207 protein-coding genes, 2 pseudogenes and 1 riboswitch (1 of these 210 cut by a window edge) are annotated in these 230,686 nt (G+C 38.4%); of the genes and pseudogenes, 121 read left to right on the forward strand and 88 right to left on the reverse strand.

What is annotated here, in order from left to right:
• Positions 1-781: 781 nt before the first annotated feature.
• The 6 genes from DNJ75_RS00005 to DNJ75_RS15615 all read right to left on the reverse strand — a co-directional run bounded on the left by DNJ75_RS00005 (position 782) and on the right by DNJ75_RS15615 (position 4,962).
• Positions 782-1,450 carry an ABC-type transport auxiliary lipoprotein family protein gene (locus tag DNJ75_RS00005; protein ID WP_117001117.1) on the reverse strand — a complete coding sequence of 223 codons (669 nt, stop codon included), beginning with the start codon at positions 1,448-1,450 and terminating at the stop codon, positions 782-784.
• Positions 1,450-2,358 carry an MlaD family protein gene (locus tag DNJ75_RS00010; protein ID WP_117001118.1) on the reverse strand — a complete coding sequence of 303 codons (909 nt, stop codon included), beginning with the start codon at positions 2,356-2,358 and terminating at the stop codon, positions 1,450-1,452. The genes DNJ75_RS00005 and DNJ75_RS00010 overlap by 1 nt, the downstream gene beginning before the upstream one ends.
• A 2-nt stretch (positions 2,359-2,360) precedes the next feature.
• Positions 2,361-3,155, reverse strand: coding sequence for an ABC transporter ATP-binding protein (locus DNJ75_RS00015; protein WP_117001119.1), 795 nt, complete (start codon positions 3,153-3,155; stop codon positions 2,361-2,363).
• A gap of 3 nt (positions 3,156-3,158) precedes the next feature.
• Positions 3,159-4,289, reverse strand: coding sequence for an MlaE family ABC transporter permease (locus DNJ75_RS00020; protein WP_157968142.1), 1,131 nt, complete (start codon positions 4,287-4,289; stop codon positions 3,159-3,161).
• Between the two features lie 74 nt (positions 4,290-4,363).
• On the reverse strand, positions 4,364-4,723 hold the full coding sequence (locus DNJ75_RS15610; RefSeq protein WP_318010163.1) for a Maf family protein: 360 nt from the start codon (positions 4,721-4,723) through the stop codon (positions 4,364-4,366).
• A complete protein-coding gene (locus tag DNJ75_RS15615) occupies positions 4,645-4,962 on the reverse strand; it encodes a Maf family protein (RefSeq protein ID WP_233432420.1) in 318 nt (105 codons plus the stop codon). Before DNJ75_RS15615 ends, DNJ75_RS15610 begins: the two co-directional genes overlap by 79 nt.
• A gap of 134 nt (positions 4,963-5,096) precedes the next feature.
• Between DNJ75_RS15615 and trhA the strand changes: the two genes are divergently transcribed.
• The 3 genes from trhA (at position 5,097) to nudE (ending at position 7,095) form a co-directional block, all read left to right on the forward strand.
• Positions 5,097-5,792 carry a PAQR family membrane homeostasis protein TrhA gene (gene trhA, locus DNJ75_RS00030; protein WP_117001121.1) on the forward strand — a complete coding sequence of 232 codons (696 nt, stop codon included), beginning with the start codon at positions 5,097-5,099 and terminating at the stop codon, positions 5,790-5,792.
• Between the two features lie 72 nt (positions 5,793-5,864).
• Entirely contained in the window at positions 5,865-6,554 is a 690-nt protein-coding gene (locus tag DNJ75_RS00035) for a nucleotidyltransferase family protein (RefSeq protein ID WP_157968143.1), read from the forward strand.
• Positions 6,544-7,095: an ADP compounds hydrolase NudE gene (nudE, locus tag DNJ75_RS00040; RefSeq protein WP_117001123.1), complete on the forward strand. Its 552-nt coding sequence runs from the start codon at positions 6,544-6,546 to the stop codon at positions 7,093-7,095. Before DNJ75_RS00035 ends, nudE begins: the two co-directional genes overlap by 11 nt.
• Before the next feature lie 105 nt (positions 7,096-7,200).
• Here nudE and recN read toward each other — a convergent pair whose 3' ends face one another.
• Positions 7,201-8,859, reverse strand: a complete 1,659-nt coding sequence (recN, locus tag DNJ75_RS00045; RefSeq protein ID WP_117001124.1) for a DNA repair protein RecN — start codon at positions 8,857-8,859, stop codon at positions 7,201-7,203.
• 144 nt (positions 8,860-9,003) lie between these two features.
• Between recN and lipA the strand changes: the two genes are divergently transcribed.
• The 5 genes from lipA to tsaB all read left to right on the forward strand — a co-directional run bounded on the left by lipA (position 9,004) and on the right by tsaB (position 14,399).
• On the forward strand, positions 9,004-9,990 hold the full coding sequence (gene lipA, locus DNJ75_RS00050) for a lipoyl synthase (protein WP_117001125.1): 987 nt from the start codon (positions 9,004-9,006) through the stop codon (positions 9,988-9,990).
• A 32-nt stretch (positions 9,991-10,022) separates the two neighbouring features.
• Positions 10,023-10,229 carry a type II toxin-antitoxin system VapC family toxin gene (locus DNJ75_RS00055; RefSeq protein ID WP_206609070.1) on the forward strand — a complete coding sequence of 69 codons (207 nt, stop codon included), beginning with the start codon at positions 10,023-10,025 and terminating at the stop codon, positions 10,227-10,229.
• A gap of 121 nt (positions 10,230-10,350) precedes the next feature.
• Positions 10,351-11,715, forward strand: coding sequence for a bifunctional UDP-N-acetylglucosamine diphosphorylase/glucosamine-1-phosphate N-acetyltransferase GlmU (gene glmU / locus DNJ75_RS00060; RefSeq protein WP_117001126.1), 1,365 nt, complete (start codon positions 10,351-10,353; stop codon positions 11,713-11,715).
• Positions 11,716-11,886: 171 nt separating this feature from the next.
• The gene (glmS, locus tag DNJ75_RS00065; RefSeq protein ID WP_117001127.1) at positions 11,887-13,734 is read left to right on the forward strand and encodes a glutamine--fructose-6-phosphate transaminase (isomerizing); all 1,848 of its coding nucleotides are present in this window, start codon (positions 11,887-11,889) and stop codon (positions 13,732-13,734) included.
• On the forward strand, positions 13,734-14,399 hold the full coding sequence (gene tsaB / locus DNJ75_RS00070; protein WP_117001128.1) for a tRNA (adenosine(37)-N6)-threonylcarbamoyltransferase complex dimerization subunit type 1 TsaB: 666 nt from the start codon (positions 13,734-13,736) through the stop codon (positions 14,397-14,399). The genes glmS and tsaB overlap by 1 nt, the downstream gene beginning before the upstream one ends.
• Positions 14,400-14,401: 2 nt before the next feature.
• Here the strand turns inward: tsaB and dnaX are convergent, their stop codons facing one another.
• From dnaX to DNJ75_RS00120, 10 genes are all read right to left on the reverse strand, one after another.
• Entirely contained in the window at positions 14,402-16,393 is a 1,992-nt protein-coding gene (dnaX, locus tag DNJ75_RS00075) for a DNA polymerase III subunit gamma/tau (protein WP_117001129.1), read from the reverse strand.
• Between the two features lie 98 nt (positions 16,394-16,491).
• On the reverse strand, positions 16,492-16,776 hold the full coding sequence (locus tag DNJ75_RS00080) for a helix-turn-helix domain-containing protein (RefSeq protein WP_117001130.1): 285 nt from the start codon (positions 16,774-16,776) through the stop codon (positions 16,492-16,494).
• Between the two features lie 25 nt (positions 16,777-16,801).
• Entirely contained in the window at positions 16,802-17,494 is a 693-nt protein-coding gene (locus DNJ75_RS00085) for a hypothetical protein (protein WP_117001131.1), read from the reverse strand.
• A gap of 232 nt (positions 17,495-17,726) precedes the next feature.
• The gene (locus tag DNJ75_RS00090; RefSeq protein ID WP_117001132.1) at positions 17,727-18,002 is read right to left on the reverse strand and encodes a hypothetical protein; all 276 of its coding nucleotides are present in this window, start codon (positions 18,000-18,002) and stop codon (positions 17,727-17,729) included.
• Positions 18,003-18,101: 99 nt separating this feature from the next.
• The gene (locus tag DNJ75_RS00095; RefSeq protein WP_117001133.1) at positions 18,102-19,367 is read right to left on the reverse strand and encodes a phosphatidylinositol-specific phospholipase C domain-containing protein; all 1,266 of its coding nucleotides are present in this window, start codon (positions 19,365-19,367) and stop codon (positions 18,102-18,104) included.
• Between the two features lie 214 nt (positions 19,368-19,581).
• Positions 19,582-20,319, reverse strand: coding sequence for a hypothetical protein (locus tag DNJ75_RS00100; RefSeq protein WP_117001134.1), 738 nt, complete (start codon positions 20,317-20,319; stop codon positions 19,582-19,584).
• A 40-nt stretch (positions 20,320-20,359) separates the two neighbouring features.
• On the reverse strand, positions 20,360-20,740 hold the full coding sequence (locus DNJ75_RS00105) for a hypothetical protein (RefSeq protein ID WP_117001135.1): 381 nt from the start codon (positions 20,738-20,740) through the stop codon (positions 20,360-20,362).
• Positions 20,741-20,836: 96 nt separating this feature from the next.
• Positions 20,837-22,390, reverse strand: a complete 1,554-nt coding sequence (locus tag DNJ75_RS00110) for a hypothetical protein (RefSeq protein ID WP_117001136.1) — start codon at positions 22,388-22,390, stop codon at positions 20,837-20,839.
• 182 nt (positions 22,391-22,572) lie between these two features.
• Complete coding sequence (locus DNJ75_RS00115) at positions 22,573-23,868, reverse strand: hypothetical protein (protein ID WP_117001137.1); 1,296 nt, start codon at positions 23,866-23,868, stop codon at positions 22,573-22,575.
• Positions 23,869-23,920: 52 nt separating this feature from the next.
• Positions 23,921-24,289: a hypothetical protein gene (locus DNJ75_RS00120; protein WP_117001138.1), complete on the reverse strand. Its 369-nt coding sequence runs from the start codon at positions 24,287-24,289 to the stop codon at positions 23,921-23,923.
• A gap of 228 nt (positions 24,290-24,517) precedes the next feature.
• On the opposite strand from DNJ75_RS00120, the gene DNJ75_RS00125 reads away from it, so the two are divergent.
• The 9 genes from DNJ75_RS00125 to DNJ75_RS00165 all read left to right on the forward strand — a co-directional run bounded on the left by DNJ75_RS00125 (position 24,518) and on the right by DNJ75_RS00165 (position 34,364).
• The gene (locus DNJ75_RS00125; RefSeq protein ID WP_170137153.1) at positions 24,518-25,246 is read left to right on the forward strand and encodes a response regulator transcription factor; all 729 of its coding nucleotides are present in this window, start codon (positions 24,518-24,520) and stop codon (positions 25,244-25,246) included.
• A gap of 1 nt (position 25,247) precedes the next feature.
• Positions 25,248-26,498, forward strand: coding sequence for a sensor histidine kinase (locus tag DNJ75_RS00130; RefSeq protein ID WP_117001140.1), 1,251 nt, complete (start codon positions 25,248-25,250; stop codon positions 26,496-26,498).
• A gap of 55 nt (positions 26,499-26,553) precedes the next feature.
• Positions 26,554-27,648, forward strand: coding sequence for a hypothetical protein (locus tag DNJ75_RS00135; protein ID WP_150468896.1), 1,095 nt, complete (start codon positions 26,554-26,556; stop codon positions 27,646-27,648).
• A gap of 90 nt (positions 27,649-27,738) precedes the next feature.
• A complete protein-coding gene (gene cgtA / locus DNJ75_RS00140; RefSeq protein ID WP_117001142.1) occupies positions 27,739-28,764 on the forward strand; it encodes an Obg family GTPase CgtA in 1,026 nt (341 codons plus the stop codon).
• Between the two features lie 20 nt (positions 28,765-28,784).
• Positions 28,785-30,152, forward strand: coding sequence for a LysM peptidoglycan-binding domain-containing protein (locus DNJ75_RS00145; RefSeq protein ID WP_170137155.1), 1,368 nt, complete (start codon positions 28,785-28,787; stop codon positions 30,150-30,152).
• A 319-nt stretch (positions 30,153-30,471) separates the two neighbouring features.
• Positions 30,472-31,851, forward strand: a complete 1,380-nt coding sequence (gene fumC, locus DNJ75_RS00150) for a class II fumarate hydratase (protein WP_117001144.1) — start codon at positions 30,472-30,474, stop codon at positions 31,849-31,851.
• 172 nt (positions 31,852-32,023) lie between these two features.
• Entirely contained in the window at positions 32,024-32,437 is a 414-nt protein-coding gene (locus tag DNJ75_RS00155; RefSeq protein ID WP_117001145.1) for an IS1096 element passenger TnpR family protein, read from the forward strand.
• Between the two features lie 35 nt (positions 32,438-32,472).
• On the forward strand, positions 32,473-33,402 hold the full coding sequence (locus tag DNJ75_RS00160) for an ABC transporter substrate-binding protein (protein WP_170137156.1): 930 nt from the start codon (positions 32,473-32,475) through the stop codon (positions 33,400-33,402).
• A 224-nt stretch (positions 33,403-33,626) separates the two neighbouring features.
• The gene (locus tag DNJ75_RS00165; protein ID WP_117001147.1) at positions 33,627-34,364 is read left to right on the forward strand and encodes an MIP/aquaporin family protein; all 738 of its coding nucleotides are present in this window, start codon (positions 33,627-33,629) and stop codon (positions 34,362-34,364) included.
• Here DNJ75_RS00165 and DNJ75_RS00170 read toward each other — a convergent pair.
• On the reverse strand, positions 34,361-35,548 hold the full coding sequence (locus DNJ75_RS00170) for a NupC/NupG family nucleoside CNT transporter (protein WP_117001148.1): 1,188 nt from the start codon (positions 35,546-35,548) through the stop codon (positions 34,361-34,363). The genes DNJ75_RS00165 and DNJ75_RS00170 overlap by 4 nt on opposite strands.
• A 166-nt stretch (positions 35,549-35,714) precedes the next feature.
• Here DNJ75_RS00170 and DNJ75_RS00175 point away from each other — a divergent pair, with 166 nt between their 5' ends.
• The 3 genes from DNJ75_RS00175 to DNJ75_RS00185 are packed head-to-tail and all read left to right on the forward strand — an operon-like array spanning position 35,715 to position 38,273.
• Positions 35,715-36,326, forward strand: coding sequence for a glutathione S-transferase N-terminal domain-containing protein (locus DNJ75_RS00175; RefSeq protein ID WP_117001149.1), 612 nt, complete (start codon positions 35,715-35,717; stop codon positions 36,324-36,326).
• Positions 36,327-36,337: 11 nt separating this feature from the next.
• Positions 36,338-37,342 (forward strand): protease SohB, encoded by a 1,005-nt coding sequence (gene sohB, locus DNJ75_RS00180; protein ID WP_117001150.1) that lies wholly within the window; start codon positions 36,338-36,340, stop codon positions 37,340-37,342.
• A 10-nt stretch (positions 37,343-37,352) separates the two neighbouring features.
• Positions 37,353-38,273: a DNA polymerase III subunit delta' C-terminal domain-containing protein gene (locus tag DNJ75_RS00185; protein ID WP_117001151.1), complete on the forward strand. Its 921-nt coding sequence runs from the start codon at positions 37,353-37,355 to the stop codon at positions 38,271-38,273.
• A 203-nt stretch (positions 38,274-38,476) separates the two neighbouring features.
• On the opposite strand, the gene DNJ75_RS00190 is transcribed toward DNJ75_RS00185, so the two are convergent.
• Positions 38,477-39,013 carry a septation protein A gene (locus tag DNJ75_RS00190; RefSeq protein WP_117001152.1) on the reverse strand — a complete coding sequence of 179 codons (537 nt, stop codon included), beginning with the start codon at positions 39,011-39,013 and terminating at the stop codon, positions 38,477-38,479.
• 71 nt (positions 39,014-39,084) lie between these two features.
• Between DNJ75_RS00190 and DNJ75_RS00195 the strand changes: the two genes are divergently transcribed.
• The 4 genes from DNJ75_RS00195 to DNJ75_RS00210 all read left to right on the forward strand — a co-directional run bounded on the left by DNJ75_RS00195 (position 39,085) and on the right by DNJ75_RS00210 (position 43,706).
• Entirely contained in the window at positions 39,085-39,708 is a 624-nt protein-coding gene (locus tag DNJ75_RS00195) for an L-threonylcarbamoyladenylate synthase (RefSeq protein ID WP_117001153.1), read from the forward strand.
• Between the two features lie 12 nt (positions 39,709-39,720).
• Positions 39,721-41,178: a metalloprotease TldD gene (tldD, locus tag DNJ75_RS00200; protein WP_117001154.1), complete on the forward strand. Its 1,458-nt coding sequence runs from the start codon at positions 39,721-39,723 to the stop codon at positions 41,176-41,178.
• Between the two features lie 102 nt (positions 41,179-41,280).
• Entirely contained in the window at positions 41,281-42,279 is a 999-nt protein-coding gene (gene hemH / locus DNJ75_RS00205) for a ferrochelatase (RefSeq protein ID WP_373282841.1), read from the forward strand.
• Between the two features lie 5 nt (positions 42,280-42,284).
• On the forward strand, positions 42,285-43,706 hold the full coding sequence (locus tag DNJ75_RS00210; RefSeq protein WP_117001156.1) for a cryptochrome/photolyase family protein: 1,422 nt from the start codon (positions 42,285-42,287) through the stop codon (positions 43,704-43,706).
• Positions 43,707-43,786: 80 nt separating this feature from the next.
• Here the strand turns inward: DNJ75_RS00210 and DNJ75_RS15275 are convergent, their stop codons facing one another.
• Positions 43,787-43,942: a hypothetical protein gene (locus DNJ75_RS15275; RefSeq protein ID WP_157968144.1), complete on the reverse strand. Its 156-nt coding sequence runs from the start codon at positions 43,940-43,942 to the stop codon at positions 43,787-43,789.
• A gap of 200 nt (positions 43,943-44,142) precedes the next feature.
• On the opposite strand from DNJ75_RS15275, the gene DNJ75_RS00215 reads away from it, so the two are divergent.
• The 8 genes and pseudogenes from DNJ75_RS00215 (at position 44,143) to ispD (ending at position 51,590) form a co-directional block, all read left to right on the forward strand.
• On the forward strand, positions 44,143-44,628 hold the full coding sequence (locus DNJ75_RS00215; RefSeq protein WP_117001157.1) for a low molecular weight protein-tyrosine-phosphatase: 486 nt from the start codon (positions 44,143-44,145) through the stop codon (positions 44,626-44,628).
• A gap of 207 nt (positions 44,629-44,835) precedes the next feature.
• Positions 44,836-45,456: a ribosome biogenesis GTP-binding protein YihA/YsxC gene (gene yihA / locus DNJ75_RS00220; RefSeq protein ID WP_117001375.1), complete on the forward strand. Its 621-nt coding sequence runs from the start codon at positions 44,836-44,838 to the stop codon at positions 45,454-45,456.
• Between the two features lie 27 nt (positions 45,457-45,483).
• Positions 45,484-46,992, forward strand: a complete 1,509-nt coding sequence (locus DNJ75_RS00225) for a sugar ABC transporter ATP-binding protein (protein WP_117001158.1) — start codon at positions 45,484-45,486, stop codon at positions 46,990-46,992.
• 19 nt (positions 46,993-47,011) lie between these two features.
• A complete protein-coding gene (gene rbsC, locus DNJ75_RS00230; protein ID WP_117001159.1) occupies positions 47,012-47,962 on the forward strand; it encodes a ribose ABC transporter permease in 951 nt (316 codons plus the stop codon).
• Positions 47,963-47,986: 24 nt separating this feature from the next.
• Positions 47,987-48,904 (forward strand): ribose ABC transporter substrate-binding protein RbsB, encoded by a 918-nt coding sequence (gene rbsB, locus DNJ75_RS00235; protein ID WP_117001160.1) that lies wholly within the window; start codon positions 47,987-47,989, stop codon positions 48,902-48,904.
• 79 nt (positions 48,905-48,983) lie between these two features.
• Positions 48,984-50,339, forward strand: a pseudogene (gene eno, locus DNJ75_RS00240) (phosphopyruvate hydratase); the annotation flags it as partial.
• 238 nt (positions 50,340-50,577) lie between these two features.
• Positions 50,578-50,898: a septum formation initiator family protein gene (locus DNJ75_RS00245; RefSeq protein ID WP_117001162.1), complete on the forward strand. Its 321-nt coding sequence runs from the start codon at positions 50,578-50,580 to the stop codon at positions 50,896-50,898.
• Positions 50,895-51,590: a 2-C-methyl-D-erythritol 4-phosphate cytidylyltransferase gene (gene ispD / locus DNJ75_RS00250; protein WP_117001163.1), complete on the forward strand. Its 696-nt coding sequence runs from the start codon at positions 50,895-50,897 to the stop codon at positions 51,588-51,590. The genes DNJ75_RS00245 and ispD overlap by 4 nt, the downstream gene beginning before the upstream one ends.
• Here the strand turns inward: ispD and DNJ75_RS00255 are convergent.
• From DNJ75_RS00255 to DNJ75_RS00265, 3 genes are all read right to left on the reverse strand, one after another.
• On the reverse strand, positions 51,566-52,426 hold the full coding sequence (locus tag DNJ75_RS00255) for a mechanosensitive ion channel family protein (protein WP_117001164.1): 861 nt from the start codon (positions 52,424-52,426) through the stop codon (positions 51,566-51,568). The genes ispD and DNJ75_RS00255 overlap by 25 nt on opposite strands.
• 123 nt (positions 52,427-52,549) lie before the next feature.
• Positions 52,550-53,320, reverse strand: coding sequence for a 7-carboxy-7-deazaguanine synthase QueE (locus DNJ75_RS00260; RefSeq protein WP_117001165.1), 771 nt, complete (start codon positions 53,318-53,320; stop codon positions 52,550-52,552).
• Positions 53,310-53,786, reverse strand: a complete 477-nt coding sequence (locus tag DNJ75_RS00265; protein WP_117001166.1) for a 6-pyruvoyl trahydropterin synthase family protein — start codon at positions 53,784-53,786, stop codon at positions 53,310-53,312. The genes DNJ75_RS00260 and DNJ75_RS00265 overlap by 11 nt, the downstream gene beginning before the upstream one ends.
• A gap of 95 nt (positions 53,787-53,881) precedes the next feature.
• Between DNJ75_RS00265 and DNJ75_RS00270 the strand changes: the two genes are divergently transcribed.
• The 3 genes from DNJ75_RS00270 (at position 53,882) to DNJ75_RS00280 (ending at position 56,836) form a co-directional block, all read left to right on the forward strand.
• Entirely contained in the window at positions 53,882-54,739 is an 858-nt protein-coding gene (locus DNJ75_RS00270; protein WP_117001167.1) for a 7-cyano-7-deazaguanine synthase, read from the forward strand.
• Between the two features lie 366 nt (positions 54,740-55,105).
• Positions 55,106-55,921 carry a DUF2797 domain-containing protein gene (locus DNJ75_RS00275; RefSeq protein ID WP_117001168.1) on the forward strand — a complete coding sequence of 272 codons (816 nt, stop codon included), beginning with the start codon at positions 55,106-55,108 and terminating at the stop codon, positions 55,919-55,921.
• 30 nt (positions 55,922-55,951) lie between these two features.
• Entirely contained in the window at positions 55,952-56,836 is an 885-nt protein-coding gene (locus DNJ75_RS00280; RefSeq protein ID WP_117001169.1) for a TIGR01777 family oxidoreductase, read from the forward strand.
• Positions 56,837-57,204: 368 nt separating this feature from the next.
• Here the strand turns inward: DNJ75_RS00280 and DNJ75_RS00285 are convergent, their stop codons facing one another.
• A complete protein-coding gene (locus DNJ75_RS00285) occupies positions 57,205-58,533 on the reverse strand; it encodes an NCS2 family permease (RefSeq protein ID WP_224742246.1) in 1,329 nt (442 codons plus the stop codon).
• Between the two features lie 171 nt (positions 58,534-58,704).
• Here DNJ75_RS00285 and DNJ75_RS00290 point away from each other — a divergent pair, with 171 nt between their 5' ends.
• The 4 genes from DNJ75_RS00290 to DNJ75_RS00305 all read left to right on the forward strand — a co-directional run bounded on the left by DNJ75_RS00290 (position 58,705) and on the right by DNJ75_RS00305 (position 66,852).
• Positions 58,705-63,543, forward strand: coding sequence for an NAD-glutamate dehydrogenase (locus DNJ75_RS00290; RefSeq protein ID WP_157968145.1), 4,839 nt, complete (start codon positions 58,705-58,707; stop codon positions 63,541-63,543).
• Positions 63,544-63,689: 146 nt separating this feature from the next.
• Positions 63,690-65,105, forward strand: a complete 1,416-nt coding sequence (gene hldE, locus DNJ75_RS00295; RefSeq protein ID WP_117001171.1) for a bifunctional D-glycero-beta-D-manno-heptose-7-phosphate kinase/D-glycero-beta-D-manno-heptose 1-phosphate adenylyltransferase HldE — start codon at positions 63,690-63,692, stop codon at positions 65,103-65,105.
• 47 nt (positions 65,106-65,152) lie between these two features.
• Entirely contained in the window at positions 65,153-65,869 is a 717-nt protein-coding gene (rph, locus tag DNJ75_RS00300) for a ribonuclease PH (RefSeq protein WP_117001172.1), read from the forward strand.
• Between the two features lie 119 nt (positions 65,870-65,988).
• A complete protein-coding gene (locus DNJ75_RS00305; protein WP_117001173.1) occupies positions 65,989-66,852 on the forward strand; it encodes a LysR family transcriptional regulator in 864 nt (287 codons plus the stop codon).
• A 41-nt stretch (positions 66,853-66,893) separates the two neighbouring features.
• Here DNJ75_RS00305 and DNJ75_RS00310 read toward each other — a convergent pair whose 3' ends face one another.
• The 3 genes from DNJ75_RS00310 to DNJ75_RS00320 are packed head-to-tail and all read right to left on the reverse strand — an operon-like array spanning position 66,894 to position 71,227.
• A complete protein-coding gene (locus DNJ75_RS00310; protein ID WP_157968146.1) occupies positions 66,894-69,065 on the reverse strand; it encodes an HlyD family efflux transporter periplasmic adaptor subunit in 2,172 nt (723 codons plus the stop codon).
• Between the two features lie 15 nt (positions 69,066-69,080).
• Positions 69,081-70,421 carry an efflux RND transporter periplasmic adaptor subunit gene (locus tag DNJ75_RS00315; protein ID WP_117001175.1) on the reverse strand — a complete coding sequence of 447 codons (1,341 nt, stop codon included), beginning with the start codon at positions 70,419-70,421 and terminating at the stop codon, positions 69,081-69,083.
• A gap of 5 nt (positions 70,422-70,426) precedes the next feature.
• Positions 70,427-71,227: an efflux RND transporter periplasmic adaptor subunit gene (locus tag DNJ75_RS00320; protein ID WP_117001176.1), complete on the reverse strand. Its 801-nt coding sequence runs from the start codon at positions 71,225-71,227 to the stop codon at positions 70,427-70,429.
• A 211-nt stretch (positions 71,228-71,438) separates the two neighbouring features.
• Between DNJ75_RS00320 and DNJ75_RS00325 the strand changes: the two genes are divergently transcribed.
• Positions 71,439-71,885, forward strand: a complete 447-nt coding sequence (locus DNJ75_RS00325) for a PACE efflux transporter (RefSeq protein WP_117001377.1) — start codon at positions 71,439-71,441, stop codon at positions 71,883-71,885.
• Here the strand turns inward: DNJ75_RS00325 and DNJ75_RS00330 are convergent.
• The gene (locus tag DNJ75_RS00330) at positions 71,882-73,141 is read right to left on the reverse strand and encodes an HlyC/CorC family transporter (RefSeq protein WP_117001177.1); all 1,260 of its coding nucleotides are present in this window, start codon (positions 73,139-73,141) and stop codon (positions 71,882-71,884) included. The genes DNJ75_RS00325 and DNJ75_RS00330 overlap by 4 nt on opposite strands.
• 289 nt (positions 73,142-73,430) lie before the next feature.
• On the opposite strand from DNJ75_RS00330, the gene DNJ75_RS00335 reads away from it, so the two are divergent.
• The 11 genes from DNJ75_RS00335 (at position 73,431) to guaA (ending at position 100,632) form a co-directional block, all read left to right on the forward strand.
• Complete coding sequence (locus tag DNJ75_RS00335; protein WP_117001178.1) at positions 73,431-77,867, forward strand: RCC1 domain-containing protein; 4,437 nt, start codon at positions 73,431-73,433, stop codon at positions 77,865-77,867.
• Positions 77,868-77,953: 86 nt separating this feature from the next.
• Positions 77,954-81,463 (forward strand): glycosyl hydrolase family 18 protein, encoded by a 3,510-nt coding sequence (locus tag DNJ75_RS00340; protein WP_157968147.1) that lies wholly within the window; start codon positions 77,954-77,956, stop codon positions 81,461-81,463.
• A gap of 134 nt (positions 81,464-81,597) precedes the next feature.
• Positions 81,598-82,533 (forward strand): lipase family protein, encoded by a 936-nt coding sequence (locus DNJ75_RS00345; protein ID WP_117001180.1) that lies wholly within the window; start codon positions 81,598-81,600, stop codon positions 82,531-82,533.
• Between the two features lie 229 nt (positions 82,534-82,762).
• Complete coding sequence (locus DNJ75_RS00350) at positions 82,763-85,732, forward strand: COG1361 family protein (protein ID WP_117001181.1); 2,970 nt, start codon at positions 82,763-82,765, stop codon at positions 85,730-85,732.
• 136 nt (positions 85,733-85,868) lie between these two features.
• Positions 85,869-90,257, forward strand: a complete 4,389-nt coding sequence (locus DNJ75_RS00355) for an RCC1 domain-containing protein (RefSeq protein WP_117001182.1) — start codon at positions 85,869-85,871, stop codon at positions 90,255-90,257.
• Positions 90,258-90,373: 116 nt separating this feature from the next.
• Positions 90,374-94,552 carry an RCC1 domain-containing protein gene (locus DNJ75_RS00360; protein WP_157968148.1) on the forward strand — a complete coding sequence of 1,393 codons (4,179 nt, stop codon included), beginning with the start codon at positions 90,374-90,376 and terminating at the stop codon, positions 94,550-94,552.
• The gene (locus DNJ75_RS00365; RefSeq protein WP_117001184.1) at positions 94,545-96,113 is read left to right on the forward strand and encodes an RCC1 domain-containing protein; all 1,569 of its coding nucleotides are present in this window, start codon (positions 94,545-94,547) and stop codon (positions 96,111-96,113) included. Before DNJ75_RS00360 ends, DNJ75_RS00365 begins: the two co-directional genes overlap by 8 nt.
• Before the next feature lie 271 nt (positions 96,114-96,384).
• On the forward strand, positions 96,385-96,957 hold the full coding sequence (locus DNJ75_RS00370) for a hypothetical protein (RefSeq protein WP_157968149.1): 573 nt from the start codon (positions 96,385-96,387) through the stop codon (positions 96,955-96,957).
• 179 nt (positions 96,958-97,136) lie between these two features.
• Positions 97,137-98,036 (forward strand): LysR family transcriptional regulator, encoded by a 900-nt coding sequence (locus DNJ75_RS00375; RefSeq protein WP_117001186.1) that lies wholly within the window; start codon positions 97,137-97,139, stop codon positions 98,034-98,036.
• A gap of 5 nt (positions 98,037-98,041) precedes the next feature.
• The gene (locus DNJ75_RS00380; protein ID WP_117001187.1) at positions 98,042-98,923 is read left to right on the forward strand and encodes a LysR family transcriptional regulator; all 882 of its coding nucleotides are present in this window, start codon (positions 98,042-98,044) and stop codon (positions 98,921-98,923) included.
• Positions 98,924-99,081: 158 nt separating this feature from the next.
• Entirely contained in the window at positions 99,082-100,632 is a 1,551-nt protein-coding gene (gene guaA / locus DNJ75_RS00385; RefSeq protein WP_117001188.1) for a glutamine-hydrolyzing GMP synthase, read from the forward strand.
• A gap of 184 nt (positions 100,633-100,816) precedes the next feature.
• On the opposite strand, the gene DNJ75_RS00390 is transcribed toward guaA, so the two are convergent.
• On the reverse strand, positions 100,817-101,662 hold the full coding sequence (locus tag DNJ75_RS00390; protein WP_150468900.1) for a MurR/RpiR family transcriptional regulator: 846 nt from the start codon (positions 101,660-101,662) through the stop codon (positions 100,817-100,819).
• Between the two features lie 169 nt (positions 101,663-101,831).
• Between DNJ75_RS00390 and DNJ75_RS00395 the strand changes: the two genes are divergently transcribed.
• From DNJ75_RS00395 to trpA, 4 genes are all read left to right on the forward strand, one after another.
• The gene (locus DNJ75_RS00395) at positions 101,832-102,899 is read left to right on the forward strand and encodes a hypothetical protein (protein ID WP_117001190.1); all 1,068 of its coding nucleotides are present in this window, start codon (positions 101,832-101,834) and stop codon (positions 102,897-102,899) included.
• Positions 102,886-103,827 carry an FUSC family protein gene (locus DNJ75_RS00400; protein ID WP_117001191.1) on the forward strand — a complete coding sequence of 314 codons (942 nt, stop codon included), beginning with the start codon at positions 102,886-102,888 and terminating at the stop codon, positions 103,825-103,827. Before DNJ75_RS00395 ends, DNJ75_RS00400 begins: the two co-directional genes overlap by 14 nt.
• 114 nt (positions 103,828-103,941) lie before the next feature.
• Entirely contained in the window at positions 103,942-105,123 is a 1,182-nt protein-coding gene (trpB, locus tag DNJ75_RS00405; protein ID WP_117001192.1) for a tryptophan synthase subunit beta, read from the forward strand.
• Positions 105,116-105,898, forward strand: coding sequence for a tryptophan synthase subunit alpha (gene trpA, locus DNJ75_RS00410; RefSeq protein WP_117001193.1), 783 nt, complete (start codon positions 105,116-105,118; stop codon positions 105,896-105,898). The genes trpB and trpA overlap by 8 nt, the downstream gene beginning before the upstream one ends.
• 190 nt (positions 105,899-106,088) lie before the next feature.
• Here the strand turns inward: trpA and bioA are convergent, their stop codons facing one another.
• Complete coding sequence (bioA, locus tag DNJ75_RS00415) at positions 106,089-107,363, reverse strand: adenosylmethionine--8-amino-7-oxononanoate transaminase (RefSeq protein WP_117001194.1); 1,275 nt, start codon at positions 107,361-107,363, stop codon at positions 106,089-106,091.
• A 143-nt stretch (positions 107,364-107,506) separates the two neighbouring features.
• On the opposite strand from bioA, the gene bioB reads away from it, so the two are divergent.
• The 6 genes from bioB to DNJ75_RS00445 all read left to right on the forward strand — a co-directional run bounded on the left by bioB (position 107,507) and on the right by DNJ75_RS00445 (position 113,992).
• Positions 107,507-108,472 carry a biotin synthase BioB gene (gene bioB, locus DNJ75_RS00420; RefSeq protein ID WP_373282840.1) on the forward strand — a complete coding sequence of 322 codons (966 nt, stop codon included), beginning with the start codon at positions 107,507-107,509 and terminating at the stop codon, positions 108,470-108,472.
• The gene (locus DNJ75_RS00425) at positions 108,453-109,607 is read left to right on the forward strand and encodes an aminotransferase class I/II-fold pyridoxal phosphate-dependent enzyme (RefSeq protein ID WP_117001196.1); all 1,155 of its coding nucleotides are present in this window, start codon (positions 108,453-108,455) and stop codon (positions 109,605-109,607) included. Before bioB ends, DNJ75_RS00425 begins: the two co-directional genes overlap by 20 nt.
• Positions 109,604-110,272: a hypothetical protein gene (locus DNJ75_RS00430; protein ID WP_117001197.1), complete on the forward strand. Its 669-nt coding sequence runs from the start codon at positions 109,604-109,606 to the stop codon at positions 110,270-110,272. Before DNJ75_RS00425 ends, DNJ75_RS00430 begins: the two co-directional genes overlap by 4 nt.
• The gene (locus tag DNJ75_RS00435; RefSeq protein WP_117001198.1) at positions 110,266-111,075 is read left to right on the forward strand and encodes a methyltransferase; all 810 of its coding nucleotides are present in this window, start codon (positions 110,266-110,268) and stop codon (positions 111,073-111,075) included. The genes DNJ75_RS00430 and DNJ75_RS00435 overlap by 7 nt, the downstream gene beginning before the upstream one ends.
• Before the next feature lie 538 nt (positions 111,076-111,613).
• The gene (bioD, locus tag DNJ75_RS00440) at positions 111,614-112,276 is read left to right on the forward strand and encodes a dethiobiotin synthase (protein ID WP_117001199.1); all 663 of its coding nucleotides are present in this window, start codon (positions 111,614-111,616) and stop codon (positions 112,274-112,276) included.
• A 252-nt stretch (positions 112,277-112,528) separates the two neighbouring features.
• Entirely contained in the window at positions 112,529-113,992 is a 1,464-nt protein-coding gene (locus DNJ75_RS00445; protein ID WP_117001200.1) for an amino acid permease, read from the forward strand.
• A 3-nt stretch (positions 113,993-113,995) separates the two neighbouring features.
• Here DNJ75_RS00445 and DNJ75_RS00450 read toward each other — a convergent pair whose 3' ends face one another.
• Positions 113,996-115,246 (reverse strand): MFS transporter, encoded by a 1,251-nt coding sequence (locus tag DNJ75_RS00450; protein ID WP_117001201.1) that lies wholly within the window; start codon positions 115,244-115,246, stop codon positions 113,996-113,998.
• 426 nt (positions 115,247-115,672) lie between these two features.
• Between DNJ75_RS00450 and DNJ75_RS00455 the strand changes: the two genes are divergently transcribed.
• The 4 genes from DNJ75_RS00455 (at position 115,673) to sufD (ending at position 119,860) form a co-directional block, all read left to right on the forward strand.
• Entirely contained in the window at positions 115,673-116,164 is a 492-nt protein-coding gene (locus DNJ75_RS00455) for an SUF system Fe-S cluster assembly regulator (RefSeq protein ID WP_117001202.1), read from the forward strand.
• Positions 116,154-117,596, forward strand: a complete 1,443-nt coding sequence (gene sufB, locus DNJ75_RS00460) for a Fe-S cluster assembly protein SufB (protein WP_117001203.1) — start codon at positions 116,154-116,156, stop codon at positions 117,594-117,596. The genes DNJ75_RS00455 and sufB overlap by 11 nt, the downstream gene beginning before the upstream one ends.
• Positions 117,597-117,867: 271 nt before the next feature.
• Positions 117,868-118,611, forward strand: coding sequence for a Fe-S cluster assembly ATPase SufC (gene sufC / locus DNJ75_RS00465; RefSeq protein WP_117001204.1), 744 nt, complete (start codon positions 117,868-117,870; stop codon positions 118,609-118,611).
• 10 nt (positions 118,612-118,621) lie between these two features.
• Entirely contained in the window at positions 118,622-119,860 is a 1,239-nt protein-coding gene (sufD, locus tag DNJ75_RS00470) for a Fe-S cluster assembly protein SufD (RefSeq protein ID WP_157968150.1), read from the forward strand.
• On the opposite strand, the gene DNJ75_RS00475 is transcribed toward sufD, so the two are convergent.
• Positions 119,857-120,147: a YciI family protein gene (locus tag DNJ75_RS00475; protein WP_117001378.1), complete on the reverse strand. Its 291-nt coding sequence runs from the start codon at positions 120,145-120,147 to the stop codon at positions 119,857-119,859. The genes sufD and DNJ75_RS00475 overlap by 4 nt on opposite strands.
• A gap of 132 nt (positions 120,148-120,279) precedes the next feature.
• Here DNJ75_RS00475 and DNJ75_RS00480 point away from each other — a divergent pair, with 132 nt between their 5' ends.
• Positions 120,280-121,614, forward strand: coding sequence for a chloride channel protein (locus tag DNJ75_RS00480; protein WP_117001206.1), 1,335 nt, complete (start codon positions 120,280-120,282; stop codon positions 121,612-121,614).
• Between the two features lie 102 nt (positions 121,615-121,716).
• On the forward strand, positions 121,717-122,481 hold the full coding sequence (locus DNJ75_RS00485) for a methyltransferase domain-containing protein (RefSeq protein WP_117001207.1): 765 nt from the start codon (positions 121,717-121,719) through the stop codon (positions 122,479-122,481).
• A 125-nt stretch (positions 122,482-122,606) separates the two neighbouring features.
• Here the strand turns inward: DNJ75_RS00485 and DNJ75_RS00490 are convergent, their stop codons facing one another.
• From DNJ75_RS00490 to DNJ75_RS00505, 4 genes are all read right to left on the reverse strand, one after another.
• Entirely contained in the window at positions 122,607-124,985 is a 2,379-nt protein-coding gene (locus DNJ75_RS00490; RefSeq protein ID WP_170137157.1) for a TcfC E-set like domain-containing protein, read from the reverse strand.
• 96 nt (positions 124,986-125,081) lie between these two features.
• Complete coding sequence (locus DNJ75_RS00495; RefSeq protein ID WP_117001209.1) at positions 125,082-125,609, reverse strand: hypothetical protein; 528 nt, start codon at positions 125,607-125,609, stop codon at positions 125,082-125,084.
• A 27-nt stretch (positions 125,610-125,636) separates the two neighbouring features.
• On the reverse strand, positions 125,637-126,098 hold the full coding sequence (locus DNJ75_RS00500) for a hypothetical protein (protein ID WP_117001210.1): 462 nt from the start codon (positions 126,096-126,098) through the stop codon (positions 125,637-125,639).
• Positions 126,099-126,214: 116 nt separating this feature from the next.
• Entirely contained in the window at positions 126,215-126,697 is a 483-nt protein-coding gene (locus tag DNJ75_RS00505; RefSeq protein ID WP_117001211.1) for a hypothetical protein, read from the reverse strand.
• A 267-nt stretch (positions 126,698-126,964) separates the two neighbouring features.
• Here DNJ75_RS00505 and dgt point away from each other — a divergent pair, with 267 nt between their 5' ends.
• Positions 126,965-128,329: a dGTP triphosphohydrolase gene (gene dgt / locus DNJ75_RS00510; RefSeq protein ID WP_373282839.1), complete on the forward strand. Its 1,365-nt coding sequence runs from the start codon at positions 126,965-126,967 to the stop codon at positions 128,327-128,329.
• 13 nt (positions 128,330-128,342) lie between these two features.
• A complete protein-coding gene (recF, locus tag DNJ75_RS00515) occupies positions 128,343-129,440 on the forward strand; it encodes a DNA replication/repair protein RecF (RefSeq protein WP_117001213.1) in 1,098 nt (365 codons plus the stop codon).
• A gap of 7 nt (positions 129,441-129,447) precedes the next feature.
• Here the strand turns inward: recF and DNJ75_RS00520 are convergent, their stop codons facing one another.
• Entirely contained in the window at positions 129,448-132,504 is a 3,057-nt protein-coding gene (locus DNJ75_RS00520) for an efflux RND transporter permease subunit (RefSeq protein WP_117001214.1), read from the reverse strand.
• Entirely contained in the window at positions 132,501-133,550 is a 1,050-nt protein-coding gene (locus DNJ75_RS00525; protein WP_117001215.1) for an efflux RND transporter periplasmic adaptor subunit, read from the reverse strand. The genes DNJ75_RS00520 and DNJ75_RS00525 overlap by 4 nt, the downstream gene beginning before the upstream one ends.
• A gap of 185 nt (positions 133,551-133,735) precedes the next feature.
• Between DNJ75_RS00525 and DNJ75_RS00530 the strand changes: the two genes are divergently transcribed.
• The 6 genes from DNJ75_RS00530 (at position 133,736) to DNJ75_RS00555 (ending at position 139,628) form a co-directional block, all read left to right on the forward strand.
• A complete protein-coding gene (locus DNJ75_RS00530; RefSeq protein WP_117001216.1) occupies positions 133,736-134,794 on the forward strand; it encodes a HesA/MoeB/ThiF family protein in 1,059 nt (352 codons plus the stop codon).
• Positions 134,795-134,835: 41 nt separating this feature from the next.
• Positions 134,836-135,780: a DnaJ C-terminal domain-containing protein gene (locus DNJ75_RS00535; protein ID WP_117001217.1), complete on the forward strand. Its 945-nt coding sequence runs from the start codon at positions 134,836-134,838 to the stop codon at positions 135,778-135,780.
• Between the two features lies 1 nt (position 135,781).
• Positions 135,782-136,066 carry a chaperone modulator CbpM gene (locus DNJ75_RS00540; RefSeq protein ID WP_117001218.1) on the forward strand — a complete coding sequence of 95 codons (285 nt, stop codon included), beginning with the start codon at positions 135,782-135,784 and terminating at the stop codon, positions 136,064-136,066.
• A 244-nt stretch (positions 136,067-136,310) separates the two neighbouring features.
• Positions 136,311-136,407: riboswitch (TPP riboswitch) on the forward strand.
• A gap of 62 nt (positions 136,408-136,469) precedes the next feature.
• Positions 136,470-137,111, forward strand: a complete 642-nt coding sequence (locus tag DNJ75_RS00545; protein ID WP_117001219.1) for a PQ-loop repeat-containing protein — start codon at positions 136,470-136,472, stop codon at positions 137,109-137,111.
• Between the two features lie 95 nt (positions 137,112-137,206).
• The gene (locus tag DNJ75_RS00550; RefSeq protein WP_117001220.1) at positions 137,207-138,349 is read left to right on the forward strand and encodes a cation diffusion facilitator family transporter; all 1,143 of its coding nucleotides are present in this window, start codon (positions 137,207-137,209) and stop codon (positions 138,347-138,349) included.
• Positions 138,350-138,461: 112 nt separating this feature from the next.
• The gene (locus DNJ75_RS00555) at positions 138,462-139,628 is read left to right on the forward strand and encodes a cation:proton antiporter domain-containing protein (protein WP_117001221.1); all 1,167 of its coding nucleotides are present in this window, start codon (positions 138,462-138,464) and stop codon (positions 139,626-139,628) included.
• Between the two features lie 99 nt (positions 139,629-139,727).
• Here DNJ75_RS00555 and feoB read toward each other — a convergent pair whose 3' ends face one another.
• The 3 genes from feoB to wrbA all read right to left on the reverse strand — a co-directional run bounded on the left by feoB (position 139,728) and on the right by wrbA (position 142,920).
• On the reverse strand, positions 139,728-142,037 hold the full coding sequence (feoB, locus tag DNJ75_RS00560) for a Fe(2+) transporter permease subunit FeoB (protein WP_117001222.1): 2,310 nt from the start codon (positions 142,035-142,037) through the stop codon (positions 139,728-139,730).
• Positions 142,034-142,255, reverse strand: a complete 222-nt coding sequence (locus DNJ75_RS15795; RefSeq protein ID WP_117001223.1) for a FeoA domain-containing protein — start codon at positions 142,253-142,255, stop codon at positions 142,034-142,036. Before DNJ75_RS15795 ends, feoB begins: the two co-directional genes overlap by 4 nt.
• Positions 142,256-142,335: 80 nt before the next feature.
• Positions 142,336-142,920 carry an NAD(P)H:quinone oxidoreductase gene (gene wrbA, locus DNJ75_RS00570; protein ID WP_117001379.1) on the reverse strand — a complete coding sequence of 195 codons (585 nt, stop codon included), beginning with the start codon at positions 142,918-142,920 and terminating at the stop codon, positions 142,336-142,338.
• A gap of 13 nt (positions 142,921-142,933) precedes the next feature.
• Here wrbA and DNJ75_RS00575 point away from each other — a divergent pair, with 13 nt between their 5' ends.
• On the forward strand, positions 142,934-144,121 hold the full coding sequence (locus DNJ75_RS00575; protein WP_157968151.1) for a YihY family inner membrane protein: 1,188 nt from the start codon (positions 142,934-142,936) through the stop codon (positions 144,119-144,121).
• A 14-nt stretch (positions 144,122-144,135) separates the two neighbouring features.
• Here DNJ75_RS00575 and nadS read toward each other — a convergent pair whose 3' ends face one another.
• Positions 144,136-144,426: a NadS family protein gene (gene nadS / locus DNJ75_RS00580; protein WP_117001225.1), complete on the reverse strand. Its 291-nt coding sequence runs from the start codon at positions 144,424-144,426 to the stop codon at positions 144,136-144,138.
• A 3-nt stretch (positions 144,427-144,429) separates the two neighbouring features.
• A complete protein-coding gene (locus DNJ75_RS00585) occupies positions 144,430-144,753 on the reverse strand; it encodes a type II toxin-antitoxin system RelE/ParE family toxin (RefSeq protein ID WP_117001226.1) in 324 nt (107 codons plus the stop codon).
• Between the two features lie 136 nt (positions 144,754-144,889).
• Here DNJ75_RS00585 and DNJ75_RS00590 point away from each other — a divergent pair, with 136 nt between their 5' ends.
• From DNJ75_RS00590 to DNJ75_RS00605, 4 genes are all read left to right on the forward strand, one after another.
• On the forward strand, positions 144,890-146,308 hold the full coding sequence (locus tag DNJ75_RS00590; protein ID WP_117001227.1) for an exodeoxyribonuclease I: 1,419 nt from the start codon (positions 144,890-144,892) through the stop codon (positions 146,306-146,308).
• 87 nt (positions 146,309-146,395) lie between these two features.
• The gene (gene ampD, locus DNJ75_RS00595; protein WP_117001228.1) at positions 146,396-146,941 is read left to right on the forward strand and encodes a 1,6-anhydro-N-acetylmuramyl-L-alanine amidase AmpD; all 546 of its coding nucleotides are present in this window, start codon (positions 146,396-146,398) and stop codon (positions 146,939-146,941) included.
• A 137-nt stretch (positions 146,942-147,078) separates the two neighbouring features.
• Positions 147,079-148,371 (forward strand): MFS transporter, encoded by a 1,293-nt coding sequence (locus tag DNJ75_RS00600; protein WP_117001229.1) that lies wholly within the window; start codon positions 147,079-147,081, stop codon positions 148,369-148,371.
• A 12-nt stretch (positions 148,372-148,383) separates the two neighbouring features.
• A complete protein-coding gene (locus tag DNJ75_RS00605) occupies positions 148,384-149,331 on the forward strand; it encodes an acetyl-CoA carboxylase carboxyltransferase subunit alpha (protein ID WP_117001230.1) in 948 nt (315 codons plus the stop codon).
• A gap of 18 nt (positions 149,332-149,349) precedes the next feature.
• Here the strand turns inward: DNJ75_RS00605 and DNJ75_RS00610 are convergent, their stop codons facing one another.
• From DNJ75_RS00610 to rpsA, 6 genes are all read right to left on the reverse strand, one after another.
• Entirely contained in the window at positions 149,350-149,598 is a 249-nt protein-coding gene (locus tag DNJ75_RS00610) for a hypothetical protein (protein ID WP_117001231.1), read from the reverse strand.
• Between the two features lie 2 nt (positions 149,599-149,600).
• Positions 149,601-150,134, reverse strand: coding sequence for a peptide-methionine (R)-S-oxide reductase MsrB (gene msrB, locus DNJ75_RS00615; RefSeq protein WP_373282838.1), 534 nt, complete (start codon positions 150,132-150,134; stop codon positions 149,601-149,603).
• Positions 150,135-150,470: 336 nt separating this feature from the next.
• Positions 150,471-151,754: a lipopolysaccharide biosynthesis protein gene (locus DNJ75_RS00620; RefSeq protein ID WP_224742248.1), complete on the reverse strand. Its 1,284-nt coding sequence runs from the start codon at positions 151,752-151,754 to the stop codon at positions 150,471-150,473.
• Between the two features lies 1 nt (position 151,755).
• Complete coding sequence (locus DNJ75_RS00625) at positions 151,756-152,076, reverse strand: TusE/DsrC/DsvC family sulfur relay protein (protein WP_117001232.1); 321 nt, start codon at positions 152,074-152,076, stop codon at positions 151,756-151,758.
• Positions 152,077-152,308: 232 nt separating this feature from the next.
• Positions 152,309-152,764 (reverse strand): hypothetical protein, encoded by a 456-nt coding sequence (locus DNJ75_RS00630; RefSeq protein WP_150468901.1) that lies wholly within the window; start codon positions 152,762-152,764, stop codon positions 152,309-152,311.
• Between the two features lie 185 nt (positions 152,765-152,949).
• Complete coding sequence (gene rpsA / locus DNJ75_RS00635; protein ID WP_117001234.1) at positions 152,950-154,611, reverse strand: 30S ribosomal protein S1; 1,662 nt, start codon at positions 154,609-154,611, stop codon at positions 152,950-152,952.
• A 254-nt stretch (positions 154,612-154,865) separates the two neighbouring features.
• On the opposite strand from rpsA, the gene DNJ75_RS00640 reads away from it, so the two are divergent.
• Positions 154,866-155,789 carry an ROK family protein gene (locus DNJ75_RS00640; RefSeq protein WP_117001235.1) on the forward strand — a complete coding sequence of 308 codons (924 nt, stop codon included), beginning with the start codon at positions 154,866-154,868 and terminating at the stop codon, positions 155,787-155,789.
• 202 nt (positions 155,790-155,991) lie between these two features.
• Entirely contained in the window at positions 155,992-156,318 is a 327-nt protein-coding gene (locus tag DNJ75_RS00645; protein WP_117001236.1) for a helix-turn-helix domain-containing protein, read from the forward strand.
• Positions 156,319-156,326: 8 nt separating this feature from the next.
• On the opposite strand, the gene DNJ75_RS00650 is transcribed toward DNJ75_RS00645, so the two are convergent.
• The 10 genes from DNJ75_RS00650 to minC are packed head-to-tail and all read right to left on the reverse strand — an operon-like array spanning position 156,327 to position 162,046.
• On the reverse strand, positions 156,327-156,761 hold the full coding sequence (locus tag DNJ75_RS00650; protein ID WP_117001237.1) for an MAPEG family protein: 435 nt from the start codon (positions 156,759-156,761) through the stop codon (positions 156,327-156,329).
• A 22-nt stretch (positions 156,762-156,783) separates the two neighbouring features.
• Positions 156,784-157,035 (reverse strand): BolA family protein, encoded by a 252-nt coding sequence (locus tag DNJ75_RS00655; RefSeq protein WP_117001238.1) that lies wholly within the window; start codon positions 157,033-157,035, stop codon positions 156,784-156,786.
• 20 nt (positions 157,036-157,055) lie between these two features.
• Positions 157,056-157,361, reverse strand: a complete 306-nt coding sequence (locus tag DNJ75_RS00660; protein WP_117001239.1) for an STAS domain-containing protein — start codon at positions 157,359-157,361, stop codon at positions 157,056-157,058.
• Entirely contained in the window at positions 157,333-158,073 is a 741-nt protein-coding gene (locus tag DNJ75_RS00665) for an MlaC/ttg2D family ABC transporter substrate-binding protein (RefSeq protein WP_117001240.1), read from the reverse strand. The genes DNJ75_RS00660 and DNJ75_RS00665 overlap by 29 nt, the downstream gene beginning before the upstream one ends.
• Positions 158,073-158,570, reverse strand: coding sequence for an outer membrane lipid asymmetry maintenance protein MlaD (gene mlaD, locus DNJ75_RS00670; protein WP_117001241.1), 498 nt, complete (start codon positions 158,568-158,570; stop codon positions 158,073-158,075). Before mlaD ends, DNJ75_RS00665 begins: the two co-directional genes overlap by 1 nt.
• Before the next feature lie 4 nt (positions 158,571-158,574).
• Entirely contained in the window at positions 158,575-159,345 is a 771-nt protein-coding gene (gene mlaE / locus DNJ75_RS00675; RefSeq protein WP_117001242.1) for a lipid asymmetry maintenance ABC transporter permease subunit MlaE, read from the reverse strand.
• Between the two features lie 15 nt (positions 159,346-159,360).
• Positions 159,361-160,158: an ABC transporter ATP-binding protein gene (locus DNJ75_RS00680; RefSeq protein WP_117001243.1), complete on the reverse strand. Its 798-nt coding sequence runs from the start codon at positions 160,156-160,158 to the stop codon at positions 159,361-159,363.
• Positions 160,158-160,457 (reverse strand): cell division topological specificity factor MinE, encoded by a 300-nt coding sequence (gene minE, locus DNJ75_RS00685; RefSeq protein ID WP_117001244.1) that lies wholly within the window; start codon positions 160,455-160,457, stop codon positions 160,158-160,160. Before minE ends, DNJ75_RS00680 begins: the two co-directional genes overlap by 1 nt.
• A 1-nt stretch (position 160,458) precedes the next feature.
• The gene (gene minD, locus DNJ75_RS00690; protein ID WP_283156775.1) at positions 160,459-161,313 is read right to left on the reverse strand and encodes a septum site-determining protein MinD; all 855 of its coding nucleotides are present in this window, start codon (positions 161,311-161,313) and stop codon (positions 160,459-160,461) included.
• 49 nt (positions 161,314-161,362) lie between these two features.
• Entirely contained in the window at positions 161,363-162,046 is a 684-nt protein-coding gene (gene minC, locus DNJ75_RS00695; RefSeq protein WP_117001245.1) for a septum site-determining protein MinC, read from the reverse strand.
• A gap of 157 nt (positions 162,047-162,203) precedes the next feature.
• Between minC and DNJ75_RS00700 the strand changes: the two genes are divergently transcribed.
• From DNJ75_RS00700 to DNJ75_RS00760, 14 genes are all read left to right on the forward strand, one after another.
• On the forward strand, positions 162,204-163,238 hold the full coding sequence (locus DNJ75_RS00700; protein WP_170137158.1) for a FecCD family ABC transporter permease: 1,035 nt from the start codon (positions 162,204-162,206) through the stop codon (positions 163,236-163,238).
• Positions 163,239-163,308: 70 nt separating this feature from the next.
• Positions 163,309-164,280: a pectate lyase family protein gene (locus tag DNJ75_RS00705; protein WP_117001247.1), complete on the forward strand. Its 972-nt coding sequence runs from the start codon at positions 163,309-163,311 to the stop codon at positions 164,278-164,280.
• A 57-nt stretch (positions 164,281-164,337) separates the two neighbouring features.
• Positions 164,338-164,802: a Francisella virulence factor A gene (gene fvfA / locus DNJ75_RS00710; protein ID WP_117001248.1), complete on the forward strand. Its 465-nt coding sequence runs from the start codon at positions 164,338-164,340 to the stop codon at positions 164,800-164,802.
• 161 nt (positions 164,803-164,963) lie between these two features.
• Positions 164,964-165,917 (forward strand): methionyl-tRNA formyltransferase, encoded by a 954-nt coding sequence (gene fmt / locus DNJ75_RS00715; RefSeq protein ID WP_117001249.1) that lies wholly within the window; start codon positions 164,964-164,966, stop codon positions 165,915-165,917.
• A gap of 43 nt (positions 165,918-165,960) precedes the next feature.
• Positions 165,961-166,566 (forward strand): protein adenylyltransferase Fic, encoded by a 606-nt coding sequence (gene fic, locus DNJ75_RS00720; protein ID WP_117001250.1) that lies wholly within the window; start codon positions 165,961-165,963, stop codon positions 166,564-166,566.
• Between the two features lie 150 nt (positions 166,567-166,716).
• Positions 166,717-167,631 carry a DMT family transporter gene (locus DNJ75_RS00725; RefSeq protein ID WP_150468903.1) on the forward strand — a complete coding sequence of 305 codons (915 nt, stop codon included), beginning with the start codon at positions 166,717-166,719 and terminating at the stop codon, positions 167,629-167,631.
• On the forward strand, positions 167,632-168,282 hold the full coding sequence (locus DNJ75_RS00730; RefSeq protein WP_117001252.1) for a flavodoxin family protein: 651 nt from the start codon (positions 167,632-167,634) through the stop codon (positions 168,280-168,282).
• 2 nt (positions 168,283-168,284) lie between these two features.
• A complete protein-coding gene (locus tag DNJ75_RS00735; RefSeq protein WP_117001253.1) occupies positions 168,285-169,802 on the forward strand; it encodes an anthranilate synthase component I family protein in 1,518 nt (505 codons plus the stop codon).
• The gene (locus tag DNJ75_RS00740) at positions 169,783-170,364 is read left to right on the forward strand and encodes an anthranilate synthase component II (protein ID WP_117001254.1); all 582 of its coding nucleotides are present in this window, start codon (positions 169,783-169,785) and stop codon (positions 170,362-170,364) included. The genes DNJ75_RS00735 and DNJ75_RS00740 overlap by 20 nt, the downstream gene beginning before the upstream one ends.
• A gap of 230 nt (positions 170,365-170,594) precedes the next feature.
• Positions 170,595-170,750: a hypothetical protein gene (locus DNJ75_RS15280; protein ID WP_157968153.1), complete on the forward strand. Its 156-nt coding sequence runs from the start codon at positions 170,595-170,597 to the stop codon at positions 170,748-170,750.
• Positions 170,751-170,780: 30 nt separating this feature from the next.
• Entirely contained in the window at positions 170,781-171,515 is a 735-nt protein-coding gene (locus tag DNJ75_RS00745; protein WP_117001255.1) for a glutathione peroxidase, read from the forward strand.
• 89 nt (positions 171,516-171,604) lie between these two features.
• On the forward strand, positions 171,605-172,264 hold the full coding sequence (gene rpe, locus DNJ75_RS00750; protein WP_117001256.1) for a ribulose-phosphate 3-epimerase: 660 nt from the start codon (positions 171,605-171,607) through the stop codon (positions 172,262-172,264).
• A 137-nt stretch (positions 172,265-172,401) separates the two neighbouring features.
• Positions 172,402-173,796, forward strand: coding sequence for an amino acid permease (locus DNJ75_RS00755; RefSeq protein WP_117001257.1), 1,395 nt, complete (start codon positions 172,402-172,404; stop codon positions 173,794-173,796).
• A gap of 259 nt (positions 173,797-174,055) precedes the next feature.
• Complete coding sequence (locus tag DNJ75_RS00760) at positions 174,056-175,750, forward strand: type III PLP-dependent enzyme domain-containing protein (RefSeq protein WP_117001258.1); 1,695 nt, start codon at positions 174,056-174,058, stop codon at positions 175,748-175,750.
• Between the two features lie 118 nt (positions 175,751-175,868).
• On the opposite strand, the gene DNJ75_RS00765 is transcribed toward DNJ75_RS00760, so the two are convergent.
• Together DNJ75_RS00765 and DNJ75_RS00770 are read right to left on the reverse strand one after the other, a co-directional pair.
• Positions 175,869-176,186 carry a nucleotidyltransferase domain-containing protein gene (locus DNJ75_RS00765; protein ID WP_117001259.1) on the reverse strand — a complete coding sequence of 106 codons (318 nt, stop codon included), beginning with the start codon at positions 176,184-176,186 and terminating at the stop codon, positions 175,869-175,871.
• A complete protein-coding gene (locus DNJ75_RS00770) occupies positions 176,183-176,596 on the reverse strand; it encodes an HI0074 family nucleotidyltransferase substrate-binding subunit (protein WP_117001260.1) in 414 nt (137 codons plus the stop codon). The genes DNJ75_RS00765 and DNJ75_RS00770 overlap by 4 nt, the downstream gene beginning before the upstream one ends.
• A 113-nt stretch (positions 176,597-176,709) precedes the next feature.
• Here DNJ75_RS00770 and DNJ75_RS00775 point away from each other — a divergent pair, with 113 nt between their 5' ends.
• Positions 176,710-177,033 carry a superinfection immunity protein gene (locus DNJ75_RS00775; protein WP_117001261.1) on the forward strand — a complete coding sequence of 108 codons (324 nt, stop codon included), beginning with the start codon at positions 176,710-176,712 and terminating at the stop codon, positions 177,031-177,033.
• 4 nt (positions 177,034-177,037) lie between these two features.
• Entirely contained in the window at positions 177,038-179,233 is a 2,196-nt protein-coding gene (gene uvrD / locus DNJ75_RS00780) for a DNA helicase II (RefSeq protein WP_117001262.1), read from the forward strand.
• Here uvrD and DNJ75_RS00785 read toward each other — a convergent pair.
• Complete coding sequence (locus tag DNJ75_RS00785) at positions 179,228-181,018, reverse strand: aminopeptidase P family protein (RefSeq protein ID WP_117001263.1); 1,791 nt, start codon at positions 181,016-181,018, stop codon at positions 179,228-179,230. The genes uvrD and DNJ75_RS00785 overlap by 6 nt on opposite strands.
• 239 nt (positions 181,019-181,257) lie before the next feature.
• Between DNJ75_RS00785 and DNJ75_RS00790 the strand changes: the two genes are divergently transcribed.
• The 7 genes from DNJ75_RS00790 (at position 181,258) to DNJ75_RS00820 (ending at position 187,210) form a co-directional block, all read left to right on the forward strand.
• Complete coding sequence (locus tag DNJ75_RS00790; RefSeq protein WP_117001264.1) at positions 181,258-182,265, forward strand: OmpA family protein; 1,008 nt, start codon at positions 181,258-181,260, stop codon at positions 182,263-182,265.
• 148 nt (positions 182,266-182,413) lie between these two features.
• Complete coding sequence (locus DNJ75_RS00795) at positions 182,414-182,986, forward strand: hypoxanthine-guanine phosphoribosyltransferase (protein ID WP_117001265.1); 573 nt, start codon at positions 182,414-182,416, stop codon at positions 182,984-182,986.
• Between the two features lie 23 nt (positions 182,987-183,009).
• Entirely contained in the window at positions 183,010-183,792 is a 783-nt protein-coding gene (locus DNJ75_RS00800) for a TatD family hydrolase (protein ID WP_117001266.1), read from the forward strand.
• Between the two features lie 314 nt (positions 183,793-184,106).
• Positions 184,107-184,751: an O-methyltransferase gene (locus DNJ75_RS00805; protein ID WP_117001383.1), complete on the forward strand. Its 645-nt coding sequence runs from the start codon at positions 184,107-184,109 to the stop codon at positions 184,749-184,751.
• Between the two features lie 21 nt (positions 184,752-184,772).
• The gene (locus tag DNJ75_RS00810) at positions 184,773-185,396 is read left to right on the forward strand and encodes a zeta toxin family protein (RefSeq protein WP_117001267.1); all 624 of its coding nucleotides are present in this window, start codon (positions 184,773-184,775) and stop codon (positions 185,394-185,396) included.
• A 30-nt stretch (positions 185,397-185,426) separates the two neighbouring features.
• Positions 185,427-186,383 carry an agmatinase gene (gene speB / locus DNJ75_RS00815; protein ID WP_117001268.1) on the forward strand — a complete coding sequence of 319 codons (957 nt, stop codon included), beginning with the start codon at positions 185,427-185,429 and terminating at the stop codon, positions 186,381-186,383.
• Positions 186,384-186,466: 83 nt separating this feature from the next.
• Complete coding sequence (locus DNJ75_RS00820; RefSeq protein WP_117001269.1) at positions 186,467-187,210, forward strand: copper homeostasis protein CutC; 744 nt, start codon at positions 186,467-186,469, stop codon at positions 187,208-187,210.
• Here the strand turns inward: DNJ75_RS00820 and hslR are convergent.
• From hslR to DNJ75_RS00835, 3 genes are all read right to left on the reverse strand, one after another.
• Positions 187,189-187,581 carry a ribosome-associated heat shock protein Hsp15 gene (gene hslR / locus DNJ75_RS00825; RefSeq protein ID WP_117001270.1) on the reverse strand — a complete coding sequence of 131 codons (393 nt, stop codon included), beginning with the start codon at positions 187,579-187,581 and terminating at the stop codon, positions 187,189-187,191. The genes DNJ75_RS00820 and hslR overlap by 22 nt on opposite strands.
• Before the next feature lie 32 nt (positions 187,582-187,613).
• Positions 187,614-188,981 (reverse strand): glutathione-disulfide reductase, encoded by a 1,368-nt coding sequence (gorA, locus tag DNJ75_RS00830; RefSeq protein ID WP_117001271.1) that lies wholly within the window; start codon positions 188,979-188,981, stop codon positions 187,614-187,616.
• 226 nt (positions 188,982-189,207) lie between these two features.
• Positions 189,208-189,549, reverse strand: a complete 342-nt coding sequence (locus tag DNJ75_RS00835; RefSeq protein ID WP_117001272.1) for an ArsR/SmtB family transcription factor — start codon at positions 189,547-189,549, stop codon at positions 189,208-189,210.
• 249 nt (positions 189,550-189,798) lie between these two features.
• Between DNJ75_RS00835 and DNJ75_RS00840 the strand changes: the two genes are divergently transcribed.
• Complete coding sequence (locus DNJ75_RS00840) at positions 189,799-190,566, forward strand: ABC transporter ATP-binding protein (RefSeq protein ID WP_117001273.1); 768 nt, start codon at positions 189,799-189,801, stop codon at positions 190,564-190,566.
• Here the strand turns inward: DNJ75_RS00840 and DNJ75_RS00845 are convergent.
• Positions 190,559-192,631 carry a UvrD-helicase domain-containing protein gene (locus DNJ75_RS00845; protein ID WP_117001274.1) on the reverse strand — a complete coding sequence of 691 codons (2,073 nt, stop codon included), beginning with the start codon at positions 192,629-192,631 and terminating at the stop codon, positions 190,559-190,561. The genes DNJ75_RS00840 and DNJ75_RS00845 overlap by 8 nt on opposite strands.
• Before the next feature lie 6 nt (positions 192,632-192,637).
• The gene (gene ygfZ / locus DNJ75_RS00850) at positions 192,638-193,408 is read right to left on the reverse strand and encodes a CAF17-like 4Fe-4S cluster assembly/insertion protein YgfZ (RefSeq protein WP_117001275.1); all 771 of its coding nucleotides are present in this window, start codon (positions 193,406-193,408) and stop codon (positions 192,638-192,640) included.
• Between the two features lie 387 nt (positions 193,409-193,795).
• On the opposite strand from ygfZ, the gene purB reads away from it, so the two are divergent.
• On the forward strand, positions 193,796-195,163 hold the full coding sequence (gene purB / locus DNJ75_RS00855) for an adenylosuccinate lyase (protein ID WP_117001276.1): 1,368 nt from the start codon (positions 193,796-193,798) through the stop codon (positions 195,161-195,163).
• Here the strand turns inward: purB and DNJ75_RS00860 are convergent.
• On the reverse strand, positions 195,156-195,857 hold the full coding sequence (locus tag DNJ75_RS00860) for a DUF445 domain-containing protein (protein WP_117001277.1): 702 nt from the start codon (positions 195,855-195,857) through the stop codon (positions 195,156-195,158). The genes purB and DNJ75_RS00860 overlap by 8 nt on opposite strands.
• A 171-nt stretch (positions 195,858-196,028) precedes the next feature.
• On the opposite strand from DNJ75_RS00860, the gene DNJ75_RS00865 reads away from it, so the two are divergent.
• The gene (locus DNJ75_RS00865) at positions 196,029-196,652 is read left to right on the forward strand and encodes a fumarylacetoacetate hydrolase family protein (RefSeq protein WP_117001278.1); all 624 of its coding nucleotides are present in this window, start codon (positions 196,029-196,031) and stop codon (positions 196,650-196,652) included.
• Between the two features lie 106 nt (positions 196,653-196,758).
• On the opposite strand, the gene orn is transcribed toward DNJ75_RS00865, so the two are convergent.
• Positions 196,759-197,313, reverse strand: coding sequence for an oligoribonuclease (gene orn, locus DNJ75_RS00870; RefSeq protein WP_117001279.1), 555 nt, complete (start codon positions 197,311-197,313; stop codon positions 196,759-196,761).
• A 13-nt stretch (positions 197,314-197,326) separates the two neighbouring features.
• Positions 197,327-197,896, reverse strand: coding sequence for an elongation factor P (gene efp / locus DNJ75_RS00875; RefSeq protein WP_117001280.1), 570 nt, complete (start codon positions 197,894-197,896; stop codon positions 197,327-197,329).
• A 49-nt stretch (positions 197,897-197,945) separates the two neighbouring features.
• On the opposite strand from efp, the gene epmB reads away from it, so the two are divergent.
• The gene (gene epmB, locus DNJ75_RS00880) at positions 197,946-198,968 is read left to right on the forward strand and encodes an EF-P beta-lysylation protein EpmB (RefSeq protein ID WP_117001281.1); all 1,023 of its coding nucleotides are present in this window, start codon (positions 197,946-197,948) and stop codon (positions 198,966-198,968) included.
• A gap of 125 nt (positions 198,969-199,093) precedes the next feature.
• Positions 199,094-199,633: a chorismate mutase gene (locus tag DNJ75_RS00885; protein ID WP_157968155.1), complete on the forward strand. Its 540-nt coding sequence runs from the start codon at positions 199,094-199,096 to the stop codon at positions 199,631-199,633.
• On the opposite strand, the gene waaF is transcribed toward DNJ75_RS00885, so the two are convergent.
• The 3 genes from waaF to DNJ75_RS00900 form a co-directional block, all read right to left on the reverse strand.
• Complete coding sequence (waaF, locus tag DNJ75_RS00890; protein ID WP_117001384.1) at positions 199,566-200,621, reverse strand: lipopolysaccharide heptosyltransferase II; 1,056 nt, start codon at positions 200,619-200,621, stop codon at positions 199,566-199,568. The genes DNJ75_RS00885 and waaF overlap by 68 nt on opposite strands.
• Before the next feature lie 10 nt (positions 200,622-200,631).
• Positions 200,632-200,811, reverse strand: a complete 180-nt coding sequence (locus DNJ75_RS00895; RefSeq protein WP_117001283.1) for a zinc-finger domain-containing protein — start codon at positions 200,809-200,811, stop codon at positions 200,632-200,634.
• Between the two features lie 109 nt (positions 200,812-200,920).
• A complete protein-coding gene (locus tag DNJ75_RS00900) occupies positions 200,921-201,628 on the reverse strand; it encodes a Crp/Fnr family transcriptional regulator (RefSeq protein ID WP_117001284.1) in 708 nt (235 codons plus the stop codon).
• Positions 201,629-201,828: 200 nt separating this feature from the next.
• Here DNJ75_RS00900 and DNJ75_RS00905 point away from each other — a divergent pair, with 200 nt between their 5' ends.
• The 6 genes from DNJ75_RS00905 (at position 201,829) to pyrF (ending at position 209,008) form a co-directional block, all read left to right on the forward strand.
• Entirely contained in the window at positions 201,829-203,445 is a 1,617-nt protein-coding gene (locus DNJ75_RS00905; protein ID WP_117001285.1) for a cytochrome ubiquinol oxidase subunit I, read from the forward strand.
• Entirely contained in the window at positions 203,445-204,644 is a 1,200-nt protein-coding gene (cydB, locus tag DNJ75_RS00910) for a cytochrome d ubiquinol oxidase subunit II (protein WP_117001286.1), read from the forward strand. The genes DNJ75_RS00905 and cydB overlap by 1 nt, the downstream gene beginning before the upstream one ends.
• Before the next feature lie 23 nt (positions 204,645-204,667).
• Positions 204,668-204,829 carry a hypothetical protein gene (locus DNJ75_RS15285; protein ID WP_157968156.1) on the forward strand — a complete coding sequence of 54 codons (162 nt, stop codon included), beginning with the start codon at positions 204,668-204,670 and terminating at the stop codon, positions 204,827-204,829.
• A 302-nt stretch (positions 204,830-205,131) separates the two neighbouring features.
• Positions 205,132-206,178, forward strand: a complete 1,047-nt coding sequence (gshB, locus tag DNJ75_RS00915) for a glutathione synthase (protein WP_117001287.1) — start codon at positions 205,132-205,134, stop codon at positions 206,176-206,178.
• Complete coding sequence (locus tag DNJ75_RS00920) at positions 206,153-208,141, forward strand: flavohemoglobin expression-modulating QEGLA motif protein (RefSeq protein ID WP_117001288.1); 1,989 nt, start codon at positions 206,153-206,155, stop codon at positions 208,139-208,141. Before gshB ends, DNJ75_RS00920 begins: the two co-directional genes overlap by 26 nt.
• A 105-nt stretch (positions 208,142-208,246) precedes the next feature.
• Positions 208,247-209,008, forward strand: coding sequence for an orotidine-5'-phosphate decarboxylase (gene pyrF / locus DNJ75_RS00925; RefSeq protein ID WP_117001289.1), 762 nt, complete (start codon positions 208,247-208,249; stop codon positions 209,006-209,008).
• Here pyrF and DNJ75_RS00930 read toward each other — a convergent pair.
• A complete protein-coding gene (locus tag DNJ75_RS00930; RefSeq protein ID WP_117001290.1) occupies positions 209,005-209,460 on the reverse strand; it encodes an Hsp20 family protein in 456 nt (151 codons plus the stop codon). The two genes, pyrF and DNJ75_RS00930, sit on opposite strands and share 4 nt — an antisense overlap.
• Before the next feature lie 247 nt (positions 209,461-209,707).
• Here DNJ75_RS00930 and DNJ75_RS00935 point away from each other — a divergent pair, with 247 nt between their 5' ends.
• The 3 genes from DNJ75_RS00935 to DNJ75_RS00945 all read left to right on the forward strand — a co-directional run bounded on the left by DNJ75_RS00935 (position 209,708) and on the right by DNJ75_RS00945 (position 213,565).
• A complete protein-coding gene (locus DNJ75_RS00935; RefSeq protein ID WP_117001291.1) occupies positions 209,708-210,640 on the forward strand; it encodes a Ppx/GppA family phosphatase in 933 nt (310 codons plus the stop codon).
• 2 nt (positions 210,641-210,642) lie between these two features.
• The gene (locus DNJ75_RS00940) at positions 210,643-211,926 is read left to right on the forward strand and encodes a replication-associated recombination protein A (protein WP_117001292.1); all 1,284 of its coding nucleotides are present in this window, start codon (positions 210,643-210,645) and stop codon (positions 211,924-211,926) included.
• A 169-nt stretch (positions 211,927-212,095) separates the two neighbouring features.
• Entirely contained in the window at positions 212,096-213,565 is a 1,470-nt protein-coding gene (locus tag DNJ75_RS00945; RefSeq protein WP_117001293.1) for a peptide MFS transporter, read from the forward strand.
• A gap of 26 nt (positions 213,566-213,591) precedes the next feature.
• On the opposite strand, the gene DNJ75_RS00950 is transcribed toward DNJ75_RS00945, so the two are convergent.
• Together DNJ75_RS00950 and DNJ75_RS00955 are read right to left on the reverse strand one after the other, a co-directional pair.
• Positions 213,592-214,242 (reverse strand): MFS transporter, encoded by a 651-nt coding sequence (locus tag DNJ75_RS00950; RefSeq protein WP_157968157.1) that lies wholly within the window; start codon positions 214,240-214,242, stop codon positions 213,592-213,594.
• Positions 214,214-214,744 carry an MFS transporter gene (locus DNJ75_RS00955; RefSeq protein WP_117001295.1) on the reverse strand — a complete coding sequence of 177 codons (531 nt, stop codon included), beginning with the start codon at positions 214,742-214,744 and terminating at the stop codon, positions 214,214-214,216. The genes DNJ75_RS00950 and DNJ75_RS00955 overlap by 29 nt, the downstream gene beginning before the upstream one ends.
• 202 nt (positions 214,745-214,946) lie before the next feature.
• On the opposite strand from DNJ75_RS00955, the pseudogene DNJ75_RS00960 reads away from it, so the two are divergent.
• Positions 214,947-215,486: pseudogene (locus DNJ75_RS00960) on the forward strand (SDR family oxidoreductase); the annotation flags it as partial.
• Between the two features lie 56 nt (positions 215,487-215,542).
• On the opposite strand, the gene DNJ75_RS00965 reads toward DNJ75_RS00960, so the two are convergent.
• The 6 genes from DNJ75_RS00965 to DNJ75_RS00990 form a co-directional block, all read right to left on the reverse strand.
• Entirely contained in the window at positions 215,543-216,709 is a 1,167-nt protein-coding gene (locus tag DNJ75_RS00965; RefSeq protein ID WP_117001297.1) for an acyl-CoA desaturase, read from the reverse strand.
• Positions 216,710-216,817: 108 nt separating this feature from the next.
• Positions 216,818-217,828: a glucokinase gene (locus DNJ75_RS00970; RefSeq protein WP_117001298.1), complete on the reverse strand. Its 1,011-nt coding sequence runs from the start codon at positions 217,826-217,828 to the stop codon at positions 216,818-216,820.
• Between the two features lie 218 nt (positions 217,829-218,046).
• Positions 218,047-218,928: an SGNH/GDSL hydrolase family protein gene (locus tag DNJ75_RS00975; protein ID WP_117001299.1), complete on the reverse strand. Its 882-nt coding sequence runs from the start codon at positions 218,926-218,928 to the stop codon at positions 218,047-218,049.
• The gene (locus DNJ75_RS00980; RefSeq protein ID WP_117001300.1) at positions 218,915-219,634 is read right to left on the reverse strand and encodes a glutamine amidotransferase-related protein; all 720 of its coding nucleotides are present in this window, start codon (positions 219,632-219,634) and stop codon (positions 218,915-218,917) included. Before DNJ75_RS00980 ends, DNJ75_RS00975 begins: the two co-directional genes overlap by 14 nt.
• Positions 219,635-219,659: 25 nt before the next feature.
• Positions 219,660-220,568 carry a ParB/RepB/Spo0J family partition protein gene (locus DNJ75_RS00985; protein WP_117001301.1) on the reverse strand — a complete coding sequence of 303 codons (909 nt, stop codon included), beginning with the start codon at positions 220,566-220,568 and terminating at the stop codon, positions 219,660-219,662.
• Entirely contained in the window at positions 220,565-221,206 is a 642-nt protein-coding gene (locus tag DNJ75_RS00990) for a ParA family protein (RefSeq protein WP_170137159.1), read from the reverse strand. Before DNJ75_RS00990 ends, DNJ75_RS00985 begins: the two co-directional genes overlap by 4 nt.
• Positions 221,207-221,388: 182 nt before the next feature.
• Between DNJ75_RS00990 and DNJ75_RS00995 the strand changes: the two genes are divergently transcribed.
• Positions 221,389-221,991, forward strand: a complete 603-nt coding sequence (locus DNJ75_RS00995; protein ID WP_117001303.1) for a UPF0149 family protein — start codon at positions 221,389-221,391, stop codon at positions 221,989-221,991.
• Between the two features lie 49 nt (positions 221,992-222,040).
• Here DNJ75_RS00995 and DNJ75_RS01000 read toward each other — a convergent pair whose 3' ends face one another.
• The 6 genes from DNJ75_RS01000 to ung form a co-directional block, all read right to left on the reverse strand.
• Entirely contained in the window at positions 222,041-225,142 is a 3,102-nt protein-coding gene (locus DNJ75_RS01000; protein ID WP_117001304.1) for an efflux RND transporter permease subunit, read from the reverse strand.
• A 14-nt stretch (positions 225,143-225,156) separates the two neighbouring features.
• Complete coding sequence (locus tag DNJ75_RS01005) at positions 225,157-226,695, reverse strand: efflux RND transporter periplasmic adaptor subunit (protein ID WP_117001305.1); 1,539 nt, start codon at positions 226,693-226,695, stop codon at positions 225,157-225,159.
• 167 nt (positions 226,696-226,862) lie between these two features.
• Positions 226,863-229,121, reverse strand: coding sequence for a heavy metal translocating P-type ATPase (locus tag DNJ75_RS01010; RefSeq protein WP_224742250.1), 2,259 nt, complete (start codon positions 229,119-229,121; stop codon positions 226,863-226,865).
• Positions 229,111-229,539 carry a heavy metal-responsive transcriptional regulator gene (locus DNJ75_RS01015; protein ID WP_117001306.1) on the reverse strand — a complete coding sequence of 143 codons (429 nt, stop codon included), beginning with the start codon at positions 229,537-229,539 and terminating at the stop codon, positions 229,111-229,113. The genes DNJ75_RS01010 and DNJ75_RS01015 overlap by 11 nt, the downstream gene beginning before the upstream one ends.
• 311 nt (positions 229,540-229,850) lie before the next feature.
• On the reverse strand, positions 229,851-230,366 hold the full coding sequence (gene def / locus DNJ75_RS01020) for a peptide deformylase (protein ID WP_117001307.1): 516 nt from the start codon (positions 230,364-230,366) through the stop codon (positions 229,851-229,853).
• Between the two features lie 80 nt (positions 230,367-230,446).
• On the reverse strand, positions 230,447-230,686 hold the final stretch of the coding sequence (gene ung, locus DNJ75_RS01025; protein WP_117001308.1) for a uracil-DNA glycosylase. 435 nt of this gene lie beyond the right edge of the window; only the last 240 of its 675 coding nucleotides appear in the window; its start codon lies off the right edge, out of view — the gene reads right to left on this strand; its stop codon occupies positions 230,447-230,449.

Raw genomic sequence — 230,686 nt, forward strand, 5'->3', positions numbered from 1 at the left:
ATACCCTAGAATTTTTTGATGCGACATAAAAGTTTAAAATGCTATTAAAGATGGCAGGGCATTTTATTTTTTTCAAAAAGCACCTGTTAAGACTGTCAAAAATAAAAAATACAGCGGGAGCTGCTGTAAGGGTTTGATAAGTGTTGAAAATATGAAAAAATGGTTGGAGTTCAACGCTGATCCTTGCCGAGTATTCCGTTGCTTGCTAACTGGGGGAGGGGCAGTTTCGCGGCAGATTGATTGGGGATCAATCTCATTCGCTGAACTCATGATTCGAGTATAACGATCATTAATGTCTAAACAAGCGAAAAATTACAGAAAGATCTTAAATTCCAGTAAAAAAAGGAATGTGCAGCAATTCCCACTAACCTCTCAAGACTAGATAAATCAAGGTCTCCAGAAAATGATTTTCGTAATCTCTTTTCTAATAAACCTTTCAACCATAGGCTTTCAGAGAGTTTTTCAGCGGGAACTACTGAGGAATGTGATCGTGACCTGATCTTTTTTGCATTTATTGTTGATCGTTTTGCAATCTAATCTATGCTGCATTGCAAAATAAAAATACAAACGACTATCAGCATTCCTATGTTGATAGTCATTCGCGAACACTGCCCCCAGTGCTATTGCCCCCACGCTAATTTTTAAAATCTAGCAAGCAAGTTTCTTGGTGAAGAAACAAAGATATACGGATGGTAGCATGCAATTTCATTTATGGCAATAAAGTTATCTGATAAATCTCATTTTAATTTTAATTCAATCAGCTACTTATCGCTCTTATGCTTTAATTACTGGTGTTATTTGAGAGTGGTTGAGTGATAAGCCAATCGTTCAGTGCTTTAGATAAATCTGCAGCAAGCTCGTTAGTAGTATTAGCAAAACTCTTAGCATTTGCCTCAGCTGATTTGTTTAAAGTAAATGTCTTAATGGCAACAGCTTGTCCGCTATTGGCATTTGTTAGCGTGAAGCTTACAGATAGAATGACATTGCTTTCATTGGTTTTGATGACTTGAGTGAGTTGGTTTAGGTTACCTGTTAATCGATAATCAGCATACCCAATAAAGTTACTCGAAACGATATTCTTAAAGCTATGATAGCCTTGTAGGCTTTGCAGTAAATTTTTACTAAGCATTTGCTCAGGATCGGCTGCCCATAAGTTATGTGTGTAGCTTGCCAATTCATAATTATTTTCACGATAGTACATTTGGATTGAGTTGTATGGCTGATCTGCTGTTAAAGGCGCGATAAACAGCGTTAGATCAAATCGTTTTTCAGTTTTTTGAATTGTTGATTCAGTGCCGGTAGCATTACGTGTCATTTGTAAGTTTGGTGCAATAATCTGATATTGTTTAACTTCAGGACTTTTTACTGGGGATAAAATACCACAGCTGGTGATGATGCTAACACTTGCTGCAATGCTTAATATTTTAAGAAGTCGAGTAGGTCTATACATTATTGTTCTCCTGGGCCAGGCTTCCTTGGCAATTCACCACGCACAAGGATAGATGGGTTTTGATTCATTTTCTTTAATAGGTCAGATAGCTGAACGGATGTTTCATTAATATTGTTAAGCGTTTGCGCAAGCTGAGGTAATAAAATATTATTAACCCCTTGTAGGGTTTGATTGTTAAAACTGGTAATTGCTTTACTGACATCTTCAGAGGCGCGGGCAACTGCTTTTGAACCATGGTTAATGTTGTGAGCAATCTGGTCAAGCTCGGCAGAACTTTTGGCCGCATTTTTTAATATGATGTTTAATGACTCAATACTTTGATGAATATTTTGGCTACTAGTGGCAAGTGAGTTAGAAATATCCTCAACATTGCTAACGATATGATTGATTTTTTGAACATTGTCATCACTGATGATTTTAGCGACACGTGTTGAGATCAAAGTGACTTGCTCGGCAACTGTGCTCATTTGGTTAACAATATTTGTTAAAAACGAAGGCTTGGTTTTAACCACTGGAAACGGTGGCGCATCTTGAGGCTTAACGATGTATTGATCTGGGTCACTTGAGATAGACAAGGTAATAAATACTTGACCGGTAATCCCTTGTGGCACCAAGCTTGCATAGGTTGTATTGTAAATGGGAATTCCTTGCTGAATTTGCATAACGACAATGACAACACTGGGATTTTGTTTGTCGATATTAATGCTTTCGACCTTGCCGACATTAACTCCATTGTAGTTAATCGCGGCATTGACATTTAATCCCGTCACGGACTCATTAAAGCGTGCGATATAAGTGTCATATTTGATATCTTTCAAGCCAAAAGCAAGCCAAAAGCCAATAAAGATCATCACTATGGTGGTAATGATAATAAACAAACCTGCAACAAAGTAACGATTGTTTTTCATGGTTACGATCCTAGTATTGTTTTTTCTTCTTTAGTGGTTTTAGCGCCATTAAAGAAATTATTAAGGTTTTCATATTGTGTCATTTTAGCAGCATTCTCAACGCTATCATGAATAAGGATGCGTTTTTGATCAATATAGACGACTTCATCAACAATGCGCCAGATACTTTCTAAATCATGGGTAATCATGATAATAGAGAGATTCAAATCTTGTTTTAATTTTAAAATCAATTGATCCAGCTCATAAGTAGAGTGTGGATCAAGACCCGCTGAAGGTTCATCAAGAAATATAATCTCAGGGTCAAGTGCTAAAGTGCGTGCAAGTGCTACGCGCTTAAGCATTCCACCACTTAATTGCGAGGGATATTTAGCATAAGCATCTTCGGATAAACCAACCATTTTAAGTTTTAAGCGTGCCAGATCAATGACAATATCACGGCTGAAACTAGTGTACTCTTGTAAAGGAAACATGACATTTTCAAGTGCGGTTAAGGCGCTAAAGAGTGCGCCACCTTGAAACATCATGCCCATATGACTTGCAAACTGGCGGCGTTTTATCTCATCATCACATAGATCAGAAATTTTTTGCCCTAATAAAAAAATCTCGCCTTCAGTGACTGGCTGCAGCATCAATATTTCGCGGATTAATGTTGTTTTACCGGAGCCGCTGCCTCCAATAATTGAGGTAATGTGATGGGGGTAAATTGTCAGATTTAAATTTTTATGTACCCAGACGCCATCAAAGCAAGTGCCTAGGTTTTTTACTTCAATAATCGGTTGTTCTGTTATTTCCGGCATCACTTATATCCCTATCGCACTAAATAAGATGGAAAATAGTGCATCGGTCACAATAATCAAAAAGATCGCATAAACCACGCTTTTAGTGGTTTCTTGACCGATGCTTAACGAATTATTTTTAACAACAGTGCCACGATAGCAGCCAACAGCACCAATAATAATCGCAAAAAATGGTGCTTTGATCAGCCCTGTCAGATAGTTATTAAATGAAACTGCTGTAGAGAAGCGCTGCAAAAAGTCATAAAAGCTAATGCCAAGCGATGTTTTCGCCATAATCATGCCGCCAACACAGCTGATAATATCAGCAATAACGATGAGTAGGGGAAGGGAGATCATCATACCAATAATGCGTGGTAATATCAGGCGCTTAATTGGGCTAATACCAAAAGTTTTAAGGGCATCAACTTCTTGCTGGACTTTCATTGAACCAAGCTCTGCGGTATATGAGGAAGCAGATCTGCCTGCGACAATAATCGCTGTGATCAAAGGTGCAAATTCACGCAGTAGTGAAATACCCAGAAGATCAACGACAAAAATATTAGCACCATAAATTTTAAGCTGTGAGCCAATTTGATAGCACAATACAATTCCGATCAAAAAGCACAGTAATGAGACAATGGGAATGGCCTTGACGCCCGTTTGGATAACGATATCTAATAATAAGCGCCATTGAGTAGCAAAAGGTGTGCGAATCACTTGTAAATAACTCATCACTGTGGCGCCAATAAAAGCGATGAGATTTTTACTATCTTTAATATAGCTTGTTGTTTGCTCACCAATTTGATAAACCTTTTCATAGGTATTTAAAGGTTGTAATCGACTGTCATAGTTGGTGTAGTTCTTATGAACCAAATTAATTAAACTTCTTTGTGTATGAGTAACTTTAATGGCAGCTTTTAAAAAAAGTTGTTGAATTTTATAGATAAAGTAAGCACCAGAGATATCTAGCTTTTCAATTTGCTGTGCATCAATGCACATAATGTGTTCTTTAAGGTTTTTAATTTTTGCTAAGATACTTTGATCAAGCGATTGCCAGCGCCACTGTCCTGTTAATATCAGGGTTTCAGCGCTTACATAAAATTTTGCATTGTCTTTGCTCATCTTAGTAGTTTTTGACTTACTTTCTTTTTTCATCCTTGGCGCCAACATAACGAACAACTGTTCCAAAGTATAGAGGGTTATCGCTAATATTGGAAAGATTAAAAAAATTAAAAGGAATTAAGAGGATTAATATTAAAGTGATTAATCAATGCGTTATTAAGCATAATAAGTGGCAAACCAATGAGACTGTTGAAATCATCACCTTCAAGGCGTTCAAATAAACTGATGCCCAAACCTTCAACTTTAAAGCTTCCAGCACAGTTCAAAACATCTTCTTGTGCTAAGTAATTAAGAATCTCCTGAGCACTTAGGTCTCTAAAATGAACATTAAACTGTGCGTGATCAATAAATTCATGATGGCTTTCTGTGTCTACAAGATAAAGGCTTGTCATAAATTTAACACACTGTCCGGAGAAAGATTGAAGTTGGCTAAAGGCACGATCTTTTGTATGTGCTTTGGTGATGATTTCGTCATTGAAACACCGACCTGATCGCTGGCAATAATAATTGTATTCTTTGGCTTAACCCTTTCTATAATCGCTTGTGCTTTGGCTTGAGCTAAGCGTTTAACAAGCGCTTGCGGTGGTTCACCTTGCAATATCGACTCATCGATATCAGGTGTGTAAGCCTCGACATTAGGTAAAAGTGTCTTGATTAAGTTTATGCGGTAGGGTGAAGAAGATGCAAGAATAAATCTTTTAGGCATAAAATTTGGTATTAGCTTTTGATTAATGGCTACATATGGCGCAAAATAGCAACGTTTAAAATAAAAATCGACCCCAAAGACCAAAAAAACTAAAAAAGCTAAAAAAAACTAAAAAGACCAAGAAGATTAAAAATATGTTATTGAAAGAAACTGACAGTTTAAACAATGAAGTGGGTGTATATGCTGTGCCGAAAGTACTTTACTCAAAACGAGAAGAATTTTTAAATACCCTGACGCATTTTATCGGTGCACTGTTTAGTATTGTGGCGCTTATTGTCATGATTGTTAAAGCCGTAACAACGGGACATACCATTAATGTGGTTGCCGTCACAATATTTGGCGTGAGCTTGATCTCAATGTATGGTGCCTCAAGTATTTACCATGGTGTATCTAAGCCAAAGCTTAAAAAAGTATTGCGCAAAGTGGATCATTTAAACATTTATTTCTTAATTGCCGGCACCTATACGCCGATTGCATTGATTGCGTTATCAGGTGTATATGGTTGGATTATTTTTGCGCTTTTATGGGGTGCGGCAATTGCCGGATTTGTCTATAAAGTACTGTTTTTTGGGGACGGCTGGTTATCAACAGCACTTTACGTCATTATGGGCTGGACAGCGATTGGCTTTATTGTACAAATCGTTGAGGCATTGCCTGGCGGCTGCTTGATGTGGATTATTTTAGGTGGCGTGCTTTATACCAGTGGCGTGGTTTTTTATATGCTTGATGAGAAAATTGAGTTTTGTCATTTTCTATGGCATTTATTTGTACTTGCTGGCAGTATTGCGCATTTTTTTGCAATTTACCTTTATATTGCAGGGATGAAGTAAACGTAGACGAATGCTGAATTATATAATTTGTTAATAATGATAAAAATGATAAATGGAATGAGATCACAAAAGATGAAGCAAGATATTAGTGCAATGATATTGGCAGCAGGTCGTGGACGCAGAATGGGTGATATGACCAATCACACACCAAAGCCACTGATTAAAGTCAATGGTAAGTCATTGATTGAGTGGCAAATAGAGCGCCTTGTTAGCGCAGGGGTAACCAATATTGTGATTAACGTTGCCTATTTAGCTGAGTTAATTGTCGATGAAATTGGTTTTGGCGAGCCTTGGGGAATAACTATTTGCTACCTATATGAGCCTCTAGATGCCTATGATACCGGTGGTGGCATTGCTCGAGCGTTACCATGGCTTAGCGACCCTTTTATTGTGGTTAATGCCGATGTGATGACCGATTATGATTTCTCGCATCTTATTCACTATAGCCAAGCCATGAAATCATTAGCGCATTTAATCCTAGTGCCTAACCCTAAACATAATCTAAAGGGTGATTTTTGTTTGGACGGTCAAAGCAATATTATCGATAAAACCGATAAAATAGGGCAAAGCTATACTTATACGGGCATTAGTGTGTGCCGGAAGTCACTGTTTGCCAATGTTTATGTTGGAGAGAAGGTTTCTCTGCCAAGTGTTTGGCAGTCTTTCATTGAGCAAAAAGCAATAAGTGGTGAGGTTTATCATGCCAATTGGTGTGATGTTGGCACGCCTGAACGTTGGCAGGAGGTTAGTAATGGCTACTAAACCAGTTATTAACAGTAAAAAAGAGTTATTTGCATCACGCTTATTCAAAGTTGAAGCACTTGATTTAACATTTAGTAATGGTAATACACGTACTTATGAACGTATTGCGCCTAAAAGTGATGGGCATACTGCTGTATTAATCGTCCCTATGCTTGATGATGATACCATTTTGCTTATTAAAGAGTATTCATCGGGTGTCGAGGATTATACTTTAGGTTTTCCAAAAGGTGCGATTGACCAAGGGGAAGATCTCTATCAAGCAGCAGATCGGGAGTTGATGGAGGAAGCCGGCTTTAGCGCAAAGCATTATACATATCTTAAAGATGTTTATTTGTCGCCTAATTATATGAAGCAGCATATCTCATTAGTCGTCGCTGAAGGTCTTTCAGTCAAAACGGCTCAAGGCGATGAACCAGAAGATTTAGAAGTTGTGCCATGGAAATTATCAGATATTGATGCACTCATCACGCATCCGCAGTTTATCGAATGTCGTAGCTTTGCCGCTTTATTATTTGTCTGGAAAAAATGGCTAGGAAAATAATTGCTAATAAAAATGAATCGATAAGTTACGCTAATGCTTACCTCGCCCCTTGTGGGAGAGCTCATCTAGCGTAAGCTGCACGGGTGAGGGGTGATTGAAGTTTAACTACTTATGATAGAGTTCATACATTTCTTTAGCGTGTTGTAATGTTTTATTGGTAATATCAACACCACCAATGATGCGTGCCGTTTCATTAATGCGCTCTTCTTTATTAAGCTCTAGCACTTCTGAAATCGTTTCATGTTCAAGATGCTTTTTGCTGATATGTAATTGCTGGTCACCTTGAATAGAAACTTGTGCTTGATGGGTAATACAAAGGATTTGCGCGTTTTTAGCGACTTGCTTAAGGAGTTTACCCACAATCTCAGCCGTGCCGCCACTAATGCCGACATCAACCTCGTCAAAGATAATGGTTGGTGGGGCGATTTTTTTTGAGGATACAACATGTATCGCAAGACCAATACGACTTAGCTCACCACCTGAGGCGACCTTATCAATAGGGGCAGGTTGCTGTCCTGGGTTAAAGTTAATTAAAAAATCGCAGTGATCAATACCATTGGCATGCTTTGTTTGACCTTGAGTAATACGTGCGTAAAACTCACCTTTTGGAATATTTAGTTGACGAATATATTGTTCAATTTCACTGGCGAATACTTTGCTTGCTACTTGACGTTTGTTGCTTAGTGTTTTGGCTTTGCTTAGATACGTTTCTTCTAAAAGTGATTTGTCTTTAGTTAATTGCAGAAGTTTCTGCTCATTTTGCGCATGGGCATTAATTTTTTGCTCAAGCTCAGCAATATGTAGATAAAGCTGTTTGGGGTCAACCTTGTGTTTACGCGCTAGCTGATAGATCTCATTAAGTCGCTGGTCAATCTGTTGTAATTTTTCAGGGTTAATCTCCAGATGATCTAAAAGGTGCCTTGCCTCATGTTCAGCTTCTTTTAAATACACTGTAGATTCTGTTAGTAGGTTGTAAATGTTTTTAAACGCTGAGTTTTCGCTATATGCACTTAATTGATGTATTAGATTATCGAGTGTGCCTAATAGGCTTTGCTCATTATCATTGATGCATTCAACAACTTGGGCGATGGTATGGATTTGTGCCTCGGCATTCGCTAATGACTTGTGTTCTTGATCTAGGTCATTTAGTTCATCTGCGCCAAGATTTAATTGAACCAGTTCATCATATTGATATTGCATTAATGCTAAAGCCGTTTTGTCTTTTTCAATACGTTCTTTTTCTTCGGTAATCTGGGTGTTAATTTCAGAGAGCTTTTTGAAAATCACGGTGACTTCATCTACTTCAGCGCCCAAGCCAGCATAAGTATCAAGGCGTATTAACTGGTTGGCAGGATCTAATAAACTGTGATGAGCGTTCTGACCATAGATGCTAATTAACTGCTCACTTAATTGTTTAAGCTGTGTCAAGGTCACTAAACTGCCGTTGATGAATGCGCGTGTTTTGCCATCTTTTTGAATCACGCGACGCAATAAACATTCATTGTCTTCGGCGAGCTCAAAGCTTTTTAATAGCGTTTTAGCATTAGGAATTTTACTGATATCAAAAATAGCAGAGATTTCACACGCCTGATCATTAGTTAATGCTGACTTATCAACGCGTGCACCAAGAACGATATTAAGGGCATCTAATAAAATAGATTTTCCAGCACCAGTTTCGCCTGTAATCGTGGTCATCCCCGATTTGAAATGGATTTCAGAATTTTTGATAATGGCAAAGTTTTTGATTCCAAGAAAGTTAAGCATTATTTAGTGGTCTTAAGACAAAGTATGGTGAAAATGTAGCATATCCAGCTCTAAAAAGCTTTTAAAATAACATTGTCTTAAGCGTCTTTTTTTGTCATGATGCGTCTTAAGTTTTAAGCGCTTAAAGTATTCAAAATAACTCATATGAGCAAGTTAATCGACATTCCAGTAAAAGTTGAAAGCGGTAAAAAATACCAAACCGAGCAAGGATTTTCCGCAGTCAAAGACGGTATTAAAGATAAGAAAATTAATGAGATCCGTATTCAAAAGCCTGATTGGTTAAAGGTGGCAAAGCAAGATTCAACAAAGACGTATCTGCAGGTGAAGTCACTAACTAAAAAGCATAAGTTATCTACAGTGTGTGAAGAGGCAAAATGCCCTAATATCAATGAGTGTTGGTCACATGGCACTGCCACGATTATGTTGATGGGAAGTGTTTGCACAAGAGCATGCAAGTTTTGCTCGGTGGATACGGGTAATCCCAAAGGTTGGCTAGATGTTAATGAGCCGAAGAATGCTGCTGAAAGTGTTAAATTAATGGGGCTTCAATATGTGGTGTTAACCTCGGTAGATCGTGATGATTTAGCAGATGGAGGGGCAGCACATTACGCGCAAACCATTAATGAAATAAAAGCACTTATTCCTGAGATTAAAGTTGAAGCCTTAACACCGGATTTTCAAGGAGATACAAAGTCAATTGATAAGCTTATCGCGACAGAGGTGGATGTCTTTGCACAAAACGTCGAAACGATTGAGCGCTTGACAACTAAGGTACGTGACCCGCGTGCGGGCTATTGGCAAACGATTAAAGTGCTTGAATATGTCAAATCACAAAAACCTGAGATTTTAACGAAAACGAGTTTAATGTTAGGTTTAGGGGAGACGCATGACGAAGTGCTCAAAGCGATGGATGATTTGCGTGCTGCTAAGGTTGATATTTTGACTCTAGGACAATATATGCAGCCGACAAAACATCATTTAGCAATCGATCGCTTTGTCACACCCAAAGAGTTTGACGATTATCGTCAAGTTGGTTTGGAAAAAGGCTTTCTTGAAGTTGCTTCTGGCCCCATGGTGCGCTCAAGTTATCGCGCCGATCGTGTCTTTAAACGTAATAATTTAGATTTGTAATTTTACCATATGATTTCCAAGTCGATGCTCGTTTGTTAAGACGTGCGTTAATAGATAATGGTTATAGTGAGCTACCTATTTTGAGTGAGCATGTCGTTGAAGTAAATACGCTGCCAATGATTCATAAAGACCCGTTTGATCGTATTTTAATTGCCCAATCGATGGTGGAAGGAATTATGCTAATGACTGCCGATGAGTCCATTTGTCAGTACCAACAAGCAGTGATCAAGAAAGTATAAGGTTAAAAGAGTTTTAGAATATCATGTAAGAAGCCTATAAAACCTGTTAATGCTGTTATATAATGCGCAGCAGTTTTGCAAATAGCAAAAAAGCAAAAGAAGATATTCATAAGGAGACAAAATGGCATTATCGGTAGTGATCTTGGCGGCAGGTCAAGGCTCACGCATGTGTTCCAAAAAATCCAAAGTGTTACAAACATTAGCAGGAAAAACCTTAATACGACATGTTGTTGAAACGGTGGAGTCACTTCAAGCAGATAATATTATCGTGGTGCAAGGACATCTTGGGCAGCAGGTGCAATCCTCTTTGGAGGATAAAACAATCACATGGGTTGAGCAAACTGATCGTTTAGGCACTGGACATGCCGTTTTACAGGCTCTGCCTTATATTAATAAGGAAGATAAGGTTTTGATACTTTATGGCGATGTACCCTTAGTTTCTTTTGATACCTTGAATCATTTAATTGAAGTCACCCGTGAGGATGATTTAGGAATTTTAACGGCTGAGCTTGATAACCCTCAAGGACTTGGGCGGATTTTACGTAATCGCTTCGGTGAAATTGAGTCAATTGTTGAAGAGAAAGATGCCTCAGATATTCAACGCCAAATTAAAGAAATTAATACAGGTATTTATTGTGTTAGTGGTAAACACCTACATCAATGGCTCCCAGCAATTGAAAATAATAACAAGCAGAAAGAATATTACTTAACCGATATTGTCGCCTTTGCTTGTTGTGATAAAGTTAATATTCGTGCCGCACATCCAGCACATAACTTCGAGATTTTAGGCGTTAATACCCGTGCGCAATTGGCAGATCTTGAAAGAATGTGGCAAAAAGCGGTGGCAGAACGGGTGATGGCAAAAGGTGTGTCTTTAGCTGATCCTAATCGTTTTGATGTGAGAGGTTCTGTTGAGATTGGGGCGGATACATGGGTGGATATTAATGTATTGATCAAAGGTAATGTTGTTATTGGTGAAGACTGTGTGATCGGTGCGAATTGTATCTTAAAAGACTGTGTGATCGGTGATAATGTTAAAATAAAACCCAATACGATTATTGATGGCGCTGATATTAAAACCAATGCTGTTGTTGGACCTTTTGCGCGTATTCGTCCTGGAAGCATATTGTATGAAGGTGCGCATATTGGTAATTTTGTTGAGATTAAAAAGTCAACGATTGGCAAGGGTAGCAAAGCCAATCATTTAACATATATTGGCGATAGCACGGTAGGTTATAACTGCAATATTGGTGCTGGTGTGATTACCTGCAATTATGATGGAGCTAACAAGCATCAAACGATGATTGGCAATGACGTATTTGTTGGCTCTGATTGTCAGTTGATTGCCCCTGTGAGCATTGGTGATGGCGCAAATATTGCCGCAGGCTCAACGATTACCAAAGATGTGCCAGAAGGGAAACTCACGATTAATCGAATGAATAAGCAAACAGTTGTGCCAGGTTGGCAGCGCCCTGTTAAAAAGTAGCAAATATGACGCGAGAGCGTATTGCATATGCTCAACAAAGAAAGAAACTGTAAGGGCATATTGTATACGCCCAAAAAAATCAAGAAAGTAGGGGCGTATTGAATACGCCCAAAAAACAAAGAACCGTAGGGGCGTATTGCATACGCCCAATAGACAAAAAGCGAGAAAGTTATGTGTGGTATTGTTGGCGCGGTTTCAGAGCGCAATGTATTAGCGATTTTACTTGAGGGGCTAAAGCGCCTTGAATATCGTGGATATGATTCAGCGGGTGTGGCGTTATTAGATAATAAAGGCAAAATTGAGCGTATACGTGCTCTGGGTAAAGTTCAGATGCTTGCAGAGAAAGTGGCAAAAGATAGTGGCTTTAAAGGGTCTACTGGTATTGCACATACCCGTTGGGCAACGCATGGTGAGCCATCAGAGCAAAACGCGCATCCACATGTTAGCCAGTCAGGTAAAATTGCGATTGTACATAATGGTATTATTGAAAACTATATGTCCCTCAAAGAGCAACTCATTGCAGAGGGTGTGTCATTTCAATCACAAACAGATACTGAAGTGGTCGCGCATTTGCTGGAACACGATTGGAATACTAAACATGACTTTATTAGCAATGTTCAAGCAGTAATTAAAAAGCTCAAAGGCGCGTATGGTCTGGCAGTTATGCATGAGGATCATCCGCACAGTATCGTTGTGGTGCGTTCAGGCTCCCCTATTGTAATAGGCTTCGGCATTGGTGAGAATTTTATTTCTTCTGATACTTTGTCATTATTGCCTGTTACCAATCGTTTTGCGTATCTTGATGAGGGGGATATGGCACTTGTTACACGTGAAAAAGTAGAGGCGTACGATCAGTCAGGCATTAAAAAAGTCTTAGATATTAAAGAGCTGGATCAAGCCCAAGATGCTGCCGCTAAGGGTAAGTATAAGCATTATATGCAAAAAGAAATCTTTGAGCAGCCGCAAGTGATTGCCGATACATTTGCTAATTGTATTAGTGTGGATAATGAGATTATTATTGAGAAGTTTGGCTTGGAAGCCAAATCACTTTTTGCTGATGTTGAGCATGTTAAAATCGTAGCTTGTGGCACGAGTTTCCACGCCGGATTGGTCGCTAAATACTGGATAGAGGAATACGCACAAATTCCTGTTGATGTTGAGATTGCCAGTGAGTTTCGTTATCGCCAGAGTGTGGTGCCAAAAAATAGTTTATTTATCACGGTGTCGCAATCAGGGGAAACCGCAGATACCTTGGCAGCATTGCGTCAAGCCAAAGTGCTTGGATTTATGAAGACATTGAGTATTTGTAATATGCCTAATAGCTCAATGGTGCGTGAAGCTGATTTGGTGTTTATGACGCAAGCGGGTCTTGAAATGGGGGTCGCTTCAACCAAAGCATTTACCACACAGTTAGTTGGTTTTCTGCTTCTTGCAGTTGCCTTGGGTAAGTCACGAAAAGTATTAAGCTTAGAACTTGAAAGAAATATATTGTCATCACTCAAAAAAGCACCTGAAATTGCCAAAAATGTCTTGGCTTTAGATGCTGAGATTGAGCAGCTTTCTTATGACTTTGTTGAGAAACATCATACGTTGTTTTTAGGTCGTGGTGTGCAATATCCAGTGGCATTAGAAGGTGCACTTAAACTCAAAGAGATCTCTTATATTCATGCTGAGGCCTATCCTGCAGGTGAGCTTAAGCACGGTCCATTAGCTTTGGTGGATAAAGATATGCCAATTGTCGCAGTTGCCCCTAACGACACGTTACTTGAGAAACTTGAGAGTAATTTGCAGGAGGTGCAAGCACGAGGTGGTAAGCTCTATGTCTTTGTTGATCATGCGATTAGTCAATCACTACATATTGATTCTAAGCACACTTTTATTATTGAGAGTGTGCCAGAGGTTGTCTCACCGATTATTTTCACCATCCCATTGCAGCTTTTCTCTTATCACGTGGCAGTGCAAAAAGGCACGGATGTTGATCAGCCGCGCAATTTAGCAAAATCAGTAACGGTTGAGTAATGAATATTCTGGCAATTGATACCTCAAGCGCTTATTGTTCGATAGCGCTTTTTACAGAAGACAAGCAGTGCTTTAGCGTCACGCGTCATATTCCACGTAAGCATAATGAGCAGCTTTTACCAATGATTGATGAGTTAATCAAGCAATCAGGTATACACAAAAGAGAGATCAATTTACTTGCCTATGGCGTGGGACCTGGCAGTTTTGTCGGTGTGCGTTTAGCTGCAGCGGCTATTCAGGCAATGGCATTAACACTAGATTGTCCCGTGATTGGTTTCTCATCAATGCAGGCGATTGCAATAAGTGCTTACCATCGCTATAAGGCGGAGCATATAACTGTCATGCTTGATGCGCGAATGTCAGATGTTTATTTTGGACAATATATCTGGGATAAGGATTCGCAGATTATGAAAATCACTGAAGAAAAATGCCTTAAAGTTTCTGCATTTAATGATGAGATTGAAAATCAAAATTTAGGATTTGTTATTGGTGATGTGATCAATGGTGTGGATATTGAGCTTAATGCCATAGATTACTGCCCTGATGTCAGCTTGTTGCAAGAAGTGATTCTGTATAATTATCAACAGTCTAAAGTTGATCAGCAGTCTAAAACTATTGTCCAGCCTGTCTATTTGCAGGGCACTTCTCAATGGAAAAAGTTGTAAGTTTAGTCCTTAAGTTTGATATTGCTTTTATTGAGTTGAAAGCCTAACTGCTCTAGGTTTTGAATCTCAGGATCTGCCTTTAATGAGGTGTAAATTTCATCGATTTTTTGTGCCTTTTGTTGCTGGATTACTTGAGCTGGTGTCACCTGTGTCGCCACAGGAGGCGTTGCTGTTTCAACGGTATGATCAATTGGTGATATAACAGTAGCTGCTGAAGTAGCATCTGCTGTTGATTGCTTAGCTACTTGATCAGCAGGTGGCACTAATGTGGTATTAGCATTTGCTTTAGTTGGTGCTTGATCTTGATTTAAATGGCTAAAAGTAACCTTAATATTACGCCCTTGTTTAAGACTTAAGGCATCTTCAATTTTCTTAATCGCATTTGTCGTAATTAGTGCTTTGACTGAATCAGAAGTTTGTAACGTATAGATATTACCACTGTTATCAAGCAAGCTTGAGTTTAAGACAATTTGTAGTGTTGTGCCTTTAAGTCCAAGGCTTTGGCTTAGGTGGTACCAGTCAATTTTGCTATTTTTACTATTGTTAATTGCTGAATTAGTATCATTAACAGTCGTATCAGTCTTTGGTGCGGTGGTTATATTATTATCTGCTACTGTTTCAGCTTTTTCGATCGTCATATGCTTGCTGTCAGATGTAGGCTCTTCAGCAATCATTGGCTTGATTGGCTTATTAAACGTTTTGTCTTCTGTCACAAGGCTTGGTGTTACAGCTTTATCGGTAACAGACGCAATAATAGCGGGTTTATGCGCTTGACTAACAGAATGAGATTCACTTGGCGCTGCAAATACTTTTTTAAGTGTGCTTAGATCAGGCTTTTTGCTTAAGTTTGGTGCTGTCTTTGTATTTGTCAGAGATCCTGCGTTGTTTGTTGTTTGTGATGCGGGCAGCAAGTCCAGTGAAAAAGCGCACAAGCGTAATAATGCCATGCCTAAGCCACATTGGGCGTTTGGTGCCAGATGAAGATCTTCTTTGGCTTTGATTGTTAGCTGGTAATAAAGCTGCAATGTATCTTTACTGTAATGTTCTGATATGGTTTTAAGAATTTCATCTGAGCATGGAATGCTTGATAAATGCTGGGCATTAAAGCCAATAAGGCTTGCGTAATAAAAACATTCTGCCAGAGCGTTTAATACCGATTGTGGTGATTTACCCGCGAGAATAATGTCATCTGAAAAATTAATAATGGCGTTAGTATCTTCTTCTAATAATGCAATCACCAGTTTATCAATCATTTCCTTATCAACAATGCCAAGCATCGTTTGCACAGCATATGTTAGAATCTCACCTTTGCTATAAGCAATCGATTGATCGGTTAAACTCAGTGCATCACGCATACTGCCATCAGCAGCGTGAGCAATAATTTTTAATGCATTTTGCTCAAAGGCAATCGCTTCAAGCCCAAGGATTTCAACAAGTTTTTGCTCAATTTGCGTCTCACTTAAGTGCTTTAAGTTAAACTGTAAACAGCGCGATAAAATCGTGATAGGTAGTTTATGTGGATCAGTTGTTGCCAAGAGAAACTTAACATGCTCAGGTGGCTCTTCAAGGGTCTTAAGAAGTGCGTTAAAGCTGTGTTGCGATAACATATGCACTTCATCAATCAGATAAATCTTATATTTACCTTGGCTTGGCATATACTGGACGTTATCAAGAATATCGCGGGTATCTTCAACCTTAGTGCGTGAAGCAGCATCGATTTCAATCAAATCAACAAAACGACCTTGCTCAATCGCAACACAGTGCTCACATTGACCACAAGGGTGAGAGGATACACCATTTAAGCAGTTAACCGATTTTGCCAGAAGGCGTGCCAATGAGGTTTTACCAACGCCTCGAGTTCCTGTGAAAAGATAAGCGTGATGTAAACGATTTTGATCCAACGCATGGATTAAGCTATTTAAAACGTGTTGTTGACCAACGACTTCGGAGAAGTTTTTAGGGCGATATTTGCGGGCTAAAACTTGATAAGACATGTATGCACTTTGCTAACTCAAATTGCCAACTAGTATAACGATAACCTTGCCTAATGCACAGTGCGTTTGTTGGTTTTTATGCGTTGATTGATAGTTTTCTAGTGCCATGGTTTATAGAGAAAATTATCGGCATTTATTTCTTTTTTTAATCTTTGCTTGATATGTATTGAGGGGTATTTGCAGCTAACTTTATATGGGACTAGCTTAATTTTGTATTTAGCAAACCATTTCCTAACTGTACTTTCCTTGAAGCCCAATTGGTTTGCCAGTTCTTGATAACTTAACTGCGAAGCTTTGATCTTCTCAAGAGCTTCATTTACATCAACTTGATAAACGACCTTTATGCTGTCCGCAAAGCTTATAGTACTATATTGATTTGCCATAATCCTTCCTTATTTATATATAACTCTACCAATGAGTAGTTGGACAGTGACCACCAGCAAAGGAGCTAGAAAGGCAGTACTGACCCAGTGTGCTATCAAACGTCCATTGAGTATTGGAAAACCCATAAGGCGCGCTCCTAGTTTCTAGCTGACTGAAATATTCGGCAAGCTGATTGGGGGAGCCGTCATTAAAGATATCTTCCAATGCATTTTTAGTAGTCTCATCAGCAACGAGTTGATGAGCCCAAGCATCAAAATCATTTGCTGGATCGAAGGAACAAAGCATGGGAGCTGGACCCAAAATCAAATTGGGCGTTAACCATGTTAAATAACGATTGGTTAAAAGATTGCAGTTGTTTCCATTTCCATCCCTGAAATCATCTATTACAGTCTGTGGGGCACCAGAATTATCCAAAATTGCTACAATTTTATTTACACCATCCCTATATTCATCTCCTCCTCTAGGAGGACCAGAAAAAGCTCTATTTATTCGTTCAATTAAAACCGCCTTATCCAATACATGATGCCTCGTGGCTGGGACTCCAGCAGCACCGCCAGCCGTTGGATGACATCCGTTGATATTGCATGGAGTATATGTCCCTCCAAGAATGTTAGCTGGTCTGTTATTGTTTACACTCGCACGACAAGTTGCTGATAATATACTTACTGATACTATTGATAGTAAAATGGTAAAGATATATATTTTTCGATTAAGCATTGATACCTCGCTTTTTGTTAAAATTTGTGGGAAAGCCTAGGGGCTCAGAAAATATTGAAATTACAGTGTCAGCTAAAATAATACTTATTAAAGATCTGTTGGTAATTCCTCTAAGGCATATGAAATTTGTGTAGCAGCTAACTCAGCATCTATATCACTAAGTGGCCCAAAGTCTTTAATCAACTCTGTGTTCGAAGTGATATTGCACTTTCCAAATGTATCAGAGCATGGATCAATGTGGCTGACAGTCTTTAATCAGGTATAGGCTTCTAGTTGTATGATCATCGTATGCTTTCATCAGTTCAATGGCGTTTATAATTTTCTGCCTCCATTCAGCAAACTGATCATAAGTAGAATCTTTAGCATTTTGACATGTGATAATCAAAGGATCATTGAAATCTGCTAAATTATATGCAGCTCTTGATCGTGGTAATTCCTCACCTGTTAGATTGCTTCTAAGACCAATCTTATACTCACAAGCATTGTACATATCGAGATTGACAGACATGCCATTGCTATAAACAGCCCCTAAAACAAATGTAATAATTAATTTTTTTTAATCGCATAGTTTTACTCCATTAGATTTTAATGAGGAAATATTTTACATTTATGGCAGTTGTCTTTTTACTATAGAGTACACCAATGCAGGTGAAATAAAGTCTAAGTTAACAACCTGAGGAATGTTTTCTACACTGGCTAATAGCTGAGGATAATAGTAACCAAAACTAGCATTTACGGAGTTGGCAATATACTCGATATCTTTTCTTCCGAAAAAACTTCCAGTAAAAGTCCAACTTACTTGGAAGCCTAAATTTTTAGGTCGATTATAACTCATATTTTCCACTTGCTTATTAAACATGTCGTCAAAATTTTGAGTGTTAGCATACCCACCAAAAAGATTACCATAAACATCATCTTTAGGGTCATAGGTGGTGGGATCTGTAATTTTTTTCCCTAATGTAATATATTGATCTAATTTATAGTCGCTCACCAATTTAGCGTAGTCAGGCTCTACGATAACGAGGACTTTTCCTCGGACGTCACCTACTTTAAGTCCGCCCCAGATAGGATTTGTGACTTTAGCAAGCTTGCTTTTATATTTGCTGTTAAGTAGCTTTAAAAAAGCCTCCATTGAGTGTTTATCTGTGTGGCTAACTCTCAATACTACAAACTCTTTGTTGTAACTCGATACAAACTGAAATGTGTCTTTCAAAATATTTTCTACTGCTTCTCCTTGACATCCGATAACGCTTGATTTATGAAACGTCACTAATTTATTAGACTTGTTCGTTTCAATTTGCACATCAAAAATGCGGGAACCAGAGCGTAATTGATCACCAATATTATCACTCTGGGTGATAGTCCAACTTCGCTTGACTATCAAAGAGCAATTATGAGCTTCACTCATTCCTGCATCATGCGACCCTGGGAGGGTAATATTACTAATAAGCGTACTATCTTTAAGCTGAGACATCCACTTTGTCATCGATAGCTGTGTTGTCCTATCCATAATGCTCACATCAATATAACCATTTCCAGCGCGGATAAAGGCATCATAAAATAAATCTACACTTTTATCTTCACTATAAGTAGTTTTCTCAATATTTGCTCCTAATACAATATCCCCTATTTTTTCTTTAGTATCATTCTTTACAGTGATAACCGTACCCGCTTTATCCTCAACCGTGAAACACACTCCTTTTGCAGGAGCTAGTTCGATGTCAGCCCTTGTGCCTATAGCTGAAAATATCAATGTATTAGCACTTGTGTTATTAATGCAAAGGTTAGCGGGAGCCGCATAAGCGCCACTTGACATAAGCCCAAGAATTGAAATAGTCATTATTCTTTTGGTTAATGATTTTTTGTAAGACATTATTTTATCCTTTTATTGTTATAACTTTAAATAATAAATTTTCTGTAGTTAAATTTAGTACTTTAAGTTAATTATGGTTAAAAATTATTTATAAATGACCGAATTTACTCTTTCAGTAGATGAGTTTGCGTTATGATTTCAAGCTGTTATGAAATTATTTTTGATTTGTAATTTTTTTTGTAAATATAGAGCCTCTTACGATTAGGGTCTAAATTTAAACAATATTAGACTCTATAAATTTTGATTTATTCCTATATCCCACATGTGTTTCAATAAAAGCTTGAAGTTTAAAATTCTCCTCCACTTTATTATAAATGCGAATCACTCTCCCTGAGGTTTCATCAGCATAATCAATGACTATGGCAGGAGAGCACACCAAGTTAGTAATCAACAGTCTTTGATTACTATTTTTATGAAAATTATAGAATACTTGTTGATATAGCCAGCCAAAATCTTTATCACGTGGATCTATCCAATAGTCGTTATGATTTATGCGAATTTGAAGTTGCAAAAGATAATCTGTAAAGATCTCTTTAGCTCCAGCTTGTTGTGAATCATTAATTCGACTTAGGTGTAGTTTAGTGATTTGATAATGATTTTTTGTACTTACCGTTCTTCTCTTGGTGATAACGGGGATGATCCCTGATCGAATATTAATCCCATAAACCGAAATATTATACTGGTGATCATCCCCTGTTTCGACAACGGGCAGAAATAGCGGCATGCTGTGGGCATCAGTCAGTGCTTCTGGAAATGAAAATGGATAATTCTTGCCATTGATGCTCAGCGCATACTTTCCCTCTAGACTAATATCTGAGAGGTCAAATTTATAAAGCCCTGGTTTACCAATTCGCTCTTGCTTAACAGGCGTTAGATTCAGTGGTTGAACAGTGACCCCGTAAGAGATGAGCGAATTTGTTAATAATATAAATACAAAAAGATATTTAATCATCACAACTCCTTACTTCACCCACATATGGGGTGTTGGATAATTAATAATATATACATTTAACCCCATGAGAGTTTTTATCTGAGCATTTTCCTTTATCTTTGCCTGTAAATTCTAGAGCAATTGAATCACCAGTGATGAATTCATCATAAGAGATAGCTATTTTTTTGTTTGACTTGGAATCTTTAAGTGCATTGCCATTTACAAAAATACCATAATTGTAATTCAGTTCAGCAGCTAAAACTTCAAATTTACTCTTGCCAAATGGTGCTTCCTCCTCAAGAAGAACATCGCCTCTGTGATCTACAATTTCTACTGTGACCTTATTAGTTGCAGCATTGTAAAATTCTATATTGTTAGCTGCTGCAAGCTGTGAAAGTAGGATTAAGCTTCCTGCGATGATACTGTTGATTGTTTTTAACATTTTTAATTTCCTCTATTTTTAGATTTTATATTAAACTTCTCACTTCAAACCTATAGAGTTATAGGTTTGAGGCAAATATCACTACCAGACAAAAAATTAGAATGGTGACTGAGTATCAAAATAGATTCTCATAGGTGTGTTCATGACATTATCATATGCAGTTTTATCCGAGATAATATATTTTGATTCTTGAATTGCATTGTTAAAAAAAGTTGTTGTCAGTGGAGCGATAATGATTTCTGATGCTTCTTTAGAAATTGATTTATCTACTTCCGCTAATACGGGATAGGAGGAAACTGAGTATCCTTGAGCACAGCCAAACCAGTAATGGGTACCATTACTAAAAAGTGTATAGTTTTGGGCACAGAAATTAGCAAGCTGCTCATAGTTGGGTAAAATACTATTAGGAATGCCGCTTGCAGACTTATAAAAAACTACCTTTTTATTATTATCCAAAGATTCTATTACTAGTTTATATTTCGGCATTAGTCCAGTGGGGTCTTCAATAGCCTCAAATTTGACAGGTGATGCTTTAAGGTTTGCAGCAATATCTTGTGTGACATTACCATATCTTGCAGGCAGCTGGCGTAGAAAAACCTTCCCATTCTTATCGATTGCGAAAGAAATCTGATAATAAAATGGCTGTTGATCCTTGGCAAATAAATTGTAAATTTGATAAAAATTCAATGTGTCGATCTTCGATGAAATAAGATTCTTATAGGTTTCTGGCGGGGTTATATTATTACCATAAGGTATAAATGAACTCAAATAACCAGCCTCCCACACTCTACCTTTAGCAAAGTCTTTGATCCCATATAGATTAGTATCGCCTTGGTTGGATGTAACAGAGAAAATAGCGCCACTACCATTAAGCAGACCCTTTGCATTTAAGTCATCAAAAGCCTCGTAAAAGGCGGTATATTTAGGATTACTGCGTGTTGGTAGCGTCGTTAAATGGGTTTGCAAGTCTGTTATCAACCCCAATAGACCTTTTTTCCCAATATCCTGATCTTCACTTAATACTTTGAGGTCATAAGTTTTGCCTTTAAAGTTGATTTCGCCATTTTTGACTGTGCTTGAGCTCCCTGTTTGTGCAAAATAATTATTTAAATCGGTAAATAGGTTTTGCATTGCTTTATAAGGAGATTCACCGTCAACCAAGGCATTTTCATCGTTGATGTACTCATCATAACTCACAAAATAGTCTTTATTGTATTTAATGAAGGAAATAAGTTTAATATATTCTGCTGAAGTATCGCGCAATTTTTGAATGGCAAGCTCGCGTGCGCTTTGCGTTAAATCTTCCGGATCAACTGTCAGTTCTGTAAAATAGTATTCCCACGGGGTAACACTAAAGTCGATTGCAAGTTGTTCACCTTCAGGCAATGGATCGTCACTACTAGATAGGCTTCTACTGTCACTTTGCGCAAAATGTTGCGCCATATCTGATCTTAATAGATGAAGCTCCCTACGTTTATTCTTATCGATACTAAAGTAATCATAAAGCGTATCCTGATAAGTCTTTAGTAGCCCATCAAATTTTTCTGTGGGCAATGCTAAAATCTTAGCCTTTATCGCCCTAATTTCCTGACTGGACAAGGCAGGCGCTGGATTTTGTGCAAAATCAGTGTTGGATGAACTAAGTAGCACAGGTTTGGATTGTTCGGCAAAAAACTGCTCTAGTGAAGGTGCATTGTATAATTTTTTGGTCTGTGCTTGTGCTTTTTCAACGGTGTTTATCTTTGCTTTATACTCATCGCGTTGAGCTTCATAACGATCGAAATCTTCCCTAATAAATGCTGCTGGATCTTCAGGAATAAGTGCTGATATATCTAGTAGATAATTGAGCTTATCGCTATAGATACCCGTGAGTTTGTGGTGCTGACTAACATCATTATAATCATCTTGATATTTTTTGATGAAATTAGTATATCCGTTTGTTTGAAGTCTTTTTCAGGGATACCATCAGGGACATCTTTGTATTTTTCATACAGACTGCTCATTAGGTGATACAGGCGATCTTCATTAGCATAAGCATCCTCAATCATTGTTTTGAGGGTATTCGTTTTCTCCGTTTTCTCTTTTATTTTTTGAAGTGCATCCTGATCAAAATCAATTGCTTCAGGCAACGTAGCCGATTTAACCTCAATGTGTTCTATAGAGAAGGAGTTCTTAAAATACTCTGACGTGCCTTCGGTAATTTCTTGAATTTTTGTTTTAATATCAGTTTCTATACTAGCAAGAGCGCTGGGATCGCCAATAACACTGCCAAAGGTGCCAGTATTACTCGACATTTTATAGTCTGACCGTTTAATGGATGCAGCTTCAGCATGACCATATGACGCACTTACTGAACCCGAATTGATTAATCCATTATATTTATAAGATGCGCTTGCGGATAATGCCCAATCAGATTCCTTTTGATCAGTCGTTGCTGTTGCTTTTATTTGACCAAAGGCACCAGCGGCATAGGTCACGCCACTTACAAAATGAGTACCATATTTTTGCTTAAATTGTGCAATTAAGGCAGGCTTTAGTTCTGGCTTTGCTTGTGCGATTTGGTAAAGCGCATCCCGCAACCCTGGATTGGCAGTGAACATGGCTTCTCTAACATTTTCCCGAATAGTATCGTTAATGTTAACGATATCATCTACTAATGGGATGTTTAACTTATATTCCCTTGTGTATAAATAACCTTCATTGTAAGCTACGGATTGTTCACCTTGAAGAGATTTGCTATTTTGCTCAAATGCGCTTTGTAATTGCGCTTTATGAAAACCAATGCTTAAACCTGCACTTAAGCTGGCATTGTTTTGAACAGCACTCTTCTCTTCAAACGCTTTTTCCTGCAAATCAGTATAACTGGCGGTTTTCGTCATGACATTTGTCCATAATGGTGTAAATTCATCATCATCCTGAGAGTGCATGTAGGCAAGCTTCCCACTTTTTAAATCACTTCCTGATAGTATGGTGTTACTCTTAATATCATAAGCGGCACCAAGATGGATGTTTTTATAGACAATCGTACCACCTACTTTCTCTGTTTCCAAAGCAGCATAAAGTTCACCACCGCCAAACATTCCACTTAGTGCCATTGTAATCGGTATTGATTTACGTTTAAATTTCATTTTAAATATCCTGGTTTTAAATTGATAAAATAGTTATGCCTCTTAAATTAATTTAGCTTTCTAAACTCCACCAAGCATTGTCATAGTAGTAATATGACAATTGGTTTCCCGCTAATAGATCTACCTTATAGTTTGCAGGTATTTGAGTCAGCTGATCTACATTTATGATCTGGATGCCTAATTGTCCAGCTTGAAATTGAAGTTGATGGTTTGTAATCCTATTCAGAATAATTTGAGTTTGCTGATGAGTGCAGTTGTTATATTGTACTGCTTGTGGATTGTTAACCAATAGCTGATATTGAGAACCTCCATTATGGTTCAAACGACCATCTATTTCCGCGTCACAAGCATATGCACTGCTTATAGTTGCTCCAAGAGCGGATGCGGTTAAAATTTGCTTCAGCAATGAGAGTTTAGTCATTATATTCTCCAAAGTTATGTGTGGTTGGTGGTGGTTTGCTGAGCTAAAGTGCATCAGTAAGACAGATTATGGCAATTCAATGTTTGGATATTTTTTCCAATTTGTAAATATTTTGTAAAGATTTAGAATAACATGACAAAAACACTCTGTTTCTATAGAAAAAAAGGATGCTTTCATGTAAAGTCTTTTTTAAAAACATACATATATAATCTGAAGCTTACTAACTACATGAGTGCCATATTTATTTTAGATGATGACCAAGAATGTCTTGATTTGCTAAAAAGCTATTTTGAGCAGTTTTACTCCGTTGAGACTTTTTCTAAGCCAGAATTATTTTTGCAGCGATTTGCAAAGGAGGTTAGCAATTGTAGTCTGTTGCTTTTGGATCTAAATCTGAAATCCAACCTTATGGGAACCGATGTATACAAAAGCATCATAATGCAGAAGAAGATCCCCACAATCGTTATTTCAGCTCTACTTGACCCTATTGATAAAGTGATTTGTCTAGAACTTGGCATCAATGATTATGTCACTAAACCAATTCACATAAGAAAGCTTCATGCAAGAATAAAAAATCTGTTGAATTTATGTAATGAGAATCCCTTTAATCAGCATGAAAATAACAACGCTACCAAAGGTGAATACTGTAAGTATTTTTTCTCAGGTTGCGTGCTTGATGTGAGCAAAAAAATATTAGTGGGAAAATCAGGTGAAGTATTAGTCTTGACAAAAACATTGTACAATTTGCTGGTCATATTTCTAGAAAACCCTAAAAAAGTAGTTTCGCGTGAAGTCTTACTCAAAAGACTTGGCAAAGACTACGATATTTGCGATCGATCAATAGATGTACAAGTTAGTAATTTGCGTAAAAAAATGACTAAGTTTATAAAAGATGAAATCATTCAGACAAGGCATGGCATGGGTTATTGCTTTGACACGGATGTCATAAAGGAATGATATGCTTTACGCACTAAAACATGCAATCAAAACGCCCATTCTTAGTATTACATTAGGAGTTATTGTGATTGCCATTATTATTCAATCGACCCTAGGTATTTATTTTCTTACTGAGTATTTACCTTCGGAACAAAATAAAAAGCAAATTGCAGAATTAGCAGAAAGAGTCAAACGATTCGGGCAAAATTTATCATCTGAGCAAGATTTTATTGATCATGTGGAAATACTGCAAAAAAATAACATTCGCGTTGGGGATTATAGCCTAAAGATAAGCCTGACAAAAGAGAGTTTATGTGAAGATGATGGTGGATTTAATAATGTAGTACTTGCCTTGGATAATGAAAAATGTTTCTTTTTCCAATACAATAAAAATATTGGTGCAACCTTTCTCTTTAGCAAAGACTCGCCAGTTAATGTGACCATATGGCTGCCGCTTATATCTTTGCTGTTTATACTCGCATTGATATTGATCTATATCTTTGTGATATACAGAAGTTATTTCTATAGTATTTTTTATGCCAGCTATCTATACCGCTATAGTAATAACTTTGAGAATAAGCAACTACTTCAGCTAAATGGCAGTCATAACAAATTTTTATCCTACTTAAACCGAAAAGTTATATCTTCAACGACAAACATTGAATCAATTATTAAGTCGCGCTCGAAATTACTATCAAGCACTTTGCATGACATACAAGGACCACTAAATCGAGTTCGCTTAAGGATGGAGATCGAAAAAGGAGAGGTTAGTATAAAAGATGAAAAAGATTTTAATGAAATCAAACAAATATGCTCAGCATTAATTTTATATGGGAAAACCGATTGGTTGACCACTGAAAATAATCAGTCTTTTAATTTGATCAGTTTACTGATGGAAGTTGAAAAAGACTATTTGTCTGTTGATTGCAATATCACATTCCATTTTATCGGGAAACGAATACAAATATATGGCAAACAAAATGCGCTAAAAAGAGCCTTTAATAATTTGATTGACAATGCCTTTAGTCATGGAGATACAGTGCAACTTAATTTAATGACGGTCCAGAATAAAGCATTACTTACGATTATTGACAACGGTCCTGGAATAGATACAAAATTAAAAGATGTGATTTTTCAATATGGGGTTTCGATGAAAGGTTCATCTGGTTTGGGGTTGGCGATTGTTAAAGAAATCATAGACTATCACAAAGGTGATATAAAAATACTGAATATAGAAAAAGGATTAAAAATTGAGATCACACTCCCAATTTAAAGCGTATATTTTGTCGATGTTATGTCTTGGAATATTTTTATTGCTATCGCTTATAGTGGTAATTGATGACTTCCATGTTATATTTTTTAATCTTAGCTTTGAAATTATCCCAGTAGATATAAAAACGCAAAACATTATCGCGGTTTCACCTTACTTTGATTTGTTCAGTTTAATTATCTTTCCACTGAGTTTGCTTTTCATCATTGCCATAGGATTTTTATACGACTATGTAGGGTATTGGAAATTGCTTTTACTTATTGCAATTATCTTGATGCTCTCTACCTATTTAGCGGAAAGTTTAGCGCTCATGATTATTTCTATGCCATTAATTCGTGCAGTATTCATCTTGACACTGGCAAAAATAATCACCTTAAACAAAAATTTAAAATCAAGAGTAACGTTTCTTTCATTATGTTGCGGCATTTATACCTTTGCCTATACAAAAACATGGGAGTTTTTTCTTTCTAAATCGCTGCTGCATTTCCTGAGTAGTCAAAACTTTATTCGTTTCTTTGATACATTGATATTATCCATTTTAATATGTTCAATTTTAGCGTTTATTATCGCAATGAAAAAGTTTCCTCTTAAGTTCTTTTTCATCAAGAACTTACCGTTGAAATTTTTTATATCTTGTTTAAGGATGGAGAAAATTAGCTTTTACAAAAGTGATCTCATAATGATTGCTTTATTTTTTATTATCATCGATGTGGCAAGATACGCATTCACACATGTAGTTATGAAAAATACGTTTAATTTTGATATAAATTTATGGTTAATTTTGTTTATGGAAATGCTATATCTATCTGTTTTACATTTTTGGTTTAAGACTAAGGTTGGAAATCACTTAAGGACTAAACTAATCAAAATGTATCTGCTTGTTGGCTGTTTTTTATTTGCGACTACGCTTTTTACTTATATGCTTGACATGCAGAAAATAATTATTCAAATAATATACTATTTGATATCCCCAGCGCTCATCATCATATTTACACCCTTTATTGCCTATATTGTTTTAAATGCAGTAAATGAGAAAACGCAAAAACATGTGGGATTTTGTATTGCTATTTCATTTGCGTTGATCGTCATTATTTGGCGTTTATGTTTTTTTATTGCGCACTACTTGGCGCAAGCTATTTCACTATTTAGTTGAGCATGATTTGTTAGTTTTTATACTGTACATTTTCGTTAAATTCTTGGATCATAGACAGCGTAAATACTAAAGATAATAAAAAGGGTTACTGTGAGGTTTGTAGATGAGGCCGTAATTACCGTGCATGCGGGTAAGGGTGGCAATGGTTGTGTGAGTTTTCGACGTGAGAAATATGTCCCTAAAGGCGGACCTGATGGCGGTGATGGCGGTCATGGTGGAAGTGTGTTTATGTTGGCAGATGAGAATGTTAACACTTTGATTGACTATCGTTATCAGCGTAATTACCAAGCGCAAAGTGGCAAACCTGGTGAAGGCAAGAAGTGTGCGGGCAAAAAGGGTGAGGATTTATACCTTATCGTTCCCGTTGGTACGATTGCTTATGAAGCAACCACTAATCAAAAAGTCGGTGAAGTGCTTAAAAATGGTGATACGTTGAAATTGGCACAAGGTGGACGACGTGGTATTGGTAACGTTCATTTCAAAAGTAGTACCAACCAAGCACCAAGACAATTTACCTATGGTGAAGAGGGGGAGTCTTTTGAGATTCGTCTAGAGCTTAAGCTATTAGCTGATGTCGGTTTACTAGGTTTGCCCAATGCGGGTAAATCAACGTTAATTCGAGCGGTTTCCGCGGCAACACCGAAGGTCGCTGATTATCCATTTACCACGATGTATCCTAATTTAGGCGTTGTTCGTGTTGGGCAATATGAAAGCTTTGTTATTGCAGATATTCCTGGGGTTATCGAAGGTGCTGCAGAAGGCGCAGGACTAGGTTTGAAGTTTTTGAAGCATTTAACACGTACCAAATGTGTGTTGCATATGGTGGATGTGTTACCGGTTGATGGTTCAGATCCAATTGAAAATTATCACAAAGTTGAGAATGAGCTTAAAAAGTACAGTGAAGCACTTTATAAAAAACCACGTTGGTTAGTGCTCAATAAAATTGATCAATTGCCTCAGAATGAAGTTGATGACATTTGTGAGCATATTTTGCAAGGTATTGGTTGGAATAAAAATGAGCCTTACTTCTTTATTTCCGGGATGAGTGGGCAGAATACCGAAAAAATGTTGCAAAAAATTATGACAATGCTAACGTCAAAGGACTCTTGGAAATAGATCCTATCAAAAGAGCTTATGTGATAAAAAAAATTAAAAAAATAGTCGCATTAACTACGGCAGTTCTCGTATTATCAGGCTGTAGTGCAATTAATCAATTCTTTAATGGTCAACAGCAAAGCGCGCCAGTAACCAATATTCCAACACAGCAAACCTATTACACGGTGCAAATTAGTGATTCATTGTATGATATATCCCGTCGCTTTAATGTCACTGAAAGAACACTTATCTTATGGAATAAGCTTAAATCGCCTTATGTGCTCACACCTGGATCAACGATTCGTGTCGGACCTTTGCCAGGTGAGAAAATTCGGCGTGATGGGCAAATGTATACCTATCAAGGTGGTGTGTTAGTGCCAGTGGGCACAAATAATCCAGTGGCGAATACGAGTTCAATAGGAACAGGCTCTAAAGTGTCGGCTGTATCGGAGACGACCAGTGTTTCTAATCAGCATGCAAGTAATATCCCCGTTATTGACCCTAATGCAGCACCTGTAGCACAAAGCCAAAGTGCGCAGTCAGCACCAGTGGTAGCAACAGCGCAAGATAAAGTGATTAATCAAGATAAAGAGCTAGATATGCATGATTTAGCGCAAAACGATGATAATGTGGGTGTTGTGACACATCGTATTGCGAAAAGTAAAACAGGGTTTTATATCGTGCAATCAGGTGACTCGCTGCTTGAGATTGCGGTTGCTAATGACGTGAGTTTATCTGATATTCAGGCATGGAATGATATTAAAGAGCCAAGTATGATTTATGTTGGTGAGAAATTGCGTGTCACTGCACCTGAGCAACATTCATCGGCTGAGCCAAAAGCGGTGATAGTCAAAAATGCAGTGCATGAACCAGTACCAAAAGCCAAACTAGCTAAGGCTGCAACAGTTGATGTGAATAAGGAAAATAAAGCAACTGAACCAAAGGCTGCTAAATCCCCAGTAGCGACTATGGCAACACCTGTAACAGCCGAAAAAACCAAAACAAAACCAACCACTGCTAAAGCGTCACTACCAAGTGGTAAAACGGTTGCCGGTATTTCATGGCAGTGGCCATTAAAAGAGTCCGCTAAATTTGATAAAGATGGCATTGATCAACAGCGTGAGATCGATGTACCTCAAGGCACGGAAGTTTATGCCGCAGCCACAGGTAGTGTGCTATATGCTGGTGTTGGCATGGGCGGCTATGGTCAGATGGTGATTGTCAGTCACAAAGATGGCTATATCTCAGCGTATAATAATTTAAGTAGTATTAACGTTAAAGAGTCGCAAGATGTGACACAAGGTGCGCTTCTGGGTGCGGTTGGTAAATTTAATGGTGCCAGTGCATTAGGCTTTGAAATTCGTCAGAATGGAAATGTTGAGAAATTATCGCAATTTTATGCGTTTTAATTACCCCTCACCCGTGCAGCATAAGCTGCACGACCTCTCCCCCGGCGGGAGAGGTAATGGTCAATACGTAGGGGGTATCGCATACGCCCGATGAATATAGTCATTACGCAGGGGCATATTGCATAAAACTGATGAACATATGCATTTTAATTGCCCCTCACCCGTGCGACTTAAGCCGCACGACCTCTCCCGCCAGGGGAGAGGTAATAGTAGATGCGCAGGGGGGTATCGCATATGCCCGATGAATATATGCATTATGTAGGGGCGTATTGCATACGCCCAATCAACAAACAATTAATAAGCACAAGGAGTCAAGTGAATGAATACACGCAAAGAAACCGATAGTATAGGCGAGATTGAGGTTGATAATAGTAAATACTGGGGTGCGCAAACCGAGCGCTCTTTGGTTCACTTCTCGATTGGTCAGGAGCGTATCCCACATGAAGTCATTAAGGCGATTGCTATTTTAAAAAAGTCTGCCGCAATGGCGAATTGTGATTTGGGTATTTTGCCAGAGGAGAAAAAAGCACTGATTACTCAAGTTGCTGATGAGATTATTGACGGTAAACACGAAGATCAATTTCCTTTACATGTTTGGATGACAGGGAGTGGCACGCAATCAAATATGAATGTTAATGAGGTGATTTCTAATCGTGCGATTGAGATTGCTGGTGGAAAGCTTGGCAGCAAAACACCTATTCATCCTAATGATCATGTCAATATGTCGCAGTCCTCCAATGATACATTTCCAACGGCGATGTATATCTCAGCAGCAGTAGCTGTTAAGAAGACATTGATTCCTGCTGCTAAACTTATGCATAAAGAACTCACAAAAAAAGTTAAGAAATGGGATAAGGTCGTTAAAATTGGACGCACCCATATGCAAGATGCCGTGCCATTAACCTTGGGTCAGGAATTCTCAGGCTACGCTGAGATGTTGGCACAAAATATTGCTCGTTTAGAGTATTCACTTATCGATGTTTATCAATTAGCGATTGGAGGCACTGCCGTGGGTACGGGCTTAAATGCACCCAAAGGCTTTGCTGAAAAAGCGTGTAAATATATAGCTAAAATTACCGAGTTGCCATTTGTCTCAGCACCTAATAAATTTGCCGTACAAGGCTCGCATGATGCATTGGTTGCATTGATGGGGCAGATCAAAGTGTTGGCAAATTCATTATTTAAAATAGCTAATGATATTCGTCTTTTAAGCTGTGGACCGCGAGCAGGGTTTCATGAGCTTTTAATACCCTCAAATGAACCAGGGTCATCCATTATGCCAGGCAAGGTCAATCCAACACAGTGCGAGGCGATGACCATGGCATGTGCGCAAGTTTTTGGACTAGATGTTGCCGTAACCATCGGTGGTAGTGCGGGCTATTTAGAGATGAATGTTTATAAACCAATGATGATTTATAATATTTTGCAATCAATCAATATTTTATCTGATAGCATGCTTAACTTTAGTCATTATTTACTTGAAGGGACTAAGCCTAATAAGAAAAAGATCGATGAGTATTTGCGCAATTCCTTAATGCTAGTAACGGCATTAAGTCCGGTGATTGGCTATGATAAGGCATCACAATTAGCGCATTATGCTGATGAGCATGACACGTCATTAAGTGAAGCGAATAAAGCGTTGAAGTTTTTATCACAACAAGAATTTGATCAAGTTGTTGATCCGTATAAGATGGTGTAAGCAATGGCAGAAAAAGAGCAGATGGCAATTGAATTTGTAAAGCCTAAGCATTATTTGTTAGCCGATTTATTGGCTGCAGTGACGGCAGAAAACAAGCATGAGGAGATTGGACTTTAATAAAAGTGATATATCTGTGGATTAGAAAGTGAATATAAAATAGTAGGAGATTATTATGAGTGAAATTTGGAATATCAAAATACAAGTACTGGATTCATACAAAAAGTGTGAAGTCAAAAGTACGATGACGTTAGAAGAATTATGCCCATTTATATTGAAAATATTTAAATTTGATAATGACCATCTGCATGAATTCTACATGGGGAAGCGAACGAGTAGACCTTATGGTGACAATGTTATCAAATTTAAAAGTCATCAAGAAAGTGAAATTACATTGGATCATTTATTTCCAAATGATGAGCAGCTTAATTTATTTCTGCACTTTGATTTTGGTGACAGCTGGATATTTCGTGTAATGAAATACAAAAAAGACGCAACCTATAATAGTCGAGCTAAATATCCAAGAGTAGTAAGTTCAGTAGGTGAGAACCCAATGCAGTATCCAGAGTATGAAGATGATGTCTATTAGACTGCGCTTAAATCATGTTTAATTATGATATTCTCATGTATGCCAGAAAAAATGATTCAATTATTTTAAAATCACACTGTTTTAAATGTTGTGTACTTATCTTGTGGTTTATTCTTGTTTTATTACCGCTACAATCACTGTATGCCAATACAACTAAAGTCTTTACAGTAGTCTCACTGTCACCCAATACTACAGCAATTATTCATGATGTGATTGAACAAGCAACAAAAGAGAACGCCAAGGCTGAGATTAATACCAAGCTTATCGGCAGTATTTATTATTCTGGACAGCCTAAATACTACGAAAACTATCAAAATATAGGGGCATTCCAAGCGCTTAATGTTGAGAAAATTATCAGCTTATCACCTGATTTAGTGATTACGTGGACTGGGCAAACGCAACCGCAAGTGATTGCCTTGCTCGAACGTTTTGGCATAAAAGTGGCAGTTTTTAATGCCGAGGACATTAAATCATTAGCAACGTCATTTGCCGATATTGGTGCGAGTATTCAATTGAAAAATGCAGGGACTGCATTACAACAAAGCTTTGTAACACAACTTCAGACAATCATTAAACACAACGCAACACCTGTTGTTAAGCGCCATAAACCAAGGGTGTTGCTGCAATTATCGACGCAACCGATTTTTGTCGCTGGAGGTAGCGGGATTTTAAATGATATTGTCACGCAATGCGGAGGTGTGAATGTATTTAAAGATATCGATAACGTGAGTTTTCAAACAAATATCAATGCGATTGTTGAGCGCAATCCTAATGTAATTATCATGTTATCGAATATCACTAAATGGTTCATTGACCAAACATCGATGTGGCAGCGTTGGCAAGATTTATTAGCTGTAAAAAATAAACACGTTTTTCAGCTATCATCTGATGGAATTTCGCAGTTTTCTCCACAAATATTGACGGGTGTAAAAAATATCTGTGATATATTAAGCGCCGCAGATTAGTTTACTGAAGTTACGCACTATAGAAAAAACTATGATTTTATAAACACCCCGTCAGCCTACGGCTGCCACCCTCTTGCAAAGAGGGGAATGGGGCGATGGTGATTTTAATTCCCCTCTTTGCAAGAGGGGTGCCAAGCTTGCGAGGCGGGGTGTTGAAATAGTAAGAGTTCGTAACTTCAGCTACTTTACTATTATTCTGCAAGAAAATAACAGGAGGATGATTTATGTTACATAGTGCTTTTTTTGGGGAATTGCTTGGCTGCCTTGTGTTGATACTGTTAGGTGGAGGCGTTGTTGCTGGTGTTTTATTAAAACAATCCAAAGCAGAAAATAGTGGTTGGATGGTAATTACCGCAGGTTGGGGATTTGCGGTGATGATGGCAGTGTTTGTCGCCCAAGCCGCAGGCTCGCCACAAGCTGATATTAATCCCGCGGTCACCTTAGCTAAATACTTATTGGGAGGAGTTTATCACTCATTTGGCGAAGTTTTATTATTATGGATTGCACAAGTGATTGGCTGTTTTTTAGGAGCAGTCCTCGTGTGGCTTTCCTATTACCCACATTGGCAATATACCGATAATGCGCACTTTAAGTTAATGGTGTTTTCAACCTATCCGGCAATGCGTCATAAGGGCAGCAATTTTGTGACAGAACTTATAGCAACAACCTTGTTAATTGTATTTGTCGGTGCTTTAATTAGCTATGGTAATCAATTACCCTTTGCTAACGGTTCTTTACCTTATGTCTTTGGTTTTGCCATTTGGGGGATTGGTTTATCTTTGGGCGGTCCTACAGGTTATGCAATTAATCCCGCACGTGATTTGGGACCAAGAATTGCACATGCTTTATTACCTATTAAAGGTAAAGGTTCAAGTGATTGGAGCTATGCGTGGGTACCGATATTGGCCCCCTTGGCAGGAGCCGTTCTTGGATTTGTGTTGATTCGGGTTTTTATGTTTTAAATCACCAATCCAGCAATCAACGCTGATAAAAAGCTCACCATGGTGGCACCAAAGACTAAGCGCCAGCCGTGGCGTGACACAAATTTAGCGCGCTCGCCATTTAAGGCAGCAACGGAGCCAACGATAATACCAATTGAGCCAAAGTTAGCAAAGGACACTAAGAAAATGGAGATGATTGCAACACTGTGCGTTGAGAAATGTGTCAATTGATCTTTTAATGACAACATCGCAACAAACTCGTTAGAAACAAGCTTAGTTGCCATAATGCCACCGGCTTGAACGATCTCATTGACTGGAATGCCAAGAAGCCAAGCAATAGGTGAGAACACATAACCTAATAAGGTTTGAAAGCTAATACCAAAGATGCCGTTAAAGATACCATTTAACATTGCTAGCAATGCGATAAAGCCAATTAGCATCGCGCCAACGATAATCGCTACTTTAAAACCATCAAGAATATACTCGCTAAGCATTTCAAAGAAAGCTTGCTTTTTATCAGCATGCAAGCTCATATCTTCAAAGCTTTGCTCTTTGGAGTAGTCATATGGGTTTAAAATATGCAAAACAATAAAGGTGCTTAGCATATTTAAAATCAAAGCAGCAATGATGTATTTAGAATCTAAAATCTGCATATATGAGCCAACTATACCTAGAGACACTGTTGACATTGCTGTGGCTGCCATTGTGTACATTCTGCGCTCTGAAATTTCAGATAGAATATTCTTATAAGCAATAAAGTTTTCAGACTGTCCCAAGATCAGTGAACTTAAGGCATTGAAAGATTCAAGTTTGCCCATGCCGTTGATTTTGGACAAAAGCCAACCGCCACCACGGATAATAAGTGGTAAGACTTTAAGATATTGCAAGATACCAATTAAAGCTGATACCAAAACAATTGGCATTAATACATTAAAGAAAAAGACGAAGTTCTCAGGTACGACTGAGCCAAAGACAAACTTGGTTCCTTCCATCGCATATTGCATGACATAATCAAACCCACTTGAAATGACGCTGATAATGTCAGCGCCAACAGCTGATTTTAATAAGAAATAAGCGACGATAATCTCGATGATAATCAGCTGAATAATAAAACGTGCTTTAATATTTTTACGATTCATGCTCGTGAGATATAGGATCACAGCAAGAATGATCAATGCGAGTAAAAAATGCAAAATTTTTAGCATTGTGTGGTAACTCCCTCGTTAGTTGAATTTAGGCAAACGGGCGCATCTTAATACTTTTGGATTAAAATGTCATGTAATTTAGGAATTTCAAATTGAAGCAATTGACCAACTAGGGCAAACCATTTACCATTGTCTATCATTTTGTTTTATAGATAATAACTGTTTCATGTATATCACACTTTTTATAAAAAAAGATTGCCCGTATTCGCATAGCGCACGCATTGCCTTGGAAGAAAAACGTATGAGTTTCAAGGTGGTTGAGTTAGATGAAATCATTGATAAAGAAATGATTTTAGAATTAAACCCTGAAGGAACGTTACCGATTTTAAAAGAGCGTGACTATGTCATCTATGATCCTGAGGTGGTGATGCTTTATATTGATGAGCGTTATCCGGCACCTTCACTGCTGCCAAACTATCCGGTTGAGCGCGCGCGTACGCGCTTGGCAATGACACGAATTGATCGCGAGTGGTATTCATTGCTTAACTTTATTCTGTGCGGTACGGATCAGAAAAAAGTTGAAGAAGCTAAAGTGGCATTGGTTGATAGCTTTAGAGCTATTGAACCGATTTTTTCAGAGAATGAATTTTTCATGTCAGATTCAATGACGTTGGCAGATTGCTCATTGGCGGCATTGTTGCATGCTTTGCCTTTGCAAGGTATTCCGCTTGATGAGTCATTAGGGGATATTACCAAATATGCTGAGCGTATTTTCGCGCGCGAGTCATTTCAACGCACCTTGCCAAAACAGGTTAAGAAAGTTTATCGTCGTCACTAGGAGTTCATCGTATGTGGGCAGATCATGCCATTAATTATTTATTTTTCGTGCTTGAGGCGGCAACGATTGTTATTGCTATAGTTATTGCCTTTGGGTTTATCTTGGCTTTATCACTAAAGGGTAAAGCGAGTAACAAAAAAGGGCAGTTGGTTGTTAAATCATTAAATGAAGCTTATCAACAACGCCAAGAGCAGTTAGCGCATGAAGTGCTAAATAAATCAGCATTTAAAAAAATGCATAAGGCAAACCAAGAGAAGCTAAAGCTTGCACATAAAGCGCAACATGATGATTTGAGTAATGTGTTTGTCATTGATTTTAAAGGTGATATCAAAGCCTCACAAAGTGAAGCCTTAGCAGAAGAAGTCAATGCTATTTTGCAGATTGCCAATAAAAATGATGAAGTCGTTATCCGCTTAGAAAGCCCAGGCGGGGCGGTTAATGGTTACGGTTTAGCTGCCGCACAATTAGCGCGCATTAAAGAGGCTAATCTTAAGTTAACAGCGGTGATTGATCAGGTTGCCGCCAGTGGCGGCTATATGATGGCATCAGTTGCTGATACGATTATCGCCTCACCTTTTGCCATTGTTGGCTCGATTGGTGTCGTGGCGCAATTGCCAAATATCCATCGGCTGCTAACAGATAAGGGAGTTGATGTTGAGCTACACACTGCAGGCAAATATAAGCGCACTTTGACAATGTTGGGTGAGAATACCGATGAGGGACGTGAAAAATTTAAAGAAGAGCTTGAGGTGGTGCATAAGCTTTTTAAAGAGCATATTGCTCACTTCAGACCGAACTTAGATATTGAGAAAGTGGCAACGGGTGAGTACTGGTTTGGACAATCTGCCCTTGAATTAAATTTAGTTGATGCGCTTAAAACTAGTGATGCCTATTTGTTGGATAAATACCAATCAGGATCATTAAAGTTATTCCATATCGAATATAAAACAAAAAAATCAAAACTCTCGAGTATGTGTCACAGTGCATTGAAAGTCTTTCAACGCGTTGGACCATGAGTGTCAATAGATGTCTGATATTGATATAAGTATTTTTCATGCTGATTTTATTGAGCAGATCAAAGCATCACTAGCGCAAAATCGTTTAGCACACGGGATTTTATTAAATAATATTGATCATTTGCCACTTGAGCCGTTACTGATTAAACTCACGACTGTTTTATTAGAGCATGATATCGTAGATGATCTGGCGACAGCCGCTGATGTTTTTTATCTGAAATCAGATGATGGGCAAATCAAAATTGATCAAATCAAAAATCTATTAGAAGGTATCTATCTAACAAGTCATGGTGCTAAAGCTAAGGTGATTGTCCTCTGCCCACTGGAAGCCTTAAATACATCTGCTGCTAATGCGCTATTAAAGAGCTTAGAGGAGCCGCCAGAGAATACTTATTTTCTGATGACAACCAATCAATTACAGTGGATCATGCCCACATTGCGCTCGCGTGTTCAAGTATTTGATCTGGCGTTAACATTAGAACAAAAAAAAGCATATTTAGCGCAAAAATATCAAATGAATGATGAGGATATTGCCAAAGCATTAGCGATTAGTAAAGCGGATCTGCAGGTGATTGATCGGATTAAGACAGATAAGAGTTTCTGGCAACTACGCAAAGAGCTGATGCAAGTCATTCAAGGACAGTTGTCGCCCTTGGCATTAAGCATTGATATCAATGCCTATTATCAGGATGCTATTTATTGGTTAACCAGTTTGCTGATCGATGCTTATTATTATCGTTTGGGTTTATCACAAACCATGCCAACACAAGAGCAAAAGGCGTTGTTAGAGGGATTGATTAAACGCTATGATCATATTGCTTTATATGGTTTTTATCAGCGGCTATTAAAGCTCAAAGCCTATGAAGGTAAGCATTATAACGTCAATAAGCAGTTAGCTATTGAGAGTTTTTTGATAGAGTTGAGTGCTTGATTTTAACTGGAGTTATGCACTTTAGAAAATAGAAAAAAACTATGATTTTATAAACACCCCGTCAGCCTACGGCTGCCACCCCTCTTGCAAAGAGGGGAATTGGGCAATGGTGATTTTAATTCCCCTCTTTGCAAGAGGGTGCCGAGCTTGCGAGGCGGGGTGTTGAAATAGTAAGAGTTCATAACGCTAGATTTTTAGAGCAATTATTTTTTATGATCAATATGCTTGGCAAGAAAAATTCCTTGACCAATAACAAATACAAAAGTAATCCCAAGCATGCCAAAGAGCTTAAAGTCTACCCAAATATCTGTTGAGAAATTATAAGCAACAATAAGATTAATCGCGCCTAAAAATAAAAAAAACACACCCCAGATATTATTAAGGCGTTTCCAAATTTTTTGTGGCAGTTCAATGCTTTCTTCCATCAGGCGTTGAATAATCGGCTTTTGCATTAAATAGGTTGAAAAGATAAAAATTACACCAAATAACCAATTGACAATCGTTACCTTCCATTTGATCAATGCTTCATCATGGAAGTAAACGGTGGCACCTCCCAAGATTAACACCAAGACAAAAGTCACAACATGCATCATTGACACTTTGCGATAGCGGATAATTTCATAAGTTAACTGAATTGCTGTGGCGATGATGAGTGCCACTGTCGCAGTATAGATGTCATACATTTTATAGACGACAAAAAAAATGATAATAGGGAAAAAGTCAAAAAGCAGTTTCTTCATGTTCTCTCCAGAGAGGGTTAGTGGTACACTTAGCACAAATTTTCCCGACCAGTATAAAGTAAGAAGCTGCTATGAGCCAATACATTGAAATAAATCCTTACTCATCGAATAAGGCTGTCTTAGCAGAAATTGTTAATGCCTTAAATGATGGCAAGGTGATTGCCTATCCGACAGACTCAGGCTATGCCTTGGGATGCAAGATGGGCTTGAAAAAACCATTGCAGCAAATAAAGAAAATTCGTGACTTGAATGATAAGCATAATTTCACAATTATTTGCCGTGACTTATCTGAGATCGCGCAATATGCCAAGGTCGATAATAGTGTTTATCGTCTGCTCAAAAGAGCAACACCAGGTGGCTACACCTTTATTTTGCAGGCAACGAGTAAAGTGCCGGGGTTGATGTTAAACAAAAGCAAAAAAACCGTTGGCATTCGTGTGCCGGATCATCCAGTACCTTTGATGTTAAGTGGGGCACTAGGCGAACCGCTGTTAAGTACCACCTTTATCTTGCCAGATCAGGATAATGCGCTTGTGTATAGTGAAGACTTTGCTAATGAGCCCTGTGCGCAGATGATTGATTATATTCTAGAGTCGGATTATTGTGGTTATGAGCCAACAACGGTTGTGGATATGACCGAAGTCCCTGTGGAAATATTGCGCGTTGGCAGTGGTGATATCAGTATATTTGAATAATTTAGGAAGAAAATGCAGGATCAATATTACAGTATTATTAATGAACAGTTATTACAGCCGTTTGATTTAAGTTTGGAAAAATTAAAAAGCTTACTGAGCTTATTAAGCCAAAAGCGAATTGATTTCGGTGATTTGTATCTACAAAAGATAATCTCTGAGAGTTGGATGCTCGATGATGGCGTTGTTAAACATGGCAGCTTTGGTATTGAGCAAGGCATTGGTGTGAGAGCCGTATTTGATGGCGAGACAGGCTTTGCTTATGCCGATGATTTGCATCTGAACACCATTGGGAAACTCATTAAAACAGCACTTTACCTATTAAAAGATAGCGCTAATCCCTATAAGGTTGAAAAACTTAACTCACCACACATTATTCGCCATTATCCAGCATTGTCCCCATTGGATAGTATGCCTGCGGAAGATAAAATTGCACTGCTTCATCAAATTAATGCTTATGCTAAATCATTAGACAGCAATATCGAGCAAGTCACGGTTTCCATTGCCTCGAATATGGAAATGGTATTGATCTTAAATACCGATGGTTTGTGTGTGATGGATGTAAGACCGTTGGTGCGCATGAATGTCAGTTTAATTATGGTTGCTGATGCTAAGGAAGATCAAAAACGTGAAAGCTTTTCAGCCGGTGGCGGTGGGCGCTATGACTATCATTATTTCACTGAGCATAATCTATGGAAGTCTTATGTTGATGAGGCATATAAGGGCGCTAAAACTAATCTTCAGGCAAAGCCCGCTCCTAGTGGCAAAATGCCAGTGGTGCTTGGATCAGGTTGGCCTGCGGTACTTTTGCATGAAGCGGTAGGGCATGGTTTAGAGGGTGATTTCAATCGCAAAAAAAGCTCACATTTCTCAGGAAAAATTGGGCAGAAAGTTGCCTCAGAGAAATGCACGGTAATTGATGAAGGCTGTATTGCCAATCGTCGTGGCTCGCTTAATTTTGATGATGAAGGGACACCAACTCAGAAAACGGTGTTGATTGAAAACGGTATTTTAAAAGGCTATATGCATGATCGAATTTCAGCGAAAGCTTTTGGCGTATCAGCAACAGGCAATGGCAGAAGGCAATCCTATGCGCATTTACCATTGCCTAGAATGACCAATACCTATATGTTGCCAGGCGAGGATACGCTTGAGGATATGATACAAAGCATTGATCATGGGATCTATGCGACTCACTTTAATGGTGGACAAGTGGATATTACCTCAGGGCAATTTGTATTTGTGATGGATCAGGCGTATTTAATCAAAAATGGTAAAATTATGCATCCGGTCAAAGGTGCATCTTTGATTGGTCATGGTCCGGAAGTGATGCAAAAAATCTCGATGGTGGGGAGTGACTTTGCCTTGGATAAAGGCATAGGCGTTTGTGGCAAGGATGGGCAGTCTGTGCCTGTCGGTGTTGGGCAAGCCAGTTTAAAGATTGATGAAATAACAGTTGGTGGTTGTGAATAATTTAGGTTATACATTTTTTTAAAGAAACTATGATGTTAAAAACACCCCGTCAGCCTACGACCGCTTGATCTGGTAATGCATAATACAGATAGAATGGATGAGATAAAGAAGATGAGCAATAAAGGAAAGACAATAAGTAACGCTAAGAAAGCAATACTGTTGATTAATTTAGGAACGCCTGACTCATATCAAGTCAAAGATGTGCGCAAATACCTTAAAGAATTTTTGTCTGATCGGCGTGTGATTGAAGCATCTTCATTCATTTGGCAACCCATTTTGCGTTTGTTTATTTTGCCATTTCGCTCCCCTAAAACCGCTAAGCTTTATGAAAGTATCTGGTTTCAAGATAAACAATTATCACCTTTGATGTATTACACACAAGCTCAAGCACGTAAACTCGCCGATAAGTTAGGCAATGAGGTGATCGTTGATTTTGCAATGCGCTATGGTGAGCCATCGATTAAAGCAAAGATTGAGGCGTTGAGTGTCCAAGGCGTTACTGAAATTACTATTGTGCCACTTTACCCGCAGTACTCAGCCACAACAACGGCGTCTGTATATGATGAGGTTTTTCGTGTATTGCAAACAATGCGTTATCAACCTAATATTGTTGGTGTTGCCCCGTATTATCAGCATCCTGCTTATATTAAGGCATTAAAACAGAGTGTTTTAAGTTATCTGGAGACGATCGATTTCACGCCAGATGTGTTGTTATTGTCATTTCATGGTATTCCACTGGAGTGTGTACAAAAGGGTGATCCGTATCAAGCACATTGCTTACAAACCTTTGAACTACTTAAAAGTGCACTGAGTGAAACAAAGCTAGATATTCAAGTATCTTTCCAATCTCGCTTTGGACCCAAAGAGTGGCTTAAACCATATACAACAGAAGTGTTGGCAAATCTTGCCAAAAAGGGCAAAAAAAATGTGCTAGTAATGGCGCCAGGATTTGCTGCTGATTGCTTGGAAACCTTGGAGGAATTAAAAGAGACGGAACGCGAGACATTTTTAAATGCCGGTGGTCAGCATTATGCCGTTATCCCATGTTTGAATGATCGTGATGAGCATATTGAGATGTTGAAAACCATTATTGGTGAGTAATATCGATGACGCTGCAAAAGCCAGAAGTTCTTCTTTGGTTTCGCCAAGATTTAAGAATTATCGACAATCCAGCGCTGAATGCAGCACTCAAAAGTGGTGTGGTTCTGCCGATTTATATTCTTGATGATACTGATTCACAAGACTGGCAAATGGGTGCAGCGACTAAAGCATGGCTTCATTATGCATTGCAATCTTTAAATCAGACACTTCATCATCGATTACAATTTTTTATAGGTGACCCTTATGAGATCATTATTGAGCTTATTGATCGCTATGACATTAAGCAGGTTTTTTGGAATCGCTTATATACACCATGGCAAGTCACGCGAGATAAACATATTAAGGCGCAATTGAAAGCGCACGCAATAGATGTGCATAGTTTTAATGGTAGTTTATTGTGGGAACCATGGGAAGTATTAAAGAATAATGGTCAGCCTTACAAAGTCTTTAGTGCATTCAAACGTCAAGCATTGCAAGTCATGCCGCCAAGAGCACCATTGGATGAGATTAAAGAGATGCAAAACTGCTTAACTGAAGTTAAAGCAAGTAATAGCAGTTTAGCGGATCTGGACTTATTACCCCAGCATGAATGGTCAGAGAAGGTATTATCACAGTGGCAAATCAGTGAGAAAGCGGCGCATCACTATTTAGCAACCTTTATTGAGCATCATTTACATGATTATCAGCATAATCGCAATATCCCAAGCTTAAATGCAACATCTAGGCTTGCCCCTTTTTTACATTTTGGGCAAATCTCGCCACATATTATCTGGGATAAAGTGCGTCAGAGAAAATGTGATAACGATAACAAACAGACCTATTTATCAGAGATTATATGGCGCGAGTTTAATTATGCATTGCTCTATCATTATCCACAATTAAGTGATCACAATTGGCAACAAAAGTTTGATCATTACCCATGGCAAGATAATCAGAGATTATTAACAGCATGGCAACAGGGTCAAACAGGTGTTCCAATTGTTGATGCTGGAATGCGGGAGTTATGGCAAACAGGGTTTATGCATAATCGCGTTAGAATGATCGTCGCGTCATTTTTGACAAAGAATTGTCATATTCACTGGCGCCATGGTGCTAAATGGTTCTGGGATTGCTTAGTTGATGCTGATTTAGCCAATAACAGCGGCAATTGGCAATGGGTTGCAGGAAGTGGTGCTGATGCGGCTCCTTTTTTTCGCATCTTTAATCCTGTCACTCAAGGGCAGAAGTTTGATGGCGATGGTGAGTATATTCGTCGCTATTTATCTCAATTGAGTCAACTTCCGAATCAATATTTATTCTCACCGTGGTTGGCACCGGAGAGTGTTTTAAAACAAGCTGGTATCACTCTTGGTAAAGATTATCCTTATCCAGTTGTTGATCTTAAAGTCTCAAGAGAGGAGGCGTTGGCAAATTATAAAGGGTTGTAAGGTTTTGGCAAAAATACTCTGTTTAGTATTTGGGCGTATGCAATACGCCCCTACGAGGAAAATATATTGTGAATATTAAACTAATGTTTAAGCGTTTTCATCGGTAGCACAAACCCGTAAGCAATTGGTTTGAATTTGCTGATAAATAAGTTAGCTGACTTGGCATTGATGGTTTTATCTTTTGGGTTATCGATGCTTTCAGCGATTTCTTTTTCAAGTTTCTTTATCTTCATCATAATGTCACCTCTAAAAGTTGATTGGGTCATTGTTTAAAGTAGATCAAGATTTGTTTTTTTGCCATAAAAGCGAAAGAAATGTAGTTGAAATAATACCCAATGCGACATAATGAGGATAAATAGTGCTGTTAATCCTCTAGTTAAATGTAATACACTAGCCCCAGGAATAATGATTAACCCCCATGGTTGTCATAAAACATATGAAAAAGATTAAAGTCATGTTTGTCTGTATGGGCAATATTTGTCGCTCACCAACGGCGCATGGTATCTTGCGTAAACTTGTTGCTGAAGCGTATTTAGAAACTTGTTTTGAAATTGAATCATCGGGCACACACTCTGCTCAATGGCACAAAGGTGATGCCTCTGACCCAAGAACGATAGCAACAGCGTTGAAATATGATTGTGATATTCGTGACTTGCGCTCAAGACAGTTAGTGGCAGAAGATTTTGAGCATTATGATTATCTGATTGCCATGGATGATAAGAATCTCAAAGATATGCAGATGATTGCGCCAAATAGTGATATGCAAAAAGTAACGAAACTGCTGCAATATGCGCCTATTTTGGCAATAAATAATGTGCCAGATCCGTATTATAATGATGGGTTTGACCAAGTGTATTTGATGATTGACACGGCGTGCAGGCATTTACTGGAAACATTAAAAACCGAATTAAAACAAAAATAGGGTATATTGCACATAACCTCATTTTTTTTGGGTATGTGATGATGAAAATAAAGAAGATATGTTATGAATGATAAAAAAGCCAAAAAAGTAAAAGAAATAAGAAAAGTAGACAAGGTAGGCAAAATAGATAAAGTGAAAGATTTGGAAAACATCAAAGAGTCACAAGCAGTCGTTGATGAAGCAGGTGAATCACTACCGCTTAAGCCGATGAATTACCGTCAGGCAACCTATGTGATGGGGGCTGCATTAGTAGAGCAACTTCCTCACGACTATGGGATTGAAGTAGCGTTTGCGGGACGATCTAATGCGGGTAAATCCAGTGCGTTAAATGCATTGACTGAACAGACGAAATTGGCACGTGTCAGTAAAACACCTGGACGGACGCAACTGATCAATTTATTTGAGTTGGAAGAGCATAAACGCTTAGTCGATTTACCTGGTTATGGTTATGCCAAAGTATCGGAAAAGATCAAAGCAAGTTGGCAGAAAACGCTAGAAATGTATCTAACAACCAGAGCGTGCTTAAAGGGGATAGTGTTGCTCGTAGATTCTCGCCATCCCATTAAAAGCTTTGATTGCATGATGATCGAAGCGGCAGTGCAAAATGATTTAAACTTACATGTTTTATTAACCAAGGCGGATAAGCTTAATAATTCAGAAAAAGCAAAAGCTGAGCGTTTATTACGTGACTATTTAAAGCAAGTGCGCGCACCTGAGAATATTAGTTTTCAATTGTTTTCAGCACAAAACAAAATGGGATTAGATAAGTTAAAGCATAAGCTCGATCAATGGTATAACCTGCCATTTGTTGATTTGGAAAGTATCTAGCGGCTAAATCTTAAGAGGGGGAAGATTGTGCAAAGGCATGAAGATCAATGTGTATTACGCTTAGAGAATATTCGTAAAAGTTTTCCAGGGACTAAAGCATTAGATGGTGTGAGCTTATCAGCATATCGCGGCAAAGTGATGGGGCTTTTGGGTGAGAATGGTGCCGGTAAATCAACGTTGATGAAAGTGTTAAATGGTATTTACCAAAAAGATGAAGGTGAGATTTATTGTTTTGGTCAAAAGGTTGAGTTTGATGGCATTGCCAAAGCGCAAGCAGCGGGCATCGCTATGGTGCATCAAGAGCCGCATATATTGCCGGATCTGACAATTGCTGAGAATGTTCTGTTGGGTCGCGAGGTTATGCGCAATCGCCTAAGTATCGATTGGAAGGCAACCTATCACAAAGTTGATAAAATACTTCATGGGTTGCATATGAAACAAAAGGCATCAAACTTGGCGAATAACTTAAGTATTGGTGATCAAAAACTTCTGGAGCTTGCCAAAGCTTTATCATTAGATGCGCAAATTATTGTGATGGATGAACCTACCGATGCGCTGACTGAAAAAGAAGTCAGACGTTTGTTTGAAATCATTAAAAAACTATGTGCTGAAGGCAAGTGCATTATTTATATCTCGCATCGCATGGAGGAGATCTTTGAGATTTGTGATGATATTACGATTATGCGTGATGGTCAGTTTATTATCGAGAGTAAAACAGATACATTAACGCATGAGCAAATCATTGAGAAAATGGTTGGTCGTAAGATGGCAGCATTATCATCTACAGAGCATACCCAGATCTCAGAGCAGCCGATGCAGCAATTATTTAAAGCAGAAAGTATTAGTAATGACAAAATCAAGCCAGCAAGTTTCGTTATTCATCAAGGTGAAGTGCTTGGTGTGTATGGGTTAATTGGGGCGGGACGAACTGAGCTTGCGCGTAGTATTTACGGTTGTCATCCGATTAAAAAGGGACAAATGACATTGGCAGGTGAAGTAATTCGCGTAAACAACCCAACACAAGCTTTAGCCCATGGTATTGTCTATATTTCAGAAGATCGCAAAGTTGATGGGCTTGTTTTGGGTGCTAGTGTTAAAGAGAATATGACACTAGCGTCACTTAAAAAACTTTCAAATGCATTTGGGCATATTGATCGATCACAAGAAAAAGAAGTGGTTTCTAAGTATATAGATCAACTTAAAATTAAAACACCGAATCAAGATCAATTAGTCAGTAACCTAAGCGGTGGTAATCAGCAAAAAATTGCGATTGCCAAGGGTTTATTATGTCAACCTAAGCTGTTAATTTTAGATGAGCCAACGCGTGGTATTGATGTGGCGGCAAAGCGTGAGATATACCGCTTGATTCATGCACTTAAAGCGCAGGGCTTGGCGATTTTATTTATTTCCTCAGAAATGCCTGAGGTGATTGGTTTGAGTGATCGTATGCTGGTGATGCGTGAAGGTGAGATAAAGGGGGAGTTGATGGCAGATAATATTTCACAAGCAGCAGTAATGAAATTGGCAATTGCTTAAATGGTTTAAGGGGAGAGTGATGCTAAAAAATAGAATGATGAGTAAAGTTAATAAACAATTTTTAATCGAGCATAAAGCGGCATTAGCACTTGTTGTTATGATTATTGTGATGTCATGTTTGAATCAATACTTTCTGACATGGAATAATATCTTAGTGATTTTGCAACAGACATCTGTTAATGCCGTGATTGCAGTGGGTATGACCTTTGTTATTTTAACCAAAGGTATTGATCTATCGGTTGGATCTGTATTAGCACTTTGTGGTGTTGTTTGTGCGTTTTTATTGCAATGGATGGTACCGATTTATTTGGTTATTCCTTTGACGATTTTAGCCGGTGTTATCTTTGGTGGTGTCAGTGGCACGATTGTCACTAAAGGCGCGGTGCAGCCGTTTATTGCAACATTGATTACCATGACTTTATTTCGTGGGTTAACTATGGTGTTTAGTGATGGTTATCCGGTGGCAACAAGCTCTGATGCTTTTGCTTTTATTGGTACGGGTAGTTTGTTGGGTGTTCCTTTTCCTGTGTATATTATGGCAGTGGTTTTTGCGGTGGCTTTTTATGTATTGAAATACACGCGTTTTGGGCGATATGTCTATGCTACCGGTGGCAATGAGGAGGCAACAAAGCTTGCTGGCATTCGTGTGAATCGTATTAAATTTGCTGTTTATGCCATCTCGGGTGCTTTATCAGCAGTTGCGGCAATGATTATTACCTCGCGGCTGTCATCAGCACAACCTACGGCAGGTACAGGCTATGAGCTTGATGCAATCGCTGCGGTGGTATTGGGTGGTACGAGCCTTTTTGGTGGAAAAGGTAAAATTATGGGCACATTGATGGGCGCACTTATTATCGGTTTATTAAGTAACGCGCTTAACTTAATGGATGTTTCCTCGTATTATCAGATGATCGTCAAGGCGTTGGTCATATTGATTGCAGTATTATTTGATTTTAAAGTGAAAAACTAGTGTAACTAACCTCATGGAGAAGAAATGAAAATGAAAACACGTATTTTTAAAGTGATTACAGCTATTATTGGTGTTGTTGCCATGCTGATCGTGGCAGGCTGTGGCAGCTCAAATGATAATGATAAAACGGTTGGCTTTGTGGTCTCAACTTTAGATAATCCGTTTTTCGTTAGCATGAAAAATGGCGCGGAAGAAACAGCAAAAGCGGAAGGGTATAAAGTCATCACGCTTGATTCACGCAATGATCCAGCAAGAGAGCTGTCTAATGTCCAAGACCTAGTGACTAAAAACATTAAAGTGATTATTATCAATCCAACGGATTCACAAGCAGTTTCTAATGCGGTGAAATATGCGAATCAGCATGGTGTTGAAATCATTACCTTGGATCGCACAGCTGATTCAGGCAAAGTATTGTCACATATTGAGTCAAATAATGTGGCAGGTGGCAAAATGGCAGCGCAATACATGATTGATCGCTTAAATAACAGTGGCAAAATTATCGAACTTCAAGGGATCCCAGGTGCTTCAGCGTCTAAAGAGCGTGGTCAAGGTTTCGATACTGAAATGGCAACATCAGATATCAAGATTGTAGCTAAGCAGCCAGCGAATTTTGACCGCACACAAGGCTTGAATGTTACGCAAAACTTATTGCAATCTAACCCTGATGTTAATGGTATTTTTGCGCAAAACGATGAGATGGCATTGGGTGCTATGCGTGCGATTGAAGAAGCAGGTAAAAAGCATATTATCCTTATCGGTTTTGATGGCACGAAAGAGGGTATCAATGCCGTTAAAGCCGGAAAAATGGCAGCAACCATTGCGCAACAACCGTATTTAATGGGTGAGCTTGGTGTTGAGGCGGCGATTAAATTCTTGCGTGGTGAAAAGGTAAATCCGCATATTGTTGTTCCTTTGAGATTAGTCACTCAATCTAACGCTTAATCTGCTAGGCATTTAGAGCAAATATTGGTATTCTTATGCCAGTTTTTAGGAATGGAATGAACAAATTAAAGGTAAAACAATGAACGCAAAAATTAGTAATGTTGTTGCAAGACAAATTTTAGACTCCCGTGGTAATCCAACAATTGAAGCCGATGTTATTTTAGAATCAGGTGCTTTTGGGCGTGCTGCTGCACCTTCAGGTGCATCAACAGGCACCAGAGAAGCACTGGAATTACGTGATGGTGATAAGAAGAACTATCTTGGCAAAAGCGTGCAAAAAGCAGTGAATAATGTCAATAAAGCAATTAAAAAAGCGGTTGTTGGCTTAGATGCTTTAGATCAACGTTTGGTTGATCAGACGATGATTGATCTAGATGGTACTGAAAATAAAGAAAAGTTAGGTGCTAATGCGATTCTAGCCGTGTCTTTGGCATGTGCTAAAGCGGCAGCTTCACACCTTAGAAAACCTTTTTATCGTTATTTGATGAACTCTAAAGAGTATATTATGCCAGTGCCGATGATGAATGTCATAAACGGTGGTGAGCATGCTGATAATAATGTCGATATGCAAGAATTTATGATTATGCCAGTTGGCTTTGATAAATTCTCTGATGCACTTCGTTGTGGGGCTGAAATCTTCCACACCTTGAAAAAAGTTCTAGCAAATGCGGGCTTTAGCGTTGCTGGTGTTGGTGACGAGGGTGGATACGCGCCTAATTTGCCATCAAATGCTGTGGCGATTGAAATGATTTTAAAAGCGATTGAAGAGGCAGGTTATAAAGCCGGTGAAGAAGTTTATATCGCGCTAGATCTAGCCAGTAGTGAATTTTACAAAAACGGCAAGTATGTATTGGCATCTGAGAATAAATCACTAAGTTCAGCAGAGTTTGTTGATTATCTAGAAGATTGGGTTAATCGCTATCCGATTATTTCTATTGAAGATGGTATGGCTGAAAATGACTGGGAAGGCTGGAAGTTATTAACTGAACGCTTAGGCAAAAAAGTGCAATTAGTTGGTGATGATTTGTTTGTGACCAATAGCAAAATTTTGCGTGAAGGAATTGATAAAGGCATTGCTAATTCAATTTTAGTTAAACTCAATCAAATTGGTACATTAAGTGAGACATTTGAAGCGATGGCAATGGCAGCTGAAGCAGGTTACACATGTGTTATTTCACATCGCTCAGGTGAGACATCTGATACAACGATTGCTGATTTAGCTGTGGCAACGGGTGCCGGACAAATCAAAACAGGTTCTTTATGCCGCTCAGATCGCGTTTCTAAATACAATCAATTATTACGTATTGAAGAAGATTTAGCAGATAATGCCATCTACCCTGGACTTAAGACATTTAATTTTAGTGACGATGTTGATGCTGATGATTCAACTGCTGAGCAAAATGCTGAAACAGATGAAGCAGAAAAAGCGCATGTAGCGCAAAAAAATACTGTTGTTGAAGAGACAATCGTCATTGTGGAAGATGAAAAAAATCATACCACTGAAGTCAAGGAACATATTGTTGAAAAAACGGAAAGTTTAGTGGATGATGCTCAGGTTGAAGATAATAAAGAAATTAAAAAAGCTGAGTCGGTTGGAAGTGATGCAACAGCAGAAGCACATCCCAAAGCATAAGAAAACATCAAAAACATAAAACCTAAAAAATAAAAATATAATGATCTCACGTTACACCCTGTTTATTGCTGTACTATTTATTGGCATTGTTGCCTTACAATACGATTTTTGGTGGAGCAAAACAGGTTTCTTTGCCACGCATGAGCTAAATGGACAGGTAAGCGTCAAGCAGCAAAAAAATAATGAGCTTTTAGCGCGTAATATGCATTGGTATGCAGAGATTGTCTCTTTGCGTCAAAATGACTCCGTGCTTGAAGGCATGGCGCGTGCTAATCTTGGCTTTATCAAAAATGGTGAGGTTTTCTATCAAATCGTTACACCGCAGGATAAAAAAGTGGCATTACAGGAAGATAGTCAATGAAACGAATTCTAGTGATCCCGGCAAGTGGCATTGGTAGTCGCATGAATCATGATATTCCAAAGCAATACATTAAACTGGATAATGGTTTATCGATTCTCGATACGACGATTGCACGCCTATTAAGTGAACCCTTCTTTGATCTGGTTGTGGTGGCGCTTGACTCAAAAGATCGATACTGGAAAAACTCAATTCATATCAGCAACGCGCGCATTAAGATATGCGCCGGTGGCAAAGAGCGTAGTGATAGTGTGCGCAATGCCTTGATGGCATTGAAAAATGTCGCTAGTGATGATGATTGGGTTTTTGTACATGATGCCGCAAGACCTTGTGTGCGTTTAGATGATATCAGAAGACTTTATGCGGCTATCCGTGTTGAAAATGCGATTGGTGGGATTCTCGCCACCGCAGCTCATGATACCGTTAAAGCTGTTGATACGGAGTTTAATATCGTTAAAACACTGGATAGAAAACAGATTTATCTTGCGCAAACGCCACAGGTATTTCGCTATCGCAGCTTATTGATGGGCTATTATTTTTGTCTACACAATAATATTGTTGTAACGGATGAGGCATCTGCAATTGAAGCGCTTGATCATCAGCCTATTATCATTGATGGCGATAAACGTAATATTAAAATTACGACACCAGAGGATCTGGTGCTTGCCAATTATTTTTTATCAATGCTAAGTTGAGCCGGAATATTTTCGATATGTAATGATCTTTGAGGGAAAGGGATCTCAATATCATTGTCATCAAAGCAAAGTTTAGTCTGTTCGGTTAATGCCCATTTAGTTTCCTGAAAGTCAGCGCGCTTTGTCCAATAGCGAACCAGTAAATTAACACTGCTATCAGCCAAAGCATCAACACGAATAATAGGGGCTTTATCACCTTCTTGAATAATGTTTGCATTGTTTGTTACAAGCTCTTGCAATAGCAATTTTGCTTTCTTTAGATCGCTACTATAGCCAATACCGATAATGAAATCATTGCGACGAAACTCGTTGTTAGAGAAATTAGTAATAATGCGTGAAGTCACTAAGCTATTAGGCACTTTGACTTCACGACCATCGGTCGTGCGTAGTGTGCAAAAGACAAAGTTAATCGCCTCGACAGTTCCTGTTGTGCCGCCCATATCAACAAATTCACCGATTCTAAATGGGCGTGTTGAGACAATCATAATGCCTGAAACAACGATATTAGCAGAGGTTCTTAATGACATACCAATACCAACAATAAGTGCTGTAATTGCGGCAGTTAGTGGGGTAGTGGATATACCCATTTCACTCAAGGCAATCAAAATAACAAAGATAACCAGAAAGATATGCAATATCTGCATTAAAAACATCGTTACCGCTTTGTCTAGCTTGGTTTTAAATAGTAGCTTTTGCGTGGTTGATCGAACAACTTTGGCAAGAATAAGTCCAATAACAAAGATAATCAGCGCAAGAATAACACTGGGTAGGTGTTCTAAGATAAGCGATATGATCCATTGAAAATATTGATTAATATTCTGTGTTTGAAACTCCATAAAGTCAGTCCTTTAAGTCTAAAGATTTATTGATGAAGCTAAAGTTACAGAAAATAGTAAATAGTGCAAGTGGAAATGTGAATAAGTCTAAGCTAAGTACCTAAACAACGGGTGAGGGGAAAATTAAACACCAATTTTATCATCAAAGGCGATAATATGATCGCGACCGGTGAAGTTAAAACCATGCATAAGGGCTAGATCAATAATTTTGGGGTAGGCTTTAATCATTTCCTCACGAGTGCTCCCCGCGGGCATTAAATACACTTTATCTTTTGGGATATTAAGGGTATTAATCAAAGATTTTATTTCTTTTAAACTCTCATCACTATCATCGCACACTGGCTTTAATTGATAGTCATGGTGATAATCAATCATCTGACGCATGGCAGTAAGATTTAAGCGATATTTGTTATGTTGATCAATCAGCTTTTGATCAACAATAGTGCCTTTAGGTGTTTTTATACCTAGCTTTGGAATGCTGTTAGTAAATTTAGGTGACAGGCTTAATAAATCAATCGGATGATCGGTTTTTATAAAGTGTGAACCTTCGGTTTCTAGTGTCACAAATAGCTTATGCTCATGTGCCACATGCATGATCTCATTAATCAATGCCGGATGCATGGTTGGCGCGCCTCCTGTGAGCATGATTTCTTTGATGTCAGGATATGCTTTGACCATGTCGATAATATCGTTAAAACAAAACTTGCCTTTATCCGCATGAATGCTTGAGTACCATGTATCACACCAACCACCATGTTCACCGAAGTGGCAGCGATGCGTGCAACCCGTCGTGCGAATCGCAAATGAGGGGTGTCCACGGCGTGATCCCTCACCTTGTAAACAAGGGTAAAGTTCAATAATCGGTAGTATTTTATGGTAATCATTAATGCGCATAATCAACCTCAACGGCGCCAAGGTTTTTGTTATTCTCCATGACATCGACACGAAACAATGTAACGCGATTATCACTATGCTGCTGTACTAACGGATTTAAGGTGTTTAATACAAACTCGGCAATGCCCTCACAACTGAAGTATGGTAAGGTGCGTAATTGTAATAATCCTTGTTGCTCCAATGCTTTAAATGTCTCAAGGGCTGGATCTTTTTGTGACAGAACAACGGTGTGATCAAACATATAATGAAACCACTCTTTAGCCGTCATGCCATCAATGGTGTGATTTTTATCTTTAAGCCAGCCAAAATCCCAGACCCAGTTATGCTGATCGAGTGATTTAGCAGCAAAATGTAAACGAAAAGAAATGGCATAACCATGCAAAAAGCGGCAGTGTGAGTGTTCAGCATTCCATTGGCGAAAGCAAGTGGAAAAGCCATCAAGATATTTTTCAACTCGATAAATCATTATGGTATGATACTTTGAATTTTTGAGCACTATACCATTTGCTGTTGCTTTTATAAACTTTTGCGTTGAAATTAGGGAATGATTTGGAGAATAGAATGAGTAATGAAATAAAAAATAATACAAAAAGCATAAAAAGTACAAAAAATAAATATGCAGTATTGTCGCTTTCAGGTGGTATGGATTCATCTTCATTGATGTTGCGTTTACTGGCTGATGGCTATGAGGTGACAGCAATTTCATTTGACTATGGTCAAAAGCATAAAGTAGAGCTAGAGAAAGCGTTGAGCCTTACTGATTACTTAAAACAGCAAGGTCTTAAGGTCAAACATCATACCATCAACATCGATGGTTTATCGCAATTGTTACATTCAGCATTGATCAGTGGTGGCGAGGATGTACCGACTGGGCATTACCACGAGAGCAATATGCGTCTAACCGTTGTACCAAATCGCAATAAAATTTTTAGCTCAATCATTCAAGCTGCAGCATTATCGATTGCCGAGGCGCAAAACACCGATGTAATTATTGCGATGGGTGTTCATGGCGGAGACCATGCAACCTATCCTGATTGCCGACAATTATTCCGTGATAAAGATTATGATGCCTTTATCGCAGGGAATTGGGATGCTGAGAAAGTCACGTATTATTTACCATATATCAATAGCTCAAAGACTGATGTGCTACGCGATGGCATGCGCGCTTGTGAGGCATTGGGATTAAAATATGAGGAAGTGTATGAGATGACGTTTACCTCCTATATTCCGGTTGAACATGACAATACGATTTACAGTGATTATCAATCTGCTTCATCAATTGGGCGCATTGAAGCATTTTTGAACCTGGGGCTTCAAGATCCTGCCGCTTATGCCGATGAGTTGGGACCTGTGACTTGGCAAACCGTCAAAGCGCATGCTGAAAAAACGCTTGCGGAATTTAAAAAGCAAGAAGTTTAAAGAGGACAGCTACCGTACCCTGAGCGAAGTCGAAGGGTGTGTTTCCTTTGTGTCTTGTAGTGACTTCGACGATGCTCAGCCAACGATGGGTAGTGAAAGTGGTGGGTATAACCACCGCGCTTTAGTAATGATGTATACCGCTAGCACCTCTCCCCTTGCGGGAGAGGTCGTGCAGCGTAAGCTGCGCGGGTGAGGGGAAGTTAAGTCTTAACTTATACTTCATTTATTACTCAAGCGAAGTCGAAGGGTGTGTTTCCTTTGTGTCTTGTAGTGGCTTCGACGATGCTCAGCCAATGGATGGATAAGTTGCTTGAATGAAATGCAAAAAACAAAAAGATAAAAAACAAAAAATAAAAAGAGTATTGAATGACTGAATATACTTTGCATCTGCAAAAAATGAAAACCTCACTAGATCATGATAATAACGCCTGCTATCAGTTGCATGATATCAATATGAATGACTTGTTGGGTAAAGCAATTAAGCTTGAGTTTTTAAATGAAATACATTGTGTTGCCTGCGGGCGATTAACCAAAAAAAGCTTTAGTCAGGGCTATTGTTTTCTTTGTATGCGTAGCTTGCCTGAGTGCGATACTTGTATTATTAAACCTGAATTATGTCACTTTCACGAGGGGACATGTCGAGATAGCAGCTGGGGAAGTGAGCACTGTATTAAGCCGCACTATATCTATCTGGCAAATACTGCCAAGGCGAAGGTTGGGATTACGCGTGAGAAAAATACGCCCGCGCGTTGGATTGATCAAGGTGCGGTACAAGCTTTACCGATTATTAAGGTGAGTGAGCGTTTGTTATCAGGGCTGATTGAAACCAAGCTTGCGAAACACTTAGCGGATAAAACCAACTGGCAGGCAATGTTAAAAGGGCAGCCTGATACGATTGATTTGTTATCAATAAAAAATGAAGTGCTCCTAAAAGAGCATGATTTTATTGAATCACTTAAAACACAATATGGCACACAGTCAATTGAGCTGATGAATAGTGAAGTGATTGATATTCATTATCCTGTGCTTTCATATCCGCAGAAAGTTAGCTCACATAATCTGGATAAAAATCCATTGGTTGAAGGCACATTATTGGGTATTAAGGGGCAATATATTATCTTGGATACAGGGGTGATGAATATGCGCAAGTTTGCCGGATATAAATGCCAATTGGTGGTGTAATTAACAATAAGCTAAATTCAAGGAGGAAAAATGAAAATTTTACTAGCAGGAGGCTCAGGGTTTATTGGTCAAAACCTTGTTCATCATCTTAAAAAACAAGGTTATTGGGTGTCATTATTAAGCCGTCAAATACAAACAATCGAGGGCTTTGATGAATGTATTACGTGGCAGGACATGACGACGACAAAAATCACACAATTTGACGTAGTGATTAATTTATGTGGATTTGGCATTGGGGAGCAGCGTTGGCGCAAATCAGTAAAAGACAAGATAATAAACAGCCGCGTTGAACCGACTGAGCGTTTGATTAAACTTATTGCTGATCATGATGTGTGGTTGATTAATGCCAGTGCGATTGGCTTTTATCCCTTCTCTGTCAAAGAGCAAGATGAAACACATATTATCCAAAGAACTAAAGCAAATAGTGGCTTTTGCCAATATGTTGTGAATCAGTGGGAGGCGGTGGTCAATCGCGCACGTTTACGCCGCAAAACTATCGTGCGCTTTGGTGTCGTGCTTGGTAAAGGTGGTGTGCTTGACAAACTGCTGCCAACTGCGAAAAAGGGATTAGGTGCTATGATTGGCAATGGTCAGCAGGTGATGTCATGGGTGCATATTGACGATCTGTGTCAGGCGATGGTCTTTATCCTTGAGCAAAAGTGCACAAATACTAATATTAATATTACCTCGGGTAATGCCTGTAGTCAGAAAGTATTTATTAAGGCGTTGACAAAAGTGCTTAACAAACCCTGTTATTTGGTTTTACCGCAATGGTTGGTGAGATTAATGTTTGGGCGAATGGGTAAGGAGCTGCTGCTATCTTCACATAATATCTCAGCGAAATACTTACAAGAAAAAGGGTTTATGTTTGAATATCCATATATTGAGATGGCATTGATGGATTTGTTGGAATGACTTTTTAGTTTTTTACCGCAATATAAAGTAACTGCTGTTGTGACTCGTTTTCTTGGCATACCTTAATCTTAATTATCTGCAGCTTTATTGATTAAAGAATAGACTATATGATTCAACCGGCAATTCTAGTTGTCGTGACTGGTAAAGCTAATTGCCACCTAATAACCATTTTTGAAATTTAGAAACCAATATGCGAAAGATTAAAAAGAGGCATTATTTGTACAGATGATTTGTGGCGATGATCGTGCCATTTATGCAACCTATATCGATGGTGACTGCTTTTATTAAGTTGATGAGCAATACCCTAAGGGAGTGTTCTTAAATAGGGCGGCGTTCTTAAATGAGATTAATCATCAAACGAAAATAGCTTAGATCACCTTTAAGGAGTTAAGCATAATTAAAAAACAACAGAAGGTGATAATTACCGGCATGGGTGTTAGTTGTTTGCGATCTTGAATAAGAACAATCACAAACCAGCTAACCATGCCCCAAACAATACCTTCTGATATTGATAAGGTCAATGGCATGAGAATAATTGTCATAAAAGCAGGAATCGCTTGCGTTAAATCATCCCAATGAATTTGCTTAACTGAACACAGCATAAAGCTGCCGACAATCACAAGTGCTGGTGCGACAACAAAAATCGGCACCATCATCACTAAAGGTGCTAAGAATAGGAATGGCAAAAATAATAAGCCAACAACGACAGCGACTAAGCCTGTGCGTCCACCAACAGAAATACCTGTGATTGATTCAACATAAACAGAGGTTGGTGAACTGCCAAAAAGACCAGAAGAGGCTGAAGCAAATGAATCTACAATCAGTGATTTTTTAATGCGAATTGGTTGACCATCTTTATCAAACCAGTTGGATGCTTGTGCTAAGCCAATTAACGTTCCTGTGCTATCAAAAATATTAATAAATAAGAAAGTGAAAACTGCTGGAATAATAGCAATCTTAAAGCTACCCAACCAATCAATTGAGAAAAATAGTGAAAAATCAGGTAATGAGAAGATATGATCAGGTGTGTGCATGATAATGTGATCACCAAAGAAACGTCCCACAGGAAAAGAGATAACACACCCTAAAATGATCATAAGTAAAATGGCTGCTTTAAAGCGGTATGCTAAGAAGATAATAAGTGCAAAAAAACAGATTAAGAAAATTAAGGTTTCAGCGGTTAATGGCGCGATTTCCAATAAACCTGATGGGGCTTGATGGATAAAGCCTGCGTTATAAAAACCAACCAAGGCGATAAATATGCCAATGCCTGCGCCAATGCCGTGCTTCACGCCATCAGGGATGCCTGCAAGAATTTTGGTGCGGATATTAAAAAGTGCCAAAAGGGCAAAGATAACCCCAGACCAGAATACAGCGCCTAACGCTACCTGCCAGGGGATTCCCCATGCTTTAACAATAGTGTAGGTGAAAAAGACGTTCATACCCATGGCAGGCGCTAGCGCGTAAGGGTTTCTTGCGTAAACGCCCATGGCAATAGAGGCAAAGGCTGAGATGATGACAGTACTTGTTACCAATGCATTCTCAGGCATGCCTGATTGAGAGAGAATCTTGGCATTAACAACGATAATATAAAGCATTGCTAAGAATGTCGTGACACCAGCGATAAGCTCAGTGCGCAGCGTGGTGTTATATTTAGTAAACTCAAAATAACGGCGTAAAAAATGTAAAAAATTCATAGTGGATTAAAGCTTGGTTCCCAAGCGCGCTATTGTAGCATGAAATAAAAAACATGCTATGACACGAATAGGTAAAAAAACTTTATTTTAGGCAGAACTTACTGTTGAGGGACAGGCAAAACTGGCTTATCATGCATGCGTATTTTGTCAAAACAAAACAGTAGGTTAAAAATGCACTACAACGAGAGAACGCAAGCGGTTATTCAGAAGTTAACAAGCATGTTCAATGAGAAATTTTCGTCACAGGATGCCTCAATACTCGAATCCCTATTAAAAGCTTATGTACGCGTGATATCAGAAGATGAACTTCATCAGCGTGAGCTATTAGATTTATATGGTTCGATTATTTCTTTTTGGAAATTTATCTACAAAAACCCCGAGGGAAAAGCACTGATTCGCGCATATAATCCGGTATATGAACAAAATGGCTGGGTATCACGTCATACCGTTATCGAGCTAAGTTGTCAGGATTCCCCTTTTATTGTTGATACGTTAATGATGTTGATGTCATCGATGGGGCTTGGTATTCATTTTATGATGAATATTGGTGGTATTGATTTAAAGCGTGATGCTAAAGGCAATCTTATCTCATTAGCTGACCGCATGACAGATGATAAAAATGCTACGAGCAAGGATAAGACGTGTTTAGTGATTATGGAAGTGGATCGCCAGACAGATGATAAAAATGCGCTTAAGGCGATTGAGCAAAAAATTGCTGAAAATTATAAAAAACTGCAGGCGGTTGTTCGTGACTTTGAGCCGATGAAGGCGGAGTTGCAAACGATGATCAAAGAGGTGCATCAACCTAAAGATAAAGTCGCACAAAACTATTATGAAGAAGCGATCGACTTTTTAGAGTTCTTAAAGAAAGATCATTTTATCTTTTTGGGTTATTGTGCATTTAATGCAACAACGGTAAAAGGTGAAAAGGCATTTGTTGCCGAGAAATCCTCGGCATTAGGTTTGTTCTCAGTTAATGATGATTATATTACAGCGTTAAATGATATCTATGAGAAGAATCTAAATATCAATAAAAATGTCGATGCCATTTTAACAGTTGCGAAATCCGATGAGATTTCTCCGATTCACCGTCCTGCGTACATGGATATTATCTCAGTGGCAATTTATAACAAAAAAGGTGAAATCACTGGTTATAAGCGCTTACTGGGTTTATATACATCAACAGCATACCACTCATCACCACAACACATTCCTTTTTTGCGTTTGCGTAAAGAAATGGTGTTAAAGCAATCGGGCTTTAGACAGTTTGGTCATGCTTATAAGGCGTTAAGTAATATTATTGATACCTATCCGCGTGATGAGTTATTTTTAAGCTCAGATGAGGAGTTGTTTAACACAGCCCTTGGCATTTACCATATTCGTGAGCGTCAAGTCATGAAGTTGTTTGTGCGCAAAGATCAATTTAGCCGTTATTATTTCTGTATGTTATACATGCCAAGAGATCGTTATAACTCAGAAATCAGAGAGCGTGTTGAGCGCATATTGTTAAAGACGTTGAACGGTCAACGTATCACTTTTAAAACAAACTTCTTAGAAAGTGTATTATGTCGCATTGATTTTACGGTTTATCTTGATGGTAATAAGCCGGTAGATCATGTTGATTTAGAATTATTGGAAGAAAAAATCAAAAATGTTGAGCGCCAGTGGAGCGATTATCTATTTGATGATTTAATTGAAGAATTTGGCGAGAACAAAGGTCGATCTTATGCCCAAGAATATGCGCATGCCTTTTCTTCTGCTTACAAAGATGACTATATCCCACGCAAAGCAGTTTCGGATATCCTGCATTTTGAACAGGCACGCAAAAATCGCCTATCGATGAGTCTATACCAGGTACTTGAAGAATCTGGTGATCGTTTACACTTCAAATTATTCTTAAAAGATCAGGCAGTGCAGTTAAGTCAGGTCATGCCGATTTTAGAAAACTTTGGTTTATCCGTTGCTGAAGAGCGCCCTTATAAAGTTAAACCTAAATCAGGTGGCTTTGTCTGGTTGTCTGATTTTGCTTTATTGACCAGTAAGCCAGTTGAAATTGCTGAAGTAACCGATAAGCTAAAAGAAGCATTTGCGGTTACTTGGGCAGGTGTTGCTGAAAATGATCGATTTAATTCACTCATTGTTTATGCGGGTCTTGATTGGCGTGAAGTGGCAATTGTGCGCGCTTATACGCGTTATATGACACAAATTGGTGTGCGCTTTAGTCAACAATATATCGAAGATACGTATATCGAATATGCTGGGATTGTTCGCCTGATGGTGTTATTATTTGATGCTCGCTTTAACCCTATTTATGAAGCAAAAGAGCGTGAGGTCATAGCAAAAGATATTCGCGAGATATTGGCTGCAAAACTCATTAACGTTGCAAGTCTTGATCAAGATAAGCTATTACGTCGTTTACAAGAGGTAATTGAAGCAACACAAAGAACGAACTTTTATCAAAAAGATGCGCATAATCAACATAAGGAATACATTTCGTTTAAGTTAATTCCATCAAAAATTTCTGAAATGCCAAAACCTGTGCCAATGTTTGAGATCTTCATGTATTCGCCACGTGTTGAAGGGGTTCACTTGCGTGGTGCTAAAGTCGCGCGTGGTGGACTACGATGGTCAGATAGAAAAGAAGATTATCGCACCGAAGTATTAGGCTTGGTTAAAGCACAGCAAGTTAAAAATGCGGTTATTGTGCCATTGGGTGCCAAAGGTGGCTTTTTACCAAAAAGACTGCCAATTCTAGAAGGACGCGAAGCGGTGATGGAAGAAGCAATTAGCTGCTATCGCATGTTTATCAGCTCATTGCTAGATATTACCGATAACATTAAAAATAATGAAATCATTAAGCCGCAACATGTCATCTGCTATGATGAAGATGATCCATATTTAGTGGTTGCGGCAGATAAAGGTACGGCCACCTTCTCTGATATCGCCAATAGTGTAGCTGCAGAGTACGATTTCTGGTTAGGGGATGCCTTTGCTTCAGGTGGTTCTAATGGTTATGATCACAAGAAGATGGGTATTACCGCGCGCGGTGCCTGGGAGTCGGTCAAACGTCACTTCAGAGAAAGAGGTAAAGATACCCAAACTGAGGACTTTACAGTCGTTGGTATTGGAGATATGGCAGGTGATGTATTTGGTAATGGTATGCTATTATCCAAGCATATTCGCTTAGTGGGTGCCTTTAACCATATGCATATCTTTATTGACCCAAATCCAGATACCACTTCAAGCTATAAAGAAAGAAAGCGCATGTTTGATCTGCCACGCTCAAGCTGGGAAGATTACAACCAAAAGCTTATCTCGCAAGGTGGTGGTATATTTAGCCGTCAATCTAAGAGCATCCAATTAAGTCCTGAAATGCAAGCACTGCTAAAAACAGATGCGATTAGTCTCGAGCCAAACAAACTAATTCAGTTATTATTGAAAGCAGATTATGAATTATTGTGGAATGGTGGCATTGGTACTTATGTCAAAGCGCATACCGAAAGCAACGAGGCCGTTGGTGATCGCGCTAATGATCCAGTGCGCATAAATGGGCGTGATTTAAACTGCTTGGTTGTTGGTGAAGGCGGTAACTTAGGTTGCACACAGTTAGGGCGTATTGAATATGCCTTAAAAGGTGGCTCGATCAACACTGATGCGATTGATAATGCTGCGGGTGTTGACTGTTCAGATCATGAAGTAAACATCAAAATCTTACTGAATATGGCGATTGAAAACGGTGAGTTATCTGAAAGTAGCCGCAATAAACTATTGGCTGAGATGTCTGATGATGTCGCGCATTTGGTGCTGCAAAATAACTATGGTCAAAACCGCACGATTGCTAATGAACTGCAATCACAAGAGCGCTATTTTGTTGAATCATATGCACGTTTGATGCGTGAGCTTGAGCGCAAAATGCAACTTGATCGTGAGGTTGAATATTTACCAACAGATAAGATGCTGCAATCACGTGCGTTATCAGGAAAAAGCTTAACAGCGCCTGAGTTCTCTGTGATTATGGCGTATACCAAGACGATGATTAAACAGCAGATTTTGAAATCTGACTTACCAGATGATCCGCACTTTAACTTTTTCTTATTGTGGGAATTTCCAACGGTGCTACGTGAAAAATATGCTGATTTAATGCAAGGACATAAACTAAAGCGTGAAATTATTGCCACACAGATCACCAATGCGGTTACCTTGCATATGGGGGTTACCTTTATTCAACGTCTGTATGATGAAACAGGGGCGTCAGTTGCTGATATTATCAAAGCGTTTATTGCTGTGGTTGAGATCTTCTCTTTGGATAAACTGTGGCAAAAAGTTGAAAAATTAAGTGGGCAAGTAAGCGCTGAAAGCATTCAGAAATGTTTACAGATCTTATTTAGATTCGTGCGTCGTAATTGTCGCTGGATTTTACGCAATGAGCCCAAAGGCTTCCCAATCTCTGAGGTGATTGCTAAGTATCGACATACAGCACCTAGCGCATTAAAAGTCTTCCCAAGATTGTTAATTTCATCAGAAAAGCAAAAGATTGAGGATAAAGCGACGGCTTTAATTGATGCAGGTGTGCCAAAAACAATTGTTGATCAGGTGTTATCATTTAAGATGGCAACATCCGTGATGGATTTAGCGCATAGTATAGAGATCTCAAAGGATAGTAAGTCATTTGAAAAGATTGCTATATTGCTTAATCAAAAGCTATGGTTATCTTGGTTTAGAAGTTGTATTAATCACTTAGGTGGTAAGCAATCGTACTGGGGTACGTTATCAACATCGGCCTTACGTGATGATCTGGATAAAATGCAATACCGTTTGGTCAGACGTGTGATTGAATTCACCAAAGATATCGAAGATGTCAATGGCAAAGTAGAGCACTGGTTGAGTACCAACAGCAGTTATTTAGCACGTTGGAATGGACTTATCGAAGATATGCGTACGGATGAGCCAAACTTTGAATCAGTCAATATCGCCTTTAGAAGCTTAAGCGATTTGGCGCGCTCTCATTAAGCTTTAAGTTTGATAGCGTTAAACGCTATCAAGCCTTATATCCTCTCTTATATTTATCTTACAAATAGCACTAACGACAAACTGTAATTCTATTAAGCTTTAGTGTAGTATTATGCCCATTCTTATCAGGGTTAATAAGACAAATAATGCAAAGCAATTTACAAAAAGCACGCGTGTTAGTTGTAGGTGATGTGATGTTAGATCGCTATTACTACGGTTCAACAGAACGTATCTCACCTGAAGCACCGGTTCCTGTGGTACATGTTAAAAATATCCAAGATCGCGCAGGTGGTGCTGGTAACGTCGCTTTAAATATTACCTCCCTAGCAGGAGAAGCTGGAATTTGTGCGATGGTTGGGCAGGATGAGCCAGCACACATTTTAAAAAACTTTTTAGCGGATCAATCAATTCGTAGTCATTTGATTGAAACACATTTACCAACGATTACAAAGTTGCGTGTCCTATCGCAAAAACAGCAACTATTGCGTCTTGATTTTGAAGAAGGTTTTGCACAAGTTGATGACGGTGTGCTTTTCAACAATGTTGTGGCAGTACTTCAACACTATAATGTAATGGTATTGTCAGATTATGGTAAGGGAACATTGCACGATGTGCAAAAACTCATAAAGCTTGCGAATAAGCAGCAGGTTGCAACGTTAGTTGATCCTAAGGGGAATGACTTTAGTATTTATCAAGGTGCGACTTTAATAACACCTAATCGCAAGGAATTTGAAGCGGTTGTTGGTAAGTGCCACACTGAAGATGAGCTAATTGCGAAAGCGCATCAATTAATAGCGAACTGTTATTTAGGTGGACTATTAATTACTCGTAGCGAAGAAGGCATGACGTTGGTGTTAAAAAACGGTGAGGTAACCACGATTCCTACCGTTGCCAAAGAAGTCTTTGATGTTACCGGTGCCGGTGACACCGTCATTGCAGTGATGGCAATGGCGATTTCATGTGGCTATGACTATATCTCAGCGATGCGTCTGGCGAATGCCGCGGCAGGCGTTGTCGTTGGTAAAGTCGGTACAGCAACATTAAATGCTCAAGAGTTGCATGATTCACTTCATGCACAAGCGAGTGTACACAAAGGGATTTTAAGTCAAACTGAGCTTAAAAAAGCAATGAGTGAAGTTCATCTTCAAGGTGAGAAAGTCGTCATGACCAATGGCTGCTTTGATATTTTGCATGCCGGGCACGTTGAATATTTACAAAAAGCGCGCGCTTTGGGTGATCGCTTGATTGTCGCTGTCAATACCGATGAGTCGGTTAAGCGCTTAAAGGGTGACTCTCGACCATATGTCAGTTTGCAATCACGGATGGAAGTGCTTGCGGCATTAGGCTGTGTCGATTGGGTGGTAGCTTTTGAAGAAGATACCCCCAAGCGGATTATCAGTGAGCTATTGCCGGATATTTTGGTTAAGGGTGCAGATTATGAAATCGCGCAAATTGCAGGAGCCAAAGAGGTATTAGCCGCAGGTGGCGAGGTTAAGACCATCACCTTAAAGCCTAGTCACTCGAGTACGTCGATTATTGAGAAAATAAAAAATCAAAAGTAGAAACTTATACCTTTTTACAACACCTTAAAGAATAAAAGGAAAAAACAATGCGTCCAAGTCAACGCCAAACCAATGAAATGAGAAAGTTAACGATAATTCATCAATTTACCAAGCATGCAGAAGGTTCTGTGTTAGTGTCTTTTGGCGATACCAAAGTATTATGTAATGCCTCGGTGTTAAAAGAAGTGCCTAAGTTTCTAAAAGATGCCAATCAAGGTTGGTTAACGGCTGAGTATGGTATGTTACCGCGCTCCACTCACTCAAGAATGGATAGGGAAGCTGCCAGAGGTAAACAATCAGGCAGAACGCAAGAAATCCAGCGTTTAATCGGTCGTGCTTTGCGTGCCGCGGTGAATTTGAATGAGTTTCCAGGAATTACGATAAAGGTAGATTGTGATGTCTTGCAGGCTGATGGTGGCACAAGAACGGCTGCGATTACTGGAGCGAGTCTTGCGATTGAAGATGCCGTGAAATATATGCAAGCAAATGGACTTGTTAAAGAAGATGCCAAACCGATTCAGGCACATGTTGCTGCCATTTCAGTTGGCGTCTATAAAGAAACTCCCGTGCTTGATTTAGACTATGCTGAGGATTCAGATGCTGATACGGATATGAATATTGTGATGACGCATAATGGTGGCATTATCGAGATTCAGGGAACAGCTGAAGGCACACCTTTTTCAGAAGAAGATTTTGCGCAAATGCTTGCTTTAGGTAAAAAAGGGATTAATGAGATTTTCAAGCAAACGCGTAACCTACCGTAGAGGTGTATTGCAACTCAAAAATAACGAAAACTCCGTAGGGGCGTATTGCATACGCCCACTAATATGCAAAACCGATAGGCGCGTACTGTATACGCCCTAAAAACATTGGAGTAAAAACCATGATTCGCCTAAGCCCTTTATTGCAAGCTTTTCTAAGTGTCGAGAAAAACAAAACGGTACATGCTGCCGCAGAGACTCTTTTTTTGACACAAACTGCGGTAACGCAAAGAATAAAACAGCTTGAAGAAAAACTTGGCGCGTCACTTTTTATCCGCTCACGTAAGGGCATGCAATTGACAGAAGAAGGGCAGGTACTGCTTAGGTATTGTCATGATATGCAAAACTTAGAAAACAGCTATTTGCATAGCTTAAATATGAGCGAAAGCGACAATATTATTGCTTTGAAACTGGTATCTTCCTCGACATTGATGAAAACACGGATTGTCAAAGTAGTGACAACCATTGCAAAGTTATACCCGCAGTTAAGGATGCATTTGCAGATTCAAGATATTGAGGCGCGACATGAGTTGTTAAAAACAGGGCAAGTTGATTTAGCAATTGTTAATAATAAGCAAGTTTCAAAAGAGATGTGCACTAAGGCGCTATCTCCAGAGCGTTATGTCTTTATCGTGCCTAAAGCGTGGGTAAAACGCTCGATTAAAGACGTTGTACTTCATGAAAATATTATCGATTTTGATAGCAGTGATGATATTACGTTTTCCTATTTGGCAAAGTATGACTTATTGCAGTTTGCACGCAAAGACCGACATTTTATTAACTCTCCTGATCAATTAGCGCAATTGGTTGGTTTTGAGCTTGGCTATACGGTAGTTACTAAGCAATTCTTTGAGCAGTATTGTGATCAGACAAAAGTGGTTATTCTTAAAGATAATTGGTTTTATGATCATGAGATTTCATTGTGCTGGTATGATCGTGGTGTGTTGCCGAGTTACTTTAAGGCGTTAATTGATGCGATTAACTAATACCTGAAATGGCTTCGACTAACGCTCAGCCAACGCATAGTTTAAAATCCAGATTCTTTTACCCAAAGGATAAGCACCTGTTGCCATAAGCGTGCCGCGAGTGATTTGCGCTCAATATCAATAAACACTTTACCTCTGACAACATGGGGTAATTCATAAGGTAAAGGTGAGCTAAGCGTCAATAAAATTAAAAACACATTTTCCTGTGGTGTGAGTTTGCCTTCTTTATCAGGGTTAACGGCAATACTTCCACCAAAATTTGACGCGTGATATGCACTTAATGGAGCTGCTTCATGGATATAGCTTAAGTTAGCCTTATTTTCATTCTGACTTTTGAAAACACTTGAGTGTGAGCTTACAATATATCTAATCTCAACGGGTATTTTAGCAAGATCAATATTTTCAGGAACAAAATAGCCCTTTTGATTAAGCTTTAACTGATCCTGATCATCCGCCGTTGTATACGCGCGTAGCTGCAAAGTTTTGTTATTGACAATAAGCATTAATGCTTGTTTTGCTTTAAGCCAAGCATCAGGGTGCAAATCCTCGGATAATGACTCCACAACACCATCAAAAGGTGCCGTAAAGACTAATTTATCCTGTTGCTTTAATAATTGATTGAGTTGGGTGTTCGTATGATTAATTTGTGTTTGTAGTACCTGCTGTTGATCCAATTTTGTTTGAAAGTGGACACTGTTTCTTTGTTGCCAAATAAGTTGCTTTAGTTTTTCATTAGCTTGGGCAATTTGAAAATCAAGTTGATCAGACTTAAGTTGCGCTAAGAGTTGCCCTTTTTTTACGCTTTCTCCTTTTTTAACATTGACAGATATCACGCGTGCTGCAATTTCGGTATAAAGCGGCTTGGTTTGATAAGACAAGGTTGCCGGCAATGAGATCTGTGACTGCCAGGGGATAAAAAATAAACCAATTAGAATAAGGATAATGACCGAAAAAATGAAGGTGTTTTTATTAAGTGATATATTGCTTTTCATGCTCCACCAGACTTTTAGTTCGCGATAAATCGGATGTAAAATAAAATAAACAATTTCAATGACAAATAAGATGATGCCTAATGCCTTAAAAAATAAATAATAGACCATGATCGCAATTCCTAAAAAGAGCACAAAGCGATAGATCCAAGTCAATACCGCATAGGTGATCAAAATACGTTGACGCGTTTGAGAAAATTGCTCAGGTGCAGGCATATTAAGCCCAAATAATACTTCACGCAATTTCCATTTAGTCAATGCAAAGGCACGGGTTTGCAAATTACGCATGCTTAAAACATCGGAAAGTACATGGTAACCATCAAAGCGCAAAAACGGACTGATATTAATGATATAGGTGGTCATTAAGCTGTAGGTTGCTAGGAAAAAACAAATACTTTTAATCGCGCCTTCAGGCATGAGTAACCATGCGCATAACGCAAAGATTGCAATATATGTCTCGGTGATAACACCTGCTAATGCGATAGTCACACGCTCTTTGGGATCGTTGATTTTCCAGCTCTCACCGGTATCGGTGTAAAGCATGGGAAACATGACCAAAAAAGCGACCCCCATCGTTGGCACATTCAATGCATATTTCTTACACATTAATGCATGCCCTAGTTCATGGCAGCTCTTAGCAAGTATTAGTGCGATACCATAAAGTATAATATATTGAATGGAGAAAAGCGCAAAAAAAGTGTGCGTAAACTGATCCCACTGTCTCAATGTAAAGATAATGGCAATAATGCCTAATAGCATCATGCTAAGTGCGAAACCTTTTCCAAGTGCAAAACGCATGTAAGGATAAATAGCATTTAAAAAACGATTTGGCTTAACCAAAGGGATACGAAAGAATAGGTAGTTTTTGGCAAGCCATAAAAACCAGTTCATCTTTTTGGGTGTTTGCGCTTCATTAATGCTCTTCATGGTACTAAAAGATTGTTCAATCAGACAGTTTTGTGATAAAAATTTTAGGATTTGTGTGATGTCATCTGCGCTAACTTGCGCTAGTGAATTTGATTTGACCGTATTAATTAACTCATCAGGCGAAATATTCTGCCAAAAGCGCAGTATCTCGTGCTCGCGCCAACCAAGATGGAAAAAGCGATTATTTAGAAGATCCTGAACAACCCATGTTGGACTATTATTAAAGTCCATACCACCTTTTTGCAAGACAACACCTTCACGTAAGGGCGGGAGAATCTCTGGTAATTCTGAGTTCATCGACATTTGCATAATTTACCACCCAAAAAACTGTCTTAAGGTTGTGATTGGTTTACGGAATAAGTAATAAAATAAACTAACATTACTGCCCATTAGTTTGGCAGTTCCTTGGCTGCCAATCTTAGGTATATCTTGATCTGAGTTAATACGTGCAATCACTTGATAAGCCAAAATCTGTGATGGTGTAATCGTTGCTTCAAAACTTGAGTAATCAATAATGCCATAAACAGGATTAAGTGGATCAGCATTTAGGAATAACTTTACCTTATCACCTTTGTTAAAATTAATGGCATCAGCAACAGGTAACCAGATTTCCATTTCAACCTGTTCTGGGGTTGCTACTTGCATGACATTCTCACCCGTGACAACGGGTTTACCAAACCATTGATTCGGGGTATCAATAATCGCAATACCATTAATCGGGCTTTTGACATCAGATTCACTTATCAGATGTGCCGTATAGTTAACTTCAAGTTGCTTTTCTTGCATAAGTGCTTGCAAAACTTGGATTTCAGCGCGTTTTTGAATGTCTTGATAGCTGCTTTGAACCGCTGTTTTATATTTTGCAGTAGCAGTAGCAAGTTCTTTTTGTGCAAGTTCATTAGCGTTGATCAGATCTCGCTTATCCATATCAAATAAAACTTCACCTTGGGTGACGTATTGCTCAGGCTTCACAAAGACGGTTTCAATCACGCCTTCCATTGGTACGGTAATGATCATAGGGTCTTTGGCAATAATCGTAGCAGGGGCTAATACACTTTGTGGTATACGTATAAACATCGCAAGAAATGCAGCTATAATTATGAGCCAAATAATACGACGTTTACGACTTTTAAAGTAATAGGCAAACTGCCCAAAGATGTTGCGTGGTTTACTTAAATGAAGCCATGCTTGTTTGTATGAATGGGCAATCCAGTCAAATTGTTTAAACTCATTTTCTTCTGGTAACGTGTTACTCAATAGCAGCACGCCACCGATAATTTCTTTACGGCTATTACGAAAAAAATAAAAGGTTGCATATTTAGATAAGGGCTCTAACCAGATTTTATTGACAGCTTCAACCGAAGTCTCACTATCAATGGTTTGCAAATCGCTATTTTGTGCATAATAGGTAATGAGCTTATCAATGAATTCAGTGGCAGATAGTTGATAGGGGCTTGTCTTGTTCAAACGGGTAATACCTGAGACACTTCTGATTTGGATATGCTTATTCTGCCAAGAGCTCCACACCAGTGCGCGCTGATAATCAATGACGACCTTGCTTTGATGTGCAATAAAAAATGCCAGTTCATTGAGTTTATTGATCTCTCTTAACTCTTGTTGTAAAGAAAGTAGGTTGGCTAATGTATCTTTCATGCTACCTACTCCTTGTTAACCGTTGCTTGTGTGTCTAGATCAAAATAGGCAATACCACTCATCCCTGAGAACAGCATTTGCGGTGTGAGTTTATCGGTTGTGTCTGAAGATGCTAGTTTGCCGTAGATTAAAATAGATTGGCTTGCTGGATCAATTTGCCCAACAACCTTTGTTACTACTGCCTGAAAGCGTTCTGTTGGTAGCTCATCTAACTGTAAAGTAAAAGGTGTTTGTGCCTTGATATGTTGCAGCCAGATTGAGGGAATATACATCTTAATCTCAAGCTCACGATTATCGATGATATCAATTAAGGGGTCATCCGTTTTGACGGTTTCATTTTCCTCAGCAGATTGATGGACGACTTCGCCATGATAGGGCGCTAACACCTGACATTGCTTTTGTTGGAATTTCATGATATCGAGATCTGCCTTGGCAATTTCAAACTGGCTTTTTGCTTTAGCAAGCTCAATTTTGCTTGCCGAGTTTAAGCGCATAAGCTCAGTTGTACTATCTAGTTGTGCACTAGCAGCATCAATCTCGGCTTGAGCACGTTTGCTTTTTAAATCAACCTCTTCACAATCAAATTGCACAAGCACATCACCTTGTTTGAATTGATCTCCTGGGCGAAAGTTGATTTTCTGAATAACACCAGTCATGGGACTTGATAATGAAGCTTTTTGTATGGGAAACAATGAGGCATATGTGCTATTAGATTTGTCATAGCTAATGCTTGTTGGCATAGGCTCAGCTGCATATAGCAAGCTAGTCATCAGCAAGCTGGTATAGAAAATAATAGGTCTGTACATAACGGTTCCCTGTATAGTGATGTCTGTTTTTGTCTATGTTGAGCGTAGTAATAAGATGTCGTGATAACAATGGATAATAACTTTTTCTTATGTGCGAGTTTGACGATAACAATATGGCAAAGTGCGTATTTAGTGCGTGTTTTAAAATGGCTGGTATTTAACTAAACTAATGACCAATTTAAGCGACAACAAAAAGCAAAGAGAGCTTGTTATGCAACAGAATAATGGATTTAGTTTGACGACACGGATCATTCATATGATTGGTTTTGAGTTATTTGCGATTATTATTTTCGCCCCTGTAGCGGCACTGGTGTTAAATAAAAGCATTGTTGAAGTCGGTGCATTGGGTGTACTTATCTCATTGATGGCGATGCTGTGGAATTTCATCTACAACTGGATGTTTGATCATTATGAGGCAAAGCTTGGCAAAGATCGTTTTAAGCGCAGTGCCATCACGCGCGCAATACATGCATTATTGTTTGAGTTGGGACTTTTAGTGGTAACGATTCCACTCGTTGCTTACTGGCTTAATATGACGTTATGGCAGGCGTTTATTGTTGATATCGGTTTTGTCGTATTTTTCTTGATCTATGCCTTTGTATACAACTGGCTATTTGACTGTCTATATCTGCAGTTATCACGTAGAGCAATCGCCTAAGAAACTGAGTTAATCTCATGGATCTTAACAAGCTTTATCATATTATTTTCAACTTTCTTCACCTCGATAATAAAGCCATTGATTTTAAGGCAACAGTTGCCAATTGGGATTTCACGCAGTTCATCGATAATAAAGCCAGAGATGGTTTTAGCACCTTGAGTCGGTAAATGTAAGTGCAAATGTCGATTAATTTCACGGATGGTGGTATCTCCGGTGGTGCTATAAGTATTATCTTTACCTGTTTTAATGTGTGTTTCAAGATTGTACGTATCGGCAAATTCACCAACGATTTCTTCAATAATGTCTTCAACGGTAATAATGCCTTCAATCTCACCATACTCATTCACCACGGTAGCAAAGCGCATGCCTTTTTGTTGGAAATTAATCAATTGGCGCTTAATAGAGATATGATCAGGAATATAGTAAGGCTCTTTAAGTAGCGCTAAAACATCTTCATAGGTGGGCGTGTCATCCGTGGCAATAAACTTTAATGCCTCGCGTGTGAGAATAATACCGGCAATATTTTCAATGTTTTCATAGCACGCGATCAAGATAGAGTGCTTTGCATGAACGATTTGGTGAATGACTTCAACAATATCAAGACTTAAGTTAATATATTCGATTTTATGATGTGGGATCATCACATCAGAGACTTTGATTTGATCAAGCTCTAATACACCTAAAAGCATATTTTTGTTTCGGGGTCCCAATTTACTTTTGGAGTCGTGAACAACCGAGTGAATCTCGTCACTGCTTAATGGCTCAGCCGTTTCTTTATGTTTTATTTTAAGTCCCACTAAACGAAATAACAGATTGGCAAAACCATTTAATAACCACACAAGTGGGTAAAATAAAACGAGCAAGATGAGTAGTAGAAAAGAAGCAGGGAAAGCCAACTGTTGCGGGAAAAGTGCCGCTAGTGTTTTTGGAATAATCTCAGCAAATAGAAGAATAATGATGGTTAATACAATCGTTGCAACAATCATACCAATATGCCCAAAATGCTGTTCGGCATAACTGGTTAGAATCGCTGAGGCAATGATGTTGGCAAAGGTATTGCCGACAAGAATCATGCCTAATAGGCGATCAGGACGTTTAATAAGATTTAAACTACGTTTGGCTGCTTTGTTCTTGCGTTTTGCCATGTGCCGCAATTTATATTTATTTAACGACATCATTGCAGTTTCAGACCCTGAAAAAAAAGCAGAGCATAAAATTAAAATGACCAAAAGAAGAAGTGTAAAGCTAAGATCCATGAGTTATTGGTTATATATTAAATTTATCACCCGGTTATCATAGCAATCAGCTGTGGGCAGCGCATTATTTTTATTGTTTTTTATTAGCAAAAATGGGCGCTCGCGATGAGATTGATTCTGAGATTGGTCATCATAAGATTCTGATGTTAATTTCTACTAAGAAACACTTAATTTAATCTAAAAATTCAAAAATATAATATGACTATTTAAATATCTGATTTTACGCTCTCGCTATTTAAGTTCATATTTTGATCCAAACAGTTATTTAATCCGACCCCGAGGAATATATATGATCAGCAAGAAATACAAATTACTCTATATTTTATCTGCGCTAAGCTTAACTGCCTGTGGTGGCGGTGGCGGCGGCTCATCAGCGACACCTGATACACCAACAATAGCAGCCAATGCCAAGCTTATGACGGATGTCTCGCGTCCATATATGAGTGATAAAGAAGCGATACTTGAAATGTCTGTTGAAGTAGGAAGTATCAATCAAATGCTGTTACAGGCGGCTGATAATAAGACGCAGTTAGAAATATATTCAAGAGAGTTTGTGAGCACTAGTTCCTCAAGTCATGCAATACACTTTGAGGAAATAAGCTCTGATCAGTCATGCTTTACCAAAAAAATTTTGCAGCCTGCTGAGAACTGTATTGATCAGTGGAAAGTAAGCACGATCAATCAAGAAGATCAATATCAAGGCAAGGTTGTCTATGGTACCAATCTTGGTAGCATTGAAGCGCCTGTGCAAATTGTTTTTAAATCACCAACTGATCCAGTCTTTCAAAAAGATCGCTTTACGATTAGCTCGATTACACCCATAGCAGTGGGTGAAACTACGAGCATTAGTTTGAACAATAGCACTCAATATCCGATTAACTATCCCGTTATTGAATTTCCTAAAGGGATCAAACCATTTATCACTGATATGTCGACTGTGACAGAGATTAAAAGTGGTCAATCAGCCATTATTCGTTTTAAAATCATCGATAGTAAAGAAGCGCAACAGGCACTAAAAGCGTGGCAAGATGATCTTAATGCAAATAAAGAAGATGCACATTTAAAATACTCAAGTGCACGTTTTTCGACACAAGTTTATCCATTGCAACCAACAATTTATTTGAATGATTTAGTCATTCAAAAATCAAATGCTCAGAATTTTCGTGAGATAGATGGCAAGTTAGCGATGGATTTATCAATACTTAATGTCAGCCAAGACAGCATGACAAATCTTATAACTGATATTACAAAAGGTAGCCAATATATCACACTAGATCACTCAAAATGCTATTTCCCATTACAAAAAAATAATAGCTGTATTGTGACCATTATGATTGATCCAAGCATTTCAAATGCCTATGCTGCCGATCAAGTTTTTGATGTAAGTTTCAGGGTGAATGATCAAAGCAATAGAGAACCAAATTCAATGAGCTTTTTGCTGGATCTGAATGCAAATGTTGGTATTGGTCTTGAAAGTACTTTAGTTGCAGATCATGAGAATCAGATATATCTACAAAATAATAGCTTAATTCAATGGCATCCATCATCTAATGTAGAAGACTATAAAATCATCGATGGAATGCTGAATGATATCACCTCAGAATTTGTTATAGGCAATGGCGTTAAGTCACCTGATTGTTTAACTGCTCATACAATAGCTAAAAATACAGGATGTTATATTACTGTACTGCCAAATACTGATCAAACAGGGAAACAACTTAAGTTGCATTTGGATCATTCTAATGTACAAAACACAGCACTTTTGTTGCCGAGTTATAGCGCTAACGGCATTAGTGGTAATAATGCATTAACGCCTGCAACAGTAATTAAAGGACGTGATTTATCAATGTATTTTACGATAGCACCACCATCATCCAAAACATTTAAGGGTTTTGAAGTCGTTGGTCTATCAACTGCTACACAAGATATGAGTTATCCCAACAGTTGTAAACAAGGCGATATCGTCAGCAGTAATAATCCTTGTCAGCTTAAAATTGATATTGCTGGAGATGAAATTGATGGCGAGAATTTTAAACCGCAATTAATCATACTCTGGCAAGATGGCACGCAATCAACTGCGGAGCTTAATATTGATGTGGTTGATCCTACGCAACCAGGCGAGGATGTAAGCGGGTTGTCTGATATTAACCTTTTACAGTCACAAACGAATTATGTTGATATTAACCAAGATGGCATACAGGTATTTATTAAAAATACAACGGGTAAAGTATTATCAGCTTTAAACATACAGATGCTACCGCAATGGCTTAATGATTTAGTTGATTTAAGCCAGTTGCAGATGATCACACTTAGTCCAGACCAAGAGCTTATCGTTAATATTCCCCTTAAATCGGATAAATCAGCAAATGATTTAAGTGCTGCGTTAAGAGCACATCTGGATGAGATTACACATAATGATCATCAAGATGAAACGGGTGGTCAGGTAATACGTGTTACAAGCAGTAATGCATTAGATGACTATTTTCCAAAGATTAAAGTGGATACCATTCCCTATTTTGATACGGAAAATCTTAATCATGGGCATAAGGAGCAAACGCTCGCTTATACGATGGTGTTTGGCAAGCCTAATCAACAGTATATCGAGGTAAAAAATCCAACCAATTATCGTTATGATATAAATTTCTCAGAAAGTTTACCCAGTGGTATTACCCGCGTAATGTCAGGTGCAATCAATGGGTTAACAAATTGCAGTGAATTTCCAAGTTTATTAGCAGGGGAAAAGTGTGCAGTAGCATTGATAGCATCACCAAATGCAAATGTTATTGAAGGTGATCATCTTGATTTGATCATGACACCCGCTGAAGGTGATGTGACAAGCACAACAACACTGCAGATGAATTTTGAAGTGAACTATGTTTATGATATTACTTATCAAGCCGAAGGTAGTGCAATTGCAATACCATTATCAGGTCATAAGGTATATAACTTAAAATTAGTCAATAATGAACAAGGCATACAATGGGTTCCATCAACGAATACTTCAGATTATATGATCAGTCATGACCAAGGCGTTAGTGGACTTAGCATTACTGCACCAACCATAATGCCAAATTGTACGGATGGATCTGCAGTAGCTACGGATGGCTATTGCTATATTGGCTTAGAGGTTGATGAGCATGCTTTAACACAGTCAAATTATCAGCTAAGCCTTAAAATGGGCGAAAGTAATTTAGCACTTGATGTGCTGGATGTAGGACAAGTATCGATTGTTGAGTATGGCAAGGCAAGTGTTCAGTTAGTGCAAAATGGTCATAGCATTAATCATGTTGTGCGCGCAGGAGAAATCATTGATGTGGTGATTTCAGCACCTGAGAACTGGTACGCTTCTGTAGCGGATGATCAGCAATTTAATATCAGAGCAAACCATCCCGCTATTAACTTTCCTCAAGGATATCTGTGTATTCTTTCACAATCTGCGCAAAGTACTGAGTGTAAGGTTTCTGTTCAAATTGGTGATGCGCTTAAAAGTGGTCATTATCTCTTGAAGATAATACCTGAACAGCAAACGATTCTACCTATTAATTTATCTGAATTAGATTTGGGTGTTTCTTCAGTAAAATACACTTCGATTTCTAGTTTTAATAATCATGTTTGTGCACTCGATGACAAGGATAATGCTTATTGCTGGGGGCGTAATTTCAATGGTCAATTAGGATCAGGAGAAAGTTATGAGTATGCTTTAGAGCCTGTATCGGTTGTTTTAGGAGATGCAGCAGGAAATCAGTGGCAGAATATTGCGGTGGGATTCTATCATACTTGTGCACTTAATCAGCTTGGAGATGCGTATTGTTGGGGCTCTAATTACAAAGGAGAGCTTGGCAATGGTAGCTTTCAAGAGAGTAATACGCCCAAAGCACTTGCAAATGGCGAGATTCCACAAGGTGTCAAACTTACTGAAATTCAATCGGGTGCTTCATTTTCTTGTGCGCTAGCGACAGATAAGCATGTTTACTGTTGGGGTAATAACCAAAATGGTGTGTTAGGTGCTGGGATTGCCGATCCAAATAAGACAGTGCCTGTAAGAGTTAATGAAAGCAATATAACGCCAGGTGCGGTGATTGAATCAATTTCTCTTGGAAATAACCATGCTTGTTTATTAACAGATACAAAAGAAGCTTACTGCTGGGGCAGCAATTACTATAAAGAGTTGGGCACTCAATTGCCAGTGAACACATCAAATACACCAATTAAAGTAAACCTTGAAGGCGTGAGTTTAAAAAGCATATACACGGGGCATTCTCATACCTGTGGCGTGAGTGATCATAATGAAACCTATTGTTGGGGTAATAATGAGAGTGGGCAATTGGGTACTGGAGTGCCTCCATCTTTAGGTGAAGCTTTACCTAAAAAAGTAGAAAGTGGCTCAATGCCCGAAGGTGTGTTTATAGAATCAATGGCATTGGGTAGCGCTCATAGTTGTGCCATTGCAAGTGATGATAAAGTCTACTGTTGGGGTGCAAATCGCAATGGTTTGCTTGGCAATGGCGTTGAAACGGGTAGTTATGAAAATAAACCGATTGCGATTGTACAAGGAGATATTCCAGAAGGCACACTTATGAGCTCAATCGTTGCCGGAAGTTCACATACATGTGTTCTTAGTATGGGTTATAGCTATTGTTGGGGTCGAAATACAAATGGTCAGCTTGGTAATGGTACGCTTAATAATAGCCTCATTCCTGCTGTTGGCAAATTGCCGATAGTCTAAACACGCTAAAGTTAGAAAACGCCATACATTTACTGTTTATCAAATCACTTCAAAGATAATTAACATGCTTTAAAGGAGGGCTTTGTATGCTATGTTATGTTAATAAAAGAAAATTAAAACTCATTACTATTTTATCATCGATGGTCTTGATAGGTTGCGGTGGAGGTGGGGGTGAATCCTCTGATTCAATGCCGAATCCAACCCCTTCGACATCGCCAGATCCTGCACCAAATCCAACACCTACACCAACGCCAACGCCTACACCAACGCCTACACCAACACCAACACCAACACCAACACCAAACCCTCAACCGGAGCCAGAATCAGAGCTTATTCCAGAAGGGATAGCACAGCTTACAGCCACTCTTCATGAAGCACCGTCTGAGCCTAATGTGTTAGACAATGTTATGCTTGAGTTGACCAATGAGACTGGGCAAAAATTTAGCTATCCACTTATGTATCTTGCCAATGGTGTTGAGATGCAAAGCGGGCGTTATACGATATCTTCATATATGCTTGCCGAGAATAAGCTTGAGTATGCGCTATCTCATGATCAGATTGAATTATATCCAAATGATAATAAAACCATTGCAATTACATTTCAGAAGGTTGAACCAGAACCAGAACCAGAGCCTGAAGAAAGTGAGCATATCGCGTTAATGCCGTTTAAGGATGTGAGTTTTAACATGCTATGGTCAACTGTGCCACCACGATCCAATTTACAAGAAATTGCCGATGTTTCTAAACACTATGATTATGTATTGGCATTTATTACGCAAAATGCATGGTCAGATAGTTGTTTTCCAGCATGGGGTGGATCTCCTGAGCTTGCTTTAGATAAAGCGCTTTATGTTAATGAGGTCAATTATCTTAAGAATCAAGGGGGACATGTAGGGATTTCATTTGGCGGTGAAAATGGCAGTACCGTGGCAAGTAAATGTACGCTTAATGAGCTTATTACTGTTTATCAAGAAGCCATTAATACTTATGATCCTTTTATGATAGATTTTGACGTTGAAGGTGGTGCTTTAGGTGATACTGAGGCAAATAATAAGCGAATAGATGCTTTGCTTGCAATTAAACAAGCCAATCCGAATATTAAGTTTACATTTACCTTACCTGCAAATATTGATGGTTTTCCACCTTCTGCGATGCAAATCATACAGCGCGCAAAGGAAAAAGGGCTAGAGGTCTTTGAATGGAATATGATGACAATGGCATGGTATGCACAAAAACTCCAAGATAAGCCCATATCAGATAGTGTTATTGCTGCAGCTGAGAAGGGGTTTACGCAATTAAAGTCAATTTATCAAGAGGCATCAGATGATGAAATCTGGCAGATGATACGTGTCACGCCAAAGATTGGCGTTGATTATGATTACAGTGAGTTTTATCCACAAGATGCTTATGATTTACAGGAATATGTCAAATTAAAGAAAATGGCAGGTATTTCATTTTGGTCAATGGATGGTGATCGTAATCAAAATAAAACAGGTGATTTGGGAGAGCATGCAAGCCCTGATTACTCAGGCGTCGAGCAAGCACCTTATGATTTCACGCGTGCCTTTTTGGGTAAGCTGCCAACACCTACGCCAACACCTGATGAAGTCAGTGTTAAATTTACTTTAAGTGGAATTCCTTCCTTAGCAACAGGTAATTTGACATTGACAGATGCCAATAATCAAACATTTACATTTACGCTAGATCAGTTGCGATCTTCTGAAGGTATTGCCCTTAGCGAGGGTGCGTATACGCTGCAATCGTTGATTATATACAATGGTGTGAGTTATATTCTCTCGACACCGCAAATATCGGTATCTCAAGGTATGTCATTACCTGCGACGATAGACTATACAGAAGTAGCTGCTAATGAGTTGGGTTATGTTAATATTTCACTGACTGGTTTGCCACAGGCTGCATCACAGCCGATGGTAACAGTTTATGATGCGTTTTATCGTGTTGTAATCAGTAAAAGTACCAGTAACTTTATGACAGAGTTTGAGTTGCCAGAAGGAGTATATCACCTATCCTATGAGGGTTACTTAGATGAAGTAAATAAGCGCTACTATAGTGCATCACAAACCGAGCAGGTGGTAATTGAAAAAGACAGCACAAAAAATTTGAGCATAAGCTATACCGCAGATAGTGTGTTTTATAAGGTTGGTGCGTATTATCCGGCATGGGGAACTTATGATCGAAATAATCAAATCCATGATTTGGATGCAAAAGATTTAGATGTGCTTTATTACGCATTTTTAAACTTTGATAGCAATGGCAATGTCAGTTTAGGTGAGAGTTATGCCGATATTGAAAAGCGCTTTACGACTGAAGTGGTAACAGAGCACGGAATCTATAAGCCCGGAACATGGTCAGGGGAAGGATCAGACAAGCCTTTTTATGGTAATTTAGAGCGTATAGCACAATTAAAAGGTTTTGCTAAAGAAAAATACAATAACACGTTGATTGCCGTGTTTTCCATAGGGGGGTGGACTTGGTCAACGCATTTTGCAGAAGTCGCTAGAGATCCAGTAAAACGTGAGAACTTTGCCAATACAGCAGCGGCTTTAGTTCAAGCATATGATATGGATGGACTTGATTTAGATTGGGAATTCCCAGTATGGGGTGTACAAAATGCTTTTTTAAATGCAGCGCAAGCTGAGATTAAAGCTGCCGGGGCTAGTATTAGTGACGCGCAAAAGCAAGCCATTTATGATAAGCATTTGGCATATGAGGAAGCAGATAACTATGTTGAGCTCATCAAAGTGACACGTCAAAAACTCAATGAATTAGCCAATATTACAGGCAAACATTACCACTTAAGTATCGCAATTAATCAAGCACCCGATAATATTATCGTCAATAGCTACAGTAAGATGATGGATTATTTAGATTCAATTAATATTATGTCCTATGATGCTGCAGGGACTTGGGATCAAACGACGGGCAATCAAGCGCCACTCTCAGCTGCTGAAGGTTCTGATGCACCAAATTATACGACGACTAAAGGAGCATGGAATTTAATAAGCTCAGTTGCGGCATTAAATGCAGTAGGTGTTCCTAATAATAAGATTGTTGCTGGTATTCCTCTTTACGGGCGTCAATGGGTTGGGGTTGCCGAAGGTCAGAGCCATATCCCAGGCGTTTATCAAACCGGTAACGCAGGTAATGGCGAATGGGAAGTTGGCAATCTGGGGTATAACTGTATCATGGGTGGTACTTTCTCAGCGCAAAAGACGATAGAAGTTTGTCAAAGCTTTGAAGATACAGCCAGTGAATATACTTATATTCTGGTGCGTGATAATAATGAGGTGCTTAGAAGTGTCGGTAATTTTGGTGAAGTAACAAGCTCTGGATATCGTGTTAGTGGCATCCTTTATCCCTTTGATAAAGTGATAGAAAGTTACTATTATAATCCGATAAGTAAAATGTTTATCACCTATGACTCGGCAACGATGGTTAACATAAAAGGTCAATGGATAAAACAACAAGGATTACAAGGTGGTATGTTTTGGGATACATCAGGTGATGTGCCAAATCCATCAACTAATCCAGATCCTTCTTTAATTGATACACTATCGCAGAGTTTCTCAGGTTAGAGTATTTTTATCTAAAAACGCTTTGTAACAATGATAATACATGACGTTACGATGTTGAAACTGACTTAAATTATTTTTTATTTATACTGTGCCTGCTTGTAAAATGATCTCTCAAATAAGAAGGAGTATAGTTCGTGAAAAATACAGTTAAAATATCCTCAATCTTAAGTCTGATCTTTGCAGGAGCTGCTTCAGCGGGTATTAACACAGAAGATAAGAAGCTTGCAATTTCAGCGACAGAAGCTGCTTATCATAGTAAAACGATTGAAGATAATCAGTATATCAAGGAATCAATCTCCAGAATTGAAGAAGATGGGTGGCGCTATGAGTTCTTCTTTGCTAAAGAAAGTGATGAAACACAAAATATTTTAAACAAAGCAAAAATAATGACAAAATCACCCGCACTTCAAAATGCACTTAACCAATATAGCCTAGAAAACCAATTTAACTATTTAGGAAATGGGATGCAAGGAGCGCTTCTAGGTACGCAAGTATTTGCTGCAAAAAAGGATAATAAAGCGATTATTGCCTTTAGAGGAACAGATACCATTAGTAATGTAATCGTTGATTCTGCGGCATTTCAAGTGAATTTTGAGCAAACAAATACCGGTGTGCATGCCGGGTTTTACAGCTATCTGCTTGATGTGGTTGAAAGAGATACAAACTTTGCCAACTGGTTAAAAAATAACGTTAACAAAGATACCCAGTTACTGATTACAGGTCATAGCTTGGGAGCGGCAGTGGCAACGTTAATGGCTGCATATCTGATTGAACAGGGCTTTTCTAGTGAGAAAATTAAATTAATCACCTTTGCTGAGCCTGCTCCTGGGAGTGAAGCGTTTGCTCAGAGATATGCCCCATTACTTAAGAATTATGTATGGGAGGCTAATATTCCAGATCCTGTGGTATGGTCTACGGCAATAGCAGGAGATCTTTATACGAAATATATGCATCATAAAGTAAGTTATCATCACTTTGGTCAGTTCAATGGTTTTTTAAATACCAGCCAAAGTGCAATCAATATTCACTCTGTCGATAACTACTATAATCAGGTAATGACTGAGATATAGTTATACCCATACCCATACCCATCAATTTTTGATTCAATCACCCCTTCAATAGTCTTTGTTTAGCATACTTCATGTTGAGATGGTTATCGCGTCAGTACATAAAGTTCAGTATCAATAATTCAAATAGAGATATTAGGAAATCTAATTTTACTCAATCATCAATATAGTTCATATTTTGATCTGCAAAATATCAATATTACCCCCCTACAAAATAACATTAGGAGAAATTATGAAATTTAATCTAAAGCATACCTCATTACTATTTTCATTAGCATTAATAGGCTGTGGCGGTGGTGGCGGTAGCAGCAGTGGCGATATGCCAATTCCAACACCTGTTAAAGCGCAATTGACAGCCGCAGAAGCAATTAAAGCACCCGCTGTTATTCAATCAGGTAAAACAACAGTTCTATCCTATACCGTGACAAATCCTGTCGTTGAGCAGGTGAAAATTGGGGCTATTGGTCAAAGAAGTAGTAATGCTTCAGTAGAAATTCAAGGCTTTGATGTGCCAGTTACTGATGGCGTTGAGTTGAATTATGATCTGAGTTTACCGCAAAACACTTGTTTTGATGAAAATGGACAAGGCAAAATGTTACCAGCAGGTGAACAATGTCATATTGCTTTTTTAGCTAAGCTAAATGGCGCGATTGATCAAGAAACAGATAGGCATTTAGTCTTAGCCGTAAGAACATCAGATAATGCAGACGATTTGCAAATTAATAAATCATTAAAGTTTGTTTCTCAACATGATGCACGCTTAATTGATTTAACTGACTCAATCACAACAAGCCGTTATCTTAAACCGGGTTCGATGGTTACAGTCGATGTGCGAAATAATACATCAGCAACAATTAATGCCCTAAATATCCAATTGCCAGAATGGTTAAAGGATATTGCTTTAAATATTTCTGCTGCGCAGATAGATGAATTGCATGTCGGTGATAGCTTTAGTTTTAGTTTTAATTTAGCGATTGATCAGAAAACAATAGATGCGCTTACTATGCATCAAGATGATACCGTTGATATTATGATTGAGGCAGCAAATGCCAAAGATACACATGCTCTTGATCTAGAAGTTTCTACTTCGATTGTCGATAGTAATGATGTTGCTTTTCAACAGCCTGAAATGCAGACAGTAACTTATAGCAATAACACCGATACGGTTTTAACGATTCACTCTGTTACACTTGAAAATATTGCAGATAATAGTGTTGTGATAGAAGACAATAATTGTCAAGAAACCCTAGCAGCCCATGCGTCTTGTCGCGTGCTGCTAAAAGCAGGTGATAATGCAAGGGTAAACGATTATGCGCAACCTGCTCACATTATTTTTGATTACTCAACAGAGCATGGCGCTAAATTAAGTTCTCAAAATACTATCAATATCAATCCGGTGAATGTTTCTATTGAGAAAGATGTTCATGCTAAGCAAGGCGAGACTTTTGAGATTAATATTACCAATGATGGTCCGTTTACAGCAGAGCTTCCTGACATGTCACATTTTAATATTATGCAAGACAATAAGAACATAGCGGGTTTAACACTTGATCCTCAGTCAAATTGTTTTAATACAGCGCTTGAAGTAGGGCAATCGTGTCAGGTTAAAATACACGCTGCTGAAGATATTACACCCGATGGATATTTATTGCATATAGATCAAGGCAATAATTTGGTTTCTGATGTTAATGAGTCATTTTATATCAATGATGCTGATGCAAGTATTGTTGTTGAAGCCTTTGACAACTATGATCATTCAAATATGGGTTATATTAAACTGGTTAACAATGGCGAAGTTGGCATTAAAAATATAGGGCTTGATCGCACTTATTTGCCTGAAAATGTTGAGTTATATAACGGTAGTAATGGTACTTCAAGCTACGGTGCAACATGGTGTACTGCTGAGCTTTGCCCAAACTATTGTGAGGTGAATGATGGGATATTTAATCTTGCGGTAGGAGAATCTTGTCATTTGTATATGTTTAGTCCCTCTGATGTGAATATAGCACAAGCGCAGCTAACGATTAATGCACTTGGTCAAGACTATGGATTTAATCTAACAAGAAAGACAGCACTTTATGCGGACATCCCACATGCAACGCTCTCTAGTCACAGGCTTTATCAGTTTATGGGCGATAGGATTAGCCATAAAGAAGAAGAAATAGCAAAACATTTGCATACAGCAGGAACCATAGAACAATATTATTGGCTTGAGAATGATCCTGATCATAATACATTGGCTGTTGTTGTCATTGATAAGTCACTTAATGATAGAAGAACCATTGAACTGCTTAAAAATATTGGTTGGACTTGGGTTAACCTTGACTTTCCGAGTAACCAGTATGTTTATATTGGTATTAGAGCCATATTTAGTCCAACAGGTGAGCTTCAAGTGATCGTTAGTGATAATTATTTAGAAAAAGGGATAAAAGTTATCGGGAAACCAACACCGTCAGGCTATACATGGCATCAAGATTATATTGAACCTGCAACCAGTATGAATAGCCATATTGATTTAAAAATATTAATGGATCAACATAGCAACGCTTATACAATTAGATTTGATAGCGCTTATGAGTCTGGCGGCTTTATAAAAATTGGATCTAATCTTGTTGATGAGACGGATTTATATGTATCAAGCGGAATACTAAAACATAGTCTCTACTTTGCTCAAGCTGATTATATGGCAGTAATTGATGCACCAGATACTGATTCACATAGCATTAATTTCTTTAACGATCAAAGTAAGCCTGTGGAGAAAGATGGAGATACTGTTATCAATCATCCTGATGCATCCTACTTAATGCCAAGTCATTACAAAGAAATTTATTCAGTACTTGCCATTCCCAATGCGATGTCTTTCTATGCTTTAGTTGATGCTGGACATAGCAAAAAAGAAATAGTTCAGTGTGATATTGATTATGAGCATGGGCATTTTGGTGATGATTTACATTGTCATGAATTGGCTGAAATCCCAGATGCAGCAGCGAGTGCAAAAACATTGAAGCTAATTGATGACAAGTTGGTTTTAATCGGTACAAAGGTAAAAAAAGAAGCGCCACGCTCAAATAAATTCTCAATCTTTGAGTATGACGACAAACAATGGACTGAATTAAGCTATCTATCAGCATATTTTAGCGAAGGCTATCAAATATCTGAGTTAGGGTATCAATATTATTATCCGATCGTACAACACGACTAGAACATTAATTATAAAATCCTCAAATATTTCTATTAAAAGAATTGATTTTACGACATCTTCAAATCAGATCATATTACACATCATAAAAGATCATTATTTGCATCAAATACTTTGAGATCCACAAACGGAGGATTCCATGTCAAAATTTAATTACAAAAGTTTATACCTTATCTCATTAGCAACGGTTTTAAGTGCCTGCGGGGGTGGCGGTGGCGGTGGAGGATCTTCGGATCCTTCACCTACACCTGATCCAGTGGTTGGTGTTCAGCCAAAACTTGCTGTAGCGAGTAATATGTCTGAGGTGTATATGAGCGATAGCAGTGCTATGCTTGAGATGCAATTTATGGTTGAGGATGTTAATCATTTGCAAGTCAAAGCAGCCAGTCAAAATACGCATTTAACTATTTTAAGCAAAGAAGTGGTTAAAACAAGCTTAGATGATAGTAGTGTAACTATAACAGCAGTTGATAACAGCAGTTGTGTGATTAATAAAGAAATGGCAATGGGAGAGTCCTGTCGCGATACGTGGAATGCGTCAACCTCTGAAGAATCTGATCAGTTTGAAGGTAAAATTATTTATAACACGAATGTGGGAAAGGCAGAGGCAGAGATTAAGCTCACCTTTAAATCACCAGATGATCCTGAGTTTAATCTCGATAAATTTAATATTACCGATATTTCACCCATAGGTACGGGCATGCAAAGCAATGTGACAATCAGTAATGCCACCGCTCGTGCGATTAATAATCCTGAGATTATCTTTCCAACCGTCATTGACAGCTACATTAAAAATATTCAAGCACCGACGGAGATAAAAAGTGGTCAAAGTGCCAAAATAAGCTTTGAAATGGAAGATTCACAAGCTGCCCTTGATGCATTAAAACAATGGCAAAATGATATGAGTGCTCATAAAGCGGGCTCAAGTATTGAGTATAGAAGTGCGCGTTTTCCAGTACAAGCTTATCAGTTGCAGCCTGTTATCTATCTAGGTTCTTTATCTTTAGCGGTTAATACGCTAAGCAAGTTTACTGAGGTTAACGGTAAACTTGAGGCAACTGTTTCTGTATTAAATGTCAGTGGTCAGGATATTGCAGGCATTAATACAACGATGATGCAGGAGGAAAATGCAATAACAATCGATACAAGTAGTTGTCGTTTTCCATTATCTGCAAATAATAGCTGTTTACTGAAAGTGATCATTGATCCTGATATTGCCAAAGGCGATGTAACACAACAGCATTTTAATATTACGCTGAGCACACCTGATGTGATTTATCGTGATCATACGACTTTAGAGATTAATATTGATAGCAAAACTGAGGTGGCATTATCAACAGAAAGCACTTTGCTTGCCAATTATAATAATCAAATAGCCTTATCAAATACGCGCTTAATCAACTGGGTTGTCTCAAAGCATATTGAGGATTATCGAATTGTTGATGAAGAGGGTAATGATGTGACATCACGATTTGAGTTAAGTGGTGGTATCAAAGCGCCATCATGTTTGACGGTAACTTCTCTATCTAAGGGGCAAAGCTGCTATTTAAGCGTCAAACCTTTAGCGAATGAAACTGGCAAACGCTTATTTTTAAAGTTATTAAATACCAATGCCAATCAAGCACACAATATCACCTTGCCAGATTACAGTGATAGTGGTGTATATCCAAGTGTGGATTTAAATCCCGATACGGTCGTCAAAAATAAAGATCTATCGCTTTATTTTACAATCGCGCCACCAGTTAATAAGACGTTTGTCGGTTTTGAACTGGTTGGTGTTAATAAGGTTGCTCAAGATGTGGCTTACCCAAATAGTTGTGTTAGCGGTGCGCTAGTAAGTGCTGATAAACCTTGTCAATTAAAGCTTGATATCTCAGGTGACGAGGTTAATACGCCACATTTTAATCCAGAGCTTATTATTCATTGGCAAGATAGTACACAGACAACGACTGACATTAATATTAAAGTGGTTGATCCGACTCAGCCAGGCGAGGATGTCAATGGTTTAGCAGATTTATATCAGTTAGATGCTGCGTTTAATTATATTGATATTAATGTAGATAATATTATGATTTACATTAAAAACACAACGGGGAAAGTGTTATCTAATTTTCAGGTGGAGATTTTACCAAATTGGTTGAGTGAATTAATCGATACGTCGTCATTAACACCGATGACACTTGCTAATCAACAAAACCTCGCCATCACATTACCGTTAAAATCCGGTAAAACGGCAAATGATTTAGTCGCTGTGTTAGAGAGTAACATGTCGGATTTAGCCAATAATACTCAAGCTGGCGCTGATGGTGGAAAAGTAGTGCGTTTTACAGCAAGCAATTCAGTGAATGACTATCGACCAGAATTAACCGTTGACACCTTCCCGCACATTGTGACGCCATCGAACGAAGCAGTCGAACAAAGTTTAAATCAGGTTATGGTGTTTGGTAAACCGAGTATAAAGCATATTGTGATCAATAATCCAACGAATGATCAATACACTATGAGCTTTGATCAATCTTTACCAGGAGAGACTATTATACGTGTGACTAGTGGCGGGGTTAATGGCTTAGCAAACTGTAGTGAGTTTACTACCTTATTAGCAGGTGAGAGTTGTGCGCTAGTAGTGGAAGCCAAAGTTGATGCCTATAACGTACCAGGTAATTATCTAGATGTTATTATGACACCGGTAAACTCGCCAATAACAACACAAACAAAATTGCATATTAAGCCACAAATTAATTATGTTTATTTTGTGAGCTACGAGCCAAGTGAGCAAGCGATTGAAATTCCTTATGCAGGCGATAAACACTATGATTTACAGATATATAACGATGAAATCTATATTCATTGGCTACCGTCAACAGATCTAGCAGACTATGTCATCTCGCATAGAGATGGAGCCGCAGGTTTAACCATAACCACACCAGCGCAAACACCAAGTTGTCTTGATGGTGCGCCAGTTGCAAGTAATGAATACTGCTATATTGGTTTATCCGTTAATGAGATGGCATTAGCAAGGGATGATTATGATTTAACGTTAAAAATGGGGCAGAGCAATCTCGCTGTAGATAGTGTTGATATCTCTTATGTTGCAATTGTTGATCATGGTGTGGCAAGTGTCAGTGTAGAGAAAGGCGCTCAAGTAATTAGCAAGGTAATGCCAAGCAGTAGTGTTGACGTCGTCATTAGACCTCCTCAAGGTTGGCAGGATCAGGTAATGGTTGATCAAGGTTATACAGTCACAGCAAATAATAGTGGTATGACTTTTCCTAAGGGTGATCAGTGTACTTTATTAAGATCTCAGCCAGAAGCAGCGTGCAGGGTTGAGGTACACATTGCAGAGGATATGGTGGTTGGGGAATATGAGTTAACTATAGTGCCAAATACAGCTACAACGCTACCTTTGTCAGAAGCAGTTGTCATTAAAGCTTTGCAGGTGACTAATGAGCAATTCCAGCAGATTTCTGCTGGGGCGTCTGGAACTTGTGCACTTAATTCCATTGGTCAAGCTTATTGTTGGGGGAGTGATAGTAATGGTTTTATTGGAGATGGTACTCCGGTGCAAGACAAATATCAGCCAACTCTAGTAAAAATGCCAGATGGCGTAGTGTTTACTGCTATAGGACCTAAATGGTCTAATTCTTGTGCATTAGGGAGTGACAATAATACCTATTGTTGGGGGCTGAATGACTTTGGTCAATTAGGTGATGGTAGCTTTACCAATAAGTATGAGCCGACTTTAGTGAAAATGCCTACTGGGGTAAGCTTTACGGCTGTATCACTTGGAGGTAGTCATGCTTGTGCTTTAGGTGATGATAATAATACCTATTGTTGGGGTTATAATAGCTCTGGTCAATTAGGTGATGGTAGTACTACTAGTAAGTATCAACCGAGTTTAGTAAAAATGCCTACTGGGGTAAGCTTTACAGCTATCTCCGTTGGAGCTATTCATAGTTGTGCTTTGGGTGATAATAATAACGCCTATTGTTGGGGGGATAATCGCTATGGTCAATTAGGTATTGGTAGCACTGCTGATAAGTATCAACCTACTTTGGTAAAAAAGCCAAATGGCGTAAGTTTCACGGCTATCATTCATACTTGTGCCTTGGGTGATGATAATAACGCTTATTGTTGGGGGGGGAATAGCTATGGTCAATTAGGTGATGGTAGCACTACTGATAAGTTTCAACCCTCCTTGGTAAAAAAGCCAAATGGCGTAAGCTTTACGGCTGTGCTCTCTGGAGGTGCTCATACTTGTGCGTTGGGTGATGATAATAACTCTTATTGTTGGGGGTGGAATGGCTATGGTCAATTAGGTAATGGTAGCACTACTAATAACTATCAACCGACTTTAGTGAAAGTGCCAGCTGGAGTAAGCTTTACGGCTATGTCCGTTGGATATTCTCATAATTGTGCGTTGGGTGATGATAATAACGCTTATTGTTGGGGGAAGAATGGCTCTGGTCAATTAGGCGATGGCACAAACAATAATTCATCTATCCCTATAGCCGTTAAAATGCCGGAATAAGTGAAAATCCCTTTTCTTTAATTACCGATTAAACCTATCAATCACTGAGCTTACACACTTTTGCTCAATTTCAGTGATTTAACATCATGCCTCAAGAAAATCATAAGGAGGATATCATGTCAAAATTTAATTACAAAAGTTTATACCTTATCTCATTAGCAACGGTTTTAAGTGCCTGCGGGGGCGGTGGTGGCGGTGGAGGATCCGAAGATCCTTCACCTACACTTGATCCAGTGGTTGGTGTTCAGCCGAAACTTGCCATTGCCAGTAGCGTATCTGAAAGCTATATGAGTGATAGTAGTGCCATGCTTGAGATGCAATTTATGGTTGAAGATGTTAATCATTTGCAAGTCAAAGCGGCAAACCAAAGTACACATTTGAAAATTCTAAGCAAAGAAGTCGTTAAAACAAGCTTAGATGATAGTAGTGTAACTATAACCACAGTTGATAATAGCAGCTGTGTCATCAATAAAGAAATGACAATGGGTGAGTCATGTAGTGATACGTGGAGTGCGTCAACTTCCAAAGAGTCCGATCAATTTGAGGGAAAGATTGTTTACAATACCAATGTCGGAAAGGCCGAAACTGATATTAAGCTCACCTTTAAATCACCAGATGATCCTGAGTTTAATATGGATAAGTTTAGCATTACCAATATCTCGCCAATCGGTACGGGTATGCAAAGCGAAATAACCATCAGTAATGCCACAGCTCGCGCGATTAATAACCCTGAGATTATTTTTCCAGCAACTATTCAAGCTTATGTGAAAAATATTCAAGCGCCAATTGAGATAACAAGTGGTCAAAGCGTCAAAATAAGCTTTGAAATAGAGGACTCACAAGCTGCCCTTGATGCACTTAAGCTGTGGCAAGAGCAAATGGTCAGTGATCCTAATGCGTTAATTCAATACAAAAGCGCATCTTTTCCCACTCAGGTCTATGAAGTAAGGCCAACGATTTATCTGCAAGAGCTTAAACTAGCAACATCGAGCTTGAATAAATTTATCGAAAGTGAGGGAGTTTACTCTGCCGTTGTATCATTGTTGAATGTCAGTGGCAAAACCATCAACGATATATCGATCGCTATAGCACCACAAACGGATGATATCAGTGTTGATTTGTCAACATGCACTTTGCCATTAGCGTTTAATAAAAGTTGTTTGGTTAAAGTCACTGTTTCCCCTGAGATTGCTCAAAAAGCAGTGGCTGGATACAGTCATGATGTAAGCTTTGTTGGTGTGGATATTGCCTATCGTGAGCCAACGATTTTGCAAGTTAATATGCCAAATGATGTCACTTTACAAATTGGACAAAATAGTACCTTTTTAGCAAACTATCAAAACCAAATTGAGATTCAAAATAATTCACTACTGTATTGGCTGCCATCTAATGAACTTCAAGGCTATCAAATAGTTGATGCCAATGATGAGGTGATTGCATCCGATCGAGTTGAAGTCAGTGATGGTATAAAAACACCATCATGTACAGCTGTCGCATCCTTAGCCAAAGGGCAGTCTTGTTACTTGACAGTGAAACCTAATGACAGTGTTGAAAATGATCAGTTATTTCTAAAGCTATCAGATACCAATCATGATGCATTGCCTAAGCTGTCATTACCCAATTACAGTAGTAATGGCATACAACCAAGTAATCAGCTTAATCCAGAGGCGATTGTCAAAGATCGAGATCTTACTGTTTACTATACGATTGCACCAGCTGTTGAGAAGGTTTATAAATCATTTGAATTAGTTAATATCCCAGAAGCGGTAGAAGATGCAAGCATTACAAATAGTTGTGTGAGTGGTAGTACAGTGAGTGCGCTGTCGCCTTGTCAGCTAAAGATCAATATTCCAGCAGCGGTAATCACAGATAAAACCTTTGCACCGGATTTACGCATTCATTGGCAAGATGATACAACGGCAGAAAGCAAATTATTGGTTGAAATCAAAGATCCTGCAGCCAATGATGATTTGACTAAATTAAATGAGTTAACGCTTTTAGAGCCATTATCAAGTTATATCGATATCGATCAGACAAGTCTGCAAATTACGCTCAATAACAATACCGCAAGAGTACTCTCTGGTGTGCAGTTAAACTTTAATCAAAGTTGGGTTGGCGAGTTATTTGACTTATCAGTTGTCAGGCAATTACATTCAATTGCTGTGAATGATAGCTATACGCTACATGTGCCATTGCAACAGGGCAAAACGACAGAGGATCTGCATCAAGCTGTAAAAGATCATGCTGATGAGATCTTTAGTAATCATGTTAATGGCGATACTTTGGGGAGTGTGCTTGATATTCATACCAGTAATTCTCTTAGCAAGTATTATCCTGAGTTTCGTGTTGATATCATGCCATACATAGATATGCCGCAAACCCCATTATCACAAGAAATGGACTATCAATTGATTTATACTAAACCAGTGAGTCAGTACGTTAAAGTCACCAATCCAACGATATATAATTACATGATCAGTTTTAATGAGAGTTTACCTAATGGCATAACCCGAGTAATGACTGGAAGTATCGATGACTTAGCAAACTGTAGTGAAATAGGGCAATTAGCTGCGGGGCAATCATGTGCTGCTATTTTTGAAGCCAGCGCAAGCGCTGTAGAATCAAGTGGTAATCATGCTGAGATCATATTAACAGAAGCTGATGGTAATTTACCTAGTACGCTGTTAGATATTAGCTTTAAAACGAATTATGTTTATCAGGTAAATTATGTTATTGCTGATCAACCGCTAGAGATACCAGAAACATCTAGCTTGGCTTTTTATGATATTGAATTAGTCAATAATGAACCGGATGTACAATGGGTTCCATCAATGGATATCAGTGATTATTATCTTTCAGGTAGTTTAGAAGGTCTTGAGATTTTGCCAGCTGCTGAGGGCAAAAATAGTTGCACGCTAGGGGCAAGCGTTGCCTTTGGCGAGTCTTGTTATTTACAACTCAGTGTTAGCCAAACAACGCCAGCAGGTGATTATGATCTGCTACTTAATGAGGGCAATAGTAATTTAGCGGGTGATGAGATTAAGGCAGGTAGGTTGTCGATTATTAAGAAAGGCAATACCCAGATCAATGTTGTTGGTCAATATCAGGATATTTATTTATCTAAAGTTTATTTAAATCAAAGTATTAGGCTCAAAATCACTCCGCCAAGTAACTGGCTTGATTACACCAAAGGTGAAGATCTTGTGTATGAAGCATCGTTTCAAAATGCGCAATCAATGAGTTCACAATCACCACCTAAATGCACGATTAGTAAATCTACTCCAACGAAACCATGCTATATCTGGCTTGAAGTAACAGCACTTAAATCAGGGTTTACTACCCTTGATGTTAATATAACAGAGGTAGGTTCTGCGAAGATGAAACCTAATATTAAAAACCCTCAATTTTCGATTAATATTCTTAGTGATACTTGGGCATCTGTATCTGCTGGAGGATATCATACCTGTGCAACAACAAAGGCAGGTTATACTTACTGTTGGGGACGAAATAATGTAGGTCAACTAGGTAACAGGACGACGGTTGATAGTAATCGTCCTTTACAACCTGTTACTATTTCCCGAAATTACCCAGATTTCTATATTGGAAAATTTAAACGTGTAGAAGCTGGGCGCTATCACTCATGTGGTATTACGCTTGAGGGAGATGTCTACTGTTGGGGTGATAATAAACATTTGGAGACAATTGGGAATCCTGGAGTAGTCTATTCATCTTATGGTTTCTATGTTACAGGTAAATCTACTGAAGATAGTAGAGAGATTATTGATCTTTCATTAGGTAATGGTGTGAGCTGTCTTTTGAGAGACCATAATGTGCCCTCTGAAAAATCTAATGCCTATTGCTGGGGCAAAAATGATAAAGGGCAGTTAGGGCGTTCTTTTGCATCTCCAAATGGTCTTTCTTATGGAGACAGCGTACCTGTGGCATCGCAATATTCATTTTGGGACATTGATGTGGGTGGTTATGACCATGTTTGCGCTATTCAAAAAGGAGATAATTTTCCAGTGCGTTGTTGGGGAGGGAACGAGGTTGGACAGTTAGGTATGGGATATATTAGTGCATTTCATGCAGAGTTGGTTGGTCATGTTTACTTCAAAGGTGCAGATAAAAAAAAGCTAAGTCCAGTATCTAATCTTTCGTCTGGCTATGCACACAGCTGTGCTACACTGATGGGAGAATATAGTAACGTCTTTTGTTGGGGAATTAATATTTTTGGTCAGCTTGGTAATGGACAGTCTGGTTATAAGGTCTATGAGGTAAAGGCGGTTAATGCATAATCAGGATATTTATTTATCTAAAGTTTATTTAAATCAAAGTATTAGGCTCAAAATCACTCCGCCAAGTAACTGGCTTGATTACACCAAAGGTGAAGATCTTGTGTATGAAGCATCGTTTCAAAATGCGCAATCAATGAGTTCACAATCACCACCTAAATGCACGATTAGTAAATCTACTCCAACGAAACCATGCTATATCTGGCTTGAAGTAACAGCACTTAAATCAGGGTTTACTACCCTTGATGTTAATATAACAGAGGTAGGTTCTGCGAAGATGAAACCTAATATTAAAAACCCTCAATTTTCGATTAATATTCTTAGTGATACTTGGGCATCTGTATCTGCTGGAGGATATCATACCTGTGCAACAACAAAGGCAGGTTATACTTACTGTTGGGGACGAAATAATGTAGGTCAACTAGGTAACAGGACGACGGTTGATAGTAATCGTCCTTTACAACCTGTTACTATTTCCCGAAATTACCCAGATTTCTATATTGGAAAATTTAAACGTGTAGAAGCTGGGCGCTATCACTCATGTGGTATTACGCTTGAGGGAGATGTCTACTGTTGGGGTGATAATAAACATTTGGAGACAATTGGGAATCCTGGAGTAGTCTATTCATCTTATGGTTTCTATGTTACAGGTAAATCTACTGAAGATAGTAGAGAGATTATTGATCTTTCATTAGGTAATGGTGTGAGCTGTCTTTTGAGAGACCATAATGTGCCCTCTGAAAAATCTAATGCCTATTGCTGGGGCAAAAATGATAAAGAGAAGTTAGGGCGTTCTTTTGCATCTCCAAATGGTCTTTCTTATGGAGACAGCGTACCTGTGGCATCGCAATATTCATTTTGGGACATTGATGTGGGTGGTTATGACCATGTTTGCGCTATTCAAAAAGGAGATAATTTTCCAGTGCGTTGTTGGGGAGGGAACGAGGTTGGACAGTTAGGTATGGGATATATTAGTGCATTTCATGCAGAGTTGGTTGGTCATGTTTACTTCAAAGGTGCAGATAAAAAAAAGCTAAGTCCAGTATCTAATCTTTCGTCTGGCTATGCACACAGCTGTGCTACACTGATGGGAGAATATAGTAACGTCTTTTGTTGGGGAATTAATATTTTTGGTCAGCTTGGTAATGGACAGTCTGGTTATAAGGTCTATGAGGTAAAGGCGGTTAATGCATATCTAGATAGTATGATTCTCAAGCCAGATTCAATTCAAACAGGTAGTGAGTATAGCTGTGTTATCGTGAGTCAGAATGGTGGTGCTAACTTTAATAAGGTTGCTTGCTGGGGATCTGCAGGCTTTGGGCAGATGGGTGTTAGCAACATGGGTACAAATAGATTAAGACCTGAAATTGTGATGGATTTTTCTGATAAGCTTCGCGAGATTCATCAGCTGACACTTGGAGAGCATCACACCTGTGTTTTAGGTGAGTCAAATACAAACCGTGAGGTTAATCGCATATTTTGCACAGGGTCTAATCTTTATGGTCAAGTCGGGGGTACTTCACAGGATGTAACGACACCTATTGAGATCCATTACCCACGTTAAGCTAAAGCAAGAAATTCTTCTGACCCTGATCTTGTTTATTTAATTTAAATGACTTTCAGCTTTACTGGAGGTCATTTTTTTTTGAAGTTTTTAAAATTATGATGAAATACTCAGGTTAAGTATATTCACTTGAATGGGAATATTTGGTGATATTTTGGTATCAAAAAAGATACAGGCTATTACACCCATGAAACAGCTATTTAATTTGATTTTGCTTAAACTGATCATGTTTTCACAAACAAGCATAACAACAAAACAAAGAGGAAATAAAATGAGAAATACTAAAAAAATTATCGTCTCTAGCATCGTATTAGCAGTAGCAGCAGCAAGTTATTCAAGTGCTTTTGCAAGAGTTGATATTCCTACTGCTGCAGAGGTGAAAAACTCATTATCAAATGATATTACTGTCACACAAGTAGGTGGTAATATGTGTCTGATGGGTGATGGTTTTGAAAAATTAGACAATAATCGCTTTCTACTAAAGTCAGGTACAACTGGGGTTATGAATTGCACTACTCCTATGTTTCAAAAAGGGCGCGGTGCAAAATTTGATGTGGGGCAAGATAAAAGTATTGCTTTTTTTAACCCAAATACAGGTAGTCCGCATGTTGATGGTTACAGAGGTGATATTAAGGATTTTGAAATATATCACGGGTATGCAATATCAAATTTCATGGATAACGACTACAGTGGCATAGTTTACGAGAGTGTTAATGAGTCAAAACAGTCAATGAACGGCGTGTATCAATTAGGTGCGGATATTACTACAGCGATACCATTTTCAGTTAAAATGCCAAATGGTGGTAAAACCTATATCAACATTGGGACAACAGCACCTTTTTAACAGCAACTACTAACAAGTAATACAACTGTAACCTGTGATCATCATTCGCCGGTTACACACTTAAGTCCAGATAATATCCGATGGTGATCGTTAAGGCAGAGATAAGTTTTAACTTACCTGTCAATTTAAGGATTGCCATCTATACTTCATATAATCATTGATATAAAGGATGATATAAGATGGACAATGAAGATGTTCAGGTTTTACGCTTGTTACTTACCGGCGCTAAGGTAACTGAGATTGGTGAGCAAATTAATTTATCGCAACCAGCGGTAACTGCACGCATTAATAAACTTAGAAAGTATTTTGATGATCCGCTATTGGTGCGAGATGGCAAAGAGATGGTACTAACTGCTAAAGCTCTGTCGCTTAGCAATGCGATAACGCGCTTACATGAAAGTATTCAAAGTCTTTATCCTATTGAGCATTTTGATGCTAAAAACACACCGAGTATTATTAATTTGTATATATCTGATGGGCATTACTATTTTTGTTTTGAAGAGTATATTGATGCAATTTATGAGGTCAGTGATTTGCATGAAGTGCGCATTACGGTATTCCCATTAGAGTCAGGTATTGAAGGGCGCTATGATTTTCAAAATGCCGACATTATTATTGGCACGGTGTATCCAATAAAAGGCTTTACTCAGGAAATTATTGCTTGGGATCAGTATCAATTGGTTCATCAGGTGAGACCTTTAAAAAATACTAAAAAAATAACGATGCAGCAGTATGTGAAATTACCACATGTTGTATTTGCAAGAGAGGATGAGAGCAATCCATTTTTAGAGTATTTATCAAGACCGGATCCTAGAAATATTAAATTGCGTACCAACAATATAAACGTTGCTTATCCACACCTTGCTCAAGGGAGATGTGTAGCAACGCTTGGTGAGTCTTTTGCCAAAGAGCATGGATTGGCGTACTTGCCATTACCTTTTTTTACACCCGAGATTCCGATTGCATTGTCATACCCAAATTTCTTACAGATTGATGCTAAAAATCGTTGGTTAAGAAATCTATGTGCCAAAGTTATCCGCACTAAAGCTCGTGCGCTTAACTTAAAGCTTGGAGTATAAATCTTATGGACATAAAAGATTATCTTGTATTACAAACCTTAATTACTGAGCGCAGTCTTAGTAAGACAGCGAAACTTATGAATATGTCACAGCCTGGCGTGACCTTGCGTTTAAATAAAATACGCAATGAGCTTAAAGATCAAATATTGGTGCGCAATGGTCATAATATGGAGCTTACGGCAAAAGCACATGCGATATTGTCAACCTTGCAGCAAATTAATCATGAGTTTGTTGCTATCTTGCCAAATTTACAGCAGTTTGATCCATATAAAACACCCGCTCAGTTTACCATTCATGTTATTGAAATTGCTTATGATGTTATTGCTGAGCGCTTGATCAATGAAATACAGCGCTATAACAAAGATCATGTGATCTCGCTACAGATTTTTCAAGGGGTCTATAACTATGAATATGTACATCAATTTGATAAAGCAGATGTTATTATCGGCTTCTATGAACATTTATCAAATTTTGGTGTTAAAGTCATTGCTGAAGATGGTTTTGTTTTAGCTTATGATCGTTACCCATTGACACAAAAAGCAATTGATTATGAGACATATATCAACTTACCACATGTTGCCCACAGCATTAGTAGTGATGACAACCTATTTGTTCAAACCTATTTAGGAATTCCCGATCCAAGAAATATAAAGTTAAGATGTGCAAGGATTGATCGAATCGTCTCACTGTTAAAAGATCGATATGTGGCAACTTTACCTTTAAACTACGCTTTATATAAAGGGTTAAATGTTGTTCCTTTACCATTTGAAACAGCGAAAGTGCCAGTAACGTTGGCTTATCCTAAACGTCTTGAGCATAATGTGCAAAATAGATGGCTTAGAGAGCTGTGTGAACGAGTGTGTTTAGAATGTATCAATGCGTTGTAGTATTTTCCATTAATGAATACGATTGCATTTTGCCATTTGCTTATAGGTAACTCCAGTGAGTAACGCCAAGCAAAATACAAGGCAAAAAATCTGTAAAATAATTGACGATGGGTATATAATCGCGGGCAGTTTTTAATGTGGTGATGAGTGTTTCCTGTATGCAAGATATACATAAGCATAGATTGTTGATTTTAGATTTTGGTTCGCAATATACGCAATTGATCGCGCGTCGTGTACGTGAGATTGGTGTGTATTGTGAGATTTATCCTTATGATGTTGATGTGAGTTTTATCAAAGATTTTGCTGCCAGTGGCATTATTCTCTCCGGTGGACCTGAATCAGTTAATGAATCAGTACATGTCAGAGCGCCTGAATGTGTGTTTGAATTAAATGTCCCTGTACTAGGTATTTGCTATGGCATGCAAACTATGGCACACCAATTCGGTGGCGAAGTTGCCTCATCTGATAAACGTGAGTTTGGTTATGCCAAGATTGAGATCAGTAAAGTAACCCCTTTGTATGAATCAGTACCGCAAACCCAAGATGTGTGGATGAGCCATGGTGATAAAGTGGTTGATCTAGGCTATGAATTTGAAGTGATTGCTTCTTCTGAAAACGCACCGATTGCGGCGATGGCACATAAAACAAAGCCATATTATGGTGTGCAATATCATCCAGAGGTGACACATTCTGCTTATGGTAAAGAGTTGCTTGAGAACTTTGCCTTTAAAATCTGTGGCTGTGAAGCATTATGGAACCCTGCAAGCATCATTGAAGATGCCGTGCAAAAAATCAAAGCACAAGTTGGATCTGATGAAGTCGTTTTAGGCTTATCAGGTGGTGTTGACTCATCTGTCGTTGCTGCCCTTTTACATAAAGCGATTGGTGAGCAATTAACCTGTGTGTTTGTTGATACTGGGTTATTGCGCTTGCACGAAGGTGATCAAGTCATGCAGACATTTGCTGAAAATATGCATGTTAATGTTGTGCGGGTGAATGCAGAAGAGCGATTCTTAGCTAAGCTTGAAGGGGTTAATGACCCTGAGAAAAAGCGTAAAATTATCGGTAATTTGTTTGTTGATATCTTCGATGAAGAATCAGCCAAACTTAAAAATGCTAAATGGTTGGCACAAGGCACGATTTATCCTGATGTGATTGAGTCAGCAGGCAGTAGCAGCGGTAAAGCGCATGTGATTAAGTCGCATCATAACGTCGGTGGTTTACCTGAAGACATGAAGCTTGGGCTTGTCGAGCCGTTAAGAGAGTTATTCAAAGATGAAGTGCGTAAAGTGGGCGTTGAGCTAGGTTTGCCATATCGTATGGTGTATCGTCATCCATTCCCAGGCCCTGGTTTGGGTGTGCGTATCTTAGGCGAGGTCAAAAAAGACTATGCTGATATCTTGCGTCAAGCTGATTCCATCTATATGCAAGAGCTAGAGAAAAGTGGTTATTATGATAAAGTCAGTCAGGCGTTTGCTGTGTTCTTACCGGTGAAGTCTGTTGGTGTGATGGGTGATCAACGTAAGTATGATTATGTTGTTGCCTTAAGAGCGGTTGAGACCATTGACTTTATGACGGCACGTTGGGCGCACTTGCCTTATGAGCTGGTAGGTCTTATTTCCAATCGGATTGTCAATGAAGTTAAAGGGATCTCTCGCGTGGTTTATGATGTTACAGGCAAACCACCAGGAACAATTGAGTGGGAATGATCAAATAATTAGGGTTGCTCACTTTAGAAAAACTATAATTTTATAAACACCCCGTCAGCCTACGGCTGCCACCCCTCTTGAAAAGAGGGGAATTAGGCAGCAGTGATTTTATATTCCTCTCTTTGCAAGAGGGGTGCTTAAGCTTGCGAGGTGGAGTGTTGAAATAGAAAAGTCCATAACTTCGCTAAATAATACTGTGTTGCTGTTTTAGATTGGTTAATGCTGTTTTTGTTTTCTTTAAGCGCTGAGCTGCACGCTGTTCATTCAATCTTGCGTAGTTATACACCAAAAAGTCAATGATTGTTAACTGCTTTAATCGATGTGCCATTGGTACAAATAGTCCTGTATCGACTTGTTTTTTGATATTCAAACGCACGCTCGCTGTTTGATCAACTGGTGAGCCTGGGTCGGTAATGGTGATTACCTTTGCACCATTACTGCGTGCAAGCTTACATAGGCTAATCAAGGCTTCTGATTTGCCACTGTTAGAAATGGCAATAATTGCGTCCCCTGGTTCCAAAGAGCCAATTGCCATTGCTGACATATGCATGTCAGGATAGTAGCCAACTTTTGGCATCATTCTAAAGAGTTTATGGAAGCTATCAAAAGCGGTGCAGTTTGATGCACCAAAGCCACAAACAACAACCTTATTAGAGTCAATTAGAATGTTTGTCGCTAACTCAAGCTGCTCGTTGTCAATTTCACGATCGACATTGGCGAGTGCTGCACGCGCATATTGAGCAACCTTATCTTTAACAACAGCAGTAGAGTCATCAAGCTTTATATCAATCGATTCATTGATTTTTCCAAGGGCTAATTCCTCAGCAAAGCGAATCTTGAATTCTTGAAAACCTTTGCAACCCACCGCACGACAAAAGCGGACGATTGTTGGTTCACTCACACCAACATTATGTGCAATTGTCGTGATGTTTAACGAAGTTGCCTCATGGCTGTTATCGATAATCCAATTTGCAACCTTTTGCTCAGATTTTCTTAATTTAAACTCCCCATTTTGAAGTTTTTCTAACATTGTTTCATCATGTCTCACGCTTTTGTACCCCTAAGTTGCCGCGGTGTCACTGCATTTTTAGCGTTTAAACGCTATAATCTGCAGAGACATTAAGTTTTGCTCATAACCATAAAAAAATTGGGCGCATTATAACATGGCGTGTAGATAATAAACATGGATCACAGTAAAAATGATAAAACATTTTATATACAACTTATCAAAGAATGATCCTGGGGCACATGTGTTGTCAATGGTGATCAAAGTTGGTGCGATTATGCTTATCTATTTTCTGATTGCATGGCGCCTAGGTTTTGTTTATGAAGTCATTATTTGGGTGTTTTATTTTCTGGCATTCGCTGCCATTGTTTGTGCGGTGGGCGATATATATTCACGACGCAAGATATTTCTATGGTTTTTAGCAGGATTTGCTCTGGCATTAACCGTATCCTACTGGTTGCACCCCTATAGGTTATTAAGTTTCAGTTTAGTAATTATCTGTGCGTACTATGCTTTTTGGGTGAGAAAATATGACCATATATTTAATCAATTTCCTGGTTATTTGGTGATTGTATTAGCGATATCGTCAATCCAGTTGCCGGTGCTTAAACAGGATCTAACACAGTTATATATCAGCCTATTATGCGTAGGGAGCGCTTTTTTTGTGTTGGTGTTAATGCTGCGCCCATGGGATACGCCTAGGCAGTTATTACGCGTCTTACAGATGCATGCGATTTTTTTGCAAAATGAAACACGTCATATTTTGCATATGGCATTTGATGTCAATGCAGGTGTTTTTGATATAGATAAAACCCAAAAAGAAGTTAACACGCGTTTGATCACGCTGCACGATAAGGGGGCGAGCTGGATTATTTTACCGAAACGTAAAGTTGCTTGGCATAAATGCTATGCTCATTATCACAACCTAGTGCAGAATACTTTCCGCTTAATCTTTTTCTATTACACGCTATCCAAAAGAAAGTCAGTCATTGCTGAGGATGTTATTAAAAAAACGGCACTTAAGGATATCGTTTATATGGCAACTAAGCTTGCAGTCTGGGTGTTTTTGCTGAATAAAGATGAGGACTTTAAACATCAGCTAACTCAATTTAAAACACATATCGATCATTTTAAACAAGCGGTATTAACTCTATCTACACTAAAAGGCTGCCAAGTCCTTGTTTTTGAGATATTACTTCTTCTAGAGAGTTTACATAGCACTACGCTATCTTTGAGAGAGGTTGTGCATGAGATTGATTAATTGGTTAAATGCATTGCCGGTTTACAAGTTGTTGGCAATTAGGGTAGCAAGTGCTTGTTTACTTGCTATTGTAATCACTGAAGCTGTTGGTTTACAACGTAACTACTGGAGTGTTTTGGCAATCATATCTATCAGCATTAGCGTACATGCCAGAGAAGTTTTATTTCGCTCTAAAGCTGTTGTTATTAATACGATTTTAGGTTGCTTTATTGGGACAATTGCTTATTACCTATTAAATCTATATGTACCGTTTTATGTGATTATCACGGTGATCTTGGTGTTAGCACTTTATACGCTTTATTTTAGTGTGGTGCACTATGCAGTGGGCGTTTTCTTTAGCAGTATTTTTGTGGTGATGTTTATCGGTACTTTATCCTTTTGGGATGTGTCGTTACTTATCGCGCGCATATTGGATATTGCAATAGGCGCGTTGGTGATTCTGCTCATTAGTAGCGTATTAAAACAGCGTAATTTAAGAGAAAGATTCTATATGGAATTCTCATCGGTTTATCTTACACATAAGCAAATTATTGAAATGTTTTTAATGCAAAAAGCAGAAAATGACAAAATATTAATAATAGATAAAGAAAATGATTTTGATCAAAGTGGTGAAAGTGATGAAAGTTTGGATAAAGAGATATTAAGACTACTTATCGATGAGTTAGCATTGCAAGAAAAGCATATGGTTGAAAATTTTATTAACACTAAAACAGAGCTAAATAAAGCGCAAATCAATATGATCAAGGTGTTGCTATCAACAATGCGTGAACTTATGTCGGTTTATCGTGCTTTGCTACTATTGGATAATCGTCAAAGCAACCAGAAATTACTTCATTTTTGCCGTCAGAAACTAGTGATGTTTTTTGATCTGTTAAAAAATGAGTATGCTGCGTTTGAGAAAATGATTAATAAGCTATCTAAAAAATAGTTGATTACGGCAGTCTTGTATTTGTGTATCGATACATAATTGCAAAATTCTTTTGTGCGTTTGTAAAAAGCGTGTTATCGTAGCCAAACTTATGCTTAACTTAAGTGTCATTTTATGCAATTAAATACACGCTATGGTCAGTTTGGGGGCTGTTACGCGCCTGAGAGCTTGATGCCGATTTTAACAGAGATTGAGAGAGGCTTTATCGCCATTGAACAAGATGAATCCTTTCAGTTAGAATTTAAACGTCTATTAAAAGACTACGCAGGACGCGAAACACCAATTACCTATATACAGAACTTATCGAATAAATATGGCGCCAATATTTATCTTAAGCGCGAGGATTTATTGCATGGTGGTGCGCATAAAACCAATAACACCATTGGTCAGATGCTCTTGGCCAAATACCTTGGTAAAAAGCGCGTTATCGCTGAGACGGGCGCCGGTCAACATGGTGTGGCAACGGCGATGACCGGAGCGATGCTTGGACTTCAAGTTGAGATCTACATGGGCGCGGTTGATATCGCCCGACAAAAGCCTAATGTTGAACGGATGAAATTATTTGGTGCTAAGGTTCATAGCGTGTCATCAGGAAGTGCAACATTAAAAGACGCGATCAATGATGCAATGCGTGATTGGATTACCAATGCTGAGGACACCTACTACTGTTTCGGTACTGCGGCAGGACCGCATCCATTTCCAGCCTTAGTGCGTTATTTTCAAGAGATCATTGGTAAAGAAGCACGTGCGCAAATGCTTAAATTAACTCGTGCTTTACCTGATGCGGTTATTGCTTGTGTTGGGGGGGGGAGTAATGCGATTGGCATATTCAGTGGCTTTTTGAGTGATGAAAAGGTGGCTATTTATGGCGCGGAGCCCGCGGGCAAAGGGCTAGAGACTGGAGAGCATGCGGCAACGATGAACAAAGGTGAAATAGGTGTATTCCATGGTATGCAATCACTGTTCTTACAAGATAAAGATGGGCAGATCAAAGAGCCCTATTCGATCTCAGCAGGATTAGATTATCCTGGCATTGGACCTGAGCATGTTTATTTGCAAGAGAGCAAACGCGTGAGTTATCTTACCATCACTGATGATGAGGCAATTGCAGCATTTGAAGAGTTATCAAAAAAAGAGGGTATTATTCCAGCTTTTGAATCAGCGCATGCTTTAGCATTGGCATTTCAATTAGCACAGTCGCAGTTGAAGGGTAAAACCATTTTAGTGAACTTATCTGGGCGGGGTGACAAAGATTTACAAAGTTATTTTAGATATAAAGGACTTTCCGATGAGTAATCGATTTGACAGATTGTTTAAAGATCACAGCAAAAAAATATTTATGCCATTTTTTACCTTGGGTGATCCTAATTTTGATGAAAGCCTACATATCATATCTGCAGCAATTGATAGTGGTATTGAAGCGATTGAACTTGGCTTTCCCTTTTCTGATCCGATTGCCGATGGTCCAACCAATCAACGCTCGATGGAAAGGGCACTAAAATCAGGTATGACGTTTGATCGCTGTATTGAGATGCTAAGTATTATTCGCCGGAAATATCCAGATATCGCAATTGGCTTACTGATTTATTATAACCTTTTATTTAAGCAAGGTGAAAGCGCTTATCAAAAGCTGCAAAGTGTTGGCATCGATGGTGTGGTCTGTGCCGATTTACCGTTAGAAGAGTCAAAAGAACATGAGACCTTACTTAAGAAATATAATATTGGTGCGGTACAAATGGTTGCCCCAAACTCATCCGATGAGCGTGTCAAGCAATTAGCCAGTCATAGTAGTGCGTTTAATTATGTGTTAAGTGGCTTTGGTACAACCGGTGCTAAAAGTGAGATTGCTCCTCAAACCATCGCACGAATCAAGCATGTAAGAGCACTGATTGATCAGCCAATGGTCGTTGGCTTTGGTATTTCAAAACCTGAACATGTTCACGCAGTATGGCAAGCCGGTGGCAATGCGGCGATTGTGGGTAGTTACTTTACTTCATTAATTGAACAGCATTTAGATAATACAACAATAGCAGCTGATAAAATACGTCAGTTTATTAAGGCGCTCAAGTAATCAATAATTTAAAAATAAGTTGACTCTACTTGTACCTCTCCCCTTGTGGGATCGCTCGTGCAGCTTCAGCTGCGCGGGTGAGGGGGTAATTGCAGTTCAACTTATTTATTATTGCACGTTGCACTCTCTGGGAAGAAGAAAAGTAAATGGCTTCGACTGACGCTTAAGCCAACTGTTATACATTGATGCTTTATAATAGCTCGAGCAATATTTCCCCCAGCTTATTTATCGTTTTTATATCAGTATTCAATGGTGGCAGCCAATAAATAGTATTACCCAATGGACGCATTAGCGCGCCTTTTTCAATCGCTCGTTGATATAGTTTGTAACCCGCACGTGGCTCAGTGGTTTTTAGATCAGCAGCAACAACGCCACCAAGGCTGCGAATATTATGCAGTTTCTGGGTGCTTTGAGCGATTTCTAGCATGATATTATGCATCGTTGGCGCCAATGTTTTATTAACATAGTTAAGTATACTCTCACGCTCAAAAATAGTGAGTGTTTCTAAAGCAACTCTAGAGGCCAATGTGTTACCACTATGGGTATGCGAGTGCATAAAGGCTTTCTGTGTTGCATAATCATCATAAAAAAGCGCATAAATATCATCATGCGTTAAGCAGATACTTAAGGGTAGCATGCCTGAAGTAATGCCTTTGGATAAACAAATAAAATCAGGTGTAATATCAGCATGCTCACAAGCGAGCATTTTTCCTGTGCGTCCAATGCCGGTCATAATTTCATCGGCAATTAAGTAAATATCATTCTCTTTACACCATTTGGCGAGTCTGCTTAGATAGTCTTTGCTATAGATCAGCATGCCACCAGCGCCTTGAATCAATGGCTCGATAATCACCGCATTTAGCTTATCTTTAATTGCCTCTAATTGCATCTGTGACTTTTGCCAAGCACATTGCGTATCATGCCAAAGCGGGTCATTAATACCAGTCACATAAGGAATATCTTTTAAGAAAGTGCAATCAAATAATAAGGCTTGATAAGCCTCTTTGTACAAACCTAAATCACTGACACTTAAGGTGGCGCAAGTTTCACCATGATATCCATTTTGCAGTGCGACAAAATGCGTTTTGTTTGACTGTCCTTTAATAACACGTGCATGAATACTCATTTTCATTGCAATTTCAACAGCACAAGAGCCATCACTGGCAAAGAGTGCTTTATCGGTATGGGTGAGTTGACAAAGCTTTTGTGTTAAGACCTCAATGGTTGTGTTTGTGGTGTTTGCCAAAATTGTATGCTCAAGTGCGTCTAGTTGCTGTGTTAAGGCTTTTTGCAAATCTGGGTGGCTATGACCTAATGACTTAGACCACCAGCTTGAGATGGCATCAATAATCGGTTTGTCATTATGATAAATAAAGCTGCCTCTGGCCTTGGTAATATGAAGTGGTGAGAAGGTTTCATAATCTTTCATTTGTGAGCAAGGGTGCCAAAGATTGGTCGAATACATTTTTTTGTAAACCTTAATAAAATTATAAGTTGACTAAAGCGGCAAGTATATCTAGATTGTTGCCGATGTAAAAGTATCGCAATGTGAAAAAGTGAAAAAGTGAAAAAGTGAAAAACAGAGGATCAAGGATAATAATGACAATGATAGATTTAAATTATGCACAAAGCTTATATAGCAAACCATTTAATGAATTACTATTTACAGCACAAACGGTACATCGCGCGAATTTTGCTGATGAGATTGAACTTTGTGTGCTGCTAAGCATTAAAACAGGTAGTTGCCCTGAAGATTGTAAATACTGTCCGCAAAGCGGGCATTATAATGCAGGCGTTCAAAAAGAAAAGTTAATGGATGTGGGGAGTATTGTATCACAAGCTCAAAGAGCCAAAGATCTTGGCGCTAAGCGCTTTTGTATGGGGGCTGCGTGGCGCAATCCACCGGAGAAAGCGATGCCACAGTTACTTGAAATTATCCAGTCAGTCAAGTCACTAGGATTAGAGACTTGTATGACTTTAGGGATGTTATCCAAAGCACAAGCCACAGAATTAGCCGATGCGGGGCTTGATTATTACAATCATAATTTGGATACCTCTGAGGAGTTTTATAAAGAGATTATTAGCACCAGAGATTACCAATCGCGTTTAGATACCTTGGAAGAAGTGTCAAATGCTGGCATGAAAGTCTGTTGTGGTGGTATTCTTGGGATGGGCGAGACGATTGATGATCGTTTACAGATGTTGGTAACATTAGCAAATTTGAAAACACCACCAGCAAGCGTGCCAATCAATCAATTGATTCCAGTGCCTGGTACACCACTTGGCAATAAACTCAAAAAAGCTGAAGTTGATAGCTTTGACTTTGTGCGCACGATTGCTGTGGCAAGAATCTTAATGCCAAGCTCAAAAATCAGACTTTCAGCAGGGCGCTCGCAAATGAGTGATGAAATGCAAGCTTTAGCCTTTTTAGCAGGAGCAAACTCTATCTTTTATGGTGATAAGCTATTAACTGCGGCGAATCCTTCAGAGAATGATGATTTGAAGCTTCTCAATACACTAGGCTTTAAAGTAACAAAAAACAGTGAGGAGCATCATGAGCTTGTTAGCGAATGATAAGCATCATGCTGACCATTTAACGGCAATTAAACAAAATGGGCGTTATCGGCAACGTGTATTTACCCAAATACACGACAAATTTATCCATATTGATGAGCATGCATTGATCAATTTTAGTGGTAATGATTACTTGGGATTATCACAGCATGTTGAGGTCAAAAAAAAAGCACAGCAAGCCATTGAGCATTATGGTGTGGGTAGCACATCATCAGCCATTGTTTCAGGAAGTCATTATCTCATTGAGGCGTTAGAACATGATATAGCAGCATTTGTAGGCTATCCACGTGCTTTGCTATTTAACTCTGGTTACCATGCTAATTTAGCGGTGATGAGTCTAATAGGAAACAATGCTCAGACAGTGGTTGCGGATAAATTAGTTCATGCCTCTATTTTAGATGGCATTGCCTTATCAGGTGCCAAGCTTAAGCGCTACCCACACCAAAATATTGATAGTTTGCGCACCATTTTAAAAAAACATCCAGAAGCTAAGCATGTCATTACCGAAGGTGTTTTTAGTATGGATGGTGATATCTCGCCTTTAGCAAGACTTGCCAATACTGGTTCTACTAAACTCATTGTTGATGATGCGCATGGCTTTGGTGTGTTAGGTCAATCAGGCAGAGGTGTGGTAAGTCATGCGGGTTTAACTTTTGAAGATGTGCCTGTCATGATCGTGCCATGCGGTAAAGCATTAGGTACCATGGGGGCACTGGTGTGTGCCAGTGAGGAGTTCATTGAGCTATTGCTACAAACAGCGCGTAGTTATATCTATAGCACAGCACTTGCCATTCCGGTTGTTGCTGCTTTAAATGCGAGTTTAAAGCTAGTTATGAAGGGTGATTATTTGCGTGACAAGTTGTTTGAAAATATTGCCTTTTTTAACCACTATGCACAGAAACTGGGGCTTCATGTTGTATCTTACGATTTGACACCAATTCGCAGCATTATCATTGGAGATAACCAACAAACGCAAAACATACAAGGTATGATTAAAGATAAAGGCTTTTATGTTTCTTGTATTCGTCCACCAACAGTGCCTGAGCATAGTGCCAGACTACGCATATCGCTCACTGCCTTGCATGATACAGGTGATATTAAAGCATTATTAGATCAATTGGTACGTGTGTTATGAGTATTCAAAATCATGTGTTTTTATCAGGCTGGGGCTTTAAGGCGAGTCTTTGGCAAATATTTCACCCTGAAATATCCGCTCATCAATGCATAGATATGCCTTTTTTTGAAAACATAAATGAACAACAAGTATTACAGTATTTATCAAGGAAATTAGCCAAAGCTGAAGTTGTTCATGCATGGTCACATAGTGGCTTATGGGTTTTGAAACTCATTCAACAAAATAAATTGGATGTCAAAAATAAAAGCATTTATTGTTATGGTTTGCCATTATTATGGCAATTTTCTAGTGATGAGAAAAAACAAGCATTTATAAAACAATATGAACTAAACCCAAAAAAACTATCACAGAAATTTTTAAAGCTTGTTGCCTTTCCAGAGGCTGATAAGCTTAAACTCATAGAGTCGTATTGCCTATTGGCAGATGCTAGAGAGCATCATAGTCAATTAAATTACTTAAAGTGGATGTTTTCTTTTACTGAAAGAATGCCAATAACAGATGCAATTGCGTTGTGTAACCAAATGAGCGTTACTGTATTTCTGGCAGAAAATGATGCGATTGTTGATAGTCAATCTTTGGCAAAGTTACTTAATGGTGAGATCACAAAGAGTCAAAGCCACCTAGGCTTATTGCATTTTGCCAAAAGTGAGGTAAGCGCATGCTAAAATCACCGCGCATAAGTTTTAGTGCCGCTAAAGATAGTTATCATCAACATGATCAAGTGCAACGCAAGGTGGATGAAAATTTAAAAAACATGGCATGTCAGCATCTTGAGCAATATCAAAATATACAGCATATATTAGAGTTAGGTTGTGGGGATGGTGTTGCTAGTATTGATATCGCAAAACGACTTATGCCATTGACTTATGATGCGGTTGATATTGCAGATGCTTTGATTGATAGAGCAAGGGAGATAACAGTCGATAGTTCGCCTATATCAAGGTGTAACTTTAACTTTATACAAGGTGATTTTAATCAATCATTTTTCTGGCAAGCATTACCGCAAAAAAAATATGATGTTATCTATAGTAATATGGCGCTACAGTGGTCTCATTGCTTACAAAGATTATTCAAATACATTGATCAAGTGTTGGCTGTAAATGGTATGTTTGTCTTTTCTATTCCGTTGGATGGCACTTTTGAGGAGCTTAAAAAGATTGTTCGTATTAACAAGTTTACAGCGCATCATGAAATGCAATCGTTGTTTAAATTGCTTAATTGGCAGTATTTAAGTATCGATAAGCAAAGCATTCAATTAGAGTTTTTTAATAGGTTGACGCAACTTAAGCATTTAAAAAGCACAGGTGTAAATAGTTTTTTAGGGGATGGAAAGGAGGAAAAGAATGGAAAGGGTCGAAAAAGTAAAAAGCCAGAAATGAAATCGCTTTGGCGATATTTGCACAATGATAATGATCAAATGACAACGTTAAGTTATGAGATTGGGTTATATGTTATTACAAAGGGGTAATTCATGAATTACCCCATGATGGGTTTATGCATCGGGCAATTCATGAATTGCCCCTACGATGGTGTGTGTATGTGACAATTGATGAATTCGGCATATATCAGGTGGTTTGTGAATTGTTCTTACCACCTTAAAATTATACGGTCGGGTTATGTGTGATTATAAAACAATTCCTGTAGGGGTAATTCACGAATTACCCCGTGATGGTGTATGCATCGGGCAATTCATGAATTGCCCCTACGATGGTGTGTGTATGTGGCAATTGATAAATTTGGCATATATCAGGTGACTTGTGGATTGCGCCGACTACCGTGAAATTATATGGTCGGGTTATGTGTGATTATAAAATAATTCCTGTAGGGGTAATTCATGAATTGCCCCGTGATGGCGTATGCATCAGACAATTCGTGAATTGTCTTTACGGTGGTGTGTGGTATATGCGGGGCAATTCGTGAATTGTCCCTACAAGGATCTTTGTAGGGGCGTATTGCATACGCCCTTTATGCGATACCTTTTATGAAATAATTAATAAGGAAAATAAATGAATATATCTTCATTAACAAAATTAACAAAACATAAGCAAATCGCCATTATCGGTACTGATACCGAAGTCGGCAAAACTTATGTCTGTGTTTATTTAATGAGTCAATTAAAAAAGCAGGGCTTAACAGTCGCTGGATTAAAACCAATGGCATCAGGCGCTTTTGTCCAAGATGGTTGCCTGGTTAATGAAGATGCGTTGGCCTTACAAGAGGCATCCTCGGTGCTACTTCCTTATGAAGTAATAAACCCTAACGTTTATGAGCCTGCCATTGCCCCGCATATTGCCGCAGAGCAGGCAAATAAATTATTAACTGTTGAAAAACTTGTTGCACAAACCAAGCATTCTTTAGCGCAAATTAACAGTGATATCACTTTTATTGAAGGCGCAGGTGGCTTATTAACGCCATTAAATTTCAATGAAACATGGGCTGATTATTTAAAGGCTTTAGATATTCCAGTGCTTTTGGTTGTCGGCATGAAGCTTGGTTGTATTAATCATGCTTTGCTAACTGAACACTATCTTAAACAGCAACAAATCCCCTGTATTGGTTGGATTGCTAATTGCATTAATCCTGATATGCCTGTTTTGCAAGAAAATATTCTGACATTGGAAGGGATGTTGAACTCTCCAAAAATAACTGATATTCAATTTAATCTGTAGCTTGATAACATCTTTAGGTGCTAGCGATCTGATTGGGTGATGAAAATGGTACAATTTTGGCTATTGTTGGTTTATTTCCTTCTGTTTAGATGATTTATCATTTTTATATAACTTTTATAACATTTGTCAGAAATTTTTGTCGCACATGCTCATTTTTTTCGGTAAATTATTGTGAGGATTGATTAATAGGATATTAACGAATGTTATCAAGTACACTTAAATTTGAGTGTGTTACATTAAAAAGGGGAAGGTATGAAATCAACTAAATTAAAACGTGATTTAAAAACGCGTCATTTAACAATGATTGCGTTAGGTGGTACTATCGGCACGGGGTTATTTCTTGCCAGTGGTTCAGCCATTTCACAGGCCGGTCCGGCTGGCGCATTGATTGGTTATGCACTCGTTGCAATCGTGGTCTATATGCTAATGACCAGTTTGGGTGAGATGTCAACATATGCACCATGTACAGGTTCTTTTAACAAATATTCAGAGAAGTTCGTTGACCCAGCACTTGGTTTTGCCATGGGCTGGAATTATTGGTTTAACTGGGCGATGACAATCTCTGCTGACTTATTAGGCGCTGGACTGTTGATGCAGTTTTGGTTTCCGGATACCCCTGTGGTGATGTGGAGTGCGATTTTCTTTGTCATTATTCTTGCTATAAATTTGTTTTCAGTATCGATGTATGGTGAGTCAGAATATTGGTTATCCTTTATAAAGGTATCATTTGTTATTATTTTTATTTTGGTTGGCGTGTTGGCTATTTTTGGCATTAGTGAGAATGGTCATGCCGTTGGCTTTAGTAACTGGCATATTGCAAATGCGCCATTTAATGGTGGAATATTTACGATACTGGGTGTGTTTTTAATTGCCGGCTATTCATTCCAGGGGACAGAAATTGTTGGTGTTGCCGCAGGTGAGGCAAAAGACCCAAGAAAGGCGATACCTAAGGCCATTCGTAGTACGTTTTGGCGTTTAACCTTGTTCTATGTTTGTGCATTAGGCGTTATTGGCTTTTTGGTGCCATATACTGCAACTTGGTTAGCAAACCCTGAATCTAATGTTGCCATGAGTCCTTTTACTATGGTGTTTCAAAGCACAGGGTTCACCTATGCCGCAACGCTCGTTAATATCGTATTAGTTACCGCAGTATTATCGGCGGCAAACTCATGTATTTATACCTCATCACGTACATTATGGTATTTATCTAAATCAAAACAAGCGCCTAAAGTCTTATCTAAAACGAATCGTCGTGGCGTGCCCGTGATTGGTGTATTAGTGACATCGATCTTGGGTGCTACATTTTTCTTAGCCTCTTTTATCGGTAATGGCGCAATTTTCAACTGGTTAGTTAATTTAATCAGTTTATCTGGATATATCGGTTGGTTAAGTATTTCGATTAGCCATTTGCGTTTTCGTCGAGCATATATCAAGCAGGGTAGATCGCTTGATGATTTGGTTTATAAATCAAAGTTCTATCCATATGGCCCCATTATTTCGATTATCGCTTTGATTGTGATGATGTTTGGTGCGCAAGTAGAACAAATGCTATCAGGTACCGCAACATGGGGGGCTTTCTTTGCAACCTATAGTGGTGTGATTTTATTTGTTCTTTTGTATCTTGGTTATAAATGGCGTAAACGTACCAAGTTTGAGCGTTCAGCAACATCAGATATTGATTTCTTCCATAAAGAAGCACATCAAAGTGCGTTTTAAATTCTAAGATTTCAGCATAGCTATATCGTTATTACTACTATTACTATGCGGTACTTTAATCAAGAAAATAACGGCTATGCTAGCAATCAAATAGCCAAATAATACGACGATCATACCATTATGGTAACTTGATCCATTATATAGGTAGTTTGTTGTGAGTTGTGACTGACTTTCACGGATAACATAGCCAACAAATGGCTGGAAAATAAAGCCTGAAATAACAACCGCCATATTATTAAAGCCAATAGCAGTGGCGCGATGCTCTAGCTTATTATTGCGTGAAACCAAAGAAAAGCTTAATGCTTGACCGGCGCATGCGGCACCTGCTGCAAAGAACAATATAACAAGGATTGTGACGCTATTAATTGGCGTCAGTGTAATAAACCCAAAAGCGACAGTGCCAATTACCGCACAAAGTACAAGCACGCGTTTGATATGTTCTGTTTTATCGGCAAGAAAACCAAACAAAGGACTGCCAATGGCAATACCAATCCACATAAAAGTGACAATAGTTGCAGCGACTGAAAAAGGAACGTTAAAGTATTGCTCAACAAAAGGGATGCCATAAAGTGAGGCAACAACTGCCATTGGCATCCACAGCAAACAAGCATAGATTGCGATCATCCACGTTTGCGATTGGCGAGCAACAGACTTGAAAGCAAGCCATGAGCTTGTCACGGGTTTCGTTGTTAGGTGTTTATTAGGAAGCTTTAGATAGAAAAACATGATAATCAAGAGAATCAAGCCAAAGCTGCTAATAATCATCATTGTTGCACGCCAACCAAAGTGATCAATCAGTGGGATCAGTGGTAGCGCGCCACACATGGCACCCAATGCCGCAAGCATCTGGGTGATACCTGCGATTAAGGTGAAATAGCGTTTGCTAAAGACATGACTGGCAACGACAAGCACGCCAATAAAGGCGAAAGCGGAGCCAAAGCCCATGAAAATACGTGCACAAGCCGCAAGATAAAAGTTTGGTGCAAGTCCAAACAGAAACCCACCAATGATGCAAATTAAAAGTGGCAGCATAATCACATTGCGTGCAGAGAACCGATCATAAATAAGACCTGCGGGAATCTGCATTAAAGTATAAGTAATAAAATAAGCACCAGAGGTCACGCCAAGCCAGAATATATCGATATGCAGACTGCTCATAAGGTTTTCGGTCATAATGCCAGGTGAGACTTGAAGTGCCATTTCAAAAAAGAGAAACAGTGCCGCTAAAATAAATAAAAGTACTGATTTAAACATAAGGTTATCCTGTTCATTGTTTATGTTTCTACGCTTAAAATATCAAAGATTAAAAAGATAAAAAGATTAAGATGCCTAATTAAAGATAAACTGGACATAAGTAACAACGGATTAAATATAAGTGCAGTAAATCCTAATTAGGCTTAATACATCGACAACAACAGCAAATAGGCATGGAAATAGCAGCACAGCCATTTAAGCTAGATAACTGTGTGTTTAGATATTTATTGTGCTGCATTTAAGTTTTTCTTGCCCGAAAGATCAGTGACTAGAAAGATAGACTACCTTGAAAAAAACAAAATGCAAAATATTTTTTGTATCTATGATTATCGCTGCAATTAAAGGAAAACCAACTTTTAATCCGTTGACACAAACGCTAAAACCCATTACCCTTTGCGCATATGATACCAAGCCAGTACTATTTTGATGTTGAAAGTCAGTAAACTTGCTGATTACGCGGTGATGATCGTGCTCAAATTTGCGCAGAATCCGCAAGGATTATACAGTGCCACTGATCTTATTAGTCTTACGGGGCTTAATTTACCGACCGTGCGTAAAGTACTCAAACTCTTGAGCTTAAAGGGGGTATTACTTGCTAAACGTGGCGCTGAAGGTGGCTATACTCTGGCTTCTGAAGTGAGTGAAATTTCAGTACTTGATATTGTTGAGGCAATTGATGGACCGCTTGCGTTTACCGAGTGTTGCAGCGCGGGATTTATATCATGCTCTGTCAATGATTGCCATATGGGTGGCTATTGGCATGTGATTAATAAAAAAGTCCGCGAAACGCTAAGTGGCTTTAAGTTACTAGAGTTAATGAATACATCATCTGATAAATTAGGTGAATTAAATAAAATAAGTGATATGAATCAAACTAAGAAAGAAAACAGCAAAGAGATCATGCGATATGACGGATGAAAAAATAAATAAAATGCTTGATCAGGAATATAAGCACGGCTTTGTGACTGAGATCGAACAAGAGCGTTTTCGTAATGGCTTGGATGAAGATATTATTCGGCAGATTTCCAAGCGAAAGAATGAGCCTGAGTTTATGCTTAAATGGCGCTTGCAGGCTTATCACAAATGGCTAGAAATGAAAGAGCCAACTTGGGCGCATGTCGATTATGAGCCAATTGATTATCAAGCGATTAGTTACTATGCAGCGCCTAAATCGGCAGCTGATAAGCCAAAAAGCTTAGATGAGGTTGATCCAGAATTAATTGAGACGTATAACAAACTAGGCATTCCCTTGCATGAGCAAGAAATGCTTGCTGGTGTTGCAGTAGATGCGGTGTTTGATTCTGTCTCTGTGGTCACTACTTTTAAAGAAAAGTTGGCTGAAGCAGGTGTGATATTTTGCCCAATTTCAGAGGCGTTACAAAAATATCCTGAGCTTATTGAAAAATATATCGGCTCAGTGGTGCCGCAAACAGATAACTATTTTGCGGCATTAAACTCCGCTGTATTTAGTGATGGCTCATTTGTCTATATTCCCAAAGGTGTGCGTTGCCCGATGGAGTTATCAACTTATTTTCGGATTAATGCCTCAAATACGGGGCAATTTGAACGTACCTTAATTGTTGCTGATGAGGGCAGTTATGTCAGTTATCTAGAGGGCTGTACCGCTCCGATGCGTGATGAAAATCAGTTGCATGCAGCAGTAGTTGAGTTAGTGGCATTAAAAGATGCTGAAATTAAATACTCAACTGTGCAGAATTGGTATCCCGGAGATAAAAACGGTAAAGGTGGTATTTATAACTTTGTGACCAAGCGTGGTGTGTGCATGGGCGCTAATGCAAAAATCTCATGGACACAAGTGGAAACAGGCTCCTCAATTACGTGGAAATATCCATCGGTTATTTTGCGCGGGGATAATAGTGTGGGTGAATTTTACTCTGTGGCATTAACGCGTCATGCGCAACAAGCAGATACCGGTACCAAAATGATTCATATGGGCAAAAATACCAAAAGCACGATCATTTCAAAAGGTATTTCCGCAGGACGCGCGCAAAACGCCTATCGTGGGCTAGTACGCATGTTGCCAACGGCGGATAATGCGCGCAATTTCTCACAATGTGATTCTTTGCTTATTGGTCATGAGTGTGGCGCGCATACGTATCCATATATTGAAAACAAATCAAAATCAGCGCAAATTGAACATGAAGCAACGACATCAAAGATTTCTGATGAGCAGCTTTTTTATTGCCGACAACGAGGCATGTCAGAAGAAGATGCGGTAGCAATGATAGTTAATGGTTTTTGTAAAGATGTCTTTAAAAAGCTACCCCTTGAGTTTGCGGTTGAAGCACAAAAATTGATGGAAGTCAGTTTAGAAGGTGCAATAGGGTAGTGAAATAAGAGAAAGTGTAAAAGCTTTCACAAGGTGCAAGAGTAATAGTAAATAATTGAAGTTACGTGTTTTAGAAAAACTATGATTTTAAAACACCCCGTCAGCCTACGGCTGCCACCCCTCTTGCAAAGAGGGGAATTAGGCAAAGGTTGATGTATATTCCCCTCTTTGCAAGAGGGGTGCTTAAGCTTGTGAGGCGGGGTGTTGGAATAAATGAAGTGCGTAACCTCAGTAAGTAGAAAAGTAAATTAAGAAAAAGCGAAGTAACGATATGTTGTTAGAGATTAAAAATTTACATGCCAAGGTTGAAGATAAAGTACTATTAAAGGGGATAAACCTTGAGATTAAACCTGGTGAAGTACATGCGATTATGGGACCAAATGGTGCCGGTAAAAGTACGTTGGGTAATGTGCTTTCAGGTAAACCAGGTTATGAAGTGACTGAAGGCGAAGTGCTGTTAAATGGTCAGAACATCTTTGATTTAGATGCTTCGGAGCGTGCGCATGCTGGGATGTTTCTCAGTTTTCAATATCCGGTTGAAATCCCAGGCGTTAGCAACACACAATTTCTAAAAACAGCCGTCAATAGTACACGTAAAGCCAAGGGGCAAAGCGAGCTTGATGCAATGAGCTTTATGAAAAAACTGCGTGCGAATATGGATATCCTTGAAATGGATCAAAAGTATATGAAGCGCGGTGTTAATGAGGGCTTCTCTGGTGGCGAGAAAAAGCGTAATGAAATGCTGCAAATGATGATGCTTGAGCCTAAAGTATGTATTTTAGATGAGACAGATTCAGGTCTTGATATCGATGCGTTGCAAGTGGTATCAAAGGGCGCGAATCATATGCGTAATGGTGAGCGTGGCTTTATTGTCATTACCCATTATCAGCGTTTATTAAACTATATCGCGCCTGATTTTGTGCATGTTTTGGCAGATGGCAAAATTGTTAAGTCAGGTGGTCGAGAGCTAGCTCTTGAGCTTGAAGATAAAGGTTATGCTTGGATTAATGACTAAGGAGCACACTATGCTGCAATTAGAACAGCCGATTGCTAAGCTTAATCTGACAGATGAGGCGATTAAACAGCGTGAAAATGCATGGCAAGCATTTGTTGATCAAGGCTTTCCAAATAAAAAAAATGAACAGTGGCGTTATACCGATTTAACTGCTTTGTATCGAAAGTACGATATCGCCCAAGTTAAGCTTGTAGCCAATACAAATATTGACGAAACATTGTCAATGATTAATCTAAATACGGATATGCATAATATCGTTTTTGTTGATGGGCAGCTTGCTCATGTTGATGACATTGATGGTGTGATCATTAACGATAGTTTGTTACAACAACCTCAGCGTGAGAGTAGTGATGCACTGTCTAATCTAAACATTGCCTCGTATTTAGGCGGTGTGACGATTCAGGTTAAGAAAAACACGCGTTTGACAAAGCCTATCATTATGACGTATTTGCACACCGATAACAGCCAGAAAATGTTGGTTAACTATCAGCATACCTTAGTGATTGATGAATATGCGGAGTGTATGATTTGTGAGAATTTTATCGCATTAGGCGACACTTATTCAGCCGCCAATATCTGCAGCAATGTCGATGTTAAAGAGGGTGCCAAGTGCCGCTATGACGCTTTGGCAAACAAAAGCCTGGAGCAGTTATTGGTGACGCATAAACTAAAACTCTCAATAGCCAAAAATGCCTATTATGAAACATTTCAAATGGCAGCTTATGCGGCACTCAAGCGCATTGAGTTTGATGTGGATTTGCAAAGTGAAGATGCCGTTTTTAATGCAAAGGGCATTTACGCTTTAACACATAATGCAAAAGCTGATTATCACGTTAATGTCAAACATAATGCATCTAATACGCAAAGTGATGTCGCGTTTCGTGGTGTCGTTGGTGGCAAGGCATCGGCAACCTTTAATGCAAAAGCATACGTTGCTAAAGGCTTAAATAGCATCAAAGCGCTACAAAACAATCGTAATATTCAGCTAACGAATACTGCAGAGATTAACACCAAACCTGAGCTTGAGATTTATTCTGATGATGTTGTTTGTAGTCATGGCGCGACGATTGGTCAGCTTGACCAACAAGCGCTATTTTATCTGCAATCGCGTGGGATTAACAAAGATCAAGCAACGAGTTTGCTTATTGAAGGCTTTGTCAAGGAGCTCATTACTTTACTTGATCGTGATGAATCAACAATTGAGAGTTACCTTGATAGCCTTGAAGGGCATATCAAACATTTAGTTTAAATAAACGCCTTAAAGTCTTCGGCATATTTAACAGGGTCGAAGCTATGGTAGCTGTAACTTGCTACTTTTTCGGTGATAAAGGGATCTTCCTGTAATAAGGCTTTGATTTCATCTAAATCGCCCGTTGCCAATATAATGCCACCATTACGTGAACTATTAGGTCCTGAGGCAATAAATAATCCTTGCTCATAACCGCGTTCTAGAAATGAGCGATGTCTTGGGCGAATTTGATCAATCATATCAGTAGATGCGGTATAGGTTATGGTAATAATATGCGTTTGTTTCATCGATTTCACTTGAGTTAACATGAAGTATGGTTAATTTTATCATAGTTATTAAGCTGTTTGTACTTTTTTTTCAAGAAACTAAAGCGTAAAATAGCACCAGCAATTTTGCTTATAGTGGTAAAGACAGTTTTCATGAAGTATTTTGATTTAAAAGCGTTAAAAAAAGATAAGATTTTCACTGAATCACGCAAACTTATGTCTCTATCACTTTGGCGAAGGCGTTTGATCTTCTGGGGTGGGGCGATTCTTGTTGGACTGATATGTGTATTGTTTGCATATCTTTGTGACAACCTCAATGATAGCTTCAATGAACTCAGTCAGGATCATCCTTATTGGCCTTTGTTTATCATGCCGATTGGTTTTATGGTGATTATTTATTTACTTAAAACCTATTTTGATGGCGCTGAAGGTAGTGGTATCCCTCAAGTGATGACAGCACTCAAAGTTAAGAATATGCAACGACGCAGTAAATTAGTATCAATGCGTATTGCGCTGGGTAAGTTCCTATTAACCGCATTAGGCTTTTTAAGTGGTGCATCGATTGGTCGCGAGGGACCGACGATTCAATTAAGTGCATCCGTTATGCACTTTTTAGGACGATTAGAGAAATTTAACCGTGAAGACACGGAAAAAGGTTTGTTATTAGCAGGAGGGGCTGCTGGGATCGCTGCGGCATTTAATGCGCCTTTGGCTGGGGTTGTCTTTGCGATTGAAGAATTATCAGGCTCGTTTGATAAAGGTATTACCGGTACGATGATTACCACCGTGGTATTGTGTGGTTTTGTATCCTTAGAGATCATGGGCAATTACGCCTACTTTGGTGCGAGCTCAGCGACGCTTGATATTTTAGGTGGCGGTTGGATCGTGCTTATTATTGTTGCTGTTGTTTGTGGTTTCTTAGGTGGATTATTTAGTCGGATGCTGTTGTTTGTATCCGCAGCTGTTGTAGGCATTGTTCGCAAGCACCCTGTATTATTTGCAGGGAGCATCGGTTTTGTTATTGCCGTGATTGGTGTGTGCACAAGTGGCATTATTTATGGCAGTGGCAAAGAAACAGCCGTTGCTTTGTTAAATGGTCATGATGTTCATGTGTCTATTTTCTTTGGATTGTGGAAAATGATCGCAACTTTATTGTCGTTTGTTAGCGGTATTCCAGGCGGGATTTTCGCGCCATCTTTATCAGCGGGAGCTGGCTTTGGTCATATGATGAGTGGTTTTTTTGATCCAAAATATGCAAGTGCAATTGTCTTAATCGGTACAGTGGCTTACTTCTCAGGGGTGGTACAAAGCCCGATTACTTGTTTTATCATCGTGTCGGAGATGACACAAAATGTCTCAAGCGGAATGCTGTTGCCGATTATGCTAGCGGCGTTATTGGGTACCGCTTCTTCACGTGTGATCTGTAAAGAGCCAATTTATCATGTATTGTCGTTGCGCTATTTAGATAAGCTGCGTGAGGAAAAATAGATTAAGTCAAATATTAGTTCAATAGTTTTGATTACGTACCTTAAGCGAAGTCAAAGGGTGCAAGTCAAAAAATAAATATAATTGTTATAGGTTTTAATAAATATGTTTGATCAATCATTATTTCAAAAAAAGCATCAGCAATATGAGCGGTGTTTTGTTCATGATAGCTTTATAAAAAATGAAATTGCTGAGCGCTTATTGGATAAATTAAGCTTTATTAAATTAAACCCTCAATATGTCTTTGCAGAAGGGCTAGATTCACATTTAGCGGAGATTAAAAGAATATACCCGAATGCAACAATACATCGCACGCTTAACCCAGAGATAGCTTATGATGTGATTATTTCACAGTGTAAAATTCAGCAGGTAGTAAATATCAACACCCAATTACGTGATTGGTATAAACAGCTAAAACCACAAGGTGTTTTAGTTTTCACAAGCTTTGGCAGTAGTAGTTTACATGAGATCAAAAAAGCTTGGCAGCTTATTGATGGTATGGCGCATATCAATCAGATGTTAGATATGCATGATATTGGTGATGTATTAAAAAAAGAACAATATCAAAGTGTGGTAATGGATGCCGAAACGTTAAAGCTCGAATATGAAACAATCGAAACTTTACTCACCGATATTCGCGCACTGAATGAGCCTTTAGCTGATACTAAAATGCGTAAAACCTTGACAGGTAAAGCGCGTTGGCAAAGTTTTTGTGAGCGACTGGAAAAACTTGGGTTATCAGTAAGTTATGAAGTCTTTTATGGTTATGGCTATAAGGGTAATGAACTCATTGCCAGAAAAGAAACCGATCATGAGTCAATGATTAGCTTTGATCAATTAAGAGATGCGCTTAAGCATAATAAGAAATAAGTGCCTAAACAATAGCTTTTGGTAATAATGGATATTCGGGTCAAGCCCGAATATGACGATTAGTGGTCATTCTTGGACTTGATCCGAGAATCCAAAAAATACCTGATGTACTTAATAAAAAACAACTATTCACAGATAATTTCATCTTGGAAGGCGATGCCATCCTCAGCTCTCAAAGCATTAGAGTTGACTGTACACGTTTGTCCATCTTGGGTCTCAAGGGTAAGTTTCTTGCCGAGTATGACATCAATTTGGGCAAAGCCATCGCCATCGGTTTCACTGGGCTCTAGTCCGCCTGTTATTTTAGCAAAACTCAGTATTTCCCCTTGTGTATTAACAAAGTTGCCCATAATCAAAACAGCAGGTTTGGCGTTAAGTGCAATGGTCTCAACATTACCTGGATAAAGTATCACATCACGATCATTATGAGGAACACTTAAGGTGACTTCATGCGCTTGAACTTGGACGTTATGTTCTTTATATACCGACATTGGCACAAAGTAGCTTTCATTATTATCGATTACGGCATTTTCTTTGCCATCAACATAGATGGTGTATTTGCTAGGAATATCTGCGTTAACATAAATAAGTGCGCCACTGCGGTTGTCTGAACCACTGACCCCCCAGTTGGTCATTGGCGTGTAGGCAAGTGAACTTGATGTCTGGATGTTGTAGCTAATGACAGATTTATCATGCTTTGATTGTGCCAAATTAAGCTGCTGTAATGAGTTAAAATAACGATTACTTGTGCTGGCATATTGTGAGTAGTATTGGGTGTTGTGATTGACTTCAGTGCTCACCCCTAGATCATTTTGATAGTCACTGCCTGTAAACTCTTTGCCGATATTGAGTTTAATATTTTCCTCTCTTTGTACTTCTTTTTCACTTTGTTGACTTACTTGACCTTCAAGGCCTGCTGCCATATACCAGCCATTTTGTGTGCCAAAGCTCCATGTTAATTGTAAGAAGACGCTTTTGTTACTTTCTGAGTGATCTAAAGATAATGAAAATGTTAAGTCATTGTTGTCTCCAAAGCTCAGCGTTTTAGCAATACCAAAGCCAATATCGTGTTGGAAGTTATTATCAACATAGGCATAGCTTAATGAAGTTGTGAAGTTAATATCATGCCAATTAAAGGATAATGATGTGCCAATATTTGTGTTACTTGTTTGAGTGTCTTCAAAATACTGATTAATGTAGCTGCTACTATTTTCTTTAACCCAGATTTGTCGAAAGAAAGTATTCAACGTCACACCTGAGACATTCCCGGCAACAGAGAAAGCAAGACCTAAATCACCAAAATTACTCACAGCAAATGAGTTATAAAAGCTTAAATGGGATAGCTCCATCATTAGCATAAATTCGCCAATGGCTTCTTGTTGGTTAAATACTGTTACGTGCTCACCAATACCAAAAGATTTGCTTAAGCGCTGCTTAGCTTCAAAAGTCAGGACATTTAGATCGGTTAATGTAGGGAAAATAGTCCCAGAAACAAGCTCAGCCAAACGTCCATAGCTAATATAGTAATTGGGTAAAGTCAAAAGTGGTAGGGCATTGGTCTTAATAAAATAAACTTGTTTATTAGAGGTTTGATTGGTCAATGTGCGTGTCTCAAGGCGCAGCATATAAGCGCCTGATGGAAAGCTGCGTGTATCAAGAAAGTGATTCCCCGGTGGAAAGTATTGGGTATCGATTAAGGTATTACCACGATAAACATCGACATAGCTAGGTACAATGATATTGACTTCAACCGGTGTAGCAATTTGCTCATTTAAGTTAGTCAAAAGCTCAAGATTGGTTTGCACGCTGGCTCCTACAATTTGTAAGCTTGGAATGATCATCGTGCCGACCGTATCTTGCAAGCCTAGTGATAGATGATATTGTTTATGGCGCCAATTTATATCAAAATCACGAAACTGAAACTGCTTAATGGGTGGCTGTCCTGGCGTGACGGAATAGGTGAAATTATCCTTGTAGTCCAAATGCCAATTGCCATAACTTAAGTAGCCATTATGGTTTAAAGCCATCGAGTGATTTTGGTCATTATTGCCTGATAGCCCAAGTTGAAATAAATTAAGTGTACCCAGTCCTGCCGTTGATTTCTGCAGAAATTTAGCAGGAACAGCATCTTGTGCTAGAAGGTACTTTGGATTAATAAAAAGTTGCGCACGATAATTATTGCGATCAAAAATAACCCCCAATGTTTGTGGGCGAATAAAGCCACAATTAGCACCATTGCTGCAATTACGTTCGGCATTGGTTTTTTGTGGTGCTGATAGTTCTTCTAATAACAAGTGCTGGGCAGTTTTTGCAATATACGGTTTAAGTTTTTGTAAAATAAGATCCGGTTCATCAAAGGTGATTTCATTATCATTAAACGTAGCGGTTGTCTCTACTAATTTTTCTTTGCCAAACACAATGGTTACAAGACTTGTCTCATCATCTTCAATAAAATCTTCAAAGCCAGGCGGTAAATCGGATGCAGTAGCTATTTTGGGTGCCATACCTATCACTAGACAGTGGCTTAATAACAGACCTAGGTATATGGAAAGGCGCTTTATTTTCTTCTTGCTAAAGTAGGACTGACAAATAGCCATGGTTTATCTGCTTTGCAGAATTAAAGACAGCTGATAACGCCCAGCTTTGGCATTTTGAATCGCATATTTAGAGAACTTAACGGCGATGCTTTCATAGAGTTGGCATTCATCAAAATTATGGTTATTTGTTTGAATGCTTTGAATTTGATTGTAAGGCATCTCTATTGCATTAACTAAAATCTGATAGGGAAGATTGCCTTGGTTATTTAGCCCTTTAGCGATGAAGCCACCTTCATTGGTCGTAATGCGCAAAGGAAAGCGTTTATTGCCTTTGTGATAAGCGCAGAAGGTGCCTAAAGAAATAATTTGATCACGACCTTTGGTAATCATATCTGTACTAATAACGATTTTTTCATTGAGTGTCAGATTGCCAACGACAAAACGTGGATTCTCTTGTTCTTTTTGAGTTGGGCGCTCATAGTATTTTGAGTTGTTCTTGAACTGATAAGCCATTAGTGTTACGGGAGTAAAGGCGGCGATAAGAAAAACAAAAGCGAAAACAAAAGCAAGGTGTTTGCTTATAGCTGTCATCTAACCTCCCGTACGTACTCTTAATTATTAGCTGATTGCAACGTTAGCAATATAATGGATAGAGCCTTGAACATCAATACCTGCTGCGTCTTCGGCAATCTCAGTTTTATCATCAGCCGATTTTTTATATTCGCTAATCACTAACTGTAGTTTCATGGGCTCAGTGATTTTACCCTTTGCACGCACCGAAATACGCTTATTATTGCCAGCGCCTAAATTACGAATCAATATAGGCGTAATAATGACAGGTAAATTTTTAAGCTCACTATTGCTATAAGTGACAATGTGTTTAGGGTCAGTGACGTTTTTAACTTGGACAATAAAAGTACCCTTTTCGTTACCGATATTGGTTAGTGGGATATAATCACGCTTAACTTTTTGGCTAATGACAATATCAGGTTTAACAACATCAAGTACGGCACCCGCAAAGACTGAAGATATGGTTATTATCAATAATAAAAGGCCAGCGAATATGCGCGTTAATTTCATGGCTTTATTCCTTTTTACTGGTTTAATGAGTTTATAAATAACAAAAGGGACTCTCAAAAAAAGATATCCCTTATGCTGTCACTTATGTACTGAAAAAAGTAATTGAATATGTGTTGTTACGCAACACTTAAATTCAAAGAGGCATTATATGTCCCTGCTTTTGCATTGCGAATATCATCACCTTTAAATGTCATAGCAACAGCTTCTTTGGTTTTGCAGCCAGATGGTAAATCATTAGCATCAACAACTAATTCATTCTTACCATAATTTACCGCAGTCTTGTTAATAACAAGTGTGTAAGGTAGCTCGCCTTCACCTTTAGTGCCGACAACCGCAAATTTTTTCTCATTATTTGAAACATCAACGGTTACTTTGCCATCTTTATCATTGGTGTATGTGCAAAACTCTGCCAACTCAAAAGTTTTGTCTTTGCCTGCAGCAACGTCAGCAGCTGAGATGACAATCTTTTGGTTCATGCTTAGATCACCAAGAATGCTTTTTGCTTCAACAATAACTTCAGATTTGCCAGCTTCAGCAGCAAAAGCTGAAGTGGATAACAATGCACCTACTGTGAATGCTGCAACTAAAACTTTCTTCATAAATTATTCTCCTTTAATTATAATTTTCCTTGTAAGGTTTTAGCTAAAACCTGATCTGTTGGCATAGAGTTAACAATAGCTCATGCAACAACGCGCTCATTATTACGTAGGTTTACGAACCCTGTAAAGTAGTAACAAACAAAAAAACGTGAATACTACGCTTGACAGTGCAGGTAGCGCTGTGAAAAGCATAAGCAATCAGTTACACTGCAGTTGTTTTAGAAATTAAGTTAACAACAGGAAATATTGACAGTTATGTCAAGCAAGATAAAAAGATCACTTTATCAGGAAAAAGATTATTATCGTGGCGTGTATGAGTCACATCCAAAAGAGCATTTTTCTGCCTTTCGGCGTGATTATGCACGTGTCATTCACTCAGCATCTTTTAGGCGCTTACAAGGCAAAACACAGATTTTTCCTTGTTCTGAAAGTGAGTTTTTCAGAAATCGTTTAACGCACTCGCTGGAAGTGGCGCAAGTTGCCAAATCCATTGCAACAGGATTAAATTCACGCTTTGATTTGGATTTAGATACTGACTTGGTTGAAACAGCAGCATTGTGTCATGATATTGGGCATCCGCCTTTTGGACATAATGGCGAGAAAGCATTACATGCTAAAATGCGTGAGTATGGTGGCTTTGAAGGTAATGCACAAACGCTAAGATTATTGGCAAAAACAGAGAAAAAGGTTTTCAAAGGCGAGGGTCCGATTCACTCAGGTAAAGACAATCGCTTTGGCTTGAATTTAACGCATCGCACATTAGCAGCGACCCTTAAGTATGACAAAGAAATCCCCAGTTATATTATCAACTCAAGTGATCGACCAATAAAAGGCTATTATGCCAGCGAAAAAGCGATGGTTGAGAAGATTAAACAGCATGTGCTTTTTGGTTACCCTCTAGATGCTTTGCATGGGCGCAAGTTTAAAACGATAGAATGCTCAATTATGGACTTGGCAGATGATATTGCCTATTCGACCTATGATATTGAGGATGCGTTTAAAGGTGGTTTTTTAGATCCATTATCAATGGTTAATGCAGAAGAAAAAGTGCTTATAAAAGTACAGCAGCAGGCTGAGCTGGATGGGCTTCATTTATCAATTACCGATATTAAAGCGATTTTAAAGTCAATCTTTGAAGGGATTATTGATTTTGATGCTAAGTTTGACGATGTTTATCAACAGGCAAAAAAGCTTGCTAACTCAAGTTATTTACGTACGAAATTCACCTCTAATCTTGTGCATTACTGTATTTCACACGTGTCACTTAATTATGATGAAGTTTGTCCGGTGTTATCTTCGGTTTCTCTGGAGCCTGACGTTTATAAGCAAGTGGAGGTATTAAAGCTTTTTGTCTATTTTACCGTGATTAGCTCACCTAAGATGAATGTTGTGCGTTATCAAGGGCGTGAGATTATCTCGTCATTATTTGATATTTTGATTAACTCACAGATAGAGACATCCCTTTTGCCTGAAGATGTCGGTGAGATTTTTTATGCTTTTGATCCGGATGATCAGGTGAATCGCGCACGGGTGATTAGTGATTTTATTGCTAGTATGACCGATCGTTATGCAATTGAGCTACATAATCGCTTAACATCGTCATCTGTGCAAAGCATTTTTAAACCGGTTTAAGCTTTTCTCGTTTATGTATATCAGTGCACTTAATATCTTTCAATTTCGTAACTTAACCAATGCTTCATTAGCGTTGCATCCACGTGTGAATATGATTTGTGGGCAAAATGGCAGCGGCAAAACCTCTATTTTAGAAGCGATTTATTTTTTATCGATGGGGCGCTCTTTTAGAAGCTCACAACTGGCTCGAATTATTGAGCATGAAAGGGATAATTTCCAACTGTTTGCTAAGTTTTATAGTGGTTATGAGTTAAGTAATTCAAAAGAAAAAACGCTTGCCAGTATGCGTGATAAACACAGTAAAAGTATCGTGAAATTAAATGGCGAGGATGCTCAATCGCAAGCACAGTTAACACGTGCACTTCCTGTGCAATTATTTAATCCAGAGAGTTTTAGCTTAATCAATAGTGGCGCGCAACAACGCTCAAAGCTTTTAGATTGGGGTGCTTTTTATCACAAGCCTGAATTTTTAACGCTATGGCAGCAATCAAAGCGTTTGATTAAGCAGCGTAATGCGGCATTAAAGCAAGGTTATCCGTTGAGCTATATCGAGATTTTAGATCAAGAGCTTGTTGCTAAATCAGAAAGTTTAGATCAAGCTCGACTTGAATACTTTGAGATTTTAATGCCTAAAGTCATGTCAATTCTTAAAGAATTTAACAACGATCTTACTATTGATATGAGCTATTATCGTGGTTGGTCACAAGATAAAAGCTTAAGAGAGGTATTGACATCAAGTTATGTTAGTGATTTAAAAACAGGGGTCACAAGTCATGGTGTACATCGTGCGGATTTGCGCTTTAAGGTCAAAGGGCATCCAGCGCAAGATATTCTCTCGCGTGGTCAGCAGAAGATTTTAATATCCGCGTTGAAGTTAGCCCAAGGTGAGATTTTCTCAAAAGAGCACCAAACCGGTTGCATTTATCTTGTAGATGATCTTCATTCAGAGCTAGATCAAGCGCATTTACAAAAAGTACTAAATAAGTTGATGCATATTAACGCACAAATCATTATGACGGCAATTAAACTCGAGCATTTACAAAGCTTATTAAACGGTATTGAGTTTGCGCATTTTCAGTTAAAAGATGATGTTTGTGAAAAGTTGGATTAACTATAATTTATTCCATATGTTGCTCTACTTTTTTAATCAGCATAAACATTAGCGGAATGATAAAAAGTGAAAAAATAGTCCCTATCAGTAGCCCACCAATAAGCACGATACCAAGATTTTCACGTGACACATAAAGCATTTTATCGCTAAGGATTAATGGCAAAGCGCCAAACACCATGGCAAAGGTTGTCATCATGATCGGGCGAAAACGATGTTCAGTGGCGTATTCAATCGCAGACTTTAGGTCAACCCCTTTTTTTAGTTCATTATTAGCAAACTGAATGATTAATACACCATGTTTGGTAATCAGTCCAATGAGGGTAATTAAACCCAGCATACTAAACAAATTAAGTGAACCGTCAATAAGATATAGAGATAGCATGCCACCAACGATGGAGAATGGTACGCATAGTAGAATAATAAAAGGGTCTATAAAGTTTTTAAACAATACAATAAGTAAGAAATAAATGCTAAGGATAGCAAATATCGCAATCCATAAACTATCATCATTACTTTGGAGATATTGCTCACTACTACCGATGTATTGATATTGTAGGGTAGGTGCTTCTTTTGCTATGACTTGATTAACAAATGCTAAAGCGTCAGAGACGTTATATCCTTTATTGAGTCGCGCTAATATTTGAATGGCTTGCTGGTTATTGAAGGTAGTGATCTTATCAGGCTTTGCAGTTAGAGTGAAGTTAACAAATTCACTCAAAGGATACGTTTGATGGGTTAATGGGCTTTGAATATTTAAGTCTTTTAATGATTCTGGGTTCATTAAGTCTTTGTCATTTAATCTGACAACAATCGGCACACTTAATCCTTTGATGTGAAAATAGTTATTTAAGGTCGCCCCACCATAAAGATTTGATAAAACAGCAGTAATTTGTGGTTTTAATATTCCAACACTTGCAGCTTTCTGCTCATCTATGTTGACTTGAAATTGCATTTTTGGTTCGTTGAGATCGGCAATAACTTGGGCAAATATTGGTGAAGATACTAACTGTGATTGGATTGTTTTAGCATTGTCGGTAAGGGTTTTTATGTTCTCGCCGTAAATTTCAAAATTAACCTCATAATCATCGCCCCAATTTAAAAAAGGTGAAATTTTGGCATAAGCATTTTCAATATGATGATTGGCAATAAATGCATTTATTTCTTCAGCAATCTTTAAGTTTTGCGCTAGATATTCCGGTTTGGTCTGTATTTGAACTTTGGCGGTGAGTAAACCAGTATTCTCATCAGGAGAAATAGTTGCAGAATAGTATTGAACATAAGGCGCAGTATAGAAGGGTTCAAAAACTTTAAGCTGCTGCTGTAGTGATTGTGCACTGTCTTGTGTATTGCCGTTGACAGTGATATTGAGCCGTCCGCTAGGGTCATCCTGATAAACGGTTTTTGGCAGTTTCAGTGCATAAAAGCCAGCAGCTGTAATTAAACAAGCAAAAATAAATAAAAATAATTTGGGAAATCCCAGCATAAAATCAAGGACGATATGATAGATGTTAACTACACTTTTCAGCTGTTGTTCAAACCAGTGTTGGTATCTATTTTGCCTATAGTCTCTTTTGAGTAGCGCACTTGCCATAATCGGAGTTAATGTTAATGCGACAATACCTGAGATAAAAACTGCTAGAGCAAGTGTTAATGCAAAGGGTTTGAGCATTTCGGCAATTGGACCAGAGAGAAATACAAGTGGCAGATAAACCGCTAGAAGGGTTAGCGTAATGCCAATAATGGTTAAGGCAATTTCGCTACTGCCCTTAATAACTGCATGATGGCTCTTGACGCCTTGCTCCATTAAACGGGTAATATTTTCAACAACAACAATGGCATCATCCACGACCAAGCCAACAGCAACAACAAGTGCGAGTAATGTCATAATATTAAGTGATACGCCCATCAGTGCAACGAGCAAAAGGGCACCTAATAAGCACACAGGGATGGTGATAATTGGCACCAATGTTAATTTAAACTGTCCAAGGAATATCAACGCAACCAATAAAACCAAAATTGCTGCAATAAGAATGGTAAAACTGACTTCATACATAGATTGTGACATGACGCTTGACATGTCAAAGACTGGTGTGATGGTTATTTTGTTATTTAGTTTGTGAGCAATTGAGTCGACAAATGTTGTGCTTATGCTGGAAATGGTGAATGGGTCAGCACTTGTCGATGTATATAAACTTATGTCATCAGATGTTTTGCCGTTAAATGTACTGACTGTATTTGTATTAAGTTCACGTGGTTCAAAGCGTATGGTAGCAACCTCACTCAAATAAATAGGCAGTAATGGTGCACCTTTTATATTACTATTAGTTTGTTGGTAGCCAATAATAATATGATTAAAATCGGTTAGTTTAATGATTTGATTACTTAAACCTAATGTGTAGCTTTTATCTTGGATTTGAATGTTTCCTAGAGGGGAAGCTTGATAGCTTTGATTAATTAATTGGAACACCTCTTGAGGCGATAGTTGGTATTGTGCAAGTTTAGCAGGGCTCAATTCAATTTTAATAATAGGGCTCATCTTGGTGCTTTGAATACTTACCCCAGGTAAACTGCTGAGTTTGGGAATTAAAATGCCTTGAATGAGATTGTTTATATCAAATAGACTTAAATTGCTCGAGGATACTGCAAAAGCAATTAGCGTTGAGGTGCCTCCAGAAATATTAATATTCGCCTGTGGCACAGAGCTCGGTAAATTCGCAGAAGAGATGGCTTGTAGAATTTTCATCTGTGCCTCGAGCGTACTCTCTTTGGAGAAATCATTCAGCATAAGGCTTATAGTTGCTTGACCATTTTGCGAGGTTGCCTTGATATAGTGGATATTATCAATGCCTTGTAAGCGTGCAACGACTTCTTGAGTTACTTGCTGTTGTACTGATTGCGCATTGGCTCCTGGATAATTGAGTGTTACAGAAATTGTATTACCAGAGATGCTTGGAAAAGGTGAGATGGACATTTTAAAAAGTGCAAAAATACCGCCAACACAGAGCATGATTGCCAAAAGATAGATAATTAATTTGTTTTTAAGACAGGCTTGGATCCATTTCATGATTTGACCTTAACGCTTTGACCTTCGCTAAGCTCATTAGGATTGCTTGTAATTAGTATATCCCAATCATTTACGCCTGAATTAATGACTATCTTGCCATTTGCTAATGGTAAACCAGTCAATACATATTGCTTTGTTACTTTGCCATTTGCAAGTGTATATACAAAGAAGCCTTTACTATCAGTTTGTACAAGGTTTTGCGCCACTAAAAAAACATTTTGAGCATCAGGAAATTGCTCTACTTTGCCAAAAGTATTAGCTAGCAATGGGGTGTGTTGATCAAAGTCAGCGCGTAGTTGTAGATTATATGTTTGAGGGTCTAAGCTTGCGGCAATATAACTGACGTGTGCAGTATAGGATTGTGCGCTGTTATTTGGATAAAATAACACTTTCTGGTTAAGTTTCAGTTTTGAAATATTGTCGCTTGATATTTGGTAAATAAGTTGCAGGTTGGTATCTGGTGTAATTTTTGCCAAAGATGTGCCTGTTTGTACAAAATCGCCAATAGCTATAAATGTATCTGAAATAACGCCATCAATTGGTGCCACGATTTGATAAATAGCATGCGCATCTTGTAGCTGTGATAAATCTTGTTGGTAATTGGTTTTGGCTTGAATTAGATCAATGGTTGATACACCACCTTTATATAATTCATTTAATTTTTGTAGGCGATCAAATTGCTCTTTACTAAGTTCAAGCTTAGCAGATAAACGTTTTAATTGGTTGGTAATATCTGTTGGTGTTAACTCAAACAACAGCTGTCCTTTCTTGACATGCTCTCCAGGTTTGAAATTTATCTTAGCAATACTTGCGTTTACTTGTGATTGGAGTGTTACCTCAGTAGGTATGATAGTTTTGCCATAAGTGATAATCGGTAATGCAATTTTTTGCTTATGTAATTTTGAAACACTAACGGTTGTAACAGGTTTTTGTGGGGGTAAAGTAGATTTGTTTGGAATTATTAAGTAATAGCCAATAATGGCAACAACTATTAGAAGAATAACAGGTGTTAGGATGAAAAATAGTTTCTTTTTATTGCTACACATCAATGTGATCTTATTCGTTATAACCTTAATATTGCTTTGGAGTATAGTTTATAGTGCGCGTAAGATAAAGAGATGTTGATTTAATTCAAGAGCAAATAAATGCCAGTCTTTTGTTACTTATCTTCTATGCTATGGCATATAATTATTGCATATAGAATATACGACAAGATGTTAAAGAGGTCAAAGTGAATTACAAGCGTTATCAACGTCATTTTCCAGTCATGGGGATTGAAGGACAGCAAAAGTTACAAAATGCGCGAGTTTGTATTATCGGTTGTGGTGGAATTGGCTCGCCAGTGTCGATGTATTTGGCTGCAGCAGGTGTCGGTACTCTTGGGCTTGTTGATTTTGATGTGGTTGAGTTATCTAATTTACAACGACAAATCTTATTTACTGAGAATGATTTAGGCGTTGCAAAGTCAACTGTTGCAGTAAAACATTTATCTCAAATTAATAGCGACATTCAATTAATTGAATATAACGAGCGCTTAGATTTCAAGCGTGCTTGCGAGATTTTTGCGTCATATGATTTAATTATCGATGGCAGTGATAATTTTCAAACGCGTTATGCGGTAAATGATGCATGTTGCAAGCTTAACAAACCTTTTATTAGTTCCAGTGTGCTTAAATCACAAGCGCAGTTAAGTTTCTTTGATCCTACAAAGTCTTGTTATCGTTGTTTATACCCATCGCCACCTCCGGCTCACCTAGTTCCAAATTGTTCAGAAGCAGGTGTACTAGGTGCCAGTGTCGGTGTGGTTGGCACGATGGCAGCAAATATGGCAGTGAATTTCTTTTTAGGCAAAGAGATTAAGCAGCATTTAATGATATTTGATAGTGATGTACTAACTTGGCAAAGTTATGGGTTTAAACGCAATCCAAATTGCAAAGGCTGTGTAACACATGAGTTTGGTCTTGAACAAAATAATAAAGCAACGATTGAAGTGCAAAAGGCATATCAGCTTGATCCGGAAGCGCTAATTATCGATGTGCGTGAAGGGTGGGAGCTTGATATTGCTTCCTTAGATGTTAAAGTAGAGCATCTACCATTAGCGCAAGTGTTGCAAGGCTCTGTGTTAGAATGTGTGAATAAAACGCAAAAAATTATTGTGATTTGTAAATTAGGTGTTAGAAGCCAAAAGGCCGCACAAAAGCTTATTGAGCTTGGCTTTGAAAACGTCTATAACTATGAAGGTGGCATTGCTCGTTACTTTGAAGAACAGCAAAAAGAAATATGTTATTAGAGAGTAAGCAGAATAAAAATCACACAAAAGGAAATTGATCTATGGAAAAAGATTACTACCAGCTGTTAGGGGTGGCAAAAACAGCCTCAGATGCTGAGATTAAAAAAGCCTATCGACGTTTAGCTAAGAAGTATCACCCCGATGTCAGTACAGAGGCTAATGCAGAGGAAAAATTCAAAGAAGTACAAGATGCTTATGAAGTATTGAAAGATACTGAAAAACGTAAGTTATATGATCAATATGGTGCCAATTGGCAGCATGCCAAAGCCGGTGGCTTTCATCAAGGTGGCAATACGCAGCAAGGGCATGGTAATCACCAACAGCACTTTTATCAAGGTAGTGATTTTGGTGGTTATGAGGATATTTTTGGTGAGTTTTTCCGCCAACAGCATAAGGAGCGCCAAGGGCGTAAACAAGGTTTTGCAATGAACGGTCAGGATTTGCATACCAAGGTTGAAATAAGTGTAGATGATGCCTTAACCGGAGTTGAACGAGAGCTACACTTTGCTTATCAAACGGTTAATGAAGAAGGAATGGTTGTAGAGAAAACAAAACGCTTAAAAGTTAAAATTCCTAAAGCCGTTGGCAATCACCAGCAAATTCGTTTAAAAGGTCAGGGCGAAGCCGGTGTTGGCGGTGGTTTAAGTGGTAATTTGTATCTTGAGATTATTGTCCAATCTGATAAACAACACAAAGTGGTTGGTAATGATGTTTATAGTCATATTCCAATTGCCCCTTGGGAGGCTGCATTGGGTGCTGAGATCAATGTGCCAACACCGCATGGTCAGATGAAGCTTAAAGTGCCAGAGCACAAGCAAAGTGGTAAAAAAATGCGTTTGAAAGGTAAAGGTTTGGCAGATGGCGATTTTTATGTGGTTTTAGATGTTATCCTGCCACCTGCGGTATCAGAAGCACAAAAGGCATTTTATCAAAACATGGCCATTGAGATGGCATTTGATCCACGCAAAGATTTATTAGGAGCGTAAAATGGCAGAGATGATTGTATCAGGAGACTATATTAGCATCATTGAGTTGTCAGAGATGTTATGTGTGCCACAAACCATTATTATCGAATGGATTGAGCATGATGTAGTGAGTGCAAAAATCCAAGCAGATAGTTATTATGTTGCAGCATATGATATTGCGCGAGCTAAATCAGCGATGCGTTTGATGCGCGATTTAGATGTTAACTCATCAGCTATTTCAATTATTTTAAGTTTAAGAGAAAAAATAAAATCATTAGAGGCGATTTTGCCTGCTAATTTGCATTAACCTGAAAACTCCCTATTTTTCATTAAGCGCTTATATAGTCAAGTTTTAAAGGTCGCCATCCTGGCAAACTGGATTGTCGACTCCCCTGTCGACAATGACGTCATTGCCGCAGGATGCAGGCAATCCATAACCATGGATGGTAAGCTTAGCAAATCCATACTGTTAATTTTTTTGGGGGGAGGTTTCAGCATTAACTTGGTGTAACTTCGTACTTGTTTCAGCGGTAAATACATATTAAAATACTGCCGAACAACAGGGGTGCATTTTGCTGAGAAGGTTTTACCTAACCCTTTGTACCTGAACTAGTTAATCCTAGCGTAGGAAGTTGATAAAGTGCATCTTGGCATGTGCTTTTTGTTATCTTCCTATGCATACAAAAGAAAGCCAAGGGGGAGATTAAAGCGTGATCGGTCATATTAGTATTAACATATCATTTGTTATTTATTGCATTTATTTTTTGCCGCAGATAATTTATAACCAGTTCAAGCGTCAAGCTGGACATATTAGCCATGGTACGCATTTGTTGATGGTTGTTGCTAATGTTTTGGATCTGATATATGGCTTTGGCTTTGATTTGCAGTGGCAATATCGCGCAGTTACGATGTTGACTTTGGCATGTTTGTTATTTCAGCAGTGGCAAATATATCGTGATAGCAAAAGTATAAATCAGCAAAAGAGCAGAAACGCTCAAAGTTATAATTTTCACATTTTATGCCTACTTGTTATCGCTGTAGGTATTGCTTTGGTAAGTTTGCATAATTTAAACAATGCAATGTTAGAAAATATCGGCTTTATCAGTATGTTTTGCTATGCCATTTATTGGTTGCCGCAAATTATTAAAAATATCAAAGAAAAGAATGCCACAGCATTTAGCTTGATTTTTTTGATATTGAATGTATTGGCATTAGTTTGTGATGAAATATCAGCATTAAGCTTTGGTTGGCCGCTGCCGAGTATTATCAGTCCCATTGTGATTTTAAGCCTACTATTTATCATGGTTGGGCAATACTATTATTACTACCGCCTGAGAATGATTATTGATTAGTACTAAATTAGTGCTATATCAAGTATTTTTATATACAAATTAAGAAACTTCAGTATGCTAAGCACAAAATAAGCTTAAGTAGAGAGGTTGCAAATATGGCAGTTTCTGAAGTAGAGCGCTATCAAGCAAGTAAAAAAGTCACGATTGTTGGGATGTTTGTTAATACTGGATTAGCAGTGTTAAAGATGTTAATTGGTCTAGTCGGTGGCTCGCCTGCATTATTCGCTGATGGTGTGCATTCATTTTCGGATTTATTAAGTGATATTATGGTGCTTTTTGCAGCCAAACACGCCAATAAAGGTGCGGATAATAATCACCCGTATGGACATGAGCGCATTGAGACTTTGGCGACGGTTATTTTGTCAATTATTTTAATTTTAGTGGCGTTACTCATCACTTATCATGCTTTATCTAATTGGTTTTTAGGTGATTTGATGACTCCTGATCAATGGACAATTTATGCGGCTATTTTCTCTATTTTAGCCAATGAGGGGCTTTTCCGTTATACAATGGTCACGGCTAATCGCATTGATTCAGATCTCTTACGTGCCAATGCTTGGCATAGTCGATCAGATATGTGGTCGTCTGTTGTCGTGCTTGTTGGCTTAATCGGTAGCATGCTAGGCTTAATGTGGATGGATGCATTAGCAGCCATTATCGTATCTATTATGATTGGCAAGATGGGTGTTAAATGGTGTTATAAAGCATTGTCTGAATTAGTAGATACTGGTGTTGATGATGTTTTATTGCATCAAATTGAAGAAACTATTAAAAAAATTGATGGTGTTAAACACTATCACTGTTTGCGCACACGCAAAATGGCAGGACAAGTGGTACTTGATGTGCATATTCTAGTTGACTCGCATATCACCGCCTCAGAAGGACATTATATTGCCGAGCATGTTCGAGGCGCACTTAGCTTATCAGTTGAAAATATCAAAGATATCACGGTGCATGTTGATGTTGCCGAGCACCCTGAGCAGGTGGTCAACCCAAAAGATATGCCGCCAGCGCGTAAAGAGATTTTGCAACAATTAGCAAGCTACATTAACAAAAAGCATCAAAACGTCGATTTATGTCAAATTGAGATGTTTGTTTATTACTATCCTAAACGGATTGAGCTATACTTACTGGCACCGGCTAAGGAGCTGGAAATATTGCAGTTAATTGATGTGGAGTGTTTCCAGATCAATGGTGTTGGATCAACTAACGTGAAGCTGTTTGGTAATAGTAAATAATAGGGATAAATGCATGCATTAAAATGTGTGAATCATTGACGCAATATCAATCGCTATTTTTTGTTTATCAGGCTGCTCAATATAACGAGTAAAAAATAAGGATGATGTAGATATGCATAGCTTGGTATTTGTGTTCTTTTTAGTGTTTTTTGGGGCATCAGTCTTTGCGACACTAGCACTTTATACACGACAAGCTATTATTGTTGCTTACATTGCACTGGGTGTTATTGTTGGTCCGCATTGCTTGGGGTTCATTGCTGATACCACAACCGTGCATGAGATCTCAGATATCGGCATTATGTTTTTGTTGTTCTTATTAGGGCTTAACTTAGAAATCAAAAGCATGATCAAAATGCTCGGTAAAGCGATGTTTGTTTGTATCACAAGTAGTGTCATATTTATTGCAGCTACCGTGTTGATTTGTCACTTCTTTGGCATTGGCGCACAAGGTTTTATTATTGGTGCTGCATTAATCTTCTCAAGTACAATCATTTGTTTAAAGTTACTGCCAACAACGGCGTTACATCATAAGCGCATTGGTGAATTGGTGATTGCTATTCTTTTAATTCAAGATTTAATTGCAATTTTAATGCTTACCTTTATTAGCTTATGGTCATCACAAACCGACAGTTTCCATTTGTTTTCATTAATTAAACTACTATTAGCATTACCGGTTTTAGGCGGTGTGGGCTTTTTGGCGCAACGTTATTTTTTATTTAAACTGTTTAGAAAGTTCAGCCGCTTTCAAGAGTATATATTTTTGTTATCTATTGGCTGGTGTCTTGGTATGGCGCAATTAGCAATGGTTTTTGGTCTATCCAATGAGATTGGTGCGTTTATTGCGGGTGTCACTGTCGCAAGCTCACCGATTGCTAAATATATTTACGAGAACTTAAAGCCACTGCGTGATTTCTTTTTGATATTGTTTTTCTTCTCCGTTGGTGCAGGCTTTCAAATCGCGCTATTGCCTTCGGTATGGGGTGTTGTATTAGCATTAACTATTTTAATCTTGATACTTAAGCCTATCGTTCATTTTGTCACCTTGTGGTTAGTGCGTGAAACACCAAAAGAATCTTTTGAGATTGGTATGCGCTTGGGGCAGGGTAGTGAGTTCTCATTGATGTTGATTGCACTAGCGAATACCGCAGGCATTGCTACGGCAAGCTCTGAGATTATCGTTGAAGCAGTGGCTATTCTAAGCTTTATTATATCGTCGTATATTATTGTATTAAGCTATCCAAGCCCAATTGCTGTTTCAGATCGTTTAAGAAGAGATTGATGCGATTCGATCTAAAGTTCACCCTTCGACCCGGCTCAGGGTACGGTTTACAATTAACGCTGGCTGAACATCAGTCGAAGGCATAGTCTAATTTGTTATTTAGTGACAGCCAGACTCTTTGCTGTTAACTGTTACCGCACATCCTTTGCTACAGCCTTTGTTTAACTCGAGTTCAAATCGGAATTTCTGTGAGAAATATTTCATCGCAAGTACCAATAGAATCATATAAATAATGACTCCAATAATCCAACTCAGTGCATGAAGTGGCGTGCTTGCTAGTTGTGTCAATTGATAGACAATAACCGCAGCAACATAGGCAATTGAGGTGCTCCAAATCACAGATAGCCATGCCCAACCACGAGTTGCCTCACGTGCCATCGCACCAATGACTGAGGCACAAGGAACATATAAAAGGACAAACAGCATATAAGCAAATGCTGCAGCTAGCGAACCAAAGGCAACAACCATCGAACCCATTGCGGTTTTATCCATGTTGGCATCTGCTTCATTTGCGGCAAATGGATTGATAAATGCGCTTAAACTCATGTTTTTAAAGCCATCAACGGTATCATGCCAAGAAGCGGCAATACCACCCCAAAAATCAAACTTCTCGCTCGCGACATTGGCTAAACTTTGTGGTTTTTCTTGCGTATAAAGTGTATTTAAAGTACCAACAACAACCTCTTTGGCAAGTGTGCCGGTCAAAAGACCAACGGTTGCCTGCCAGTTATCTTCAGTAACCCCCATCGGTTTTAGCACGGGGGTAATTGTGCGTCCAGTTTGTGCAAGTATTGAGTCAGGTGAGCCACCGGCAACGACAACACCATTGGTTTGGATACTGTTTAAAGTGCCAACTAAAACACAAATAGGGACAATGACTTTACCTGCTCTAAAAATAAAACGCTTTAAACGGTTCCAACTATTTAAGCCGATCGTTTTAAAGTTAGGTAGGTGATAAACAGGTAACTCCATGACAAACGGCGCACTTTTACCGGTTAATAACGCAAACTTCACGACATATCCAGTAATAATGGCACCTAAAATACCCGCGATATATAAACTAAACACGATCAACGCACTGTTTTGCGGGAAGAATGCCGCAGCAAATACCGCAAAGATTGCTAAACGTGCGCCACAAGACATAAATGGTGCCATCATGATGGTCATTAAGCGATCGCGTCGAGTTTCCAATGTTCTTGTTGCCATGACCGATGGCACATTACAACCAAAGCCAACAATTAGCGGCACAAAGGCCTTGCCAGGCAGTCCAATCGCTTGCATAAAACGATCCATGACATATGCTGCACGTGCCATATAGCCTGAGTCTTCCAAAAAGGATAGGAATAAAAACATACATCCAATTTGTGGAATAAAGGTCAAAACAGTGTTAATGCCTAAGCCAACACCTTGCGCAATGACAGCGACAAGCCACAGTGGTAAACCAAGATAAACACCTAAATGTGTCATCCCTTCAACAAATATGACACTCGATGTATTGTCAAACAATGGTTGCAGCGCACCACCAATGGTAATCGAGAATTCAAACATTAAATACATGACAAATAAAAATACCGGAATACCTAAGTATTTATTCATGCATAACTTATCGATCATTTCAGTTGCTTTATGCTGTGAAACCTGTTGTGTTTTAGAGCTTTTATTAACGATATCAGCGATGGCTTGGTAGCGCGCGCTTGATAGCGTGATATCAGCGGTATGATCAAGTTTTAGCTCAAGCTTTAAGGCTTGTAAGCGATTAAAATCAGTTGATGAAAGCAATTGCTTAAGTAGATAGTTATCTTCAGCAATTGAAGTACTTAACCATAAACTAGGATATTGATAATTAGCCTCAGTGATTTGGGTTGTGAGCTCGTTAATTGTCTCTGGATAGTAATGACTTAAATCATAACTTGAGTTGCTTTGAGGTTTGAATAATGCAGTCTTTAATTCACTAATGCCTACTTTTTTGCGCCCAATAACAGGGATAACCGTGCAGCCTAGTGTTTGTTCAAGTTTATGATAATCAATAACAATACCTTTTTTGCTGGCAACATCGATCATGTTAATAACGAGAATCAATGGAATACCTGTTTCCATTAATTGTGTGGTTAGATATAAATTGCGCTCAAGATTTGAAGCGTCAATGACATTAATAATTGCATCAGGCTTATCTTCAACAATAAAGCGGGCAGCAATTTGCTCGTCAATAGATGATTCATCACTGGCGGTTAAGGTATAAATTCCCGGTAAATCAACAATTTCTATGCGTTGGTTATTTAAATCCACTTTGCCAACTTTCTTATCAACGGTCACACCACTCCAGTTGCCAACCTTTTGTTTAAGACCGGTTAATGCGTTAAAAAGCGTTGTTTTACCACAGTTTGGATTGCCAATAATTGCATATTTCATAAGGCTTGTACCTGCATGTAAAGAATTTCTGATTTGCGCAATGACACAGAGAAATTTTTGATCGAAATGTGATAGGGATTACCAAAAAGTGCTTTCTTAGCGATGTAAAAAGTCTCTCCGGGAATAAAGCCTAATGACAACAGTTTCTGCATATAGTTGCGTGGACAATTATCATTAAACCCAAGGATTTTATAATTTTGTTTCGTTTTGATATTCATAAGGGGGTAAGTATATCAATCAATGGGTGCTTGATTATAAACAGGCGTTTTCTTTAAGTCAATCTAACTGAGAAGGGTTATCATTTTTGTTTGGCGATTTCAGCGACCCGTTTACCTAAAGCTTTTGCTAAGATAATTTCATCTTGAGATAGTGGTTTATCGGAATTAATACCATTGTAATGACTTAAGCCATAGGGCGTGCCACCGGTTTGCGTATTTTGTAACGAGGGCTCACTATAGGGAATCCCAACGATCATTGCGCCATGGTGTAAAAGCGGCAGCATCATTGAAAGTAAGGTAGTTTCCTGACCGCCGTGCAAGCTTGCTGTGGAGGTGAAAACAGCTGCAGGTTTATTAATTAATGCGCCTTTAAACCATAGGTCACTGGTGGTATCAATAAAATACTTAAGTGGTGCTGCCATATTACCAAAGCGCGTAGGACTGCCCATAATAATGCCTGAGCAATTAGTAAGATCTTCTTTGGTTACGTAAATTGCGCCACTATCCGGAATGTCACTTTCAGTTTTTTCGCAATTTGCTGATACATTTGGCACGGTTCTAAGCTTTGCTTCTAAGCCACCAAGCTCAACACCTTGCGCAATTTTCTCCGCCATTGCTTTTGTTGAACCGCCTTGACTATAATAAAGGACTAAGATGTTTTGCATAAAAAGGATCCTTATGACTAAGTTAATACAAAGCTATAGTAAGCGATTTAGCCACTTCTGGGTATCGGTGTTTAGGGAATATTTGCAACAAAACTGTTTAACCAAGGCCTCGAGTTTGGCTTTAACAAGTCTTTTTGCCTTGGTACCACTTCTTATGGTGTCGATTTCAATTTTAAGCATGTTGCCTGCGTTTAAAAGCATTCAAGGCGATTTTCAGCAGTTTATTTTGCACAATATGCTGCCAAGCTCAGGTGAGGCTGTAAATGAGTATTTAAAGCTCTTTATGAAAAATCGTGCGGGATTGCCGATTACTGCGGTTGTTGTACTTTTTTTCATCAGTATTATGATGATGCGTTCGCTTGAAAAAGTACTCAATGATATCTGGCAAGTTAAAAAAGAGCGCCCCTTATCACAGGCATTTTTATTGTATTGGGCAGTGTTGAGCTTGGGACCTTTGCTTGTTGGGGCAAGTTTGGGCTTAAGCTCTTACTTATTATCATGGCATTGGTTAAATGATGGATTTAGCCAATTGATAAGTTTTTTGCAAGTTTTACCTTTTATTTTTAACCTTATTGCTTTTACCTTTATCTATCAAGTCGTGCCATATACGCGTGTTAAATTCAAGCATGCGCTATTGGGTGGCTTGATGATGGCAATCGTGTTTGATTTGGCAAAAAAAGTATTTGCATGGTATGCGCTAAACCTGCCAACCTATGAGATGCTTTATGGTACATTAGCAATTATTCCATTATTTATTTTATGGATTGCGATCTCATGGCAGCTGTTCTTGCTCGGTGCCATTGTGGTGCGCATGTTAAGTGTGCCGCCAGCGTTACGCGTGAAGCAAAAAACGCCACAATTTAGCTTAGCCATTGATGTGTTGCGTCTTTTGCATATCAAGCAAAAAAGCAAATGTGCGATTGATAAAGAGGCTTGTGCTAAAGAGTTGTCACATGTTGATTTAAAGCTATTAGATGCTGTTTTGAGCGCATTAGTCAAATTTCAATATATCAGTATTACGCAAGAGCAAAAATATGTCTTAAGTTGTGATTTATCACAAGAAAAATTAAATGATTTTTATCAAAATATGCATAGCTTTTTATCACTTAAAGATGATCGCAATAAGGCGTTAAATAGCTTAAGAAAAACCATTTATCAGCAAATGGATAAACCGTTAATTGATTTTATTTCAGCATGTTAAATGACTTGTAATTGTTAGTTATCAAAGTGCAATGCATTTAACACAGCTTTTGGATTGTTGGCAATTACCTTCAGTAATACTAAGGTTGCGCCGGAGGGTTTTTTTCGCTTTTGCTCCCAGTTCTGTATTGATTTTAAGTTTAAACAAAACTTTGCTGCAAAATCATGCTGAGACATATGTAGCGATTCACGAATATTTTTAACATCAATATCATCAAAACTGTGTTGTTTTGCATTCTCAACAAGTCCTTTTTGATGATAAATAGCCTCTTGTAATCCTTGTTTTATTTCTTGAAATGCACTCATTTTTTACCTCTTTTTAAGTAGCTCAACCATAATGACTAAATCGTTTCTTTCAGCTTTATTTAAGTTTGCCTTCTCACTCTTTTTGAACATGGCAATTAAATACAGTGGCATAGTTTCATTGTAATAATAGTAAATAACGCGTACGCCACCACTTTTACCACTGTTTTCAGTTGCCCACCTTAGTTTGCGAACGCCTCCAGTTCCTTCCATAATTACACCAGCTTCAGGGTAAACTGCCAAGTAGTCTACAAGTGCTTTTTGATTATCCGCTGTAAGACATGTGCTTGCTTTTTTTATGTAGCTTGGAAGTTCAACTATTGTAATCATTAGAAGATTCGCTATGTTTTTATGAAACCAAGTTTATACGCCTAGGGCGTATTCGTCAAGTTGTAAGCTATGATTACTGACATTCAATAGCAAAGCGATTACACTGTGGTAATTGATAGTAATGAGTGAAAACTTCATGGCAAAAACTTTTCTTTTTTATGATTTGGAAACAACCGGAATCAATAAATGTTTTGATCAAATCATTCAATTTGCAGCAGTGCGTACCGATGAGGCGCTCAATGAAATTGAGCGTTATGAGTTTTTAATCAAATTAAATCCAGATACGATTCCCAATCCTGAGGCCTCGATCACCCATCATATCTCGATTGAACAAGCTAATACTGGGCTTTTTGAGTATGAAGCGATTAAAAAAATCTATGCATTGTTCAATACGCCGGAAACAGTGAGCTTAGGCTATAACACGTTAAGTTTTGATGATGAGTTTTTACGCTTTGCTTTTTTTAAGAATCTATTTCCAGCGTATGATCATCAATATAAAAATAATTGCTCACGCATGGATTTATATCCAATGGTTGCTTCCTTTTATTTATTTGCCAATGAGGTTCTTAGTTGGTCAATTAACGATGAGAATAAGGTGTCATTGAAACTTGAAGACATCAATGCGCAAAATGCCTTGTACACTGAAGGGCGCGCGCACGATGCGTTAACCGATGTATTAGTCACTTTGGAATTGGCACGTAAATTAAGATCATACCAACCTAAAATGTGGGAATATTTAAGCGCACGCTTTAATAAAACTGAAGATCAAAAAATATTGTCGCAATTGGATATTGGTCTGAATATTAATGGTGAGGACTACCAACAAGCTATAATGATTTCAGGACGCTTTGGTTATAATGAACGTTTTATGTTGCCAGTACTTAATTTGGGGCAGCATTGGCATTATAAAAATCAGTGGTGTTTTTTACGTCTTGATTATGCTGAGCTTACCGAAGTAAATTTGGATAATTTATCAGAGCATTTCTTAACGGTGAATAAGAAATGGGGTGATCTGCCGTTGGTGTTACCTGCAAAAAAGCGCTTTTTAGCGCATTTATCACCAGAACGTATCGCATTGATTAAACGCAATAAAGAATTCTTAATCCAAAATCCGAGCTTATTTGTAGATATAAAAGAATCAGCTTTGGATTTTAAATATCCAGAGGTTGAACATATTGATGTTGATGCCTCACTTTATACGGCAGGATTTATGAATTATGCTGAGCAGGCATTGTGTGAGCATTTTCACCAAAAAGCAGTTGGTGATAAGGTCAAATTGATGCGTGAGATGAACCGTGGGCTATATGAGCGTGCATTGCGTGTTATCGGTAGGATGGCGCCAGATAGGCTCACACCCGAGATGCAAGGCAAATTTCAGGAGTATTTAGAGAGAATTGCCAGCTTTGAAGTTGAAAATATGCCTGTTGACTTTAAAGGCGGGCGTAAAGTTTCTATTCCTGAAGTTTATGAGCGTATCCAGAAACTACGTGAAGGCGAACTTACTGAAGAGCAATTGTACCTACTTGATGAGTTAGAGGCATATTTGTCTTTGTAAAAAAAGGCAAAAATATAATAACTGTATGCAATTGGAATGTAGGGGTGTATTGCATACGCCCAATTTTGAAAAGGTAAGGTAATAAAAATGTTACAGTTAGACGCCAATGGCTGGCTAAATAAAGCCAAGATTATAAAATCACCCAATTTTAATGCGCGCCCAGATAATATAGCCATTGATTTATTGGTGATTCATTGTATTTCCTTGCCAGAAGGGTGGTACGATAACCATTATGTTGAATCACTTTTTTTAAATGACTTGGATTGTAATCTAGAACCAAGCTTTAAAGACCTTATTAACCTTAAAGTCTCAAGTCATTTTTATATTACAAGGCAGGGTGAGATTATCCAGTTTGTTGCAACTGAAGATCGCGCTTGGCATGCTGGAGTGAGTATTTATAAAGGTAAAAATAATTGCAATGATTTCTCGATTGGCATTGAGCTACAAGGCACCGATAAAACAGCTTTTACTAAAGCGCAATACACAAACTTAATTGAGCTTACAAAAGCCCTTATCAAAAGATATCCTACAATTAAAGCCAATATTGTCGGGCATAGTGATATAGCACCAGTGCGCAAAACAGATCCAGGCAGAGAATTTAACTGGGAGTATTTCTTAAGCAATGTAGATTAAGGTCGCGATCTTAAGAAATGTAGCCTGTGAATATAATCCAGACATAAACAGAATCGTGATTAAAATTTTACTGTAAAAAAATTATTTTTTTGTTATATTTGTCGCCCTTGAAAATACAGTTCGCAACTCGGAGTGTTATGACTTCCACTACGTATCAGGAAAAACTAGCTCAAATGCCGTTGGCAAAATCTTGGGCAGTCGTAATTTTAATTTCATTTTTCTTTTTCTTTGAGTTTGGCTTAGGCAATGCTTTTAATACATTAACACCTGCCATTTTAAACGCTTATCCAGATTTAACACCGGTGAGTGTGAGCTTTATTGCCAGTTTGTATTTTTATACAAATATCATTTGTTTAATTCCTGCAGCGTATATCCTAGATAGATTCTCGCCGCGTTTAGCGATATCCATTGCCTTATTGGTTTGTGCGTTGAGTATTTTTGCAATGACTATAACAACAAGTGTTTATGTAATGGGTGTTTCCCGTTTATTTATGGGCATGGGCGCGAGTTTTAGTCTTATTGGTTGTATTCGCATTGCAACAAACTGGTTTCCAGCAAATCGTTTAGGCTTTGTCATTGGTATTATTATTGCCATTGGCATGTTGGGTGGCTATGCCGCGCAAGCTCCCGTTGGCTATTTACTTGATGCATTTGGCTTAGAGCATACGCTACATGTGATTAGCTTGTTTGGTTTGGTTTTAGCGGCACTTATTTTTATTGTTGTGCGTAATGCACCAAAGGCATTAACAGAAGCGCGCATGATGCAAACTAAAGCGTTGCGATCAGAGTCTATTTTGGCAACATTGAAGCTCGTGTTATCCAAGCCACAAAACTGGTGCGCGGGTATTTATGTTGGCTTAATTAATATTGGTACATGGATGTTAGGTGGTATGTGGTCAAATGAATATTTGATGAAAACTCATGGTGTTAGCATGTTGGAAGCACGTTCGATAACCGGCTATATCTTTTTAGGCATGATCTTCGCTTATCCGTTTTGGGGTTGGCTGACTGAGCGTATGCGTCGCCGTAAACAACCTTTAATCCTAGGTGGTGTTACATCGGTTATCATTATTGCCATTATTATGTTTTGCACGGTGAGTGTCGCACAATTATCAGTACTATTTTTCTTATTAGGATTTGTCACCAGTGCGCAAACCGTTGCTTATCCATTTGTGGGTGAAAATAATCCGATGAAAAATAATGCCATTGCAACAAGTATCGTATCTATGAACTCATTATTATGGGGTGGTGTGATCGCTATGCCACTATTTGGCGTGATGACAACATGGTTTAATCACAGCAAAGGTTTGGATGATATGGCAGCACCTGGGCTTAATTTTGGCATGGGGATTTTGCTAATTGGCTTTATCATTAGTATTATATTTGCTTTATTCATTAAAGAGACGTATTGTAAGCGTCAAGTGGACTAAGTAAGGGAAAATATGCAATTTCTTGAATTTGAAAAACCAATTGCCGAATTAGAAGCAAAGATTGAAGCGCTGGCTAAGTCAAATGCGCATAGTGAAGATGTTCAACAGGAAATCGAGAAGTTACAGGGTAAAACGACCGATTTAATGAAGAAGATTTATAATTCATTAAGCGATTGGCAGATAATTCAATTAGCGCGTCATCCTGAGCGTCCGTATTTTTTAGATTTGCTTAATAAGATTTTTACTGACTTTCAAGAGTTGCATGGTGATCGCGCGTTTGCAGATGATAAGGCGGTTGTTGGCGGCTTAGCTAAACTAGGCGATCAAGCCGTGATGGTGATTGGTCAGGAAAAGGGGCGCAAAACCAAAGATAAATTGCGTCATAACTTTGGCATGATGCATCCAGAAGGGTATCGCAAAGCATTACGATTAATGAAGCTTGCTGAAAAATTTAATGTGCCTGTTATTACATTTATTGATACACCAGGTGCTTATCCTGGTGTTAAAGCCGAAGAGCGCGGACAAAGTGAGGCGATTGCGCGCAATTTGCTTGAGATGTCTAAGCTAAATGTCCCTGTGATTTGTGTCGTTATTGGCGAAGGTTGCTCAGGTGGCGCATTGGGCATTGGGGTAGGTGATAAGCTCGTAATGCTCGAGTACAGCTATTTTGCCACAATTTCACCAGAGGGATGTGCTTCAATCTTATGGAAGACAGCCGAGAAAGCTGCCGATGCCGCTGAGATTATGGGTATTACTGCTAAGCGTTTGAAAGAGCATGATATTGTAGATGAAGTCATCAAAGAACCTTTAGGTGGCGCGCATCGCAATATTACTGAAGCTGCAAAAGAAATTAAACTGACATTGCAGCGTTTGTTAGGTGATTTAAGTGCTTTATCTAATGAGGATCGCTTGGCAAAACGCTATGACAAATTAATGTCTTTTGGTGCATTTGAGGGGTAGTTATTTAAAGGGCAGCTATTAAGAATGTCCAAACCATTTTTTCAATTTATCTTCTGCTTTTAACACATGTTTCTCTAGTCTTGGAAAGCGATGTAATAGTTTGTGAAGCCATCTTCGTACGGGTGGAACAAGCCATGAAAGCACGATCACTCCAGCGAAAAAGAATATAAACCCCGGAATAATCGGCAAAATTGCGCCAAGTAATGCCAATGCAAATAAAATAATAACAATAACGATGAGTAAGGTTTTTTTAAAGATAACACGCATGATTATTTCGATGGTTTGTTATCATCAAATAGATAAAGGTAGGCGCCATAGCCGCTTTTAGCCATTTGATCTTTTGGGATAAACTTAAGTGCTGCTGAGTTCACACAATAGCGAAGTCCTGTAGGTTCTGGTCCATCATTAAAAACATGTCCTAAATGTGAGTCAGCTACCAAAGATCGGACTTCTGTGCGTACGATAAAAAAGAACTTACGGTCTTCTTTTTCCTGAATATATTTTGTATCTATTGGTTTTGTAAAGCTTGGCCAACCTGTGCCTGAATCAAACTTATCTGTTGAACTAAACAGCGGCTCGCCAGAAACTATATCAACATAAATACCTTCGATTTTATTATTCCAATAGCTATTGTCAAAGGGTTTTTCTGTGGCTTCTTCTTGAGTGACTTGATATTGCAATGTTGATAGCGTGCTAAGTTTTTGCTGCTTTATATCTGCATTAAAATGTTGATAATCAGTTGCCATTGCTATACCTCCTATGCACATTAAGATAAAACCCATGCCAATATTACGTTGATACATTGAGATTCTCCTATTGATTATGATGAGTATATTCTAGCAGGGCAATTGCTGTGAAGTATTAATTTGGGATAACAAAATCAGTAATGTAACAGTTTTTTTACATCGCAATACTTGCTTGAAACGGTTTTTTTACATTTATCTGAATATAATGCATTCAACTCGATCAGATGATCGTTAGAAATAATATTTTGAAATTCAAGTAATAGGAGCAGAAAATGACCGTAACAAAAGAGACACAACAAAAAGCATCAACTTGGCAAAAGTTCAAAAAAGAATATATCAAGTTTTGTTCATTACAAGCGCAGTCACAGCTGTATTTATAATCGTAGCGTAGTGCTAGCGTTGTTTATGTATAAAGGTAAAGATAGTGGGGTTAATACCCAGTTCCTTGATCACAAAATAAGTTAATACCAAGTTCCAGAAAATCATTGCAAGCGCCGAAGCAATGGCGACACCAAAGGCATGTAAACTTGGAATAAGCGCAATGCCTAGGACAATATTAATAACAAGTGCGATGTAAAAGACACGACATGTTGTTTTCTCAAATCCTGCCATATTTAAAATGGTAAAGACACTACCACAGAGGACGTTAACCGCTTGACCAATCATTAATACACAAAATAGTGAGTAAGCTTGGGTATACGCCTGACCATAAAGCATAGTGATCCAATAACCTGCAATAATCAGAGCCACCATACCAAGTGCCGAAAGTCCGCAGATAATACGTGTATATTCAGTGATTTTGGTTTGAAATGCATCACGTGATAGCATTTTATAGTCGTTGGCTACTTGCGCCATAATGTTGGCACTCACTGCATTTAAAACAAAGACAACTAAGGCGCTTAATTGCAGTGCCACGGCGTAATAAGCAATACTTTCATTACTAGAGAATATTTTCAGCAAGACAATGTCAATTTGGCTTAGTAATAAATTTCCCCATTTTAGTAGCATAAAAGAGAGATTGCTACCCTGTGGCTTATGACTTTTAAATCCGTGTTTGACGCTTATTTTTAACCATAATATAAGCATGTAAAGGGTAATTGCAGCAAACATTGAGCCCACAAGTAGGGGAGCATTATGAATTTTGATCACAATATAAATGCCAATAATGAGTAGCATAATCAGACGCATGATAAACTGGATTAAGTTGGCATAAATCACTTTTTTATTGGCAACATAAAAAGACTGCAAAAGATTAGCAATAAAAAAAGGCAAAGCAAATAAAAAGGCAAAAACCTCAATAAAACTAGCATTAGGATCAAATAAATAGATATAGCTAAAACAACCGATACAAGCAAAGATCAGAATAATTATCCCGCGGCGCCAAAACCAGTTGTGTAGTTGGAAAACTTCCTTTGTACGTGTAACCCCATTGTTGTTAGACCAGCCCCAGCTGCGAGCTAAAATCCCATCGGCACCTAAAGTGGCAATTACAGCGGAAATCGTGGCAATGGTCACACCAAACATATATTGTCCATATTCAGAAACAGTTAGATAGTGTGCCAATAAAATGGCAGAGGCAAAGGCAGTCATCTGTCCTAAGCCTTGTACAAACATTGTCCCTAGAGATTTGATGAGAATTTCATTGTGAAGTAATTTTTTAACTTTTACGGTTAACATCTTAAATGCATCTTTTAGGTTTGGGTAATCCTGCGATTTTAGCGGCTTGTACTGCAGGGGAAACAGGGAATAAGGTTTGAAGATAAAGGCTATTGCCAATGTTACTGCCATATTTTTCTTTGAGAGACTTCACCAAAAGGCGAATCGCCGGCGCTGTTTTATGTATCTCATAGTATTCACGTAAGAAATCAATAACCTGCCAATGCGCCTCGGTTAGTATAATATTTTCTTCTTTGGCAAACACATAAGCAATATCAGCTGACCAATGTGTGTGGTCTTTTAAAAAGCCGTGCTCATCAAGTTGTGTAGTAAATTGGGTCATTAGTGTAGAAAAGGAAATTTTCAATCGCCATATGGTAGATGAATTTATACCCATCGTAAATCATTTTGCGGTGTTTGGTTGTAAAGTAGTTTGTGAAGATTTTGTCAAGCTGGATTGTAGGTAATAGCTAGTACTATTATCAAAATTCAACTTGACAAAAGCACGCAAAATATAAAGCAAAAAATTCTGTAAGATGGTTTGTGATGGGTATAGCTGTATAGTGAAGTTGAAATTAAACGGTTAGATTATATAAACCAACTTCAATATTGCCTAATACCTGTTTATATATCCAAGAAAATGGTAGTTGGTCAGGGTTGAAGTTATAAACATGTACATCCCAGAGCTTGGTTGATGCATCGTAATCAATAACCATATTGAGATAACAAGGCGCATTGCTGCTATTGCTTAAAGTATAAAATGAGCTATCAGACATCGTTTGAAAAGCAGGTAGTGGATATTCTGAATTATTTGTTGTTACCCAACATTGTTGAACCTCTGTTTGCGAAGGGAGGGTAACGCGTGCGCGAGAGGCAAAATAAATTGTTGTAATGCCTTTTTCATGGCGAACTCTTTCGAGTAATCCAAAATAGTTATCATTGATGTATTGATTCAACAGCAATGAGATATAACGTGTAGAGCTATCATTTTCTTCACACGAGTGATGTGTGCAAGAAGTTAATGAGAACATTGTTATTAAAAATATAATGATAGTTGAGGGAAATACAAACCATCTTGACGCTTTTCTAGGTACTGAAAGTTTCTTATGTAAAAGTGTCAACATGATTCGCAAAATAAATTAAGTCCTTTAATTTAGTCAAAATAAAACAGATAAAGCAAGAAAGGCAACATAATTGTTGCCTTATATAATTGCTTTTATTTGTTCAACTTTTCTTTGATCAAGTCGCCAATGGTTGTTGGTGCCATTTGCTCAGCTTTGTAGTTAGTTTTAGCTGTTTTTTCCATATCTTCATCCAGACCTTTGATTGAAAGGTTGATGCTGCGACGCTTAGTGTCAATATTGCTAACGCGCGCTTCAATTTCCTGACCTACTTTAAGAACATGGCGGGCATCTTCAACGTGCTCACGTGAAATATCAGCAACACGAATGAAACCTTCTACTTCAGGTGCAAGCTCAACGTTAGCACCGTTTTGTTGAACAGCAGTAATAACACCAGTTACTTTAGCACCTTTGTCATTTGCAGAGGTGTACTGTGTAAATGGATCATCAGAAAGCTGCTTAATGCCAAGTGCGATACGCTCACGCTCGATATCAACAGAAAGCATAACGGCTTCGATATCTTCACCTTTCTTCAATTGCTTAACAACGTCTTCAGCTTTGTTCCAAGCAACATCAGAAATGTGTACCAGACCATCAATATTGCCATCTAAGCCAATAAAGATACCAAAGTCTGTGATAGAGCGAATCTTACCATTAACTTTATCACCTGGCTTATGTGCATCAGCAAATGCTTGCCATGGATTGATGATACATTGCTTCATGCCAAGAGAAATACGGTGACGTGAAGCATCAACTTCTAATACCATCACTTCAACTTCTTGACCTAAAGAAACTAATTTGTGCGGATTAGCATTCTTGTTTGTCCAATCCATTTCAGATGTGTGAACAAGACCTTCAATACCCTCTTTAAGCTTAACAAAACAACCGTAGTCAGTAATGTTAGTGATTTTGCCCATAAGTTTAGTACCAACAGCAAGCTCTTCAGCAACGCTTGCCCAAGGATCTTCACCCAATTGCTTGATACCAAGAGAGATACGACCTTTATCATTATCAAATTTGATGATTTTAATATCGATTTCATCACCAAGCGCTAGCATATCACTTGGGTGCTTGATGCGACTCCAAGACATATCAGTGATGTGTAATAAACCATCAACACCGCCAAGGTCAATAAATGCACCAAAGTCAGTGATGTTTTTAACAACACCTTTAACAACTGAACCTTCGCTTAACTTCTCGAACAATGCTTCACGATCTTCTTGTGTCTCAGCTTCGATAACCGCACGACGAGAAACAACGATATTGTTACGCTTAGTGTCAAGTTTAACAATCTTAAGCTCGATATCTTTGTCTTCTAGGTGAGAAATATCACGTAATGGACGAACATCAACAAGAGATCCTGGTAAGAACGCACGTAAGCCTTTAACTTCAACTGTGTAACCGCCGCGAACGTGGTTTGTGATGCGACCCAATACAGTTTCTTGATCATCACATGCTTTCTCAAGTGCATCCCAAACTTCGATACGCTTCGCTTTTTCACGAGATAGACGAGTTTCACCGTTGCTATTATCTAATGCATCAAGCACAACATCTACTTGATCACCAATTTGAACTTCAATTTCGCCTTGATCATTTTTGAATTGATCAAGAGAAACGATAGATTCTGATTTTAAACCTGCGTCAATCCAAGCAAATTCACGATCAATCGCAACAATAGTTGCTTTGATGATCTTGCCAACACGCATTTCAGTTTCTTTTAGTGAAGCTTCAAAGAGGTCTTTAAAATTTTCAGTCATGGTTTAGTTCCAATATATCTTAAGCCAGTGGTTAGTTATACATTGAGTTTACGGCATTCACTGGAAAACTGCATAAACTCAGCCTAAAAGGTGGCAAGATTTTAAAGGATTGTCTTGATGTTTTCAATCAGTTGTTGCAGTTTTGTGCAAAAAAGTCAAAAGTTAAATGGTTTATCCGCTTTCTATTAGCTGAAATAGTCGAAGCGGTATATGCTAATGCTACACATCCTTTAAGTAAAGCTCGCTAATACAATATGAAGAGTTACCTATGTTTTGACCTAGGCGGTACCTACACCAAATATGCACTGATTGATCTGGCGGGAAATATCGTTACAGCTGATAAATATCACACCGGAGAAATCATCGATCCTGAGGCGCTGCTTCAGCAATTTATTGTGCGTTTTGTAGAATTAAAAAAGACATATCACATTGTGGGTGTTGGTTTTTCGTGTCATGGCATTGTAGATCCTCAAAGAGGTTGCATTGCTTTTGGTTCACCTTATGTTAAAGCGCTAGAAAATTACCCGTTAGTTGAGCGCTTTAAACAAGAAACAGGCGTTGAGCTTGTGGTGATTGAAAATGATGTTAATGCTGCTGCCATTGGTGAAGCAGTCTATTGGCAGGAGAGTCATTATCAGAACTATCTTTTTTTAACATTGGGTACGAGTATTGGTGGTGCAATTATTATTAATGGTCAACTGTATCGTGGATTTAATAATGCAGCAGGTGAGTTTGGCTATTTGCTGACAAATGCACAGGATAATCAACAAAACAGTGGTAAAGCACAAAATATGCTACCAGGGGCTTGGGAAAGTTATGCTTCAGCTAAAGCGTTATTAGTAAGCTATTGCGCTGCAACACAATGTAAAGAGGTAAGTATAGCGCATTTTAAAGAGCAGTTATTTAATAAAAACCCTATTGCGCTACAGGTGTTTGAAGCGTATTTGCATCAGGTTGTTGTCGGACTTATTTCATTGACGCATATCTTGGCGCCTGAGCTGATTATCATTGGTGGCGCGATCTCAGAGGAGACATTTTTTATCAAAGCATTACGACAACGTTTTCAAGAGAAAGTATTGCCTTTTTATAACGAGGTAAAAATTATGCCAGCACATCTAGGCAATCATGCTGGCGTGCAAGGGGTTGCTGTTTTATTGAACAAAATGAAGGTGTGTTAACGATTATTTGCGTGAAGTGCTTGACGGATGCCGTAAGTTTGGTTATCAATAACAGCAGAAGTTAAATTACAAAAATAACTAAAAAACAAAAATTTAAAAAAAGTTAAGTTAAATAAACAGAAGTTTAAACGTCTTAAGGTGACTATCAGCATGAAGCTAAAAATGAACACGATGTTTAGATGGAGGAAGGAGTAATAAAACAATGGCAAATCAATATTCTCAGAGCTTTGAAATCATTCTGTCAAAGAAGTATGGAAGACCGGCAGAAGAAGTACTAAAGGATTATTCAAACGAAGGCTTAAGTTATGAGGACGTTGCTGGCAAGTTTGGCTTTAAAACCACGACGGTGCGGAAATGGTGTCGTAAATACAATATTGAGCTGTTGGGCCCTACGGATGGTAATGCTGCAAAGGCTTATGAGACACTTTATCAATCAAGTCTTAATGCTGTTTCTGTCAATACTTATAACGTACTGTATCGCTCTTGGTCAATTGATCATCAGTACTTTACGGTTGATAGAAAAAATTAATTTGATGATTAATGCAGCTTAATCAACTCGATCAGCAGCATTAGAATTATCGTAAACAAAAAAGCAGTTGATAATAAAAACGAGCAGAGTCTTAAGCTTAAATTATTCGTTGTTAAGTGGATAATTGAGTTAATGATCCTAAAGCTGACAAATAGCCAACCAAGGATGAGAAAATAACTGATCTGCATAAGCTCTGGATTGAGCAAGATGATGATAAAGCAGATATAAAAAAGCACAGGCATTTGAAATAAGTTATCAAGGTGTCTTGAGGTGATTTCAAGCCAAGGATGCTCTTTCTTACAAAAATCCATCGTCCGCAAATCATTCAGTGTGATTTTTTCTTTGCGAATAGCATGAATACGACTAAATAGGGTGATAAAAACACTAACGATGGTAAGAACCATCATCACAATAATCGGTATTGACCAAGCGGTTGTTGACATTGTGATACTCCAATTATTAGGTTTACTTAGCTAATGCTTGCCATTTTTCAGGTGTGTATGTTCTCATAGCAATGGCGTGCAATTCACCTGATGCAATGTACTCATTAATTGCGGCATAAACCATCTGTTGTTGTTTGACTTTACTTAGAACCCCGCTAAAAACATCACTGATAATCGTTGCATTAAAGTGCACGTTATCATCACTTTCAATTAGTGCAGTGGTGTTAGCCCCTAGTTTATTCTCGATTAAGGTTTTTAACTCGACTATATTCATGATTTGTAGTCTCTTATTTGTTATTGTTTTATAAAAGGTGAAAATAGATTATCTAAACCGTGGATGTTAATCAATGATTTAGCATTTTCTGAAACAAGACCTGTAAACTGCAGATCAATGCTATTGCTCTGACAGTGGTGGATAATATGCATAAGAAGTGCAATGCCGGCGCTATCAATCTCTTGGGTATCATTAAGATCAATTTCTAGTCTTGATATTATAGATTTCAGCGCATGATCTAGTTCTTTTTCAATGCTTGAAGCATTGCTGAAATTAAGATCGCCTTGCAGGCTAAAACTATTTGGATTTTTTATTGATAAGCTCATTGTTTTTTTTCTCAATGGCAAGGTTAATATCTTTAAGGGTTTTATAGTCTTTAAACTGCGCTCTGAAGTTATCTAATATGCTGACACCAGCAACAGATAGATCATAAATTTTCCACTTGGCTGCAGCGTCTTTTCCTGCTTCATTTAACATTTTAATACTCAAATCAGAAGAGGATTGATTTTGCAAATTAATGATTTTGCCAGTTACAACGATTAAACGTTGTCCTTGCCATGAGTTATTACTAAAGGGGAATATTTGAATATCATAATTACCCGCTTGAGCAATATTCTCAGCATATGAATAGGCTAACATTTGTGTGATTTCAGTGATAAACTTCTGTTGCTCGGTCTTATCAGCTGCTTGCCAACGTCCTTTGCCAACTAAAAGTTGTGCGATGATGTTTGTCGCTAAAAGTGGCATCACATGCGTGTCAATTAACTGGATTAGTTCTTTGGGGTTTTTGCTTAATTCATTTTTTGATTTAATCAATGTTTTTTGTGTTTCAACAATAGATTTTTGCAGTAGTGCTACTGGGTCGGTATTTATTGCAGGTTTGCTAACCGCGGCAGCGGGTTTTGTGCCCGCAGAAGTTGCGGTTGTTACCGTTGTTGCAGGTTTAGCGTCAGCTGCATAGCTTAGCTGTATGCTGTTCACTGCTAAAATGGTGCTTACTACTGCTATAATTTTTTTTGTTTTATTTACTTTATTCATTATTTCTTATCTCCAGAACCTGATACAAAGGTATTGATCAGTGAGTTTAGGTTAATGGCTGAAGAGGTATTTGACAACTCTATGGTGCTACCATTTTCTAAGTATTTACTGTTATATAATCCGGGAATATCCATATCTGATGGGTGAAGGGCAATAAAACTATCACCTAAAATACCACTTGTATCAATGGCGGCGCCATAGCTGCTTGGAATATTGCTGTAGCGTTTATTGATGTTTAAAGTCACATCAGCAATAAAGCCATTATAATTTGGTGTTAAGGTGATGTTGTCAACTTTACCGATTTCAACACCGGCAATACGTACTGCGGCCCCTGGGCGTAAACTGCCGATGTTTTGAAACTGTGCTTTGACTTGATAAGAGCTATTATCAAAGCCAGAAAGTGATAGTCCACTCACTTTTAATGCCATAAAGATAAGTGCAACAATGCCAAGAAGGACAAAAACACCTACTAATAGCTCATAAGATTTTTTATACATTTTTTTAAACTCCTTTGAACATTAAGGCGGTCATTAGAAAGTCTAGACCTAAAATTGCTAAAGAGGAATAGACAACGGTCTTTGTTGTGGCTTGGGCAATGCCTGCGGAATTAGCGCGACAATTATAGCCTTGATAAAGCGAGACAATCGCCACGGCAATGCCAAATACCAAGCTTTTTAAAATACCGTTCATTACATCATCATAAAATAATACTGAAGCTTGCATGTTACCCCAGAATGTGCCGCTAAAAAGCCCCAACAGTTTGACGCCAATAAGGTACCCACCCCAAATCGAGATGGTTGAGAAAAACAAATTTAAAATAGGCACGCTTAAAACACATGCCCAGAATCTAGGTGCTAAGATAAAACGCACGGGGTCTACACCCATCATATTAAGGCTGGCAAGTTGCTCGGTGGCTTTCATTAATCCCACTTCAGAGGTCAGTGCGCTGCCTGCGCGCCCAGCAAATAATAAAGTAGTGACCACGGGTCCTAGCTCACGAATAATGCTTAAGGCAACCATTGGACCTAACGCCGATTCAGCGCTGAATTTAGCAAGTGTATAAAAGCCTTGTAGTGCTAAGACAAAACCAATGAATAAACCTGAAACCAGAATGATCAAAACCGAGTTGATGCCAACATGGTAGGTTTGCGTAATAATGCTACGTGGATTGCAACGCCCAAATGTCATCTCAAGTGCTAGTAATATTGACTCACCGAGATTAGTTATTGTATTTAAGGTATTGCGACCAAGCACTTGGATTATTTTTAGCATGAATCACTTCCTCATTTATTGCAATGTGCTTAAGAAGTTAGGCGCAGGATAGTCAAATGCCACCGGACCGTCTGCGCTACCGGATAGAAACTGTGAGACAAAAGGATCTTTACTGTTTTTGATAAATTCAGGTGACCCCTCAAGCATCACTTGTTGATTGGCAATGATAATGACATGATCAGCAATGCTCATCACCTCATCAATATCATGTGAGACAATCACGGATGTCATATGCAGTGCATCATTAAGCTCTTTTATTAAGGTTAAAATCACCTTTAAAGAAATAGGATCCTGACCGGTAAATGGCTCATCATAAAGCATAAGATCTGGATCTAATGCAATGGCGCGCGCAAGCGCCACGCGTCGAGCCATACCACCTGATAGCTCACTAGGCATCATATCGGCTGTGCCACGTAGTCCAACAGATTGTAGTTTCATTAATACTAAGTTATGAATGAGGTATTCACTTAGGTTGCTGTTTTGACGCAAAGGGAAGGCAACATTATCAAATACCGATAATTGTGTGAAAAGAGCGCCTGATTGAAATAAAACGCCCATTTTCTTACGTAAAGCCAGTAATGCTTTTTTATCTAATGAATCAAGTTCATGATCAAGTACACGAATATCACCGCTTTGAGCTTTTATCAGGCGACCAATCAGGTGCAAAAGGGTGGTTTTACCAGTGCCTGATGGACCCAATATTGCAGTGATTTTACCCTTGGGGATATTGCATGTTAGGTTTTTATAAATGCATTTTTCACCACGGAAAAAGGCAACTCTATCAAAGCTTACAGCAAGGTGATCGTGAGACATTAGGCGTTTAATGCTTGTTTAGGTTGGTTTGACTCTTCAGGGATAGTAACATTAAGCTCAAGGACAGATCTATCTCCTTGGCTATCGATGTCAATTTTTATGTCATTATGTCCAATATTGACGTATTTTTTGACAACCTCAAGAATGTCATCTTGCAGTTTATTGATGAAATCTGGTTTTTTAATACCAGAGTGAGCTTCATTTCGCTGGTGTGATACGATGATCTGTAAACGCTCTTTAGCGATATGCGCGCTATTTTTTACTTCAGGTTTACTTTTAAAAAAATTAAACAATCCCATGTTACTTTCCTCCAAATAGACGCTTTAAAAGCCCTGGCTTTTCTGCAGTGATAAAGCGCAGTGGTTTATCATGACCTAAGAAGCGCTCAACAGCATCAATATAAGCTTGACCGGCTTCGCTGTCTTGATAAGCGGTTACCGGCACACCTGAATTTGATGCTTGTAATACCATTTTTGATTCTGGAATAACACCTAATAGCGGGATAGATAACACATCTTTGACATCATCAAGTGATAGCATTTCACCTTGCATAACACGTGTCGGATCATAGCGTGTAATCAAAAGCTTAGCATCAACGGCTTCACCATTTTCTTTGGCTTTACGTGTTTTACTGGATAGCACACCAATGATACGATCTGAATCGCGCACAGAGGAAACCTCAGGATTGGTAACCACAATCGCTTTATCGGCATGGAGCATTGCCATTAATGCGCCTTTTTCAATACCTGCAGGCGAGTCGCAAATAATATAATCAAAATTTGCTTTAAGCTCCTTCATAATATCTTCTAAGCCAGCTTCGGTTAATGCATCTTTGTCGCGCGTTTGTGACGCAGGTAGAATGTAAAGATTTTCAGAGCGTTTATCTTTAATCAATGTTTGATTGATGTTTGCTTCTTTATTGATAAGACTGATTAAGTCATAGACAACGCGGCGTTCGCAGCCCATGACAAGGTCAAGATTTCTAAGACCGACATCAAAATCAATAACAACGGTTTTAAAGCCCTTCATGGCTAATGCTAATGATATCGCGGCACTTGTTGTGGTTTTGCCAACACCACCTTTACCTGAGGTGATGACCACGGTTGTGGCGCGCGGTTTGGCATTTTTTTTGGTTTGTTTGGAATCTGTGCTCACAGTATTTAATCCTTGATTCAATTGTTATTTTCTTAAAAAGGGGGGGAGCCTAAATTTGGCTGATCATGATTGTACCGTCTTTTAGCTGTATTTGATAGCCATTATTGTCATTTCCAAGCGGTTCAACAGGCTCTTCAAAAATTTTATACTGACCTGCAATTGATACAAGATCTGCTTCTAATTTGTGGCAAAAAATTCGCGCACTGGTATCGCCATCTAAGCCAGCGACTGCACGTCCACGTAATGTACCATATACGTGAATATTACCACTGGCTAATAGCTCAGCGCCTGAACTTACGGACGATAAAATAATCAAGTCACCGTTTTGTGAGATCACTTGCTGACCTGAACGCACGCGTGAGCTGATGATTTTGTGTTGTGACGTTGAGACTTTATTAACGGAAACCGTTGGCGCGGGAATGTTTTTCCCTTCTTTGAAGATTGGAAAACCTTTCGATTGTAAGGCATCGGTTAACGTCTGATCAGGTAATCTAAAGCCTACGGTAAGTAATGTGTGTTTTCTTAACATCTCGGTTAAGTTTTCGATAAACTCAATCGTTAATCCGCTTGTTAAGGCAGTTAATTCAATGACCATTGGAGTATTATTAAAGAATTGCGGCGCTTGTTTTATCTTGGTTGTGATTTGTTTTTCAATGTCCTCAAGATCTGTACTCAATATTTGTAATACGCTCAACGTAAAGAGACTTCCCTTGATTTGAAAAGCTGCCGGCATTTTGTTTCCCTTGTTATTTTGTCGCACTTTACCAATAATGGTAGCGCAAATGCATTATTGTATCGTTAAAATATATCGATTTTATAACGAATATCATGATAATTGGCAAGGCTAATTATGCCTTTAGGTGGTAAATTATGGTGAAAGGGCGAAAAAGTTGCAAACACAGATAAATAAAGTGAGAAAAATTAAAAAAATAAATAAGGCAAGTAGAGTTGTTGGCTTTAATCTCATATTAGGCTTATTGTTGCTCGTGCTGTTTGTTATCGTGAGCTCACTATCGTATGGGCGCAATGTGCATTTAAACAGTTTGCTAGCTAGTCAGTTGTTTTGGCAATATCAACTCATCATCTGGGTTGCGGCAACGCTTGTAGGTGGTGGTTTGGGTGTCAGTGGTGCCATTTTGCAGTTGGTATTACGTAATCCATTAGCCGATGCCAGCATTTTAGGCGTCTCCTCGGGCAGCCAATTTGTTGGGTTGATGCTGTTGTTTATCTTACCTGCCTATTTTGTGACATTGTCGCATTATTCGTACTTGCTTTTTTTCCTTGCGTGTGTGTTTGGCGCATTTATCGTGCTTATTGTGTTTTTGCTGGTGATTAGCTTTCAGGATCGCCTTGCTAATATCGCCATAGTGATTTTGCTTGGTGTCGGTGTTTCAGCGATTTTTAGCGCATTAACGGCGTTGATTATGAGTTTTAGCCAAGCGCAAACCTTGCAGCAAATTACCTTGTGGCAGTTTGGCGGCTTCGTCAACATCACTTGGCAGCAGGTGATATTATTAGCTATTATTACCATGATATTTTGCAGTTTTGCTTATTGTAGAAATCAGGCATTTGATTTATTGAGTCTGGGTGAATCTGAAGCAATGATGGTGGGGCTTGATGTCAAAAGATTATTGATTCAGTTGGTTGTGTTATTATCATTCTTGATTGCTGCGATTGTCTCAGTTGCCGGCCCCATTGCCTTTTTAGGGCTTGTTGCACCTCATATTGCCAGAATGTGCATTGGTACGAATAAAATGAAGTATTTGCTGACCAGCAGCTTTTTGTGTGGTGCGATTTTAATGCTAATCAGTCAGTTTTTATCGCAAACTTTGCTTTATCCCATGGTTATTCCTGTTGGTGTGATTACTTCTTTAATTGGTGCACCGTTTTTAATCTTCTTGGTGATTCGTGAGCTTAGTCGATAACAGAAGAGTTGTTGCTATTTTGCTTTAGCCAACTACACTCAAAGCATACGCATAATTTGAGGAAATATAGATGAGAATCATTTTAGCAACATTATCTGTCCTTTATTGTTTTTTTAGTCAAAATGGCTACTCTGCTATTAATTTATCAACGGTGTATGTAACTAATCTAAATGACAGCGGCATAGGTTCTTTAAGAGAGGCTCTTATATTTGGGAATCGCAATATTGTGTTTAAAACCCAAGGCACAATTAAGCTTAACACACCTATTGTAATAAAAGACTTAGCTTATATTAATTTGGCCTTTCCAGAAGATACACAGATAGAAAATCAAGGAATTTACATTTCAAACAGTCATAATATCAACTTAACCAATCTGCGTATTCGTTTTGCTGCAAAATATGGGCTATTAATTACAAATGGTGCGCATGATATTGTAGTCGATCATGCTTCAATCGAAAATTCGAGTCAGAGTGATGTTGAGTTTGGTAAAAATATCGATATTAATAATAGCAGTTATAACATTACCATCAGAAATAGCATTATTGCTTATGCAATCGAGGGCGTTGACGTGCTAAATATAAAATATAAGGGGATGCTTGTCACTGACAATAACATGGTGCCTGCTCCAACCAAAATCACGCTATTTAATAATTTGTTTTACAATAACTTTCAGCGATCACCACAGTTTTCAAATCCAGGTGAGCTAAACATGAGCAATAATGTCATTTATGGATGGGGTAGTTATGGGACTAGGGTGCGTAACAAAGCAATATCAACCCTATCAGATAATTTATATCTTAATCCTCAAAGACCCAACAAGGAAAAGGATGCACTTATTCTTGCTGAGGGTACCACCAATGTGCTCGTGGGAAATATGATTCTCAAAAATCAAGGCTTCGAATGTGTGGCACTTGATCAAAGCCCTAATGACAAGACATGTAGCTTGTTACAACGAAATAAGGACAGTTATGGTGCTTTGCCTCGCGATGCATTTGATAACATTATCATGACAGACGCCTTACAGGCTTTACCTGCATTATAATCATGAAATATGACAATCAGCCATGAGCCATCTGGATTGTCATAAGCCGACTGTGCTATGATACGCGCTAACCAAAACCAGAGTATTGATTTATTGATTGCTATGAGTCGTTTTCAACAAAATATTATTTATGCAGGGATTTTAATTGCCGTAATTGGCTTTTTTTGGGCGATTGTCCCTAAAACAAAATACGAAGCGCATGCGGTGTATTTACCGCAAACCAAAGAAATTTACTCGCCGGTCAAGCTTCAGGATGTGCAGTTTTATGCCTCAGAAGATATGAATTTAAGAAAGGCGGTGCCTGTGGTTAATGGGCTTAATGAATCGCCAATTGGTATTATCCGTGTTGATACGCATTATACGAGCAAAAAAGAAATCCAAGCAGCGTGTGAGCAAAATGTGCAAAAAGCCAAAGAAGTAGCAGCGCAGTATGGTGCCACCAAAGTCATTGGTAATTGTGTGGCTTCAGGCAATACTGGACCGTTAGATGGTGCTAATCTTTACGCTTACGCTTATCATTAATCTATTGAGTTTTCTAAATAAATAGCGATAAGTAGCTATGCAAATATTATCAGGTATTTTTCTGGATTCACGGATCAAATCCGAGAATGACCGCAAACCGTCATATTCTGGCTAGATCCGAATATCTATGATTATCAATAAACCATTGTTTAGGTGCTTATATGTCAAATAATCCTAAATCGTTACGTATCGTCTTTGCTGGTACGCCAGATATCTCAGCACATGTGCTAAGTGCCTTACTTGAAGAAAATTACAATATTGTTGGCGTTTTCACGCAACCAGATCGTGCTAAAGGGCGCGGTAAAAAACTGGAGTGCTCGCCAGTTAAAACGTGTGCTTTGGTGCATGATATTCCAGTGTTTCAACCGTTATCATTCAAAAAAGAGCCTGAAGCAATCAAGCAACTAGCCGATTTAAATGCCGATGTGATGGTGGTTATTGCTTATGGTTTGTTATTGCCAAAGGTGGTGCTGGAAACCCCTAAACAGGGCTGCATTAATATTCACGTATCGCTTTTACCAAAATGGCGGGGGGCTGCCCCCATTCAGCGCGCGATTGAAGCAGGTGACAAAATAACTGGTATCACCATTATGCAGATGGATGAAGGCTTAGATACTGGTGACATCTTACATGTGCTAGAAACGCCTATTTTGGCTGATGACACTAGTTTGAGCTTACATAATCGCTTGGCAGAGTTATCAGTTCCAGCTGTTTGTGCCGTGCTTAAAGAGATGGCAGAGCATACATTAACCCCGCTAGTGCAGCCTGAGGGTGCGACTTATGCTCATAAGCTGACTAAAGAAGAAGGGTTGATTAACTTTAATAATCCTTGTCACGTAATTGATTGCAAAGTTCGCGCCTTTAGTCCTTGGCCAAGTGCTTATATGATGATTGATGACGAAGCAGTCAAGTTCGCCGATATTGAGATTATTCATCAGATGTCAAATTCGGCGATTGGTAGCATTATTGGCGTAGATAAAGAGGGGCTAAAAATTCAGGCACAAGATGGTATAGTCAATATTGGTTCATTACAATTCCCAGGCAAGAAAATGCTGCCTGTAGCAAGTATTCTTAATGGTAAAGATTTAAGTTATCTTATAGGGAAAGTGGTTTAACGGGATGCTTAGACTGAGGTGATTAACTTGGAGAAACTTAAAAATGATTTTGGCAAATAAACTAAATATCACCAATCAATTAGAACTAGCTAAAGCAGAGGAAAAAATAAGTAAGCAAAAGGCAAAACAGCTATTTATCAGCGGTGATATCGATCAAGTTGAAGTCGGTAAGTTCGCGGGATTATCATATATCCATGCTTATCTTTTTGCAGAGATCTATGATTTTGCTGGAAAAATTCGTGAGGTGAATATTGCCAAAGGTAATTTTCGTTTCGCCCCTTTAATGTATCTTGAACAATCATTAAAATATATCGATGCCATGCCACAAACCAGCTTTGATGAGATTATTGAAAAGTATGTTGAGATGAATATCGCACATCCATTTAGAGAGGGCAACGGGCGTGCAACACGCATTTGGTTAGATTTGATCCTAAAAAAAGAAATTCAGCATGTGATTGACTGGAATCAAGTGGATAAAGATGAGTATTTATCGGCAATGGAGCGCAGTGTGGTTAAGGACATTGAAATCAAAGTTTTGCTCAAACAAGCATTAACCACGCAAATAAACGATAGGGCGCTCTTTATGAAAGGTATCGATATTAGCTACTACTATGAAGGATATAGCGAGTTTAAGACTGAGGATTTATAATGCTCTTTGCCATTGCAAATTGAGGTTGTAAGAGTATCGTTCACTTTGAATAAGGCATTTCTTATATCACTAGAATTATGTAGACAGTTTGCTTGTATTCTTGTATCGTTACAAAAATGTAAAATTTACTTGTTATTACTTTTATCTGATATGATAAAATCACTTAGAAATGACTATTTTCTTGGATATTTTTATGTCCTTATCAGTGTCGTTGGCTTTTCTATTAAGTCTATATTTATTAAATTAGCATATAATTACAATGTTCCACCAGTTACACTCTTAACCTTAAGAATGTGCCTCTCTATACCGTTGTTTGTGCTGATAATATTATTTATTGGGACTTGTAGTAAAACTAAGCCTGGGATAGCGAATCGAGTTGTTCTAAAGCTAATAATTATTGCTTCCCTTTGCTATTATCTAACTACCTTAACTGATATGTATGGACTCTTTTATACATCAGTTATGGTAGAAAGGATGGTTTTATTTACCTTTCCATGCTTTGTTGTATTGCTCTCAATTTTTTTGTTTAAAAAACCGTATTCAAAAATGGTTATTATTCCGTTTGGTATCAGCTATGCTGGTTTAGCAATATATTTTTTTGCAATGTCTAAAGTTGTTCATGGGTCTAGTAATGATTTTGTTGGGGTTTTATTAATTTTTGGTAGCGCTATCTTTTACGCCATTTATTTCATTGTATGCGAAAAGGCATTAAAAAACACAAATCCTATACTTTTTAACTCATGGGCAATGCTTTTTGCTGGTTTTTATGCGTTGATACAATATTTTTCTAATTATAATCATATTACTGTTCTGTTAGAGCAGGCTTGGCAGGTCTACATGTTAGCGTTATTCATGTCTATTTTTTCTACTGTCATCCCGTCAATCTTTATGGTACTGGGTATGAAAAGAGTAGGGGTAATTCCAAGTGCGCTAATGAATAACTTAGGACCAATCATTACGCTTGTAATGTCAATGACCATATTAGGCGACAGTGTTAGTTATATGGAATTAATTGGAGTTTTACTGGTGATTTTAGGAGTTTATAGTTTTAGGAGGTTTAAATAAATGGAGAAAATAGTTGTTACAATTATATCGGGCTCAGAAAGAAAAGGAGGCAATAGTGATTCTGTAGTCAATTATTTAGCTAATTACTTTCAAAGTGTTGATTGTTCGGTGCATAGTGTTTTTTTGTCTGAGAAGAAAATAATTCCTTGCGGCAGCTGTGGAGATTGTAATTATCGTTCTTCTCCCTGCCACTTAGATGATGACGTCGCATCTATTGTAGATTGTCTGGTGAATTCTAATATTATAATTTATGTAGCACCTGTACATGCTTTTGGAATGGCGCATAAAATGCAAATCTTTTTGGAAAGAGCTGGTGTCGGTTATTTAAGATTTAACAGACCTCTATCTAATAAGCTTGGGGGTTGTGTCGTTGTAGGGAGAAGGTACAATTTAGGGAATGTGCATGATCAGCTATTAAATAACTTTTTATTGAATAGAATGATTATTCCTGGCTCAGGTTATCCAGCCTTAATACAAGGTGGGGAGTCAGGAAATATTTGGCATGATGAAGAAGGTGTATCGGCAATCAATCAATTAATGGAAAGATTATATTCATTGGCTATTTCTATGAGTGTTAAAAAAACAGATGAATTTTGTTTGAGTCAGAACGAACGAATAGCGGCTGAAAATAATTCAAAAATGAAGGTGTAAAAATGAGTATGTTAAGAGTCAGAAGCTTTTGTGAAAATTTACCAACTAATGCTGATAGTTTTAGTATTTTCAACAGTTTAAGAAAAGTGTATACAGATGACCAATTATTTTTGCTTGAATCCTTGTCAGGGCCAAATAAAGATATGAACCAAGCTTTAATTGGTATAGAACCTTTGTTTAATATAAAAATGAGCTTAACAGCGATAAAAATATCTGGAGTAAGTGCAATTGTATCTTCAGTAAGCACTGTTTTAGACTCTATTGATGAATTAAGTAAGGTTAAGGAATGTGAGTATAAGATCAAAAATTTGAATAAAATTTGGGAAATACTAAGAAAAATAGAATCAGTATTTGCTTTAGATTATCTTGGTGATAGGACTTCGTTAGCTTTTGGTTATTTTGGTTATTTTGGTTATGATAGTGTCCGAGTAATAGAAAACTTGCCATATTGTATACATGAAAAGAATCAAAAACACATTATTGATCTAAGTATTTATAGCACGTTGATTAGTATGGATTTAAAAAATGGTCAAAATTTTTTAATTACTAATGAACTTGAACATGCTCCTAAAAGCCCTGTTAAGAAAGTTATTATGAGTATCGTAAGTGAAAAAAAATATGATGAAACTCAGTTAGATATTTGCCCAGATAATAAGGTTTCAGTGGCTAAGAGGATCAGCGACTCTGTTGATAAAAAAACATATTTTAATTGGGTTCATAAGGCATTAGATCACATTGTACAGGGCGATATTTATCAGATTCAGTTAGGTCATGAAATAACTATAGATAGTGAGATTAAGCCGTACTCAGTATATAAGAGACTACGTAAAATAAACCCTTCCCCCTATATGTATTATACGCAGTTAGGAGATATGCATATCATTGGAGCGAGCCCTGAGCTGTTTTTAAGGATTGATAAAAATAATAAGCTAACGATGAGACCAATTGCAGGAACCATTAGAGCAGGTAAAAATGCAGAGGAAGACAAACTTTTACAGCACGCTATGTTAAATGATGAAAAGGAAAGAGCTGAGCATATTATGTTGGTGGATTTATGTCGTAATGATATAGGCCGAGTTTGTACCAAGAGAACTCTAGAAACAGATGAATTAATGGTTGTTGAAAAATACTCTCATGTATCACACATCGTTTCCAATGTCATTGGGCAAAAAGAAGCAAGCTATGATAAGTATGATGTGATAGCAGCAACATTTCCCGCAGGAACAATGACTGGCGCGCCTAAAGTTAGAGCAATGGAAATTATTGAGGAAACAGAAAACTCACGAAGGGGTCTCTATGCTGGCTGCATTGGATTTATAGATTTTTCTGGTGTGGTTGAAACAGCGCTTTGTATCCGTACTGCCACTTACCAATCTGGAATATATACGATTAGAGCATCAGGAGGTATTGTTTATGATTCAACTCCAGAAGGAGAATGGAAAGAAACGATTAGTAAGTTAAGCTCAACATATTATGCAATTACAGCAAAGGAGTTAAGAAATGAAGATTTTATTAATTGATGCCTATGATAGTTTCGTGCATATCATTTATCAATATTGTATTTCTATAAAAGGGGTAGATGCAGATGTTATTAGAAATGATTGCGTTACGGCTAACAGTATAAGGGAAGCTCAATATGATTTAATTATATTTGGTCCAGGCCCAGGTAATCCAAAAGATAGTGGATACATTCCTTTAATAAAAGAATTCAGTGGGAAAATTCCTTTATTTGGTGTTTGTTTGGGAATGCAGGCTATGGTTGAAGCATTCGGTGGTAAGGTGATAAGATCAAAAAATGTTAGGCATGGAAAAGTCAGCAAAATTAAGCATAACTCCGAAGCATATTTTGCTGGTATTCCCCCTATTATTGATGTAACACGCTATCATTCGTTAGCAGCTGAAGATTTATCTTTCCCCCATGAAGATCTGGATATTTTAGCAAGATCATTGGATGACGACTGTGTTATGGCAATTAAACATAAGCAGCTTCAGCTAGGTGGAGTCCAGTTCCATCCAGAAAGTATCACGAGTTGTCATGGCATAGATATTTTTATGAATGTGATCAAGCATTCATTGATCTAGTGCCACACATCCAAGATACGCGAATACTTAAAAATGGAGTAATGCATCAAAAATATGGGATTTATAAGTGAACTCAAGTAGTCGCGTGTTTTAAAGTTGTAGCACTAGATTACTTTGCTCTTAATTTTTAATAAAAAAAACTGATTAATAATTAAAATATAATATATTTATCACATGATTGAACGTTTGTTATAGTGTTGACATCACAAAGAGCACTAAGGAAGATAAGTATGAAAAAGAGTATAAGTATCGCAATCAGTGTTATGTTGTTAGGTAGTAATCTTGCTCTAGCCGGCACAGATTTTTATGCAACATCTACAATGGCAAAACAGGTGCACAAGACACAAACGCATAGTCTAAATGCATCAATCAATATTAATGAATAATAAAGCAATCAATAAAACAGGAGTCAATAAATGTTCCCAAATTTAGAAAACCAACAAGTACCCAATGTCACGTTTAAAACCATGCAAGATGGTCAATGGCAGGATGTGACAAGCGATGATGTTTTTAAAGGTAAAAATGTTATTGTGTTCTCATTGCCAGGTGCTTTCACGCCAACGTGTTCATCATCTCATGTACCGCGGTTTAATGAGCTGTTTCCAGTATTTAAAGAGCATGGCATTGATCGCATTGTTTGCATGTCAGTCAATGATACCTTTGTGATGAATGCATGGAAAAAAGAGCAAAAAGCCGAGAATATCGATTTTATCCCTGATGGCAATGGTGAATTTACCGAAAAAATGGGGCTTTTGGTTGATAAAGAGGCTTTAGGTTTTGGTAAGCGTTCATGGCGTTATTCAATGCTTGTAAAAGATAGCGTGATTGCCAAGATGTTTATTGAGCCAAATAAAGCAGGTGACCCGTTTGAAGTCTCTGATGCGGATACGATGCTTAAGTTTGTTGCACCTAATGCGCAATTGCCGAAAGAGGTAACCATTTTCACTAAGCCAGGGTGTCCACATTGTAAGCGCGCTAAAAAGTTATTGGCAGAGCAGAATCAAGGCTATGAAGAAGTCGTTTTGGGGCATGGCGCTTCAATGCGTACCGTCAAGGCGTTAACTAATCGTCAAACCGTACCGCAAATTTATATTGATGGTCAGCATATCGGTGGCGCGGATGATTTGGAGAAGTACTATAGCAGCAAGTAACAAATTGATTTAAATAAAGCGTAAGCCTTTTGCGCTGCATTAAGGTACAATCACAGGCATTGTTGAGTGGCTATAAGGAGCATCATCAGATGCATTTTCAAATCAACCCATCCATTTTATCGGCAAATCTTGCACATTTAGGTGATGATGTTAAAAAGGTATTAAAAGCTGGCGCTGATAATATTCATTTTGATGTGATGGATAATCACTATGTCCCTAACTTAACATTTGGTTCAATGATATTAAAGGCATTGCGCGATGATGGCATTAATGCTGGCATGGATGTACATTTAATGGTTGAACCGGTTGATTCGATGATTGAGAGCTTTGCTAAAGCCGGAGCGACAAGTATTGTCTTTCACCCTGAGGCATCAAAGCATGTTGATCGAAGCTTGGGGTTAATCAAATCTTTTGGTATTGATGCAGGTCTTGCTTTAAACCCAGCGACGTCTGTTAGCGTCTGTCAGCATGTGCTTGAAAAGATCGATAGATTATTAATTATGACGGTAAACCCAGGATTGGGTGGGCAGCGTTTTATCGATGCGATGTATGATAAGATAAGTACGACAGCGCAATGGATTAAAGAATACAAAAGTGATATTTTGCTCGAGGTTGATGGTGGGGTGAAAGTCGATAATATTGCTCAAATTGCAAGCTGTGGTGCTCAAGCATTTGTCGCCGGATCAGCAATTTTTAATGCGCAAGATTATAAGGAAATTATTGATAAAATGCGCCAACAACTCGGATGAAAAAAGACCATAAAAAGTGGGGCAAAAAAGATTGATGAAAAAAATATTTTTTGTGCTTAAATTTTTGATTGACCCGCAAAAAAATTGGCTCTAATATTCGCACTTTCTGTCACCATAAAACTTAAGGCATGATCGCAATGACGGAAGTAAAAACACTAAGAAAAGACCTTAAACTACGCCATCTGGAATTGATTTCTTTGGGAGGCATTATCGGATCAGCTTTTTTCCTTGGCACGGGATACATTATTGCCCAAGGAGGTCCTGCGGTTTTAATATCTTATGCCTTAGGCGGATTGATTGTGTTTTTAGTGATGCTTTGTCTGTGTGAGCTAACGGTGGCAATGCCCAGTTCAAGTTCGTTTATTCAGTATGCTAGTGATTATATTTCACCAACATGGGCATGTGGCACAGGGTGGTCATACTGGCTTAATTGGATTGCTTATATTCCGGCTGAGTGTACGGCAGCTGGCATTATTATGCATTATATTATCCCAAGTGTGCCTGCATTTACTTGGGCGATGCTATTTGGATTGATGATTACCGTTATTAACTTATCCAAAGTACGTATTTTCGGTGAGATGGAGTTTTGGCTGTCGATTGTTAAAATTGTCGCGATTGTGATGTTTAGTGTGTTGGCAATATTCATCTTTTTTGGACTATATAAAAGTGGCGGCAAAATGCCAACGATTGGTACTGAGTATTTGCTTGGTGATGGTGGTTTCTTCCCGCATGGCAAGCTTGTTGTGATTAGTTTAATGGTCATGCTACTTGTCAATTTCCAAGGGTCTGAAATCGTGTGTTTAGCAGCGGCTGAGTCAACTGATACTGATGTTGCTATTCCACGTGCTTCACGCAATATTGCTATTCGTATCGTGTTGCTTTATCTAGTACCAGTATTGCTATTAGTGCTCATATTCCCATGGAATAAAATGGAAAGTGATACTTCGGTTTTTGTTCTAGCATTGCAGCAATATGGTTTTCACTGGGTCGCTGGCGTCTTTACGTTTGTGATTCTAACAGCAGCTTTTTCATGCGCCAATAGTGGCATGTATGCAACGGTGCGTGCATTGTATGGTTTGTCAAATCAAAAGATGGCACCAAAAATATTCTCAAGACTTAATCGCCATCAAGTGCCAATGCCTGCGGCGATATTCACTTTAATTTGCATCTGGATATTTTTGATTTTGTCATACTTTTTCTCGTCAACAACAGCATTTTCTTACCTTTTAAGCATTTCTGGCTTTACCGGTGCGGTATGCTGGATTTCAATTTGCTGGTCACAATACAACTTTAGAAAGCATTGCAAGAAGCACAAGATTGAACTAAAAGGCAAGTTCCGTACGCCATTTTATCCATTGGTGCCACTCTTGGGAATCTGGTTACAGGTTGCTTGTTTGGTGCTGTTATTTTTCAATGAAGAATTAAGACCAGCCTTCTACTTTGGCGTACCGGCAGTACTCTTACCAATGGCGATTTATTGGCTATATAAAAAGTACAGCAAAGCCAGTAATCATATTGAACAGAGTTTATAGATAATCTTTTTATTTTTTTTAGCAAAAAAATTTATTTACAGCGAAATAACTTGCTGTTACTTTATGCAAAATTTTTAGCAGTCTTGATTTTAAGTGCTAGACTTCATATATGAATCAACGCTTTAAATCAAACTTGTCTGATGAGAGTCAGATAATTGTTTAATTGGCACAAAACGGGAGTTTCCATGGCCTTCAATGAATAGGGCGCACATGAGTTAAATAGCTTAAGGTGCGCTTTACAAACTATAGGAGAGGTTCTATGCATAATATCAATTCATTTAACACACGTAACACATTTCAACCCTACTTCAGTTATGATGAAAACAATCAGTTGTGTGTTCATTATGGTCAGAGTTTCACTCAGTCGAAACCACTCACCGAGATCATTGACAAAGTACTACAAAAAGGCGGCAGTAAGCCTTGTGTACTAAACTTTAAACACATCACTGAAGATAGAATGTTAAACCTCTACCAAAGTTTTGCCAAAGCAATGGAGAATTACCGTTATCAAGGTGCTTATCAGTTAGCGTATCCGATCAAAGTAAACCCTAATGCTGCGGTGATGGAGACCTTAAAAGAGTGCGCTTATAAATATGATTTACCTTTTAACTTTGAAGTTGGCAGTAAGTCTGAGTTGCTAAGCGTTTTAGCACTTGCTGCCAAGGAAAATAATATCATTTGCAATGGCTTTAAAGACAAAGCGTTTTATGAACTTGCCAACTTAGCTGCCAAGCTAGGTTACACGGTCATTATGGTGCTCGAAAATGTTGATGAATTAGCAGTTGTTAAATCACTAAGCTATGAATCGGCAATTTACTTTAAATTAGGCTACCGTACAAAGCCATTTCATGAGGATTTGCATAGTGTTAAGTTTGGTCTTAGCTTAAAAGACATTCATTTTGTTAATAATGAACTAAAAGCGCTTAATTTGAGTGACAAAGTGGTATTGCTGCATGGACATATCGGTTCACAGCTTAAGCAGTTAAGTCAGGTTGAGAAGCATATTAATATGATGGTTTGCTTATATGGCAACCTATTAAATGATTGTAAAAATCTGACAATGATTGATTTAGGTGGTGGTTTGGGTATTGATTATGAAGATACCCAAAACCCACGTTTTCAATTGCCATATTATGCTGAAACGATTGTTAGAACATTCAGCTATTTTGTCGATCTTTTTCAGCTGCCACACCCAACGATTATTACTGAGTCAGGCAGAGCTGTGACGGCGATGTCAAGTGTGTTAATCGTTTCACCTCTTTATCAAAAAGCAGAGAATGAAATTGTTACTCAAACAAGCTATGACGAGGCTTTACAAGCAGGGTGGTTAAATGGTGAAATCGATTTAGCTGATTTGGTTGACAGCTCAAGTGTCAGCTATTTGGGCGATCAAAATGCACAAAAATTATGGCTTAATTTCTCGTTATTTCAGTCTTTACCAGATCACTGGGGGATTGGACAACATTTCCCATTATTACCAGTAACACATTACTCAGAAGAAGAAAGCATCGATTGTCAGTTGTTTGATATTTCATGTGATGCTGATGGTGTTTTTAAAGATAAAGAAGGCAATGATTATATTAACTTGCCATGCACTGAGATTAATGATCTTGCCTTTATGTTTGTTGGTGCTTATCAAGATATGCTCAGTAGCAAGCACAATATCATTGGGCGTACGACCTCTGTTGAGGTGGATTTTGTAACCTATGATGACTGTGTGTTGTATGTTGAACAGGCTGAAGATTATCATGCACTATTGTGTCAGTATGGACATAATCCATTGCAATTAAGCTCGAGATTACAACGTTTGGCTTATTTTCATTTAACGGAAGAGTTAACAGATCATGAGCAATTATTATTGGATAATATCCTAAGTGGCAATCCTTACTTGCAATTGGCAGATGCCGAACAAGTAGCTTATGATTTTAATCAGCAAATATTCAATAAAATCTAGTGTCAAATATAAGCTAGTAATGAATCAAGAATAAGTTAAACTCTCCCCCTCACCCCTGTAGTTTAAGCTACACGACCTCTCCCTCAAGGGGAGAGGTGAATTATTCTTGATGCATCAGCTAATCTGCTGAGGGAGAATTATAGATAATAATCCCTACTTCATCGATATGCTCTAGTAGCGCTTCTGAGGCAATCGTTTGATAATCAACAAGATCAACGAAATAGGGAATATTACTATTTTCAAATTGATCTTTGAGATTGATCAATACTTTGAAGTTAATTTCTTTACCAATAAGAGCGATATCAATATCCGATGCCTCTTTGTAATTGCCCATAGCACGTGAACCAAATAAAACAGCCGTTTTAATCTCGGGAAATAAGGACAAAATAGCATGAATTTCATCAATATGATAATTATTTAACCCGTAATTCATCATTGCTTTAACTCTAAGGTTTGATAAAGTTGTGTTACTAGCTTCAGATATTTATCAACAATAAACGTAAGAATCATCTTCGTGGTTGCTTCATCGTAGGTATGACTTGCTAAGTTTCTAAGCTGAAGCGCTTCAAGCCAAAGCTCTCCTTGATCGATGATGTTTGACTGATACGCCTGACGTATCACTGTCTTTGGTGTGCTTACTTCCTGAAAACCTTCATTTTCAAGATAATCTTTGAGCACTTTCCATGATAGCTCGATAATGATTTCAAAACCTTGAATTAGAGCCATTTGATAGGCTTCTAAATCTTGATGCTGTTGATACTCAGTTACTCGTCTTTGTAATACGTGATAGGCTTTAGAGAAGTTCTCAAACCGTAATTTCCAGCGAAGTGGTGGAGTTGTCGTCATTGCAGTAAAAGTGCTACTTTAGGTTGGCAGTAAGCATAACAAGATTAAACCAAAAAGACAGTAATAAGCAGATAAAAATACGATTGCTTTGGTTTTCATAAGCAATCTTTGTTATGATTTTGCCAGTTAAAACTAAACCTCAGGATGTGCTTATGCGTGTTTTGCTTAATTTACTGTTTGTTGTTGCCGTCGTTGTCGCTGTATTGGTGTTTTTTCCGTTCTCAATGCTCGTGTTACTTGGCGTATTGTTATTGATGCTTTACTTTTTACCAAGCTATATTGCTTTTAAAAAGCAGCATCCAAGTGCGATTATCATCTTTATTGTTAACTTATTATTGGGCTTTACGTTTATTGTTTGGTTGATCTGCTTAATTTTGGCAATTGCTTATCAACCACGTACGATTATCGTCGAAAAACATCATTACCATGGCGTGTAATGCGATGACCGTGATGCTCGATATGATTAAATCGCTGAATAAAGCGCAGCAAGAAGCCGTGCTTTTAGCAAATGAAAATGCATTGGTTTTAGCCGGAGCGGGCAGTGGTAAGACGCGTGTGTTAACGCATCGCATTGCCTACTTGTGTCAGGAGAGAAACATCTCACCTTTGAATATATTGGCAGTGACCTTTACCAATAAAGCAGCACGCGAGATGCGCGGTAGGGTTGAGGAGCTTCTAGGCTTTTCAACCGTTGGTATGTGGATTGGTACATTTCACGGAATAGCACATAGATTATTGCGCCAACATGCACAAGAGATCGGTTTTGATCGACGCTTTAAAGTGCTCGACCAAGATGATCAATTACAAGTCGTTAAGAAAGTTATCCAAAGTTTAAACCTAGATGAGAAATATTATCCACCTAAGTATTTTCAAGGCTTTATTAATGGCAAAAAAGATGAAGGCATTCGCGCGATTGATCTGCCAACAGCCGAATTTGATAGTGAGGTGGTTAAAATATATCAAGCCTATGAAGCGCGCCTGAAAGCAGATAATGCATTGGATTTTGCTGATTTGCTACTATACGCTTATGAGTTGTTTAAACACAATGAAGTGCTTCGCAGCTATTATCAAAAGCGCTTTCAATATGTATTGGTTGATGAGTTTCAAGATACCAATAGTGTGCAATATAAATGGTTGATGTGTTTAAAATCACAAAATAACGCTTTTATGGCGGTGGGTGATGATGATCAATCTATTTATGGTTGGCGTGGTGCTAAGGTTGAAAATATTGAACATTATCTTGCAGATCTATCACCGGTAAAAGTCGTGCGTTTGGAGCAAAATTATCGCTCAACACAGCTGATTTTAGATGCGGCTAATGCGGTGATTGCCAATAACAGCAACCGCATGGGTAAGATGCTGTGGTCTGAAGCTGAAAAAGGTGAGCCTATAGCGCTTTATGAGGCGTTTAATGAGCGCGATGAAGCGGATTATATTGCCGATAAAATTGATGATCTGCATCATAATCAATCTATTTCCTTGGCTGATATTGCTATATTATATCGCTCTAATGCGCAATCACGTGTGATTGAAGAAGCATTACTTAAGCGCGGGTTGTCTTATCGCATTTATGGGGGCTTACGCTTCTTTGATCGTGCGGAAATCAAAGATGCATTGGCGTATATGCGCTTAATTGCCTTGCGTGCTGATAACTTAGCCTTTGAACGAGTTATTAATTTACCAACGCGCGGCATTGGTAATAAAACCTTAGAGAGTATCCGTGAATATGCCGGAGCAAATGATCTGTCATTGTGGCATGCGACATTACAGATGATTGAAATAAAAGCGTTTAGTAGTCGAGCATCTCAAGCACTGCAGCGCTTTATTGATTTGATTGAAGATATGTCTTCGTTGAAAGATGCATTGACTTTAGGGCAGTTAATGCGTCATGTACTTGATGCCAGTGGTTTGATGCTGATGTATCAAGAATCTAAAGCTGAAAAAGCACAACAAAAGCATGAAAACTTAAAAGAGTTGGTCAATGCCGCTAATGAATTTATCCCGCCTGTGGAGGATGTCGCTGATGAGGATTTACTGGTTGAGTTCTTAAGCTTTGCCGTGCTTGAGTCAGGGGAGATGCAAGCTGAGGATAATATGGACGCGGTGCAATTGATGACTTTGCATACTGCAAAAGGGCTTGAATTTCCGTATGTGTTTATGACAGGGCTTGAAGATGGCTTGTTTCCGTCATCGCGTTCGATTGAGGTGCGTGAGAAGTTAGCTGAAGAAAGGCGCCTTTGTTATGTGGGTATCACGCGTGCAATGCGTTATCTGACCTTAAGCTTCAGTAAAGTGCGCCATCAATATGGCGATGTTAATTATCAGATTAAGTCGCGATTTTTAGATGAGATTCCGGATGAGTATATTCAATATGTGCGCCAGCAAGTGAAAAAAACACCATCGGCAAAAGCTAAGAAAGCAAGTTTTGGCATGTCGCCTTTTGAGTTTATGAAAATTCAAAGTGCAAATAGCAATGCCTTTAAATCAGGTGACTGTGTAGTTCATCCAAAGTTTGGTATCGGCGTGGTTTTAAAAACCGAAGGACAGAATGATGATTTATGTTATCATATTGACTTTCAAGCCGGAGGTGGCAAAAAGGTGTTGCTTGCCAATATGGCGAAGCTGACAAAATTATAATGCTTTTGTTTGCGCGGTAAGCCACGCTTTAATTGCTTCGTCACTAATCATAGGCAATATTTCTTTTTCGACACGCAAGTGGTAACTATTAATCTGTTTAATTTCATCATTAGTCAAAAGTGCAGTATCGATTAGATTACGCGCATAAGGCACAAGTGTGAGATCTTCAAAACAGTAAAAATCGCCAAAATCACGATGTGCCTGCTCGCGCATTGGTTTAACAAAACATAAGTTCTCGATGCGAATACCAAACTGGTGAGGGAAATAAACACCCGGTTCATTACTCACAATCATGCCAGACTCAAGTGATTGATTACTAAACGCCGGAGAAATACGCTGTGGTCCTTCATGCACACATAGGAAACTGCCAACGCCGTGCCCTGTGCCATGCCCGTAGTTTAACTGTTGTTGCCATAATGGCTGACGAGCGAGTGTATCTAGCTGCTCGCCACGCGTGCCTTTAGGAAAGCTTGCATTTTGAATCGCTAGATGTCCCTTAAGCACTAAAGTGTAATAGTATTTATGCTCTGAGGTTGGGTTGCCCAGATGAAATACACGCGTGATATCTGTGGTACCTTCCAAATATTGACCACCTGAATCTAGTAAGTAAAGACTGCTATTATCAATGACTTTAGAAGTCTTTGCAGATGAGCGGTAGTGAATAATCGCGCCATTTGAGGCAAAGCCGCTAATGGTGTCAAAGCTCGTGCCTTTGAAATTAGGTTGCTTTTGGCGGAATTTTAATAGCATATCTTGCGCTTTAAGCTCATCAACACCTTCATGCCAATGATTTTCAAGCCAGTGAATAAACTCAATCATGGCAATAGCATCTTTTTTATGCGCATACTTACTACCATCAATTTCGGTGATATTTTTGCATGCTTTGGCAAGTGCAATAGGTGATGGCGCAAAATGACCATTACAGTCGATATTTAAGTTTTGTAAGATCGCATAATTTGCCGTATTAGGATCAATCCAGATTTTACCTTGAAGCTTAGATAATTTTGGGTAAAACGCATCATAACTTACGATGCTAATCCCTTGAGTATTCAGTGTGGTTTTAACCTCATCACTCAATTTAGAAGCATCAACAAAAAACTCACAACGATCTTTGTAAAGGATCACATAGCTAATCACTAAGGGGTTAAAGTTAATATCATTACCACGAATATTGAGTAACCACGCAATTTCATCAAGCATGCTAACAATTAATGCATCGACTTTATTCTTGTGCATTAGGGCACGCATTTCTTTAAGCTTCGTCGTGGTATCTTTACCACTGAAATGATCTTTTTGCAAAAAGGTAGCAGCACGTGGTAGTACGCTTTGATCATTAAGCATGGTGCGTGCTTGATCGATTAAATTGTCTTGATCAAAAACACATTTGCCTTCAAGTGAGTGCATAAGCTCCTCAAGATGTTCAGCACGTTTAATCGATACGGTGGTTGGGTCAATGGCAATGGTTTTGCCATAGGCATTATCTCTTAGCCAATTTTCCAGCTCGGAAACAAAACCTTGCTGTTTTTGTAAGCTATAGATATTGCGATCAAGCTGCGCTTCAGCTTGCAAGAAATAACGTCCATCCGTCCAAAGAAGGGCATTATTTTGACCAATTAATGCCTCACCAGCACTGCCATCAAATTCGCTTATCCAAGGGCGGCGTTGCCAAGCTTTAGGTAAATACTCGTTATTATGTGCATCTGTGGATGGTGCAAGATAAAAATCATATTGTTTTTGCTGCATTAATTGACGTAATGTTTGAACTTTTGTGGAGGTCTCTAGCATGAAGTTGTCCCTATTGCTTATTTCATAAGTTGTGGTTATTTAATCGTAGATGCTTGCTATAAACAATAAAATTTAAATTTTTTCATTGAAAAAGCGCTAACAACACTCCCAGTCTGCTAAAAAGTTAACTATACTAGCCAAGGTTTAATTAAAAGGAGTAGCTTCTTTATTGAGAAGCTCCCGCAATGTCCTGTTAACGGATAAACTATTTTTATAACCGAAAAAAATGAGGAAGAAACATGAAGAAAAAAATCATTGTTGGCTTATTAGCAGCGGGCTTGTGCTCTGCAGCTTTCGCAGCGAATGATCATAGCAACCAATTATATGGACAGTTTGGCTTAGGTGGTTATATCAATCATAGCTATTCTCAAAGTGGTCCTGCTGTATCAGGCACGGTTGGTTATGGCTTTAACAAGAACCTTGCGGCACAAGCAAGTGTTAGCTACATGGGCAACAACCAAAAAACTGTTTTAGCGGAAGGTATCTGGAATTTTGCGAATAACACGAAATTCACACCATATGTTGCGATCGGTGGTGGTTACATGAGTTTAACAACGAACTCATTTGGTCTTGATGCAGGTGCTGGTGTTAAGTATGACTTCGCGCCGAATGCTTATATCTCAGCTGATTACCGTTATCTTCAATCATTTGGTTCTAAGACGCCAAATGGTAGCATGATTACTGTTGGTCTTGGTTTGTACTTCGGTGGTGCGAATAACACATCTGCTTATGGCGCTATGGGTCCTGTGGCAGCAGATCAACAAGCACGTGAAGATGAGTATCATGCAGCTTATGCATTACCAAAGAATGTGATGGAATGCCAAGCAGGTACTTCTGAAATGACACGTGAGTCTATTGGTTGCTATACGGTTGATGGCGATAAAGTAACAATGCATTTAGATGCTAAGTTTGCTTATAGCAGCTATGCATTGAATGCAAAAGCTAAAGCGGCAATTGGCAACCTAATCAACTTTATGAACGAGTATGATATTAAGAAAGTGGTATTACAAGGCTTTGCTTCACAAGGTAAAAAAGGTCCAGCATTTGCACAATACAACCAGCAGTTATCAGTTAACCGTGCGCAAGCGGTTAAATCGTATATGATTTCTAAAGGTGTTGATGCAAGCAATATTGAAGTGGTTGGTTATGGTTATACACGCCCATTAGTACCAAACACAACAAAAGCTAATCAGTCAATCAACCAGCGTGTTGAGGCAAGTATTCCTGTTCCTTTAAAGGCTCAGTAAGTATTTTTGTCTGAATTGTAATCAGCCTTATTTTGTCAAGGCTACCTTCTTCTGAATTGTTATTTATTTCTTAAATTTTTTAGTTCGCATTCATTCGGAAATCGGATAGAATAGCCCGAAATTTCCATAAAGCGAAACTTCAAAATCCATGTCAAAAATTACACCTACTTTCATTAAAGAAGTCTTTGATGCTTCACGTGTTATTGTACCTCAGCAAACTTTAGAAGCATCATTTGAAAAAGTGGCAACTGAGATTACACAAAATCATATCAAAGATAATCCGATTGCTGTGTGCGTGATGAATGGTGGTTTATTTATTACCTCAGAGATTGTCAAACGTTTACGCTTTCCATTACAGGTTGATTATATTCATGCCAGCCGTTATGGCAATGAGTACACAGGTGCCAATATGCTAAATTGGGTTAAAACACCTAATATTAACCCGCAAGGTCGCACAGTTATTTTGTTTGATGATATCTTGGATGGTGGTTTAACCTTAGCTGAAGTTAAACGTTATTACGAAGATCGAGGCGCGTTAAATGTCTTAACAGCAGTGATGCTTGATAAAAAAGCACCAAGAGATAAAGGTGGCTTGATCAAAGCAGACTACGCTGGTCTTGAAGTTGAAAATGAATTTTTATTTGGTTTTGGTCTGGATTATCACGGTTATATGCGCAATGTGCCAGAGATTCGTGCCGTAGACACAAAGCATATGATTTAATTACTCTTTTATTATTTTTTCTTATGATCATTGATTCTCATTGTCACCTTAACTATTTAGAAAAAGAAGGACAACCCACACTTCAGGAAATTGTTGCTGAAGCCAAAGCGAAAGGCGTTGAAGAAATCATCTCGATCGCGACCACCTTGGAAGATGTCGAAGCAATTAAAGCAATTGCTTTAACATTTCCCGAAGTTTATTATTCCGTCGGTGTTCATCCCAGTGAAGTTGAAGGTGTTCAACCGCTTGAGGCGCAAACTATTATCGATTATATCGATCATGATAAATGTGTCGCGATTGGTGAGACAGGGCTTGATTATTATTACAATGATCAAGAGACGCATTCGCTGCAACAGCAGAAGTTTATTGCCCACATTGAAGCGGCAAAAATATTAAAAAAACCTATTATTGTGCACACGCGTGGTGCGAAAGAAGATACATTAGCTATTTTAAAAACACATGCCATTGACCAATGCGGTGGCGTGTTGCATTGCTTTACCGAAGATTGGGACATGGCAAAAAAAGCCCTTGATATGGGAATGTATATTTCAATCTCAGGCATTGTGACCTTTAAAAATGCACAAGATGTGCAAACTATGGCACAAAAAATCCCTTTAGATCGCTTGTTGATTGAAACCGATGCGCCATATTTGACGCCCGTACCGTATCGTGGTAAACCGAATTATCCAGCGTATGTTTATTATGTCGCGGAATTCTTAGCAAAACTGCGTGGCGAGAATTTTGAACACTTTTGTCAGGCAACAAAAGAAAACACTAAGCGTTTGTTTTGTGGTATGAAAGATTAATAACTCAATTATAATACCCTAGGAAATTTAAACTGATGTACCCGCTCAATTTGGGAAAGTTGCTAAAGATTACCGTTTATCAAAATCTAACCTGCTGGGTAGTTGCAAATATTGTCTAAATCTCCAATTATTAGCGATAAGATTGTCAATTTGAGGAAGCAGCAAAAATGACCACCTTCCACTCATATGAAAACGAAACCACGGACTTTAAGCGTGAACTTAATGACAGGCTGGAAAAGGAAGTGATTGCCTTTTTAAATTCTGCAAAAGGTGGTCACTAGCGGATAATCGAATGATTGAATATGGGTAAGAATATGAAACAAAACCAATTTACAGAACAAACTATTTGGCAGTATTGCCTTGACCATACCAAGCCAAACTCACCACTTTTACAAGCGTTAAAGGCGGACACTGAGAGCTCAGTACATGGTGCGCAGATGTTATCAGAAACGATTGTCACTAAGCTTTTGCAGTTTTTTATCAAAATGCAAAATCCAAAAATATGCGTTGATTTAGGCACCTTTAGTGGCTTATCAGCACTAGCTATGGCGGAAGCAACTGCTGATAATGCTTTAATATATACGATTGATCGCACACATCAATCTGGACATGAACTAGCTTGTAAGTATATTGAAGAAAGCAGCGTTGGTTATAAAATTAAAATGCTTATTCAAGAGGGCATTGATGCAATAAGCAAGCTTCCTGATGATATTGATTTTGCGTTTATTGATGCGGATAAAATGCAAACAAAATGCTATTTTGATTTGCTATTGCCGAAGTTAAGTGCAAAGGGCATGATCATTGTCGATGATGTGTTATGGCGAGGTGAGGTGCTTGATCCTGTGGATAAGCGCGCCAAAGCATTAGATGATTTTAATCAATATATTTGTAGTCATCCACAAGTGGATAATTTAATATTGCCAATCAGACACGGATTACATCTAGTCATTAAAAAATAAGAAATTAAAAAAGTACATGCGATGAATACAACGATTAACCATTTTGTAATGCAATCCATTCAGGTCAGCGCTGATAATGCACCTATTGCCATTTTTTTGTTGGGTGCCAACGGTTCGGGCAAAAGCTCATTACGTGCTTATTTGGATTTATCAAATATCCAAACGAATATTGATCCTGATGCACTTAATCGCATTGCGATGTTAAAAAATAAAGACAATCCATTGATCTTTGCATCAAAGCAAGCGATTACTTTATATAAAGCTGCACTTGATAATAGCTTAAACACTTGTATGGAAAGCACATTTTCAGGTAAAAGTATTTTAAGTCGTATCTTGCGCGCTAAACAACAAGGTTATCGCACTGTATGCTATTTTATGGGCTTGGAATCTGTTGAGCTAAATATCGAGCGTGTTGCCCATCGAGTGAAAAAAGGAGGGCATGATATTGCTACTGAGCTTATCATCAAACGCTATGATGAATCAGTCGCTAATCTCATCAATCATCACTATTTATTTGACGAGTTACATGTGATTGATAACAGCTTAGATTATTATCGTTTGCAGTTTTCACGTTATCAAGATCAAGCGGTTCAATATGAGAAAATATTGCCTTGGGCTAATGGTATTTATAGACAAATTAATTAATCAAACAATAAATAGAAGGAAAGCGCATAAATGAGTGAATTAGTTGATGCAGCCATTGCGCGTAAAGCGCTAAAAGGATCACAATTTGAGATGACTTATGGTGGGGTAACGAGTTTTATGCGTCGTAACTACACCAAAGATCTGACAAATGTTGATGTTGCTGTCAGTGGTGTGCCTTTTGATTTGGCAGTCACCTATCGCTCAGGTGCCCGCTTAGGACCAAGAGCGATACGCGCGGCATCAGTACAACTTGCGGAGCTTACCACATTTCCATGGGGTTTTAACCCTTTTGATGAGTTGGCTGTGATTGATTATGGTGATTGCTTTTTGGATCCACACAATCCGCTGACGACACCTCATGCTATCCAAGCGCATATAAGAAATTTACTTGATCACAACGTCTTTCCATTGACCTTTGGTGGCGATCACTATATTACCTATCCTATTTTAAAGGCAATGGCTGAAAAATACGGCAAAGGTTTGTCGGTGATTCATTTTGATGCACACTGTGATACGTGGCGCGATGATGATGAAGACTCCTTAAATCATGGCACAATGTTTTATAAAGCCATTAAAAATGGAGTTGTCGATCCTAAGCATTCAGCACAAATTGGCATTCGTACATGGAATCAAGACTTTATGGGAATGAATGTACTGGATGCGCCTTTTGTTCATGAGCATGGTGTTAAAACAGTCATCGAGCGTGTAAAGCAGATTGTTGGTGATAGACCAACGTATATTACTTTTGATATTGATTGTTTGGATCCGGCATTTGCACCAGGCACAGGCACTCCCGTGTCAGGGGGATTAAGTTCAGCGCAAGGCTTAGCTATTTTGCGTGGATTAACGGGTTTAAATTTGATTGGTGCTGATGTGGTTGAAGTTGCCCCTGCCTATGATCATGCTGAAATTACAGCGATTGCTGCGGCTCATGTTGCTTGTGACATGATTTGTCTTTTAGCACATGATAAAAAAATAAAAAAATAGAAAAATGAACAAATAATGAAAACAGCTAATCAATAAAGCCAATAATAGGTATTAAAAGCAAAAAGTGGGGGAGGCAGTTAAACATGAATATTGAAATTTGTCTAGATAATCTTGAATCCGTTGATGTCGTAGCAAAATTTCCTGAGATAACTCGTTTGGAGATTTGTAGTGCTCTTAGTTTGGATGGTTTAACACCTGCGCCTTATTTAGTGCAATATGCTAAAGAGAAATCAGTAGCTCGTCGTCACACAATGATCCGCCCGCGCGCGGGGGATTTATGCTATAACGAGGCTGAAATTAAGATGATGGCTCAAGAGATAAAGCTTATGCATGAGTCAGGTGCCAATGGCGTTGTTATCGGTGTGCTTGATACAAACAGTCATATTAATATTGCAGCAACCAAATACTTAACGGATCTTGCTAAGTCTTATCAATTAGAGGTTACTTTTCACCGTGCGATTGACATGGTGCCTGATTATCTTGCCAGTGTGCAGATATGTGTCGATCTGGGTATTGATCGCATTTTAACATCTGGTGGTCAAAAGAAAGCATTTATGGGGCTAGATGACATTGCCAAAGTGATGCAAAAATATCATGGTCAAATCGAGATTATGGCAGGTGGCGGAGTCAACAAAGATAATATTCCACATTTTAAAGAAATTGGCGTTGATGCCGTGCATTTCTCAGCGGCGAGTAACAAAAGTAATGTGCAGGGTGAAAGTGTTTTTAGCAAAAGCTCATTAAGTTATAACGTAACTAATGAAGATATTGTTAAAGAAAATATTGCAGCTATAGCTTGTCAATATCAATCACCACTATCTTGCTGATGCTTAAAAGACATAATTTGGCGACGTTCTTTTTTATTTGGTTTCGTTGGATTGGGTAGAGTGGCTTTGTTTAATTTCCTAAGCATTGTTTCATGCTCGCGTTTCTCAATGCTATCAGTAGTTTCATTGTAAAGTGTTTGCGCAATACTTGCCTCCCCTCGCGTATCAGATAAGCCGATGACTGTTACAACTTTCTCAGCATAGCCTTGACGAATGGTGAGTGTCGCACCAATCTCAACTTTTTTACTGACTTTGGAGCGCGCGCCATTGTAATGCACTTTGCCACCTTCAATAGCATCCTTGGCTAATTGGCGCGTTTTGAAAAAACGTGCCGCCCATAACCATTTGTCTAAACGAACATCATCTGCCATATTTTATCCTTGTAGAAATTAGCTTAGTAATATTAGCGCATGGTAACCAGCTCTTCAGCACTGGTTGGATGAATGGCAATGGTGTTATCAAGGTCTTGTTTTGTGGCACCCATTTGGATGGCAACGGCAAAGCCCTGTAATATTTCATCGGCATCTAAACCAATCAAGTGACAACCTACCACTTTTTCATCAGCACCTGCAACGATAAGCTTCATCACGGTAGGCAATCTAAAGCCCGAGATCGCAGCAAAAAGCGGGGTGAATTTACTTTGATAAACTTTGACATTATCTTTGCCATACTGATCATTGGCATCTTTTTCAGATAACCCCACTGTACCAATTGCTGGATGTGAGAAAACAACTGTGGGAATCAAATGTGCATCCAACTTAAGATTGCTTTCACCATTAAATAAACGTCTAGATAAACGTCTACCGGCGGCAATTGCAACTGGGGTTAGTTGTGCAGCTCCTGTGGCATCACCAATGGCGAAAATATGAGAAACTGTTGTTGTTTGGTACTCATCAACGATAATAGTACCATTATCATTGAGTTTAACATCTGTGTTTTCTAGTCCTAAATTAGCCGTAAGTGGGGCGCGTCCCGTTGCCCAAACTAGACAATCAACATCATAAAGCACATCACCATTATTTAAATGGATATCGAGTAGCCTATTGGATTTTTTAACCACTTGAGTGATATTGGTATGGGTTCTTACATCCATCTTTAACATTTGCATACTGCTAAGTAATTCATCACTTAACATTTCATCAAATTCTTTAAGTGGTTTATCCCGACGAATCAGAAGATGGGTTTCTGTACCTAATTCATGAAAAACACCGGCAATCTCAACACCAATATATCCACCACCGACGATGACGGCTTTTTGCGGTTGTGTATCAAGTTCAAAAAAATCATCCGATGTAATGCCATGCTCAGCACCTGAGACACTCTCTGGAATCACAGGGTAAGCACCTGGGCACACATAGATATAATCAGCAGTTATTTCGGTGCCGCTATTTTCATTATCAATGATGATAGTATTGCTGTCTTTGAATTTTCCCCATCCTTTAAAGTGGGTGATTTTTTGGCTGTCAAATAGCTTATTATAAAATTGATGAATATTAGAAATGTAGGTGTCACGCTTGCTTTTAAGTATTTGCCAATCAAATCCTTTAACATCTAGATCAAAGCCATAGCCTTGATAGTCATGTTTTAAACGAGAAGCAAGATTAGCTGCATACCACATGGCTTTTTTAGGTACGCATCCGCGATTGACACAGGTACCACCTAGGTCTTTTGCCTCAACAATAGCGACTTTTTTCCCGAAGCGCGCTGCTTGAACACCTGCGGCAATACCGCCACTGCCGCCACCAATACAAATTAAATCAAAGTGTTGCATTTTTTTCTGTCTCTTTATGAAAAGTAGGGCAGTAGTATAAACTAGCAAGCGCTATATTTACGAGTGGTAACCATCATTTAATCAATATAATTTCAGTAACGCTAAAAATAAAAAAACAACTGTTTGTTTAGATCGTATGAATAAAATAATGATATCAAGAGACACCTAAAGACAGTAATAAAGAAAGATGAAAATAAATTTTAAGCGTTGGCAATAAAAGGGCAGGTTACTGGAACATATCAGCAATTGATTCAAACATCTGGCGTGTGTAGGTTTTATTTAATTTACACATTCTAAATTGTGCTTTGCGTTCACACGTAATAATGCCAGCTTCTTGAAGTTGTTGAATATGTTGTGAGGTGACAGATTGAGAAAGGTCTAACTTTTGCATAATCATATTAATGGTGACACCTTCCTTTTCGATATCAATTTTCTCAGAGAAAAAATTTTTTTTAGGTTCTAATAACCATAGTGCAATATTAAATCTATCGGGATTAGCCAGTGCTTTAAATGCCTTTAAACACAGTTCCGTTTGATAAGTTGAGCCTAAGTTTTTTAATATCGACATATAAATATCCCATCATCATCTTAAATTACATCTATTTTTACCGATGAGGGCAGGGCAGTCAAACAATATATGCGTATAGATATATATAAATATCTGAGTTTGCAAATATACATATATCCATATATTCAAATATACACATATACAAATATTTAAATATAACAATGCTTAGATATACGGACGATGCTTTATTGCCATATTAAGGGCTTTTCTTTATAGTGGTGCCCTTGGTGATTGAGTAAGGCAAGGCGCATGCTTGAATTAAGAAATATTAATATTGATGCTAGAATCTTCGATGTGAACGCGTCATTTGAGTCTGGTGAAAAATATGCAATTATCGGCGTCAATGGCGCTGGCAAAACATCGCTATTAGACGTGATATCATCCAAGATTTCTGGAAAAAATATGATGGGGGAAGTTTTGCTTGGCGGTAAAAATATAGCTAAACTCAATCCAAAGAAGCGAGCTCAAAGATTTGCGTATCTTGCGCAAAATACACAGACTTTATTTAATTACACTGTTAATGATATTGTGAGCATGGGGCTCTATCCACATGACTTAAACTCCAGTCGTAAAGAAAATCTAATCAATCAAATATATGAAATGTTAAGTCTGTCTAAACAAAAAAACATGCCTTTTCATACGCTTTCAGGCGGACAAAAACAGCGGGCTCATTTAGCGCGTGTCGTATTGCAAATGATTGCTGGAAATAATAATGAAGAAAAATGGCTGCTACTGGATGAGCATGCCGCTGGATTAGATCTTTATCAGCAAGCGTTGGTTTTTAAGATTTTAGATGAGTTATTAAAGCAGCATAACCTGGGTGTCATTATGGTGATGCATGATTTAAATTTAGCAGCTCAATTTTGTGATCAAATGCTTTTAATTGATAACGGTAGATTGCTAAAAATGGATGATCCAAAAAAAGTAATACTTGATAATGAGTTTGCCAAAGCATTTAAAATTAAAGCCAAATACTTAGCGAGTGAAGATGCGTTTTTGTTTGCAGCCACTAGCTGAAACGCCCCTTTAATAAGCTTAAATTACTCTTAGCGAGCGTCTTTCTTTCGGCTTGCGTGCTTTCTGATTTACCACTCCAGCTAAGGTCATCTTGTGGCAGTTCATCGATAAAACGACTGGGTTTTGAAGGGATCGTTTCGCCAAATTTTTTGCGCATTTTTGTCAAGGTTAGGGTTAAGGTGTGCTTAGCGCGGGTGATGGCAACATAAGCTAAGCGGCGCTCTTCTTCAACAAAGTCATCATCAATACTTTGCTGATGCGGTAATAAGCCTTCCTCAACGCCCATTACATATACGTGCGGATATTCTAGGCCTTTTGAGGCATGCACTGTGAGGATTTGCACTTTCTCATCCTCTTTTTGCTCTTGTTCACGATCAATAATGTCTAATAACAACATACGATTGATCGTTTCTGCGAAATTTATCTCTACGGACTGACTCTCTGAATTTTCCGTATTTTCTATTTCTGTTGTTTCATCTAAATCAGCTATATCGCCAGCATTACTATCTTCTTTTTTCTCACAAATCCAACCAATTAAATCCAGTACGTTTTTATAGCGTTTTTCCGCTTGCGCCAATGAATTCGTATTATCAACAAGCCAAGTATGGTAATTGATCGCTTCCATCATATGGATTAAATGCGTTGCTAGATGGTGTACATCCTTAATTTTACGCTGATAGTCATAAATAAATTGTTTAAAGACTTTAAGCTTTTCAATCGCAATAGGTTTTAATACTTGTGTTAAACCCATTTCATCAATTGCATTGAATAATGAGATATGCCGCGATGTTGCATACTCACCAAGCTTCTCAAGTGTCGATGGACCAATTTCGCGTCTTGGGGTATTGATCACGCGCAAAAATGCACAATCATCTTGATCATTCACAAGCAATTTAAAATAAGCCAAAGCATCTTTAATCTCGGTTTTAGCAAAAAATGAACTGCCACCACTAATGGCATAGGGGATTTTATATAGCTGAAAATAACGTTCAATCAAAAATGATTGGTGATTGCCACGAATAAGCACAGCATAGTCTTTAAAATGCGTATTATGATTGACTTTGTGCGTCATAATTTCACTGGCAATGCGCTGCGCTTCATCTTCTTCACTTTTGGTCACCAATACACGAATCGGCTCACCATAGTGATGAGCTGACCAAAGTTTTTTGGTAAATAGGTGAGGGTTGTTATCAATTAATGTATTAGCCGCATGCAAAATGCGCCCGCTTGAGCGATAATTTTGCTCCAGTTTAACAACTTTAAGCTTCGGATAATCTTGTTGCAAGAGAGATAAATTCTCAGGACGTGCGCCACGCCAAGCATAAATTGACTGATCATCATCACCGACCACGGTAAATTGCTGGCGCTGAGAAACTAATAATTGCATTAACTTATATTGGCTTTCGTTGGTGTCTTGATACTCATCGATTAATACATAATGAAAGCGTTGCTGCCAATACTCTTTAACCTCAGGATGCTTTTTTAGTAATTGCACAGGAATGAAAATCAAATCATCAAAGTCTACCGCATTATAGGCTTTAAGGTATTTCTGATATTGAATATATACTTCATGCGCCTGCTTTAAATGATCATTGCCTGTAAGCATGACCTCAGTTGGGGTCAGTAGCGCATTTTTCCACAATGAAATTTGCTGTTTGAATTCAGCAGCTGCCTGTTTGGTTGATTGAAAAGCACTATAAGCAATCTCATGAATCAATGTAATCGCATCTTGCTCATCAAAAAGGGTGAAGTTGGCTTTATAACCCAAAAGCGCATGATGCTTACGTAATAGTGTTAACCCAAGATTATGAAAAGTTGAAATACGCAAGCCTCTAGTGTTCTCACCTTCAAGGCGTGATTGCACACGTGATTTCATCTCTTTGGCTGCTTTGTTGGTAAAAGTAACCGCTAAGATACTATGTGCCTTGTAATGACACTTTTGAATTAGGTAGGCAATTTTCTCAGTAATCACACTGGTTTTGCCACTTCCGGCACCCGCAAGTACTAATAGTGGACCACTGATATATTCAACCGCTTGTTGTTGCTCTGGATTTAATTGACGCATTTGAGCTTAAGCAATAATTTTGGCATGGATATCGCCTTGTAAAATAATCGGTGTGTTTTCAATGGCGTGATTAAAAACAGCAAGCACAAAGCTCTTATCATCTATATTCACTTGATTAACAATATCAGCGATATTTTTTCCGTCAACGTTTTGCAGTTTCTCGGCAAAGGGCAATGCCTTATCCGCTTCAATGCTTAACAAGGACTTCTTTAAATTACCGCGATATTTCATGCGCGCAATAATTTCTTGTCCCATAAAGCAGCCCTTTTGATAGCTAATGACATCTAAGCGATCAAGGTTAAGCTCTGCAGGTAGAAAGGATTCGCTATTATGGATATCAATCATCGGCAATTGTTGGCAAATATTTTCTTTTTGTACTTTGTCAAAATTTAATGAGCTAACAAGTTGTTGAGAAACATCAACAATAGCGTGTTGCAGCAAAAAGCTTTTTTCATAACCATTTTGGCTATATATCAGTTGATATTGATCAGAAGTCTCAAAGCTAATCTTGGAAAATACAGCATATTTTCTAAGGGCTTGCAATGCTTGATCAGCCAAGTTTCTTGGTAACGCTAATAGCAAATCATTCTCAGCAACAAAACGCATAAAGAATAGGGCGATAATACGTCCCTTTTGATTGCATAGCGCGTTTAGCTGCATCGAATTATCAGCATTAAGCAGTGTCACATCATTGGTTAATTGACCTTGCAAGAACTTCACGCAGTCCGCGCCAGATACTCGAATAATCTCAATATCTTCATAAATATAATAAGCCATAAAATCAACACAAAAGGCTAGTCACAATGCTAAGGAAAATAGCGGATTTAATGCCCAAAGTAAAGCAAAGTGAAGCTTGTATACTATTGAAAAATCTGAAAACTCCCAAAAAAAAATTAACAGTATGGATTTGCTAAGCTTACCATCCATGGTTATGGATTACCTGCATCCTGCAGCAATGACGTCATTGTTGACAGGGAAGTCGACAATCCAGTTTGCCAGGATGGCGACCTTTAAAACTTGACTATATAAGCACCTAATAAAAAATAGGGAGTTTTCAGTGAAAAATGTAAAATTATCAGAAACTTTGAAATAGCGTTTGAGGCTGCTAAATAGTTTTTGTTACAATCTGGCTACCTTTGTTTTTGAATGTTGAGTCTTAACTTTATGGATTCCGTATTGTGTTTGTCACCTGTTGATGGTCGTTATGCTGATAAAGCAGCGAGTTTACGTCCCTTTTTAAGTGAATATGGTCTTATTTATTATCGCACTTTAGTTGAAATCAAATGGCTAAAGCATCTTGCCAATACCCCTGAAATTAATGAAGTGCCAAAGCTTTCAACAGATGCTTTAAATGTCTTAGATGGAATTATAAATAACTTTAGTGAAAAGGATGCGCTGGCGGTTAAAGTGATTGAAAAAACAACCAATCACGATGTTAAAGCCGTTGAGTATTTTATAAAAGATAAAATTTCAGCAAATGCCGAGCTTGCCAATATCAGTGAATTTATTCATTTTGCCTGCACCTCTGAGGATATCAATAATCTTTCTTACGCCTTAATGCTAAAAAGTGCGATTGAAAAGGTGGTGTTACCCGAGGTTCAACACGTTCAAGACTTTATTCAAAAATTAGCAAGTGATTTTGCTGATCAACCGATGCTATCACGTACCCATGGGCAACCCGCATCACCGACAACGCTTGGCAAAGAGCTCATTAATGTTGCTTATCGTTTATCACGTCAAACCAAGCAGTTAGCGCAAATTGAGTATTTGGGTAAAATCAATGGTGCGGTCGGTAATTTCAATGCGCATGTTGCTGCATATCCTGATATTGATTGGCAGAAACTGGCTAAGTCATTTGTCAAGAGCTTAGGATTAAGCTATAACCCATTAACAACACAGATCGAGCCACATGATTATGTTGCTGAATGCTTTGATTGTTTATGTCGTATTAATACCATTTGTATCGACTTTAACCGTGATATTTGGGGTTATATTTCTCTAAATTACTTCAAACAGAAAACGATTGCTGGTGAGATTGGTTCTTCAACTATGCCACACAAGGTCAATCCAATCGACTTTGAAAATGCTGAAGGTAATCTAGGTCTTGCCAATGCGTTAATGAATCATTTATCTGCTAAATTACCGATTTCACGCTGGCAACGTGATCTGACGGACTCAACGGTGCTACGCAATATCGGTGTTGGTTTGGCGTATAGTTTAATTGCTTATCAGGCGATGCTAAAGGGCATGAAAAAACTTGAGCTTAATCGCGAGCCAATTTTAGAAGATCTCAAAAATAACGTCGAAGTTTTAGGTGAGGCCGTGCAAACGGTGATGCGTCGTTACGGTATTGAAAAGCCATACGAGAAACTTAAAGAGCTAACACGTGGCAAACGTATTTCACTGAATGACTTATCCGTTTTTATCGATGGATTAGCTTTGCCACATGAGGTGAAAGAAAATCTAAAAGCGATGACACCGGCGAACTATATCGGAATTGCTGAGAAATTATGTCAAGAACATATTAATTAAAAAAACTGGCAACAAGTCCGATAATAGCGCCAAAAACGCCACCCCAAACGACTAACCAACCAAGGTGCTTTCTAATCATTTCTTGAATAATATTTTTGACCATCTTTGGTGTAAGCTCTTCTAAACGCGCATCAATCATGGATTCAAGTTTTTCAGCAATATGGTGTGCATTTAATTGATCAAACTTAAACTCACCATTGCCATCAGCGTTACTTAGCATCGCCATGATTGATTTTTCCATCTTGGCTTTGAAAGAATCGCGCATGGGCTCAATCGCATCTTTTCCGCCTAGAAAAGACTCAATCATACTACCAAATTGGCTTTCCATGATCGCCTCAACAAAGCTGTCAAATAGCAAATCGTAATCAACCTTTTTGGCAATAGTGTCTTTAAAGCTGTTTTTCTCATCAGCAAAAGTACTTAATAAAAAGCGCTCAAGATATTCAGTTTTGAAGAACTGCTTTAACAACATATTTTTAATAGCACGTTTAAAACCCTCAAATTGTCGTGGAATAACGCCTGAGCCATAGACAAAGGGGATTTTGTCAAAAAGCATCACGATCGCGAGCCAATTGGTGATAGCACCAGAAAGGGCATAGAAACCAACCGCTTTAAGCTGGGCATTGGCAAATAGCACGCCTACAATACTGATGATGAGTGCGATAAGATTGGTCATAAGACTTTTGTTAAACATATTTATTATAGTTTCCATTAATCGGTTTAAAGCGGCGGCTATCATAAGAAAAATTTGTATTTCAAGCAAATGTTCAATCGGTTAATTTTATGATTTTGCTTATATTAGTCATTACAGAGAATTTAAAAACTGTTAGCCTTGCTTTATCTAAATTAGAGTAGTAGTGTTCATATGCAAAGCATTGTTTTTAATGGTGAAAGTATTTGTCCTTCAAAAATCGTATGTGTTGGGCGCAGTTATTTAGATCACATCAAAGAGCTTAATAATGAGACGCCTGAAGAGCCTGTGCTTTTTATAAAACCTAACTCAGCGATCAGTGAGGCTTTAGCGATTGACTCGGTGCGTACACTGCACTATGAAACAGAGTTATGTCTACTGATAGAGTCACAAAAAATAGTAGGTGTTGGTTTAGGGCTTGATCTAACCGATCGCAATCTTCAAAGCAAGCTTAAACAAAAAGGGCTACCATGGGAAAAGGCCAAATCATTTGATGGCGCTGCGGTTTTTAGTGCATTTATTCCCTTAGAAAACATCAATGATTTAGCTGATTTGTCATTTACATTAATGATCAATGGATGTATAAAACAGCATGGTGTATATGAGCATATGTTGCATAAACCAGAGTTTTTAGTTCAATATATCCAGACATATTTCAGCTTGAATGATCACGATATTGTCATGACAGGCACACCTGAAGGTGTTGGTGAGGTTAAACTCAATGATGTTTTTGATCTTAGTTTATATCTCAAAGAAAAAGTTGTGTTAACAACGCAATATGTCGTAGGCAATCGCTAGCTTATGATTTGATATGCTACGTCCAAAAGTGGAAGTATATTAACTGAATTAGCATTAAGATCAAATGGCTTCGACTTCTCTCAGCCAACTGTTTTGCTAGGGAGTCTTAAGTGATATCTAGATTTAATAAGTTTGCCTGATAAAACTTCATCTCATCAATGGACTCTTTAATATCATCTAAAGCCAAATGCGTGCTTTGTTTGTCAAATTGTTGCAAAATTGAAGGTTTCCAGAATGAAGCAGCAATCTTAAAGGAACTTACATCAAGCAAGCGATAGTGGAAATAGTCCTCTAAGGTTGGCATATATTTCGCTAAAAATTTGCGATCTTGCCAAACCGAGTTACCACACAAGGGTGATTGACCTTTTTTAACATATGGTTTAATAAACTCAAGAATCATTTGCTCAGCTTCATTTAAACCGATGTTGCTTTGTCTGACACGTTCGGTTAGTCCTGATTCACCATGCGTTTTAATACACCATGAATTCATGCTTTTTAAGATATCTTCATTTTGATGAATAGCAATAGCAGGCGATTCAGCCAAGATATTTAAATCTGGATCGGTAATAATCGCAGCGATTTCAATAATATGACACGTGTCAATCTCAAGACCGGTCATCTCAAGATCAAGCCAGATAAGATTACTTTTTGTTTGTGCCACGTCGCTCACAACCTTAGTCCTTAGCGCGTGAAACGTAATCACCTGTACGCGTATCGACTTTGATCACTTCATCGATTTGAACAAATAAAGGCACTTTAACGACAGCACCTGTTTCAAGTGTCGCTGGTTTGCCGCCAGTACCCGCTGTGTCACCTTTTAAACCTGGATCTGTCTCAACAATTTTAAGCTGCACAAAATTTGGCGGGGTAACACTAATTGGCTCACCGTTAAACAAAGTGATAGAACATTGGTCTTGCTCTTTGATCCATTTCTTACTATCAGCTAATGCTGTTTCAGTTACATTGTATTGCTCAAATGTTTCATCATGCATGAAAACATAAAACTCGCCATCAAAGTACGAGTAGCTTGCTGCTACCTCTAGAACATCTGCGGCATCAACTGATTCACCTGATTTGAATGTCTTTTCAATCACACGTCCATTTTTTAGATTACGCAACTTGACACGATTAAATGCTTGACCCTTACCAGGCTTCACAAACTCGTTTTCAACGATAACCATCGGGTTGCCATCCAGTAAAAGCTTCAAACCATTTTTAAATTCACTTGTACTAAAACTTGCCATCTTTTTCCTCTTTAGTATATTAGCGCTACTTTATTTCAAAACGTCGAACATGATACACGAAAAACACGCCACGCAACAGGGTAAAGCGCATAGCAAAAGTGCAGATTGGAAAAATGCATTGGCAACAGGTTTTACGCATTGGCAGGACTTGGCGCAATTTTTGGAAATTGATCCTACGTCTTATAATACTCCGGCACTTAAATCATTTCCGATGCGTATCCCTAAAGGCTTTGCATCACGTATGCAAAAGGGTGATATAAATGATCCATTATTATTGCAAGTATTACCTTCAGTAAAAGAGCTTGACTCAATTGATGACTATGTTGCTGATCCTTTACAAGAAGCAGATTTCAATCCGGTAAAAGGTCTTTTACATAAATATAAAAATCGCGCGTTATTAATCCTTCATCCAGCATGTGCTGTGCATTGTCGCTATTGCTTTCGTCGGGAGTATGATTATCAAGCGCAAACACAATCAAAAGCATTGTGGCTTGACACTTTTGAGTATATTCGTAAAAACACAGCGCTTGATGAGGTGATTCTCTCTGGTGGTGATCCACTCATGCATAATGATGTGCTATTAGCATGGTTTTTGGCACAAATTGAGGATATTTCGCATATCAAACGTCTGCGTATTCACACACGAATTCCGGTAGTATTGCCCGAGCGAATCACCGATGAGTTAATCAATGTGTTTAAAGAAACGAGATTACAAAAAATCATGGTCATTCATGCCAATCATGCCAATGAGATTAATGATGATGTTACAGTCGCTTTGGCAGCACTTAAGAATCAGTCTCAGTTTACTTTGCTTAATCAATCAACCTTACTTAAAGGCGTCAATGATAATGCACATATACTAAAAGCTTTATCTGAGGCACTTTTTGCTGCAGGTGTTATGCCATATTATTTGCATGTGCTTGATAAAGTCAAAGGGGCGGCACATTTTGATATTGATGAGTCAACCGCCAAAAAAATACATACCAAGCTCAAATCACTAACCTCAGGCTATCTTGTTCCTAAATTAACACGCGAAGTGGCGCATGAAATGGCAAAAACTTGGATAAATTAATGCTTTTTTGCATAAAAGCATTGAAAGTAAAGATACGATATAGCTTAATATCATTGCTTTTACGGTTTTATGATGAGAAGGAAATAATGTTAAAAATAATCAATAAAGTAACAAAGGTATGTTTTATGGCAGTAGTATTAACCGGCGTGTCACAGGCGTCTGATTGTGATAGCAGCAAACTCACCAATGCGTTTAATTTAATTGCTAAGCGCGCTGAAGTTATGCAATTAGTTGCTGCTGATAAATACTCAGATAAGACAAGTATTTACGCACCAGCGCGTGAAATACAGGTGTTGCAAAACGTTCAAGCAATTGCCAACAAAGAAAATTTGCCACTTTATCCAACTTTAATGTTTAGTCAGTTACAAATGGATATGTCAAAGTTTATTGAGCAGTATTGGCTAGACAAGTGGCTCGCTGACCCTAAAAGCTTTGATCATAAAGATTTAGATTTAACGAAATTAAGAGCCACGATCAGCAGTGTTGATAAATCACTTTATCCTGCGATTAAAGATGCATTACCATCGCTTAAGCGCTGCTCATTAGCGATTAGTTCAAAAGCATTTAAAGCAGCAATGAATAAAGTCGAAGGGGTGCCTAGTAATCCGGATTATGTGAATATGATGTTGGCGAGCTTAGTGGCAATTTCTCAAGCTCAGCAATAATCTTTTGTGGTAGTAGTTTATTCATGCAATCCATATGTCCTAATGGGCACTCACGTTTGAAACAAGGGCGACATCCAAGCCCCTCAAGATAAAAACTTTTTGCTAATGTGTTTAATGGTGGTGTGAACTTATCAGAAGTCGAACCATAAATAACAAGTGTTGGAATATTAAGCGCGCAGGCGATATGCATTAATCCTGAGTCATTGCTAATAACCCGTTGGCAACTCGCCAATAAATATACCGCCTCTGGTAGCGTGGTTTTTCCAGCTAAGTTAAATAAATGTGCATGATGATTGCAGCCTTTACTAATATCTGACGTGGTTTGCTGATCTTTAGTGCCACCTAACAAAAGCACTTGATAATTTTGATCCAACAGATATTGCGCAAGTTCTGTATAGTACGCACTTGGCCATTTTTTGGCAGGACCAAACTCAGCCCCTGGGCACAGCGCGATAATCGGCTTATCTTTGGTTAAACGATACTTAGCTAGTGTCGTTTCAACTAAGTGACGATCAACATTAAACTTAGGGTAGGGCAGTTTTGCGGGTAAGTGCTCTTTTTTAGCAATGCCTAACGCGCAAAAACGCTCAATCATTAAGGGGTATTTTGCTTTATCGAGTTTACGGCGATCATTTAACAACACAAAACGCATTTCGCCATGCCAGCCTGTGCGCTTTTTAATGCGCGCAAAAAAAGGAATTAATGCCGATTTCCATGAATTGGGTAATATGATTGCATCGGTATAACCTTTGCCTTTAAATTCAAGGGCTTTTTGTTTGCGTGCATTAAAGCCAAATTGACCATGCTTAAATTCAAGCTCAAAAGCTTGATTAATTTCAGGCATGAATTGTGCTAGCTCACAACAATGTTTGGGGGCTGCAATATCAATAATACAATTGGGATCTTGTGATTTGAGAAAGCGATAAAGTGATTGCGACATCACCATGTCACCAACCCAACTGGGTGCGATAATGAGATATTTACGCATCAGAGACAGTTTAACTTTGACCATTATCAACGACAACAAAGCGCGTACTGCAATATGGGCAGACACCTTCGTTTTGATCATGTAGATCAATATATACACGTGGATGTTGATTCCAAGAAGCATGCTCAGGAATAGGGCAACAGATTCTTTGTCCACTGGACACTTTGACGGTTTGAATATCTTTAGACATAAAAAAACACTCTAGCTAACGATGCATAATGACGCGTAGTGTAGCATAGAGTGTTGGTTGCGACAATTTGTCTCTTTTGAATTAAATGGAAAGTTATTGAGGGATTAGCTTAAGACACTAGCGCTTTGAGTTTTACTATATCGAGTATGGTAATATCTTTGTGCTTAGCTTGAACTACTCCATCTTTAGCCAATGTTTTAAAGGCTCGCGAAACTGTTTCAATACTTAGGTTGAGATGATTGGCAATCTCTAAATGCTTCATTGGTAATGTAAAGAATGTGTTGGAGTAACCACAGCGTTTTTGATGCGTGCTTAAACGATAAACAAACTGTGCTAACTTAATATGTGCCTCATAAGTCGCATCAACAAGATGAATAGCAGCATTAAATTTCTTACTCATTAATTGCAAAAAATCTAAATTAGATAGTGCATTATTTGAAATGGCTTGCACAAAACTATGATAATCAAAGCCACAAACGGTACTATCCTCTAAAGCAATAGCGTTTAATTGATGTAGACTTGATTCAATGCCATCAAATCCAAAGGCATCACCTTGTAGGCAAAAATCAACGATATGTTCATTAGCATTCACCAGTTTAAAGCTACCAGCACGCACACTATAAAAGGCAGTTAGATTGCGATTGATTGTATATAACGCATCGCCTTTTTTGACATTAACCGCAATGGACTTCACTTGAGTTAATGTTTTGTCATCATCAAACGGGTTGATATTAAGTGCGCTACATAAATCACGGCAATCACAAAAATGGCAGGTTTTAGGGCGACCAGTTAACTTATGCGCTTGATGTATCACCATGAATTTGCTTCAACTATTCTATAAGAGATATCAGGCATTGTGCCAAAAACTTGATCTATGTCAACAAAGAGCAAGCTTAAGTGATTGATTTATCTTTGATAGTTTAGCTCGGTGACAACTCAAACTACAATAGGCAGCAAGATGCTTTGTCGTATGCGAAGTGTTGATAACGATGTTCAATCATATGAAGGGTAGTATAAATGATACCAAGTTTATTATCAGTGGAGCTTGCGCGTTGGCAATTTGCCTTTGTTGCCTGCTTTCACTTTATTTTTGTACCATTGACACTGGGGCTTACGTGGATTATTTTCACGATGGAGCTTATGTATGTCATCACTGGCAAACAAGTCTATAAAGACATGACCAAGTTCTGGGGAAAACTCCTTGGGATTAACTTTGCGGTAGGTGTTCTCTCAGGTTTAACGATGGAGTTTTCATTCGGTTTAAACTGGGCATATTACTCACAATTTGTTGGCGATATTTTTGGAACACCATTAGCGATTGAAGGCTTGGTCGCCTTTATGCTTGAGTCAACCTTTGTTGGTATGTTCTTCTTAGGTTGGAACAAGCTCTCCAAGAAACAACACTTATGTGTGACATTCTGTTTAGCAATTGGCTCAAACTTATCTGCACTTTTAATTCTAGTTGCTAATGGCTTTATGCAAGTCCCTGCTGGTGGCGAGTTTGTCTGGCAGACAATGCGTATGGAAACAACGCATTTGTGGGATTTGTTTATTAATCCTATAGCGCAAATTGGCTTTGCACATACGGTAATTGCCGGCTATGTAACATCATCTGTTTTTGTCATCGGTATTAGCGCTTTTTACTTGCTGCGCAAGAAAAATAAAAGTGATGTTGCCTTTGCTAAACGTTCGATGGGGGTTGGCTTGGGCTTTGGTTTAATCGCTTCACTAATGGTGATGGTAATGGGCGATGAGCAGGGTATTTTGGCATATGAATATCAGCCAATGAAGCTTGCTGCGATTGAAGCGGAGTGGGGTACACAAGCACCTCCGGCTAACTTTAATGTCATAGCATTTCCTAATCAGTCTGAGCGCAAGAATGACTTCTCAATTCAAATTCCTCATCTATTAGGTTTATTAGCCACACATTCCTTTGATCAGAAGATTTATGGTGTTAATACCATACTCTTTGATGGCTATACTGATGTCATGACAGGTAAAGAAATTCCTGCAGTTACGACACGCATTGCCAACGGTGCCAAGGCATATGAAGCAATGATGAAAATGCGCGATGGTTCGGCTGCAAAAAGTGACTACGCTACTTATAATCAATACCATCAAGATCTAGGTTATGGCATGTTGCTATTACGTTATTTGCCAGTCGGTGAGCCATTGACTCAAGCGACTTCTCAACAGATTCGTGCAGCAGCCTTAGATACAGTGCCAAATGTTTCAACCATATTCTGGACATTTAGAATAATGGTTGGCATTGGTGTATTTATGTTCCTTGTCATGATTGGCGGCTTGATCTTACTCTTTAGAAAAACTTTATGGGAAAAGCGTTGGGTTTTACGAACGATGCTTTATATGATTCCATTACCGTGGATTGCTTGCTTATGCGGTTGGATTGTTACCGAACACGGACGCCAACCATGGACAGTATATGATATGTTACCAACAACTGTAAGCTCATCGATGATTAATGGATGGGATATTTTATTCACATTAGTAATATTCTGCTTGTTCTATGCTTTATTGTTCGCTGTTGAAATGTATTTGATGTTTAAGTTTGCGCGCTTGGGACCAAGCAAAGTCCTTAATAAAGCACCGGCAACTACGAAGGAGAAGCAATAATGATGGATTTATATAGTGTTATTCAGTTATTAAGCTGGCTCGCGGTTGGTCTTATCATGTTCTTGACAGCTGCAACGATGTGCTTTGACTTTGGTGCCGGCATCTTGGCACGTTTTGTCGGTAAAAATGACAATGAAAAACGTGCCATTATCAATATTGTTGCACCAACATGGGATGGTAATCAGGTCTGGTTAATCACCGCCGGTGCTGGATTGTTTGCGATTTGGCCACGTGTCTATGCCGGTTCATTCTCAGGCATGTACTTAGGTGTTTTGGTTGTGCTTTGGGGCTTGTTTTTACGTCCTGTTGCTTTTGAATATCGCCATAAAATTGAAAACACCAAGTGGGTGGGGTTCTGGGATTGGATGCTGTGCTTAGGTAGCTTAATTCCTATTTTGATCATTGGTGTCGCTATTGGTAATTTATTCTTAGGCTTGCCATTTCAGTTTGATCCGCATAGCTTACGTTTTTACTATGGTGAGACCAAAGCATTGGTGCAAGAGCCTGCCTTTATCTCACTCATTGGCTTACTAAGACCATTTGCGTTATTAATTGGTATTTTTGCCGTGATTATGTCGATTATGCATGGCGCGTCATATTGCGCAATGCGTACCAGTGGCGTGCTATTAGATCGTTTTGTTAAAATCCAAAAAGTAAGCGCATGGCTTTTTATTATTCTATTTGCCATCGGCGGTATTTGGCTTATCTTTATTCCTGGCTTTCACTGGCAGCTAGCGAGTGATTTAAGTACATACTCACAAGCAATTAATCACCCATTAACAGGTGGCATTGTGACAGTCACACAAGGTGGTTGGTGGAGTAATTATGGTAATCATATCTGGATGCTAATCGCGCCTGTTCTTGGTTTTGTTGGTGCAATAATGGTATTAAGCTTTGGTAAAAAATCAAATCCACTACTTGCATTTTCAGGCAGTGTCATCGCATGCTTTGGTGCGGTGTTCACATTAGGCTTTAGCTTATTTCCATTTATCATGCCATCAAGTATTGAACCTATGCAAAGTATGGTGCTTTGGAATTCAAGTAGCTCATTGATTTCACTGATTGGCATATTAATTGTGGCAGTGATTATGCTGCCAATCATTTTTATCTACACAACCTTTGTTTACAAGAAGATGTGGGGTAGAGATGCCAAAATGACAGCGCAAGAAGTTGAACAACGCTCGCATGAGTTATATTAAAAAAACTAAGAGGTTTTTAAAAAATGAAACTAATTTTATGGATTATTGGCATTGCCGCTTTGGTGTTGTCCTATGTATTTGAAAGCTTTTATATATTCTGGTTGGCAACGGCTTTTACTGCAGTTGTTGCTGGGTGCACTGTTGCGCATAGTGTTGACAAAAACCTGCCAGCCGAAAGCGAATAACAACTCAATTTCTCCAATGAACCTATTTCCATCAAAATATCCTTTGATAAACATTGTCTAAGCATCAACCAAAGCCATGATGGGCATTATGCTTTCATACGCACCCTTCGACTTATGCTCAGGGCACAGTGAGTATTTTTAGACTATGACATAATTAAAGCCATCTACCTATAGCTATTCTTTGTACCGTCAATAAAAAAGACATTTTCATGCGCGACATATTTTTTATTTTACACTACACTTATTTGTGATTAAGATGCGCATGGATTGCCAAATTGGCATTAAGAAAACAGGAAAGACACATGAGAATATGCTTTATTATGTACCCTTGGGAGCGTGTTGAACCAAAGATGGATTCAACACTGCGTTTGATTCACGAATGTGTTAAAAGAGGGCATACGGTTGCGATTGCAACACCTAGTAATCTTACGATTCGTGATAGTGTTGCACAGGCTTATGCAGATGTTTTCACTAAAGAGACAAAGGTTAGCTCAAGTTTTGTATCCTTTTACAATAATGCTAAGTTTAAACGTTGCCAATTGCCATTGTCAGGTTTTGATGTGATTTTTATGCGTGATAATCCACCATTGGATAATCTGGCATTAAACTTCCTTGATTCAATTCATTCAGATACCTTTATTATGAATAGCTTAAACGGGCTTAGAATCGCTAATAATAAGCTTTATACCGCAGGCTTTAATGATCATGAAAATCGTTTTATTCCAGTGACTCATGCTTCAAAAAACCGTGAATATTTACAACGTGTTCTTGAAGAAGAAGCAGGAGAGAAGATGATACTTAAACCACTAAATGGTTTTGGTGGAGAAGGTGTGATCGTGGTTGAGAAAAAAGCGTCTTCTAATTTCAAATCGCTGCTTGATTTTTATATAGGGGATAAAAACTCCAAAGGCAATTATGTTATTTTGCAAGAGTATGTTGATGGTGCTGAAGAGGGCGATGTACGGATTCTGATGCTCAACGGCGAGCCAATTGGTGCGATGAAGCGTGTACCGGCTAAAGATGATATTCGCTCAAACGTGCATGCAGGTGGGCATGTGCAAAAGCATAGCTTAAGCAAACAAGAAAAAGCGCTATGTAAATTTATTGGTCCTAAATTGGTAGAAGATGGTTTGTATTTCGTTGGGATTGACGTTATCAATGGCAAATTGATTGAGGTTAATGTCCAAAGCCCAGGTGGAATCTCACGAATTAATATGTTAAACAAAGTCAAACTACAAGAAAAAGTCATCGATTTCTTGGAAAATATTGTAGTCACACGCAAAAATTTGATCAAACATAAGAAGTTATTAACCAAGGTGATTGATGATGCTAACGCTAACGACCAATGAAATTATTGACAAAATAACTGCCAACGAATGCTTTGAGGCAACGGTTGATCATGGTGGGTTTAGTATTTCTATTCGAGAGTATACACCATTTATTGGCACAGCCATTCATGCAGGCAGCAACTTTGATAGTGCGCTTAAATCTCACTGTCAACTGACGGAAACTGAGCGCTATTTTGAAGAAGATCCATTTACTGATCATTTTATTACCGGATTACCAATAACATTAATTGCCCATGATTCGCGTTATGCGTATGATCTCAATCGCACACCAGATTCATGTATTTATGATACTGCTTGGGGTAAAGCCGTTTGGCATACGCCACTTGCCAATAAAGTAAAGAATAATTTAATCGCTAAGCATAAAAGTTATTATGAGGTGCTTTTAGCGCTTGTGACTGCAATTGAAAGCATGCATCAGAAATGCTGTATTATCGATGTACACAGCTATAATTATCAACGTATTACGGATAAAGTCACACCGGTGTTTAACATTGGCACACATTTTATCAATAAACGTAAATGGCATAACACGCTTAAAAAATTCAGTCTAGCGTTGTTAGCCGAAATGGATATTCCTAATATTGAAACGACCGTTGAGCATGATTTGGTGTTTTATGGGCGTGCTTATCAGGCCGAGTTTATTCATACACAGTTTAAAAACACCTTACTCATCCCTTTAGAGGTCAAAAAAATTTATATGGATGAGTTAAGTGGCGAGAATTATCCTTTAGTTATCGAGGCAATTGCGCAAGGTTTGCAAAGCGCGATATATAAAACTATGGAAGGATTTAGTAAAACTCCTCGTCAAGCACGCCAAAAAAACAAAGGCATGCTTGACAAAGGATTACTCGCTTTTGATAAACGACTTTTTCAGTTATCTCGTAAGATAGATGTGCTTAATTATGTTAATCCGATTAATTTTCACACCGAGAAGAAGAAATTTTTCCAAAAACGTGGTGATTACGAACCAAAATTTCATTATCGCCAGTTAAAGATTAATCCTTTTGAATTTAGAGAGAAGCTTTATCATTTACCTTTGCATGATGTTGAATCTCCTGCGTTAAGACAATTATATTGTGAGGTGATTGACTCGATTGCATTAGATGTTGATCTTTTAACAAGCGTTGGCAAAGATGAGTTTTTCTATAATAGTTTACGTATCTATGGTGAGCCGAGTAATCGAGATATTGCTAATGCCAATTTTTTACTGCATGCGCCTGATATCACTAAGCCATGCAAGACAAGCTATGAGGGTGATGAGATTATCAATGCTTTTGAAGAAGTCATTCAAAATTATCAAATTGACTTCAAAATTAAGCTTTCCGATCAGATTATTGCCAAAGCAATGGTCGATAATGGCAAAAAAGAAGTCGTGATTAATAAAAATGCTAAATTCAATCATAAAGAGCTACAAGCGCTGATTCATCATGAGGTTGGCGTGCATGCATTAACAACCATTAATGCTGAAGCCCAACCTTTATCATTATTGCGTTTAGGCTTGCCAAATAATACGCATACGCAAGAAGGCTTAGCAATCTTTAGTGAGTATTTATCTGGAAACCTCACGATTAAGCGTCTGCACGAATTAGCACTTCGTGTTATCGCTGTTGAGCATATGATTAAGCATATGCAGTTTTCTAAAACTTATCATTATTTGCGTTCAATTAGTGGTCTTGAGTCGCATGCTTGTTTTCGTTTGGTCGCACGCGTTTATCGCGGTGGCGGATTTAGTAAAGACTTCTTATATCTTAGTGGTTTGCGCGAAATTATTGATGTGCATCAAAAGATGGATATTAATCTGTTATTTACGGGTAAGACGAGTCTTAAATACCTTGATAGCTTGCATAAAATTGCTAATGAAGGGTATTTGATAGCGCCTAAGCTTATTCCCGTAAGTTATCAATCACCAACCGTTGATGCCGATGATCAAATCATTCGTTATTTGATGCAGTCGATTAAATAATTAAAATCACTAAAATCACCAAAATAATCAATGCCCTTGATAGACGCCAAAGGGCACCTATGTTATAGTTTGCGCTCAAATCACGTATACAGTTAGGTTTGAATCATGTTACTTCCTTATGCTCAATCATCGCATCCAGTCACACAAAAATTACACAAAATTGTACAAAACAAAAAAACCAATCTGACATTATCAGTTGATGTCACCGATAGTAAATCACTTTTAAAGCTTGTTGAGAAAACGGCAGATCATATTGCTATTTTGAAAACTCATATTGATATCGTCTCTGACTTCACACCACAATTGGCACGAGAATTACGCCAAATCGCTGATGAGACAGACTTTCTTATCTTTGAAGATCGTAAGTTTGCCGATATTGGCAATACCGTTTGTCATCAAGTGCGTGATGGGGTTTATCGTATTGCACAATGGGCGGATATTATTAATGCTCATCTTCTGCCTGGGGTTGGCATTATTGATGGGTTAAAAGAAGGGTGTAAAGGGCGTGATATTGGTTTGCTACTTTTGGCACAAATGAGTAGTAAAGACAATCTATTTAGTGATGACTATACACAAAAAACCATTGTCGAAGCAGAGCATAATAAAGACTTTGTAATGGGCTTTATCGCCCAAGAAAAACTAAGTCAAGATAATGATTTAGTGACGATGACACCTGGGGTGAATTTTGCCTCCGCGGGTGATAATTTAGGGCAAAATTACAATACGCCTGAATATGTTATCAGCCACAAGCAATCAGATATTATTATTGTTGGACGAGGTATTTATGGTGCAGAAGATCCGCAAGAAGCAGCTTGCCAATATAAAAAGCAAGCATGGGATTTATTAACTCAATTAGTGCTTAGTTAGTCGATTGTTTCAAGCGTTCTAGCACTTTGAGTTTTTTGCATGTTTTGAGCATTTGAATTTATTTTTATCTTCTTAGGTTGCATTGCTTCAGGAATCTCTTTAAGTAAAGAAATATTTAAAATACCATTTTCAAATTGCGCATCTTTAACCTCAATATGATCAGCAAGTTCAAAAGTGTGTGTAAATGAACGCTCAGCGATACCTCGATGAATAAATTTACGTTCTTTGCTGTCTTCATTTTTGTTGCCGGTGACAGTTAACTTACCTTGATGAACAACGATATCAATTTCAGATTCTTTAAAGCCTGCAATAGCCATACTGATTAAGTAATCATGCTCACCTAAAACTTCGATATTGTAAGGAGGGTAGCTCGTTGGTTTACCTGTTTCAGCCAATGCAAATAAGCGATCAAAGCCAATAGCATTTCTAACAAGTGCATCTAATGTATTCATAATTTTACTCCTAATTTAGCAAGTTTATTTTGATGTTTTGAAATCATAGTCATATGTTTCAAAGGTTTTTTGCAATACCCGTTTGGCGTATCACGAGTTGATAAATAGGGGGTAAAATTAGGATTTCAAGAAAAAAATTGAAAAGTTTATATAAATTTAGTGGAAGATAAAAGTGAATGCCTTTGGCATTACTTGTTGCTATGCTATGATGCCAATCGATAGCAAAAGTTAGGAAAAATAATACATTATGTCGAGTAAAAAAGTAGCGACAATCGATTTGGGTTCTAATAGTTTTCATATGTTGATTTCCGAGGTGACAACCGAAGGTGATATCAAAGAGCTTTATCGCGGTAAAAGTAAAGTACAGCTAAGAGCGGGGCTTACTGATGACATGGGACTTACTGATGAAGCCAAAACACGTGCTTTGGAATGTTTGCAAAATTTTGCTTTGTCCATTGATCATTATCAGGTAGATGAAGTCAAAGTCGTTGGCACATATACTCTACGTAAGGCACAGGACAATATTCAGGACTTTTTAACAGAAGCTCAACATATCTTAAAAACAAAAATTGAAGTTATCTCGGGTGAAGAAGAAGCGCGTCTTGTCTATGTAGGCGCTTCATCTGTAACACAAGCCAAAAAGAAACAAGCTTTAATTATTGATATTGGTGGTGGTTCAACAGAATTGGTCATTGGTAAGGGGCAGAATCTAAAAGCTTTAGTCAGTCTTGAAATGGGTTGTGTCAGCATGCAAAATCAATTCTTTAATGACGGTTTATTAAGCTTATCCAATATGAGTCAAGCGATTATATATGCAAATACTCTAATTGAACCAATTGCCACAGAATACATTCAAAAGGGCTGGGAAGTCGTTCTGGGATCCTCTGGTACCATTCGCTCGATAGCGGATTTGGCCTTAGCAAATAACTGGTCAGATGGCAGTATTACACGTGAAGTTTTAGAGAATTTGGCCGCTGAGCTATTACAAAAGAAAGTGGTTGCTAATATTCACTTCAATGGTCTAAGAGCAGATCGCGAAAACATCTTGGCGGGTGGATTTTGCGTGCTTTATGCGCTGTTTAATCGTTTATCGATTAAAAACATGTTGAAATCAGATGGCGCGTTGCGTGAAGGAATGTTGTACGAAATCGTCAATAATTATCAAAATAATAAGGATTAGCTATGTCTTATGTTCAAGCGCCCTTAGCCTATCGGATGCGCCCTAAAAACATCAAAGACTATGTCGGGCAGCGACATTTATTAGGTGAGCAAAAGATACTAACACGGATGCTTGATAAGTCTCATATTGTGTCTATGATCTTCTATGGCGACCCTGGGGTTGGTAAAACCACTTTGGCCAAAGTGTTGGCGCATGAGCTTTCCTATCACTTTATAGAGCTATCGGCAGTGAGTGCGGGTGTTAAAGACATTAAGCTTGCTGTAGAATCGGCAAAAATGCATTTTGCTGAGCATCAGCAGGCAACTATTTTATTTTTAGATGAGATTCATCGCTTTAATAAATCACAACAAGATGCGTTATTACCACATGTTGAAAGTGGTGATTTAATCTTAATTGGTGCGACGACGGAGAATCCATTTTTCTCAGTTAACAACGCGCTATTATCGCGCTTAACGGTGCTACGCTTAAAACCATTGTCTCTTGAAGATATCAGTGAGCTTTTGCAATATGTGCTTATCTATGATGAGACACTGTCAGCGCATGAGCTCACATTACCAGATACAGTCATTGAGAAAATATATCATTATGCTAAAGGCGATTGTCGGCAAGCGCTTAATGTCCTTGAAATGCTCTTTTTAATGGCAGATACCAGTCAAGAAAAAACAGTTGAATTAAATGATGAATTGCTAAATATTGCGCTGGGTGAAAACGCGCATAAGCTTGATAAGCAAGGTGATTATTTCTACGGTCAATTATCGGCATTTCATAAGTCAGTGCGCGGCTCTGATCCAGATGCTGCGATTTTCTGGCTTGCCAATATGATTGAAAGTGGCGCTGATCCTTTGGTGATTGCAAGACGCATGCTTTGTATTGCTTCAGAAGATATTGGTAATGCTGACCCACGCGCGCTTAATATTGCCTTAGATGCATGGCAGTCGTATGAACGTTTAGGATTACCAGAAGGGCGCTTGCCACTAATTCAGGCAGCAATTTACCTAGCATCAGCACCTAAGAGTAACGCATCATACATGGCATACAAGAATGTTTTTAGCGATTTAAAAAATCATTCAGATGTCAGCGTGCCAATGCATTTGCGCAATGTGAAACCCGCAGGAGAGGTAGCAGGGCAAAGCTATAAATACCCACATGACTTTCCAGATGCGTATGTTAATCAGCGCTATTTACCGGAAGGTGTAACTCACCAATATTACTACCCAACGGATAGGGGGCTTGAAAGTAAGATCGCACAAAAGCTTACGTATTTAAAATCAAAATACAAAATGTAATATATCGTAAATAACTATTTACATTAAACTCAATAGCACCCATTGACTCTACAGCATAAATTAATTATTTACAAAAGCACTAAATCTCGCCATTATTGACTTTCCTTGTTCAAAAATGCGTGGCTAAACATATAATTTTCACGCCGAAATATCGAGAATTTCACCAATAATGAATACACAACATCAAATCAATCAAAAAAATTTAAGTAAGCGCCAATTTGGCGTCATTTGGTTTATGGAGCTATGGGAGCGTTATGCTTTTTATGGCTTTCAATCATTGTTTTTATTATTTATCACCGCAGAGCATCTTGATGAATCTAAGGCTTATCTGATTTTCGGCATCTTTGCCGCACTGCTATATTTAACACCAACTATTGGCGGCTATATTGCCGATAAATATATTGGTATTAAACGTGCTTTAGTCGCCGGTGGCATCATGCTCTTTGTTGGTTATGGCATGTTGGCATTGACGCATAATCTTAATACCGTTATGTGGGCATTATCGTTTATTATTGTTGGTAATGGTTTCTTTAAACCGGCACCGACAGCATTAATCTCAAAGATATTTAGCAATAATGCTGCCAGTTCCAACTCAGCTTTCACGCTATATTACATGGGTGTTAATATCGGTAGTTTTCTGGGAATTGCCATTACCCCAATCATTGCTGAACACACGGGCTATTCAGCAGCTTTTGGGATCTCAGTACTGGGGATGATTGTCTCATTATTAAACTATGGTCTGCGTTACCAATTGTTGAAAGATATTAACGGTGAGCGTGATGGTGAGCACATTAACTTAAAAATTATTGCGATGATTGTCTTAGGTTCCTTAGTACAAATCGTTGCTTGTTACTTGCTATTTCAGATATCAGATGTCTCCTTTTATCTGATTATAGCGCTATGTATTGTGATGTTTGTCTACATGCTTCAAGATGCAATGAAAGTAGAGGATATCAAAGTGCGCTTTATGCAAATTATCGGTGTGCTATTGATTATTGAAGCCGTCGTTTATTTTGTGATTTATAATCAGATGTTTTCAACCCTTGTCTTATTTGCCAAGCATAATGTACATTTAACTTTAATTGGTTTAAATGTATCACCAGCAACTTATGCGTCACTAGATTCATTTTGGTTAGTTATCTTAAGCCCGGTATTAGCGATATTATATCAACGATCAAAGCGCACTAAACTCTCAACTATGCCTTATAAATATGCATTAGGCACTATCGTATCAGGTGTGGCATTTATTGTATTATTTGTTATCTGCTTACTAAGCGCCAAAGATGGCTATATCAATGGTAACTGGATGATTTTATTTTATGTTTTTGCTGCCTTGGCTGAGCTACTTGTTGCTGCTCTTGGATTCTCATTGGTGGCACTATACTTTAGAAAAGAGATCGTCACTCTTGGCATGGGCTTTTTCATGTTGGCATTAGCCGCCGGCGGGGCGCTTGCAGGAAAACTAGGGCAATTAGTTGCAATGCCTGATGGTAAGGTCAATCCATTGGAAAGCCTGCCAACCTATATGTCTTATTTCTTTTGGCTTGGATTAATTTGTATCGGCTTAGGTGTCATCTATGTGATATTTGCTTATCTTATGCAGCGCTGGGCTAACAAACATCAGGTTGAATTAAAATAACAAAAAGCAGGGCGGTTGTGCCAATTTTAAGATTTTTTTGTGCTTGTTAGCATTTGAATAATGACGACAATAACAACCGTTACAAGATAAAGCACAACAAACTCTGTTAGCGTATGGATGCGAAAAAGACTGGCAATGGAGGTCATTACACTAATAATCAACATCACTGCAGCACCGGTAATGGCACCTGCAGTACCACCTAATTGTGGAAATAAGCTTAAGGTTTTACTCAAGTAAATAGGATATAAGATACCGGTAAGAAAGCAGGCGATAAAGATATTAATAAGTAGTATGCTAAGGCTTTGGCTAAAGACAAAACTCATAATAAGGAATACAACATTACTCATAAGCAAAATGGCAAATGAGACATTCATTAGAATTTTATCATCAACAAAGCTTAATAGGCGTCTGACGATCGTTCCGGCAAAATAAGCGATACCAATAAATAACGAAATATAACCAAATATTGCGGCAGAATAATGTAATATTTCTTGGATATAAAAGCTGCCAATAATCCCAAAATAAAGCAGCAGCATATACAGCACGCCACTTTGTAAAATAGCGCCTAAAAACTGCTGACAGCTTAAGACAAGCTTATAATTAGCAAACACTTTAGATAGACTTAATTTGTGTTTGTGTACGTGAGTTTCAGGCACATAACGATAAACAAACGCCATGAGAATAAAGGAATAGAATGCGAGAAATACAAAGCTTGCTTTCCATGAAATATACTCTTGTAAAGGGAGCTAAAATCGGTCCAAGACCCCACGCAATCGTCATTGATGAAGATACTTTTTTCATTTCTTGCACGCTAAAGATATCGGTGGCTTGCGCACGATTCATCGATGATACACTGCCTGCACAAATACCCGTGATAAAACGAAAAATAATAACCCATGACATTGACGGTGATAATGCAATAGCAATATTAAATACCATATTAAGTGCCAAACTCCATAAGACAATTTTGCGCCGTCCCAAAGCATCAGCGATGGTACCAAAAACAATCATGCCAATAAATGCACCGAGCATAAATAAACTAATGCTTAATTTAGTTGCTGCTGCCGTGCTATTAAAATAGGCACTCATATGTGGCAATGAAGGTGTGTAAAGATCAATGCCAATACCAAATATTGGCGTACAAAGTAAAAGCGCTATCAGCGTCTTGGATTTATCCATGATGATTAAATAATAAGGTCAGTTTGCATAATAAAAGATGATAGTTACTTTGGTTGAATTAACAAGATGATCACAAGCATAAATGCATGAAGCTTATTATAAGGCTGTTGTTTTTACTATGATTATATAACTTCGCATAATATATATTATGTTAAATTAATTCTATCATACTTTCATAGAATCACGGGTCTCAATCACAGGTGAAAAAGCCGTAAGAGATGCTGAGCAAAAATTTGGTAAAACTGACTGTTTGATTAATAATGCAGGTGTAATGCTACTTGGTCAGATTGATAGTCAAAATGCGAGTGAATTTTCGAGAATGCTTGATGTTAACGTCAATGCCCTACTTAATGGTATGCAGATTGTTCTTTCTGATATGAAACAGCGTAATGAAGGGACAATCATTAATATAAGCTCAATTGCCGGAAGAAAAACTTTTCCTAATCATGCGGCTTATTGTGGTACTAAATTTGCCGTTCACGCCATTAGTGAGAATGTACGAGAAGAAGTTGCAGAATATAATGTTCGAGTGATTACCGTAGCACCGGGTGCTGCTGAAACTGAACTATTAGGTCATACTTCATCATCAGAGATAAAAGCTGGTTATGAAGCGTGGAAAGATGATATGGGTGGCGTTCTATCTGCTGATGATGTTGCTAATGCCGTTATTTATGCTTATGGGCAGCCGCAAAATGTTTGCATTCGCGAAATTGTTATTGCGGCAACAAAACAACAACCTTAATTGATATATACCCATCACAAAGTGATTTGTGGAGGGGTGGTTATCTGACTTTAACCTTAAGCAGCACGTCCATTTTGTGACTTGGCAAGTTTAGCTGAAGAATAAGCCATAACACGCCATACCTTGCGTTCAGTTTTGAATTTACGCTTTAGCTCTTTGTAACGCTCTTTTAACTGGATAACTTGTGTTGAAGACAGTTTATCTTTCTTTGCTTGCAAACAAGCTTGTTTGGCTTTTGCCCAATCTTTAATGCTATCGAAAAGCAATTTATACTGAGTCTCTAAGCGCTGTTCAAAATCAACAACTAGCTTGATATAACGCTTATCTTTAAGCTTGTTTTGTGCATGTTTCAATTGCATCGACGCGCGTGCTGCTTCAATCACGGGCTTTGGTGTGGTTTTTAGATCATATGCCCAACCGATTCTTGATGCGCTAAAAATAATCCATTTAGAAGGATCAAAGTCATACCATTTAACACCATTGCGATAGTCACCAGCATACTTGTGATGATAGTTATGATAGCCCTCGCCATAAGTTACTAATGACAAAATAGGATTATCACGTGCGGTATTTTCATCAGAGTATTTCTGTTTACCCCAAACATGCGCCAGTGAATTAATAAAAAATGTAAAATGATGATTAAGCACTAAGCGTAGTAGACCTGCTAATAACAAACATCCACCGATACTGCCATAGGTAGCTCCAATAAGCATTGGCAATAATACACACATAAAAATAGCTAACGGCACATAGTATTTATGTTGAAAAGCCACGATCTTATCTTTCTCAAGATCATTTACGTTTTCAATTTTACTCACTTTTCTTGGTAATTCTCTTAGCATCCAAGTGAAATGACTATACCAAAAGCCTTTGGTTGCTGCATAAGGGTCTAACTCCTTATCATCAACATGACGGTGATGTTTACGATGATCCGATGACCATTTGATAATACTATTTTGCAAAGCTGCCGCACCAAATAGCATGAAAAAGATCTTAAGGGGTGCTTTTGCTTTATAAGCACGATGTGACCACAAGCGATGATAGCCTGCAGTAATCGACAAACCAGTTGCTATCATAAAAAAGGCAAACCAAAGCCAGTCAGCTAAGGAAAAGCCATAAGTTACGGCATAATAAGGAATAAATATTAATGCCGCAATCGGTGTTAACGTTAAAATCAGCACACTTTTCATATCCAGTGGCCGTTTTTCTACATTGTTTTGCATACGTATCCTTTTCTAAGTTAATTCAGCAAAAAACAAAAATGCGAAAACGCAAAGAGAAAAATAAATTTCCACTGCTCATCTTATCGCAAATCTCTAAAAATACTAGGATTATTTTTCGCACAATGACAAGGCAAATGCACTTGCCCCTTTAATACCCACATCGGTATCCATCACGACAAAAACCGGAATCTCTTTCATTAACCCCGTCATACGTCCTTTATCATGGAAGTTTTTCATAAAGCGGCCATCTTGCATTTGCTTAATAAGCTTTGGCGCAATGCCGCCAACAATATAAAGCCCACGTTTTGGCAAAGTGGCTAGCGCCATATTTCCAGCAACTGCGCCATAAACTCGAATAAAGATATCGACGGCTCTTAATGACATCGGATCACCCTTCTCAACGGCATATTGCGTAATCAATTGTGCTTGATCGCCACCTTTATGCATATCACGTCTTAATTCAGGTGACTCTGGTTGATTATATAAAGGGTTAGCTACGACATATTTATAAATATTAACAAGACCAGGACCGCAACAAATACGCTCGATGGACACACGATGAAGCTTCTTCTTTAAGAATTGAAACAAGCCAATCTGTTCATCATCAACAGGTGCAAAATCTTGATGCCCTCCTTCGCTTGGGTAAACAAAGGTCTTGTTATCATGCTTAGTAACGATTCCCATACCAATGCCTGTACCTGCTCCAACCATTGCAACAGGTGCATTTTGATCAATTGGTGCCTGTTGTAGACAGACTAAGTCTTTAGTCTCTATCGAATCTAAACCATAGCCAATTGAGGCAAAATCATTGATCAACTTAACCTTACTAATATCAAGCGTTAATACTTCAGCTAATTCAGTTTCGGTAAGTCCCCACGGTAGATTGGTAAATTCAATCGCACCATTTTTAACAGGACCTGCCACAGCAATGCAAGCAGCTTTAATCAACGCCTTATCAATCGCCGATTCAGCAAGAAACTTCTCAATAATGGCGGATAAGCTTTTAAAATCAACGGCTAAATACTTCTTGGCAAATAATACTTTTGACTTTTTGTCTTTACACTCAGTCAACTGCAAACGTGTATTGGTTCCACCAACATCACCAGCTAATACGATCATCTTGTTTGTCCTTGTTATTTAACAAATTAAATCATGGTTAACACTCTAGAGTTACCACAATACCCCGCCTTGCAAGCTCAGCACCCCTCTTGCAAAGAGGGGAATAAAATCACTGTTGTCTAATTCCCCTCTTTGCAAGAGGGGTGGCAGCCGTAGGCTGACGGGGTGTTTATAAAATCATATTTTTCATAAAATACGTAACTTCAGTTAATAATTCACTACAACGGATGTAGTAAGTCAAATATTTTCTCAGCAAGCATTTTTTGTGCTTTGGTTGTTGGGTGAACATAATCCCAAAATAAATGTGTCTGTGGATCATGCTCAATGGGAATATCTGTTTGGATTTCACCATTGCCATCAACACCACCAAAGCTTCTAATACAAGCTTCCGTCGCATTATCAAAACCAAATGCCATAGGAGTTTCTAAGGCTTCGTGCAATAAAGCATAGGCATCAAATAAATGAATCTGTACGAAAGGATATTTTTCCTTAAGTCTATTAACACCGATTTCAAGCTGCTTATTTTGCTTGATGATATTACGCTTGATATATTTCTTAAGCCAAATAACTATCGGTTTTGGAAAAGGTGTTACATCATAAGCAGGTGCGACAGTCACATCCGGCACATTCCACACAACAATCCTCTTGGCACCAAGCTTAATCACGCGATCAATACTAGAAAGTAAATCACTGGCAACGCGATAAACTGCTGGAAAATTTAAAAAAGGTTTTTCATTATGCACAGCAAATAAAAAGTTATTACCACCACCATTTAGCATAATAAGTGCATCATCGGTAAAGCGCCCTTGTCGTGCAACATAACGATCAATCTGATTTTGTACTGAAAAAGAATGCGTTGTTAATAATGATTTTGGATTTTTACCGGTGGTGCATGCGCCACCTATAGCATAATTATTTACTTTAATATCCACTGTTGTTTGCTGCTTTTCTTTGAGCATCTTGCCAAGATACTCACAAGCAACTAATCCATCGCTAAAACGTCCACGATCATAAGGCACCCCTGGAATCTCCAGTGTTTTAATTAGATTGCCATTATCTTGTAGGCTATCGCCAAATACTACAATACTACCAACAGTCATCGTTAGCTCCTTCAAAAAAATTAACCATCCATTGCGCAACCACCCTGCCGTGATCACGCATTCTCAAGCTATCTATGCCCGACTCAAAGCAATGTGATAATGCTTCTTTTTGCTCTTTTATTAATAAATGATTATGCGCACGCAACATCTCTGGATGTGCTTGCATTCCCCACACTAAATTATCAATCACAAACATCTGCACAGGACAAAAGGTGTTTGTGGCAATCAAAGTGGCATTTTGCGGCAGCTCAAGCACTTGATCTTGATGATAAAAAGCCAAGCTCAAATGATCGTGAAACGGACACATCCAAGCTTGTCTTTCCAGTATTTTAATACACTGCACACCAACACCCCATCCCTTAACAGAGCGTTCAACCCGTCCGCCTAAGGCTTGCGCTAGGATTTGATGACCAAAGCAAATACCAATCATTTTTTTGTGTAAACTAAACAGTGTCTTTATGTAATTTTCCAGAACACAGACCCATGGCAAACGTTCAAATGATGTTGCTTTGCTGCCGGTAATAATAAACTTGTCATAATGATTGATATCCTTTGGGTATTCACCAACGGTCACATCAAAAACATCAATATCGACAATTGTTGAGACTTTCAAAAAAAGATTGGCAAACATATCAGGGTAATTGCCCCCTGAAACACAGTGGCGATATGCCGGAATATGATCAGCTTGCAGTAAGGCTATTTTCATTAAGACCTCTTTGAACCCCAACTCTTTAAATCATCTCTTTGAGCTGCATTAACGCTGCTTTTGATAACTTGAAGGTATAGAGTTTACTGGCGTGTTCTTTATCTGCTTTAAAGCCAATTACCCCATCATCTAAATTCAAGATCTCTTCAATATGAATTGAGCTTTCTTTGTCGTCAAGCTTATCTTGTTTCTTATACCATGTTTCTTTAGCACGCTTAATTGCTTGGCGATAAGCGCCATGAATTTTATTCTCGCGCACTTTTTGCACAAATTGATTAGCAACTTGCGGTAATTCATCCTCAAGCTTTTTTAATTCATACAGTGTACGCACATCATCAATCAAACCATCTTGACTTAACAGACGAATTGCTTGTGATGATTTGGCAAGTTTTAAGCGCATCGATACCCAGCTTGGTTCACGCCCTAAAGATTCAGCAACTTCTGCTTTGTTCACTTTGCGTTTCATCACAAGCTCAGTTAAAGCATCCGCTTCTTCAAAGGGAGAAACTTTTTCACGTTGCTCATTCTCAAGCAATTGAATAATTAAAATATCATTGTCCGCTTCATCACGCAAAATACATGGCACACTTTCAAGCTTAAGCTCTTTTGCCGCTCTAAACCTACGCTCACCAGCGATAATATGATAAAAACCATCATCCTTTTTAGGCGTTACAATAATCGGTTGAATAATACCCTTTTGCGCAATACTCTGCGCTAAAGTGTCAATATTTCTAAAGATTTTACGCGGCTGATTTGGGTCAGGCATTAATTCATTTAAATTGATATTAAGCAACCCACCTGATTGTGCTGCATGTTCATTTAAAGTTTTAAGCTTAAGTGCCAGTAGCGCTTCCTTTTTATTATCAGCGCTGCCATCTGTGCTCCCCAATTCATGCACCCTTTTTCTATTGGCTAAGGATATTTTGGCACTCATGCAGTTACTCCTGAGAATGAAGCCACAATTTCCTTAGCTAATCTTCTGACTTGAACATGCACATTGCTCTCAGGCGCGTAATCACCAATATACATACCAGAAGCTTCAGCTTCGACAAACTTAACACTTTGTGGAATAAACGTGCTAAATGATTTACCTTCTTCTTCTAGCACATTAAGCAAGCTGCGCGACATGTTTGAGCCTTTAACGACGCGATTAGCCAGTAGCTTATAAGGGCGATCAGCAGTTAACGCCAGATCTTTTGCTTCAAGAAGCCCTGATAAATCCATGCCACTGGGCGCTGCTGGGATGATCACTAAATCTGCCAATAAAGCAGCCTTTAAGGCAGCTGTTTGGAAATTCGGTGGCGTATCAATAACAATATAATCGACCTTTGATTTGACTTCTGCAATTGCCTCTCTGGCATGCTTTTCATCCACTTGAATAACATTATCAGCCGAGTCTTCATTTTTAGCTGCCCATGACCAAGCATCTGGCTTGTCTTTATCCATATCAATAACTAATACAGAATGACCTAATTCCTTAAGTCCACCATAAATATTCATTGCGGTTGTTGTCTTACCAGAGCCACCTTTTTGTTGTAAAAGGGCAATTACTTTTGCTGTCTTCATCTTCAACTGATTAAGTTACGTTTAATGCTTGTGCCAGTATATAACACTCATCAAGCATTTTACAGCCTTTCTGCCATGGCTTTTTTGCTTTATTCCGTATGCAGCTTAGTGTTTATTTTGATTCACCGGCTCAGTTTGACTATACTCTCCTCCAAGTTTGACCCAATAACAAAAAACAAGGATGCATTATGCATAACAAAGCCTCAAGCAAACCCACTAAATTCGATTCAAATAAAGCCAATGAGCTCGATGATCTGCTTCTTAATTTATATCCAGAGCCTGCCGATAATTTTGATAAAGATGAACATATTTTCTCGTTATCTATGTTAGATGGATATCTCACAGCCGTATTGCTTTGCCCTGATATGATAGATCATGAAGATTGGTTAGAAGGTGTTTGGCAAGAAGATGCACCACCTCAATTTAAATCTGAAGCAGAAAAAGAAAAACTGATTAAACTGTTAATTGCTGAACACAGCCGTGTCAAAAAAGCATTTGCCAATGAGCTGACTGAGTTTGAACCACTTGTTTATCACGAAATGCATAATGGTCAAGCATTGCCTGCGATTGATCTATGGCTTGATGGCTTTGAACGTGGCTTTGAGTACTTCGTAGATGCTTGGATATTAAATCCGCAAATCGAAGCCGTGATTGACGATATTTTAGGATTTGATGATGATTGCGATTTTGAGCATCTGTCATTGGATCAACGTAATAAGTCACTAGAGAGACTCACTGATTTAATCATTCAGTTGTATGCATTAATTTGCAGTAACCCAAATGCCAAATAGTAACTAATAAACGTATCTATTGTCATATTAAGTCGACGGGATAATCATCTTACTTTAACAAACGCCTTTTTTGATAAACATAGTACACAGCCGGCAGTAGCAATAGCGCTAAAATGGTCGCACTAATCATGCCACCGACCATTGGTGTTGCAATACGCTGCATAACTTCTGATCCAGTTCCTGTTGCAAACATAATAGGAATCAAGCCAATAATAATCGTCGCCACCGTCATTGTGATTGGGCGCACGCGCAATAAGGCTCCTTCAATAATGGCGCGTTTAATATCATCTTCAGACAATGTTTCTCTATTAAGAGATTGTATCGTTTGATTCATATAAACCAGCATCAGCACACCAATTTCAACGGCAACGCCAGCTAATGCGATAAAACCAACGCCTACAGCTACCGACAAATTATAATTTAAAAGATAGATTAACCAAATCCCACCAACGATAGATAGTGGCAAAGTCAATACAATCATTAAGACATCAGCGACGCGTCGGAAGCTTAAATACAATAACAATAAAATAATTGCCACAGCAATGGGAACAACTTTTAAAAGTTGTTGATTAGCGCGCTGCATATATTCATATTGCCCTGAAAAACTGAGTGCATATCCAGTTGGTAACGATAGTTTTTGATCTAATAGCGCTTGTGCTTCATGTATATAACTGCCAACATCGCCTTTGATATCAACCAACACGAGTCCTGTTAAACGTCCGTTCTCACTTTTAATCATCGGCGCGCCTTTATCGATATAAATATCAGCAACTTCTGATAAAGCAATATGTGCACCCGTTGCTGTCACAATCGGTAATGCTTTGAGTTTCTCTAAAGAGTCTCTATCATATTGTGGAAATCTTAGATTGACAGGATATCGCTCTAACCCTTCGACAGTTTCCGTGATATTCATCCCCCCTACTGCCATTGAGATGAGCGATTGAATTTCAGCAATGGAAAGCCCATAGTTCGCCGCCTTTTTGCGATTGATATCAATATTGATATAACGTCCACCTTCCGAACGATCAGCATAAACGGATGTAGTGTTAGGCAATTGATTTAACAGCTTCTCAATCTTGCTACCTAAAACTTGAATTTCTGCTAAATTATCACCTGAGATTTTGATACCAATTGGTGTTTTAATCCCCGTTGATAACATATCAATACGTGTACGAATCGGCATCACCCATGCATTAGTCACACCTGGGATCTTAACCGCCTGATCAAGTTCTTGTTTGATCTTTTCAAATGTCATGCCTTTGCGCCATTGTGACTTAGGCTTAAACTGAATCACTGCTTCAATCATGGTTAAAGGGGCAGGATCGGTTGCCGTTTGCGCGCGACCAATCTTGCCAAAAACCGTTTTAACCTCAGGAACTGTTTTAATCAAACGATCTGTTTGCTGCAACACTTGCTCAGCTTTACCAATCGAAACACCAGGGACAAGTGTCGGCATATACATCAAGTCTCCTTCGTTCATATCAGGCATAAACTCATAACCAATATGCTTTAACGGATAAAGCGTTATTGCCACAATGATTAAGCACGCCAATATCGTTGTTTTTGGAAACTTAAGCACCCCATTTAAAAATGGCTTATAAGCTGCCATTAGGATACGGTTTATTGGGTTTTTATGCTCTGACACGATCTTACCACGAATTAGATAGCCCATCAGTACCGGCACTAGTGTAATTGAAAGACCAGCTGCCGCTGCCATGGCATAAGTTTTAGTATAGGCTAAGGGCGAAAAAAGCTTGCCCTCTTGTGCTTGCAAAGCAAATACGGGCAAGAAGCTTAAAGTAATAATTAATAATGAAAAGAAAATAGGTGGACCGACTTCAGCAGTGGCTTTACCAATTAATTGCCAACGATTATCTTTGGTTACAACATTCCTTTCAAAGTGTTTATGGACATTCTCAATCATCACAATAGCAGCGTCCACCATCGCACCAATAGCGATGGCAATCCCTCCGAGAGACATGATATTTGCATTGATCCCTTGAAGACGCATAATAATAAATGCGCATAATATGCCAATCGGCAAGCTGATTACTACCACCAATGAAGAGCGAATATGAAACAAAAATACCAGACAAACTAGCAGTACAATAATCAACTCTTCGATCAATTTATCACTTAAATTATCAATCGCATTATGAATAAGCGTGGATCTATCATAGGTTTCAACAACTTCAACCCCAAGAGGGAGGCTTTTTTGTAAAGATTGTAGCTTAGCTTTAACCGCCTTAATGGTTGCCAATGCATTTTCACCATCACGCATCACAATGATACCACCAACACTATCGCCTTCTCCATTTAAGTCAGCAACACCCCGACGCATTTCAGGACCTATATTAATCGTTGCAATATCTTTAAGCAGTATTGCCGTACCATTTTGCATGACACCAACGGGAATATCTTTGATCGATTGTGAATTTTTCAGATAGCCATTGGTTCTAACCATATATTCAGCTTCCGCCATCTCAAGCACTGAACCACCTACTTCCTGATTAGCATCAACAATCGCTTGCTTGATTTTATTTAAATTTAGGTTATAGGCACGAATAGCATTAGGGTTTAAAGTGATTTGATATTGTTTCACCATACCACCAACGGTTGCAACCTCTGAAACACCTGGTACAGTCTGTAACTCGTACTTTAAAAACCAATTTTGTAAGCTCGTTAGCTTTGAAATATCCATACTGTGTGATCGATCAACCAAGGCATATTGATAAATCCAGCCAACCCCTGTGGCATCTGGCCCCAAGGCACTTTTTGCAGAAGCCGGTAACTTGTTTGAAACCTGACTTAAAATTTCTAAAACACGTGAGCGCGCCCAATAAGGATCCGTGCCATCTTTGAAAATAATATAGACATATGAATCTCCAAAGAATGAGTAGCCACGCACGCTCTGCGCACCAGGCACTGATAGCATTGCCGTTGACAATGGGTAGGTTACTTGGTCTTCAACAACTTGAGGTGCTTGCCCTGGGTAATTGGTTTTAACAATGACTTGCACATCAGAAAGATCTGGAATTGCATCAACAGAGGTTGTTTTAATAGCGTAAATGCCTGCAACAATTAGTGCAATTGTTGCAACTATCACTAAAAATCTGTTTTTAATTGACCAATAAATTATATTTTTTATCATAACTCACCCCTTCCTTAGTGCACTGAGATTTTAGTAATCACATAGTCATTGGCTTGTTTCTCAAACTCAAAATGAATACGTTCAGAGGGCTTTAATTCATCTAAACTCACCTTATTTGAAACACTAAAAGGCATTGTCATGGCAGGCCAATTAAGCGCCTTAATTGGTTCATGTGATAAGATGATGACATGCTTTTCTTTATCTATTTTTTGCACTACCCCCATTCCTTGATAAAGACTTAAGGTTGATTGTTTTGATATGTTATCAATTTTTGTTTGAGACTGATGGTTGACATTAAGACGTTTCAGACTTGCTTGAACATTGGATTCTGAATCAATTAAAAACAAGCTTGAGGTAACGATATTATCGTTTGTGGTTAATCCTGCCAAAATTTGCGTATAACCATTTGCTTCAAGCCCTAATTTAACTTCTTGTGCGCTAAATTGACCTTGTCCATTTTCTAAAATCACATAATTAAGATCTTTCAAACGAACAATTGCCGAGCTTGGTACCGTTAAAGATTTATCTAGTTTTTTCGATAAAATACTAACATCCATATAAAGATTTGGCTTAAGCAACTGATCTTTATTATCGAGTGTTGCACGAATTGTCACGGTTCGAGTCACTGGATCAATTGTTGGTGAGATAAATGTAAGTTTGCCTTTGAAAATTTCGTTAGTACCATTGATCTTGCCACTAATTTCATCACCGATATTAAGATACTGCACCTGACTAGGGAAAACTTCTGCACTTAACCATACGGTGCTTAAATCAACAATAGACATGATGTTTTTATCTGGTGTGATATACATGCCTTCTTTGGCTTCAAGCTCAGAAACTACACCTGAAATTGGCGCATAAATATCAATAAGCACATCGGCTTTTTTGTTTTTTTCAATACGCGTTATCTGCTTATCCGAGATCCCTAATGCTCTAAGTTTAAGCTTAGCCGCATTGATATAATCCGTCTGATCAGTATATTGAGATGTCTCTGAACTAGTCGTAGCAGGCTTGCTTTGTAACGCGAGCACAAATTCCTGTTCTGCCTCTAATAATTTTGGCGAATAGATCTGGGCTATTAGCTGCCCTTTGGTTACTTCTTTGCCAACTTCAGCAACTTGAAGTTTACGTATCCATCCATTTTCATAGGTATGCACATGCTCAACATAATTGTCATTTTCTTTAATAACACCTAATGCATCAATATTAATACGCAAGCTGCGATATTTCACCGGTTCAACTTGCACACCAATGTTGTTCATCACCTCAGGTGAGATTTTCACGCCATTTGCTGTAGATGACTCGGCATAAACAGGGACTAGATCCATCCCCATTGGCGACTTTCCTGGCTGATCTCTTTTGTAGTTTGGATCCATTGGCGCCACCCAATATAGTGGTTTTTCAGCTTTTTGATCCACATTACCTTTATTACTTTGCTTACTTTCATCTAAAGGTAATGCATAAAAAATGGCAAAACCAATCACACCGCCTAAAACAATCAGCCCCAGATTTTTAAGTTTTACATGCTTATTTTTTGTAATTTCTTTCTGCATTTATCCGCCTCCAAACATACTATTAACTACGCTACAACGACTGTGCCTTGATACATATTCATCTGACAATCAAAGTGATAAACCCCTTTGGGGAGCTTATGACAGCCAAAACCAATACACCACAAAAATGGCTATAATGATTAATAGAACATTCACAATAACCGTAATCATGCCGTTTCTCCTTGAACTATGTTATTTTCAACTCTTTTAATTTTTGTAACTTTAAAAAATCGTAATCGATTGGCGTTGGTCACGACGGTTAACGATGATGCCGCCATGGCGGCGGCTGCGATCATTGGACTTAAAAGCACACCAAAAACAGGGAATAGCACCCCTGCTGCCACTGGAATCCCCAAGCCATTGTAGATAAAAGCACCAAATAGGTTTTGCTTGATATTCTTCATCGTAGCGCGTGAAACTAAAATAGCATTAAGAACACCCATGAGTGAACTACGCATCAAAGTAATATCGGCACTTTCTATCGCAATATCCGTGCCATTACCAATCGCAAACCCCACATCTGCTTGTGCTAATGCAGGCGCGTCATTAATCCCATCGCCAACCATGGCAACCGTTTCATTTTTCTGTTGTAAGGCTTTGATATGCTTAAGTTTATCCTCTGGCATACTTTCGGCTAAGACATTATCTATACCAAGCGTTTTAGCAATTGCTTGTGCGGTTTGTTTATTATCGCCTGTGATCATCGTAATTTGGATGTTATTGCGCTTGAATGTATCAATAGCTTCTTTGGCATCCTCTTTAACTGGATCAGCAACGGCTATAGTGCCACTTAATACCTTATTAATTGCTACATATATTACCGTTTGACCTTGATGGCTTTTAGTTGTCGCCAGTGCTTCTAACACAACATTTTCAACGCCATGACTTGCCATCATTTTATGATTACCAATGATAATATTCTGACTGTCGACATCTCCTGTTACACCAAGTCCGGTATGACTCTGGAAATTATTAACGGGTAATAACTCTGCTGAGTTTAACACTTTTTTGACAATTGCCTCAGCCAATGGATGCTCAGAATGCGCCTCTAAACTCGCCGCTATTTTTAATAAATCTTGTTCACTCATGCCCTCAACACAAGTTACACCGACAACTTCAGGTTGCCCTTTGGTAATCGTACCGGTTTTATCAAGCACCACGTGTGTTATTTTACTGGCAGTTTGTAAGGCTTCACCATTTTTGATTAAAATGCCTAGTTGTGCGGCTTTACCCATCCCCACAATAATTGAAATTGGCGTTGCCAAACCTAGTGCGCATGGACATGCAATCACAAGTACGGTAATACCTGTGACAAGCATAAAACCAATACCAAATCCTAAATTAAACCAAACAAGTGCTGCTGCAATTGCACATAATATAACAAAAGGCACAAAATAACCTGATACCGTATCGGCAAAGCGCGCAATAGATGGCTTGGTATTTTGTGCTTGTTTCACCAATGCGATAATTTGCGAAAGTATCGTATCTTTAGTAAGTTTAGTCACACGATAGTTAAAACTACCTGTTTTATTGAGAGTACCGGAAAACACCTTATCTGACATTGACTTTGCAACGGCTACGGGCTCACCTGTTAACATCGACTCATCAACATAAGAGCTACCCTCGATAATCTCACCATCTAGTGCAATTTTAGATCCAGGCTTAACACGAATTACATCACCCAGTTTCAGCTGATCGATCGCAACCTTCTCCTCTTGCCCATCAGCATTAATACGATAGGCAAATTTAGGTTGCAAACCAATAAGCTGTTTAATCGCTTCGGATGTTTTACCACGTGCCTTTTGCTCTAACCAAGCGCCAAGATTAATCAGTGCTATGATAATAAGTGCTGCCTCAAGATAATTATGTCTGGCATTTTCAGGGATTATTGTTGGCGTTATAATCACAATTATTGAATAAACCCACGCGGCTATCGTGCCTAAACTAATCAGAGTATCCATTGTTGCGTGATGCTGCAAAAAAGCTTTATAGGCTGATTTATATAAATGTGCAGCTGATATAACCATAATAACAAGTGTAATCAGCGCCATAATAAGCCAAAATATATTAGTGCTATGCGGCATAATTACTGGCGAGTATGAGCTCATACCATAAAACATTAAGAATAAGCCAAAAACACCAGGGATAATTACCTTCTGCCATAGCTTAGGTTTTTCAGCCAATGTAGCTTTCTCTGAGGCTTCGGTGATTTCTTCAGCGATATAACCTAATTGCTTTAAACATTGAATAATATCTAGTGCTTTAAGATGCGTTTCAACATGAAGGGTTCTATCAGCAAAATTAACGCGCCCTTCTGTAATTTCCGGTGTTTTAGCAAGCGCTGATTCAATCTTGCCAACACAGCTCATGCATGAGACATTTTTCAATGCAAACTCATACTGATTTATTTTTGCATTACTCATCATTACTTTGCTCCTTGCCGCTTGTTTCCATTTTTTTGTTTTGATAAAGGTCTTTTAAAATCGGACAGTCTTTGCTTGCCGCCTTGCCATCACAAGATTGCTCAAGCTTTGTGAGATGCTGCTTTAACTGTGTTAATAGTGCAATTTTCTCATTAACATCTTCAAGTTTTTGCCAAACTCTTTGCTTAATCTCAGAGCTTGATAGATTTTTATCCTCAATCGCAAATAACTCAGAAATTTCTGCCAAACTAAAGCCAATATATTTGGCATTTTCAATAAAACGTATCTTATCAATGATCGATTGATCATATTGTCGGTAACCACTAACACTGCGCCTGGGCTTTAATAAACCAATCTTTTCATAATGCCTTAAAGTAACCGTTGTAATCCCTAATTGCTGCGAAAGCTCACCAATATTCATAACGTCTCCAGATGATTATCTTTCGTTAGTATAGTCAATATAAGATTAACCCTAGGGTTAAGGTCAATGAATTAGTTTGAAATATTTTAAGAAATTTAAGTTAAGCAAAAATAGTGCACTTTGAAAGTGGTGAGAACAGGCAATGAGTACTTAATAGACATAAGTAGCTATGCAAATATTATCAGGTAATTTTTTGGATTCTCGGATCAAGTCCGAGAATGATCATGAGTCGTCATATTTGGGCTTGACCCGAATATCCATGATTAACAAATTACCAATAAACTATTGCTTAGGTACTTATCTATGCAATTTTAACTCTCAGCATTTTCCTGCATCAATTTTTTATATTTCTTCTCAATCATCTTGCGCTTCAGTGCTGATAAGTGATCAAAGTAAGTAATTCCATCTAAGTGATCAATTTCATGTTGAATACAGCGACCATGATAGCCATCGCATTCCATTTCATATTCTTCGCCAAACTCGTTTAAAGCGCGCATTTTAACCCACTCAGCACGCTTAACTTTAGCTGAGACGCCAGGGAATGACAAACACCCTTCCTCGTCATCAATTTCACCCTTGCGTTCGATGATTTCAGGGTTAATGGCAACGATTTTTTGATCTTTATTTTCAGAGCCATCCATAATAAATAAGCGCATGTTGAGTCCCACTTGCGTGGCAGCTAAGCCGCCACCATGCTCGGCATACATTGTTTCAAACATATCAGCAATCGTTTGACGTAACTCATTATTAATCGCATCAATAGCGACTGGATCAGCCTTTTGCTTTAGAAAGGGATGTGGGTATTTTAATACAGTTAATTTTGCCATATTGGTAAAGCTTCATTTATAACAGTCTATAATATGCGCGTTAGTCTAGCATAAATTGCTTTTGAGCTTAACCACTTGCGTCACACTTTCCAATCAATTGGCAATAAATCATGCGCTAATAAGTAATTATTTGTTTGTGAGAAGTGTTTTGAGCCAAAAAAGCCACGATGCGCTGACAAGGGTGATGGATGTGGCGATCTTAAAATAAAATGTTTATCGTGATCGATTAACTGTGCTTTTTTTTGCGCAGGAGCTCCCCACAATAAAAAAACAACATGACTTTTGTATTGGCTGATCTGACGAATCACATGATCGGTAAA

Source organism: Cysteiniphilum litorale (assembly GCF_003428165.1).
Classification (GTDB): domain Bacteria; phylum Pseudomonadota; class Gammaproteobacteria; order Francisellales; family Francisellaceae; genus Caedibacter; species Caedibacter litoralis.

What these genes read in the sequence shown, in the direction of transcription:
- DNJ75_RS00450 (WP_117001201.1), bottom strand. Translation starts at nt 115,246, where the DNA reads ATGTTTAAATCAGTACTTTTATTTATTTTAGCGGCACTGTTTCTCTTT.
- fumC (WP_117001144.1), top strand. Translation starts at nt 30,472, where the DNA reads ATGAATACACGCAAAGAAACCGATAGTATAGGCGAGATTGAGGTTGAT.
- gshB (WP_117001287.1), top strand. Translation starts at nt 205,132, where the DNA reads ATGAGAATATGCTTTATTATGTACCCTTGGGAGCGTGTTGAACCAAAG.
- trhA (WP_117001121.1), top strand. Translation starts at nt 5,097, where the DNA reads ATGTTATTGAAAGAAACTGACAGTTTAAACAATGAAGTGGGTGTATAT.
- DNJ75_RS00330 (WP_117001177.1), bottom strand. Translation starts at nt 73,141, where the DNA reads ATGGATCTTAGCTTTACACTTCTTCTTTTGGTCATTTTAATTTTATGC.
- DNJ75_RS01010 (WP_224742250.1), bottom strand. Translation starts at nt 229,121, where the DNA reads ATGATGAGTAATGCAAAAATAAATCAGTATGAGTTTGCATTGAAAAAT.
- wrbA (WP_117001379.1), bottom strand. Translation starts at nt 142,920, where the DNA reads ATGCAAAACATCTTAGTCCTTTATTATAGTCAAGGCGGTTCAACAAAA.
- DNJ75_RS00155 (WP_117001145.1), top strand. Translation starts at nt 32,024, where the DNA reads ATGAGTGAAATTTGGAATATCAAAATACAAGTACTGGATTCATACAAA.
- DNJ75_RS00730 (WP_117001252.1), top strand. Translation starts at nt 167,632, where the DNA reads ATGGAGAAAATAGTTGTTACAATTATATCGGGCTCAGAAAGAAAAGGA.
- DNJ75_RS00260 (WP_117001165.1), bottom strand. Translation starts at nt 53,320, where the DNA reads ATGCGCATTAATGATTACCATAAAATACTACCGATTATTGAACTTTAC.
- DNJ75_RS00455 (WP_117001202.1), top strand. Translation starts at nt 115,673, where the DNA reads ATGTTGAAAGTCAGTAAACTTGCTGATTACGCGGTGATGATCGTGCTC.
- DNJ75_RS00375 (WP_117001186.1), top strand. Translation starts at nt 97,137, where the DNA reads ATGGACAATGAAGATGTTCAGGTTTTACGCTTGTTACTTACCGGCGCT.
- DNJ75_RS00795 (WP_117001265.1), top strand. Translation starts at nt 182,414, where the DNA reads ATGTCAAAAATTACACCTACTTTCATTAAAGAAGTCTTTGATGCTTCA.
- bioA (WP_117001194.1), bottom strand. Translation starts at nt 107,363, where the DNA reads ATGTATTCGACCAATCTTTGGCACCCTTGCTCACAAATGAAAGATTAT.
- DNJ75_RS00920 (WP_117001288.1), top strand. Translation starts at nt 206,153, where the DNA reads ATGATGCTAACGCTAACGACCAATGAAATTATTGACAAAATAACTGCC.
- DNJ75_RS00325 (WP_117001377.1), top strand. Translation starts at nt 71,439, where the DNA reads ATGCAACAGAATAATGGATTTAGTTTGACGACACGGATCATTCATATG.
- DNJ75_RS00505 (WP_117001211.1), bottom strand. Translation starts at nt 126,697, where the DNA reads ATGAAGAAAGTTTTAGTTGCAGCATTCACAGTAGGTGCATTGTTATCC.
- DNJ75_RS00935 (WP_117001291.1), top strand. Translation starts at nt 209,708, where the DNA reads ATGTCGAGTAAAAAAGTAGCGACAATCGATTTGGGTTCTAATAGTTTT.
- tldD (WP_117001154.1), top strand. Translation starts at nt 39,721, where the DNA reads ATGCAGGATCAATATTACAGTATTATTAATGAACAGTTATTACAGCCG.
- DNJ75_RS00585 (WP_117001226.1), bottom strand. Translation starts at nt 144,753, where the DNA reads ATGATTACAATAGTTGAACTTCCAAGCTACATAAAAAAAGCAAGCACA.
- DNJ75_RS00525 (WP_117001215.1), bottom strand. Translation starts at nt 133,550, where the DNA reads ATGTGTAGCAATAAAAAGAAACTATTTTTCATCCTAACACCTGTTATT.
- DNJ75_RS00645 (WP_117001236.1), top strand. Translation starts at nt 155,992, where the DNA reads ATGGCAAATCAATATTCTCAGAGCTTTGAAATCATTCTGTCAAAGAAG.
- DNJ75_RS00605 (WP_117001230.1), top strand. Translation starts at nt 148,384, where the DNA reads ATGCAATTTCTTGAATTTGAAAAACCAATTGCCGAATTAGAAGCAAAG.
- DNJ75_RS00490 (WP_170137157.1), bottom strand. Translation starts at nt 124,985, where the DNA reads ATGGCACCCAAAATAGCTACTGCATCCGATTTACCGCCTGGCTTTGAA.
- DNJ75_RS00520 (WP_117001214.1), bottom strand. Translation starts at nt 132,504, where the DNA reads ATGAAATGGATCCAAGCCTGTCTTAAAAACAAATTAATTATCTATCTT.
- DNJ75_RS00125 (WP_170137153.1), top strand. Translation starts at nt 24,518, where the DNA reads ATGAGTGCCATATTTATTTTAGATGATGACCAAGAATGTCTTGATTTG.
- DNJ75_RS00885 (WP_157968155.1), top strand. Translation starts at nt 199,094, where the DNA reads ATGGCAGTAGTATTAACCGGCGTGTCACAGGCGTCTGATTGTGATAGC.
- DNJ75_RS00630 (WP_150468901.1), bottom strand. Translation starts at nt 152,764, where the DNA reads ATGTTCTCATTAACTTCTTGCACACATCACTCGTGTGAAGAAAATGAT.
- hslR (WP_117001270.1), bottom strand. Translation starts at nt 187,581, where the DNA reads ATGGCAGATGATGTTCGTTTAGACAAATGGTTATGGGCGGCACGTTTT.
- DNJ75_RS00985 (WP_117001301.1), bottom strand. Translation starts at nt 220,568, where the DNA reads ATGAGTGCCAAAATATCCTTAGCCAATAGAAAAAGGGTGCATGAATTG.
- sufC (WP_117001204.1), top strand. Translation starts at nt 117,868, where the DNA reads ATGTTGTTAGAGATTAAAAATTTACATGCCAAGGTTGAAGATAAAGTA.
- DNJ75_RS00485 (WP_117001207.1), top strand. Translation starts at nt 121,717, where the DNA reads ATGTTTGATCAATCATTATTTCAAAAAAAGCATCAGCAATATGAGCGG.
- DNJ75_RS00800 (WP_117001266.1), top strand. Translation starts at nt 183,010, where the DNA reads ATGATCATTGATTCTCATTGTCACCTTAACTATTTAGAAAAAGAAGGA.
- DNJ75_RS00995 (WP_117001303.1), top strand. Translation starts at nt 221,389, where the DNA reads ATGCATAACAAAGCCTCAAGCAAACCCACTAAATTCGATTCAAATAAA.
- fvfA (WP_117001248.1), top strand. Translation starts at nt 164,338, where the DNA reads ATGATACGCGCTAACCAAAACCAGAGTATTGATTTATTGATTGCTATG.
- DNJ75_RS00550 (WP_117001220.1), top strand. Translation starts at nt 137,207, where the DNA reads ATGGCAGTTTCTGAAGTAGAGCGCTATCAAGCAAGTAAAAAAGTCACG.
- DNJ75_RS00020 (WP_157968142.1), bottom strand. Translation starts at nt 4,289, where the DNA reads ATGAAAAAAGAAAGTAAGTCAAAAACTACTAAGATGAGCAAAGACAAT.
- DNJ75_RS00625 (WP_117001232.1), bottom strand. Translation starts at nt 152,076, where the DNA reads ATGACCCAATTTACTACACAACTTGATGAGCACGGCTTTTTAAAAGAC.
- pyrF (WP_117001289.1), top strand. Translation starts at nt 208,247, where the DNA reads ATGTTACTTCCTTATGCTCAATCATCGCATCCAGTCACACAAAAATTA.
- recN (WP_117001124.1), bottom strand. Translation starts at nt 8,859, where the DNA reads ATGCTTAACTTTCTTGGAATCAAAAACTTTGCCATTATCAAAAATTCT.
- DNJ75_RS00725 (WP_150468903.1), top strand. Translation starts at nt 166,717, where the DNA reads ATGATAAAATCACTTAGAAATGACTATTTTCTTGGATATTTTTATGTC.
- purB (WP_117001276.1), top strand. Translation starts at nt 193,796, where the DNA reads ATGGATTCCGTATTGTGTTTGTCACCTGTTGATGGTCGTTATGCTGAT.
- DNJ75_RS00400 (WP_117001191.1), top strand. Translation starts at nt 102,886, where the DNA reads ATGAGATTGATTAATTGGTTAAATGCATTGCCGGTTTACAAGTTGTTG.
- waaF (WP_117001384.1), bottom strand. Translation starts at nt 200,621, where the DNA reads ATGCGTAAATATCTCATTATCGCACCCAGTTGGGTTGGTGACATGGTG.
- DNJ75_RS00390 (WP_150468900.1), bottom strand. Translation starts at nt 101,662, where the DNA reads ATGTTAGAAAAACTTCAAAATGGGGAGTTTAAATTAAGAAAATCTGAG.
- DNJ75_RS00005 (WP_117001117.1), bottom strand. Translation starts at nt 1,450, where the DNA reads ATGTATAGACCTACTCGACTTCTTAAAATATTAAGCATTGCAGCAAGT.
- recF (WP_117001213.1), top strand. Translation starts at nt 128,343, where the DNA reads ATGTATATCAGTGCACTTAATATCTTTCAATTTCGTAACTTAACCAAT.
- feoB (WP_117001222.1), bottom strand. Translation starts at nt 142,037, where the DNA reads ATGAAATATGCAATTATTGGCAATCCAAACTGTGGTAAAACAACGCTT.
- DNJ75_RS01000 (WP_117001304.1), bottom strand. Translation starts at nt 225,142, where the DNA reads ATGATAAAAAATATAATTTATTGGTCAATTAAAAACAGATTTTTAGTG.
- DNJ75_RS00840 (WP_117001273.1), top strand. Translation starts at nt 189,799, where the DNA reads ATGCTTGAATTAAGAAATATTAATATTGATGCTAGAATCTTCGATGTG.
- sohB (WP_117001150.1), top strand. Translation starts at nt 36,338, where the DNA reads ATGTGGGCAGATCATGCCATTAATTATTTATTTTTCGTGCTTGAGGCG.
- DNJ75_RS00445 (WP_117001200.1), top strand. Translation starts at nt 112,529, where the DNA reads ATGAAATCAACTAAATTAAAACGTGATTTAAAAACGCGTCATTTAACA.
- DNJ75_RS00095 (WP_117001133.1), bottom strand. Translation starts at nt 19,367, where the DNA reads ATGTCTTACAAAAAATCATTAACCAAAAGAATAATGACTATTTCAATT.
- DNJ75_RS00340 (WP_157968147.1), top strand. Translation starts at nt 77,954, where the DNA reads ATGCTATGTTATGTTAATAAAAGAAAATTAAAACTCATTACTATTTTA.
- cydB (WP_117001286.1), top strand. Translation starts at nt 203,445, where the DNA reads ATGATGGATTTATATAGTGTTATTCAGTTATTAAGCTGGCTCGCGGTT.
- DNJ75_RS00905 (WP_117001285.1), top strand. Translation starts at nt 201,829, where the DNA reads ATGATACCAAGTTTATTATCAGTGGAGCTTGCGCGTTGGCAATTTGCC.
- DNJ75_RS00335 (WP_117001178.1), top strand. Translation starts at nt 73,431, where the DNA reads ATGATCAGCAAGAAATACAAATTACTCTATATTTTATCTGCGCTAAGC.
- ispD (WP_117001163.1), top strand. Translation starts at nt 50,895, where the DNA reads ATGAAACGAATTCTAGTGATCCCGGCAAGTGGCATTGGTAGTCGCATG.
- DNJ75_RS15285 (WP_157968156.1), top strand. Translation starts at nt 204,668, where the DNA reads ATGAAACTAATTTTATGGATTATTGGCATTGCCGCTTTGGTGTTGTCC.
- DNJ75_RS00475 (WP_117001378.1), bottom strand. Translation starts at nt 120,147, where the DNA reads ATGAAACAAACGCATATTATTACCATAACCTATACCGCATCTACTGAT.
- DNJ75_RS00265 (WP_117001166.1), bottom strand. Translation starts at nt 53,786, where the DNA reads ATGATTTATCGAGTTGAAAAATATCTTGATGGCTTTTCCACTTGCTTT.
- DNJ75_RS00610 (WP_117001231.1), bottom strand. Translation starts at nt 149,598, where the DNA reads ATGCGTGTTATCTTTAAAAAAACCTTACTCATCGTTATTGTTATTATT.
- DNJ75_RS00080 (WP_117001130.1), bottom strand. Translation starts at nt 16,776, where the DNA reads ATGGCAAATCAATATAGTACTATAAGCTTTGCGGACAGCATAAAGGTC.
- DNJ75_RS00930 (WP_117001290.1), bottom strand. Translation starts at nt 209,460, where the DNA reads ATGAATACATTAGATGCACTTGTTAGAAATGCTATTGGCTTTGATCGC.
- glmS (WP_117001127.1), top strand. Translation starts at nt 11,887, where the DNA reads ATGTGTGGTATTGTTGGCGCGGTTTCAGAGCGCAATGTATTAGCGATT.
- DNJ75_RS15275 (WP_157968144.1), bottom strand. Translation starts at nt 43,942, where the DNA reads ATGATGAAGATAAAGAAACTTGAAAAAGAAATCGCTGAAAGCATCGAT.
- DNJ75_RS00395 (WP_117001190.1), top strand. Translation starts at nt 101,832, where the DNA reads ATGATAAAACATTTTATATACAACTTATCAAAGAATGATCCTGGGGCA.
- DNJ75_RS00965 (WP_117001297.1), bottom strand. Translation starts at nt 216,709, where the DNA reads ATGCAAAACAATGTAGAAAAACGGCCACTGGATATGAAAAGTGTGCTG.
- DNJ75_RS00755 (WP_117001257.1), top strand. Translation starts at nt 172,402, where the DNA reads ATGACGGAAGTAAAAACACTAAGAAAAGACCTTAAACTACGCCATCTG.
- DNJ75_RS00270 (WP_117001167.1), top strand. Translation starts at nt 53,882, where the DNA reads ATGAGTAATGAAATAAAAAATAATACAAAAAGCATAAAAAGTACAAAA.
- DNJ75_RS00950 (WP_157968157.1), bottom strand. Translation starts at nt 214,242, where the DNA reads ATGGCGTTTGTTTATCGTTATGTGCCTGAAACTCACGTACACAAACAC.
- dnaX (WP_117001129.1), bottom strand. Translation starts at nt 16,393, where the DNA reads ATGTCTTATCAAGTTTTAGCCCGCAAATATCGCCCTAAAAACTTCTCC.
- DNJ75_RS00210 (WP_117001156.1), top strand. Translation starts at nt 42,285, where the DNA reads ATGACGCTGCAAAAGCCAGAAGTTCTTCTTTGGTTTCGCCAAGATTTA.
- DNJ75_RS00735 (WP_117001253.1), top strand. Translation starts at nt 168,285, where the DNA reads ATGAGTATGTTAAGAGTCAGAAGCTTTTGTGAAAATTTACCAACTAAT.
- DNJ75_RS00680 (WP_117001243.1), bottom strand. Translation starts at nt 160,158, where the DNA reads ATGTCTCACGATCACCTTGCTGTAAGCTTTGATAGAGTTGCCTTTTTC.
- DNJ75_RS00655 (WP_117001238.1), bottom strand. Translation starts at nt 157,035, where the DNA reads ATGAATATAGTCGAGTTAAAAACCTTAATCGAGAATAAACTAGGGGCT.
- DNJ75_RS00290 (WP_157968145.1), top strand. Translation starts at nt 58,705, where the DNA reads ATGCACTACAACGAGAGAACGCAAGCGGTTATTCAGAAGTTAACAAGC.
- glmU (WP_117001126.1), top strand. Translation starts at nt 10,351, where the DNA reads ATGGCATTATCGGTAGTGATCTTGGCGGCAGGTCAAGGCTCACGCATG.
- hldE (WP_117001171.1), top strand. Translation starts at nt 63,690, where the DNA reads ATGCAAAGCAATTTACAAAAAGCACGCGTGTTAGTTGTAGGTGATGTG.
- DNJ75_RS00745 (WP_117001255.1), top strand. Translation starts at nt 170,781, where the DNA reads ATGTTCCCAAATTTAGAAAACCAACAAGTACCCAATGTCACGTTTAAA.
- DNJ75_RS00350 (WP_117001181.1), top strand. Translation starts at nt 82,763, where the DNA reads ATGAAATTTAATCTAAAGCATACCTCATTACTATTTTCATTAGCATTA.
- ygfZ (WP_117001275.1), bottom strand. Translation starts at nt 193,408, where the DNA reads ATGGCTTATTATATTTATGAAGATATTGAGATTATTCGAGTATCTGGC.
- DNJ75_RS15280 (WP_157968153.1), top strand. Translation starts at nt 170,595, where the DNA reads ATGAAAAAGAGTATAAGTATCGCAATCAGTGTTATGTTGTTAGGTAGT.
- fmt (WP_117001249.1), top strand. Translation starts at nt 164,964, where the DNA reads ATGTCAAATAATCCTAAATCGTTACGTATCGTCTTTGCTGGTACGCCA.
- DNJ75_RS00190 (WP_117001152.1), bottom strand. Translation starts at nt 39,013, where the DNA reads ATGAAGAAACTGCTTTTTGACTTTTTCCCTATTATCATTTTTTTTGTC.
- DNJ75_RS00305 (WP_117001173.1), top strand. Translation starts at nt 65,989, where the DNA reads ATGATTCGCCTAAGCCCTTTATTGCAAGCTTTTCTAAGTGTCGAGAAA.
- DNJ75_RS00085 (WP_117001131.1), bottom strand. Translation starts at nt 17,494, where the DNA reads ATGCTTAATCGAAAAATATATATCTTTACCATTTTACTATCAATAGTA.
- DNJ75_RS00810 (WP_117001267.1), top strand. Translation starts at nt 184,773, where the DNA reads ATGAATACAACGATTAACCATTTTGTAATGCAATCCATTCAGGTCAGC.
- DNJ75_RS00015 (WP_117001119.1), bottom strand. Translation starts at nt 3,155, where the DNA reads ATGCCGGAAATAACAGAACAACCGATTATTGAAGTAAAAAACCTAGGC.
- DNJ75_RS00365 (WP_117001184.1), top strand. Translation starts at nt 94,545, where the DNA reads ATGCATAATCAGGATATTTATTTATCTAAAGTTTATTTAAATCAAAGT.
- trpA (WP_117001193.1), top strand. Translation starts at nt 105,116, where the DNA reads ATGAGTAATCGATTTGACAGATTGTTTAAAGATCACAGCAAAAAAATA.
- DNJ75_RS00535 (WP_117001217.1), top strand. Translation starts at nt 134,836, where the DNA reads ATGGAAAAAGATTACTACCAGCTGTTAGGGGTGGCAAAAACAGCCTCA.
- DNJ75_RS00500 (WP_117001210.1), bottom strand. Translation starts at nt 126,098, where the DNA reads ATGAAATTAACGCGCATATTCGCTGGCCTTTTATTATTGATAATAACC.
- DNJ75_RS00940 (WP_117001292.1), top strand. Translation starts at nt 210,643, where the DNA reads ATGTCTTATGTTCAAGCGCCCTTAGCCTATCGGATGCGCCCTAAAAAC.
- DNJ75_RS00665 (WP_117001240.1), bottom strand. Translation starts at nt 158,073, where the DNA reads ATGAATAAAGTAAATAAAACAAAAAAAATTATAGCAGTAGTAAGCACC.
- mlaD (WP_117001241.1), bottom strand. Translation starts at nt 158,570, where the DNA reads ATGTATAAAAAATCTTATGAGCTATTAGTAGGTGTTTTTGTCCTTCTT.
- DNJ75_RS00900 (WP_117001284.1), bottom strand. Translation starts at nt 201,628, where the DNA reads ATGGTGATACATCAAGCGCATAAGTTAACTGGTCGCCCTAAAACCTGC.
- DNJ75_RS00195 (WP_117001153.1), top strand. Translation starts at nt 39,085, where the DNA reads ATGAGCCAATACATTGAAATAAATCCTTACTCATCGAATAAGGCTGTC.
- DNJ75_RS00555 (WP_117001221.1), top strand. Translation starts at nt 138,462, where the DNA reads ATGCATAGCTTGGTATTTGTGTTCTTTTTAGTGTTTTTTGGGGCATCA.
- fic (WP_117001250.1), top strand. Translation starts at nt 165,961, where the DNA reads ATGATTTTGGCAAATAAACTAAATATCACCAATCAATTAGAACTAGCT.
- DNJ75_RS00120 (WP_117001138.1), bottom strand. Translation starts at nt 24,289, where the DNA reads ATGACTAAACTCTCATTGCTGAAGCAAATTTTAACCGCATCCGCTCTT.
- DNJ75_RS00820 (WP_117001269.1), top strand. Translation starts at nt 186,467, where the DNA reads ATGAATATTGAAATTTGTCTAGATAATCTTGAATCCGTTGATGTCGTA.
- sufB (WP_117001203.1), top strand. Translation starts at nt 116,154, where the DNA reads ATGACGGATGAAAAAATAAATAAAATGCTTGATCAGGAATATAAGCAC.
- DNJ75_RS00090 (WP_117001132.1), bottom strand. Translation starts at nt 18,002, where the DNA reads ATGTCTGTCAATCTCGATATGTACAATGCTTGTGAGTATAAGATTGGT.
- DNJ75_RS00315 (WP_117001175.1), bottom strand. Translation starts at nt 70,421, where the DNA reads ATGAAAGATACATTAGCCAACCTACTTTCTTTACAACAAGAGTTAAGA.
- DNJ75_RS15795 (WP_117001223.1), bottom strand. Translation starts at nt 142,255, where the DNA reads ATGAATATCAAAACGAAACAAAATTATAAAATCCTTGGGTTTAATGAT.
- DNJ75_RS00805 (WP_117001383.1), top strand. Translation starts at nt 184,107, where the DNA reads ATGAAACAAAACCAATTTACAGAACAAACTATTTGGCAGTATTGCCTT.
- DNJ75_RS00355 (WP_117001182.1), top strand. Translation starts at nt 85,869, where the DNA reads ATGTCAAAATTTAATTACAAAAGTTTATACCTTATCTCATTAGCAACG.
- rbsB (WP_117001160.1), top strand. Translation starts at nt 47,987, where the DNA reads ATGAAAATGAAAACACGTATTTTTAAAGTGATTACAGCTATTATTGGT.
- DNJ75_RS01005 (WP_117001305.1), bottom strand. Translation starts at nt 226,695, where the DNA reads ATGCAGAAAGAAATTACAAAAAATAAGCATGTAAAACTTAAAAATCTG.
- DNJ75_RS00705 (WP_117001247.1), top strand. Translation starts at nt 163,309, where the DNA reads ATGAGAATCATTTTAGCAACATTATCTGTCCTTTATTGTTTTTTTAGT.
- mlaE (WP_117001242.1), bottom strand. Translation starts at nt 159,345, where the DNA reads ATGCTAAAAATAATCCAAGTGCTTGGTCGCAATACCTTAAATACAATA.
- DNJ75_RS00765 (WP_117001259.1), bottom strand. Translation starts at nt 176,186, where the DNA reads ATGATGAATTACGGGTTAAATAATTATCATATTGATGAAATTCATGCT.
- bioD (WP_117001199.1), top strand. Translation starts at nt 111,614, where the DNA reads ATGAATATATCTTCATTAACAAAATTAACAAAACATAAGCAAATCGCC.
- speB (WP_117001268.1), top strand. Translation starts at nt 185,427, where the DNA reads ATGAGTGAATTAGTTGATGCAGCCATTGCGCGTAAAGCGCTAAAAGGA.
- DNJ75_RS00590 (WP_117001227.1), top strand. Translation starts at nt 144,890, where the DNA reads ATGGCAAAAACTTTTCTTTTTTATGATTTGGAAACAACCGGAATCAAT.
- msrB (WP_373282838.1), bottom strand. Translation starts at nt 150,134, where the DNA reads ATGTATCAACGTAATATTGGCATGGGTTTTATCTTAATGTGCATAGGA.
- DNJ75_RS00245 (WP_117001162.1), top strand. Translation starts at nt 50,578, where the DNA reads ATGATCTCACGTTACACCCTGTTTATTGCTGTACTATTTATTGGCATT.
- rpsA (WP_117001234.1), bottom strand. Translation starts at nt 154,611, where the DNA reads ATGACTGAAAATTTTAAAGACCTCTTTGAAGCTTCACTAAAAGAAACT.
- DNJ75_RS00380 (WP_117001187.1), top strand. Translation starts at nt 98,042, where the DNA reads ATGGACATAAAAGATTATCTTGTATTACAAACCTTAATTACTGAGCGC.
- trpB (WP_117001192.1), top strand. Translation starts at nt 103,942, where the DNA reads ATGCAATTAAATACACGCTATGGTCAGTTTGGGGGCTGTTACGCGCCT.
- rph (WP_117001172.1), top strand. Translation starts at nt 65,153, where the DNA reads ATGCGTCCAAGTCAACGCCAAACCAATGAAATGAGAAAGTTAACGATA.
- yihA (WP_117001375.1), top strand. Translation starts at nt 44,836, where the DNA reads ATGAATTACCGTCAGGCAACCTATGTGATGGGGGCTGCATTAGTAGAG.
- DNJ75_RS00275 (WP_117001168.1), top strand. Translation starts at nt 55,106, where the DNA reads ATGACTGAATATACTTTGCATCTGCAAAAAATGAAAACCTCACTAGAT.
- DNJ75_RS00495 (WP_117001209.1), bottom strand. Translation starts at nt 125,609, where the DNA reads ATGACAGCTATAAGCAAACACCTTGCTTTTGTTTTCGCTTTTGTTTTT.
- DNJ75_RS00360 (WP_157968148.1), top strand. Translation starts at nt 90,374, where the DNA reads ATGTCAAAATTTAATTACAAAAGTTTATACCTTATCTCATTAGCAACG.
- DNJ75_RS00255 (WP_117001164.1), bottom strand. Translation starts at nt 52,426, where the DNA reads ATGGAGTTTCAAACACAGAATATTAATCAATATTTTCAATGGATCATA.
- DNJ75_RS15615 (WP_233432420.1), bottom strand. Translation starts at nt 4,962, where the DNA reads ATGCCTAAAAGATTTATTCTTGCATCTTCTTCACCCTACCGCATAAAC.
- DNJ75_RS00785 (WP_117001263.1), bottom strand. Translation starts at nt 181,018, where the DNA reads ATGCTAGAGACCTCCACAAAAGTTCAAACATTACGTCAATTAATGCAG.
- DNJ75_RS00170 (WP_117001148.1), bottom strand. Translation starts at nt 35,548, where the DNA reads ATGCTAAAAATTTTGCATTTTTTACTCGCATTGATCATTCTTGCTGTG.
- rbsC (WP_117001159.1), top strand. Translation starts at nt 47,012, where the DNA reads ATGCTAAAAAATAGAATGATGAGTAAAGTTAATAAACAATTTTTAATC.
- DNJ75_RS00770 (WP_117001260.1), bottom strand. Translation starts at nt 176,596, where the DNA reads ATGACGACAACTCCACCACTTCGCTGGAAATTACGGTTTGAGAACTTC.
- DNJ75_RS00640 (WP_117001235.1), top strand. Translation starts at nt 154,866, where the DNA reads ATGAAGAGTTACCTATGTTTTGACCTAGGCGGTACCTACACCAAATAT.
- uvrD (WP_117001262.1), top strand. Translation starts at nt 177,038, where the DNA reads ATGACCGTGATGCTCGATATGATTAAATCGCTGAATAAAGCGCAGCAA.
- DNJ75_RS00370 (WP_157968149.1), top strand. Translation starts at nt 96,385, where the DNA reads ATGAGAAATACTAAAAAAATTATCGTCTCTAGCATCGTATTAGCAGTA.
- minE (WP_117001244.1), bottom strand. Translation starts at nt 160,457, where the DNA reads ATGGGATTGTTTAATTTTTTTAAAAGTAAACCTGAAGTAAAAAATAGC.
- ampD (WP_117001228.1), top strand. Translation starts at nt 146,396, where the DNA reads ATGTTACAGTTAGACGCCAATGGCTGGCTAAATAAAGCCAAGATTATA.
- DNJ75_RS01015 (WP_117001306.1), bottom strand. Translation starts at nt 229,539, where the DNA reads ATGAATATTGGTGAGCTTTCGCAGCAATTAGGGATTACAACGGTTACT.
- DNJ75_RS00975 (WP_117001299.1), bottom strand. Translation starts at nt 218,928, where the DNA reads ATGACTGTTGGTAGTATTGTAGTATTTGGCGATAGCCTACAAGATAAT.
- DNJ75_RS00775 (WP_117001261.1), top strand. Translation starts at nt 176,710, where the DNA reads ATGATTTTGCCAGTTAAAACTAAACCTCAGGATGTGCTTATGCGTGTT.
- DNJ75_RS00620 (WP_224742248.1), bottom strand. Translation starts at nt 151,754, where the DNA reads ATGTTAACCGTAAAAGTTAAAAAATTACTTCACAATGAAATTCTCATC.
- DNJ75_RS00160 (WP_170137156.1), top strand. Translation starts at nt 32,473, where the DNA reads ATGTATGCCAGAAAAAATGATTCAATTATTTTAAAATCACACTGTTTT.
- lipA (WP_117001125.1), top strand. Translation starts at nt 9,004, where the DNA reads ATGAGCAAGTTAATCGACATTCCAGTAAAAGTTGAAAGCGGTAAAAAA.
- DNJ75_RS00970 (WP_117001298.1), bottom strand. Translation starts at nt 217,828, where the DNA reads ATGATCGTATTAGCTGGTGATGTTGGTGGAACCAATACACGTTTGCAG.
- DNJ75_RS00660 (WP_117001239.1), bottom strand. Translation starts at nt 157,361, where the DNA reads ATGAGCTTATCAATAAAAAATCCAAATAGTTTTAGCCTGCAAGGCGAT.
- efp (WP_117001280.1), bottom strand. Translation starts at nt 197,896, where the DNA reads ATGGCAAGTTTTAGTACAAGTGAATTTAAAAATGGTTTGAAGCTTTTA.
- DNJ75_RS00215 (WP_117001157.1), top strand. Translation starts at nt 44,143, where the DNA reads ATGAAAAAGATTAAAGTCATGTTTGTCTGTATGGGCAATATTTGTCGC.
- rpe (WP_117001256.1), top strand. Translation starts at nt 171,605, where the DNA reads ATGCATTTTCAAATCAACCCATCCATTTTATCGGCAAATCTTGCACAT.
- DNJ75_RS00280 (WP_117001169.1), top strand. Translation starts at nt 55,952, where the DNA reads ATGAAAATTTTACTAGCAGGAGGCTCAGGGTTTATTGGTCAAAACCTT.
- DNJ75_RS00835 (WP_117001272.1), bottom strand. Translation starts at nt 189,549, where the DNA reads ATGTCGATATTAAAAAACTTAGGCTCAACTTATCAAACGGAACTGTGT.
- DNJ75_RS00980 (WP_117001300.1), bottom strand. Translation starts at nt 219,634, where the DNA reads ATGAAAATAGCCTTACTGCAAGCTGATCATATTCCGGCATATCGCCAC.
- DNJ75_RS00035 (WP_157968143.1), top strand. Translation starts at nt 5,865, where the DNA reads ATGAAGCAAGATATTAGTGCAATGATATTGGCAGCAGGTCGTGGACGC.
- DNJ75_RS00955 (WP_117001295.1), bottom strand. Translation starts at nt 214,744, where the DNA reads ATGGATAAATCCAAGACGCTGATAGCGCTTTTACTTTGTACGCCAATA.
- DNJ75_RS00130 (WP_117001140.1), top strand. Translation starts at nt 25,248, where the DNA reads ATGCTTTACGCACTAAAACATGCAATCAAAACGCCCATTCTTAGTATT.
- DNJ75_RS00895 (WP_117001283.1), bottom strand. Translation starts at nt 200,811, where the DNA reads ATGTCTAAAGATATTCAAACCGTCAAAGTGTCCAGTGGACAAAGAATC.
- DNJ75_RS00100 (WP_117001134.1), bottom strand. Translation starts at nt 20,319, where the DNA reads ATGATTAAATATCTTTTTGTATTTATATTATTAACAAATTCGCTCATC.
- DNJ75_RS00540 (WP_117001218.1), top strand. Translation starts at nt 135,782, where the DNA reads ATGGCAGAGATGATTGTATCAGGAGACTATATTAGCATCATTGAGTTG.
- DNJ75_RS00600 (WP_117001229.1), top strand. Translation starts at nt 147,079, where the DNA reads ATGACTTCCACTACGTATCAGGAAAAACTAGCTCAAATGCCGTTGGCA.
- def (WP_117001307.1), bottom strand. Translation starts at nt 230,366, where the DNA reads ATGGCAAAATTAACTGTATTAAAATACCCACATCCCTTTCTAAAGCAA.
- DNJ75_RS00285 (WP_224742246.1), bottom strand. Translation starts at nt 58,533, where the DNA reads ATGAATTTTTTACATTTTTTACGCCGTTATTTTGAGTTTACTAAATAT.
- DNJ75_RS00740 (WP_117001254.1), top strand. Translation starts at nt 169,783, where the DNA reads ATGAAGATTTTATTAATTGATGCCTATGATAGTTTCGTGCATATCATT.
- DNJ75_RS00575 (WP_157968151.1), top strand. Translation starts at nt 142,934, where the DNA reads ATGACTAAGTTAATACAAAGCTATAGTAAGCGATTTAGCCACTTCTGG.
- DNJ75_RS00860 (WP_117001277.1), bottom strand. Translation starts at nt 195,857, where the DNA reads ATGTTTAACAAAAGTCTTATGACCAATCTTATCGCACTCATCATCAGT.
- DNJ75_RS00320 (WP_117001176.1), bottom strand. Translation starts at nt 71,227, where the DNA reads ATGTACAGACCTATTATTTTCTATACCAGCTTGCTGATGACTAGCTTG.
- sufD (WP_157968150.1), top strand. Translation starts at nt 118,622, where the DNA reads ATGCTGCAATTAGAACAGCCGATTGCTAAGCTTAATCTGACAGATGAG.
- gorA (WP_117001271.1), bottom strand. Translation starts at nt 188,981, where the DNA reads ATGCAACACTTTGATTTAATTTGTATTGGTGGCGGCAGTGGCGGTATT.
- DNJ75_RS00425 (WP_117001196.1), top strand. Translation starts at nt 108,453, where the DNA reads ATGAGCTTGTTAGCGAATGATAAGCATCATGCTGACCATTTAACGGCA.
- DNJ75_RS00650 (WP_117001237.1), bottom strand. Translation starts at nt 156,761, where the DNA reads ATGTCAACAACCGCTTGGTCAATACCGATTATTGTGATGATGGTTCTT.
- nudE (WP_117001123.1), top strand. Translation starts at nt 6,544, where the DNA reads ATGGCTACTAAACCAGTTATTAACAGTAAAAAAGAGTTATTTGCATCA.
- guaA (WP_117001188.1), top strand. Translation starts at nt 99,082, where the DNA reads ATGCAAGATATACATAAGCATAGATTGTTGATTTTAGATTTTGGTTCG.
- DNJ75_RS00185 (WP_117001151.1), top strand. Translation starts at nt 37,353, where the DNA reads ATGTCTGATATTGATATAAGTATTTTTCATGCTGATTTTATTGAGCAG.
- DNJ75_RS00105 (WP_117001135.1), bottom strand. Translation starts at nt 20,740, where the DNA reads ATGTTAAAAACAATCAACAGTATCATCGCAGGAAGCTTAATCCTACTT.
- tsaB (WP_117001128.1), top strand. Translation starts at nt 13,734, where the DNA reads ATGAATATTCTGGCAATTGATACCTCAAGCGCTTATTGTTCGATAGCG.
- DNJ75_RS00480 (WP_117001206.1), top strand. Translation starts at nt 120,280, where the DNA reads ATGAAGTATTTTGATTTAAAAGCGTTAAAAAAAGATAAGATTTTCACT.
- DNJ75_RS00165 (WP_117001147.1), top strand. Translation starts at nt 33,627, where the DNA reads ATGTTACATAGTGCTTTTTTTGGGGAATTGCTTGGCTGCCTTGTGTTG.
- epmB (WP_117001281.1), top strand. Translation starts at nt 197,946, where the DNA reads ATGATACACGAAAAACACGCCACGCAACAGGGTAAAGCGCATAGCAAA.
- DNJ75_RS00790 (WP_117001264.1), top strand. Translation starts at nt 181,258, where the DNA reads ATGAAGAAAAAAATCATTGTTGGCTTATTAGCAGCGGGCTTGTGCTCT.
- DNJ75_RS00435 (WP_117001198.1), top strand. Translation starts at nt 110,266, where the DNA reads ATGCTAAAATCACCGCGCATAAGTTTTAGTGCCGCTAAAGATAGTTAT.
- DNJ75_RS00310 (WP_157968146.1), bottom strand. Translation starts at nt 69,065, where the DNA reads ATGAACTCAGAATTACCAGAGATTCTCCCGCCCTTACGTGAAGGTGTT.
- minC (WP_117001245.1), bottom strand. Translation starts at nt 162,046, where the DNA reads ATGCCGGCAGCTTTTCAAATCAAGGGAAGTCTCTTTACGTTGAGCGTA.
- DNJ75_RS00430 (WP_117001197.1), top strand. Translation starts at nt 109,604, where the DNA reads ATGAGTATTCAAAATCATGTGTTTTTATCAGGCTGGGGCTTTAAGGCG.
- DNJ75_RS00175 (WP_117001149.1), top strand. Translation starts at nt 35,715, where the DNA reads ATGTATATCACACTTTTTATAAAAAAAGATTGCCCGTATTCGCATAGC.
- DNJ75_RS00115 (WP_117001137.1), bottom strand. Translation starts at nt 23,868, where the DNA reads ATGAAATTTAAACGTAAATCAATACCGATTACAATGGCACTAAGTGGA.
- DNJ75_RS00010 (WP_117001118.1), bottom strand. Translation starts at nt 2,358, where the DNA reads ATGAAAAACAATCGTTACTTTGTTGCAGGTTTGTTTATTATCATTACC.
- DNJ75_RS00845 (WP_117001274.1), bottom strand. Translation starts at nt 192,631, where the DNA reads ATGCGTCAATTAAATCCAGAGCAACAACAAGCGGTTGAATATATCAGT.
- DNJ75_RS00760 (WP_117001258.1), top strand. Translation starts at nt 174,056, where the DNA reads ATGCATAATATCAATTCATTTAACACACGTAACACATTTCAACCCTAC.
- DNJ75_RS00865 (WP_117001278.1), top strand. Translation starts at nt 196,029, where the DNA reads ATGCAAAGCATTGTTTTTAATGGTGAAAGTATTTGTCCTTCAAAAATC.
- DNJ75_RS00945 (WP_117001293.1), top strand. Translation starts at nt 212,096, where the DNA reads ATGAATACACAACATCAAATCAATCAAAAAAATTTAAGTAAGCGCCAA.
- nadS (WP_117001225.1), bottom strand. Translation starts at nt 144,426, where the DNA reads ATGAGTGCATTTCAAGAAATAAAACAAGGATTACAAGAGGCTATTTAT.